This is a genomic window from Paenibacillus sp. FSL H3-0333 (assembly GCF_038002805.1).
Taxonomy (GTDB): domain Bacteria; phylum Bacillota; class Bacilli; order Paenibacillales; family Paenibacillaceae; genus Paenibacillus_AQ; species Paenibacillus_AQ silagei.
Window position 1 is genome coordinate 1499460 of the sequence record NZ_JBBODG010000001.1, and the last position, 230686, is coordinate 1730145.

Annotated in this window: 187 protein-coding genes, 16 tRNA genes, 5 rRNA genes, 1 pseudogene and 1 riboswitch (2 of these 210 only partly in view); of the genes and pseudogenes, 161 read left to right on the plus strand and 48 right to left on the minus strand. The window is 53.3% G+C overall.

Translation table 11 applies throughout. From position 1 onward, the window contains the following. The 4 genes from MHH78_RS06790 to MHH78_RS06805 form a co-directional block, all read left to right on the plus strand. Window positions 1-85 carry the final stretch of an extracellular solute-binding protein gene (locus MHH78_RS06790; protein WP_341166950.1) on the plus strand. It extends 1526 nt beyond the left edge of the window, so the window shows 85 of its 1611 coding nt (coding positions 1527-1611); the start codon falls outside the window, past its left edge; its stop codon occupies window positions 83-85. 95 nt (window positions 86-180) lie between these two features. Continuing rightward, entirely contained in the window at window positions 181-2484 is a 2304-nt protein-coding gene (locus MHH78_RS06795; RefSeq protein WP_341166951.1) for a glycoside hydrolase family 3 N-terminal domain-containing protein, read from the plus strand. Window positions 2485-2487: 3 nt separating this feature from the next. Then, window positions 2488-5667 (plus strand): alpha-mannosidase, encoded by a 3180-nt coding sequence (locus MHH78_RS06800; protein ID WP_341166952.1) that lies wholly within the window; start codon window positions 2488-2490, stop codon window positions 5665-5667. A gap of 2 nt (window positions 5668-5669) precedes the next feature. After that, a complete protein-coding gene (locus MHH78_RS06805; protein WP_341166953.1) occupies window positions 5670-6686 on the plus strand; it encodes a glycoside hydrolase family 130 protein in 1017 nt (338 codons plus the stop codon). A 316-nt stretch (window positions 6687-7002) separates the two neighbouring features. Here MHH78_RS06805 and MHH78_RS06810 read toward each other — a convergent pair whose 3' ends face one another. Then, window positions 7003-9339: a helix-turn-helix domain-containing protein gene (locus tag MHH78_RS06810; protein WP_340957910.1), complete on the minus strand. Its 2337-nt coding sequence runs from the start codon at window positions 9337-9339 to the stop codon at window positions 7003-7005. Between the two features lie 262 nt (window positions 9340-9601). On the opposite strand from MHH78_RS06810, the gene MHH78_RS06815 reads away from it, so the two are divergent. From MHH78_RS06815 to MHH78_RS06850, 8 genes are all read left to right on the plus strand, one after another. Further along, entirely contained in the window at window positions 9602-10711 is a 1110-nt protein-coding gene (locus MHH78_RS06815; protein ID WP_341166954.1) for an amidohydrolase/deacetylase family metallohydrolase, read from the plus strand. Further along, window positions 10689-11795, plus strand: a complete 1107-nt coding sequence (locus tag MHH78_RS06820) for a DgaE family pyridoxal phosphate-dependent ammonia lyase (protein WP_339251402.1) — start codon at window positions 10689-10691, stop codon at window positions 11793-11795. Before MHH78_RS06815 ends, MHH78_RS06820 begins: the two co-directional genes overlap by 23 nt. After that, window positions 11795-12550: a 2-dehydro-3-deoxy-phosphogluconate aldolase gene (gene dagF, locus MHH78_RS06825; protein WP_341166955.1), complete on the plus strand. Its 756-nt coding sequence runs from the start codon at window positions 11795-11797 to the stop codon at window positions 12548-12550. The genes MHH78_RS06820 and dagF overlap by 1 nt, the downstream gene beginning before the upstream one ends. Continuing rightward, window positions 12543-13556, plus strand: a complete 1014-nt coding sequence (locus tag MHH78_RS06830; protein WP_341166956.1) for a sugar kinase — start codon at window positions 12543-12545, stop codon at window positions 13554-13556. Before dagF ends, MHH78_RS06830 begins: the two co-directional genes overlap by 8 nt. Continuing rightward, entirely contained in the window at window positions 13543-14289 is a 747-nt protein-coding gene (locus MHH78_RS06835) for a GntR family transcriptional regulator (RefSeq protein ID WP_200869589.1), read from the plus strand. The genes MHH78_RS06830 and MHH78_RS06835 overlap by 14 nt, the downstream gene beginning before the upstream one ends. Window positions 14290-14591: 302 nt before the next feature. Further along, window positions 14592-15566 carry an alpha/beta hydrolase gene (locus tag MHH78_RS06840; RefSeq protein ID WP_339311634.1) on the plus strand — a complete coding sequence of 325 codons (975 nt, stop codon included), beginning with the start codon at window positions 14592-14594 and terminating at the stop codon, window positions 15564-15566. Window positions 15567-15711: 145 nt separating this feature from the next. Then, window positions 15712-17007, plus strand: coding sequence for a homocysteine synthase (locus tag MHH78_RS06845; protein WP_076084569.1), 1296 nt, complete (start codon window positions 15712-15714; stop codon window positions 17005-17007). 697 nt (window positions 17008-17704) lie between these two features. Then, entirely contained in the window at window positions 17705-18769 is a 1065-nt protein-coding gene (locus tag MHH78_RS06850) for a hypothetical protein (RefSeq protein ID WP_341166957.1), read from the plus strand. An 842-nt stretch (window positions 18770-19611) separates the two neighbouring features. On the opposite strand, the gene MHH78_RS06855 is transcribed toward MHH78_RS06850, so the two are convergent. Continuing rightward, on the minus strand, window positions 19612-20412 hold the full coding sequence (locus MHH78_RS06855; RefSeq protein WP_340957919.1) for a polysaccharide deacetylase family protein: 801 nt from the start codon (window positions 20410-20412) through the stop codon (window positions 19612-19614). A gap of 257 nt (window positions 20413-20669) precedes the next feature. Here MHH78_RS06855 and bglB point away from each other — a divergent pair, with 257 nt between their 5' ends. The 14 genes from bglB (at window position 20670) to MHH78_RS06925 (ending at window position 47415) form a co-directional block, all read left to right on the plus strand. Beyond that, window positions 20670-21734, plus strand: a complete 1065-nt coding sequence (gene bglB / locus MHH78_RS06860; protein ID WP_340957920.1) for a beta-galactosidase BglB — start codon at window positions 20670-20672, stop codon at window positions 21732-21734. Further along, complete coding sequence (locus MHH78_RS06865) at window positions 21727-22779, plus strand: SGNH/GDSL hydrolase family protein (protein WP_340957921.1); 1053 nt, start codon at window positions 21727-21729, stop codon at window positions 22777-22779. The genes bglB and MHH78_RS06865 overlap by 8 nt, the downstream gene beginning before the upstream one ends. A gap of 163 nt (window positions 22780-22942) precedes the next feature. Then, a complete protein-coding gene (locus tag MHH78_RS06870; RefSeq protein ID WP_445322037.1) occupies window positions 22943-23914 on the plus strand; it encodes an ABC transporter permease in 972 nt (323 codons plus the stop codon). A gap of 12 nt (window positions 23915-23926) precedes the next feature. Beyond that, entirely contained in the window at window positions 23927-24802 is an 876-nt protein-coding gene (locus MHH78_RS06875) for a carbohydrate ABC transporter permease (protein ID WP_076080366.1), read from the plus strand. A 58-nt stretch (window positions 24803-24860) separates the two neighbouring features. Then, on the plus strand, window positions 24861-26519 hold the full coding sequence (locus tag MHH78_RS06880; RefSeq protein ID WP_340957922.1) for an extracellular solute-binding protein: 1659 nt from the start codon (window positions 24861-24863) through the stop codon (window positions 26517-26519). 30 nt (window positions 26520-26549) lie between these two features. Continuing rightward, complete coding sequence (locus MHH78_RS06885) at window positions 26550-28325, plus strand: hypothetical protein (protein ID WP_341166958.1); 1776 nt, start codon at window positions 26550-26552, stop codon at window positions 28323-28325. Window positions 28326-28667: 342 nt separating this feature from the next. After that, on the plus strand, window positions 28668-32747 hold the full coding sequence (locus MHH78_RS06890; protein ID WP_341166959.1) for an Ig-like domain-containing protein: 4080 nt from the start codon (window positions 28668-28670) through the stop codon (window positions 32745-32747). 82 nt (window positions 32748-32829) lie between these two features. Further along, window positions 32830-35115 (plus strand): helix-turn-helix domain-containing protein, encoded by a 2286-nt coding sequence (locus MHH78_RS06895; RefSeq protein ID WP_341166960.1) that lies wholly within the window; start codon window positions 32830-32832, stop codon window positions 35113-35115. Window positions 35116-36019: 904 nt separating this feature from the next. Further along, window positions 36020-36685, plus strand: a complete 666-nt coding sequence (locus tag MHH78_RS06900) for a hypothetical protein (RefSeq protein ID WP_341166961.1) — start codon at window positions 36020-36022, stop codon at window positions 36683-36685. A gap of 2 nt (window positions 36686-36687) precedes the next feature. Continuing rightward, entirely contained in the window at window positions 36688-41079 is a 4392-nt protein-coding gene (locus tag MHH78_RS06905; RefSeq protein ID WP_341166962.1) for a glycoside hydrolase family 2 TIM barrel-domain containing protein, read from the plus strand. After that, complete coding sequence (locus tag MHH78_RS06910; RefSeq protein ID WP_341166963.1) at window positions 41076-43607, plus strand: GH36-type glycosyl hydrolase domain-containing protein; 2532 nt, start codon at window positions 41076-41078, stop codon at window positions 43605-43607. Before MHH78_RS06905 ends, MHH78_RS06910 begins: the two co-directional genes overlap by 4 nt. A gap of 416 nt (window positions 43608-44023) precedes the next feature. Then, window positions 44024-45991 (plus strand): heavy metal translocating P-type ATPase, encoded by a 1968-nt coding sequence (locus MHH78_RS06915; protein WP_341166964.1) that lies wholly within the window; start codon window positions 44024-44026, stop codon window positions 45989-45991. Window positions 45992-46153: 162 nt separating this feature from the next. Beyond that, window positions 46154-47095 (plus strand): thioredoxin-disulfide reductase, encoded by a 942-nt coding sequence (trxB, locus tag MHH78_RS06920; protein WP_036730365.1) that lies wholly within the window; start codon window positions 46154-46156, stop codon window positions 47093-47095. A gap of 83 nt (window positions 47096-47178) precedes the next feature. Next, window positions 47179-47415, plus strand: coding sequence for a glutaredoxin family protein (locus MHH78_RS06925; RefSeq protein WP_036694922.1), 237 nt, complete (start codon window positions 47179-47181; stop codon window positions 47413-47415). A gap of 173 nt (window positions 47416-47588) precedes the next feature. Here the strand turns inward: MHH78_RS06925 and MHH78_RS06930 are convergent, their stop codons facing one another. Together MHH78_RS06930 and MHH78_RS06935 are read right to left on the minus strand one after the other, a co-directional pair. Next, the gene (locus MHH78_RS06930) at window positions 47589-47783 is read right to left on the minus strand and encodes a hypothetical protein (protein ID WP_036694925.1); all 195 of its coding nucleotides are present in this window, start codon (window positions 47781-47783) and stop codon (window positions 47589-47591) included. 142 nt (window positions 47784-47925) lie between these two features. Beyond that, window positions 47926-49086, minus strand: coding sequence for an ROK family transcriptional regulator (locus MHH78_RS06935; protein WP_076080390.1), 1161 nt, complete (start codon window positions 49084-49086; stop codon window positions 47926-47928). Window positions 49087-49453: 367 nt separating this feature from the next. Between MHH78_RS06935 and xylA the strand changes: the two genes are divergently transcribed. From xylA to MHH78_RS06975, 8 genes are all read left to right on the plus strand, one after another. Next, entirely contained in the window at window positions 49454-50773 is a 1320-nt protein-coding gene (gene xylA, locus MHH78_RS06940; protein WP_076080392.1) for a xylose isomerase, read from the plus strand. 806 nt (window positions 50774-51579) lie between these two features. After that, entirely contained in the window at window positions 51580-53076 is a 1497-nt protein-coding gene (gene xylB / locus MHH78_RS06945) for a xylulokinase (RefSeq protein WP_341166965.1), read from the plus strand. A gap of 221 nt (window positions 53077-53297) precedes the next feature. Further along, window positions 53298-54845 (plus strand): response regulator transcription factor, encoded by a 1548-nt coding sequence (locus MHH78_RS06950; RefSeq protein WP_341166966.1) that lies wholly within the window; start codon window positions 53298-53300, stop codon window positions 54843-54845. 342 nt (window positions 54846-55187) lie between these two features. After that, complete coding sequence (locus MHH78_RS06955) at window positions 55188-56966, plus strand: sensor histidine kinase (protein ID WP_341166967.1); 1779 nt, start codon at window positions 55188-55190, stop codon at window positions 56964-56966. 127 nt (window positions 56967-57093) lie between these two features. Continuing rightward, window positions 57094-58080: an ABC transporter permease gene (locus MHH78_RS06960; protein ID WP_341166968.1), complete on the plus strand. Its 987-nt coding sequence runs from the start codon at window positions 57094-57096 to the stop codon at window positions 58078-58080. A gap of 14 nt (window positions 58081-58094) precedes the next feature. Then, window positions 58095-58994 carry a carbohydrate ABC transporter permease gene (locus MHH78_RS06965; RefSeq protein WP_076080400.1) on the plus strand — a complete coding sequence of 300 codons (900 nt, stop codon included), beginning with the start codon at window positions 58095-58097 and terminating at the stop codon, window positions 58992-58994. 190 nt (window positions 58995-59184) lie between these two features. Next, the gene (locus tag MHH78_RS06970) at window positions 59185-60927 is read left to right on the plus strand and encodes an ABC transporter substrate-binding protein (RefSeq protein WP_341166969.1); all 1743 of its coding nucleotides are present in this window, start codon (window positions 59185-59187) and stop codon (window positions 60925-60927) included. 109 nt (window positions 60928-61036) lie between these two features. Next, window positions 61037-63418, plus strand: coding sequence for a glycoside hydrolase family 95 protein (locus MHH78_RS06975; protein WP_341166970.1), 2382 nt, complete (start codon window positions 61037-61039; stop codon window positions 63416-63418). Window positions 63419-63610: 192 nt separating this feature from the next. On the opposite strand, the gene MHH78_RS06980 is transcribed toward MHH78_RS06975, so the two are convergent. Further along, window positions 63611-64201, minus strand: a complete 591-nt coding sequence (locus MHH78_RS06980) for a hypothetical protein (RefSeq protein WP_341166971.1) — start codon at window positions 64199-64201, stop codon at window positions 63611-63613. A gap of 553 nt (window positions 64202-64754) precedes the next feature. Between MHH78_RS06980 and MHH78_RS06985 the strand changes: the two genes are divergently transcribed. Next, window positions 64755-65894, plus strand: a complete 1140-nt coding sequence (locus MHH78_RS06985; protein WP_341166972.1) for a transglutaminase domain-containing protein — start codon at window positions 64755-64757, stop codon at window positions 65892-65894. Between the two features lie 40 nt (window positions 65895-65934). On the opposite strand, the gene MHH78_RS06990 is transcribed toward MHH78_RS06985, so the two are convergent. After that, a complete protein-coding gene (locus MHH78_RS06990) occupies window positions 65935-66252 on the minus strand; it encodes a DUF3889 domain-containing protein (RefSeq protein ID WP_036730327.1) in 318 nt (105 codons plus the stop codon). An 86-nt stretch (window positions 66253-66338) separates the two neighbouring features. After that, entirely contained in the window at window positions 66339-66704 is a 366-nt protein-coding gene (locus MHH78_RS06995) for a MerR family transcriptional regulator (protein ID WP_341166973.1), read from the minus strand. A gap of 118 nt (window positions 66705-66822) precedes the next feature. Between MHH78_RS06995 and MHH78_RS07000 the strand changes: the two genes are divergently transcribed. After that, complete coding sequence (locus tag MHH78_RS07000; protein WP_341166974.1) at window positions 66823-67473, plus strand: nitroreductase family protein; 651 nt, start codon at window positions 66823-66825, stop codon at window positions 67471-67473. 163 nt (window positions 67474-67636) lie between these two features. On the opposite strand, the gene MHH78_RS07005 is transcribed toward MHH78_RS07000, so the two are convergent. Both MHH78_RS07005 and MHH78_RS07010 read right to left on the minus strand, forming a co-directional pair. Further along, window positions 67637-69124 (minus strand): amino acid permease, encoded by a 1488-nt coding sequence (locus MHH78_RS07005; protein WP_339251321.1) that lies wholly within the window; start codon window positions 69122-69124, stop codon window positions 67637-67639. A gap of 152 nt (window positions 69125-69276) precedes the next feature. After that, a riboswitch (Lysine riboswitch) is annotated at window positions 69277-69494 on the minus strand. Between the two features lie 97 nt (window positions 69495-69591). Next, window positions 69592-70725 carry a conserved virulence factor C family protein gene (locus MHH78_RS07010; protein ID WP_341166975.1) on the minus strand — a complete coding sequence of 378 codons (1134 nt, stop codon included), beginning with the start codon at window positions 70723-70725 and terminating at the stop codon, window positions 69592-69594. Between the two features lie 251 nt (window positions 70726-70976). On the opposite strand from MHH78_RS07010, the gene MHH78_RS07015 reads away from it, so the two are divergent. Next, window positions 70977-71975 (plus strand): MBL fold metallo-hydrolase, encoded by a 999-nt coding sequence (locus MHH78_RS07015; protein WP_341166976.1) that lies wholly within the window; start codon window positions 70977-70979, stop codon window positions 71973-71975. Window positions 71976-72092: 117 nt separating this feature from the next. After that, on the plus strand, window positions 72093-73718 hold the full coding sequence (locus tag MHH78_RS07020) for an ABC-F family ATP-binding cassette domain-containing protein (protein ID WP_036730319.1): 1626 nt from the start codon (window positions 72093-72095) through the stop codon (window positions 73716-73718). Between the two features lie 111 nt (window positions 73719-73829). Here MHH78_RS07020 and MHH78_RS07025 read toward each other — a convergent pair whose 3' ends face one another. After that, a complete protein-coding gene (locus MHH78_RS07025) occupies window positions 73830-74015 on the minus strand; it encodes a hypothetical protein (RefSeq protein WP_340937983.1) in 186 nt (61 codons plus the stop codon). A 131-nt stretch (window positions 74016-74146) separates the two neighbouring features. Here MHH78_RS07025 and MHH78_RS07030 point away from each other — a divergent pair, with 131 nt between their 5' ends. Further along, entirely contained in the window at window positions 74147-75016 is an 870-nt protein-coding gene (locus tag MHH78_RS07030; RefSeq protein WP_339251314.1) for a cation diffusion facilitator family transporter, read from the plus strand. 212 nt (window positions 75017-75228) lie between these two features. After that, entirely contained in the window at window positions 75229-76326 is a 1098-nt protein-coding gene (locus MHH78_RS07035; RefSeq protein ID WP_341166977.1) for a C40 family peptidase, read from the plus strand. Between the two features lie 269 nt (window positions 76327-76595). Here the strand turns inward: MHH78_RS07035 and MHH78_RS07040 are convergent, their stop codons facing one another. Together MHH78_RS07040 and MHH78_RS07045 are read right to left on the minus strand one after the other, a co-directional pair. Beyond that, on the minus strand, window positions 76596-77000 hold the full coding sequence (locus tag MHH78_RS07040) for a hypothetical protein (protein ID WP_341166978.1): 405 nt from the start codon (window positions 76998-77000) through the stop codon (window positions 76596-76598). A gap of 322 nt (window positions 77001-77322) precedes the next feature. After that, the gene (locus MHH78_RS07045) at window positions 77323-77490 is read right to left on the minus strand and encodes a DUF1328 domain-containing protein (RefSeq protein WP_036694965.1); all 168 of its coding nucleotides are present in this window, start codon (window positions 77488-77490) and stop codon (window positions 77323-77325) included. Window positions 77491-77677: 187 nt separating this feature from the next. Between MHH78_RS07045 and MHH78_RS07050 the strand changes: the two genes are divergently transcribed. The 10 genes from MHH78_RS07050 (at window position 77678) to MHH78_RS07095 (ending at window position 88580) form a co-directional block, all read left to right on the plus strand. Beyond that, window positions 77678-78184 (plus strand): DUF948 domain-containing protein, encoded by a 507-nt coding sequence (locus MHH78_RS07050; RefSeq protein WP_076080443.1) that lies wholly within the window; start codon window positions 77678-77680, stop codon window positions 78182-78184. A gap of 67 nt (window positions 78185-78251) precedes the next feature. Next, window positions 78252-78788 (plus strand): hypothetical protein, encoded by a 537-nt coding sequence (locus tag MHH78_RS07055; RefSeq protein WP_341166979.1) that lies wholly within the window; start codon window positions 78252-78254, stop codon window positions 78786-78788. A gap of 91 nt (window positions 78789-78879) precedes the next feature. Beyond that, window positions 78880-79227, plus strand: a complete 348-nt coding sequence (locus tag MHH78_RS07060; RefSeq protein WP_076080447.1) for a general stress protein — start codon at window positions 78880-78882, stop codon at window positions 79225-79227. Between the two features lie 212 nt (window positions 79228-79439). After that, window positions 79440-80603 carry a fused response regulator/phosphatase gene (locus MHH78_RS07065; RefSeq protein WP_341166980.1) on the plus strand — a complete coding sequence of 388 codons (1164 nt, stop codon included), beginning with the start codon at window positions 79440-79442 and terminating at the stop codon, window positions 80601-80603. After that, on the plus strand, window positions 80600-84268 hold the full coding sequence (locus MHH78_RS07070) for a response regulator (RefSeq protein WP_341166981.1): 3669 nt from the start codon (window positions 80600-80602) through the stop codon (window positions 84266-84268). Before MHH78_RS07065 ends, MHH78_RS07070 begins: the two co-directional genes overlap by 4 nt. An 81-nt stretch (window positions 84269-84349) precedes the next feature. Further along, window positions 84350-85219, plus strand: a complete 870-nt coding sequence (locus tag MHH78_RS07075) for a CheR family methyltransferase (RefSeq protein WP_036730299.1) — start codon at window positions 84350-84352, stop codon at window positions 85217-85219. Window positions 85220-85236: 17 nt separating this feature from the next. Next, window positions 85237-86907: a response regulator gene (locus MHH78_RS07080; RefSeq protein WP_076080453.1), complete on the plus strand. Its 1671-nt coding sequence runs from the start codon at window positions 85237-85239 to the stop codon at window positions 86905-86907. A 96-nt stretch (window positions 86908-87003) separates the two neighbouring features. Next, window positions 87004-87342 carry an STAS domain-containing protein gene (locus MHH78_RS07085; protein ID WP_341166982.1) on the plus strand — a complete coding sequence of 113 codons (339 nt, stop codon included), beginning with the start codon at window positions 87004-87006 and terminating at the stop codon, window positions 87340-87342. A gap of 18 nt (window positions 87343-87360) precedes the next feature. Continuing rightward, window positions 87361-87813 carry an anti-sigma B factor RsbW gene (rsbW, locus tag MHH78_RS07090; RefSeq protein WP_036730295.1) on the plus strand — a complete coding sequence of 151 codons (453 nt, stop codon included), beginning with the start codon at window positions 87361-87363 and terminating at the stop codon, window positions 87811-87813. Beyond that, on the plus strand, window positions 87810-88580 hold the full coding sequence (locus MHH78_RS07095) for a sigma-70 family RNA polymerase sigma factor (protein ID WP_036730293.1): 771 nt from the start codon (window positions 87810-87812) through the stop codon (window positions 88578-88580). The genes rsbW and MHH78_RS07095 overlap by 4 nt, the downstream gene beginning before the upstream one ends. A gap of 184 nt (window positions 88581-88764) precedes the next feature. Here MHH78_RS07095 and MHH78_RS07100 read toward each other — a convergent pair whose 3' ends face one another. Further along, on the minus strand, window positions 88765-89094 hold the full coding sequence (locus tag MHH78_RS07100; protein WP_036694977.1) for a DUF5665 domain-containing protein: 330 nt from the start codon (window positions 89092-89094) through the stop codon (window positions 88765-88767). A gap of 129 nt (window positions 89095-89223) precedes the next feature. Next, window positions 89224-89748, minus strand: coding sequence for a YtxH domain-containing protein (locus MHH78_RS07105; RefSeq protein ID WP_339311608.1), 525 nt, complete (start codon window positions 89746-89748; stop codon window positions 89224-89226). A gap of 323 nt (window positions 89749-90071) precedes the next feature. Between MHH78_RS07105 and MHH78_RS07110 the strand changes: the two genes are divergently transcribed. After that, complete coding sequence (locus MHH78_RS07110) at window positions 90072-90791, plus strand: pirin family protein (protein ID WP_340994482.1); 720 nt, start codon at window positions 90072-90074, stop codon at window positions 90789-90791. Between the two features lie 117 nt (window positions 90792-90908). Here the strand turns inward: MHH78_RS07110 and MHH78_RS07115 are convergent, their stop codons facing one another. Further along, entirely contained in the window at window positions 90909-91133 is a 225-nt protein-coding gene (locus MHH78_RS07115) for a DUF1128 domain-containing protein (RefSeq protein WP_036694980.1), read from the minus strand. 161 nt (window positions 91134-91294) lie between these two features. On the opposite strand from MHH78_RS07115, the gene yyaC reads away from it, so the two are divergent. Together yyaC and MHH78_RS07125 are read left to right on the plus strand one after the other, a co-directional pair. Beyond that, complete coding sequence (gene yyaC / locus MHH78_RS07120) at window positions 91295-91822, plus strand: spore protease YyaC (RefSeq protein ID WP_341166983.1); 528 nt, start codon at window positions 91295-91297, stop codon at window positions 91820-91822. A 68-nt stretch (window positions 91823-91890) separates the two neighbouring features. Next, a complete protein-coding gene (locus MHH78_RS07125; RefSeq protein WP_341166984.1) occupies window positions 91891-92676 on the plus strand; it encodes an alpha/beta fold hydrolase in 786 nt (261 codons plus the stop codon). 85 nt (window positions 92677-92761) lie between these two features. Here the strand turns inward: MHH78_RS07125 and MHH78_RS07130 are convergent, their stop codons facing one another. Together MHH78_RS07130 and MHH78_RS07135 are read right to left on the minus strand one after the other, a co-directional pair. After that, the gene (locus MHH78_RS07130) at window positions 92762-94066 is read right to left on the minus strand and encodes an MFS transporter (RefSeq protein WP_341166985.1); all 1305 of its coding nucleotides are present in this window, start codon (window positions 94064-94066) and stop codon (window positions 92762-92764) included. Between the two features lie 3 nt (window positions 94067-94069). Further along, complete coding sequence (locus MHH78_RS07135) at window positions 94070-94627, minus strand: ArsR/SmtB family transcription factor (RefSeq protein ID WP_076080465.1); 558 nt, start codon at window positions 94625-94627, stop codon at window positions 94070-94072. 238 nt (window positions 94628-94865) lie between these two features. On the opposite strand from MHH78_RS07135, the gene MHH78_RS07140 reads away from it, so the two are divergent. From MHH78_RS07140 to MHH78_RS07150, 3 genes are all read left to right on the plus strand, one after another. Continuing rightward, window positions 94866-95528, plus strand: a complete 663-nt coding sequence (locus tag MHH78_RS07140) for a DUF6483 family protein (RefSeq protein WP_341166986.1) — start codon at window positions 94866-94868, stop codon at window positions 95526-95528. A 57-nt stretch (window positions 95529-95585) separates the two neighbouring features. Next, on the plus strand, window positions 95586-96767 hold the full coding sequence (locus tag MHH78_RS07145) for a class I SAM-dependent methyltransferase (RefSeq protein ID WP_076080469.1): 1182 nt from the start codon (window positions 95586-95588) through the stop codon (window positions 96765-96767). A 656-nt stretch (window positions 96768-97423) separates the two neighbouring features. After that, window positions 97424-99910 (plus strand): O-antigen ligase family protein, encoded by a 2487-nt coding sequence (locus MHH78_RS07150; RefSeq protein WP_341166987.1) that lies wholly within the window; start codon window positions 97424-97426, stop codon window positions 99908-99910. A gap of 142 nt (window positions 99911-100052) precedes the next feature. On the opposite strand, the gene MHH78_RS07155 is transcribed toward MHH78_RS07150, so the two are convergent. Continuing rightward, window positions 100053-100706, minus strand: a complete 654-nt coding sequence (locus MHH78_RS07155) for an SdpI family protein (RefSeq protein WP_076080473.1) — start codon at window positions 100704-100706, stop codon at window positions 100053-100055. A 36-nt stretch (window positions 100707-100742) separates the two neighbouring features. Next, window positions 100743-101078, minus strand: coding sequence for an autorepressor SdpR family transcription factor (locus MHH78_RS07160; RefSeq protein ID WP_209879964.1), 336 nt, complete (start codon window positions 101076-101078; stop codon window positions 100743-100745). A 242-nt stretch (window positions 101079-101320) separates the two neighbouring features. On the opposite strand from MHH78_RS07160, the gene MHH78_RS07165 reads away from it, so the two are divergent. The 18 genes from MHH78_RS07165 to MHH78_RS07250 all read left to right on the plus strand — a co-directional run bounded on the left by MHH78_RS07165 (window position 101321) and on the right by MHH78_RS07250 (window position 115706). Next, the gene (locus MHH78_RS07165; RefSeq protein WP_076080476.1) at window positions 101321-101935 is read left to right on the plus strand and encodes a DedA family protein; all 615 of its coding nucleotides are present in this window, start codon (window positions 101321-101323) and stop codon (window positions 101933-101935) included. Beyond that, window positions 101932-102498, plus strand: a complete 567-nt coding sequence (locus MHH78_RS07170) for a thioredoxin family protein (RefSeq protein ID WP_341166988.1) — start codon at window positions 101932-101934, stop codon at window positions 102496-102498. Before MHH78_RS07165 ends, MHH78_RS07170 begins: the two co-directional genes overlap by 4 nt. A 5-nt stretch (window positions 102499-102503) precedes the next feature. Then, window positions 102504-103133 carry an MBL fold metallo-hydrolase gene (locus MHH78_RS07175; protein WP_076080557.1) on the plus strand — a complete coding sequence of 210 codons (630 nt, stop codon included), beginning with the start codon at window positions 102504-102506 and terminating at the stop codon, window positions 103131-103133. 217 nt (window positions 103134-103350) lie between these two features. Further along, entirely contained in the window at window positions 103351-103557 is a 207-nt protein-coding gene (locus MHH78_RS07180) for a hypothetical protein (RefSeq protein ID WP_076080479.1), read from the plus strand. 58 nt (window positions 103558-103615) lie between these two features. Next, complete coding sequence (gene sigY / locus MHH78_RS07185; RefSeq protein WP_341166989.1) at window positions 103616-104158, plus strand: RNA polymerase sigma factor SigY; 543 nt, start codon at window positions 103616-103618, stop codon at window positions 104156-104158. Then, the gene (locus MHH78_RS07190) at window positions 104148-104468 is read left to right on the plus strand and encodes a DUF5345 family protein (protein ID WP_341166990.1); all 321 of its coding nucleotides are present in this window, start codon (window positions 104148-104150) and stop codon (window positions 104466-104468) included. The genes sigY and MHH78_RS07190 overlap by 11 nt, the downstream gene beginning before the upstream one ends. 1 nt (window position 104469) lies before the next feature. Beyond that, window positions 104470-104697: a hypothetical protein gene (locus MHH78_RS07195; RefSeq protein WP_076080485.1), complete on the plus strand. Its 228-nt coding sequence runs from the start codon at window positions 104470-104472 to the stop codon at window positions 104695-104697. A gap of 50 nt (window positions 104698-104747) precedes the next feature. Beyond that, window positions 104748-104945, plus strand: coding sequence for a PLD nuclease N-terminal domain-containing protein (locus MHH78_RS07200; RefSeq protein WP_076080487.1), 198 nt, complete (start codon window positions 104748-104750; stop codon window positions 104943-104945). Beyond that, the gene (locus tag MHH78_RS07205) at window positions 104945-105859 is read left to right on the plus strand and encodes an ABC transporter ATP-binding protein (protein ID WP_341166991.1); all 915 of its coding nucleotides are present in this window, start codon (window positions 104945-104947) and stop codon (window positions 105857-105859) included. Before MHH78_RS07200 ends, MHH78_RS07205 begins: the two co-directional genes overlap by 1 nt. Further along, window positions 105856-106629 carry an ABC transporter permease subunit gene (locus MHH78_RS07210; RefSeq protein ID WP_341166992.1) on the plus strand — a complete coding sequence of 258 codons (774 nt, stop codon included), beginning with the start codon at window positions 105856-105858 and terminating at the stop codon, window positions 106627-106629. The genes MHH78_RS07205 and MHH78_RS07210 overlap by 4 nt, the downstream gene beginning before the upstream one ends. Before the next feature lie 158 nt (window positions 106630-106787). Then, the gene (locus MHH78_RS07215; RefSeq protein WP_036726210.1) at window positions 106788-107171 is read left to right on the plus strand and encodes a hypothetical protein; all 384 of its coding nucleotides are present in this window, start codon (window positions 106788-106790) and stop codon (window positions 107169-107171) included. A 282-nt stretch (window positions 107172-107453) separates the two neighbouring features. Further along, window positions 107454-107741 (plus strand): Asp-tRNA(Asn)/Glu-tRNA(Gln) amidotransferase subunit GatC, encoded by a 288-nt coding sequence (gatC, locus tag MHH78_RS07220; RefSeq protein ID WP_076080520.1) that lies wholly within the window; start codon window positions 107454-107456, stop codon window positions 107739-107741. A 25-nt stretch (window positions 107742-107766) separates the two neighbouring features. Then, complete coding sequence (gatA, locus tag MHH78_RS07225; protein WP_341166993.1) at window positions 107767-109224, plus strand: Asp-tRNA(Asn)/Glu-tRNA(Gln) amidotransferase subunit GatA; 1458 nt, start codon at window positions 107767-107769, stop codon at window positions 109222-109224. A 39-nt stretch (window positions 109225-109263) separates the two neighbouring features. After that, window positions 109264-110709, plus strand: coding sequence for an Asp-tRNA(Asn)/Glu-tRNA(Gln) amidotransferase subunit GatB (gatB, locus tag MHH78_RS07230; protein WP_341166994.1), 1446 nt, complete (start codon window positions 109264-109266; stop codon window positions 110707-110709). Window positions 110710-110793: 84 nt separating this feature from the next. Beyond that, the gene (locus MHH78_RS07235; protein ID WP_341166995.1) at window positions 110794-111267 is read left to right on the plus strand and encodes a GNAT family N-acetyltransferase; all 474 of its coding nucleotides are present in this window, start codon (window positions 110794-110796) and stop codon (window positions 111265-111267) included. 37 nt (window positions 111268-111304) lie between these two features. After that, window positions 111305-113233: a DUF4097 family beta strand repeat-containing protein gene (locus MHH78_RS07240; protein ID WP_340827591.1), complete on the plus strand. Its 1929-nt coding sequence runs from the start codon at window positions 111305-111307 to the stop codon at window positions 113231-113233. 125 nt (window positions 113234-113358) lie between these two features. Continuing rightward, window positions 113359-113790, plus strand: a complete 432-nt coding sequence (locus MHH78_RS07245; protein WP_036696300.1) for a Fur family transcriptional regulator — start codon at window positions 113359-113361, stop codon at window positions 113788-113790. A gap of 194 nt (window positions 113791-113984) precedes the next feature. Next, a complete protein-coding gene (locus tag MHH78_RS07250; protein ID WP_341166996.1) occupies window positions 113985-115706 on the plus strand; it encodes a glycosyl hydrolase family 18 protein in 1722 nt (573 codons plus the stop codon). Window positions 115707-115832: 126 nt separating this feature from the next. Here MHH78_RS07250 and MHH78_RS07255 read toward each other — a convergent pair whose 3' ends face one another. Further along, window positions 115833-116198 (minus strand): DUF2614 family zinc ribbon-containing protein, encoded by a 366-nt coding sequence (locus MHH78_RS07255; protein WP_076080530.1) that lies wholly within the window; start codon window positions 116196-116198, stop codon window positions 115833-115835. 128 nt (window positions 116199-116326) lie between these two features. On the opposite strand from MHH78_RS07255, the gene MHH78_RS07260 reads away from it, so the two are divergent. From MHH78_RS07260 to MHH78_RS07350, 19 genes are all read left to right on the plus strand, one after another. Continuing rightward, window positions 116327-117202: a nucleotidyltransferase-like protein gene (locus MHH78_RS07260; protein WP_076080532.1), complete on the plus strand. Its 876-nt coding sequence runs from the start codon at window positions 116327-116329 to the stop codon at window positions 117200-117202. A gap of 515 nt (window positions 117203-117717) precedes the next feature. Continuing rightward, window positions 117718-119278 (plus strand): 16S ribosomal RNA (locus tag MHH78_RS07265). A gap of 251 nt (window positions 119279-119529) precedes the next feature. Beyond that, window positions 119530-122457: ribosomal RNA gene (locus MHH78_RS07270) — 23S ribosomal RNA — on the plus strand. The 16S and 23S rRNA genes sit together here with 16 tRNA genes alongside, the layout of an rRNA operon. A gap of 61 nt (window positions 122458-122518) precedes the next feature. After that, window positions 122519-122594 (plus strand) — tRNA-Asn (locus MHH78_RS07275). Between the two features lie 3 nt (window positions 122595-122597). Continuing rightward, a tRNA-Ser gene (locus MHH78_RS07280) sits at window positions 122598-122687 on the plus strand. Window positions 122688-122822: 135 nt separating this feature from the next. Beyond that, window positions 122823-122897: transfer RNA gene (locus MHH78_RS07285), tRNA-Glu, on the plus strand. Between the two features lie 20 nt (window positions 122898-122917). Next, window positions 122918-122993 (plus strand) — tRNA-Val (locus MHH78_RS07290). Between the two features lie 32 nt (window positions 122994-123025). Continuing rightward, a tRNA-Met gene (locus tag MHH78_RS07295) sits at window positions 123026-123099 on the plus strand. 6 nt (window positions 123100-123105) lie between these two features. Then, window positions 123106-123183 (plus strand) — tRNA-Asp (locus MHH78_RS07300). A gap of 132 nt (window positions 123184-123315) precedes the next feature. Next, window positions 123316-123391: transfer RNA gene (locus tag MHH78_RS07305), tRNA-Phe, on the plus strand. Window positions 123392-123406: 15 nt separating this feature from the next. Further along, window positions 123407-123482: transfer RNA gene (locus MHH78_RS07310), tRNA-Thr, on the plus strand. A gap of 6 nt (window positions 123483-123488) precedes the next feature. Next, window positions 123489-123574: transfer RNA gene (locus MHH78_RS07315), tRNA-Tyr, on the plus strand. Window positions 123575-123580: 6 nt separating this feature from the next. After that, window positions 123581-123654: transfer RNA gene (locus MHH78_RS07320), tRNA-Trp, on the plus strand. Between the two features lie 27 nt (window positions 123655-123681). Next, window positions 123682-123757, plus strand: a tRNA-His gene (locus tag MHH78_RS07325). Between the two features lie 48 nt (window positions 123758-123805). Then, window positions 123806-123881: transfer RNA gene (locus MHH78_RS07330), tRNA-His, on the plus strand. Between the two features lie 20 nt (window positions 123882-123901). Next, window positions 123902-123976 (plus strand) — tRNA-Gln (locus MHH78_RS07335). 6 nt (window positions 123977-123982) lie between these two features. After that, a tRNA-Gly gene (locus MHH78_RS07340) sits at window positions 123983-124057 on the plus strand. Between the two features lie 8 nt (window positions 124058-124065). Continuing rightward, window positions 124066-124139: transfer RNA gene (locus MHH78_RS07345), tRNA-Cys, on the plus strand. Between the two features lie 32 nt (window positions 124140-124171). Next, a tRNA-Leu gene (locus MHH78_RS07350) sits at window positions 124172-124250 on the plus strand. A 197-nt stretch (window positions 124251-124447) separates the two neighbouring features. Here MHH78_RS07350 and MHH78_RS07355 read toward each other — a convergent pair. Then, a complete protein-coding gene (locus tag MHH78_RS07355; RefSeq protein WP_341166997.1) occupies window positions 124448-125944 on the minus strand; it encodes a monooxygenase in 1497 nt (498 codons plus the stop codon). Window positions 125945-125968: 24 nt separating this feature from the next. Next, window positions 125969-126424 carry a RidA family protein gene (locus MHH78_RS07360; protein ID WP_341166998.1) on the minus strand — a complete coding sequence of 152 codons (456 nt, stop codon included), beginning with the start codon at window positions 126422-126424 and terminating at the stop codon, window positions 125969-125971. A 235-nt stretch (window positions 126425-126659) separates the two neighbouring features. On the opposite strand from MHH78_RS07360, the gene MHH78_RS07365 reads away from it, so the two are divergent. Both MHH78_RS07365 and MHH78_RS07370 read left to right on the plus strand, forming a co-directional pair. After that, window positions 126660-127136, plus strand: coding sequence for a MarR family transcriptional regulator (locus MHH78_RS07365; RefSeq protein WP_341166999.1), 477 nt, complete (start codon window positions 126660-126662; stop codon window positions 127134-127136). A gap of 191 nt (window positions 127137-127327) precedes the next feature. After that, a pseudogene (locus MHH78_RS07370) lies at window positions 127328-127561 on the plus strand (thiamine pyrophosphate-binding protein); the annotation flags it as partial. A gap of 226 nt (window positions 127562-127787) precedes the next feature. On the opposite strand, the gene MHH78_RS07375 reads toward MHH78_RS07370, so the two are convergent. After that, the gene (locus MHH78_RS07375) at window positions 127788-128357 is read right to left on the minus strand and encodes a TetR/AcrR family transcriptional regulator (RefSeq protein WP_341167000.1); all 570 of its coding nucleotides are present in this window, start codon (window positions 128355-128357) and stop codon (window positions 127788-127790) included. Between the two features lie 164 nt (window positions 128358-128521). Here MHH78_RS07375 and MHH78_RS07380 point away from each other — a divergent pair, with 164 nt between their 5' ends. Next, window positions 128522-129481, plus strand: a complete 960-nt coding sequence (locus MHH78_RS07380) for a carotenoid biosynthesis protein (protein WP_341167001.1) — start codon at window positions 128522-128524, stop codon at window positions 129479-129481. A 143-nt stretch (window positions 129482-129624) separates the two neighbouring features. Here the strand turns inward: MHH78_RS07380 and MHH78_RS07385 are convergent, their stop codons facing one another. Both MHH78_RS07385 and MHH78_RS07390 read right to left on the minus strand, forming a co-directional pair. Further along, window positions 129625-130605 carry a serine hydrolase domain-containing protein gene (locus MHH78_RS07385; RefSeq protein ID WP_339311580.1) on the minus strand — a complete coding sequence of 327 codons (981 nt, stop codon included), beginning with the start codon at window positions 130603-130605 and terminating at the stop codon, window positions 129625-129627. 176 nt (window positions 130606-130781) lie between these two features. Further along, window positions 130782-131702, minus strand: coding sequence for an aldo/keto reductase (locus tag MHH78_RS07390; RefSeq protein ID WP_341167002.1), 921 nt, complete (start codon window positions 131700-131702; stop codon window positions 130782-130784). 154 nt (window positions 131703-131856) lie between these two features. Between MHH78_RS07390 and MHH78_RS07395 the strand changes: the two genes are divergently transcribed. Continuing rightward, window positions 131857-132252: a MerR family transcriptional regulator gene (locus MHH78_RS07395; RefSeq protein ID WP_341167003.1), complete on the plus strand. Its 396-nt coding sequence runs from the start codon at window positions 131857-131859 to the stop codon at window positions 132250-132252. Between the two features lie 108 nt (window positions 132253-132360). Beyond that, window positions 132361-135426, plus strand: coding sequence for a glycoside hydrolase family 2 TIM barrel-domain containing protein (locus MHH78_RS07400; RefSeq protein WP_341167004.1), 3066 nt, complete (start codon window positions 132361-132363; stop codon window positions 135424-135426). A 50-nt stretch (window positions 135427-135476) separates the two neighbouring features. Here MHH78_RS07400 and MHH78_RS07405 read toward each other — a convergent pair whose 3' ends face one another. Then, window positions 135477-136358, minus strand: a complete 882-nt coding sequence (locus MHH78_RS07405) for a helix-turn-helix transcriptional regulator (protein WP_076085611.1) — start codon at window positions 136356-136358, stop codon at window positions 135477-135479. Between the two features lie 569 nt (window positions 136359-136927). On the opposite strand from MHH78_RS07405, the gene MHH78_RS07410 reads away from it, so the two are divergent. The 3 genes from MHH78_RS07410 to MHH78_RS07420 all read left to right on the plus strand — a co-directional run bounded on the left by MHH78_RS07410 (window position 136928) and on the right by MHH78_RS07420 (window position 140477). Then, the gene (locus tag MHH78_RS07410) at window positions 136928-137794 is read left to right on the plus strand and encodes an ABC transporter permease (protein ID WP_339314977.1); all 867 of its coding nucleotides are present in this window, start codon (window positions 136928-136930) and stop codon (window positions 137792-137794) included. A 36-nt stretch (window positions 137795-137830) separates the two neighbouring features. Then, entirely contained in the window at window positions 137831-138724 is an 894-nt protein-coding gene (locus MHH78_RS07415) for a carbohydrate ABC transporter permease (RefSeq protein WP_036700398.1), read from the plus strand. Window positions 138725-138872: 148 nt separating this feature from the next. After that, on the plus strand, window positions 138873-140477 hold the full coding sequence (locus tag MHH78_RS07420) for an extracellular solute-binding protein (protein WP_341167005.1): 1605 nt from the start codon (window positions 138873-138875) through the stop codon (window positions 140475-140477). A 435-nt stretch (window positions 140478-140912) separates the two neighbouring features. On the opposite strand, the gene MHH78_RS07425 is transcribed toward MHH78_RS07420, so the two are convergent. The 3 genes from MHH78_RS07425 to MHH78_RS07435 form a co-directional block, all read right to left on the minus strand. Continuing rightward, on the minus strand, window positions 140913-141302 hold the full coding sequence (locus tag MHH78_RS07425; RefSeq protein WP_076085619.1) for a hypothetical protein: 390 nt from the start codon (window positions 141300-141302) through the stop codon (window positions 140913-140915). A 185-nt stretch (window positions 141303-141487) separates the two neighbouring features. Further along, the gene (locus MHH78_RS07430) at window positions 141488-143728 is read right to left on the minus strand and encodes a helix-turn-helix domain-containing protein (protein WP_341167006.1); all 2241 of its coding nucleotides are present in this window, start codon (window positions 143726-143728) and stop codon (window positions 141488-141490) included. A 200-nt stretch (window positions 143729-143928) separates the two neighbouring features. Next, a complete protein-coding gene (locus tag MHH78_RS07435; RefSeq protein WP_076085625.1) occupies window positions 143929-144684 on the minus strand; it encodes an AraC family transcriptional regulator in 756 nt (251 codons plus the stop codon). A 326-nt stretch (window positions 144685-145010) separates the two neighbouring features. Between MHH78_RS07435 and MHH78_RS07440 the strand changes: the two genes are divergently transcribed. The 16 genes from MHH78_RS07440 to MHH78_RS07515 all read left to right on the plus strand — a co-directional run bounded on the left by MHH78_RS07440 (window position 145011) and on the right by MHH78_RS07515 (window position 164619). Beyond that, window positions 145011-146150 (plus strand): BMP family ABC transporter substrate-binding protein, encoded by a 1140-nt coding sequence (locus MHH78_RS07440; RefSeq protein ID WP_076085628.1) that lies wholly within the window; start codon window positions 145011-145013, stop codon window positions 146148-146150. 40 nt (window positions 146151-146190) lie between these two features. Continuing rightward, window positions 146191-147753 (plus strand): ABC transporter ATP-binding protein, encoded by a 1563-nt coding sequence (locus MHH78_RS07445; protein WP_341167007.1) that lies wholly within the window; start codon window positions 146191-146193, stop codon window positions 147751-147753. Beyond that, window positions 147746-148792 (plus strand): ABC transporter permease, encoded by a 1047-nt coding sequence (locus MHH78_RS07450; protein WP_036731087.1) that lies wholly within the window; start codon window positions 147746-147748, stop codon window positions 148790-148792. The genes MHH78_RS07445 and MHH78_RS07450 overlap by 8 nt, the downstream gene beginning before the upstream one ends. Beyond that, a complete protein-coding gene (locus tag MHH78_RS07455) occupies window positions 148789-149727 on the plus strand; it encodes an ABC transporter permease (RefSeq protein WP_340994435.1) in 939 nt (312 codons plus the stop codon). Before MHH78_RS07450 ends, MHH78_RS07455 begins: the two co-directional genes overlap by 4 nt. Before the next feature lie 255 nt (window positions 149728-149982). Then, entirely contained in the window at window positions 149983-150939 is a 957-nt protein-coding gene (locus tag MHH78_RS07460) for a nucleoside hydrolase (RefSeq protein ID WP_076085637.1), read from the plus strand. Between the two features lie 3 nt (window positions 150940-150942). Then, a complete protein-coding gene (locus tag MHH78_RS07465) occupies window positions 150943-152346 on the plus strand; it encodes an ADP-ribosylglycohydrolase family protein (protein WP_341167008.1) in 1404 nt (467 codons plus the stop codon). A 176-nt stretch (window positions 152347-152522) separates the two neighbouring features. After that, window positions 152523-152915, plus strand: a complete 393-nt coding sequence (locus MHH78_RS07470; RefSeq protein ID WP_341167009.1) for a hypothetical protein — start codon at window positions 152523-152525, stop codon at window positions 152913-152915. A gap of 227 nt (window positions 152916-153142) precedes the next feature. Next, complete coding sequence (locus tag MHH78_RS07475) at window positions 153143-154690, plus strand: response regulator transcription factor (protein ID WP_341167010.1); 1548 nt, start codon at window positions 153143-153145, stop codon at window positions 154688-154690. 110 nt (window positions 154691-154800) lie between these two features. Beyond that, the gene (locus MHH78_RS07480) at window positions 154801-156624 is read left to right on the plus strand and encodes a sensor histidine kinase (RefSeq protein WP_341167011.1); all 1824 of its coding nucleotides are present in this window, start codon (window positions 154801-154803) and stop codon (window positions 156622-156624) included. Continuing rightward, a complete protein-coding gene (locus MHH78_RS07485; RefSeq protein WP_341167012.1) occupies window positions 156625-158175 on the plus strand; it encodes a response regulator transcription factor in 1551 nt (516 codons plus the stop codon). It begins immediately after the preceding gene. Between the two features lie 111 nt (window positions 158176-158286). Continuing rightward, window positions 158287-159987, plus strand: a complete 1701-nt coding sequence (locus tag MHH78_RS07490; protein WP_341167013.1) for a sugar ABC transporter substrate-binding protein — start codon at window positions 158287-158289, stop codon at window positions 159985-159987. Window positions 159988-160077: 90 nt separating this feature from the next. Next, window positions 160078-161052 (plus strand): ABC transporter permease, encoded by a 975-nt coding sequence (locus MHH78_RS07495; RefSeq protein ID WP_076081983.1) that lies wholly within the window; start codon window positions 160078-160080, stop codon window positions 161050-161052. Then, complete coding sequence (locus tag MHH78_RS07500) at window positions 161052-162014, plus strand: ABC transporter permease subunit (RefSeq protein ID WP_083685514.1); 963 nt, start codon at window positions 161052-161054, stop codon at window positions 162012-162014. Before MHH78_RS07495 ends, MHH78_RS07500 begins: the two co-directional genes overlap by 1 nt. 305 nt (window positions 162015-162319) lie before the next feature. After that, entirely contained in the window at window positions 162320-163081 is a 762-nt protein-coding gene (locus tag MHH78_RS07505) for a methionine ABC transporter ATP-binding protein (protein WP_341170293.1), read from the plus strand. Further along, on the plus strand, window positions 163074-163736 hold the full coding sequence (locus MHH78_RS07510) for a methionine ABC transporter permease (protein ID WP_036731110.1): 663 nt from the start codon (window positions 163074-163076) through the stop codon (window positions 163734-163736). Before MHH78_RS07505 ends, MHH78_RS07510 begins: the two co-directional genes overlap by 8 nt. Before the next feature lie 55 nt (window positions 163737-163791). Next, the gene (locus tag MHH78_RS07515) at window positions 163792-164619 is read left to right on the plus strand and encodes a MetQ/NlpA family ABC transporter substrate-binding protein (RefSeq protein WP_445668087.1); all 828 of its coding nucleotides are present in this window, start codon (window positions 163792-163794) and stop codon (window positions 164617-164619) included. A gap of 135 nt (window positions 164620-164754) precedes the next feature. Here MHH78_RS07515 and MHH78_RS07520 read toward each other — a convergent pair whose 3' ends face one another. Genes MHH78_RS07520 through MHH78_RS07545 form a run of 6 tightly spaced genes read right to left on the minus strand, consistent with a single transcriptional unit; the run spans window position 164755 to window position 170160 of the window. Beyond that, complete coding sequence (locus MHH78_RS07520; protein ID WP_341167015.1) at window positions 164755-165636, minus strand: metallophosphoesterase family protein; 882 nt, start codon at window positions 165634-165636, stop codon at window positions 164755-164757. Window positions 165637-165677: 41 nt separating this feature from the next. Then, window positions 165678-166019 (minus strand): DMT family transporter, encoded by a 342-nt coding sequence (locus tag MHH78_RS07525; RefSeq protein ID WP_036731114.1) that lies wholly within the window; start codon window positions 166017-166019, stop codon window positions 165678-165680. Beyond that, on the minus strand, window positions 166016-166975 hold the full coding sequence (locus MHH78_RS07530) for an HAD family hydrolase (RefSeq protein WP_341167016.1): 960 nt from the start codon (window positions 166973-166975) through the stop codon (window positions 166016-166018). The genes MHH78_RS07525 and MHH78_RS07530 overlap by 4 nt, the downstream gene beginning before the upstream one ends. Window positions 166976-167015: 40 nt before the next feature. Continuing rightward, window positions 167016-168365 (minus strand): ABC transporter substrate-binding protein, encoded by a 1350-nt coding sequence (locus MHH78_RS07535; RefSeq protein WP_341167017.1) that lies wholly within the window; start codon window positions 168363-168365, stop codon window positions 167016-167018. Between the two features lie 34 nt (window positions 168366-168399). Then, complete coding sequence (locus MHH78_RS07540; RefSeq protein ID WP_341167018.1) at window positions 168400-169242, minus strand: carbohydrate ABC transporter permease; 843 nt, start codon at window positions 169240-169242, stop codon at window positions 168400-168402. Between the two features lie 36 nt (window positions 169243-169278). After that, window positions 169279-170160, minus strand: coding sequence for a carbohydrate ABC transporter permease (locus tag MHH78_RS07545; RefSeq protein ID WP_076081990.1), 882 nt, complete (start codon window positions 170158-170160; stop codon window positions 169279-169281). A 223-nt stretch (window positions 170161-170383) separates the two neighbouring features. On the opposite strand from MHH78_RS07545, the gene MHH78_RS07550 reads away from it, so the two are divergent. The 12 genes from MHH78_RS07550 (at window position 170384) to MHH78_RS07605 (ending at window position 181671) form a co-directional block, all read left to right on the plus strand. Beyond that, on the plus strand, window positions 170384-170959 hold the full coding sequence (locus tag MHH78_RS07550) for a GbsR/MarR family transcriptional regulator (RefSeq protein WP_341167019.1): 576 nt from the start codon (window positions 170384-170386) through the stop codon (window positions 170957-170959). A 59-nt stretch (window positions 170960-171018) separates the two neighbouring features. Next, on the plus strand, window positions 171019-171990 hold the full coding sequence (locus MHH78_RS07555) for an EamA family transporter (protein ID WP_341167020.1): 972 nt from the start codon (window positions 171019-171021) through the stop codon (window positions 171988-171990). 236 nt (window positions 171991-172226) lie between these two features. Continuing rightward, complete coding sequence (locus MHH78_RS07560) at window positions 172227-172529, plus strand: LiaF transmembrane domain-containing protein (protein ID WP_036731138.1); 303 nt, start codon at window positions 172227-172229, stop codon at window positions 172527-172529. A 47-nt stretch (window positions 172530-172576) separates the two neighbouring features. Then, window positions 172577-173254 (plus strand): PspA/IM30 family protein, encoded by a 678-nt coding sequence (locus MHH78_RS07565; RefSeq protein WP_036731140.1) that lies wholly within the window; start codon window positions 172577-172579, stop codon window positions 173252-173254. Between the two features lie 4 nt (window positions 173255-173258). Continuing rightward, complete coding sequence (locus tag MHH78_RS07570; protein ID WP_036731142.1) at window positions 173259-173738, plus strand: PspC domain-containing protein; 480 nt, start codon at window positions 173259-173261, stop codon at window positions 173736-173738. 3 nt (window positions 173739-173741) lie between these two features. Continuing rightward, window positions 173742-174449 carry a PspA/IM30 family protein gene (locus MHH78_RS07575; RefSeq protein ID WP_036731144.1) on the plus strand — a complete coding sequence of 236 codons (708 nt, stop codon included), beginning with the start codon at window positions 173742-173744 and terminating at the stop codon, window positions 174447-174449. Between the two features lie 197 nt (window positions 174450-174646). Further along, window positions 174647-175294: a cell wall-active antibiotics response protein LiaF gene (liaF, locus tag MHH78_RS07580; RefSeq protein WP_341167021.1), complete on the plus strand. Its 648-nt coding sequence runs from the start codon at window positions 174647-174649 to the stop codon at window positions 175292-175294. Window positions 175295-175333: 39 nt separating this feature from the next. Further along, window positions 175334-176368, plus strand: coding sequence for a sensor histidine kinase (locus tag MHH78_RS07585; protein ID WP_341167022.1), 1035 nt, complete (start codon window positions 175334-175336; stop codon window positions 176366-176368). Between the two features lie 15 nt (window positions 176369-176383). Next, window positions 176384-177043, plus strand: coding sequence for a response regulator (locus MHH78_RS07590; protein WP_036700278.1), 660 nt, complete (start codon window positions 176384-176386; stop codon window positions 177041-177043). Window positions 177044-177189: 146 nt separating this feature from the next. Next, on the plus strand, window positions 177190-177993 hold the full coding sequence (locus MHH78_RS07595; protein WP_341167023.1) for a YwmB family TATA-box binding protein: 804 nt from the start codon (window positions 177190-177192) through the stop codon (window positions 177991-177993). 209 nt (window positions 177994-178202) lie between these two features. Continuing rightward, the gene (zwf, locus tag MHH78_RS07600) at window positions 178203-179753 is read left to right on the plus strand and encodes a glucose-6-phosphate dehydrogenase (protein WP_036731156.1); all 1551 of its coding nucleotides are present in this window, start codon (window positions 178203-178205) and stop codon (window positions 179751-179753) included. A gap of 331 nt (window positions 179754-180084) precedes the next feature. Continuing rightward, complete coding sequence (locus MHH78_RS07605; protein WP_076082003.1) at window positions 180085-181671, plus strand: peptide chain release factor 3; 1587 nt, start codon at window positions 180085-180087, stop codon at window positions 181669-181671. Between the two features lie 124 nt (window positions 181672-181795). On the opposite strand, the gene MHH78_RS07610 is transcribed toward MHH78_RS07605, so the two are convergent. Further along, complete coding sequence (locus MHH78_RS07610) at window positions 181796-182032, minus strand: small acid-soluble spore protein SspI (protein WP_036700271.1); 237 nt, start codon at window positions 182030-182032, stop codon at window positions 181796-181798. Window positions 182033-182226: 194 nt separating this feature from the next. Here MHH78_RS07610 and MHH78_RS07615 point away from each other — a divergent pair, with 194 nt between their 5' ends. The 3 genes from MHH78_RS07615 to MHH78_RS07625 all read left to right on the plus strand — a co-directional run bounded on the left by MHH78_RS07615 (window position 182227) and on the right by MHH78_RS07625 (window position 184558). After that, a complete protein-coding gene (locus MHH78_RS07615) occupies window positions 182227-182886 on the plus strand; it encodes a potassium channel family protein (RefSeq protein ID WP_076082004.1) in 660 nt (219 codons plus the stop codon). A gap of 31 nt (window positions 182887-182917) precedes the next feature. After that, window positions 182918-183724 carry a TrmH family RNA methyltransferase gene (locus MHH78_RS07620; protein WP_076082005.1) on the plus strand — a complete coding sequence of 269 codons (807 nt, stop codon included), beginning with the start codon at window positions 182918-182920 and terminating at the stop codon, window positions 183722-183724. A 105-nt stretch (window positions 183725-183829) separates the two neighbouring features. Further along, entirely contained in the window at window positions 183830-184558 is a 729-nt protein-coding gene (locus tag MHH78_RS07625; protein ID WP_341167024.1) for a Type 1 glutamine amidotransferase-like domain-containing protein, read from the plus strand. Between the two features lie 53 nt (window positions 184559-184611). On the opposite strand, the gene MHH78_RS07630 is transcribed toward MHH78_RS07625, so the two are convergent. Continuing rightward, a complete protein-coding gene (locus tag MHH78_RS07630; protein ID WP_209878909.1) occupies window positions 184612-185163 on the minus strand; it encodes a helix-turn-helix domain-containing protein in 552 nt (183 codons plus the stop codon). A gap of 159 nt (window positions 185164-185322) precedes the next feature. Between MHH78_RS07630 and MHH78_RS07635 the strand changes: the two genes are divergently transcribed. The 14 genes from MHH78_RS07635 to MHH78_RS07700 all read left to right on the plus strand — a co-directional run bounded on the left by MHH78_RS07635 (window position 185323) and on the right by MHH78_RS07700 (window position 199361). Next, entirely contained in the window at window positions 185323-185982 is a 660-nt protein-coding gene (locus MHH78_RS07635) for an alpha/beta hydrolase (RefSeq protein WP_341167025.1), read from the plus strand. Between the two features lie 6 nt (window positions 185983-185988). After that, a complete protein-coding gene (locus MHH78_RS07640) occupies window positions 185989-186759 on the plus strand; it encodes a dioxygenase family protein (protein ID WP_341167026.1) in 771 nt (256 codons plus the stop codon). A gap of 156 nt (window positions 186760-186915) precedes the next feature. Beyond that, on the plus strand, window positions 186916-187800 hold the full coding sequence (locus MHH78_RS07645; protein ID WP_341167027.1) for a hypothetical protein: 885 nt from the start codon (window positions 186916-186918) through the stop codon (window positions 187798-187800). A gap of 195 nt (window positions 187801-187995) precedes the next feature. Then, a 16S ribosomal RNA gene (locus MHH78_RS07650) occupies window positions 187996-189556 on the plus strand. Window positions 189557-189835: 279 nt separating this feature from the next. Then, window positions 189836-192777, plus strand: a 23S ribosomal RNA gene (locus tag MHH78_RS07655). A 124-nt stretch (window positions 192778-192901) separates the two neighbouring features. After that, window positions 192902-193018, plus strand: a 5S ribosomal RNA gene (gene rrf, locus MHH78_RS07660). A 156-nt stretch (window positions 193019-193174) separates the two neighbouring features. Further along, complete coding sequence (locus tag MHH78_RS07665; RefSeq protein ID WP_341167028.1) at window positions 193175-193897, plus strand: hypothetical protein; 723 nt, start codon at window positions 193175-193177, stop codon at window positions 193895-193897. 24 nt (window positions 193898-193921) lie between these two features. Then, window positions 193922-194251, plus strand: a complete 330-nt coding sequence (locus tag MHH78_RS07670) for a hypothetical protein (protein ID WP_341167029.1) — start codon at window positions 193922-193924, stop codon at window positions 194249-194251. Between the two features lie 198 nt (window positions 194252-194449). Further along, the gene (locus tag MHH78_RS07675; protein WP_076085253.1) at window positions 194450-195109 is read left to right on the plus strand and encodes a response regulator transcription factor; all 660 of its coding nucleotides are present in this window, start codon (window positions 194450-194452) and stop codon (window positions 195107-195109) included. Between the two features lie 2 nt (window positions 195110-195111). Continuing rightward, the gene (locus MHH78_RS07680; RefSeq protein ID WP_341167030.1) at window positions 195112-196464 is read left to right on the plus strand and encodes a sensor histidine kinase; all 1353 of its coding nucleotides are present in this window, start codon (window positions 195112-195114) and stop codon (window positions 196462-196464) included. 114 nt (window positions 196465-196578) lie between these two features. Continuing rightward, entirely contained in the window at window positions 196579-197670 is a 1092-nt protein-coding gene (locus tag MHH78_RS07685) for a hypothetical protein (RefSeq protein WP_341167031.1), read from the plus strand. A gap of 108 nt (window positions 197671-197778) precedes the next feature. Further along, a complete protein-coding gene (locus MHH78_RS07690) occupies window positions 197779-198576 on the plus strand; it encodes a dihydrodipicolinate synthase family protein (protein ID WP_341167032.1) in 798 nt (265 codons plus the stop codon). Window positions 198577-198640: 64 nt separating this feature from the next. After that, a complete protein-coding gene (locus MHH78_RS07695; RefSeq protein WP_341167033.1) occupies window positions 198641-198841 on the plus strand; it encodes a hypothetical protein in 201 nt (66 codons plus the stop codon). Between the two features lie 46 nt (window positions 198842-198887). Then, window positions 198888-199361, plus strand: coding sequence for an OsmC family protein (locus tag MHH78_RS07700; RefSeq protein ID WP_076085265.1), 474 nt, complete (start codon window positions 198888-198890; stop codon window positions 199359-199361). A 20-nt stretch (window positions 199362-199381) separates the two neighbouring features. Here MHH78_RS07700 and MHH78_RS07705 read toward each other — a convergent pair whose 3' ends face one another. The 4 genes from MHH78_RS07705 to MHH78_RS07720 form a co-directional block, all read right to left on the minus strand. Further along, window positions 199382-200806, minus strand: coding sequence for a sensor histidine kinase (locus MHH78_RS07705; protein WP_340827577.1), 1425 nt, complete (start codon window positions 200804-200806; stop codon window positions 199382-199384). A gap of 2 nt (window positions 200807-200808) precedes the next feature. Next, a complete protein-coding gene (locus MHH78_RS07710) occupies window positions 200809-201495 on the minus strand; it encodes a response regulator transcription factor (RefSeq protein WP_076085268.1) in 687 nt (228 codons plus the stop codon). A 15-nt stretch (window positions 201496-201510) separates the two neighbouring features. Then, complete coding sequence (locus tag MHH78_RS07715) at window positions 201511-202983, minus strand: hypothetical protein (RefSeq protein WP_341167034.1); 1473 nt, start codon at window positions 202981-202983, stop codon at window positions 201511-201513. Between the two features lie 513 nt (window positions 202984-203496). Continuing rightward, window positions 203497-204918 (minus strand): glycoside hydrolase family 1 protein, encoded by a 1422-nt coding sequence (locus tag MHH78_RS07720; RefSeq protein WP_341167035.1) that lies wholly within the window; start codon window positions 204916-204918, stop codon window positions 203497-203499. Window positions 204919-205057: 139 nt separating this feature from the next. On the opposite strand from MHH78_RS07720, the gene MHH78_RS07725 reads away from it, so the two are divergent. Beyond that, window positions 205058-206029 carry a LacI family DNA-binding transcriptional regulator gene (locus MHH78_RS07725; protein ID WP_341167036.1) on the plus strand — a complete coding sequence of 324 codons (972 nt, stop codon included), beginning with the start codon at window positions 205058-205060 and terminating at the stop codon, window positions 206027-206029. A 74-nt stretch (window positions 206030-206103) separates the two neighbouring features. Here MHH78_RS07725 and MHH78_RS07730 read toward each other — a convergent pair whose 3' ends face one another. From MHH78_RS07730 to MHH78_RS07740, 3 genes are all read right to left on the minus strand, one after another. Further along, window positions 206104-206802, minus strand: a complete 699-nt coding sequence (locus tag MHH78_RS07730) for a DUF6710 family protein (protein ID WP_051478692.1) — start codon at window positions 206800-206802, stop codon at window positions 206104-206106. Window positions 206803-206915: 113 nt separating this feature from the next. Next, a complete protein-coding gene (locus tag MHH78_RS07735) occupies window positions 206916-207884 on the minus strand; it encodes a carbohydrate kinase family protein (RefSeq protein ID WP_341167037.1) in 969 nt (322 codons plus the stop codon). Window positions 207885-207917: 33 nt separating this feature from the next. After that, window positions 207918-208958, minus strand: a complete 1041-nt coding sequence (locus tag MHH78_RS07740) for a LacI family DNA-binding transcriptional regulator (protein ID WP_341167038.1) — start codon at window positions 208956-208958, stop codon at window positions 207918-207920. A 453-nt stretch (window positions 208959-209411) separates the two neighbouring features. Between MHH78_RS07740 and MHH78_RS07745 the strand changes: the two genes are divergently transcribed. The 6 genes from MHH78_RS07745 (at window position 209412) to MHH78_RS07770 (ending at window position 217441) form a co-directional block, all read left to right on the plus strand. After that, window positions 209412-210350, plus strand: coding sequence for an ABC transporter permease (locus MHH78_RS07745; protein ID WP_076085341.1), 939 nt, complete (start codon window positions 209412-209414; stop codon window positions 210348-210350). Between the two features lie 12 nt (window positions 210351-210362). Further along, complete coding sequence (locus MHH78_RS07750) at window positions 210363-211244, plus strand: carbohydrate ABC transporter permease (protein ID WP_036732509.1); 882 nt, start codon at window positions 210363-210365, stop codon at window positions 211242-211244. A gap of 18 nt (window positions 211245-211262) precedes the next feature. Beyond that, window positions 211263-212882 (plus strand): extracellular solute-binding protein, encoded by a 1620-nt coding sequence (locus MHH78_RS07755; RefSeq protein WP_341167039.1) that lies wholly within the window; start codon window positions 211263-211265, stop codon window positions 212880-212882. 65 nt (window positions 212883-212947) lie between these two features. Beyond that, window positions 212948-214393, plus strand: a complete 1446-nt coding sequence (locus tag MHH78_RS07760) for a glycoside hydrolase family 32 protein (RefSeq protein WP_341167040.1) — start codon at window positions 212948-212950, stop codon at window positions 214391-214393. 292 nt (window positions 214394-214685) lie between these two features. Next, window positions 214686-216515 carry an APC family permease gene (locus MHH78_RS07765; RefSeq protein WP_341167041.1) on the plus strand — a complete coding sequence of 610 codons (1830 nt, stop codon included), beginning with the start codon at window positions 214686-214688 and terminating at the stop codon, window positions 216513-216515. A 161-nt stretch (window positions 216516-216676) separates the two neighbouring features. Continuing rightward, a complete protein-coding gene (locus tag MHH78_RS07770; protein WP_341167042.1) occupies window positions 216677-217441 on the plus strand; it encodes a hypothetical protein in 765 nt (254 codons plus the stop codon). Here the strand turns inward: MHH78_RS07770 and MHH78_RS07775 are convergent. After that, window positions 217416-219755 (minus strand): AraC family transcriptional regulator, encoded by a 2340-nt coding sequence (locus tag MHH78_RS07775; protein WP_341167043.1) that lies wholly within the window; start codon window positions 219753-219755, stop codon window positions 217416-217418. The genes MHH78_RS07770 and MHH78_RS07775 overlap by 26 nt on opposite strands. A 185-nt stretch (window positions 219756-219940) precedes the next feature. On the opposite strand from MHH78_RS07775, the gene MHH78_RS07780 reads away from it, so the two are divergent. The 4 genes from MHH78_RS07780 to MHH78_RS07795 all read left to right on the plus strand — a co-directional run bounded on the left by MHH78_RS07780 (window position 219941) and on the right by MHH78_RS07795 (window position 224179). Then, window positions 219941-221470 carry an extracellular solute-binding protein gene (locus tag MHH78_RS07780; protein WP_341167044.1) on the plus strand — a complete coding sequence of 510 codons (1530 nt, stop codon included), beginning with the start codon at window positions 219941-219943 and terminating at the stop codon, window positions 221468-221470. A 120-nt stretch (window positions 221471-221590) separates the two neighbouring features. Beyond that, the gene (locus MHH78_RS07785; RefSeq protein WP_341167045.1) at window positions 221591-222052 is read left to right on the plus strand and encodes a GNAT family N-acetyltransferase; all 462 of its coding nucleotides are present in this window, start codon (window positions 221591-221593) and stop codon (window positions 222050-222052) included. Between the two features lie 31 nt (window positions 222053-222083). Then, a complete protein-coding gene (locus MHH78_RS07790) occupies window positions 222084-222530 on the plus strand; it encodes a GNAT family N-acetyltransferase (protein WP_076085350.1) in 447 nt (148 codons plus the stop codon). A 251-nt stretch (window positions 222531-222781) separates the two neighbouring features. Beyond that, the gene (locus MHH78_RS07795) at window positions 222782-224179 is read left to right on the plus strand and encodes a helix-turn-helix domain-containing protein (protein WP_341167046.1); all 1398 of its coding nucleotides are present in this window, start codon (window positions 222782-222784) and stop codon (window positions 224177-224179) included. Between the two features lie 237 nt (window positions 224180-224416). On the opposite strand, the gene MHH78_RS07800 is transcribed toward MHH78_RS07795, so the two are convergent. Then, entirely contained in the window at window positions 224417-224578 is a 162-nt protein-coding gene (locus MHH78_RS07800; protein WP_340827576.1) for a hypothetical protein, read from the minus strand. 440 nt (window positions 224579-225018) lie between these two features. Here MHH78_RS07800 and MHH78_RS07805 point away from each other — a divergent pair, with 440 nt between their 5' ends. Next, complete coding sequence (locus MHH78_RS07805; protein ID WP_341167047.1) at window positions 225019-225423, plus strand: GNAT family N-acetyltransferase; 405 nt, start codon at window positions 225019-225021, stop codon at window positions 225421-225423. Window positions 225424-225526: 103 nt separating this feature from the next. Here the strand turns inward: MHH78_RS07805 and MHH78_RS07810 are convergent, their stop codons facing one another. Both MHH78_RS07810 and MHH78_RS07815 read right to left on the minus strand, forming a co-directional pair. Continuing rightward, the gene (locus tag MHH78_RS07810; RefSeq protein WP_341167048.1) at window positions 225527-225811 is read right to left on the minus strand and encodes a DUF6809 family protein; all 285 of its coding nucleotides are present in this window, start codon (window positions 225809-225811) and stop codon (window positions 225527-225529) included. 141 nt (window positions 225812-225952) lie between these two features. After that, window positions 225953-226132 carry a ribbon-helix-helix protein, CopG family gene (locus MHH78_RS07815; protein ID WP_076085313.1) on the minus strand — a complete coding sequence of 60 codons (180 nt, stop codon included), beginning with the start codon at window positions 226130-226132 and terminating at the stop codon, window positions 225953-225955. Window positions 226133-226594: 462 nt separating this feature from the next. Here MHH78_RS07815 and MHH78_RS07820 point away from each other — a divergent pair, with 462 nt between their 5' ends. The 3 genes from MHH78_RS07820 to MHH78_RS07830 form a co-directional block, all read left to right on the plus strand. Then, entirely contained in the window at window positions 226595-227788 is a 1194-nt protein-coding gene (locus MHH78_RS07820) for an IS256 family transposase (RefSeq protein WP_341167049.1), read from the plus strand. A 658-nt stretch (window positions 227789-228446) separates the two neighbouring features. Beyond that, the gene (locus MHH78_RS07825; RefSeq protein ID WP_076085046.1) at window positions 228447-230006 is read left to right on the plus strand and encodes an extracellular solute-binding protein; all 1560 of its coding nucleotides are present in this window, start codon (window positions 228447-228449) and stop codon (window positions 230004-230006) included. 115 nt (window positions 230007-230121) lie between these two features. Further along, on the plus strand, window positions 230122-230686 hold the 5' portion of the coding sequence (locus MHH78_RS07830; protein WP_083685724.1) for an ABC transporter permease. 404 nt of this gene lie beyond the right edge of the window; the window shows 565 of its 969 coding nt (coding positions 1-565); it begins with the start codon at window positions 230122-230124; its stop codon lies off the right edge, out of view.

Below are 230686 nucleotides of genomic sequence, written 5' to 3' on the forward strand. Positions count from 1 at the left end.
CTATGTGGCGACTGTCAAGAAGATGGGCGGAGAACGTGTAGCCGAGATTAACCAGGCTGCCTATGACCGCTGGAAAACCAACTAAATCCTAGAGGCGCTATCCATCTTCTTCGGAATTTCATCCTCTGAAGTGCCGAGAGTGAATGGCACGAATGACGAATGCAGAAAGGTGCTGTAAAAATGATCTATAAGGATAAAACACAATCTGTGGCGGATCGGGTACAGGACCTGCTGCAGCGCATGACGCTTGGAGAGAAGGCTGGACAATTAGTCCAGCCTTTCGGCTGGCAGTGCTATGAGAAGCACGCGGACGGAACCACAGGCATGACGGAAGCCTTCAAGCGCCAGGTTGCCGCCGGAGGCGTCAGCTCCCTGTATGGGACGCTGCGTGCCGACCCGTGGACTGGCGTTACGCTGGAGACCGGCCTGTCCCCGAAGGAGGGGGCGGAGGCTGTTAATGCAATTCAGGCTTACGCCATGCAGGAGAGCCGGCTCGGAATTCCGATTCTGTTCGGCGAAGAATGCTCCCACGGGCATATGGCAATCGGCGCAACCGTATTTCCGGTTCCGCTGGCTCTGGGCAGTATGTGGAACCCGGAGCTGTACCGGGAGATGTGCCGGGTGGTGGCGCTGGAGACCCGCAGCCAGGGCGGAGCGGCGACCTACTCGCCGGTGCTTGATGTGGTGCGTGATCCGCGCTGGGGCCGGACGGAGGAGACCTTCGGCGAAGACCCGTTCCTGATCGCGGCGATGGGTGTAGAAGCCGTGAAGGGCTTGCAGGGGGAACGGCTGGACGCCGAGGATTCCGTGCTGGCCACCTTGAAGCACTTCGCCGCCTACGGCAGCTCGGAAGGCGGGCGCAACTCTGCGCCCGTGCATATGGGACTGCGCGAGCTGCATGAGGTCGATCTGCTGCCGTTCCGTAAGGCGGTAGAGGCCGGGGCGCTGTCCATAATGACAGCGTACAACGAGATTGACGGCGTGCCTTGTACGACGAACCGTTATCTTTTGCAGGATGTGCTGCGGGAGCAATGGGGCTTCGATGGGTTCGTGATCACGGACTGCGGAGCGCTGGGCATGCTGACGAATGGTCATAACACCGCAGATAGCGGAGAAACGGCTGTAGCCCAGGCACTGCTGGCGGGCATCGATATGGAGATGTCAGGTGAAATGTTTGAGCAGCATATCGCGGCTGCTATCACGCATGGACGGCTGCAGGAATCCGATCTGGACCGCGCGGCGGCGCGGATTCTGGAGCTGAAGTTCAAGCTCGGGCTGTTTGACCGCCCCTATGCCGATCCTGAGCAGGCGGAGAGCATCATCGGCAAGCCGGAGCACCGGGAGCTGGCCCGGCGGATCGCCGGTGAGAGCATTATCATGCTGAAGAATGAGAACGCAGCGCTGCCGCTAAGCAAGGGGATTCGTAAGCTTGCCGTAATCGGTCCCAATGCCGATGCCCTGTACAACCAGCTTGGCGACTACACCTCGCCGCAGCCCGCAGGCGCGATTGTCACCGTGCTGGACGGCATCCGGCAGGCGCTGGGCGGCGGAGCGGACAAGGTCCTGTATGCGCCCGGCTGCCGGATCAAGGGCGATTCCCGCGAAGGCTTCGCCCCTGCGCTGGCCTGTGCGGCCGAAGCCGATGCGGTGGTGCTGGCCATCGGCGGCTCCAGCGCCAGGGACTTCGGTGAGGGGACGATTGATCTGCTCACCGGCGCTTCTGTCGTGACGGAACATTCCTGGAGCGATATGGAAAGCGGGGAGGGCATCGACCGGTCCACATTGAATCTGATGGGCGTGCAGCTTGAGCTGGCGCAGGAGCTTCACAAGCTGGGCAAGCCGCTGATTGTGGTCTATATCAACGGCCGCCCGATTGCCGAGCCTTGGATTGTAGAGCACGCCGACGCCATTCTGGAGGCGTGGTACCCAGGCCAGGAGGGCGGACATGCAATTGCCGATATCCTGTTCGGCGAGGTGAATCCTTCGGGGCGGCTGACGATCAGCATCCCGAAGCATGTCGGCCAGCTTCCCGTGTATTACTACAAGCGGCGGACGAGAGGCAAGCGGTATCTGGAGACGGATTTCCACGCCGAATATCCCTTCGGCTATGGTCTTAGCTTCACTGAATTCGGGTACAGCAACCTGAAGGTGGAGCCTCCAGTAATCTCTGCGGATGAAGAAGCGCTTGTCTCCGTGGATGTAACTAATAGGGGTGACCGGGCGGGCAGCGAGGTGGTCCAGCTGTATATTTCCGACTTGGCCTCCTCCATTACCCGGCCCGAGAAGCAGCTGAAGGGCTTCCGCAAAATCAGCCTCCAGCCGGGAGACACGCAGACAGTAACGTTCCGTGTAGGCCGGGAGGAGCTGGAATATGTATCAGCGGATCTGACGCGGATCGTCGAACCGGGAGAATTCGCGGTGATGGCAGGCCCGCATTCCGCAGAGTATCTGAGCGCGCCGCTCCAGGTCAGAGAGGAGGGCTAAGCCATGAAGCGAATGGAGCGGTTCACCGGATGGCTGGCCAAGCGGCAGTGGGCTGAGAAGCTAGAGCTTGCGGAATGGAGGATGCGCAAATCCCGTTACCTCACTCCGGGCTGCTATGAGCATGAGGAGGAGCTGCACCAGCAATACAACGTTTCCCTGCTGGACGGAGGATATGGAACCACCTATTTCCTTCAGCGGGAGATCACGGTTCCGGGAGAGTGGGCGCATGAAGAAGCGGCGCTGCTCTATCTGGGACGCGGGGAAGGACTGCTGAGGCTGGACGGAGCGCCTTACCATGGCCTGGACAGCAATCACTGGTTCATTCCGTTGCCGTCCTATGCTCCAGGTGAACGCCTCAAGCTGGAGATCGAGCTGTATGATCCGGTGCCTGAGCCGGAGGACCCGCTGAACCGGCAGGCGGTGATTAAGCCGCCGCTGACGGGCATTGAAATCAAGCTGGTGCGTGTCAATCGCCCGGTATACAGCCTGCTGCATACGGTGCGGATCGTACACGAAGCAGCCCTCCTGCTGCCGGAGGGCGACATGCGCCGCATCCGCAGCCTTAAGGCGCTGGAGCGGGTGATGGACATGCTCTATATGAAGGAGGAGCTGCTGCTGGACGGCGGTGCCGTAACTGCGGCGGAACTGCAGTTACGGGCTGCTGCGGCGTCGGAACGGTCCGCAGGGCTGGACCCCGGGACGATGCATATGGTCGGCCAGTCGCATATTGATGTGGCCTGGCTGTGGCCGGTCCGGGAGACGGTGCGCAAGGTCAGCCGGACCTTCTCCACGGTCTGCACCCTGATGGACAAGTATCCGGACTTCCGGTACTCGCAGAGCCAGCCCCAGCTCTATGCCTTCGCCAAGGAGCATTATCCCGAGCTATACGGGCGGATCAAGGAGCGGATTGCCGAAGGCCGGTGGGAGCTGGTCGGCGGCATGTGGGTGGAGCCGGATCTGAACATTCCCGGCGGGGAGTCGCTGGTGCGGCAGATACTGTACGGCCAGGGCTTCTATATGAAGGAATTCGGCAAGCATTCCACGATTGAATGGCTGCCGGATACCTTCGGCTATTGCGCTTCCCTGCCGCAGCTGCTGAAGCAGGCGGGCATCGATTATTTCATGACCACCAAGCTGGGCTGGAATGATACCAATCCCTTCCCGCATACCTTATTCCATTGGGTCGGCATTGACGGGACGAAGATTGTGGCCTATCAGAACCATGGGGTGAACGAGCATACGCATCCGAAGGATGTGCAGGAGCACTGGGAGGCCTACGCCCAGAAGGAAGAGCACGATGAGCTGATGCTGCTCTACGGCCACGGCGACGGCGGCGGGGGAGTCACCCACGAGATGCTTGAATATGTAAGCCGCACCGACCTCGCCCCAGGACAGCCGGTCAGCGGATTCTCGACGGCGGAAGCGTTCTTCTCGGAGATCGGCTCGCGCCAGCCGGAGCTTCCGGCGTGGCACGGCGATCTCTATCTGGAGCTGCACCGGGGGACCTTCACGACCCATGCCTTCAATAAGCGCAGCAACCGCAAGGCGGAGATTCTTTACCGGCAGGCGGAGATCTGGAGCGTGCTGGCGGAGAAGGATGGTGCCCTGGAATTGGAGCAGCCGGATCAGCCGGATGGGCACCGTCTGCTGCCCGCCGGGGAGCTGGCCGAGGGCTGGAAGCTGCTGCTGCTCAACCAGTTCCATGACATCATTCCGGGGACTTCCATCCCGGAGGTGTATACGACCTCGCGGGAGGAATACGCTGAGATCTTCCGTCTGGGCGGGCAGGTGCTGGACACTGCTCTGCACACTCTGGCAGGCCGGGTGAATACTTCGGGCGAAGGCCGCCCTTATGTGGTCTTCAACAGCCTGGGCTGGGAGCGGACGGAGGTCATCCGGCTGGAGGGCGGTCCTGAGCTGGCAGAGGTGCAGGTATTCGATGAAGACGGCCTGCTGCCGAGTGAATGCTGGAACACGGAGGCTGGAGGAGACAGCTACACGCTGGCTGTGCAGGTCCGCAAGGTCCCGGCCTTCGGTTGCCGGACGATCTGGCTGCGGGAGGCTGCGGAGCCAGCCGGAGTACGGCTTGAGCCGCATGGTGGTTCAGCCGCGGGAGACGGCTTCCCGGAGCAATGGGAGACGGATCATTATATCCTGACATTCAATGAAGACGGCGAGATCAGCCGCTGGTTGGACAAAAGCGCGGACCGCGAGCTGCTCCAGCCCGGCCAGACCGGCAATCAGCTTCAGTTCTATCATGACACCCCGCCGCTGTGGGATGCCTGGGATATAGACCCGCGCTATGAACAGCAGCCTGCGGGCAAGGCGAAGCTGCTGGACCGCCGGGTAGTAAGCAGCGGGCCTGTGCAGACCGTGCTGAAGTTCCGTTGGCAGCTCGGTGAATCACAGATTGAGCAGGAGATTGTATTGCCCCGGAACAGCCGCAGAGTGGATTTCCGCACTAGTGTAAGCTGGAGGGAGCAGCATAAGCTGCTGAAGGTTGCTTTTCCGGTGGACATTGTGGCCGCGAAGGCTACGTATGAGATCCCGTTCGGCGCGCTGGAGCGGCCAACCCACCGCAACACCAGCTGGGAGCAGGCGCAATTCGAGGTCTGCGGGCACCGCTGGGCTGATCTGTCCGAGGGCGGCTATGGCGTCAGCCTGCTGAACGACTGCAAATACGGCTATGACATCCATGACGGAGTGCTGCGCCTCTCGCTGCTGCGTTCCCCGCGCTGGCCGGACCGCAATGCCGACCAGGGGGAGCATGAATTCACGTATTCGCTCTATCCGCACAGCGGAGAATGGCGGCAGGCGGATGTGGTACGGGAAGCGGCAGCGCTGAATGAGCCGCTGCTGGCGATTAGCGAAGCTGCACATCCCGGCCGCTATCCAAGCACCCATGCCTGGCTCGCCTTCCAGAGCGGTCATGTCATGCTTGATACGATCAAGCAAGCAGAGGACGGCAGCGGAACGATTATCCGGCTGTATGAAGCTGCGGGCAGCAGAGAGTCGGCCACGCTGGACTGGCAGGACGAGGATGTCCGCGCCTGCCGGGTCAACCTGCTGGAGAGCAAGACCGGCTCTGTGGAGACATCCGGCGGTGTGATCCCGCTGTCCTTCCGGCCTTATGAGGTCCAGACGCTTAAGCTACACCACCAACATCATTCGCAGGAGGAATAGACATGCAAATTACAAGACATCCCAATAATCCGATTGTCGTCCCGGGCGGCTATGAATGGCGTAAGGTGACCGTGTTCAACCCGGCGGTCATCATCGATAACGGTAAGTTCTATATGATCGAGCGCACCGCCGGTTCCCTGACCCCGTGCAAGAACTATCTGGGGCTGCTGGAAAGCGAGGACGGCGTAAACTTCACCCATGTGAAGGATGAGCCGATTGTCACGCCGGATATGCTGGGCTTCCCTTACGGCAGTGTACAGGACCCGCGCATTGTGAAGATTGACGGAACGTTCTACCTGAACTACGCCTTGCGCCCTTGCGCCATGAGCTATTATCCTACCGGGCGCGGCGTCCCTGAGCGCTCCATTCCAGAATACCCGGACGGCTGGGGGGAAGAGGAGGGCCACTGGCTGACCCGTTCCTCCATCCTGAAGTCGGACAATCTGCTGGACTGGGAGTTTGTAGCGGACACGACACCGCTGGATATCAATGACCGGGACAATATCCTGTTCCCTGAGAAAATAAACGGCAAATTCGTGCTGCTCCGCCGCCCTGAAGAATATGTGGGCGAGGCTTACGGAACGGAGAAAGCTGCCATGTGGATTACCTATTCCGAGGATCTCGTGAATTGGGAAGAACCCAAGCTGCTCGCCACCGCCGGGAACCTGTCCTGGGAATCGCGGAAGATCGGCGGCTCTACGCCTCCCATCCGTACAGACAAGGGCTGGCTGGTGCTCTATCACGGCGTCGATGAAGAGATCGTCTACCGCGTGGGGGCGATGCTGCTGGATCTGGAGCAGCCGGAGAAGATTATTGCCCGGACCCATAACTTCATTATGGAGCCGGAGACGTATTACGAGAAATTCGGCTTCCAGATTCCGAATGTCATCTTCCCGACCGGCAATGTGGTCAAGGACGGCCTGCTCTATATCTACTACGGCGTAACGGACACAGCGATCGCGCTCGCCACGGTGCCGCTGGATGAACTGGTGGAGCATATTCTGCAGGAAGCGGAGTAGCCGGGAAGCAGCCCGTATGGTGGAATGTGGCGGGGGCTTCGGTGATGGACTATTGCGCTATTGTACTTAGTGCAACAGACTGAGGTTAAATTCACTTGAAAAAAGAACCTAATGTATTTTATACATTAGATTCTCAGGTTTCAGGCACTTTCACTTCATTTCAGTGAAATCTATTGTACAGAGTACAGTAGAAGGGATTATTTGATCGTTTTGCACGGATTCTATTGTACGTAGTACAATTACTCCAATTTTAGCAGTTATCGCCCATTAGCGATTAGAGGTTTCAACTCAAACTGTAGGCGGAGGCTCCGCCCAATCAAACCGGTCTTTTCGCAGCGGCCCCCTTCAAGGCATGTTCCTTGCGGTATTGCCCCGGCGTCAGACCGGTTTCTTTTTTGAACTTGCGGATGAAGTTGGGCGCATCCAGGTAACCTACCTGCTCGATGATCTCCTTGAGCGGTGCGCTGGTGTTCTCCAGCAGACGGATGACCTCGTCCACACGCCGCTGCCAGATATATTGCGAGAAATTGCTGCCAGTCTTCTCCTTGAAGCTCCGGCTTAAATAAGAGGTCGAGATGGCGAACTTCAGCGCTACATGCTCCAGGCTGAGGGTGTAATCTGCGAATTGCTGGTCCACGTACGCCAGAATGTCATCCATCAGGGAAGACTCGCTGGTCTCGGTGTTCCGCTCGACCTGCGCGCAAATGGCGGAAGCCAGCGAGAGCAGCCGGCTCTCCAGCTCCTCCAGCGTCTCGAAGGAGGTCAGCTCCGGCATATTGGTGAACACCTCATCCATACCCAGCTCGGAGGCGGTGCGCAGAAAAGCATTCAGCAGATCGAAGCAGATACACCGCAGCAGATGAACCTGCAGCGGCTCGTCCTTGATCGTGTCAATGGTGTCGGTAATCATCTGGGCCGCTACCGATTCGTTGCCCTGCTTCAGACTCTGTTCCAGCTTCAGCATGGTTTTACGCGGAATCCAGAAGCTCTCGGCAGCGGCAGGGTTCAGCTCCGCAAGCTGCTCGAAGTAGGTGACCTGGCCGCTGCGCCGGATCATCCGGTGCTCCAGCGCGGCGGCGGCTTCAATGAAAGACTGGTTCAGCCGGGCGAGATCACGGTAGGCCATACCGACACCGATACTCAGCGCAAGCTGCGAGTGTTCACGGATCACATCCTGAATCGCTTCAATCACCTGCTCCATCCGGCTCTGAACGGGCAGTTCTCCCTCCCCTGGAAGGGAGATGATCAGGGCGAACTGGTCCTTGACCGAGAATTCAATTCCGAAGATCTGCGCATCCGGGCCCGGCAGGCAGATATTGCTCAGCATCTCCTGCAGCAGATGGCGTTCCTGCCAGGACTTGCCGCCCGGAGCGGTATCATCCCAGGACAGGATGGCCGAGAAGTAGAGGCCCTGTCCCTGCGGATGCCGGAAGCCTGCGCTCAGGATCATCTGTTCAATCTCGGGATCATCCGGCTGGCCGTGCTTGAGCAGCAGCAGCATGCACTGGTTGCGGACAAAAGGCTCCTGGAGATCAATCCGGGCACTGTAGTCATGAAGCGTCTGCCGGATGGACTCCCATTCATCGCGCAGCTTCGGAGCCTCATTGCTGTTGCCTCTCGGCTTGGCGAACTCCATCAGATCGCGGATCGGGTGATACTGCCGCTTGGCCAGCAGCAGCGCGGCCGCTATGCCTGTAACGACTGTAATACAGAAGACAATCAAAATCAGTGTCTGGACATGGGCAACGCGGCTGAAGAACTGGAAGCTGGGCATCGTGGTGACGTAGGTCCAGCCATTCTCCTCCGACTGCACGGACACGACGGAGTACTGTTCCCCGTCCAGCTCCAGATTGTGTATCCCCGGCTCAAGGGCGGATAGGGTCTGAAGCTCGTTCTGGGGAAAGCTGACGCCATGGCTGTTCGCGGTCAGCACCTCGCCGGAGGGGCCGAAGATATAGCTGCTGCCTGAGAAATCGCTCAGAACCGAATCCATAACGCCGGTAAGATTAGATTCCTTCATCAGATAGACGACCGTCCCGTAAGGGAAAGGGTCATTCGGCTTCACCGGGACAAGCATGGCGAGCATCGGCTCCATCCGGGAATTGACGGTCACATTCTCGGCAGGACGGACGAGCGGCTGACGGGTCTCGTTCAAGTCGCGCCGCAGCTCCTCCGGGGTCCAGCGCTCGAACTGATAGAGGGTATCGAAGGTGACATGAAGATCAGCCAGGCCGCGATAAGAATAGATATTGGAATCACCGTGGAAGTAGAGGAACAGATCCTCCGCGATGCTGCTGCTGGCCTTGTAATTGGCCAGTGCCTGAATCGCCTCCAGACTGTAATAGGGATGCCGGACCATATAAGGAGTCAGATGCTTGTCATAGGCGATTCTTCCGGCGATCTCCTGAAGCTCGTTCATCCGGCCGTCGATGGTGCTTTTCACCTGATTGAGCTGATTGACATTGGACTGTTCAATTTCGACCCGCAGGCCCTTGACGGCGTTTTCATAGACGAAGATGGTAACACCTGTGAGCGGGATCAGGAACATGAGGATATAGGAAAAAGCGTATTTCAGCAGCAGCCTTGACTTGAAATGATTCCAGGTCAGCCGGAACCGGTTCAGCAAGGATGGCTTGGGTGCGGAATTAGCCATACAGCAGTACCTCCAGTGTTAAGATATTCGGACTAGAAATCTAGGATGGAACCTCTTGACTTAGAAATTGCAGTTCTCTTCTGGATTACACTTGTGCTACTATAAACATTATAACATTATAATCTTTGGAGTGAAGCAGCTTTATATTTTTCTAAGAGGACGGCATGTCCGTTACTACTTGTTAAATATAAGGATGTATGGAGTTCATGTCATTAATCATTTTTTGTAATTCCCCTGTAAATCTGTATTTGGAAAAAAGGAGATGGGACAAGTGGGCACAGAGAACGTGCTGCGCAATTTGCGGCTGGTGGACGGCCGGACGGTGGATATCTCCATTCAGGATGGGATCATCACCGCGATTACCCCGCCAGGCCAGGCAGAAGGCAGGACCCTGCTGGACTGCTCCGGGTTATACGGCTCCAGCGGATGGATTGATCTGCATGTACATGCTGTGCCGGAGCTTGACCCCTACGGCGATGTGATCGACGAGATCGGGGTGAAGCAGGGAGTGACGACAGTGGTGGATGCCGGAAGCTGCGGGGCAGACCGGATCGGGGCTTTTTATAGTGCCAGTCTTCTGGCGGATACACGGGTATTCGCGCTGCTCAATATCTCAAGGATCGGCCTTACGCGGACCGATGAGCTCTCCAAGCTGGACTGGATTGACCGAAACTGCGCACTTGCAGCAGTAGAGGCTTATCCTGAATTCATCGTCGGCCTGAAAGCCCGCATCAGCCAAAGCGTCGTCAAAGACAGCGGCATACAGCCGCTTAAGCTGGCGCGTACCTTATCGGATGAGATGAAGCTCCCGCTCATGGTGCATATCGGCTCCGCTCCGCCTGCCATCTCCGAAGTGCTGGAGCTGCTGCGGGCAGGCGATGTAATTACCCATTACCTGAACGGCAAAGCCAATAATCTGTTCCAGGCGGGCGGCACCCCGCTGCCCGAGCTGCTGGACGCTGTGGCCCGGGGCGTCCTGCTGGATGTAGGACACGGCACGGCAAGCTTCTCCTTCCAAGTGGCGGAGCAGGCCAAGCGGGCCGGGATTGCCCTGAATACGATCAGCACAGACATCTACCGGGGCAACCGGCTGAATGGTCCAGTGTACAGTATGGCGGATGTACTGACCAAATTCCTCTATCTCGGCTACAGCCTGGAAGAGGTGATCCGTGCAGTCACCAGCAGCGCCGCAGCGTGGCTCGGCAAGCCGGAGCTTGGGCAGATCCGGGTAGGCGGGCAGGCCAACCTGACTTTGTTCGCTCTGGAAGCCGGAGAGAAGCAGCTTATGGACTCGGAGGGCGATGTCCGGACCGCGAATCACTATATTGAAGCAAAAGGAGTCTTTATCAATGGATCACTCATTACAAGCTAAATATGGATTGAAGCGTGTGATTAATGCCAGTGGAAGAATGAGCATCCTTGGTGTATCTGCGCCAACAGATTCGGTGATGGAGGCAATGAAGCAGGGCGGGCAGCAGTACGTGGAGATTGCGGATCTGGTGGACAAATCGGGAGCGTACATCGCCCGTCTGCTCGGCTCGGAAGGGGCTGTTGTCGTGAATTCGGCCTCCAGCGGCATTGCGCTGTCGGTGGCAGCCATTGTGACCGCCGGAGATCCCCGCCTCAGTCTGCGTCTGCACCAGGAGCCGGTGCTGAAGAATGAGATCATCATGCTGAAGGGCCATAATGTGCAGTATGGAGCGCCGGTGGAGACGATGGTTTTCCTTGGCGGCGGCCGGGTGGTTGAAGCGGGATATGCCAACGAAGGCCGTGCAGAGCATATTGAACAGGCCATCGGTGAACGTACCGCAGCGATCCTCTATGTGAAATCCCACCACGCGGTCCAGAAGAATATGATCTCGGTGGAGGAAGCTTGGGAGGTGGCACAGCGCAGGGGAGTACCGATGATTGTCGATGCGGCTGCGGAGGAGGACCTGCGGAAGTATGTCCAGTATTCCGATCTGGCCATCTACAGCGGCTCGAAGGCTGTGGAAGGTCCAACTTCTGGCATTGTAGCGGGAAAGCAGGAATACATCGGGTGGCTGAAGGTGCAGCTGCACGGGATCGGCCGCAGCATGAAGGTCGGCAAAGAGACGACCTTCGGACTGCTCAAGGCTCTGGACGAGTACCAGGACAAGGCGGACAACAGCCAGCAGGAGAAGCAGGCGCTGGAGGCGCTTCAGCCGCTGGCCGGTCTTCCCGGAGTGTCGGTCCGCACCGTACAGGATGAAGCGGGCCGGGCGATTTACCGGGGACGCATCCAGATTGATGCTGCTGCTGCGGGCGTGGATGCAAGGGAGGTCAATGACCGCCTGCGGGAAGGCGAGATTGCAGTGTACACCCGGGACTATGGAGTAAAGCAAGGGTATTTCGATATCGATCCAAGGCCGCTGCAAGGCGATGATCTGCAGGTCATTGTCAGCAGAATTCATGAGATTATAGGGGGCAGATCATAATGAGCAAGATTCAGGAGCGATTCTATAAGAACAGAGCGGCACTGAATGTACTGGCCGGCAGTATCAGGAATGCCAAGGATATATACGAGGCTGCCGAAGGGCATGTTCTGGTAGGCGTACTCTCCAAAAATTACGCCAACGCCAGGGAAGCATCCGCCGCTATGACGGAATATGGACAGGTGATTCAGGACGCCGTATCCATCGGGCTTGGAGCCGGGGACAACCGCCAGGCGGCGGTAGTCGCAGAGATTGCTTCAAGCTATGCGGGCAGCCATATCAATCAGGTGTTTCCGGCTGTAGGAGCGACCCGGGCCAATCTGGGAGCAAAAGATAGCTGGATTAACAGCCTGGTCTCTCCCTGCGGACAGCCCGGTTATGTCAATATATCCACCGGCCCGGTCAGCTCGGGGAATGCTTCGCAGGCCATCGTTCCGGTGCACGCCGCCATCGCTCTGGTCCGGGACATGGGCGGCAATGCGCTCAAATATTATCCGATGAAGGGGCTGGAGCTGGAAGGAGAGTATCGTGCGGTAGCCAAGGCCTGCGGAGAAGAGGGATTTGCCCTGGAGCCTACGGGCGGCATCGATCTGGATAACTTCGCGCCCATTCTGGAGATTGCGCTTCAGGCGGGTGTACCGCAGGTGATCCCGCATGTCTATTCCTCGATCATTGATCCCCAGACCGGAAGCACGAATGTGCCGGATGTCCGCACACTGCTCCGTACCATGAAATCACTGGTGGACCGTTATGCCTAGAATTGCTGCCTTCGGCGAAGTGATGATGCGGCTGCAGGTTCCGGGGGTGGAGACACTGGCCCAGAGCAGCAGGCTGGAGTACTCTTTTTCGGGCAGCGGGGTAAATGTAACGGCAGCGCTGGCCAGATATGGCCATAACGGAGCATTAATCACGACCTTGCCGGAGACTCCGGTAGGGGAAGCCGCGATTGCTTATCTGCGCAAGCTTGGGGTAGATACGTCACTGATCCGCCGGGGCGGCAAGCACCTCGGGATGTACTTCCTGGAGAACGGGTTCGGTGCCCGCCCCGGAAGAGTCACGTATACCGACCGGCTGGGCAGCAGCTTCAATACCGCTGAGGCTGATCAGTATGATATGGCGGCGCTGGCTTCCCGGGTGGATGTGCTTCATCTATGCGGCATTACGCTGGCTATGAATGACAGGGTGCGCGGGCAAATGAAGCAGCTTGCGGCAGAGGTGAAGCGTGCGGGGGGCAGGGTGGTATTCGACTGTAACTACCGTCCGGCATTATGGGGCGAGGAGGGGTATGCCAAGGCCCGCCCGCATTACGAAGAGCTGCTTACGCTTGCCGATCTGGTGCTGATGAACGAGAAGGATGCGCTCTACATTCTTGGCACCGCAGCGGCAGATTATGATAGAATAACACAGTTGAAGCAAGCGGTTCCCGCTGTGGCGGAGCGCTTCGGAATCGCAGCGGCAGCGGGCACCCACCGTGAGATTAACGCAGACAATACGCATTCCCTCACAGGATATCTGTACCGTCAAGGTACGTTCGCGTTCTCCCGTAAGCTCACCTTCCCTGTGTATGACCGGATCGGTGCCGGGGATGCTTTTGCCAGTGCCATTATTCATGGTGAATTGCAGGATTATCCGCAGCAGCAGACGGTGGCTATGGCAGCGGCCGCAGCGATGCTGGCCCATACCATCCCGGGCGATACAGCGTTGTTCACCGAGAGCGAGGTGCTCCGCGCGCTGGATGGCCATACCTCAGATGTTGAAAGGTAGTGAACGTAAGGTGTCTCTGAAACGCAAGCAAGGCCCCTTATACCAGCAGATCCAGAAGATCCTCAAGGACCGGATTCTGCACGGGGTATACCCGCTCGGCAGCATTATCCCTTCCGAGCCGCAGCTGGAGAAAGAGTTCGGTGTCAGCAAAATGACGGTCCGCGGCGCGGTCCAGGAGCTGGCCCAGGAAGGCTATGTGCAGAAGAAAAGCGGTGTCGGAACCATTGTCATGCGCAATACCGCCTATCAGAAGCTCTCTAAGGGCAAACGGTTCACAGAGCTGCTGGTCGAAGCAGGCCATAAGCTGGAAAAGAAGCTGCTGAGCACAAGTCTGGTCACCAATGAGACTGGGACAGAGGAATACAGCCGCTACGGGCCGTATTGCCAGCGGATTGAACGTCTGTATATTCTGGATGGACAGCCTTATATCCATCTAGTGCACTTCTTGACGGCAGCAGCCCTGCCCGGCGGAGGGTCGGCAGAGCTGGGGGCGGACATCCAGTCCCTGTACGACTCGCTCGAGGAGAACGACATCGTGCTGGAGAACTTCAGGGACCGGTTTTTTGTAGAGTCAGCACCACCCGAGGTATGCCTGCTGCTGAAGCTTCCGCCGGGGACGCCTGTGCTGAAGCGCCTTCGCAACTCCTATGACGGGGAAGGCAGGCTGATCGAACACAGCATCGGCAGCTATAATACGGAGCTCCATCATTATCTGGTCAGCTACGACACCTGAGGCTCGTCACTCTCATTCTATGCTACGGTTGCACACAAGCTCGCTTGTAGGTAACTGTAGCATTTTTGCTTATATAGATTGAACTTGAAAATATACGGAAAGGGAAAGTGGCGGAGGGGAATTTTGGAACTGTAGGAGCGAGAGCGTCCGCCTGATAGTACATATTCGGTTCATATTCTGTTCATATTGTCGTCATAAAGAGTACATCTTCGTTCGGTAAGCTTGCATTAACGGCAATGAAGCAAGCTTACTACCAGTTAAGATAGGGGAAGATGAACATGAGACCATCGGCGAATAACATAATGGGAAATCAAACGGGGTTCAAGAAACTGCGCAAGATTCTGCTTAAAATATTGGGAGCCATCCTGCTCGCTATTGTGATTTTTGTGGGGATTGTGTATATCACGAATGTAATCAGCAGCAATGCGGAGGCCAAAAGGATAGAGCCTTACGGCCAGCATGTATCCGTAGACGGCAAGAATATGAATGTGTTCATTCAAGGCGACGGCCCGGACACGGTTGTGCTGCTTCCCGGCTTCGGAACAGCTTCACCGGCGCTTGATTTCAAGCTGCTCATTGACGAGCTGTCTCCACATTATAAGGTTGTAGTTGTTGAGCCTTTCGGCTATGGCTTAAGCGATGCGACGAAGAAAGAACGAACCTCAGAGAACATCGTAAGTGAAATCCATGAAGCACTGCAGCAGCTCAATATTGACCGTTACATCCTTATGGGCCATTCCATTTCAGGAATTTACAGTCTGGATTATGTGAACAAATATACTGATGAAGTCAGTGCATTTGTCGGACTGGATAACAGTGTACCCTCGCTGAGCGAGAAGAAAATAGAGTCTTCAGAGACAAGCATGGTTAAATGGTTCCGCAATCTGGGGTTCGCCCGGCTGCAATTGAAGCTGAGTGCTGACCCTTATGAGGGACTGGCATATGATGAACATACCAAAGAACAATTGAAACTGCTGATACAGAGAAATATGTATAACACCACTCTGTTAAATGAGGCAGAAAACATGTACTCCAGCTTTAGAGGGGCTGAACAGCGAGGGGTAACGTTCCCTCCTAATCTTCCTGTCCTTCTTTTTGTTCAAGCAGAGCATCCGGCAACCGATCAATGGATTCCTGAGCATGAGAAGCTGATCCAGAATTCCGTACATGCAGACATGGAGCTGCTGGATGCCAATCATTATTTGTACCGTTCCCATCCCAAAGAAATTGCGGAGAAATTCATGAGCTTCATGAAGGGGATAGCGCAGCAGCCATGAGGCTATGCCGGGGCTTACTAAACTTAATAAAACACAGTGAATTAATAAGAATTTTATCTTTTCAAATGACATGGTTTGTGAGAGAATAGGTACAATCTTATAGAGTTAACATTTGACATTACCTATTTTAGAGGAGGAAATACCCATGTCAGAAGAGCGCAAGCTGTCCTTTGAAACCCTCGCCATCCACGCAGGCCAGGAGATTGATCCCACTACTTTAGCCCGTGCCGTGCCGCTGTATCAGACTACATCCTACGGTTTCCGGGATGCGGAGCATGCTGCTAATCTGTTCGCGCTCAAGGAGTTCGGCAACATCTATACCCGGCTGATGAATCCGACCACCGATGTGTTTGAGCAGCGTCTTGCCGCGCTGGAGGGCGGGGCAGGGGCACTGGCGACCGCTTCCGGAGCAGCAGCGATTTCCTTCTCTATTTTGAATATTGCCGGGGCAGGGGATGAGATTGTCTCCTCCGCAAGCCTGTACGGCGGAACTTATAATTTGTTCTCCACGACGCTGCCCAAGCTGGGCATTAAGGTGAATTTTGTGGATTCCGATAACCCGGAGAACTTCCGGGCAGCGATTACGGACAAGACCAAGGCGCTCTACGCTGAGACGATTGGTAATCCGCAAGGGAACGTTCTGGATATCGAAAAGGTTGCAGCCATCGCCCACGAGCACGGGATTCCGCTGATTGTAGACAACACCTTCCCAAGTCCGTATCTGCTGCGTCCGATTGAATTCGGGGCGGATATCGTCGTGCACTCGGCGACCAAATTCATCGGCGGCCACGGTACCTCTATCGGCGGAGTCATCGTGGATGGCGGCAAGTTCGACTGGAAGGCCAGCGGCAAGTTCCCGGGCCTGACCGAGCCGGACCCGAGCTACCACGGGGTAGTCTACACTGAAGCGGTCGGTCCGATTGCTTATATCATCAAGGCGCGGGTTCAACTGCTTCGTGACCTAGGCGCGGCCATTTCACCGTTCAACTCGTGGATGCTCTTGCAGGGTCTCGAAACGCTGCACCTGCGTCTGGAGCGCCACAGCCAGAATGCACTCAAGGTTGCCCAGTATCTGGAGGCGCATGATTCGGTAGAGTGGGTCAGCTATGCTGGACTACAGAGTCACCCTTCGTATGAGCTGGCACAGAAATATCTGCCTAAGGGCCAGGGCGCGATTCTGACCTTCGGAATTAAGGGCGGGGCGGCCGCAGGGGTGAAGCTGATCGAGAACGTGAAGCTGTTCTCCCATCTGGCCAATGTCGGCGACTCCAAGTCGCTGATCATCCACCCGGCGAGCACCACTCACCAGCAGCTGTCGGACGAAGAACAGATTACCGCCGGTGTTACACCGGAGCTGCTGCGCTTGTCCATCGGTACTGAATCCATCGATGATATCCTCTATGATCTGGAGCAGGCGATCGCTGCCAGCCAGCAGGCTTAGGCGCTGTTCCTTGCAGCATAGGAAGAGGAATTACAGACCACTGTTTGATGCAGCATATTGCTGCATTAGGCAGTGGTCTTGTTTTTTTAGCAGGAGGTGGGTTTGGGAGTAATGGGAAGAGAGAGGAGTGTCAGCGGGGGAATAGTTTGTGAGTAAAACGGTTGGTGAGGTATGTGTTCGCGCTGAAGTTGCACGGCAATTGTACTTTTTGCAATGGATTAGGCCATTTTTGGCGTTAAAATCCGTTCTAATGTATTCCATACAACAGATTTCCGGCATACGGCCCCAAAACACCTCTCCCGCAAAAATCTGCTGTACAAACTGCAACAGATCGCTTTTTACAACCGCTAAAGAGAAGATCTGCTGTAGTAAATACATTAGATCAGCTATGGACCATGCCGAACCCGAATCCCAACCCCAGTTCAAAGCCATTAGAGATTAACAACAAAATATGTAAACTTTACTTCCCGCCTACTTTAGCCCTTTTATCCACTTCAGCTCTCTTACCCTCTTTAGCTCGTCGTCCACCTTCTGCCCACTACCCATTCGGGTAAGATGCAGCTGCATTCATTTGATACCGTTTGCATATTTCAGTACCTTTGCCAGTATTTATAGATTGAAGCCTCTTAATATGCTGGCAGCTTCTCTTCAGGGGAGCGGAGCGGCAGTAATTCAAAGGTAAAGGGTGGGTGCGAGGATGAAGGGTGAACGCCAGCAGAAGGATGATCCAAACAAGGAAGATCGCCCGTTCAAGTATAACGCCGGGGACCGGACCATTGGCGTGGAGATGAGCCAGTCCGCATCTGTAGCCTCCGCCGCAGCGGAATTTCTTGCTGAGGGGGACCGGCGCAAGAGTAACGTGAGTACGAGCCGCACGTATATCCGCCGTCCCGGGGAGCGCCAGGCCTTCCTGGTGCTGCGCGAGGGCAGGGGGGACGGGGCTGTCCGCCGTGAGCCGCCCGGCGTCTACCCTGCGGGTCCCTGCCTGATCCGGGGCGAGGAATGGCTGCACGAGCCGGAACTGTCGGCGCTCTACTCGCGCTGGATGTCGTGCGGGGATGAGGAGCCGGTGCAGGCTGAGCGTATCCTGCAGCGGATCTATCACCGGCTGCGGGCAGCTGCTGCCGACCTCCTGGAGTCGGCGGATGGCGTCTGGGCCGCAGTCACTCTGCCTTACACGGCGGAGCTCGCCGCCCGCCCGGACCGGCTGGCCGCGCTGCAGGACGCGCAGCTCGGCGCGCTGTTCGCCGCCGTCCTTCACAGCCAGCGGCTGGGCGGCGACAGCCGCATTGACCTGCTGGCGCCGTACCCCGCCAGCCTGGAGGAATTCGCGGCGCAGCGCGAATTCATTGAGGGCGTGGCCGAGCAGACTCTCGGCCACGCTTATGCGGCAGCCTGCCGCATCGGGGCGCTGCTCGCGCCCGATGTGGGGCCGGCTGCCGCCGGGGAAATCGCGCGCATCGCCGATTTCCTGGTGCTGGACGGCGCGGCGGAGGAGGCCGCGCCGGGAGAGAACGCCGCCGAGGGCTTCGCGCAGGCGGCGGCCGGGGTGCTGGCCGCCGTGCGCCGGGTGCGGCCGGCGGCGGCAGTGCTCGCCGCGGGGGCACCGGTGGCGTACGCGCTGGCCGATCTGTATGAGATCGGCCTGAGCGGGGTCTTCTGCGGCGCGGCCCAGCGGACCGACGCGCTGCTGCGGGCGGCCTGCCTCACCTGGATAGCGAGGCAGGAGCATCCTGATGCTGCCGCCGGAGGCTGGCAGTAGGTGGAAGTATCTGGCAGTAGCTGGCGGTAGCGGTGGCCTGGCCTGCCTACACTGTCTGGTCTGCCGCGAGTAGCGGGATCGGCCAGGCAACGACTGATACAGCGCTCTATTCTCCACCATCTGCACAAACGTACACCAACGAAATACCCGCAAAACACTCGAAAACCCACAACAACCCACAACAAACCACAAAAACCCGATTTCGCCAAGCCCTGGGGCTGCGCGGAATCGGGTTTTTAAACTAACTTATAAGTGTGTTTTAAATTCATATGATTAGGGAAGCTCACTCCATTTTGCGGCGTAATGCGGCTATGCTTGGAGCTCCAAGTTTTCATTCGCAGCGATCATTCAGCGGTAGTTGTATTCTGTACATTTAAAACCAGCGAAAAGGAAGACTTTTCTCTTCTAAGTGTAGTTGGTACAACTAAATTAGCCCGAATAAGCGGGAATTCAGCTATAGCGTTATTATAATTGTACGAACTACAGCTAATCGGATATTAGTCGGTATAACAGATAATTTAGTTGTACAGAGTGCAAGTAAGTATACCGTGTACACATTACTCGGGCACGGCACGGTTAGCGCTATAGCTGGGGCTGTGCTGAGGCTGAAGGGAGGACTCTTGTGGCGGCTCGGTGGGGGCTGATCGGTATTGATAATAGTTGAGTACATTGTCACAGCCCCAGTTACAGCTATAACCCCAGTCTCAGCGATAGCCCCAATCTCAGCCTAGCCACCGTCCAAGTACAGCCCCAGTCTCCCCCAAATTTTCTCTCTATTCAGCCCCCTATCTCTAATGCCAGCTCCTGAGTCTCACCCTAGCCCCAACTCCTAGCCCCATTCCCTACCCCAGCCGCACCGTCCCCCCGCCCGGAATGCGGCGGGCTTCATCCCCCACAGAGACCCACACCTCCGTAGCCGACGGATTATACACCATCTCCTGCGAAGCGGAGAAGCGCAGTCCCTGCAGCGCGGACAGATAGTCCACGATTTCAATATTGGTAGCATACCAGATGTCCTCGTGACCGCCCATCATGGCGGCGAACTGCTCCAGCTCTCCCCAGTTATCATCGTCATTGAACTCATAGCTGTGTCCCCAGACGTACAGCAGCTGCATATACGAGAAGCGGGGCTTTTCCTCCAGGAACTTTTTGCCCAGGGCCAGCATCTCCTTGTGGTGGCAGGTAGGGTGCCAAGCCAGCAGGTTGTCCGGCAGGCTGAAGCTGCGGTGGGAATTCACCGTGCGGGAATACTCAATGCCCAGGGCAGGCAGCAGGCCGATCACCTGATCATTGTAATTGCCGAACGGATAGGACATGCCCCGGATCGGATAACCGGCCAGCGCCTCCAGCGCCTTACGGTCCGTCAGAATCTCGTCGGCGATCCCCTCGCGCGGAGTCATGGTAAGGAAAGGATGTGTGCTGGTATGCGCCGAAATCTCATGCCCCTCATAGAGCGCAGCCACCTCGTCCCGCGAGATGTAGCCCTCATTGCCGAACAACCCCGAATTGAGATGAAAAGACCCCTTCAGCCCATGCTGATTTAGAATCTCCACGAGCTGCCGGTCGTAGATTCTTCCATCATCCCAGCTTAATGTTAGCGCTTTAGAAACTCCGCCCGGAAAAAGATCAAATTTGATTCTCATTGCTGTTATCCTCCCTGACTATAAAATATACAGAATTTGAAGTGAGCACCGGTTCCGCCTAAGACGAATACTGCTCCACCAAGAACAATGCCAGAAGTGAAAGCGATTAGCAAGATTCTTGTTAATGGACGATACTGCGGCGCTTGACTACACTGGGGTTGCGAACAGGGCTATACAGCCGGGAACAGGCTCCAGGTTTCAGGTTTCAGGCTACAGGTTTCCGGTTCAGAACAGGACATTGCAGAAGGAGGAGCATTATGGAAGCAGTATCACGGACAGTACTCGAAGGCCATATCGCCCGCGTCATTGAGCGGATGAAAGATATGAGAGGCTCCATTCATGAAACCGCACCCATCGGCATCATCTCTATGGACAATTGGGAGTGGCCCCAGGGGGTTGGATTATTTGCCTTATACAGATATTACCGGGAAACCGGGGAGCAGGAGATTCTACACTACCTGACCGGCTGGTTCGACAGCAAGCTTGACGGGGGCATCCCGGCGAAAAATGTTAATACGATGTGCCCTATGCTTACCCTAAGCTATCTGGCAGAGGAGACCGGGCGCGCGGATTATATGCAGCTATGCCGGGAGTGGCTGGAGTATGCGCTGCATGAGATGCCCCGCACGGAGGAAGGCGGCCTTCAGCATGAGGTGACCGGCAGTCCGAATACCGGGCAGCTTTGGGACGACACGCTGTATATGACGGTGCTGTTTATAGCCCGGATGGGAATCGTGCTGAAGGAGGAGGAGGGCATACAGGAGAGCATCCGCCAGTTTCTCGTCCACCTCAAGTACCTGACCGATCCCGTGACCGGATTGTTCTTCCATGGCTGGACCTTCGAGGGAGGCCACCACTTTGCCCGGGCCTTGTGGGCACGGGGCAATTCCTGGTATACCGCCGGACTGGCGGATTACCTGGAGATGGTGGAGCTGCCGCCAGGGGTGAGCAGCTTCCTGCTGTCCTCGCTTGAGCGACAGGTACGCAAACTTACAGAGCTGCAAGCCCCGGAAGGCGCATGGCATACCTTGCTGGACGACAGCAGCTCGTATCTGGAGACCTCGGCCACCGCCGCCTTTGCTTACGGCATGTTAAAGGCGATGCGGCAGGGACTGCTGCCAGAGGACTGCTGCAAGCCTGCAATGGCAGCCCTTCATTACGTGCTGGGCCAGATCGATGAAGAAGGGGTGGTGCAGGGCGTCTCCTACGGCACGGGGATGGGCGCTACGCTTGACGATTACCGGGAGATTCCGGTCTGCCCGATGCCCTACGGGCAATCCATGGCCCTGCTGCTGCTGGTGGAGGCGATGAAGCATGTATAATCCCGCCAGCACCCATTCTGCCAGCATCAATTCCGCCACCATGGGGCTGCCGGGACTGGACCGGATTGCCTTCCATAACGTGGCCGAGCTGGAGCCGGCTACGGGCTACGGCGTGCACCTCCGCCGCATTCCCCGCAGCGTCAGGGAGCATCTGAACGAGCGGGGCCGGTTCATCGCCGGGGAAGCGGGCGGCTGTGAGCTCAGGTTCGTCACACCGGCTCCGAATATCCGTGTCACGCTGACCTTGCCGGAGACGGATGGCAGCGTAACGGTATACAAGGGCGGGCTGTTCCACTCCAGGCATGAGCTTCAGGCCGGGAGCATACGCACCCTCCAGCTAAGCGAACCGCCGCGTCTGGCGATGGTGGAGCGTGAGCTGCTGATGGAAGCGGGCTTCGCACCGGAGGTATGGCGGATCTGCTTCGGACGGTATGCCTGTGTGGTCTGTGGCATCGAGACCTTCGGCCATCCGCTCCGCCCGCCGGTGGAAGGGGAGATTCCCCGCACACGCTGGATTGCTTACGGCTCATCCATCACGTATGGAGAGAACAGCAGCCTGCCGTATATTGCCCACGCGGCAAGAAGGCTGGCTGCCGATGTGCTCAATCTCGGCATGAGCGGCTCCTGCCATTGTGAACGGGAGATGAGCAACTATCTTGCGGCGCAGGAGGACTGGTCATTCATGACGCTGGAGCTGGGCGTGAATATGCGTGACCACCTGTCGCCGGATGAATTCAGTGAGCGGAGCGGCTACCTGCTTGACCAGCTGGTGAGCAGACATCCCGGGAAGCCGGTAGCGGTGATCACGATGTATCCCAACTTTGCGGTGTTCCCCGGCAGTGGAATAGCGGAGAAGGATCTTCAGTTCAACGACATTCTGCGAAGTCATGTGCAGCGTCTGTCCCGTCCCAAGCTGAGCCTGATCGAGGGAAGCCGGGTGCTGGATGACCTGGCCGGGCTGTCCTGCGATCTGATTCACCCGGGGGATGAGGGACATATACGGATGGGTGAGAATCTGGCCCGGGAGCTGGCTGGAATCCTGTAATCCCGGGCTGCATAAGGGTTCAGCGGCAATTAACAGAAAAACTGAATATTGCCCTAACCCGCTGAAGCGGCTATGGTGAGGACATGAAATCGGCCATTTCAGCTCCGTAGCATTTATTCATCACACAATTAGGCACCACATGCAAGTGAAAGGAGGCACCGTAATGAAAGCGAATACAAGCAGTGAGGCGGTGCTGCGTCTGGACACTTCACGGCAGACCGGAAGCAGCCGCAGACGTTTTTGGCAGACCCGCCGCTTCAAGAATAATGTCCCCCTGTGGGTCATGTTCGTTCCGGTTATCGCATTTTATATGATTTTCAAATACACCCCCATGCTGGGGCTGGTCATCGCCTTCAAGGATTATACCTTCTATGAGGGGGTATGGGGCAGCCGGTGGGTGGGCATGGACAATTTCACCAATCTGTTCACCCAGGCGCAGTCGGTGCAGATTATCCGCAATACGCTGGTGCTCAGTATATTGTCGGTGCTGGTCAGCTTTCCGTTCCCGATTGCCCTGGCGATTATGCTGAATGAAGTCAGGAACAAGTGGTTCAAAAAATCGGTCCAGACTCTCGTCTACCTCCCGTACTTCTTCTCCTGGGTCATTGTCGGCGGGCTGGTGGTGACAATCTTTGCCCAGACCGGGGTAGCCAATGCGGTGGTTGAGAAGCTGACCGGCCAGGCTTTTCCCTTCCTGTTCAAAGAGTGGTCCTGGGTCTCGATCTTCCTCGGCTCGGGAATCTGGAAGGATGCGGGCTTCAATGCAATTATCTATCTGGCTGCGCTGACCTCCATCGACCCCAGTCTCTATGAGGCGGCGAGTATGGACGGAGCGGGCAAATGGAAGCAGATCCGCCATATCACGCTGCCCGGAATCAGTCCAACCATCGTTATTATGCTGATTCTGGCCATGGGGCGGGTCATGGAGGTAGGCTTTGACCATGTGTACGTGCTGCAAAATTCGATTGTATCGGGGATCTCCGAGGTTATAAGTACGTATATTTACGCGATAGGACTACAGGGAGGGCAGTTCAGCCTGACCGCTGCACTGGGGATGTTCGATTCCCTCGTGGCACTGACCCTGGTGCTGATATCCAACGCCATTGCCCGGCGCTTCAATAAAGGCTTGTGGTAACAGGAGGACACTATGCAAAGTACAAACGGTGAAAAAGTATTCTACAGCTTCAACTATCTGCTGCTGACGCTCGCAGGCATTCTGTGTCTGCTGCCGCTGCTCCATCTGGCATCCCTGTCGCTCAGCGGCAAGGATGCGGTGCTGTCCGGTTTTGTCACCCTGTGGCCGGTGGATTTCACGCTGAGCTCATACACGATGCTCTTTGAAGGAACGCCGGTGGTGCGCGCCTTCGGCAACAGCCTGCTGATTACCCTGGTCGGTGTGGCGGCCAGTATGCTGTTCACCATTTTCGCCGCGTATCCCTTGTCCCGCCGTGATTTCTACGGAAGACGCACGCTGACGCTGGCGATTGTGTTCACGATGCTGTTCACCGGCGGACTGATTCCGACCTATCTCGTGGTCAGCAGTCTTGGCCTGGTGGATTCCTACGCAGCCCTGTGGCTGCCCGCTCTGGTCAGCACCTATAATATGATGATCATGCGGTCTTTTTTCGAGAACATTCCGGAGGAGCTGATCGAGGCGGCCAGAATCGACGGCTCCGGTGAATGGCGGCTGCTGGCGGGCATTATTCTGCCGCTGTCCCTGCCTGTGCTGGCGACCATCGGCCTCTTTTACGGCGTGTATTACTGGAATTCGTTCTTTAACGTCATGATCTATATGAACAGCCCGGAGAAAATCAATCTGACCGTGCTCATCCAGCAGATGGTGAAGAGCCAGGCTGTCCTGCAGGAGCTGAACACCATGAACTCGCAGGAGGTGGTCAATATTACACCGGAGGGCATCAAGGCCGCAGGGATTATGGTTATGGTCATTCCGATGCTGATCGTGTATCCGTTGCTGCAGCGGTATTTTGTCAAAGGCGTAACCATCGGTGCTATCAAGGGCTGACCCCTGCTGCACCATACCTGCAAGTACAAGAACGCCATTATAGGAGGGTCATAATCATATGCACACATCACCTCGGCTAATAAAAACAACTGCTGCCGGTGCAGCTTCCCTGCTGCTCGCCATCGCGGTTACAGGCTGCGGCGGCAATAATGCCGCCACGCAGGGAACAGACAAGGGAGAGGGCTCCGGGAAGCGCGGGACCATCACCGTCTCGCTGTATGACCGCGGCTCGGTACCCGCAGAAGAGGGGACCATGAGCGACAACCGCTGGACGAAGTGGGTCAACGAGAACGGGCCGGTGAACGTCAAATACGTTACCGTTCCGCGCTTCGAATCCCTGCAAAAGTTCAATGTGCTGTTCGCGTCGAAGTCGGCCCCCGACCTGATCTTTGAATTTGATACCGCTTACCAGGGCCAGCTCTACAACCAGAAGCAGCTTCTGCCGCTGGATGACCTGATTGACAGCAGCAGTACAGAATATAAGGCGATGCTGGAGAAATATCCGGCGCTGCGCAAGGCAGGCACCATGGCGGACGGCAAGCTGTATACGGTGGGGCGTCCGGTCCAGTTCGGCCCGCAGCATTATCTGTTTATCCGCAATGACTGGCTGAAGAAGCTGAATCTGGAAGTGCCCACCACACCAGAGGAGCTGCTGAAGGTCGCGAAAGCCTTCACAGAGCAGGACCCCGACGGCAACGGCAAAGCGGACACGTATGGAACCGGGCTAAGCTTCGTGGCCGGCATTATTCTGAACAACATGTTCGGCACCGGGTTCACGCTGTTCGGGGAAGACCAGTATCCGTGGGTGCTGGAGAACGACAAGGTTGTGCATGACTGGGACCGGATTCAGGCGGCGCTCTCCTTCCAGAAGCAGCTGTATGCGGCCGGTGTGGCGGATAAGGATTTCGTCACCGATAAGAACGGCGAGAAGCAGAAGCAGGACTGGATCTCCGGCAAGCTGGGGATTTACGGGGGCAACGGTGCCGATATCGGCACCTATGAGACGTTGAAGAAGAATTCTCCTGAAGCCGAGGTCATTCCGATTGCCTTGCCGACGACGGAATTCGGGCAGTTCAGCCCGACCCTGACCACGCCGATCCAGATGACGGGGATGGTGAATGCTGCAGCCAAAGATCCGGAATCCGTGATGAAGATGATCGACTTCATGGTTGCGGCCCCATACACCACCACCATTCAGAACGGGCTGGAAGGGGTGCATTACAACAAAACCGCCGACGGCCGCGCCGAGGTGATTGATCCGGAGAAAAACAAGAAGGAGCTGGAATACAACCGCGATATGGGGATGCTGACTCCGCTGATCGGCAAGAATTACGGGCTGAAGAACAAGGTCAACCCTACACCTGCCGAGCAGAATTTAATCAAAATCTATGAAATGGCCGAGAAGCTGTACATGGACCCTGACCGCCCGATTGTCGGCATTACGCAAAAGGCCTTCCTGCCGCTGCTGCCGCAGGATCTGACCCAGATCAACACGAACGCGAATAAAACGATTCTCGACCGAGCCATGCAGGCCATTGTCAGCTCCGATCCGGCTTCGGTGGACCAGTTCATTGCGGAGGCCAAGGGCATCTGGGAGAAGGCGGGCGGACCCAAGGTCGATGAGTTCTACGCAGCCTGGTATCAGGACAATAAAGCGGATGCCATCATGCTGAAGGATATTTATGAGATGGGCAAGCAGCTGGATGCGGCTGAATAAATGGAGTCACAGCTTAGGGGGCGAGCAGAGTTGAACAATGGGGTTAGAGCCATTCTGGAGCAGAGCTGGGCGGCGGCCACGGAGAATATTCTGGTGGAAGAAGGTCTGGTGCGCTATAACTGGCCCGGACATACCCGGCAGATCTCGCAGCTGGCGTATTGCCATGAAGCCCGCTTCTCGGCAGGCTATTATGCTTATGGTACACTGCTGGGTCGGCTGGAGGAGCAGGCCGGACTGGAGATGCTTGTAGCCATCGCCGGGCTGCAATTCACCGATCCGGAGCATCCCGATTACGGAGGGTTCCTCTGGTACCGGGAGGAGAAAGTCATTCAGGATTCGAACGCGGCATTCTTTATCCTTATGCCGCTTATAACGGTGCGTCTCTGCAAGCCGGAGGTATTCCCGGCCAGTCATCTGGAGGTGATGCAGCGGATGTTCGGCCATGCGGCGGCCTGGTTCTCCAGGGAGTGCCGGACACCGGAGCTGTTCTACCCGAACAAGACGATGAGCGACGGCGCCATGCTGCTGGCTATCGCCCACTTCCTGGATGAGCCGGAGTATCTGCAGACCGCAAGCGGATATTTCGCCAGATGGGCGGAATATACCGGCCGCCGGGGCTGGGGCTGGGGGGAGAATATCAGCCTCGTCTACCAGGGAGTGATGATGAATGCGCTGAGGATTGCGTGTTTTGTTCTCCAGCAGCATGACCGGGAGCTGTCCGGGCAGCTGTCAGAGCGGATGGATACCCTGAAGAGCATTCTCGTGTTCCATGACGGGGAGGAATTGGTTCCGACCATCCGCAGCTACAACTTCCGGGGAGAGACGGAGCGGCCTAGCTTGCTGTGGGTAATTGCGGGTGTGACGGGGCTGGACCGTCTGGCAGAGCAGACATTCTCGCTTAATGATGTGGCGGCACTGCTCCTGTTCGAAGAGGAGTTGCTTCAAGGGGGTGACCCCTTGGCCGCGCTGCCCGTACCCCGGATGCTGGAGGAGCGGATCTTCGATGCCTCGCGGTCCTACACCTGGATCGGGCAGCATACCCGGCTGGGCAGCATCAACCGCTTTCCGGTCATGCCGGGCAGCTACCAGCACCCCGTCTGGGGTCTGGGCTGGCAGAGCTTCCCGGTCAGCTTCAGCGTGAAGGATCAGCAGGTATCCTATCTGCGCTGGTACGTGGATGATTCCGCATCGGTGCGGACACATCCGGCAGAGGATTACCGGACCGCCTATCTGATGCCCGCGCTGTTTGCAGAGCCGCTGTACCCGGAGGTGGAGACACGAACGGCCCAGCAGGCGAATGCGCTAGTGGTGGTCCGCTCGATGACCCGGCTGCATAACCGGGCCGCGGAGATCGCGGATGAATGGGTCATCCACCGCTATGACGGTGAGGTGGAGCGGGTAGTGAATGCCGCCGGGGACCGGGAATGGCTCGTACTGCGTTATCCGGGCTGTGCGGTGGCGGTCACGGCGCTCAAATGCATTGCTGCCGGGGCAGATGCCCGAGCTGCGCTGCCCGTCACTGTTGTACGCGAGGAGGGAAGGATCAGGCTCCGCCAGGTGCTTTATTCCGGCAGCGGCTCGATGCTGGCGCAGGCCCGCCTGGAAGCAGGCTGGGCGGTGGTATGTCTGGACGAAGCTGCGGAGTCAGCGGACATCCAGAAGCTGCTCGATACGGTGACGGTTGAGGATACGCTGAGGGATGATCGGGAGGTGCCGCGCGAGCCGTGGGCCTTAGTGCGGAGCATTGTGCTGACTGCGGGCCACCAGCCGCCGGTTCAGCTCAACGTTGATCCGTACGCCCCTTAACCAACTTAACCAAGCCACGCATTTCAAGCGGGCAGCCGCAGGGTTTGCCGTGTCCCGATTAAGGGGCAGACGGAAGCAGTAGGCTTAATTGCACTCCATACAATTAAATCGTCCGCTGTACCGCCAAATATCCGTTTAGCTGTATTTCGTACAATTAAATTCACATCTGCCCCCGGATTCTCACCCCATGGGGCAGATTTAGTTGTACAGACTACAGTTAGCTGAGGAGATTCTACCGTTTCGCAGTTTTTAAATGTACAGAATACAACTATCTCTGAATGTCCACATCGAACATGCTCTACCGGAACACTATACTTGCTTCCATACGGAAAGGTGGCTATTATGAGAAAATCAAGTCGGAAACCGTGTTTTGTATACGCTATCATTATGATTCTGCTGCTGGGCCTTCTCCCGACAGACCTTGGATCTGTTGCCCGGGCGGACAGTGATTACAGGCTGCAAGAGACCTTTGAGACGTATAGCACCGGTGCGAAGCCGGCCGGATGGACGATCAAGACACCTCCCCAGGGAGTGAGTGTGGGGGTGCAGGCCTGGGAGGGGTATCCCGGCAAGCTGCTGGAGCTAGAGCAGACGAGCAAGCTTGCCAGCAGCTATATTATAAGCAGATCCGTTACGGATGTTACGTACAGAAGCATGTTCAGCTATTCGTTCAGAGCCGAGCAGACCGGAGCGGTGATCTACCTGCCCACCCCGCAGAGCGGCTCTGTGACGCTGGTGAAATTCGCCATTAATAATGGTGCGTTCAGTTATATGAAAAAAGGTGCCGGATCATGGACCTCCGTACTGCCAATATCGGCAGGGGTGTGGTATGACGTACGGGTGGCCCTCGACAGCGGCAGCCATACCTTCGATCTGTCCATAGACGGCAAGCGTCTGCTGACGAAGGAGCCAATGGCCGAGGGAGGAGCGTTAACGTTATTCTACATGGGTTTTTATAAGGACAGCATCGGCAGGATAGGTTTTGACGATTTTATTGTAAGCGGATACAAGCAGGCGGTAAGTGCAGCCTTCACCCAGCAGTCTTACGGGCTGCGAAGGGGGGAGAAGCTGTCCCTGCCTCTTCAGTTTACCCCTGCGGATGCTACAGATCAGACGGCTGTGTGGTCTTCCGGCGACGGGGAGGTCGCTACAGTGGATGGCAACGGCCTGGTCACAGGCATCCATCAGGGAACGACCGTGGTGACAGCCCAGCCGAATGAGGGGCTTCCGGCCGTCACTGCGACAGTAGCCGTCTACGAAGATCCGATCACGGATATTGTATTGGCTCCGCTTCAGCGGGCGGTTCCCGCAGGCTCCCGTGTGCTGTTACAGGCAACAGTAACACCGGAAGACAATACGGATACAGGCATCCGGTGGGGAACGGAGGACGAGAGCATTGCCGTCATTGACCGCTACGGAGAATTGGCGGGCGTGAGTGCCGGAACGACAACCGTGTTCGTCACGGATGAGACCGGAAGCGTCCGGGCCGAGACATCCGTTACCGTAACCGGACGGACAACCGGACAGGAGCTGTATGTCGCTCCGGGCGGAGACGACAGCAACAATGACGGCACGGAAGCCTCGCCCTTCCAGACGATTGCCCGTGCCCAGCAGGCGGTGCGCCTGTTGAACGAGGATATGGACTCCGACATTGTTGTCAATCTGAGGGAAGGAACGTATACGCTGACGGAGCCGCTGGAGTTCACACCGGAGGATTCGGGGACGAACGGCTATTTTGTCACTTACCGCAGCTACCCCGGGGAGCAGGCAGCCATCAGCGGCGGGCGGTCCGTCACAGGCTGGACGGTGTTCGACAGCGCTAAGGGCATCTACCGGGCGAATGTCGGAACCGGCCTTCAGACAAGGCAGCTGTTCGTGGATGGTATCCGGGCAGTCCGGGCCCGGAGTACAGCGGGACTCGTGAATCCGCTGAAGACGGCAACCGGCTATACTTCGGATAATACGGAGCTGGCCGGGTGGAGCAATACGTCCGATATGGAGCTGGTATTCAATGAGCTGTGGACGAATTCCCGGATTAAGGTAGAGTCGGTAACCGCTTCAGGCGGCAAAGCACAGATCGTCCTGCAGGAGCCGGGCCGGAGCGCGGTCTTTAACCGGGGATTAACCTCGGCGACTGTACCCGTCTATTACGAGAATGCTATGGAGCTGCTGGATGAGGCCGGGGAATGGTACTATAACCGGAATGAAGGTATGCTGTATTACAAACCGCGTGCCTGGGAGAATCTGTCCACGGCCGGGGTTGTGGTTCCTGTACTGGAGCAGCTCGCCACAGTCTATGGCAGATCGGCCGGCGAGCCGGTGCGCAATCTGAATTTTGAAGGCCTGAAATTCATGTACACCACCTGGAACCGTCCGAGTACAGCAGCGGGACACTCCGATTCCCAGAACAACCATCTGCGTTATCCGTCGATCCCCGATGAGCTGACCGATGCGGCGGTGATGCTGGAGCTGGCCAATACGGTGAATTTCCGCAACAATGAATTCACCAAGCTGGGCATTACAGCCCTGCGTATGCAGAACGGCGTTCAGAACAGCCTGGTGGAAGGCAACCGCTTCTATGATATTTCGGGCAGTGCGCTGAACGTGGGACAGCCGAATTCCACCGACCGGAATATCTATCATCCGGCAGACCCCAGGCTGCTGATGAAGAATAATGATGTGCTGAACAATGTGATCCACGACATCGGTATTGACTACAAATCGGCTTCCGCCGTATCTGCCGGATATCCGGTAGACATGGATATCAGTCATAATGAAATGTACAATCTGCCTTACAGCGGAACCCATATCGGGTATGGCTGGGATAAGCTGTTCGACGCCGCTACCCGGAACGTGAAGATTCAGGATAACCTGATCTATGATCTCATGGGAATGGGCTTGCGTGACGGAGGCGCCATCTACAGTCTCGGACCTACCGGAGCCACCGCAGAGGACAAAAATCTGGTCAGCGGCAACTACATCCGCAACCAGATGGACGGCAATTCCGCCCTGTACACGGATGAAGGCTCCGCCTACTGGAAATTTGAGCACAATGTGATCGACCTAAAGGATACGCCGCTGTGGCATTCCCCGCTCCGCTGGGCGATGGCCTATGTGCCGACCATCCATGATGTGGATTTCGTGAACAACTATACAACTACAGACGGCTATACCAACAACGGGCGCAATGTTCTGTTTGAGAACAATACGGTCCGGCCGGATGCAGAGTGGCCTCAGGCGGCACGCTCGATCATTGATCAGGCCGGGCTGGAGCCGGACTATGCCTCTGCAGCAGAAGGGCAGGTCAGCCGCTGGAAGCTTGATCCGCTCAAGCTGGCCGCAGGCGGCAGCGGGCAGGTCTCCGTCCATGCCATGAACGGCAAAGACCAGCCGCTGGGCAAGGAAACCAGCAGCTTCTATTACAGCATTCTCGATCCGGCCGTAGCCTCGGTTAGTAGCGGGGGCGTGGTCACCGGACTCAGCCAGGGACAGACGAAGCTTATCATGAACATCATTAACGGCTCCATTCTGCGCACAATCACAACGGATGTATACGTGGGCGATACCTTAGCCACGGTCCGCCTGGAGGGGCATGACGGCAATATGGCGTATATCCGTGAAGGCACCGGCCTGCAATTGCAGCCTTACGGCGAGACGCTGTTCGGCAACCGCGAGGAACTGGAGGAAGTCACCTACACGAGCAGCGATCCTTCCATCGTCAGCGTCAGCGGCACCGGCCTGTTGACGGGGCATCAGACCGGCTCGGCCACCCTCACGTTATCGGCCGAATATCTGGGTACCGTCACCCAGGGGCAATATGAAGTTAAGGTATGGAATGAGGCCAGCCAATACGAACATCCCCTGACGGCGGAACTGCAAGACCCTGATGGCTGGTACGTATCGGCAACGGCGAACGGGCTGAAGGAGACCGGGCAAGACAGCCTTACGCTGAGGGCCCCCGGAGGGCATGTCATCTACCAGAACCGCAAGTACCAGAATGAGCTGCTGGATTTCAAAATGAAGATCAATGACAGCGCAGCCTCCTCCAACTGGTACGCCCTGATGCTCAATAACCAGAGTAAGGAGCTGAGTTATAGCACCGGCAGCATGTATCTGGTGGTCATAGGGACATCGGGCATCGAGCTGCACCGCTTCAACGAGGGGGTACGAACCGTGATCTACGGCAAGATTGACGGCCTGACCAGCCTCGGCGGGCCGGCGATTCCGAATACGGCGATAACCTTCGGGGTGCAGAGCCGCGTTCAGCTGGGTGCTTTTCAAGAGTCCGGGGGTGTGCGTCTGATCCTGAAAGTTAACGGGGTGCAGATCTTTAATTATCTGGACACCGCCGCAGGGGCGATTGGTGAAGCGGGGTACTTCGGGCTGGTCTCCCGCAATGCGAGCACAGAGCTGGGATATTGACAGCATAAGCTTATGAATCCGGGTGCGCAGCCCATATCATTAATGAGATAGCCAACATCTGGACTTACAGGGGATGACACCGATGCATAAGAAATGGCTGTACCGACTGATTCTTTCCTACCTGCCGATTCTGTTTGCCGTAGTATTTTGCCTCATTATTCTATTCTTCCTGACCTTAAATGAAGCGATGGAGAGACAGACGGCTCAGGCAAACGGCGTGTACGCGGAAAATGTGCTGCAGATTGTGGACACCACCCTGCGCAACCTGGAGACCACCACGATCAAAAGCCTGCTGCTGGAGGAGAAGGTTGGCAGTTATTTCGACCGGCCGGGGAAGCTTGACCCTTATCAGGATTACGGGGTCGCGGAGGTGCTGCTGGATTTCATGTCGCCGCTGCCGATGATTGATTCGGTCTATCTATACCGCGCAGCCGACGGCAAGGTGCTGATGCAGCATTTCGCCTCCCGCCTGCCGGACTTCGGGGACCGCAGCTTTATTGAGACTGCGATGGGGAATACCCCGAGCTATACCTGGAGCGGAAACCGTGACTTGCAGCTTTTCTCCGGGGAGGACCGGCCGAAATCGGTCATTTCACTTGTGGAGCAGGTGCCTTACTTCTCCGGCGAGCAGGGACTGATTGTCATTAATGTGCGCAAGGAATCTCTGCAGGCGCTGATTCAGGATATGAACATGGCGAATACGGAGATCTGTCTGAAGGATGCCGGAGGGCGTGCTTTTGCAGGTGCGGATACCTGTTCTGACCCGCAGGTTCAGGATCGGGCGGTTAGCCGGATGTCCCCCTATACCGGCTGGACGATCAAGGTTGGAATGGCGCGGGCGGAGGCCTTCTCGCTGCTGTCGGCCTTCTCCAATATCTGGGCCATTCTGGGCTTTGCGGCTGTCGTTGGCGGGATTGCGGCCATGACCTATATCAGCCACCGGAATTACCGTCCGATTGAGCAGGTCATGAGCCGGATCTACAGGTTCGGAGAGGACCGTGCCTTCGGCTGGAAGCCGCAGAGCAAGGAAGGCGACGAATTTGCCTTCATCGGCCATGCGCTGGAGAGCCTGATCGAGCAGACCAACAGCTATGAGCAGCAGCAGGCCGAGGGGATTCTGCACAGGCGGAATCAGTTATTCAAGGAGCTGCTGGAGAACAGCGGCCAGATGTCGGCGGATAACTGGGTCAGGGAAGCGGAACGGATCGGGATGGACGGTGAATTCGCAGGTGCGGTGGTGGGCATTGCCGAGATTGATTTCTATGAGGCTTTTGCCGCAGGTTACTCGGCACGGGATCAGGCATTGTTCAAATTCACTCTGCGCAGTGTGATTCAGGAGATCGCCGAGAAGGAAGGGGTGTCCCTGTGGACTGAGTGGATCGGACCGGGCCGTCTGGGACTGCTGTTCCGCCGCTCTGCCGGCGGGGAGAACGCTGATGGTGCGGCGGAGAAGGCCCTAATGATTGCCGAGAGTGCCTGCTCCTGGGTGAAGCAGCATCTCAAGTTCACGGCTACCTTCGGCATCAGCGGACCTGCCGCCGGTCTCGGCGGCTTATCGGGTGCGTACCGCCAGGCCCTGGGGGCGCTGGACCGCAAAATAACCGCTGGCCCAGGCCGCGTCTATGCGGCGCCTGCCGGAAGCCCGCTGCCTCCGGCTGAAGGAATGGATGTGCTGGTCCAGGCCATCGGTGCCGTTCCCCAGCTGTACCGGCTGGGGAACGCAGAGTGGAAGCCGCTGATCGAGCGGATTTTTGAACTGCTGGCAGGCGGCAACTACTCCAAGGAGGATATCGTCCGGCTGCTGAGGCTGCTGGAGACCGGGCTGTCCCAGGAGATGCAGGAGCTGCCGCCGGAGATGAAGGGGATTTGGAATAACGGACGGCTGCGGGGCATTCCGCATTCACCGGAGTCTTTTGAATGGATTGAGGAGCTGCACGGGGAACTGGTCTCTTCGCTGGAGGAGATGGAGGAGGCGCTGCGCAGCCTGCGGATGAACCGTGAGCAGTACACACTCGCCAATAAGGTGCGCGAATACATTGGCTGCAATTACGCGGACTCCGACTTCTCCCTGACCCATGTTGCCGATAGCTTCGCCATGAACACCAAGACGGTAAGCCGGATATTCAAGGAGGAGATTGGCGAGAACTTCGTCGATTATCTGGCCCGCCTGCGCATGGAGGAGGCCAAGCGCCTGCTGACCGGAACCTCCGAACCAGTGCAGAGCATCGCGGAGCGCGTGGGGTATCTGTACCCCATGTCCTTCATCCGCGTCTTCAAGAAGCTCGAAGGCATCACGCCGGGCGAATACCGCAAAGCCCAGGGCAGTCCTCTGCGTGATGGTGATAGTGAGGGTGATGGGGAGAGTTAGGCTCATGTGGCCATGTGATGTGAGCGGGGCGCACAGCGATTAGCCGGTTATAGTTGGCGAAGCTACGGGGGTATAGGTGTGTAACAAGACGGCCGGGGTTTCCGGCCGTCTTGTTCGTCTGCTTGCTGCTGAGGCGCTGCCATTCTGGAAATCAACTTCGGCGCACGAATGAAGTGCATAAATACACCACATTTTCGCAAATTCACCGTTGGCGCATGTGTGCTGATTTCCGCATACATTTGGTCCATGTGCCTGCGTGCGAGCTGAATGTATGCTGATTTCCGCATACATTTGGTCCATGTGCCTGCGTGCGAGCTGAATGTATGCTGTTTTCCGCATACATTTGGTCCAGTGCCTGCGTGCGAGCTGAATGTATGCTGTTTTCCGCATACATTGGTTCACGTGTCTGCGTGCGAGCTGAATGTATGCTGATTTCCGCATACATTGGTTCACGTGTCTGCGTGCGAGCTGAATGTATGCTGTTTTCCGCATACATTAGGTTCACGTGCCTGCGTGCGAGCCCAATGATGAAGGGTATAAATACACTGCATTTCCGTAAATCTACCGTTGGCGCACGGATGAAGGGATAAATACACCATATTTACTGGAATAGCACTGTTGGCGCACGAGTCAAGTGTATATGTGCCCCCAACGCCACCGTTGGCAAGCCTCGATCAGCATCTCATTTTTCTCCCGTAACTATCCCCTCCTTCATTCCTCAACCATCGCCGGGCCGTCTGCACAGCGCTGAGAGTAAACCGGATTCCGCTGCCGCATCACATGGAGTTTATAGCTGCATTTTTGCATGTCGTTATTATGCTAAAGAAGGGCATGATCGTCAAGGAAGCGGCCCGCCGGATACGGTACTCTAGAAGGGTAGATGACATAAGGCTGGAGGGACACGATGCAGCGTTGTTTATATAGAGCCGAGTGCAGGGAGGATGCTAATCCGTCGACGTTCTGGGAGGCACAGACCGGACTGCTGAATGATCGCATGGATAGGCTGGGCCTTGCGCGGCTTAGTATTTTTCAGGATGGCAAGGAGCTGTTTCTGTACTATGAGTGCACCCGCCGGGAGGTGGAGCCGGAGCAGTTATTTCAGGGTGCGGCAGAGATTTTCAAGGAGTGGCCGGGAGGGGAGCAGCCCCGGTTGTGGGTGCCTATGATGGACATTTTCCATTATCAGCAGCCGGTCTCCGCAGAACATTGGAAGCGCAGTCATGCGGCGGGAATCCCCTACGGAAGAGTGGCGGCGCTGAAGCCGGAGCAGGTCGCAAGCTATGTGTATCACCATTATCAGTATCAGGAGGAGCATCCGGGGGACGGCGACAAATATGGGATTATCGGGCTGCATGAGAACCTGCTGTTTTTTTATTCTGAGCTGCCTGCAACGGTGGAGCCTGCCCCGTACGCCGGGAAGCTTGCCACGAATCTCCGGCCGGACAACTGGGGTGAGGTGATGGACCCGCATTTCAGGAAATGGAGTGAGATGCCGCCAGATCAGGCCATTTGGAAAAAGCTTACGCTCGTCCTAACCATCCCCCGCCCCTATGCGGAAAAAGGAGAATGATTATGTTACGTACATCCATATGTCTCAATGGCGAGTGGGATTTCATGCCGCTCTATGACCAGCCGCGCACTCGTGCCCTTCCGGAGAGATTGCAATACGAGGCCCGCAAAATACAGGTTCCCTCAAGCTGGCGCTACAGCTATACTGCGCCTTCGGGCAACAAATTCGGCGAAGTCGCCGACCATAATTTTCAGCCCTTCGATGTGTACAGCTACCCGGAGGAATGGAATGCAGCTGAAGCCGGGGTGCTTCACCGCAGCTTTCAGGTGCCGGAGACAATGCTGGAGCAGCGGGTCGTACTTCGGTTCGATGGCATTCTGCAAAAAGCGGCAATCTATCTGGACCGCGAGCGGATTGCGCTCTGGGAGGACGGCTTCCTGCCCTTGCGGCTGGATATCACCGCGCTGGTGAAGCCCGGCCGGGAGCAGCAGCTGCACGTGGTCTGCGGCAGCTTCGACACGGCTGTGCTTCCTTCCGGGGAGACCAAAATCACCGGACTCTCCGGCTCCTGGTTCGGCAGAATCGCCCGGGGCATCTGGCAGGATGTCTTCCTGGAGGCCTGTCCGCCGGTATCGCTGGAGGATCTTACGATCCGCACCTCTGTCCGGCACGGAAGGCTGGAAGTGGATGCCCTGATAAGCGGCACAGAAGACGGTCCCTCATCCGAAGGACTGCGGGTGCTTTTGCAGGTCAGGGAGCGAACGTCCGGCGTTCCGGCCGCACGGACAGAGCCGCCGCACCGGTTGCAGCCGCTGGCGGCCGCCCGGCCGCTGCCCGTACTTGAAGTGGAAGCCGCAGTATCGCTTCTTCCTGCGCTTGCTGCGGAAGGGCGGCAATTATGCTGCACTACCGGCAGCCGGGTGTGGGGCGGAGCGGCATTCAGCCTGCCCTGGCAGGAGGCTATGCTCTGGAGCCCGGATTCTCCTGTCCTGTATGAGCTGGAGCTTGTGCTTCAATCGGGCGATGTGGTTCTGGACCGCCGGAGCGAGACCTTTGGCTTCCGGGAGTTTTGGTGCGAGGGGCCGCAGTTTATGCTAAACGGGATCCCCGTTAATCTGCGGGGGGACTCCTGGCATTTTCAGGGGGCGGCCCAGCAGACAGAGGACTATATCCGGGGCTGGTACCGGATGTGCCGGCAGGCGGGCATTAACAGCATCCGGCTGCATGCGCAGCCGTATCCTTCCGATTATCTGCGGATTGCCGATGAGGAGGGGATGCTGATTGTCGATGAGACGGCCATCTACGGCTCCAGCAAAAGCATGGATGCCGCCCATCCCGATTTCATCAGCAATTGCCGCGCGCATGTGCAGCGGCTGGTGCAGCGGGACAAGAATCACCCCTCAGTCATTCTGTGGAGCGTGCAGAACGAGATGCGCTGGGTGGACGGGCGGGATCAGTACAAGCAGCATATCCCCGGCTTGATCGGACTGATGAAGGCGCTGGATGCCACCCGCCCGGTCATGGTGGAAGGGGACAACCGCCTGGTCTCCAGGCAGCAGACCGAGGTGGAGAGCCGTCATTACAATATTGACGGCACGATCGCGCAGTGGGACCGGCAGGTTCCGCTGACCTTCGGCGAGCATGGCGGCTGGTGGTATATCTGTCCGCAGAACAGCAGCATGTATACAGGGCTGGACGCCTACCGTGACTCAGATGCCAGTGCTGTCGGCTTGGCTGAGAAGGAGCGGCTGTTCGTGGAATATGCACGGCGGCAGGGCGTCTCAGGCATCTCTACCTTTAACTTTGTCCATTACTTTATGCGGGCGATGCCGGAGCATGAGCTGAAGCTGCCGCAGGCCGACTTGACTACACCCGGCCCCAAGCCTGCTGTGATTCCGGCCTACTCGCTTTCGCTGAACAACGGGCTGCTGCCGGAGGAGTATCCGGTCTACCGGCCTAATCCTGCTTTTGCCATTATGGCCGCGGCCTTCAAGCCGGTCACGCTGATTGCCGCCGAATACAACCGCTGCTTCTTCGATGATGCGCCGGTCTCCCGCAGCTTTGATGTCTATAACGATACATTGTCCGCGCAGGATGTGACGATTGAATGTGAAGTTATGCAGGGCGGGCGCAGGGTGCACAGCGAGACCTTCCGCTTCCGGCATGAGCCTGCTGTACGCCGGAGCATCCGGCTGGAGTGGATGCCGGAGGCTGTCCATGGCGAAGGAGCTGGGGTAGCAGTAGGAGATAGGGTAGCAGCAGGAGATGGGACATCAGTACAAGATGGGGCAGGAGTAGGAAAAGGGGCAAAAGGAGGAGAGGGGGCCGGAGTAGGAGCACCAGTAGGAGCACCACTAGGTGAAGGAGAAGCCACTCTGTCCGCACGGCTGTTCCATGCCGGAGAGCTGATGCATGAGCTTGAGGTAAGCTACCGCCTGTTGTCCGGGAGTTGCCGGACCGAGCCGGTAGAGATCGCCTTGCCCGCAGCATACATCGGCTCTGACCGGGACTTCCAGGCGATTCACGCGCTGGTGCCCGCTCTGGTCCGGGCAGAGCCGGAAGCGGTAGATAAGCTTGCGGCCGGAAGCCTGCTGATTGTCGGCAGCAAAATGGAGGATAAGGATGGGTCGCTTGACCGGAGGCTGAGAGGATTGGTGCAGCGGGGCGGCCGGCTGCTGCTGCTGGAGCAGCTTCATCTCTCTTGCGGCAGGCTGCCGCTCACCCGCCGGGAATTCATCCGCGCACATAGCGGGGAATACGGGCATCCGGTGCTCCGGGGATTAGGCCCGGAAGATCTGATGTACTGGCATGAGGAGCTGCGCGAGGACGGGCCGCTGCCGATCATCCGGGCGGCGTTCGAGAAGCCGGTGACCGGCGACTTCACCCTGCTGCTGGAATGCAGCGCAGGGGACTTCGGAGACGGCGGCGATCTGTGGTCGCCGCTGCTCGAATACCGCAGCGGAGCAGGCATGTTCCTGGCGAATCAGCTGGAGATTATGGACCATCTCCAGCGGGTTCCCCAGGCGCAGCTGCTGCTGCGCAGCCTGCTGCAGTATGCGGGCCGCGCGGCAGTACCGGCATCTGCCGCCATATCCGGGCCCTCCGCCGCTGCGGCGGCTACCGCACCGGCTACCGCCGCCGGGGCTATCGCTGCCGCCGCCGTCAAGGATAGCGCCGCAGCCCGGCACGCCGCGCCGGCTACCGTATCCGCGCCTGCGCCAGCCGCGGCACAATCCGCTGCGGTCTGGGTCCGCAGCGGCAGTCCGGCGGAGGCCTTGCTTAGCAAGCTCCGCCTCAAGGGCCACAGGCTGGACAGCGCCGCAGGCTTGTCCGGCCTGCCCCCCGGCCTCCTCGTCGTGGAGGCCGTACTGCTGGGCACGCCGGGCGCGGCGGAAGCCGTGCGCCAGGCGGCCCTGGCCGGCGGCAGCGTGCTGGTGCTGCCGGCAGAGCCCGGCGGGCAGGAGGCACTCGCCCGCCTGCTGGACGCTCCCGTGCGCATCGCGCCGCACGGGACGTATCACTTGGCGGCGGACTATACGCATGCCGCCGTGCAGGGCATCAGCCCGGTCGACCTGTTCGGCTTCGACAAGGTGCATCTCTCGCCCCGGGATGTTGTCAACCGGGAGCTGGCCGGGTACAGGCTGGAGGTGCCGGGCGCTGAGGTGCTATGCACCAGCGTGGAAGGTACAGCCTGGAAGGACTATTTCGCCGGGCAGCATACGGCGGAATACAGCAGGCTGGCGCTGGTCGAGCTGAACCGCAGGAAGGCGGCTGCCCCAGGAGCTTTTGTGATCCGGCAGGCGGCCGGAGCGGGAGAGATCCTCTGCTCGCAGCTGCTCGCCGACCCGGATAGCGACAAGAGTCTCAGGCTCTATACGCGCCTGCTCGGCAATCTCGGAGCCTCTTTCGCCGATGAGCTGCTGCTTCATGACAAGGGAGATGCGCAGTGGGCGGTGGAGGCCGTAATGACACTGTTCTGTCCGCCGCATACCGACTACGAGGCGATGAAGGACTACTATACAGATCCCGAGTTCTCCCTGAACAATCTGGGGGAAGGCCTATACGGCTGGATGAAGAAAAAAGAACGGCGCCCGGATGGAACCTACCTCATCTCCGCACCGGAGGGCCGGCCCCTGTTCCTGAGCTACTTCGTGCATCTGCCGGAGACGGGGGATGCAACCGAAGCAGCCGCAGGCAGCGGGAAGCCGGGCGGAACGAGAATCGGCAGACTCCGGGTGAACTCGGCCTGCGCTTTTGACATCTATATGAATGGCAGGCTGGTGCCGGAGCCTGAACAAGAGATTACGCTGGCTAGCGGGATCAACCGCCTGATCGCCATCGTCCGGGGAGCGCAGGAGGATATCGCCTTCGGCATGGTTTTCCTGAATACAGACGGCACGTATATGAATGATCTGGAGTTCCGCCTGACAATGGACGAGGTGGAGCCCAAATGAGCAAGATCAAAGGAGAGGAGCAGGCCAATATGAACGCCAATGAACCGGTACCATCCGCAGCATCTGCATCATCCACACCACCCGCAGGCCCTTCCGGCCGCGCACAGAGTAACAAGGCTGTAGAAACGCCTTATGGGGTCAGTCTACTTGCGCGTACAAATGAGCTGGACCAGTATTTTGCCTTCAACGATGAGGCGAGGGAGGTGGAGTTCAAGCGGCATGATATGCCGACCCCCTGGCTGAACTATTTATCCAACGGAACCTTCCATACCATGCTGTCCCATGCGGGCGGCGGACTATCATTCTATAAGTCTCCGCAGATCTGGCGGATTACCCGCTACCGTTTCTTCCATCTGCCCACCGACCGCTCCGGCCTGTATATTTACTTGCAGGATGCCGGTACAGGCAGCTACTGGTGTCCCACGTATGAGCCGGCCTTCCGGAAGCCGCAGGAGTGGCGGAGCAGCCATGGCATGGGCTATACCCGCTTTGAAGCGCAGGCGGATGAGTTGGCGGCGAAGACGGTTTATTTTGTCGGGCCCTATGAGAATTCCCTGATCTGGAATCTGACGCTGACGAACAATAGCAGCGAGGTCAAAGAGCTGAACGTGTATGCCTACGCCGAGTTTGGGATGATGGAGTTCATGCGCGAGCTGCAATGGCAATGCTATAACAAGCATCAGGTGTCGGTGCAGTACCATGACAAGGAAGCGCTGATCTACAAATACGGGGTGGAAAATCAGCCCAAGCCGGACGAAACTCCGCTCGTCTATATGATGTCCGATGCACCGCTTGCCGGGTATGACGGAGACCGTGAAGAATTCATCGGCAGCTACCGCAGTGAATCCAATCCGGCCGCTATTGAGCAGGGGGGCTGCACTGGATCAACGATTCTGGGAGGCGACCCCTGCGGCGCACTTCAGGTCCGGGTAAGGCTTGCCCCCGGCGAGACCCGCACCGTGAACTTTTTTCTCGGGACAGCCATGAACGAAGCCGAGATTGAACGGGCCATCGGCCATTCGCGGGAGGCGGATTTCGTCACCCGTTCCTATGCGGCGCTTCAGGAGAACTGGGAGCATTACCTCAGGGCCTGGAGCTGTGAGCTGCCGGATCAGGATGCGCAGCGTATGCTCAACACCTGGAATCCGTACCAGTCGCAGCGGAATTTCCTTTTCTCGCGCAATATTTCGTACTATGCCACCGGCACCTTCCGGGGCGTAGGCTACCGGGATACCGCTCAGGATATTCTGGCAGTCGTACCGTACGATCCCGAAGCAGCCAAGGATAAAGTCCGCCTGCTCCTGGGGCAGCAGTATCAGGACGGGCATGTGAATCATTACTTTTTCCCGAATGAGGGCTGGGACCCGGTGACCAGCATCCATTCGGATGATCACCTGTGGACGGCGCTGGCCGTTTGGGACATTCTTGCCGAGACCGGAGACGCGGCATTCCTTCAGGAGACTATTCCCTTCTATGACGGCGGTGAAGCGCCGCTCTATGATCATTTGAAGCGGGTGGTGGACTTCACCGTCTCCAATCTGGGGCCGAACGGGTTCCCGCTGATGCTGCGCTCGGACTGGAATGATCAGCTCTTCCGCGTATGCCGTGAGGGCAGAGGGGAGAGCATCTGGACAGCGATGCAGTTCGGGACGGTGCTGCTGCGGATGAAGGATCTGGCGGCGGCCTCCGGTTACCCGGAGCATGTGGCGGACTATGACCGGCTCTACGGGGAGCAGAAGTCGCTCGTGAACACGCTGGGCTGGGACGGGCAATGGTTCCGGCGGGCGGTGATGGATGACGGGCGGTATCTGGGTACCGCTGAGCATGAGGAGGCCCAGATCTGGCTTAATGCCCAGACCTGGGCGACCCTGTCCGGGATGGCTGAGCCTGACAAGGGGTTGAAGGCGATGGACAGTGTGCGCGACATTCTCGATACAGAGCTGGGCATCAAAAAGCTGCATCCGTCCATCACGAACTTCCCCGATCCCGCCGATCCGTTAACCAACTATAACAAAGGAACCGGGGAGAACGGAGCCGTCTTCTGCCACGCCAATACCTGGGCGATCATTGCGGAATGTATGCTGGGCAGAGGGGACCAGGCGTACAAATATTACCGCCAGCTCATCCCGAACATCGCCATGGAGCAGGCCGGAATCCGGCGCTACAAAGCGGAGCCGTATGTCTATGCCTCGAACCTGTTCGGGCCGGAGTCCGACCGGTTCGGTCTGGCGAATGTATCCTGGTTGACCGGTACGGCCGCGTGGATGTATGTAGCCGCTACGCAATACATTATGGGCATCAAGCCGGTGCTGGCCGGACTGTCCATTAACCCGTGCATCCCGTCTTCCTGGGAGGGCTTCTCGGTCACCCGGCGGTTCCGTGGCTGCGAGTATGAGATTACCGTGAAGAACAACAGCCATGTCTGCTCAGGCGTCAAGGAAATCCGGGTGGACGGCGAACGGCTGGAAGGAACGGTCGTCCCCGCGTATACGCACAAGCAATCAGTGAAAGTGGAGGTCATATTATAACGATAGGCTTTCTGTATAGACAGAGTGTCTAAGTTAGATTCAGAGTATATAGCAGTGTATAAAAAGTGTCCCGCTAACGGCTTTAGCAGCGCCCCGGCGGGACTTTTTGTTAGTGTCCAACGACAGCCGGTTGATGCAACCCCCTCTTTCCCAAAAATCAGGCTTGCCCCAGGGTTTACTTTTACGCCTGGCGTGGTATAGTATAGTTATAAGTTGCACGAAGGAAATATAGTTGCCCTATTGCAACAATGATTATCATTCTCATTTATCTCTCAGTCATTATCCTCAACTACCATACCCATTCAACATGCTGTCCCGGCGATGCCGGGGCAGCATGTGTCATTTTAAGGGTGTTAATAATGGCTCTCATTCTCAAGTGTGCGCTTAACCAAAACCATTCAGGAAGGTGATTGTTCATGCAAGCAACCTCGAAATCAATGCCCAAATCTATAGCGCGTCAAGGAGGGGCGCAGCAGCCCCGCACTCCGGGACCGCGCCGCTTCGATCCGCTGGCGATGATCAGCAACTCCGAAATGCAGGCCGCTCTGGGGAGCGGGCTGATTATGCTCATAGCCTGGGCCACCAGCGGCTGGTCGGAGGTCTTATCCGTCATCCTCTATGTGATCTCTTACACCCTGGGCGGCTGGATGAAGGCGAAGGAGGGCGTGGAGACGCTGGTCAAGGAACGTGACCTGGATGTCAATCTGCTGATGATTGCCGCTGCGCTGGGTGCCGCCTCTATCGGGTACTGGAATGAAGGGGCGATGCTGATTTTCATCTTTGCCCTGAGTGGAGCACTGGAGAGCTACACGATGGAGCGCAGCAAAAAGGACATCTCCGCTCTGCTGGCCCTCAAGCCTGCCACTGCGGTCCGGATTGAGCAGGGGGCGATGAGTGAGGTAACGATTGATGAGCTCATGCTCGGAGATCTGCTGCTGATCCGTCCGGGTGAGCTGGTTCCTGCTGACGGCAAGGTATGCCGGGGGGAGTCGTCTGTGAATCAGGCCTCCATCACGGGAGAATCGCTTCCCGTAGACAAAACTGTCGGCAGTGAAGTATTCGCCGGTACTGTTAATGGAGAAGGCCCTCTTTATATAGAAGTGACGAAGACGGCCGAGAATACGCTGTTCGCCAAAATCATCCGCATGGTGGAAGAGGCAGAGAACGAAGTGCCGGATTCGCAGCGTTTTATCAAACGGCTTGAATCCGTATATGCCCGAGTTGTCGTGGCTGCCACGGTCCTGCTGATCACCTTGCCGCCGTTTGTGCTGGACTGGAGCTGGAGCAATACGTTCTACAAGGCAATGGTGTTCCTGGTCGTTGCTTCCCCGTGTGCGCTGGTATCCTCCATCATGCCCGCCATGCTGTCGGCCATCTCCAAGAGCGCCCGCAAAGGCATCCTGTTCAAAGGCGGGGTACATCTGGAGAATATGGCGCGGACCTCGGTCGTTGCTTTTGACAAAACGGGTACCCTGACGGAAGGCATCCCGCAGGTCACGGACTTCATCGCCGGAGAAGGCTATGTGCGGGAAGAGCTGCTGGCCGTGAGCGCCTCTATTGAGAAGCTGTCGGGGCATCCGCTGGCAGAGGCTATTGTCGCGCTGGCGGAAGCGGAACAGATCGGACTGCGGGATATTGAAGAGAGTCAGTCGGTCACCGGCTGGGGAATTGAAGGCGTCATCGACGGCCAGCTGTGGCGGATCGGCAAGTCGAATCTGCTGGATGAAGCGGAAGGGGCGGCTGCCGGGGCGGATACGGACCATTGGAAGGCTCTGCGCAGCAGGCTGGAACAGGAAGGCAAAACGGTATCGCTGATCCTTGCCGGAGAGACGATCGCCGGAATGATTGCCCTGCAGGACACTGTGCGCCCCCAGGCGGCGGCTGCCGTGCGCAAGCTGCATGATCTAGGGATCAAGGTAGCGATGCTGACCGGTGACCGCGAGGCTACAGCCCGGGTCATTGCGGGTGAGAGCGGCGTCGATCTCGTGTTCGCCGGGCTTTTGCCGGAAGATAAGGAATCACACATCAAGGCGCTGCGGGAGCAATACGGTCATGTCATCATGGTAGGCGACGGGGTGAATGATGCACCTGCGCTCGCAACCGCAACAGTTGGCATGGGCATGGGGATGAAGGGCAGCGGGGCTGCCCTGGAGATTGCTGATGTGGTGCTGATGAATGACAACATTGAGGAGATTGCCGGGACGATTGCCCTGGCGCGCCGGACGCAGCGGATTGTGAAGCAGAATATGATTTTTGCCGTAACGGTCATTGCCGCCTTGATGATCAGCAACTTTGTGCAGGGGATTGCGCTGCCGTTCGGGGTGGTCGGGCATGAGGGAAGTACGATTCTCGTCATCCTTAACGGCCTGCGTCTTTTGCGATAACACTTTAGATTGCTTAAAATTGAATTGTTCACAAAAAGGAGCGTTTACAACGGGTCTGGCATATTGACAACTCCCCTTGAGGTGATCATAATAAATACTAGATTATAATTATTTTAAATAAGGAATGGCGTCTTTTCCGTCCATCTCAAGGGGGATATCATCATGTACAAATCAATTATTGTCGGTACTGGACCGGCCGGATTGACAGCTGCTATATATTTGGCCCGTGCGAACCTGAACCCGCTCGTTATCGAAGGTCCGCAGCCAGGCGGACAGCTTACAACTACAACGGAGATCGAGAACTTCCCGGGATTCCCGGAGGGCATTCTGGGTCCCGATCTGATGGATAATATGCGCAAGCAGGCTGAGCGATTCGGAGCACAGTTCGTGACCGGCTGGGTGAACAGCGTCGAGCTGGGCGACCGTCCGTTCAAGCTTAACGTGGAAGGTATGGGCACACTGATTACGGATACGCTGATTATCTCCACGGGTGCCACAGCCAAGTATCTCGGAATTCCCGGGGAACAGGATAATATTGGCCGCGGGGTCAGCACTTGTGCTACCTGTGACGGATTTTTCTTCCGCGGCAAAGAGATCGTGGTGGTCGGCGGCGGCGATTCCGCGCTTGAAGAAGCGGGCTTCCTGACACGTTTTGCATCCAAGGTAACCCTGGTGCACCGCCGCGAAGAGCTGCGGGCCTCGAAGATTATGCAGGACCGTGTCCGCGATAACGCCAAAGTGACCTGGGGACTGAACCGTACCCCTGTTGAAGTGATTGCCGAAGACAAGGGTGTAACTGGCCTGAAGGTGATCAACAACGAGACTGGCGAAGAAGAGTTCATTGAAGCCAGCGGGGTATTCGTGGCGGTTGGCCATCATCCGAATACGGCATTCCTGGGCGGACAGATCACTACGGATGCGAACGGTTATATCGTATCGAATCCCGGCACCTCCGAGACGAACATTCCCGGCGTATTCGCCTGCGGCGACGTGCAGGATACCCGTTACAGACAGGCCATTACGGCTGCGGGCAGCGGCTGTATGGCAGCTATGGACGCCGAGAAATATATCGAGAGCCTGGAGCATAGCGCGGTAATTATGTAAGCCCGGCATTTGGAAAAGCAGAGATTCGGGTGCTACAATAGATCTCAGAGTCTAATACTTAGATACGAGGAGGAAATCATACTATGGAGAATGTCATTGTGTACACATCGACGAATTGCCCGCATTGCCGTCAGGTGAAAAGCTTCCTGAGCGATAAAGGGGTAGCGTACGAAGAACGCAACATCGAGCAGAATGAAGAGTACGCCCAGCAGGTGTGGGATATGGGAATGAGAGCTGTGCCGATTACGGTGATCGGGGATATGAAGATCGTCGGTATGAACAAGACCAAGTTCGACAAGGCTTTGGCTGCAACAGAATAATAGCCGGTAGTCCTGAAATAAATAGAGCCGCTTCCCGGTGGGAGGCGGCTTTTTGCGTGCTTGCGGAGGAAAAACAACATTTAAATCTGCCCGTTTGCCTACTTCAGCGAATATGAACAATCTTAAATGCTGCTTCTCCACTTGCTTGCGTCATTTCTGTCTGCCTGCAGGCCTCAGGTAAGAGACATAAACATCTGAAAGACAGCATAGACGGCAATGCCGCTGGCGATAAGGAGGAATCCCGATTTCTTCCGCGACTGGAACAGACGCAGGACACCGAGGCTGACGAGCGGAGCAATGATGAGCAGCAGCAGCAGCACCGCGATGAACATCTTCGCCGAAATATCAGACGTATCAACATAAGTCATGGATTCTCTCTCCATTTCAGAAAAAAGGGTGTGGTGACAAATGTCACACAAGTATCCTTATTATATAGGATAGCCACTCCTTTTAGAGCAGGAAATGCAGAAAAAAATGCGGCGATTTTAAGAAATATAAGAGTTTAAGAGTCTATAGAGTGACGCGGATGTTGCCCAGAAAATGCATCACCGCTGAAAAACCCGCTCCAATCATGGTTCCCCGGCTTCCCAGCCTGGAGAAGGTGATTTCGAGCTGCTGTTTGTGGTAGGGGAGGGTACGCTCAGCTACCACCCGGCGCAGCGGCTCGCCGAGCCACGGCTCCGCCTCCGATAGAGCACCGCCGATCACGATCAGCTCTGGGTTGAAGCTGTTGATCAGATTGGTCACTCCGATCCCCAGATACTCGCCAATGGAGTTGAAATGGCTCAGCGTATCGGGCTGTCCCTCAAGCGCATATTTGACCAGTCCGGTCGTTGTGCGGGCCGGGAGGGCGAGGCCGGGGTTATCATAGGTTTTCTCGGAGGCGTATAGCTCCCAGCAGCCCCGGCTGCCGCAGCTGCAAGGCTTGCCTTCCGCTTCAATCGTCATATGTCCGGTCTCACCCGCATAGCCGCGCGCGCCCTTGTACAACTCTCCGCCGATAATAATCCCCGACCCGATCCCCGAGCCTGCGCTGATATACAGCAGATGGCGCACATCGCGGGCCGCCCCGAAGTTCAGCTCACCCTGAGCCCCTGCGTTGGCCTCATTATCAATGGTGACTGGCACCGCGAAGGCGCTTTCCAGAATCGAACGCAGGTCTACCATCTCCCAGCCCAGGTTGGGCGCGAACAGGACAACGCCGTGCTCATCGACCATTCCTGGGACGCCGACACCAATGCCGACGAGTCCGTAAGGAGAAGGCGGAGCCGTAGCGATCAGCTCCGAGATCATCTGCTGCATCTGCCCGAGCACATAAGGGAAATCGTGGTTCTCCAGCACACTGTCCCGTTCATGAAGAATGCCGCCCCCCAGATTGCAGAGTACAGCCTTAAGCTGTTTCACGCGCAGCTCGATCCCGATCACACTACCAGCCATTTCGTTAAAATGCAGCATCAGCGGCTTACGCCCGCCGCTGGATTCTCCGGGTCCTGCCTCAGTAACCAGCTGCTGTCCGCAAAGCTCGGCTACCAGATTGGAGACGGTAGCTTTATTCAATCCTGTCACCTCGGACACCTTGGCCCGTGAGATGGGGGAATGCATACGGATGGTATGTAAAATAATCGATTTGTTTATTTTTTTGACCAGCGCCTGATCACCGGTAACTTTCAAGCAGCACACTTCCTTTTACAATATAAGAATTTATCAGTATAGAACCGAGTAGATTACTGGGCCCTTGCACAGGCGGGAAGAGGGTAGCTGTGAAGACGCTCTCCGCTGCGCGGGTATGCCCCCTAGTCTAGAATGAAGAGCGTAAAAATGCAACTATATCCGTTGGATCTGGACGGTCCGAACGTTACATATTTTTAAATAACTGGAACTAATGAAGGTGAATATAAGCTCCGGTAGACACGCGAAACAGCGGGAAAAATAAAAATAAAAAAACTTTGTTTAACCAATATACAAAGTCAAAGAGATGTGTTAAGATGATGCTGTAAACGCTTGCGGGCGAAGCAAAATATCGAGGAGGATTTTACAAATGGCTTATTTTGAAACAGTGAGCAAGGTCTCTTACGAGGGAAGCCGTTCCACCAACCCTTATGCATTCAAATTCTACAATCCGAAAGAAATCGTAGCCGGCAAAACAATGGAAGAACACCTGAAATTTGCAATGGCTTACTGGCATACATTAACAGCTGGCGGTTCCGACCCGTTCGGCGCTGAAACTGCAGTCCGCGCTTGGGACAAACTGAGCACACTAGACAAGGCTAAGGCCCGTGCAGAAGCAGCATTCGAATTCATGGAGAAGATGGACCTGCAGTACTACTGCTTCCATGATGTGGACATCGCTCCTGAAGGCGCGTCCCTGCGTGAATTCTACAGCAACATCGATACGATCGTAGACATCCTTGAACAAGGCATGAAGGCTTCCGGCAAAAAACTGCTGTGGAACACTGCCAACATGTTCACCAACCCGCGCTACATGCACGGTGCAGGCTCCACCTGCAACGCTGACGTATTCGCACACGCTGCTGCACAAGTGAAGAAAGGTCTGGAAGTGGGTAAACGTCTGGGCGCTGACAACTATGTATTCTGGGGCGGCCGTGAAGGTTATGAGACACTGCTGAACACCAATATGCAGCTGGAGCAGGACAACATTGCCCGCCTGTTCAGCATGGCTGTAGATTATGCGAAGGAAATCGGCTTCGACGGCCAGTTCCTGATCGAGCCTAAGCCGAAAGAGCCTACCAAGCACCAATATGACTTCGATGCAGCAACTTGCATCGCATTCCTGCAGAAGTACAACCTGGATAAGCACTTCAAGCTGAACCTTGAAGCGAACCATGCTACACTGGCTGGCCACACCTTCGAGCACGAGCTGCACGTAGCCCGTATCAACGGTATGCTGGGATCACTGGATGCGAACCAGGGCGATCCATTGCTCGGCTGGGATACAGATGAATTCCCTGCAAGCATCTACGATGCTACACTGACTCTCTATGAAGTACTGAAGAATGATGGTCTGGGCAAAGGCGGAATCAACTTTGACTCCAAAGTACGCCGTCCTTCCTTCGAGCCTGAGGATCTGTTCCTGGCACACATCTCCGGTATGGACGTATACGCTAAGGGCCTGAAGGTAGCTGCTAAGCTGCTGGAAGACGGCGTATTCGAGAACTTCATCGCTGAGCGTTACAGCAGCTTCAACGAAGGCGTTGGCGCTGACATCGTATCCGGCAAAGCGACACTGGCTTCGCTGGCTGACTACGCGCTGAACAACGAGAGCCCGCGTCCGAACAAATCCGGACGTCAGGAACTGCTGAGAGCTACACTTAACCAGTACATCCTGACTGCTGAGTAAGACGCTGCCGGATTTGCGGGATTGCCCGGAGATTGATTAGAGAAGACACGCAACGGGGGTTGCTGAAGAGAGCATTCTTCGGCAGCCCCTTTTTAATACTGGAATACTTGAGTGGCGGAATGGTGGAGTTTCCTGCAAAGTAGGACAATAGATTTAAAATGGTAAAAAAAATCGACCTATCGCATCCTTGGGGTTTGCCATGACCCGATTAAGGTACAATTGATAGACTTAAATGCATTTTATACAACTAAATCATCTTATGTACCGCCGAATATCCGTTTAGTTGTAATTCATACAATTAAACTGCCTCCGTACCCGGGTTTTCGCCTATTCGGGCAGATTTAGTTGTACAAAGTACATTTAGAAGAGGAGAACCTTTCTTTTCACTCTATTTAGATGTACAGAATACAACTATCACCGATTGGTTCGGTTCAAACGCATCTTCATACATTACCTTATTTATTGAATAAATTCACTTGTTTAGCTCTGATGCTCTACTAGGACTGTGTGAGTGTATTTTGTGCAGTAGAATGCTCTAATTTGGCTGGAAAATAGCATTCTGCTGTATTCCGTACAACAGATATTTGAGGATACCGTACAAAACAGCCTTTTCATGAAATTCTAGTGTACAAAGTACAATTGCCTACGATTTTCGGCCGATTTAAAGAGAATCTATTGCAGGAAATACAATCGCGGCCGCATCTTCAGTGGATTGAAACCGTTGGAACGGCTGATGCTTACGAAGCGAGTTTTGCTCGAAGTGAATACAGGATGCGGAACCCCGCAAAACTTTTAGGAGGATAACTATGAAATATGTAATTGGTGTCGATCTTGGAACCAGCGCGGTAAAGACTGTACTGGTAGATCCCCAGGGCAAGGTGGCTTTCGAGCATTCTGAAGCGTATCCGCTCAGCAGACCCCAGCCGAACTGGAGTGAGCAGAATCCGGAGGATTGGGTGAAGGGAACCATCGCCAGCCTGAAGCGTCTGATGGAAGTATCGGGTGCAGAGCCTGGACAGATCGACGGCATCAGCTTCTCCGGCCAGATGCACGGGCTTGTGCTCGTTGACGGCGAAGGCAAGGCGCTGCGTCCCGCCATTCTATGGAATGATACACGTACGACTGCGGAATGCCGCAAAATTGAGAAGAAGCTTGGCAGCAAGCTGATTGATATCGCCAGAAACCGTGCGCTCGAAGGCTTCACGCTTCCGAAGATTCTGTGGGTTCAGGAGCATGAGCCAGAGGTGCTCGCGAAGGCTGAATTATTCCTGCTGCCGAAGGATTATGTGCGTTACCACCTGACAGGGGACTACGCCATGGACTACTCCGACGCAGCCGGAACTCTGCTGCTCGACGTAGGCGCGAAGCAGTGGAGTGCGGAGATTGCCGGAGCGTTCGATCTGCCGGTCTCTCTCTGCCCGAGACTCGTGGAATCCTTCGAGCAGACCGGAACCCTGCTTCCGGCGGTGGCCGAAGCCTCCGGCCTGCTTCCTACCACCAAGGTGTTCGCCGGCGGGGCAGACAATGCTTGCGGCGCACTGGGTGCCGGCATTCTGGGTGAAGGCCGGACGATGTGCAGCATCGGTACTTCCGGTGTGGTATTGTCCTACGAGAGCAACAAGGATCTTAACCTCGAAGGCAAAGTGCATTTCTTCAACCACAGTGAGAAGGATGCCTTCTATATTATGGGTGTTACCTTGGCAGCAGGACACAGCCTGACCTGGTTCAAGGAGACCTTTGCAGCAGACAAGAGCTTCGACGAATTACTGCGGGGAGTGAACGAAATCCCGGCTGGAAGCAGCGGTCTCTTGTTCACCCCTTACATCAGCGGGGAACGTACACCGCACCCGGATGCGAGCATCCGCGGCAGCTTCATCGGTATGGATTCCGGACATACCCTGTCCCACTTTACCCGGGCTGTGCTGGAAGGCATCACGTTCTCGCTGCGTGAATCGATTGAGATTGTGCGTGAATCCGGCAAAGAGATTACCGAGGTCGTGGCGATCGGCGGCGGGGCTAAGAATGAAGCCTGGCTGCAGATGCAGGCTGATATCTTCGGCGCTACGATCATCAAGCTGGAGAGCGAGCAGGGTCCGGCTATGGGCGCAGCTATGCTGGCAGCCTATGGCGCAGGCTGGTTCGAGTCCCTGGGTGCATGTGCGGAAGCCTTCATCCGTCCGGCAGAGACCTATACTCCTAACGCAGAGCAGGCGGCGCTCTATGACGGTATTTTCGCTTTGTACCAGGATGTATACGGACAGACCCGCGAGCTGAATGAGAAGCTGGCCTCTTACCGCAAATAGAATATCTGCATGGAATGACTGCCATCCTGTATAGGGTGGCAGCTTATTTTCTTTAAGGTATAAGATCTATATAAGAAGACTATCTGGTGACAACAGCAGCCGGAAGTCCAAATGTTCACCGCAGTAACGACACTGCTTCAAGTACAATTTTAAGTGTTCCTTATTTAGTATGATAAATTCCGGCTCGTAAGCTCGAGTACGGCATGAAGGGAGGCCCCCTATTGATCAAAGTACTGATTGTGGATGATGAGCCCAAGCTGAGGGAAGGGATGCGCACCTTGATTCCCTGGGAGGAAGAGGGGTATACCGTGGTGGCGACAGCGGCTAACGGTTATGAAGCGCTGGACAAATTCCGTGAGCTGGACCCTGGACTTGTAATTGCAGATATTCGTATGCCGGGGATGAGCGGGCTGGAATTGATTGCTGAGCTGCGCAATGAGAATCCGGGCTGCCATGTGCTGATTCTGAGCGGCTATGCCGATTTTGAATATGCGAAGCAGGCTATTTCCTATCATATTGACGGATATTTACTCAAGCCGGTGGATGAGGAGGAGCTAATCAGCTATCTGCAGGAGCTGCGGGAGAAGATCAGCCTGGAAGAACGGATCAACGAATGGCAGGCTCTGGAGCCGGCAAGAACCACCGAGGTGCTGGTGCGGGAGCTGCTGCAGTCGAAGGAAGCCGGAGAGGCGGCTGCCGAGTTGGGCCTGGGGGACAGCAGCTGCGAAGTAGTGCTGCTGGAATTGAAAGGGCTTAACAAGGGGGAGGATGCCCGCGAAGAGTCGGTGAAGCGGCTGATGGAGCGGCATTGGCAGGAGCAGGAGGAGCGCGGTTTCTTCTTCACCCTCCCCCCGTATATGGGAATTCTGCTGAAGGAGCCGCTCCGGGATGAACGCGCCCGGGCGGCGCTCTGGCAGGAGCTGCACTACCTGATCTCGAAGGAGGGGCTGGAGTTCGTGGCCGCAACGGGCGGAGCGGCTGTCCGGCCGGAGGAGGCCGGAGAGTCCTTCGGGGCTGCGCGCGCCCGGCTGGAGGATGCCTTCTTCGGGCAGAAGAACACACTGCTCTGTGGAATGCCGGACCCCTGGGAGGAGCCTGCACAAGGCGCGGTTGAACCGGAGGTGGAGCTGGACCCCGAGCGTGATATCGAGGTGCAGCTGCTGCTGGCAGTGGAGGCTGGTAGCAGCGAGGTGGCCAGGGAGCTTACGCTGCAGATTATCCGCCAGCTCGTGCATACCCAGCGGGACGAGACCTATGTCAAGGACCAGCTGCTGCGGATTGTCAGCAGCACGATTGCCCGGCTGGAGGCAGCGAGTCCTGAGCTGCGCCCGCTGATTGCCGGACAAGCCTCGCCGATGGGCGAGGTCTACAGCAGCAGGTACCTGCATGATGCAGAGCGGCTGGTGTCGGGCTATATGGAGCAGCTCTCCAGGCTGACGGGCAGCGGAAGCGGACGCGGCGATGAGATTAAGCGGATTACGGATTTGATCCAGCGCCGGTATAAGGAGAATTTGAAGCTGGGCACACTTGCCGAGATTTTTAACTACAATAGCGCCTACTTGGGTAAAATGTTCAAGAACCAGGTGGGTGAGCACTTCAACACCTATCTGGATAAGGTGCGGATCGAGAAGGCCAAGCAGCTGCTGACCCAGGGTATGAAGGTCTATGAGGTGGCCGAGCAGGTCGGATACATGAACTCCGATTATTTCAATGCCAAATTCCGCAAATATGTCGGCGTCTCCCCAAGCGCATACCGCAAGGAGAACTAGTCTTATCTAAGAAGCGCTAAAGCACTTAACGAAAAGCAAAAAGAAGCGGAGGGGAAATTTGGAACTGTAGGAGCGTTAGCGACCGCCTCCGGATGTTATCTGCTGCAAGCAATATAATTAACAACATCTGGAGACAACAGCGGCCGGAAGTCCAAATGTTCACCGCAGTGACGACCAAGCTTAGAGTTCAAATCTTTTAGTGGGCCTTATTTAGACCAGCGTCAAGCTTGCAGAAAATCAGGTATGAGGCTTATGATATACAGGCTGTTCCCCTTCTTGCAGAAGACCGGGAGCAGCCTGTTTTTATAGAGAGGGGAGATTGATATCAAGAAGCTGGTGCGGATGGTCAATAACATGAAGCTGAAATACAAGCTGATCTTCTTTTATATCATAGTGGTGATGATTCCCGTGCTGATTGCAGGGGTGATTCTGACGAATTATTTTCGGGAGGGAGCCTTGAACAGAGCGATTGATCAGGCCACCAACAACGTGGAAAAGATCAAAAGCCAGTTGTACAGCAAGCTGCGTGTCCCTACAGACATTTCGAATCTGCTCTATTTCGATGAGGATCTGGAGCGGCTGGTCAATACGCATTATCCGAGTATCCTGGAGTTGACCAAGGCATACCTGAATTATACCGACCTCAAGGAATATGTGCTGCGGTACCGGGAGATCTCCAATATCCGCTTTTTCATCGATAATCCCACACTGGTGGACGATATGTCCATCGCGCCGGTAACGCCGGAGATCCGTACGAGAAACTGGTATACACAGGCTATGCGGAACAATCAGATCTACTGGATGTATATCCACGACAAGGACCCTTATATCAACAGCCCCAAAGGGACCATCAACAAGCTGAGTCTGATCCGCCAGGTTCCCTACCCTGAATACAGCAAGTCAGGAATTCTGATGGTGCAGGTGAATCAGGATGAGCTGAACCAGATGCTGCACCAGGAGCCGTTCGAGACCATCATTATCGATGAGCAGGGCTATATTGTATCCGCCAAAAATCCGCAGCTGGTAGGCAGCACGGTGGATGCTTTTGACATAGGGATAAATGTGCAGTCGCAATCCAAAGGTGTGTTCATGACCCAGGTGAAGGATAAGGATTCCTACGTCATGATCGATGAGATGATCCCTGAGCTGAGTGTCAGCAGGCTGAAGATTATCTCGGTATTTGAGACTAAAAGCATTCTTAGCGATGCTAATAAGGTGAGTCAGCTGGGCCTGTTTATCGTAATCGGGGTGCTGCTGGTTGCGCTTGTACTGGTATACACCATCTCGCTGCTGACGAGCAACCGGCTGCTGCGGCTGAGCCGCCAGCTCAATCAAGTGGCCCTCGGGAACCTGAACATCGTCTCCCATATTGACGGAACAGACGAGATCGGTCAGCTGTCGCGCCAGTTCAACTACATGGTAGCCAGCATCAACCAGCTGATTACCCAGGTGATAGAGAGTAATGAGAAGAATAGTACGCTGGAGATCGCGCAGCGGGAGATTAAGCTGAAGATGATGGCCAGCCAGATTCATCCGCATTTTCTGTTCAACGCGCTGGAGTCGATCCGTATGAACGCCCATCTGCGGGGAGAGAAGGAGATCGCCAATATTGTCCGGCTGCTGGGCAAGCTGATGCGCAAGAACCTGGAAGTAGGCCGGGAGAGAGCGCCGATCAAGGAAGAGGTCGAGATGATCCGCTCCTATCTGGAGATTCAGAAGTTCCGGTACGAGGACAGGCTGGAGTATGAGATTGCCTTCGATCCCGCCGCCGCTGAGGTGATGATTCCGCCGCTGATTATCCAGCCGCTGGTGGAGAATTCCGTCGTTCACGGTCTGGAGAACAAGGAAGGGACGGTGCATGTCAGCATCGCCGTCACTCTCACGGAGAATCAGGAGATTCAGGTCATTGTAATGGATGACGGGATCGGCATGACGGAAGACCGGTTGGCTGCGATTATGGAGGTCATCACCAAGGCGGAGGAAGAGGAGCAGGGCCGGATCGGGCTGCGCAATGTGCAGCAGAGACTGACTCTGTATTACGGAGCAGAGCATGGGCTGAGCATCTCAAGCCGGGAGGGAGAGGGGACCCGGATTACATTTTCAATCCCGAAGGGACAGTGATTTGAAGGCTTAAAGGGATACAGGCGGGGAGAATGTCTAATTTCTATAGGTTTTTACGTGAAATCTGTTGGGTATTCTCGCCCCCGGCGCTGGGATAAGATAAAGCTATCAAAGCGAAGGGGGAATAATGATCGTGAAAGCGCTCACTGAAAGCGGTGTTACAGCAAATGAAAGCGTAACCCCCCGCCCACCTGCGAAACGGAATAACGGATTTTGGAAAAGCGTACTCCAGCAAAAGTACTTATACCTGATGTCCCTTCCATTCGTAATCTGGGTATTTATATTCAGCTATGTGCCTATATGGGGATGGCTAATGGCCTTCCAGAATTATAAGCCGGTCAGGTCGTTCAGCGAGCAGAAATGGGTCGGACTGGACAACTTCAGGGAGCTGTTCCAGGATGAACGCTTCTACCTCGTATTAAGAAATACACTTGCGATGAGCATGCTGGGACTGATCTTCGGCTTCGTGGTTCCTATCCTGTTCGCCGTGATGCTCAACGAGCTGCGCGGGAACATCTTCAAGAGATCGGTTCAGACGATATCTTACCTGCCCCACTTTGTATCCTGGGTCGTTGTTGGCGGGATTGTCTACAAGACGCTTGCCATCGATGGCGGGATCGTGAATGATCTGCTGCTCTGGACGAATGTGATTGATGAGCCGATTCAGTTCATGGCCAAAGGGAAATACTTCTGGGGAGTCTTAACGGCTGCCGACATCTGGAAGGAAACAGGCTGGAATGCGATCATCTATCTGGCAGCGATTACAGGCATTGATAAAGAGCTGTATGAAGCGGCCAAAGTGGACGGTGCAGGACGGGTCAAGCAGATGTTCAATATTACACTGCCGGGTATACGTACAACAGTTATGGTGCTGCTGATTATGAATATCGGCCATCTGGTCGGTATCGGCTTCGAGAAGCAATTCCAGCTGCAGAACAATATGGTTACCGATTATTCGGAAGTTCTGGATTTGTATGCGCTTAAATACGGGATACAGATTGGACGGTTCTCCTATGGTACCGCGATAAGCATGTTCACCTCGGTAGTCAGTGTCATCCTGCTGTTCACCGCCAACGGTCTGATGAAGAAATTTGCCAAAGAAAGCATTATGTAAGGAGGGGATCATCCATGAGCAGCAAAGCATTCCAAATGTCAAAAGGTGAACGTGTCTTCGATATTTTTCTCTACATCGCTCTATTCCTGATTATGATTGTGACGTTATATCCCTTTCTGAACGTGCTGGCGATTTCCTTCAATGAATCTACGGATACGGTCCGGGGCGGCATCTATATCTTCCCGCGGGTCTGGACTCTGGAGAATTACCAGCGGATCTTCAGCTATACGGGACTGATTCAAGGCTTCAAAATATCGATTCTGCGTACCCTTTCCGGTACTCTTCTGGGGCTGATCAGTGCTTCCATGCTGGCCTTTACCCTCAGCCGTCCGGAGTTCAGAGCCAGAAGATTCGTCTCGGTATTCCTGGCCCTGACCATGTATTTCTCCGGCGGTATGGTGCCGATGTACATTCTCATGAAGGACCTGAATCTGATCGGAACGTTCTGGATCTACATCCTGCCGGGTATGGTTTCCGCGTTCAACGTGTTCATTATCCGCTCCTTCATGGACGGCCTGCCGTTTGCCCTGCAGGAATCCGCCAAGCTGGACGGCGCGAATGACTTTATGATTTTCTACAAAATCATTCTTCCGCTCTGTAAGCCGGTGCTGGCAACCATCGCCTTGTTCCTGGCCGTGGGGCAATGGAATGAGTGGTTCACCACCTATCTCTACAACGGCAACAAGCCGCATCTGACTACGCTGCAGTTCGAGCTGATGAAGGTCTTGTCTTCGACCAATCAGGGCAGTGGCATGGCAAATGCGAATGATATGGCCAGACAGATGGCGCAGATTTCACCGGAGTCGATCAAGATGGCGATTACGATTGTCGTAACGGTGCCGATTCTCGTGGTCTATCCGTTCCTGCAAAAGTATTTTGTCGGCGGTATGACACTGGGTGCTGTTAAGGCATAAGCCTTAATTCCTCAGGGGCAGGAGAAGCTGCCGGGTTTAGTGCAGAACCTGGCAGCCAAGCCGCTTGGGGTGAAGTGTTAATTAGTGGTAATTTATATTTATAGTAGTTTTGCAAGCGTTCACAATGGTATATTCAGGTCTCACCTGATATGCATAAAGGCAACATAATAAGATACAAGGGGGATACACAATGAACCGCAAGAGTACCAAGACGATCTTCACACTCCTGCTGATGAGCTCGATGCTGATCGCCGGTTGTGGAGGCAACGGCAATAATGCAGCCAACAATACGACGCCTAACAACTCAGGAACTACATCTGATGCTACTGCCGCAGCAGATGATACGGCTCTAGATACCTCACCGGCTACATTCACCTTCTTCGGTGCGGATGCCAGCCCGAACTGGAACAAGATGCAGGATGATGTAGGTAAAGCGATTACGGAGAAGACAGGGGTTACCCTTGAAGCTGAATTCGATGTAGGCAGCGGCGGCGGCGACCAGAAGATTGCGATGATGGCGGCGAGCGGCGACGTTCCTGATATTATTTTCGCTAAAGGAAGTCTGAGTACCCTGGTGGATGCGGGACTGATCATTGATATGACGGACCTGATTGACAAATATGGCCCCAACCTCAAGAAGGTCTACGGCGAGAATATGAACCGGCTGAAGTACAGCCTGGATGACCAGAGCATCTATCAGATTCCTACGAATGTGGGTGTCGGCCAGAAATCCTTTGATGCCACAGGCGGATTTGAAATTCAGCATCGTGTGCTTAAAGAGCTTGGCTATCCGAAGGTGCGGACTGTAGCTGATTTTGAAAAGGTGCTTAAGGATTATGTGAAGCTACATCCGGAAACCGATGGACAGCCTACCATTCCGCTGACGCTGAATGCCGATGACTGGAAGATTATGATCACCGTGACGAACCCGGCCTTCACTACAACCGGCGCACCGGATGATGGTGAATATTATGTGGACCCTGAGACCTTCGAAGCGAAGCTTCACTACAAACGCGCCGAAGAAAAGGAATATTTCCGCTGGCTGAACGGCATGTACAATCAAGGCCTGCTCGACAAGGACACCTTCGTACAAAAGGATGACCAATACAAAGCGAAAGTGGCCAGCGGCCGTGTACTCGGTCTGATCTCCCAGGAATGGGAATACTCCGACGGTGAGAATGCCCTGAAGGCTGCCGGCAAAGACGAGTATACCTATGGACACTTCCCTGTAACCCTGACCGAAGAGTATAAGGACCATTCCTTCATGCAGACCGGTATCGACGGCTACGGCATTGCGATTACTACGGCAGCCAAAGATCCTGAGCGGATCATCAAATGGCTGGACTGGATGTCCTCCGATGAAGGCCAGGTCCTGAGAACCTGGGGGATTAAAGACAAGCACTATACTGTGGATGCGAATGGCAAGCGCGAGGTTCTGCCTGAGATCCGTGACGGCTTAGCCAACGATACGGCGAACACTCAAAAAACAACCGGGATCGGCCAGTACCTGATTTTCGGTGCACGGTATGGCGACGGCGTGAAGGATTCAACAGACAACTATTACACCACAAGCTTCCCTGAGCAGATTGTTGCTTCGTACTCCGAAGCTGAGAAGGAATCCCTTGCCGGATATAAGGCGACTACCTGGAAGGACCTGTTCCCGAAAGAGGATGAATTCCCTGTAAAAGAAACAGGTGCCCTGTACAACCTGCCGGTTCCGACAGACGGTAAATATCAGGTCATCTTCAAAAAGACCCAGGATATCGTACGTAAACGTATCCCGGAAGCGATTCTGTCCAAACCGGCTGATTTCGATAAAGTCTATGATGCCTTCCTGGCCGAGCTGGACAAAGCTGGCGCCCAGGATATGGAAAAAGAATTCACTGATCTGGTGAAGAAGAGAGTATCCCTGTGGACAGGCAAAAATCTGTAAATCCTAATGGGATGTAGCATGATCCAGAGTACAGCAGAAGGCAGAAAGGCCCGACTTAGGTCAGGGCCTTTTGCTGTATTCAGAACTTAGTACGAAGGGTGAGGAGAACATGGAAACTAAACAAAATACATCCGCATGGAAGCTCAGATACCGTCAGCCCGCAGCTGTCTGGGAAGAGGCGCTGCCGCTCGGGAACGGGCATATGGGGGCTATGGTATTCGGCGGTACGGATAAAGAGCTGATCTCGCTGAATGAGGACACCTTATGGTCCGGGTTCCCCCGGGATACCAACAATTATGAAGCACTTAGGTACCTGAAGAGAACCCGGGAGTTAATCGCTGCAGGTCAGTATGGTGAGGCCGAGGATATGGTGAATGCCCATATGCTGGGGGTCAACGCCCAGGCCTACATGCCGCTGGGGGACCTGATTCTTAAGCAGCCGGGCACAGAGAATTGCACGGCCTATGAACGAGAGCTTGATCTGGATAGCGGAGTTGCCAGAGTGACCTATCAGACCGGGCAGGGAGCCTTCACCCGTGAAGTATTCATCAGCACACCAGATCAGGTTGGCGTCGTGCATCTGATAAGCGATCAGCCCGGAGGAATTCAGCTTGAGCTGGCACTTGACAGCCAATTACAGCACAGCGTTAGCCCGGGGGAGGGAACCCGGCTGGTAATGCAGGGGCGCTGCCCCTCGCATATTGCCGACAATTACCACCAGGATCATCCGCTTGCGGTGCTCTATGAAGAGGGGCTTGGAGTTGCGTTCGAGCTGCACCTGCACGCACAGGTAACCGGGGGAAGTATCCGGCATTCCGCAGGCAAGCTGGTAATCAATGGCGCGGACCGTGTGCTGCTGCTGCTGGCTGCCGGAACGGATTATGAGGAGGTGCGGTCCAGAGCAAGCCATAGGACTGCTTCGGCTGCTCAACATTTGGAAGCAGTGGTAAGCCCGGCGGAGCTATGCGCCGGCAGATTAAGTGCTGCGGCTGGTAAGACTTATGAGGAGCTGCGGAGAAGGCATACTGAGGATCACCAGGCGATCTTCCGCCGGATGGATCTGGATCTCGACGGTCACGAGGCAGATGAGCGGCCCACTGATGAACGTCTGGCCGCATATCAGGACGGAGCGGAAGATCCGGCGCTCGAAGCGCTGCTGTTCCAATATGGCCGCTATCTGCTGATGGGCAGTTCGCGGGCCGGAACCCAGGCAGCGAATCTGCAGGGGATCTGGAATCCACATGTTCAGCCGCCATGGAACAGCAATTACACGACCAATATCAATACACAGATGAACTACTGGCTGGCGGAGGTCTGTAATCTCAGCGAATGCCATGAGCCGCTCTTTGAGCTGATTAAGGAGCTTAGTGAGACCGGTGCCAGAACCGCAGCTATTCATTACGGGGCGCGCGGCTGGGTAGCCCATCATAATGTGGATCTGTGGAGGACTTCCACACCGTCCGGCGGAGATGCCAGCTGGGCCTTCTGGCCAATGGGCGGGGTGTGGCTATGCCGCCACCTGTGGGAGCATTACGAATTCACTCTCGACGCTGCTTATCTGGAGGACACCGCGTATCCGCTAATGAAGGGAGCTGTCCTATTCTGCCTGGATTGGCTGGTGGAAGGACCGGAGGGCCGGCTGGTCACAAGTCCGTCTACTTCGCCGGAGAACCGGTTCATCACGGAGGATGGCAGAGCTTGCAGTATATCTATGAGTTCAGCCATGGATATGAGCCTGATCGCTGAGTTGATGCAGCACTGCCTGGAGGCTGCGCGCATTCTCGGCGTGGACTCTGAATTTCAGGAGGAGCTGGAACAGACGCTCACCCGGCTGTCTCCGCTGAAGATTAGCAAGGATGGACGGGTCCAGGAATGGCTCTATGACTTCGCTGAAGCCGAGCCGGGGCACCGCCATGTCTCCCACCTGTACAGCCTGTATCCGGGCAGCCGGATTAACCGGCGGGACACGCCGGAGCTGCTGGAGGCCAGCCGCTTAACGCTGGAGCAGCGGGTTGCTTCTGGCGGGGGACATACCGGCTGGAGCTGCGCCTGGCTGATCAACCTCTATGCCCGGCTCGCAGACGGCGATGCGGCTTACGGCTATGTGCGCACGCTGCTAACCCGCTCTGTCTATCCCAACCTGTTCGATGCGCATCCGCCGTTTCAGATTGACGGTAATTTCGGTGCGGCCGCCGGCATTGCAGAGATGCTGCTGCAGAGTTATCTGGGGGAGCTTACGCTGCTTCCGGCACTTCCGGAGGCCTGGAAGAATGGCCGCATCCGGGGTCTTAAGGCGCGCGGAGGGTATGAGGTGGATATCGAATGGCAGGCTGGGGTTCTGGTATCCGCGCGGATTACAGCCCGGTTCGATGGAACACTGCGCCTCGGCTATTCGCAAGAGCTGAAGCTGAAGCTTGGAGACGGGAGTGTCCAGGCGCTGCACGGTGCGCTTGAGGTTACGGCTGGCGGGGTGTACTCGGTGGGGCTGTGATGATTAGGGGGACGTATATAGAATTATGTAAGTGGTTGCTGCCGCAGTTTCCTGATGGTGACCTGGAAGCTGCGGCATTACTTGATGGGGAATCTGTCTGTGCTTTATATTTTATATAGATTTAAAAATATGTGGACTTCGATTCCTCCATTTCTTCAGAATTTTTAATTTGAAGTTTCGCTCTTTAAACAACTACAGCAAGTAATGTATGTCTTCGGCAGGCAATAATCTCAAGCCGTCGTATTCATATCCAAGACGCCAGTCTGATATTACTTTGTCACTCTTTTTGATGTCTGCCTTGATCTGTCTTCTTAAAGCATCTGAAAGACCAATTCCTTTAATGCATGAAGAAAAAGATTCAAGATAGGTTTTTAATGCGGCTGGGATTGATCCAACTGCTGCGGAGATAGTTGCTGCTGGACCAATAACACTAGAAGCAGTAGCTGCACTGTATACGACATTTGTAGCTAATGCCGATGCTGTCAAATGGCATCGTTCCAATTCACTCTTTACAGCTGATTCTAAACTTTCAGGATAAACAACTTCGGCATATACTCGAAACTTGCTCTTTCTGGTCTGAGTACATGGCAGTTTAATATCTTGCCTACACATACGTCCAGGGTTACTCCATGTTGGACAGGGGACATTAGTCCAGCCAGTTACACACATTGCTACCTTAAACTCAGGATAATCAAATGAAAAAAGATCTTTTTGCATTACCCCAGGAGCACGGAGGATAGGGTGGTTTGTAGAGTCAACATATACTTGATGATAGTTACTCAACTGATATTCATCTCCTTTATATTAATTATATGTTTAAGGTATTGTGATGGAGCCCAATTGGTGCAATATTTCACATTCAACTTAGGATTTTCATTTCGGTTTTTTTTCTTGATAACACATCTAACGTGATTATCAGAAGTAAAATCAAGCGAGTACAAATTTCCTATTAGAGCTTCAGAATTAAACGGGAGAGAACGACTTTAACCAATCGCTTGCTAAGGGTTTGCCGTGCACTGATATGTATAAGCGCTGATCATAATTGCATTCTGTACAACTAAATCGTCTGATGTACCGCTGAATATCCGTTTAGCTGTATTCCATACAATTAAAATGCCTTTATATCGGTGTTCTCACTTAATCGGGAGCTACTGCTCGCAGCGGGTAGAGCATTGTTTATTATGCACGGAGAGGACAGAGCCGATATAATGGATAGAACAGGAAGTAACGCCTGGCTATTCTTCAGGTTGAAGTTGTAAACAGGGCATTATTGGCATTTACTATAGAGTATACGGCTACGGCCGATGATATAGATTGCAGGAGGCGCGCGGATTATATGGGGAAAAGACAGGGATCGCTGTTGAAGACGGCGGTTGGACTTATGCTTGTGTTTGCTGCTTTACCGCCTGCGACGTATTGGGGATACGAGCATGCGTATGCTGCATCGGAATCGGCGGTGGTGCAGACCACGCAAGGGATGACGCAGAAGCTGGCCGGAGCGATGAGTAACCGCAGAGAGACGATTACCTTCACTTATCAGGGCAAGACCGCCAAGCTGAAGAGTGAGATCCAGACGGCAATCAATCAGGCGATGGGGAGCGATCCGTACCTGTATTATATTATTGACAGCTATGCCTTCTCCTACCGCGGAAGCACGCGGGCTGTTCATGTGACGGTTCAGGTGGAATACCGGGAGACGCTGCAGCAGACGGCCTATGTGAACAAGCAGGTGAAGGCTATTCTGCAGCAGATCATAACACCGGGGATGAACAATCACCAGAAGGTAAAAGCGATCCACGACTGGGTTGTGCTGAATCTGGAATACGATCACTCGCACCGCAAATACACCGCTTATGAGGGACTTCAGACCGGGAGTGCGGTCTGCCAGGGCTATACGCTGCTAACCTATAAGCTGCTGCTGGGGGCGGGGATTCCGAACAGAATTGTGGAAGGGACGGCCAGGGCGGCAGACGGTGTGACCCAGTCGCATGCCTGGAATCTGGTCCTTCTGAACGGAGCATGGTATCATCTCGACACCACCTGGGATGACCCGGACCCGAGTCCGGAGGGCGGAATCAGCACGGTCTATTATATGAGGACCGATGCCCAGATGCGGCTTGACCACACTTGGACCAAGTCCTATCCGGCAGCCTCCACCAGTTATGCCCAGACCTTGAATAAGCTAGTCAATCAAGGGGGCCAGGGGGTGGAGGCATACAAGACGCTGCAGAAGGACCTGAATTACTGGCTGTACGAGGAGAATCGGGTGATTTCGTCGGCAGAACAGCTCGAGAAGCTTGCGAAGCAGGCGGCAGAGGCCGGACAGCAGTCGCTGCTCTTCCGCTACCGGGGAAGCGACGAGCTGCTGAGGCAGGATCTGCAGGTGCTCTACGGGCTGGGACTGAATAACCTGGCCTTCAACAGTTCGCCGTTCGAGAATACAGGAGATCTTAAGGTATATGTGACCTGGAAATAAAATAGTGTCTGCTACCCCGGCGAACCAGCCAGGGTGTACTTCAGGCCTTGGTCTCCAGGAATTGGATGGTCTGAAGCTTGTTTGTTGAAGGGTTGAAGCGGACCATCACGACTACGCCGAATTCCCGGCCTGCCTTGCTCCGGACCACCAGCTTGAACTTCTCTTCTGCAAGCTTTGGCTTGATCTGGGTCCGGCCGATGTGCTTGTAATCGATGATCTCGGCGTTGTATTTCTGCTGCGTCTCCTTCACGGCGATGGTTCCCCACCGGGCATAGTCAGGTGCAGCGGAGCTCCGGCTTAACGGGCTGCTCAGGACCAGGGCTAACGTCAACAAGGCTACTGTCCATATTTTTTTCATAAAGGCCTCCTTGAACTGGAATTACAGGTTAGCGTCCCCCGGCCCCCGCGCCTTTATACGACTCCCTAGAGCACAGCTCTGGGGTTTTAGTATTTTCCGTACCCGTTCTCACAGGTAATATTCATTTCGAGAAGCTCGTAAAGAGACTGCTTGGAAGCCTCCAGGTTTTTTTGCGCAGCTTCAATTTCCGAAATTTTGTCGGTGATGATCCATTTTTGTTCCTCTTTCGATATTCCCTGCTTGGAGATCATCGATTTAATATCGTGGATTGAGAATCCAACAGCTAAGCTATTCTTTATGACTTCAAGATACGGAATAATCTCAGGGGCATAATTCCGGTAATTATTCTCTTCTCTGAGGATGTACTCCTCCGTAATCAGGCCTATTTTCTCATAGTAGCGCAGGGTTGATATCGGAAGGTCAGCTCTTTTGGCAACTTCACTGGTTTTCATGGCAATCCCCCCATTTATTGTTCTTGCTATGAAGTATACTTTATAGTTTACAATTCTCCTAGTGATGATACGTTCACGTTCATCCGTACCATTCCTATATAAAAGGAGAGAAATGTACATGAGCACAATGATGGGGAAATACCATAAAACCAATGATTTCAATGAAATTGTCCTGGAACGCCGTTCCGTGAAGGTCTATGATCCTGAGGTGAAAATCAGCAGAGAGGAACTGACAGAGATTCTGGCGGAAGCTTCCCGCGCCCCCTCTGCCGTTAACCTGCAGCCATGGCGCTTCCTGGTCATTGACAGCACTGAAGGAAAAGCGAAGCTTGCACCGCTGGCCGCCTTCAACCAGACCCAGGCGCTCACCTCCTCGGCTGTGATTGCGGTATTTTATGATACGAACCACGTTGAATATATGGACGAAATTTTCGGCAAGGCTGTGGAGCTTGGGTACATGCCACGCGAGGTAATGGACATGCAGCTGCAGCAGGTCAAACCTTATTATGCCAAAATCTCCGCGTCCGAATTGCGGGATATGAATCTGATTGACTCGGGGCTTATCTCCATGCAATTGATGCTTGTAGCCCGTGCGCACGGATACGATACCAATCCGATGGCCGGGTATGACAAGGAGCATATTGCAGAAGCTTTTAGCCTGGACAAAGAACGGTTCCAGCCGGTCATGCTGATCTCGATCGGCAAAGCCGCCAAAGAAGGGTATCCATCCTACCGTCTGCCAGTCGAGACGATTACAACCTGGGCATAAACAGCAGTAGCAGGGGTTCCTCAGGAATAGAAGCAAACTTAAGCTAACGATATTCAAAAGACCGGTTTTGGCCCATTGCTGCGGGGTCCAAACCGGTCTTTTGCTGAAACGGTACCGTCCTTTAGAAGGACGGCAATGCCGTTTCCACTTCTGCTGCAATGAATCAGTCTGCGTGGGTGCTCAGATCACACTTCTCCAGCGGGATAAGGCTGCTCTTGCGGAACCAGCCATAGCCCAGCCAGATCAGCAGGAACAGCGGCACGCTGACATAAGAGACCAGAATGCCGTACCAGTCGATCTTCGCACCGGTGAAAGCGCCCATGTTCTGGCCGAATACGGCGACCATACACAGAGCAAAGGCAAACAGCGGACCGAACGGGAACCATCTAGCCCGGTAAGGCAGCTCCTCCAGCGAATGGCCCTGCTTCACGAAGGCCCGCCGGAAACGGTAATGGCAGACGGCAATCCCGAGCCAGTTGATGAAGCCGCACATCCCGGATGCGTTAAGCAGCCAATTGTAGACCGCGCCGTCTCCGAAGAAGGAGGCAAGGAAGGCGAGCATGCCGACAGCGGTAGTCACGAGCAATGCGCCTACAGGAACACCTCTGCGGTTCAGCTTGCCGAGTGCGCGCGGTGCCATTCCATCCTTGGCCATGGCGTACAGGACACGGGTGGAGGCGTACATCCCGGAGTTCCCGGCAGACAGCACGGAGCTGAGAATCACGGCATTCATGACCGAGGCGGCAATCGCCAGCCCTGCTTTGTTGAAGACGATGGTGAACGGGCTGACGCCGATATCATCAATACCGCCGCGGAGCAGATCGGGATTCGTATAAGGAATCAGCATACCGATGACGGCAATGGCGAAAATATAGAAGATCAGGATGCGCCAGAACACCTGGCGGATCGCGATCGGCACGTTGCGGCGCGGATTCTCGCTCTCTCCGGCGGCTACGCCGACCAGCTCTGTTCCCTGGAAGGAGAACCCGGCGGCCATGAAGACCCCGACGAAGGCGAAGAAGCCGCCATGGAACGAGCTGCCTCCGAGCTGGAAGTTGCTGAAGCCCACCGCCTTGCCGCCCAAAATCCCGAAGATCATCAGGACGCCGACCGTCAGGAAGACGACCACCGTAATAATTTTGATAATGGCGAACCAATATTCCGACTCGCCGTACCCCCGCGCAGACAGGAAGTTCAGGCCGAACATGAGCGCCAGGAAGAGCAGACTCCACAGGAACGAAGGGCTGTCCGGGAACCAGTACTTAATGATAACGGTGGCTGCTGACAGTTCGGCTGCAATGGTCACCGCCCAGTTGTACCAGAAGTTCCAGCCGATAGCGAAGCCGAAGGCGGGGCTGACGAACCGTGTACCGTAGGTGCTGAAGGAACCGGAATCGGGCAGATAGGTGGCCAGCTCCCCAAGGCTGGTCATCAGAAAATAGACCATAATGCCGACGGCCGTGTAGGCGAGCAGTGCTCCGCCCGGACCGGAGGAGGCGATGGCCCCGCCGCTGGCGAGGAACAATCCGGTTCCGATCGAGCCGCCGAGGGCGATCATGGTCAGATGTCTTGCTTTGAAGGATTTGCGCAGGCCCGGCGTATTGGCGTTGCCCGCCTGTACTGCCGGCCGTTTAGGCTGCTGTGCTTGCATGAATAAGACACTCCCTTTAGATTGATAGTTCTGTTCACAGGGGGAGTGCCGCTGCCTGCATATGCCAGTGTCTTCTTCCCGGCATGCTGCACGCAAAAAAACCGCAGACGGACGCTGCGGTTTCCTGATTATAGGCTCCGCATCATACTCCCTGTTAAGATAGCGCAACACAGTGCAGCTCCCGCAGTCTCCTGACAGGCGGCAATACACAGTGACAGTTCCGCGCCTTTCGGCAAACGGCCCCAATCGTAGCTGCGGACTAAGAGCAGCAGTTACGATTTCGGCGGATATTCCTTTGGGCGCGTATCACTGATGGCTCTTAGGCATCTCCACGCGCTTACTCTTCTTATCCGCGACCTCTACCTCATCCTAGGTATGATGAGGCTATCTTTGAACGATATGAACAACAGGAATCAGTATAAGGCATACCGGCTTCTCAGGCAATGACAAAATACGGCAGGTTCACGTCAGCTCCGCCGGCGCTCTGACATCTGCTGCCAGACCGTGCCCGCCGCTTCCTCGCCGGACAGAATCCGCTCCAGCGCCATCTTGGCCTGGAGACCTACCTCGAATTCGGGGTCTTCGGCAGCAACGCTCAGCGCGTCCTGGGCCTCGGCGGTTCCGACTTCATAGAGGAAGCGTGCCGCCCGCCAGCGCACCAGCTTGCTGGCATCACTCAGCGACGCCGTCATCACCGGCGTCGCTGCCGGGTCGCCGATGTCGGAGAGCGTGTCCCCGGCTGTGCGCCGCACGGCCGGGGCGCTGTCCGACATCGCCTCATAGAGCAGTTCCATCGCACCGGGCGTGCGGATGTCGCCCAGGTACACGACCGCAAGTCTGCGAATCTGCAGCTTGGGGTCGTGCAGCGCCGCCCGCAGCTCCGGCAGGAGCTGCTCGCCCGGCGCCAGATCCTCCAGCGCGGCGTAGCGCACGCGCCAATCCGCATCGTGCAGGTCCCGCAGCAGCTCGGCCTGCTCCTTCTTGTGCCGCTGCTCGACGAACTCGCCGGCAGCCCCGTGCGCGATGGCCTGCTGCACGAGGGAGTCGAGGCGTTCCTGCGGATACGCCGCCTCCAGCTCCTGCTCGACCTCGCGGGCAATCTCCGGCGGCTCGCCGTAGCGTACGCCGTAATCGCTGAGCTTGCGCTCCTTGATCATCACGGCGCTGGCCACATCGGTCACCGCCTGGGTGAAGCGGCTGGAGAGGGCGATGCGCTCCTCCTTCGCGCCGGTCTTGACGCGGATCTGGATCGGGATGCCGCGGAACATCTGCACGAACACCTGGGACTCCCCGTAGTGGGTGCCGTCATTCTCATCGCCGAGACTGTATTCCGCGCTGAGGCCGTCCGCTCCGAAGCGGTTCTGGACCTCGCGTAGAATTGCAGCCCAGTCCGCACTGCCTTTGCGCTCCAGCGCGGCGAAGTCAGCGGCATGATAAATACTGGTGACGCCGGGAATGTCTAGCATCTCCTGCGCCCAGGAAGGGGCGGAGCGCCGGGTCTCCGGGGTATAGGTCCGGCGGATACCGGGTGCAAGGCTTTCATCGAGATGAAGCTTCATGGTATTTGGACTCGGTGTCGGTTCAATAAATGTAATCTTCATATGTCAGCTCCTCTTCTAAGTAGCATAAGCACCGTTTGCTTTACCCGCATTTTACCTCATTTAAGCAAGTGAATACAAAGGGGGCCGGAAGTCCGGACGTTTCCCGCCCGGCCATTTGGGTACAATTTGTAATGAGCGTCCCGCAGGGCCCTGTAATTTTGCAAATGATTCTGCGGAACCCTATAGTTAAGATATGTGGTTTGCCGCCGGCAACAGAAATGGCAAATCTGCTATAAGGAGTGGTTCTTGCTATGGCCAGAATACGATATAACAACATCGACAATGTAAGCACCGATAAAACACTTAAGGAATTCCGCCAATGGCGGGAGGAACGCCGCCGGAAGAAGAAGGATTACACCTACAAAGTGCCGAATCATCCGCCGCGGCTCGACTATCTGGCCGGGAACCGGCTGGAGACAACGATTACGTGGATTGGGCATTCTACCTTTTTTCTGCAATACGAAGGGCTTAATATTATCACCGACCCGATCTGGGCGCGGCGGCTGGGCTTCGAGAAACGGATCGGGCAGCCGGGCATTCCGCTTGCGGATATCCCGCCCATCGATCTGATTCTGATCTCTCATTCCCACTATGATCACCTGCATATCGCGTCCATCCGCAAGCTGTACCGGGCAGGAACAACTATTGTGGTGCCCGCCGGACTTAAGCGCAAAATGCTCCGCAAAGGCTTCCCGAACTGTCAGGAAATGCAGTGGTGGCAGGAGATAACGCTGGGCGCTGTCAAGCTGACGTTTGTCCCGACCCAGCACTGGACGCGGAGAACGCCGTTCGATACGAATTCCTCGCACTGGGGCGGTTATGTGCTTCAGCCGGCAGACCCGCAGAAGCACCCGGAGGGGGAGGAGGGTAAGGCGCAGCATAAGCTGCTTCCGCCGAACCTCTATTTTGCCGGAGACAGCGGCTTCTTCCCGGGCTTCAAGGAGATCGGCAGACGCTTCAAGCTGCATGTTGCGCTGATGCCGATTGGCGCTTATGAACCTGAATGGTTCATGAACTCCCAGCATGTGAATCCCGAGGAGGCCGTGCAGGCCTTCCTTGATGTAGGCGCCGAGCTGATGATTCCGATGCACTTCGGCACCTTCAGGCTGGCCGATGATACCGCCCGCGAAGCGCTGGACCGGATGGAGCAGGCGAGGGTGGCGCAGGGGCTTGGCGAGGAGCGTATCCGTACCCTCGGGTACGGGGAGACGCTGGTCGTGCAGCCCGAGGAACGCCCGGCGGGGCAATAGCCCGTAGAAGGCTTGTATTAAACACTTCTACTTAAATAAGAGCCGTAATAAGGGCCATTTTGCTTGATTTTATGCTATAATGAGCCGGAACCTATGTGAAAAGGATGGTAATGCTTAATGATTAGCACAAGCGGTATAACACTCCGCTACGGAAAACGCGCACTATTTGAGGATGTAAACATAAAATTCACACCCGGCAACTGCTACGGTCTGATTGGCGCGAACGGCGCCGGCAAATCGACCTTCCTAAAGATTCTGTCCGGAGAGATCGAAGCGAACATCGGCGATGTGCACATCACACCCGGTGAACGTCTGGCCGTACTGAAACAGAACCATTTCGAGTATGACGAGTTCCAGGTGCTGGAGACCGTAATCATGGGTCATACCCGCCTGTATGAAATTATGAAGGAAAAGGACGCCCTGTACGCAAAGAGCGACTTCACCGAAGCGGACGGACTTCGTGCCGGTGAGCTGGAAGGCGAATTCGCGGAGCTGAACGGCTGGGACGCCGAGCCTGACGCAGCCGCCATGCTGATCGGTCTTGGCATCATGCGTGAGATGCATGACAAGAAAATGGCCGAACTCAGCGGCAACGAGAAGGTGCGGGTCCTGCTGGCCCAGGCCCTGTTCGGACGTCCGAACAACCTGCTGCTCGATGAGCCTACCAACCATTTGGATCTCGAATCGATCGGCTGGCTGGAGAATTTCCTTATGGACTACGAAGGCACCGTTATCGTGGTATCCCATGACCGTCACTTCCTGAACAAGGTCTGTACGCATATTGCGGATATCGATTTCGGCAAAATCCAGATGTATGTCGGCAACTACGACTTCTGGTATGAGTCCAGCCAATTGGCCCAGGCGCTGCAGCGCGATGCCAACAAGAAGAAGGAAGACAAGATGAAGGAGCTGCAAGCCTTCATTCAGCGCTTCTCGGCGAACGCCTCGAAATCGAAGCAGGCGACTTCCCGTAAGAAGCAGCTCGAGAAGATTACCCTGGATGACATCCGTCCGTCCAACCGTAAATATCCGTTCCTGAACTTCAAGCCGGAGCGTGAAGCCGGCAAGCAGCTGCTTACGATCAGCGGCCTGACCAAGGCAGTGGACGGTGAGAAGGTGCTGGATGAAGTCAGCTTTGTAGTCAACAAAGGGGATAAGATCGCATTTGTAGGACCGCATTCCCAGCCTAAATCCCTGCTGTTCGATGTCATTATGGGCGAGAAGGAAGCAGATGCGGGTGAATACACTTGGGGAGTGACAACTACCCAGGCGTATTTCCCTAAGGATAACTCCAGCTACTTCGACGGGGTGAATATGAACCTGGTGGAATGGCTGCGCCAATACTCCAAGGATCAGGACGAGACCTTCCTGCGCGGCTTCCTGGGCCGGATGCTGTTCGCCGGCGAAGAAGCACTGAAGAAGGCAAGCGTATTGTCCGGGGGCGAGAAGGTCCGCTGTATGCTGGCCAAGATGATGCTGAACGGAGCCAACGTGCTGGTATTCGATGAGCCTACCAATCACTTGGACCTGGAATCGATCACCGCACTCAATAACGGCCTGATCGACTTTGACGGCACGATCCTGTTCACCTCCCATGACCATCAGTTCATCCAGACGATTGCCAACCGCATTATCGAGATTACTCCGGCTGGAATTATTGACCGTACGATGAGCTATGACGAGTATCTGGAGAACCCGGAGATCAAGGAAATGCGTGCCCGGATGTACCCTGTAGAGGCTTAAGAACTAGATATAGGCAGAATGAACAGTTATGAGTTCATATACAAACGGCTGCGTCGTCCCCGGAGGGATTACGCAGCCGTTTATGTTCACCATATACAACAACCTAGAAGTCTAGGAACCGCCAGTCCGGCGGCGCTGATTGTTAGGCTTCTTGTTATTCTGGCTTTTCAGCGGCTTCGCGGAGCCGGCCTGGAAGGTTGAACCTGGTTTTCCTGAAGCATGCTGTTTCTTCTGCTCCAGCTTCTGGCGGATGGCATCGGCCAAATTAATTTTTGGTTTCTCAGTGTTCTCGCTCATTATGTTACCCCCTTAGGCAGCAAGTCCTTATTCCTTATTCTAATTGTTTTTAAATGCTGCTACAAGGGCAAGAATAACTCAAAGAAAGTTTTCCTGTATTTATGCGGCAAAGGATGGGAGGGGCGGCAGAAATGACCGATATTTATGAGGATATACGCAAGGGTGAAAAGGGTGCGATGGTCAGCATTGCTGCTTATCTGGTTCTGTCTGCCTTCAAGCTGATCTGCGGCTACTTGTTCGCTTCCAGTGCGCTCCTGGCGGACGGATTCAACAATTTAACCGATATTGTGGCCTCGCTGGCGGTGCTGATCGGGCTGCGCATCTCGCGGAAGCCGCCGGATTCCGATCATACCTACGGACATTTCCGGGCCGAGACGGTTGCCGCGCTGATGGCTTCTTTCATTATGGCGCTGGTGGGCATCCAGGTTATAGTGGAAGCGGTACGCTCTTTGTTTGAGGGAAGCAAGGCTGTACCGCAGCTCTGGTCGGCCGGAGTGGCGCTGGTGTGTGCCGTAGCGATGATGGGGGTATATATATATAACAAGCGTTTGGCGAAGCGGATCAATAATCATGCGCTGATGGCTGCTGCCAAGGATAATTTCTCGGATGCTATCGTAAGCGTAGGTGCAGCTGTAGGGATTGTAGGGGCACAGTTCGGACTGCCGTGGATCGATTCCGCGGCTGCCATCGGAGTCGGCTTGCTGATTATCAAGACCGCCTGGGATATTTTCCGCGATTCCACGTACCGGCTGACGGACGGCTTTGACGAAGATAAGCTGCTGGACCTGCGCAGCACCATTGCCCGGACACCGGGCGTAGAGGGCATCAAGGATCTGAAGGCCCGTGTACACGGCAATCATGTGCTGGTGGATGTAGTCGTAGAGGTGAATGCCCGCATGACAGTCATGGAAGGGCATGAGATCAGCGACTCGATTGAAGAACGGATGACCAAGCTGCACAACATCATGCATGTGCAAGTTCACGTGGAGCCCAAGGACTAACATTCCATGATTTCTCCTAGTTAGCTGTAATTTCCACCAAATCCAAGGAGAAATCGAGACTATAGACCTGGATGTTACCATAAGATGGAAAGGTTTTTTGTGAAATTTGGAGCATGTTCCAAATCCCGGGCCAGCCTATAATGAGGGCAGAAAGCAACAAACGTAGCGCGCGCCGTTGTTGATTTTCTTAATACGCTAAGCGGGGGAACGCTATGATCGTATCACGCAAGAAAATTACAGCATCGTTATGGGTTTCCGCATCATTGGCATTATCCTTGGGAGTGTTCAGTCCCGGGCAGGCTTTCGCTGCAACCGAATCTTCGATTACAACGCTTGCGGCGTCCGCTGGACAGACAGGCATTATTGAAGCTTCGGTAAGGCTGCGTACAGATCCGTCTACCAGCAGCACGGTATTGAAATATCTGAATAAAGGCGACCAGGTAGTTATTCTGGAAGCTACGAACAGCTACTGGTACAAAGTAAGAACGGCAGAGGGAATTGTGGGGTATATGAGCTCGGGGGATTCCTATATCCGGGTAGGTACAGCTTCCGCACCTGCGTCCCGGACAGCGGTGATTCAGGCCACGGTCCGTGTAAGAGAGACCCCTGCAACCAGCGGGCAAGTGGTTGGATATCTCTATAAGAATGACCAGGTAACCATTCTTGAAGAGACCAATAGCTATTGGTACAAAATAAGAACGGCAAACGGGACGGTGGGTTATACAAGCTCATCCGATCAATATATTACAGCGGGTGCTTCATCGCCGCCTGCTCCAGTCACTCCAGCTCCAACACCGGCACCTGTTCAGACACCGGTGCCTGCACCTGTTCCAACACCAGCTCCGGCACCTGTACCTACAGCCGGGCAGACTGCTGTGATTGAACGAGTGATATCAGCGGGCATGGGCTATCTGGGAACACCATATGAATACGGCTCTGACCGCAATAATACAAGTACCTTCGATTGCTCTGATTTCATCCGCCAGATCTTCATGGATGCAGCGAACTTGAAGCTGCCTGCCGATTCCCGGCAGCAAGGGGACTGGGTGAAGCAGAACAGTGGTGCAGTTACGGATGTATCCGGCTTGAAGCGGGGCGATTTGATGTTCTTCATGGATTATAAAGGAACTTCTCCCTCTGCTTATGCCGGAATCAACAAATCTACGGCAAGAATTACGCATGTCGCCATGTATTTGGGTGACGGGAAGCTGCTGCATACCTATTCAGTAAGCTCCGGCGGTGTAAGAGTGGATAATCTTAGCGCTTCTTGGATGAACCGTTTCCTGTACGGAGGCTCGGTCATCCGCTAATATATACAGCTAGGACAGCAAGAAGCGACAGGCAATACAAGTTTGTGACGGGTGAACTACAAGCGGATGTATGGCGGGGTTATCCCTTCAGTAGAAGATTCTACTGGAGGGATAACCCTTTTTATATGTTTTGGTGGGGGAATTTAGCATCCATTAGACGCAAAAAAAGGCCGTTTGGATTGGCGTCCACGTGCCTTGTTAGGTACATCCGTTGAGTCATAGCTGCAGCATAGGAGTGGAGCAGCTATGACTCCTATATGTCCAATCGCTTATGGATTGATTACGTATGCAGAGGCAGGAACCTTGATCCAGGCTTTACCCAGCCAAGTGTAGATTTCTCTCCATTCGTTGCCCATAGCGTCTTTTGTGATCACACCAGTAGTATCAACAGTCTGTGCACCCAACCAGCCAATAGCAGTTGTGCTTCCCGCAGAAAGATGGAATGCTGTGAGTTTGGTCAGAATGATCTGAGGTGTTGCTGGCTTGATGTCAGCTTGTGTAATTACCGGGTCTGCCAGGTTCAGGTAAGTCACTCCGGTTACAGTAGTTACTGCATCGGAAGAAGTGGTTTTGGTAGTTTCTGTTGTTCCTGTTACTACCTCAGCTGCGGAAGCTGTTGCTGCCAAGGAAGCCATAAGACCCATTGCTACTGTTAAACTGGCTAATTTTTTCATCGATGATTCCTCCTAGGTATGATGGTGAGATGTTCTATGTTCATGCTGTGCTAATAAGGATGTAAACATAAATTGCATTGAATGAACCAGCGGCATCAATAAATTTTATTTTTCTTATCCGGCCTTAGCGGGGAACGCCTCATTACGGACTGAATCACGGATGACAACCTGAGCGGAAAGGCCTATACTTTTTGAAGGGGAATGAAGCCCATTTCAACACTACATAAGACTGGCGGGAACAGCAAGAGGCCCGGAGATCTCCTGGCGGAGATCTCCGGGCCTGCAGCACTGCCTGTCCGGCAGTCAGCTAACGTGGGCTTGCCTACATAGATCGTCCCCTGCGGCCCATAAAGAGTGAGACCACGAAGAGGATCAGGAAGATGTAGAACAATACTTTGGCGATGCCGACAGCCGCCGCCACAATATTGAAGAATCCGAAGATACCGGCAATCAGGGCGACTACCAGCAGAATTATTGACCATCTTAGCATGAGATGTCATCCTTTCTGTGCGTTGATGTAGTCATTGTTTAAACGGGGCTTATCCATTTGAAACAGGGAGGAAAGGAAGAGGATTCCAGGGGCTTGGCCTTTGTTTCGGCCCAATTCTGTAAGGGTAACTATGCAGTATCAGACAGTGCAAACCGATAATTTAGACACTTGGAAGGGGTTATCCACAATGATCATTGAACTTAGCGTAGCACTGGCTGCTATCGCATTCGCAGTACTCGTATTCTTCTTAATCAAAACCTTGAAGTCAGCGAAGGAATCGCTCGACAAGGTCAGTCAGACTCTGCAGGAGGTTCAGAAGACTATTGATGAGCTTACCTATGAAGTCAAAACAACCGTCCGGCATGCCAATGACATCACAGCGGATGTGCAGGGTAAAATTCAGAAGATTGACCCGATCGTGGATTCCGTGAAGAATCTGGGCGATGTCATGAACGAGCTGACATTGACCGTGAAGCAGGTATCTGTAACGGTAATTGAGAGATTCCGTAAATCACGTGAACTGAAGGATAAGGCAAAATCTGTATCCATCGCAGAAGCCCCGTTAACACCGGCCGAGGAGAGAACCGTGCAATCCTATGAGGCAGTGAGTTCAAGCAAATCCAAGGGCAAGATAGCCTCAGCCCTCAAAGGTGTGGATGCAGCCGCTGCAATCTGGCAGAAATTCCGCCATTAATACGATGGAATGAAATACGGCGGGGCTCAGGACGGGGCAATACCAGCTCATGAAAGGCGGGAACTCTATGAAAATGGTTATTCTCTTGCTTAGTCTGCTTGCTCCCTTCATATCTGCACCGCCGCAGGATGAGACTGTTTCTCCCGCTCCCGGTACCGCTGCACAGCTGCCGGTAATGTTCGCCTTCGAGCATAGCGCAGCTGCCGAGCTCTACATAAGCAGCTTCGACTCCTTGTCCGGTATTAGCTTATATATGCCGGAAGAGGAGCTGCTGCAGGCTAAGGGAACTCCTCAGCAGATTACTGAAGATCCTTGGGCGGGCTGCCTGGAATATCAGTATGCCGATAGCTCGGCGGGGGTATGCGGCGGTGTTGTCCTGTATGTTCATGCTTCGCCTTCCCAGGCCGGACAATACGGTCTGAGCCTCAATGGACGGGTGCTTAATCCGCAGGCCATGAACGTGCAGGATATGCTGGGAGCGCCTGATTTTGAAGCTGAGGATGGGGATGTTTATATTAGAGGAGAGGCTGCGCTCAAGATCTACCGCAATACGGAGAGCGGCGAATGGGCCGGGCTGGATTTATTCGACGCTTATTCCTTCTGAAGCTGTTTCAAGCGCGGCAATTTGGGTTAATGAATGCTCAGTCATCCATCCGGTGGCTGGGCCTTTATTCATTATGAAGGAGAGTGATCTCATGGATTCAACAGGTACACAGGCTTATGCCAAGCTGCTGGAGAACGGCGTTCAGGCGATCGAAGAAGTGAATCGGCTCCGTAGCAGCGGCTACACCAGAGAGGATCTTTATGTGATCAGTCACGATGAAGACCGCGAAGGGCGTATCGTGGACGCCGCAGATACTAATGAAGTGGGGCTGAGTGAAGAAGGGCTGTTCGGTGCCATTGCCAACCTTTTCCGTTCGCGCGGCGACGCTTTACGCTTCAAGATTACTTCACTGGGCTTCAGCGCAGCGGAGGCGGCATTTTACGAGAAAGAGCTTGATACAGGCAAGGTTCTGGTCATTGCCAAAAGAAACCCACAATAATCGCGGGTCGGCTTCGCTGACCTTAATAGTACAATAGCGTAACCTCCAGTCCCACTAGACGTTAGTGGAGCTGGAGGTTACTTTGTTGAAGCCGGGACCTGCTTTATGCCAATATCTAGCTGGTTGGTAACAGGCCGTGTAAATATCGTATGATAGAATGATAGAGCTGAGGGTTAGGGCCTTAACACAATATTCGCGTGAGGTGAGGAAGCTTGAGAATATTAATCGTAGACGATAATCCTACCAATGTAATTATTATCCGTGAGATCCTCAAGAAGGAAGATTACCGGAATTTCATAACGGCTTCGTCCGCCAAAGATATGCTGAAGCTGCTGGGCGTCGGTGTGGGGGAAGAGCCCCGGCCGTCTGATGTGGATCTGATTCTGCTGGATATGATGATGCCGGAAATGGACGGTATTGAAGCCTGCCGTGTGGTCCAGCAATATGAGCATCTGAAGGATATTCCTATTATTATGGTTACGGCTGTAGGTGACTCGAAGAAGCTTGCGGAGGCGCTGGATGCCGGAGCGGTGGATTATGTTACGAAGCCGATTAACAAGGTGGAGCTGATGGCCCGTATCCGCCTTGCGCTGCGGCTGAAGCGCGAGAAGGACTGGCACAAGGAGCGGGACCAGCGGATACAGGATGAATTGAAGCTGGCTGCCCTTGTGCAGAATGCGGTACTCAGTCTGCCGCTTGCCGAGGAGACCCTGGAGGTACATGCGATTTACCAGCCTTCCTTCGAGCTGGCCGGAGATCTGTATGCCTGGTATCCGCTGGGAGACGGGCGCTATGCGGTCATCCTGCTGGATATGATGGGCCACGGTATCTCGTCCTCCTTGTTTACCATGTTCCTGGCCTCGGTCCTGAAGGATACCGTAACCACCTATGTGGAGCCGGAGAAGGTCATTCAGGAGCTTAACAGGCGTTTTAACCAGCTACACATTGAGAAGCAGCTGGTCCAGTATTATTTCACGGCGATCTATCTTGTCATTGATACCCGCATGAAGCGGATTAATTATGTGAATGCCGGGCATCCGCCGGCGCTGTTTTTTGAAGGGGAGGCCAAGACACCTGTCCTGCTTGAGAGCAACGGCCACCCTGTCGGGCTGTTTGACCGGATCGATATCCAGCAACAGAGCTTGAGCTACGAAGACGAGGGTCATCTGGTGCTGTTCACGGACGGCCTCATGGAGATGGTGGAGGGCGAGCAGGAGGAGCAGCTGAAATTCATGGTCGGGCATTTGAATGCCACTCATGACTGGCAGGAAGACCTGGTGCGCGCTGCCTTCCTGAGCGAGCCGGTCAATTCGGAACGTGATGACGATAAATGCCTGGTGTGGATCTCGCTGAAGAAAGGAACCGATAAGGAATGAAGATTAAGGCTAAGCTGCTGATCGGATTCAGCGCCATGCTGGCGATTATGCTGGCGCTTACCCTGATCGGGTATGACAGGCTCCATTATATGAGCAATCAGCTGGATAGCTACCAGGAGAGATATAGCAAAGGCCGTGCTTCTTCGGGACTTCGCGGGGAAGTGAACGACATGGCACGGATACTGACCACGTCCATGCTTAATGCCGATACTGTAACCCTGGAAGCGCAGAAGGCGGAAATTGACAGCAAGGTCCTGAAGTCTGCGGAGCATCTGGAGAATATTAAGGCCTCTCTGAAGACGGCAGAGGAATTGCAGATTTTATCCCGGATTGAGAATGCCTATTCCGGCTATCTGAAGTATCAGGACAAGGTCCTGGAGATGCTGAGTGCCGGATACTTTCAGAATGCCAACACGTACCGCAATGCAGAAGGACAGGATATTCAGAACGAGGTGCTGAACAGCCTGAATGCGTTGTCTGATTACAATGCCTTCCGGATGACGGAGGAGACTGCTAACGCACAGGAGGCTTCGAGCAGATCGATTCAGATGGTCACCCTGATCATGGTCTTAGGGCTGCTGCTCGGGCTGGGTGTCATTCTGTGGGTGATACCGAGCATCACGCGCGGCCTAAGTGTCGTCTCCATGATGATTACCAGCTTCGGCAACGGTAAAATGCGGGCGATCCGCCGGATCAAGGTGAAGTCGAAGGATGAGATCGGCGATGTGGCCCGGGTATTCCAGCGGATGGCCGAGGATATTGAGCAGAAGCAGCAGCTCGAGAGATCCTATGCCCAGGCACAGAGCGATCAGGCTTGGCTGAATGCCAATATTGCCCGGATTACGGAGCTGCTGCGCGGCGTCAGCTCACTGGATCAGGTAGCCCAGACCTTCATCAGTGAGTTCACGCCTGTGCTTGGAGCGCAGTATGGTGCCGTCTATCTGAAGAGCCAGGATAATCCGAACCTGCTGGTCAGCAGCGCTTTTTATGCCGGTGAGGAGGGGGTTACGCCCAGGGAGAGCTTCGAGATCGGTCAGGGACTGGTCGGACAGAGCGCGTTGGATAAGCTGCCGATCAAGCTGACGGAGGCGCCTGACAACTATATCTCGGTGTCTTCGGGATTCGGGGAGTCGCATCCAAGTTATATATCGATCCACCCGCTTTTATTCGAGGATGAGATTCTGGGTGTTGTGGAATTCGCTTCCTTCACACCATTCTCGGTGCTACAGAATGAACTGCTGCATCAGCTCTCCAATAATCTGGGGATTATTCTGAACAACATCAGCCGCAGGCTTGTGGTTGAGGAATTGCTGCGCGAATCGCAGGCGCTCACGGAAGAGCTGCAATGCCAGTCGGAGGAGCTGCAGACCCAGCAGGAGGAGCTACGCCGTTCCAACGAGAATCTGGAGGAGCAGACGGATGCCCTGAAGCGTTCAGAGGAGCTGTTGCAGCGCCAGCAGGAGGAGCTGGAGCATTACAACACAGAGCTGGTCTCCAAGACACGTGCCCTGCAGGATCAGGTGCAAGAGGTTGAAGAGAAGAAGGATGAAATTGAACATGCCCGTATGCAGCTGGAGAAGCAGGCTATGCAGCTTGCAGTAACCAGTAAATACAAATCCGAGTTTCTGGCCAATATGTCCCATGAGCTGCGTACTCCGCTGAACAGCCTGCTCATTCTCTCCCAGCTTCTTACGGAGAACAAGGAAGGCAATCTGAGCGAGAAGCAGGTAGAATTCGCCCATACCATCTATATGTCAGGTGCAGATTTGCTTAAGATGATTGATGAGATTCTCGATCTGTCCAAGGTCGATGCCGGCAAAATGGAGTTGAATCATGAAGAAATTCCGCTCGTCGAGCTGAAGACCTTCGTGAAGCAGAACTTTGCTCCGCTGGCTGCGCAGAAGGGGCTGTCGCTGCGCCTGTCCTTTGACGAGCCGCTTCCGGACAGTGTATATAGCGACAGTCACCGACTGAAGCAGATCCTGCGTAACCTGCTGTCCAATGCCTTCAAATTCACGAGCGAAGGGTATGTAGAGTTCTCTGTCAGCCGTGCGGACGTCAAGCGGCTGCCTGCCTATCTGCCGCATGAATATGATTATATTGCCATATCCGTCAAAGACAGCGGGATCGGCATCCCGTCAGATAAGATGGATATCGTCTTTGAGGCGTTCCAGCAGGTTGACGGTACGACGAGCCGCAAATATGGCGGCACGGGGCTTGGCCTGTCGATCAGCCGCGAATTAGCCCGCCTGATGGGCGGGGCCATAGGACTGGAGTCCCGTGAAGGGCAAGGCAGCGTATTTACACTGTATTTGCCGATTCAGGGGAACTTTAGCCTGCTGCCGGGAGCGGTTGAAGCCGCTCCTGCCGGGGAGCCCTTGCAGCTTGAGGCGTTCCGGGAGGAACTTTCATGGGATAAGGCAGGGGATATCACGCCTACACCTGCTAAGCCTGTAGTTGTGGAAGATGACCGGGAATCCCTTGCCAGCGGGGACAAGGTGCTGCTGATTATTGAGGATGATGAGAGCTTTGCCAAGATATTGCTGGGCATGGCCCGCGGACGCGGCTTCAAGGGGCTGGTAGCCCTGCAGGGTGATATCGGCCTTCAGATGGCCAAGACCCTGCTGCCGGACGCGATCATTCTCGACATCCAGCTGCCTGTCTTGGACGGCTGGTCGATTCTGAGAGAGCTCAAGAGCGACTCCCAGACACGCCATATTCCGGTGCATGTAATCTCTGTGAATGATGAGATGAAGCAGGGGCTCATGATGGGAGCGATGGCCTACCTCAGAAAGCCGTCCTCCCGTGAAGCGCTGGACCGGGCCTTCTCGCAGATTGAGAATTACACCGCCAGCACGATGAAGCATCTCTTGATTGTCGAGGATGACGATATCCAGCGCCGTTCCATCGAGGAGCTTATCGGACATGACGATGTAGTGATTACGGCGGTGTCTTCTGGCCAAGAGGCACTGAATGAGCTGCACAAGCAGAGATATGACTGTATGGTGCTTGATCTGATGCTGGATGATATGACTGGCTTCGAGCTTCTGGATCAGATCCGCGACGATGAGGAGCTGAACGATCTGCCGATTATTATTTATACCGGCAAGGATCTGGACAGCAAGGAAGAGACCAAGCTGCGTAAATATGCGGAATCCATTATCATCAAGGATGTCCGCTCGCCGGAACGGCTTTTGGATGAGACAACGCTGTTCATGCACCGGGTAGAAGCAAATCTGCCGGAAGATAAGCGTAAAATCCTGCAAAAGCTGCACAATAAAGAGGAACTGTTTGAAGGTAAAAAAATTCTGCTCGTCGATGATGACATCCGCAACGTCTTTGCCCTCTCCAGCGTGCTCGAAGGCTATCATATGGAAGTGAAATTTGCCGAGAACGGCCGCGAGGCCATCGACATGCTTGTCGAACAGAGTGATTATGATCTGGTACTGATGGATATGATGATGCCGGAGATGGACGGATATGAAGCTATGCGCCGCATCCGGCAGATGCCGCAGTACCAGAAATTGCCGATTATCGCCCTCACAGCCAAGGCTATGAAGGAGGACCGGGCCAAGTGTATTGAAGCCGGAGCCTCCGATTATATGAAGAAACCGATCAGCACGGATCAGCTTCTTTCGTTAATGCGCGTCTGGTTGTATTCGTAAGGGTGATTTCGGGGTAATAGCTATACAGCAGGTTCAAACCAAGTACGGAAATAAGGCGCAGGCAAGGGAGTATTGATGACAATGGCAGCGATGGAGCACGGTTATGAGGGTCAGGGGAATCCTCCGGAGAGCAAGCAGGAGCTTGAACAGATTGAGATTGAGCTGCTTCTGAACGGAGTACACCGTTTGTATGGATATGATTTCAGGAATTATGCCCTGCCTTCCTTGAAGCGGCGCATCTGGCATCATGTCCATGCGGAGAGCTTACCTACTATTTCTGCCCTGCAGGAAAAGGTGCTGCATGACCGTGCCTGCTTCGAGCGGTTCGTGTATAGTCTCTCCATCCCTGTGACAGAGATGTTCCGTGATCCCGGGCTCTTCCTGACCTTCCGTCAGAAGGTCATTCCGCTCCTGCGGACCTATCCTTATATCCGGATCTGGCATGCCGGCTGCTCGACAGGCGAAGAGGTCTACTCGATGGCAATTATGCTGCATGAGGAAGGATTATATGACAAGGCTAGAATTTATGCCACGGACATGAACGCCCGTTCCTTGCAGCAGGCCAAAGAAGGCGTGTACGAGATCGGCAAGATGAAGCAATACACCAAGAACTACCTTGAGGCCGGAGGCACGGGCGTCTTCTCGGAATACTATACAGCGAAATATAACTCAGTGATTCTGCAGCCGTATTTACGCAAGAACATCATTTTTGCAGAGCATAATCTGGCAACGGACACTTCCTTCAACGAATTCAATGTGATCCTGTGCCGGAATGTAATGATCTACTTCAACGACGAGCTCCGCGATCATGTGCATGGCTTGTTCCATGAGAGCCTCAGCCGGTTTGGAGTGCTGGTCCTCGGTTCCAAGGAATCCATTCATTTCACACGCTACAGTGACAGCTATGAGCCTCTGGACCGGGTAGAGAAAATATACCGCAAAAATAAATAGCGGGTAAGGAGGGACCTATGGGGGTTCAGGAACCGATTCATATACTGCTGGTTGACGACCGTCCCGAGAATTTGCTGGCACTCGAAGCCGTCCTTGAGAGTCAGCATTACAAGCTTGTCAAAGCCAATTCTGGAGAAGAAGCACTGCGGTGCTTGTTGAAATATGAATTCGCCGTGATTGTTCTGGACGTTCAGATGCCGGGTATGGACGGGATCGAAACCGCCAAGTTAATCAAAGCCAGGGAGAAAACCAAGGATATTCCGATCATCTTCATCTCTGCCAACAGCAGGGAGTCGGAGCATCTCTTCGCAGGGTACTCTGCCGGCGCTATTGATTATATGGTCAAACCGTTTATCCCGCAGATTCTGAAGTCGAAAATTGAAGGCTTTGTGAATATGCATCTGACCAGCAAGAAGCAGCAGATTCAGGCGATGCAGCTGCAGCAAAAGACGCTGGAGCTTGAGCGCATGAACGGTGAACTGATCAAAGCCAAGGAAGAGGCGGAGATCGCGGCTAAGGCCAAAACCGAATTTCTGGCGATGATGAGTCATGAGATCCGCACGCCGATGAATGGCGTAGTGGGCATGATTGATCTTTTGATGGAGACCCAGCTTGCTCCTGAGCAGAAGGAATATACAGAGATTATCCGTAAAAGTGCGGACACACTAATAACCGTGATTAACGATATCCTTGATTTCACCAAGATGGAATCGGGCAAAATGGAAATGGAAGAGCAATTATTCGAGCTGCATACCACCATTCAGGAGGTATTTAGTCTGTTCTCAGCGGAAGCCGGCAAAAAAAATCTGGAGCTGGCCTATTTCATCGACCAGAAGCTGCCTCGGCTGATTTATGGAGATATGGCCCGGCTGCGCCAGGTGCTGATCAACCTCGTATCCAATGCGGTGAAATTTACCAACCAGGGCGGCGTTTATTTAGTTGCTTCCATTCTGCCTGCAGCGGATAATAAGCTGGTGATAGAATTTACCGTTAAGGATACCGGCATCGGAATTTCACCGGAGAAATGTGACCGGCTGTTCCAGCCCTTCTCCCAGCTTGATTCCTCCATGACGCGTAAATACGGAGGCACAGGCCTCGGCCTCGCCATCTGCAAGTCCCTCGTGGGCATGATGGGCGGAGATATCCGTGTAGAGTCGATGGAAGAGAAGGGGGCTACCTTTGTATTCACTATCCAGGTTGCCGTGCCGGAGGAAGAGCTGGAAGGCGGCTGCCGGGAAGAGGACGGTACAGCGGACGAGGTAGATGAAGCAAGCCGGAGCAAAGTGCTGGTCGTAGATGACCATCCGATTAATCAGCGCCTTATGGTTAGCATGCTGGATAAGCTCGGATATCGTGCCGATGTTGCTGAGGACGGGAACCAGGCTGTAGAACTGGCCCGGCAATCCGAGTACGATTTTATCTTCATGGACCTGCAGATGCCTGTGATGGATGGTCTTGAAGCCACTTCCCTGATTCGTGAGGAGAGCAGCGGTTCGCCTGACAAGACGGTGATCATTGCGATGACTGCGAATGTGATGGAGGGGATTCAGGACCGCTGCACCGCTGCCGGAATGGACGGCTACATCAGCAAGCCGCTCAAGCTAAGCAGCATCAAACAAATGATCTCCAGATATTCAGGCAGAGATAACCCCGCAACCGCGCGGAACACTTCGCTTTTCAACGCATGACCCATGAATTACCAGTGCCGTATTGTCTATTTGTTGTTTCAACCCTAGGCTATTAGGGTTATTGGTAAAGAAAACATTTAACCAGGAGAGTTGTCTATGAATACACATAAAAGCGAAAAGTTTCACGCAAAGACCGAAACCGTTGGTTCGGTATGTACTGTTTATCTGGTAGGTGAACTCGATCTGTCTGTGGCGCCTGACTTTCGTCTGGTGATGGAACCGCTAGTGGGAGACACGGGGCTTGATCTCGTGATTAATCTGAAGGATCTGAAGTATATTGACAGCACCGGTATCGGAATCCTGTTGTCGATCCTCAAAGCAAGACATGGAATGGACGTCAAGTTCACCGTTGCTGATGTTCCCCCGCAAATTCAGAAGCTTTTTGACATGACCGGCATTTCCAAGTTTTTTGCCTCCCAAGAGAATTCCCACTAGGAAAGGATCGAACTAAGAATGAGTGATGACATACAAAGAGTAGTTCTTCAGTTACCCGCCAGTGCAGAATATGTCGATATTGTCAGACTTAATTTATACGGCATTGCCTCCAAAATGGGTTTTACTTATGAAGACATTGAAGATATGAAGGTAGCCGTCTCGGAAGCATGTAATAACTCCGTGCTCTATGCCTATGGGCAAGCGGACGGTATGGTTGATGTAATCTTTGAGGTAGGATCAAGTGTCTTATCCATTACTGTCAAAGATGAGGGGGAGAGCTTTGACGGTTTGGATGCGTCCGGGGAACGTCTGACGCTTCATGACAAGGAGCTGAATGATGTTCAAGTGGGCGGACTGGGCTTCTATCTAATGCAGGCGCTGATGGATGACGTTAGCGTTGTTAGCGAATCAGGGAAAGGGACAGTCGTTACCCTGACTAAACGGCTCAATTTCAGCGAGGAGAAAGTATGAATGACAAAGTGACTCCCCCAGAGTCCATGAATGAAGCAGTAAGCCTGATCTGGGAATACCAGCAGACGAAAGACAATGAAATCGCAACAGTGCTCATCCGCAAATATGAACCTATGGTGAAGATGGCAGCCGGCAAAATTGCCCGTAACCGTCCGGATCTCTATGAGGATCTGTATCAGGTAGGGCAAATGGCGCTGATCCGGCTGCTGGCGCAATACGACATCAGCTTGGGGATTCCCTTCGAGCCGTATGCGATGAAGAGTATGATTGGACATATGAAAAACTACCTGCGTGATAAATCCTGGTACATACAGGTTCCACGGCGGATTAAGGAAAAAGGCGCGCTTGTTCAGCAGGCCATTGATGAGTTGACCATTCGGCTCGAACGTTCTCCGGCGGTTGAAGAGATTGCCCACTATCTGGATCTCACCGTAGAGGAAACAGTGGAAGTACTGGCCGGCAGAGAATGTTATCATTATGTCTCCCTGGATTCCCCGCTCTCCCAGGAAGAGAGCGGGGCTACACTCGGTGAATTGATCAGTTCCGATGCGAATGACTACGAAACAGTGGAGAAGCGTATGGATCTCCAGCAGGCGCTCGGACAGCTGAAGGAGCAGGAGCAGCAGGTGCTGCTGCTGGCCTTCCAGGATGGCCAATCCCAGCGGGCCATTGCCCAGAAGCTGGGCGTCTCGCAGATGAGTGTCTCCCGTATCCAGAAGCGGGCCACCGAGAAGCTGAAGCAGATCATGGCTAATTCATCCTATTAAGGATCAAGGTCATTATATTTATCAGGGCAGGTTCCATCCCGTAAGGGATAGAGCCTGCCCTTTTTTGGGTAGATAAGAATTTATATGTTTTGGGGGCCCCACTTTGTGGGGTTAAAGAGCAACATCCCTCCTGGAGTCTATTCGCGGTAGAGTAGGCTGCAGGAGGGATGCGCGGGAAATGTGTTTAGTTAGCATCTATATACTTTTTGATTTCTCCAAGATATTCCCCGATAACCGGTACATTGAGAAACAAACTGAGGATATAGCCGAGGATACCAAGAATGACAAAGGTACCGAGTGAGAGGCCCAGGCCTCTGGAGATCCCGGCCATCAGATTGGTGATAATCCGCTTTTTGGGGTCTGTATAGTTCTCCAGGATATCCTTGAACTCGGATTTCTCCAGTGAGTCGGCGATCTTGTCGAGCCTCGCATTCAAGCGTTTGACCTCATGCCGCAGCTCGAAGGGATGCTCATCTACGTCATAAGCTTTGGTTCTGTTGTCCGCTTCTCCCATAAGGCGTACCTGCTTTCTGTAGCCTGAATCAGGCTTTATTGAAATATAAGACATGCATAAATAGGGAGCGGCCAGCTACGGAAGATCTGGCCGCTCCCTTCAATGTATAATCAGCCTGAACATCCGGGATTAATAAGAGGATTTAACTTCGTCTTTGGCATCCTTCGCTGCGCCTGCGATTTCCTTGGAAGCGTCTTTCGCCTTGTCGGCAACCTCTTTGGAGGTATCCTTGGCTTCAACCGCTATGTCCTGGGAGGCGTCCTTAACGCTGCCCGTGATGTCCTTGGAGGCATCGCTTACCGTTTCGCCAATCTTTTTGCCGGTTTCCGCCAGAGTAGCTGCAATTTGTTGCTTGCTGTCACTGACGGTGGTGAAGATATCGGAGGCCTTGGCTGATACTGTGCCGGCCAGATCAGTAGCCTTTTCGCCGACTGTTGTAGCAATCGTCTTGGTCTTGTCAGTTACGGCTCCCGCAACCTCTTTTGTCTTATCCGTAGCTACTGTGAGCTTATCGGACAGGTCACTGCGCATCTCGCGTCCAGGCTTTGGTGCGAATAGCAATGCTGCCGCCGCTCCTAAGAGCCCGCCGATGAAGATCCCTTTTAAGAATGTGCCGCCGCTTTCTACCGGATATTCCTTCTCTGCTTTATTCATTATCAATCACTCCTTGTCAGAATTGTTATTCAAATTCAGGTGAGCCTGAATGTTCTTACTTCGTATATACACTTTGGGCTATGTGCTGAAACAGCGGAATAGCTTGGCAAAGATTGCCGGAGGATAAGGGAGCATCCCAGCCAAAAAGGTGTTTTTTCATACCTAAATGGATGAATATGCGGCTTTACAAGTTTGATTGATCTCGAAGGGAAGGGGGTAAGAAATAGTTAATCATAGCGCATCTATACATCCCATATTGAAGAGCATTCATTCCCCTGTTTAGGATATTGATAAGATTCCAACATCTATGGAGGTGCAACATTATGATAAAAGTAGTTACAGCAGCCGAGCGTCATACTTCGAATAGAGAATGGATACACAGTGAATTCAGCTTCTCGTTTGCCGATTACGATGATCCCAGCAACGCCCATTTCGGCGCACTGCTGGCGCATAACGACAATGAATTGAAGCCTGAGCAAGGCATGCATGAGCACCCGCATCATGATCTGGAGATTATTACTTATGTGGTATCCGGTGTGCTGAAGCATCAGGATGACCTGGGGAATCATGCAGATCTGCAGGCAGGCAGTGTGCAGCTAATGAGCGCAGGAACAGGCATTAACCATTCGGAGACGAATCCGTCAGACCATGTGGATGTCCGGTTCCTGCAGATCTGGCTTTTGCCGGACCGGCCCGGTAAGACCCCGAAATGGGATGCCCGGTTCTTTCCGGCCGAGCTTAAGCTCAACCACCTGCTGCCTGTTGCTTCAGGGGAAGGGACTCAGGGCTCGCTGCAGCTGGACAATGATGTTAACATCTACCTGTCTGTTCTGCAGACGAACCGGGAGCTGCGCTATCCCCAGCAGGAGGAGCGGCGAACCCATCTGTATGTCATTTCCGGGAATCTGGAGATCTCATGCGCGGACGGTGTATTCCAGCTCCAGCAGGGGGATGCGGCGCGTATCCGCAAGAGCTGCGAGCTTACGCTCAAAGGCATAAGCAGCTCAGGAGATGCAGAATTCATTCTGATTGATCTCCCGTAGCCGCCGGAGCATGACCGTATAATTATTATTGCAGCAGACAAAAGCCCTTCAGCTTCAACGTCCTGTCTTACGGACAATGAAGCTGAAGGGCTTTATCTTGTATACCGACTGCTGGTGCTATTTCTTGCGCAGGCGGCCAAGCTCTGAGACGATCGCCTCCACCTGGGAGATACTGAGCCGGTCACTGCCCATCGCAACCTCGTATATATCCTGAATATCCTCATACTGCTCCACCGAAAAGGCTGACGCCTGCATTGCAGCAGCACTGGCCATTTTCAGCTTGTTTTTGATGCCTTCAATCATATATTCAACGTTCTCCTGGCTTGGGTTTGACAAATCCATTGAGTATAACCATCCTCCCTGAGTAATATAGAATGTGAACTGGTATAGTTCAAATATCTTATCATGTTTGGGCAGGAGATGACCATTTTTTTGTCCAGATCACGCAAACATGTTAAATTAAAGGTAAATATAACAGGTTACTGAGTAAGGGGGGAGAGTCTTTGGCCATCAGAGAAGAAGAGAGCAGAAAACGGCGTAAAAAGGATGCCGGGGAGCTGGCGGTTTTCTTCCGCGGGATCGCAGACGAGTATTCCGCTGAGCAGCTGACCTTCCTCTGTATCGGAACAGACCGCTCCACCGGAGATGCACTGGGGCCGCTGACGGGAAGCCGCCTGCTAGAGTACGGATTTCCAAATGTAACGGGTACGCTTCCGGCGCCCTGTGATGCGAATAATCTGGTTCAGCGGATAACAGAGATTCCGGAAGGGCAGATTATTGTCGCTGTCGATGCCTGCCTGGGACCGCCGGCCGCACTGGGCTGTTATTTTGCGGCAGCGCAGCCGCTGCGTCCGGCAGAATCGGTAGGAGGACTCCTGCCTGCTGTAGGGAATTACAGTCTGGCGGCGATCGTTGATGTGAATAGTCCGCGTCCTTACCGGACCATCCAGACTACCCCGCTCTACCGGGTAATGGTTATGGCAGATCAGATTGCCAAGGCAGCCGCACAGGGATTCGGACTTACGGATTGAGCGCGTTTCAAATCAGCCTGTTCTAGCTTATTAATATAGACCACTACATAGAAAGAGGGTAAGCAGCCATGGAAAATGTTCGATGCGAGGGAAGCAACATCTGCTATAGTGATCAAGGCAAAGGGGATGTAATCGTACTGCTGCATGGATTCTGCGGGAGTGCCGAGTACTGGGAAAAGGTAATTCCAAGCCTGACTGCCCATTACCGGGTCATCGCCCCGGATCTGCGCGGGCACGGGGCTTCCGATGCTCCGCTTGGAGCCTATACCATCGAGCAGATGGCTGATGATGTGCTGTCGCTGCTGAATGCTTTGGAGATTCCGGAATGTTATCTGCTGGGACATTCGCTCGGTGGCTATATTACCCTGTCGTTTGCCCAGCGCCATGCCTCCCGGTTGAAGGGCTTCGGGCTGATTCATTCCTCCGGCTATCCGGACAGTGAAGAAGCCAAGGAGAACCGGCTGAAGAGCGTCACCATGATCCAGAGCGAAGGCATCTTTGCTTTTGTGGATCAACTGGTGCCTGGACTCTTTGCCACTGGAGCGGAGCCCCGGCTGCTGGAACGTGCCAAGGAGATTGGCTACAAGACTCCGCCGCAAGGCGCGGTTGGCGCGTCCTTGGCGATGCGTGAGCGCCCGGACCGCCGAGATGTGATCTCGGCAACGGCGCTGCCGGTGCTTCTCGTTGCCGGAGCAGAGGATTCGAAGGTGACGCCGGAGCGGACGTTCACCTCAGACAACCGGAATATCACCAAGGTGACGTTGCCGGGTGTAGGCCACATGGGTATGTTTGAAGCACCGGAGCAGCTGGCGAAGATTATTAAGGATTTCGTTCAGGCTCCTGTGCAGAAGTAAATTACATCAGGCAATAGGGACAGAAGGCAGCACTTCCGCTCTCCGGCGGGTGCTGCCTTCTGTTTGCTGTGCAAGTATATATATTTTATTGAAACTTACGGATAGCCGGAACGCACAGCACCAGGGCAACACAGGAGAGGCCCAGGCTGGAAAAAATAATAATGGTCGGCACTCCTCCGATCTGGTCGGCCAGCCAGCCGACTAAGATATATCCGACCGGCAGCAGGGCGAAGGACCCGAACATATCCAGACTGGCTACCCGTCCGAAGGCTTCCTTCGGAACAAGCTCCTGCAGGCTGATCTCCCAGATCAGCCCGAAGATCATTAGTCCGAAGCCTTCTACGGCAAATAAGGTGACAGCTGCTGCCGGAGTGCCTGCGAACGGGAGCAGCAGCAGAGCAGCCCCGCTGATCAGTGCGCCGCCGTAAGCCAGGATGCCGCGGTGATTCCATTTCGGCCGCAGGCCGTACAGCAGGCCGGCCGCTATGGCCCCGACACCGGAGAACGTAACGGCCAGGCCATAGAGATAAGGAGGCCAGCCGTGATGGACCTTGAACAGCCAGGGAAGAAGGACGCTGATTACGCCCGTATAACATATATTGACGAAGCAGAAGGCGAGAATTGTAATCCAGAGCCAGGGCTGGCTGCGCAGAACATGTATTCCTTCGGCGAAATCCTGCCTCCAGTGCGGAGCGGGAGAGGTCCCGGCAGCAGGCTTAGCCGGGATGTCAGTCTCAGTGGCGGCAGCCTGCAGCCGGGTCATCATCACTCTGCGCAGATAGACCAGGCAGATGAGGGAGATAAGATAGGTGAAGGCATCAATTCCGAAGCCGAAGCCCGCGGACAGGTGGGTAATCAGCAGTCCCCCTAACGCGGGACCGATCAGCCGTACGGACTGGGTTGTGATCTGAGTTAAAGAATTCGCTGCTACGCGGATATCCGGAGTGAATACGGTAGCGCGGACGGCAGCGTAGGCGGGCTGGAATAAGCCGTCCAGCAGGCCGTAACAGGCAACTAGTCCATAGAGCAACGGAATGCTCAGCACTCCGGTCAAGGACAGCACAGCAGTCGTAATCATAACGATGAACCGGGCAATATCGGCCAGCATCATAATCCGTACACGGTCGTAGCGGTCGACAATATGTCCGGATACCGGCAGCATGATTACATTCGGCAGCATGTAGGCGGCCATGACCATCCCCATAATGGTGGTGGAGCCGGTCAGGGAATAGACCAGGACCGGCAGGATAACCATGGTTACCGAGCTGCCCAAAAAAGAAACTAAATGTCCCAGCCACAGGTAAGGAAAGGCGCGGGATTGCCGGAAAGGGGCGGCGAAGCCCTCAAGCGGATGATGCTTCAGTTGTCCGGAAGGGCCAGCGGTGCTCATCTATTAATGTGCCTCCTCTTCCGGCTGCGCAGCAGCATCAGCAGACTGCAGACGGCCCAGCATCACTTCCACACCGTATTCGTCACCTTCCGTTACCTTGGACTCCCAGGCGGTAATCAGCTCCAGCAGCTCCTGGTGGAATTCCGCAAGCTCCTGAGGAGAGAGAGTAAGTCTGGTATTGAAATGCCGGGTTTGGTCTTCTTCGCGGAAGTGAAGGCTGCGAAGCGCCTCCGAGTGGAACATCGTACCTTTGGAACGGTAAAATTTCTGGATGATTCCTCCTGCGGCTTCTGTACGGACAAGCTCCAGCAGACCGCCCTCATAGAGCTTGACGATATGGTAGTGAATATTACCCGGAGTCTTGTTCAGCTTCTCCGCAACCTGCTTGGATGTAAGCGGCTCTGCCGACAGCGTGTGCATAATCTTAATCCGTAAGGCGCTCTCCAGCAGCTTATCCTGTTCCGGCGTAACGTTCAAAATCCGGTTGCTTGACTGCAGATCCGGTTGACCTGAAACGGCTGCTGTGATGGAGTCTTGCGTGTTGCCGGTTGGCTTGGTCATCAATAAACCTCCTATGTAGGGTCCGTATTAACATGTATACAGTCTGTATCCAATTCCAATCTGCTTAATAGTTCAATCTGTAATACAGATTGGGTAACTGAATTATAGTTCATCATTATAGTGTGGTCAAGACTTAACTCCGCACAGTGGCGCCGGAGAGACGAATGGTTTAAGATGAGTCCAACAGCAAGCATAGGATACAGAAGAGAAGCAACTGCGTAACGAAAGGAGCACGGGTATGTTCCGGAGGGATTATATTGTACGGATGATTGAGGATATGACAGCTATGGTCGCCAAAGTAATGACCCTGAAGCAGGATAAAAAAACAACGGAAGCCCTGTGGGAAGTGGATGAGCTGCTGATGCGGCATTTTCGCCTGAATTCGCGTCTGCTTAATTCGTTGTCCGTAGAGGATATTATTGATATGTTTCGTCTTGGAGGGGTACTTGAGGCCGACAAGCTGCAAGGAGTAGCCCGGCTGCTGAAGGAGGAAGGCGGGATTTACGCGGCCAAAGGAGACCGGGATGCGGCCCTGTTCAGGGCGATGCGTTCCCTGCATTTATTCATATATGCCGGTCTTCATGGCGCGGACCGTGAGCTGCTGAACATGACGGAAGAGATCAATGAGCTGCTGGAGGAAGTGGAGCCGTACCGCCTGCCCGCCAAGACCGAACGCCTCCTGATGGCTTACCACGAATCCCAGGGACATTACGCTAAGGCGGAGAACAGTCTCTACCGGCTCTGGGAGCAGGGGGAGACTGTAGCGGAGGAAGGCCGGGAGCTGTACGGACGGCTGCTGCTTTTAAATCCGGAGCAGTTAGCCCAGGGTAGTCTTCCGCTAGAGGAAGTGCAGCAGGGCATGGAAGAATGGAGCAGGCTTAATGTTAATGCTATAATATAACGATATTCAGGAGACAACGTGCTCTATTTTATAAACCGGAAAGTGAGATGTACCCATTTGGAAGCTTTGAAGGAATTGATCGAGCAAGTGATAACCGGCCGCACTCTGATTACGGCTACACTAAGCCAGCTGCGCAGCAAGGGCGATGCCGCCTACAATAAAGTACAGGTTAAGCCTGTTGAGTTAAAAGGGAAGCTGCATTATCAGTTTGCCTATTATATCGGCCCTAAGGTGGAGCACCGTAACATTCCGGCAGAGGATGCCGCTGAAGAGATGCTCTCTTTGCTGAGGGACACCTTCCGCCAAGGTCTGCTGTGTACGGCCGGTGCCGACTATCAGGTGCTGATCAGCAAGAAATACAAGGTATCTATTCTGACGAAATCAGCCAGCAAGCAGGAAGCGCCGGATCTGGCCCATAACCGCCGGAAGCAGTATGTGCTGGATGAGGGGGAGCCGGTGCCGTTCCTGGTCGAGCTTGGCATTATGAACAGCGAGGGCAAGGTACTGGCCAAGAAATATGATAAGTTCCGCCAGATCAACCGGTTCCTGGAGATGGTTCAGGATGTGCTGGGCGATCTGCCGGCAGGCCGGCCGCTGACAATTGTGGATTTTGGCTGCGGCAAGTCTTATTTGACCTTCGCGCTGTACCATTATCTCGCCGTCCGCGAGCAGCGGGAGCTGAATATTGTCGGCCTTGACCTTAAGGCAGATGTCATTGCGCACTGTGATGCACTGGCTGCTAAGCTGGGCTATGACCGGCTGAAGTTCCTGGTGGGCGATATCGCCGACTATAATGAGCTGGATCAGGTGGACATGGTGGTCACACTGCATGCTTGTGATACCGCCACCGATGCTGCACTGGAAAAGGCGGTGCGCTGGGGCGCATCGGTCATCCTCTCAGTGCCCTGCTGCCAGCATGAGTTGTTCGCGCAGGTCGAGAGTGAGGTACTGAATCCGCTGCTGTCACACGGCATCCTGAAGGAGCGGTTCTCGGCGCTCGCCACCGATGCGATCCGGGCGAAGCTGCTGGATCTGATGGGCTACCGCAGCCAGCTGCTGGAATTCATCGACATGGAGCACACTCCGAAGAACATCCTGATCCGCGCCGTCCGCAGCGACAGCGGCGATCAGGCCGCCAAATGGCGCGAATACACCGCATTCCGCGATTTCCTCGGTGCCAAACCTTACCTGGAACGCGTCTGCTCCGACCTTCTGCCCACCGGCAGTACGGAAGTTTAATTTATGTGTTGAATAGTTTAGGCTATGACAGAACAGCCGCTTCCTGATGGGGGCGGCTGTTTTATTTGCGGTTTGTGGAAATGGGGGCGGAATGGGCCGAAGGAGATGCGGGGGCAAAGCTGGAGGAGAGCCGTAGGCAGGCGTGCCCCTGCCTACGGCTTTTACCGGCTGCGGGGCAAATGTGTGTGGAAAACCGAACACAATTGGCTATGTGCGGGTGAGTGTGTCAAATGTAAGTGGAAAACCGAATACAATGTGGTGTTGCGTGGGTCGTATCCTGGCTAGGATAGCACATGAGAGGCAAGATGCTCCTCCACCGGCGGGGGAGGCCAAATGAGCAAAATCAGGTGCACAAGTGCACTTCATTTGAGCGTTGGTGCTACTTCTGGTGGAATCAGGAGCACAAGTGCTCTTCATTTTGAGTGATTGAGCTACTTTGGGTGGAATGAGGTGCACAAGTGCTCTTCATTTGAGCGTGTGAGCTAGTTGGGGGAATCAGCTCCCTCTTCTGTTTTCCGGTAAATATGGGCAGACTGTTAAGCATCATGAGCAATAGGAGATTTAGGATGCGGATGAATGTGAATGGGCGGCAAAGTGATTGGGTGGTTACTTTGGTTTGCGGGTTGGCGTTGATATCAGCTGGGATGGCGTCCTGTGTGCTGAGAGGGTTCTTTTTTACCGGGGAGATGTATGGGTTCCTGACGGTGTGGTTTGGCATGTGCGGAGTGTTGCTGGGATCGGCACTTATCTATATGGCTACTGGTAGAGGGGCCAGGCTTAAGCTGCGTTGGGAAGATCGGAAGTGGTCTGGCAGTTCCTTGATTAGGGCGAAAGTAGAGGAGCAGTCTGAACGCAGAGATAATACACGGGAGTTGGCGGGCAGTAGGAGGAGAGGGAACGAGAGCGGGAGCAGGCTGGTTGTATGGGGGGTGCTTAGCGGTTGTGTGCTACTCTGTCTCCTGTATGCTATCCAGGCACTAGTCAGTCCCGTATCCACGCAAGGAACACTGAATGAGATGCTGCGCTGGGGCTTCTACACTAGCTTTGTTACATTCGCTTTGCTGGCGGCGCGAACCCGCCGGGGAGGAACTCTTCTTGCAGCAGTGTGGCATCTGCTTGGAATCACTATCAGTATGTCTGCCCTTTTGGCGGTCTGTGGAGGTCTGCCGGTTCCTTATGCGGTGGCGTATACTGAGTCGCCCGGCGTCAGTGCCACTGGTGCCAGGCTGGCCGGACTGCTTCAGTATCCGAATGCCTTTGGTGCGGTAATGGCTGTGTATTTGCTGGAACGGCTGTTTGCTGCTGCTTATAGCTTCTGGCCTGGAGTTTCTCAGGGAGATGAAGGCAGCAATGTGGTACGTTCGAGTGTCGGCGGAGCGGGTGAAGTTGGTGCAGAAAGTGCGGGTGGAGACAATAGTGCGGTAAGTTCGGATGTAAGTGGAGCGGGTGAGGTAGGTGCAGAAAGTGCGGGTGCGGGCAATAATTCGGTACGTTCGGGTGTCGGCGGAGCGGGTGAGGTAGGTACAGAAAGTGCGGGTGCGGGCAATAATTCGGTACGTTCGAGTGTCGGCGGAGCGGATGAGTCAGGTGCAGGAGATGCAGGCACCAGTGCGAAGCGGACCGGAACCTGGTCCGCTTCGCACTGGCTAAGAGCGGCGCGCCTGCTGCCGCTCTTCCCGTACGCCGCCGCGCTGCTGCTCAGCGAGTCGCGCGGCGCATGGCTGGCTGCGGCTGCCGCCGGTGCCGCAGCCCTTCTCCTGAAGCGGCAACTGTTCGTGCCGCTTCTAATCACCGGCGCCGCCCCCGTTGCCGCGGCGGCGCTGCTCTACCGCCAGCTGGCCCGCTCCGGGCTGGCGGCAGAGCCCCTGCCCGGCCTGCTGCTGCTGGCCGGGCTCTGGGCCGGCGCGTGGCTAGCCGGCCTGTGGCTGCACCGCCGCAGCTGCCGTGCGGCGGGCGGACACCGCGCCGCCCTGCTGGCGCTGGCGGCGGCGGGCTGGACGGCGGCGGCCAGCGCCGTCCTGCTGCTGGTACGCGCGCGGATCACCGGGCCGTCACCGACGGCCGACGCGCGCGGGCTGTTCTACCGCGACGCCTGGAGGCTCGCGGCAGAAGCGCCCTGGCTGGGGCGCGGGGGCGAGACCTGGCGGCATACGTACCTTGCCGCCCAGTCCCGCCCCTACGTGGGCAGCCAGGTGCACAGCGGTTACCTCGACATCCTGCTGAACCTCGGGATGGCGGGTCTGGCTGCGGTCCTCCTGCTGCTCCTGGCCGCAGGAGGGCTGGTATTCAAGGCGTCACCAAGGCTGCTTCCGCCTCTGCTGGTGATTATTCTGCATAGCGCAGCCGATTTCGACTGGAGCTATGGACTGGTCTGGCTGCTGCTGCTCCTGCTGCCCGCCTGGGCAATGGCCGAAGCAAACAGCCGGACCGTTAGGACGGCTCTCCCTACAGTTCTGCATGACTCCCGTTGGTGGCGCAGCAAGCCGGCTGGCCAGCGAAGGAACCGGCTTCGCCGCTTATGGAGATACGCAGGCATAACCGTTCTCTGCGGGCTGACCCTCCTATGCAGCGGTCTTTCCTTCCAGGCCATGAAGGGGGCAGCCCTATTCAAGCAGGCGGTCAGGGAGAGTGATCCTGCCGTAAGGATTACGCTGCTGCAGCAATCACTGAGCTGGAACCCGAGAGAGCCGCAGACTGCGGTTGCATTATCACGGCTGCTTCCACAGGAGCAGGGAATTAGCCTGCTGCTGCGCAGCCTGCCATTCTCTCCAGGAGACGTTGCCCTGCACTGGGAGCTTGCAACACGTTCTCTGCAGGGCAGTAATCCGGGAGAAGCGCTGTACTGGGTCCGCCGGAGTCAACAGAAGGATCTCTTTAATGCTGGGAGGCGGCTCACCGCATTAAGAGGGATGCTTGAAATGGGAGAACGGAGCTTGGCGGTCGGAGACAGACGTATCGCGGCGGACAGCGCGGCTGCGGGACTAGAGCTGCTGCGGCAGTACAATCTGCTGGCCGCCAAGGAGCAGGACAGAGGACCACAGCATAATGACCGTGGCTTCGCCCTACTTCTGCAGAGCGAAGGAATCTATCTTGAGTTAACACATTTACAGTCCCAAACGGCACTTAGCTCCAATAATAGATAAGACGCGCCTCATATTGAACTCGGGGCGTGATCGCCGCTGCGGTGAACCTGGCAGCACATCGACCGCAGCCTCACCCTAACCATAGGACTGCCCGCCGCCGCCCATCACCCGAGCCTCAATTCATAGCCATCCCGGACTAATCTCAGACTTTAACCCGCCGTGAGATCAGCCAAGAGTACACAATAGGCAGAATAATCATGATTACCAGAGCGGCGATGATCATGCTGACCGACAGTGTAGTGGACATAAAGGCCCCAAGCGCAATCAGCAGACCGCCGGTCACCCACATCCTCCCGGAGAAGCGGTGGGTTCTCCGCCACACGGCAGGGTCATTCAGTGTCCAGGGTGTCCGGATTCCCGTGAAATAATTATCCCTGATCTGCGGCAGGAAATTCCCGATTACAGCCAGCAGCAGTCCCACACTTACAGTAGCCCACTTTCCGGCGGCGAAATGCTCATCCAGCCCGTAGCTGACCGACAGCACAAGGGCGGCATCACAGATGACGGCAACGGTGAGACGGCCCATTTTGTAAGCCCCCTGGAACTTATTATAATTCTCTCCCTTGGGATCAATATTACGTATAAACTGCATCGCCAAAGGAAAAATCAATCCCATAAAAGAGAACAAAGCAATAACCGAACCCTTGCTCCAGTAAGTGTTGACCTTGCCGGTAAGACTGAATTGGGCGGGAAGCTGATCCGGCAGCCTGCCGTAATTCACCAGCGCATAGCCCAGTGAGAGGAACCCGAGAATGACAATCAGCGTATCCTGCCACTTCCATGTGAAATTCTTCATCAATGTTCATCCTCCGTATGTTTAATAGCGTGCGGGTTACTTTTTCCTTTTGGGTCCTGAACCCTTTGAGCCAACATCCGCATGTTCTTCGGGTTGGCTGTCCGTACTGCCCTTGCCTGTACCCGTCAATTCGAGAAACCAGCCAAGTACCTCTTCAAGTACCGTGGAGTCCAGAGAATAGACGATAAATTGCCCGTTACGTTCGTCCTGCACCAGCCCCGCATGCTTCAGCGCATTGAGGTGGTGAGAGATGCTGGGCTTCGTCATATTGAAAAAATCAGCGATTTCCCCGGCCGTCCGGTCCTTTTCACGCAATAGCCGGAGAATTTGTCTCCGGGTCGGGTCGGCGAGCGCTTTGAACGATTCATTCAACTCCATGTCCTCCTTTCGATATTTAAATAATTATCTAAATATATAATATGACTCGATTCCAATCTTTGTCAATACAGAAACTCACATCTGTTTCAGGAGGGGTTGTTCATATTCCTTAAGTAGAAGTCGTAAGCCTGCATATGCTAGAATAGGCTAGGAGAAGCTGATACATAGAGCGGCTAAGCAGATGGGTTCTGCCAGCAGAATACCAGGCTATTACGCCATACGGGAGGAGACCTGCAGTGCACTTTATATCTGATGTCATTTCACATTTGTTTGAATGGATTCAGTCTCTGGGCTACTTTGGAATTATGATCGGGCTCATGATTGAAGTCATTCCAAGTGAGATTGTCCTGGCTTTTGGCGGCTATTTGGTCTCACAAGGCGATATTAACTTTTTTGGCGCCGTGCTGTTCGGTACCGTCGGGGGAGTGATTGCCCAGATCTTTGTGTATTGGATTGGCCGTTATGGCGGCAGACCTGTGCTGGAGAAGTACGGCAAGTACATTTTCATCTCCAAAAAACATATTGATCACTCCGAAGAATGGTTTCAAAAGTATGGGACCGGTGTAATTTTTACAGCCCGCTTTATCCCGGTTGTCCGCCATGCGATATCGGTTCCGGCCGGTATTTCCCGCATGCCGCTGGGCAAATTCACTTTGCTGACAACCCTTGCAGTCATTCCGTGGAGCGCATTGTTTGTCTATCTGGGATACACGCTCGGAGACAAGTGGGAGACCATTGATGAGGTTGCAGCCAAGTACACCCATGAGATAATTCTTGGCGCTATTGCGGTAATTGTCCTGTATTTCCTATTCAAGTGGTACAAATCCAAGAAGAAGGGTAGTGCAGTATGAAGCAGAATGTAGCATCCAAATTTGGCCAAGGCCTGACTCCGCGCCAGTTCGTGGAAGCCATGACGAAGAACCAGCAGGCTTTTGAATCCTGGTATGAGAAGTTCGCCTGGGAAGACGATAGTGACCGCGAATATTTCGAGAGCCTGAATCACCGTGATGACCTGCGTGTGCTGATTCTGGCTGCGGACTGGTGCGGAGATGTGGTCCGCAATGTCCCGGTGGTCTTCCGGATTCTGGAGACTGCGGGCATCAAGACGGAAGTGCTGATTCTCGAAGAGAACCAGGAGCTGATGGACAACTTCCTGACCATGGGCGGCCGTTCCGTTCCCATCGTGATTTTTGCGGACACCGGAGGTTATGTGCTGGGGCAGTGGGGACCGCGTCCGGAGCATGTCCAGACCCTGATGAGAGAATTCAAACGGGAGAACCCGGACCGCGAAGCAGCGGACTATGACAGCAAAATTACCGAAGTGCGCAAAGCAATGGGGCAAGCCTACGGAGAAGGAACGGAATCACACGCAGTTATCGCCAAAGAGCTGCGCGCTCTGATCTCCGGATTCTAATGCCGATGCTTAATATTCGTTCTTATAATCTGGGAGCGCTCCAGACCAATGCCTATCTTCTGACGGGTGCAGATCCTAAGCGCGGTGTCATCATCGATCCTGGTGCTAATCCTGCTGCCCTTCTGCGCGCGTCTGAGGAAATGGAGATTGAAGCAATTCTGCTGACGCACGCCCATTTTGACCATATTGCCGGGCTGGACGAGGTCCGCAAAGCGAAGAAATGCCCAGTCTATATCCATCCGCTGGAGAGTGAGTGGCTGGGCAGCCCGAAGCTGAACGGCTCCTTGATGTGGCCTGATACCACGCCTCCCATCAGCACAGATCCGGCAGAATACGATCTGGCGGAAGGCCAGATTTTGAAGCTGCTAGGCCTTTCTTTCCGGGTGCTGCATACGCCGGGACATTCACCGGGAAGCGTCAGCTTTTTATGCGGGAATGATTTGTTCGCCGGTGATGTCTTGTTCAAAATGGGAGTGGGACGTACCGATCTTCCGGGCGGCAGAGAACGGGATCTGATTGACTCGATCCGCGGCAAGCTCTACCGGCTGGATGAGGAAGTGAGAGTGTTCCCCGGACATGGTCCGCGAACCTCAATCGGCTATGAGAAGCTTCACAATCCTTATGTCCCGATGTAAGAGGACGCCCAAGCCGTTTCCGCTTGCCGTGTAACGACATCTTTTGGCCGGATTTGACACAAACCGTGAAATTAGAGGTAGACAAGCCGGGGCCGGATTGTTACAATATGGTTAATTAAATGTAACATTTACCTCGCGAAGCACGCAGACTGTGGAATAATCCCGGTTTGCGTTCTTTTTTTTGCCTATAGAGATGAATTTTATTGGGGGAAGCAGAATGAAGGATAATATGCATTGCCAGTTGGATTACGGGGAATTAGAAGCGAAAGATTCATTGATAGCGGAGCGGAATGAAGTGAATGATCTGGCCGGGAAGAGTGATACTAAGTATACGCTGTTCTGGAGCTTTCCTGGAGGCAAGGGAGCTGTTCAGCCATGGAGACGCAGACTGTGGGAACTGCAGAATAATTCTGATTCCGAATGAACGATAACCATTACATAGACGTATTACAGGTGTGACAGAAGAGATAAGGGGAGGGGCTATGGGCGACAGGACGCTGGAGATCATCAGCCAGGCACAGCAGGGTGACGCTGCCGCACTGGCGGTGTTGCTGCGGGAGCATTATCCCTTTCTGTACAAGTATCTGATCAAAGCGACACTTGACCCTTTGCTTGCGGAAGAGATTGCTCAGGACACAATGGTCAGATGCATGGAGAAGATCGGGACTTATAATGGGACCTCGGCATTCTCTTCTTGGCTGATTACCATTGGCAGCCGGTTGTACATTGACCGTAAGCGGCGCTGGAGCCGGGAGGCACAGTGGCGGGAAGGGCAGATGCAAGAGCAGGGGAACCGCAGTTTACGCTGGAGCTTTGAGAGCCGGAATTTGGAGTGGAGTGAAGTGCTCGACGCCTTGTCGCGTCTATCCTCTGCGCACAGAATGGCTGTGCTGCTGAAGCATTATTACGGATACAGCTACGATGAGATCGGGGAGATGCTGGAGATCCCTTCCGGAACGGTCAAATCACGGGTAGCTGCCGGACTGGGTCAACTGCGAAAGGAGCTGAATGAGGATGAGGTTTAAGAGTGACGAGGAGCTGCTGGGTAAGCTGTCCGCAGAGCTGGATCATCTGGATATGCTGTATGCCGATGTTACTCCCCCCTCCTTGCCGGAGCTGGAGCAGCTAATTGCCGGGGAAGCTGTCCGCCGGAGGAAGCGGCGCCGGAAGGAGCTGCTGCTGTTCCTTTTGGTGGCTCTTGTACTGGTTACCATAGTGATTTCTATTCTAAGCACGGCGCCGATGCTGTATTGGAGTCTGCAGGCAGTGTTCATCCTGAGCGCACTTGGCAGTCTGGGAGCAGCGCGGATCAGACACGGGCGGGAGGAATCATAACGTGAAGGAGCTGCAGGAGATACCTGTTTGGTTTTGGATGATTCTTGCAGCGGTGCTGCTGCTGCAAGGAACCTGGCTGTTCCGTGATGCCAGGAACAGAGGTCAGGGGATGAAGGCCTGGTTGTGGGGAATCTGGGGACTTACCGGTGCACCATCACCGGCAGTGTGTTATCTGCTGTTTGTAGTTCTTCCAGATAGGCGCAAACGGAAGGCGGGAAGGAACCGCTGAGACAATAGTCCATTGTCCGGGAGATACGGGAGATAAGGGAGGATATGGCTATGAATGAATTGAATTTGAATTGGGGATTGATTGGGCCGCTGCTTGCACTGCAGGTAGTGCTGGCAATCATCGGTCTGATTTCATTGAGCAAGACAGAGCAAGTACGCGGTCCGAAATGGATGTGGGTTCTGTTCCTGATTTTTGGCAACCTGCTGGGCAGCGTGGCTTACTTCACTCTTGGAAGGAAAGAATTCTGATGCCGCTGCTTGAGGTCAAGGATCTTCACAAGAGCTTTCAGGGGCATCCCTCGGTGAACGGCATCAGCTTTGATATTGAAGCAGGACGCTGTGTCGCGCTGCTCGGACCCAATGGAGCCGGCAAGACTACAACGCTGCGTATGCTTGCCGGTCTTCTGACACAGTCTGCCGGAACGATCACTTTTGGCGGGAGCTCTCCGGGGACGGATTACCGTCAGTATTTGGGCTATCTTCCCCAAGCCCCAGCTTTTTACAACTGGATGAGCGGGCACGAATATATCTTATTTGCCGCCAGGATGAGCGGTATGAGTGCACGGGAGGCTGCGGCGGCATCGGGCGCTGTGCTGGAGCGTGTGGGATTAGGCACGGCGGCACGGCGGCGGATTGGCGGTTATTCCGGGGGGATGAAGCAGCGCCTCGGGCTGGGCCAGGCCCTGGTACACCGGCCGCGCCTGCTTTTGCTGGATGAGCCTGTCTCCGCGCTTGATCCTATCGGACGCCGGGAAGTCATGGAGCTGCTTAGGGACATCCGGGAGGAGACAACTGTTATTTTCTCCACACATGTGCTGCATGATGCGGAAGAGATATGCGATGATGTCGTATTGATGAACAAGGGGACTATAGCCGTTCAAGGAACCTTGTCCAGTCTCCGCGCAGAGTACAGTCTGCCGGTAATCCGACTCACTACAGGGAAGGAGGATTCGGCTATCCGCTGGCTTGAAGCGCTTAGACACAAGGATTTTATTGAAGAAGCGCTAATTTCGGATGGCAAGGCCGTGTTCAACGTCACAGATGTAGAACTCGCCCGCCGGACGCTCTTGCAGGAAGCTGTGGAGCTGGATATTCCGCTGCTGCAATTTGAAGCAGGCTCATCGACACTGGAGGACTTGTTCATGAAGGTGGTGGGAACATGAGGAAGCTTTGGGTTCTATATTTGAAGGAGATGCTGGAGAGTGTGCGCAGCTATAAGCTGATTTGGATTCCGGTGGTGTTTATTGTTCTGGGAATTATGCAGCCGCTGGTCAGCTTTTATATGGCGGATATCCTGGCGTTCTCTTCCAATGTTCCGGCTGGATTGATGGAGAATATGGAGAGACTGGCCGCGTCCTCTGTAATGGCTCAGGCCCTGGGCCAGTATGGAACTATTGGGATGCTGATTCTGGTGCTGGGAACGATGAACAGCCTGGCAGGAGAGCGCAGCAGCGGCACCTCTGAACTGTTAATGGCGAAGCCGGTCTCCTCTATATCCGTTGTTGCAGCCAAATGGACCGCGAACTTCACAGTGCTGGTTATTGCAATTGGGCTGGGGGCAGCGGGAGCGGCTTATTATACAGTACAGCTTATGGGGGCTTTATCCTGGCGGGATGTGATTGCAGCGTCCGGACTGTATGCGCTGTGGCTGCTCTGTGCGGTGTCGCTTACGCTGCTCTTCAGTGCCTGGCTGCGCGGGCCTGCTGCTGCCGGCCTATCTCTCCTGCTGGCAGCGGTCATGAGCCTCGTCCATGGCTTGTTGCCAGTTAAGCTGAACTGGATGCCTGCTTCTCTGCCGGGAATGTCTGCCGGTGTGCTTGCAGATGGAGGCACCGGAGTAAGCTTGGCGCCCATTGTCTCCGCAGTGCTCCTGATTATTATTTGTATTGCCGGTGCCTCACTGCTGGCTGGAAGGAATAAATTGCCAGTCTAGCAAGCTTTGTAATAAACAAGCGATCTTTCATGAATTTTCAGAGTGTTTTCTGCGGAAATTCATCGTACAATCATCCTGCTGCTGGACAGCTCTATCTTTTTTTAGTAGACTGTTGAAACAAGCAGAACCATGATAGATTTTGGTCAGGAGGTAGGATGATGCTGCGTTTAGGAGAGAAGATTGTCATTGTCGCAGACGCTTTTGAGCAGAGTCTTCCTATCGGAGACTATGGCTACCTGATTGCTTACGACCGCAATCCTGATAATGCGTTTGATTATGTCATTCGTGTTCCCGAAGCTAACCGGAATTTCTATGTTACGGCAGAGGATATTGAGGCCGAGGAGCAATTGCTGGTAGCAGAAGCCGAGAGAGCCACGCACGAAGCGCTGATAGATTATGCACTGTCAACGTACAACGAGAAGCTGTTCCATCACCTGATGAACGGCGAAGAAGTTGAAGTGGAAGAGATAGAGACAACATCCCAAGAGAGTTTGTCCCAGGCGGATTTCATCAAGCAGGTGAATCTTCGCGCTTGGATTTAAGTAAGGGCCGGCGAATGCCGGCTTTTTTGTTCTTTAAAATATAAGAATCTACCTCTAACCCTTAACCCCAAAAATCCATCGTCCGCTAACTGCCAGTCTGCCTTATATCCTGCACAACGTACAACAATCCGCAGTGCCGCCCCCCAGCCGCAGGTATTCTGCAAGCTTACTCTCCATATATCCCCCTTAATCGACAAGCGCATTGAATTGTAAGGCCGTCTACCCTATAATTAAAAACGTTATCCGGGCGCTTTAGCCCTTTAAACAGGAGGGATATCCATTATGAGCATCACCGTCAAAGATGTGCAGCATGTGGCCAAGCTGGCTAGGCTGCAATTAAGCCCGGAAGAAGAGGCTACCTTCACCGAACAAATGAATGCTATTTTACAATATGCCGAGAAATTGAATGAGCTGGATACTGAGAATGTAGAGCCGACCACCCATGTGCTGCAGGTCAGCAATGTGATGCGTGACGATGTGGTGAAGGAGAGCCTGACCCAAGAGGAAGCGCTGCTTAACGCACCGGAACATGAAGAGGGACACTTCAAGGTTCCCGCTGTTCTGGAATAACCATACCCTGAGAGGAGGAAGCAAGTTGAGCCTGTTTCAATATCGACTACCTGAAGTACATAACATGCTGCACAGTAAAGAGGTCTCGGTCCGTGAACTGACTGAAGAATCGCTGTCCGTCATTGCGGAACGTGACAGCAGAGTTCATGCTTTTTTGACACTGAATGAAGAGGGGGCCCGCGATCAGGCACGTGCGCTTGATGACAAGCTGGCAACCGGAGCTGCGCGTGGTCTGTTATTCGGATTGCCCGCCGGAATCAAGGATAATATTGTGACCCAAGGTCTGCGCACCACCTGTGCCAGCCAGTTCCTTAATAACTTCCAGCCGATTTATGATGCGACCGTAGTCTCCAAGCTGCGCCAGGCCGATGCCGTAACTATAGGTAAGCTGAACATGGACGAGTTCGCCATGGGCGGGTCCAATGAGAATTCCAGCTTCGGCGCTGTGCGCAATCCATGGGATCTGGAGCGTGTTCCAGGCGGTTCGAGCGGCGGTTCGGCAGCAGCGGTTGCGGCCGGAGAGGTATTCTTTACACTTGGTTCCGACACCGGCGGTTCGATCCGCCAGCCAGCCTCCTACTGCGGAGTGGTCGGCCTTAAGCCTACCTATGGCCTGGTCTCCCGTTATGGTCTTGTAGCTTTTGCCTCCTCCTTGGATCAGATTGGTCCGATTACCCGCAGCGTTGAGGATTCTGCATATGTACTGCAGGCGATTGCCGGTTACGATGCCCAGGATTCCACCTCGGCCAAGGTCAGCATACCTGATTATCTGAGTTCGCTCACCGGTGATATTTCCGGTCTGCGTATAGCTGTGCCTAAGGAATACATCGGCGAAGGCGTAGATGCTTCGGTCCGTGAATCCGTGCTGTCAGCGCTTAAAGTGCTGGAGGGCCTCGGCGCCGTGTGGGAAGAGGTTTCGCTTCCGCATACAGAATATGCCGTAGCCGCTTATTATCTCCTTTCCTCTTCCGAGGCTTCCTCCAACCTGGCCCGTTTTGACGGTGTCCGTTACGGAGTGCGTGTGGATGATGGGGGCGGATTGCTGGATCTGTACCATAACTCCCGCAGCCAGGGCTTCGGCCCTGAAGTCAAACGCCGGATCATGCTCGGCACCTATGCGCTAAGCTCCGGATATTACGATGCTTATTATTTGAAGGCGCAGAAGGTGCGCACCTTGATTAAGCAGGATTTTGATGAAGTGTTCAAGAAATATGATGTCGTGATCGGCCCGACTGCGCCAACCACAGCCTTCAAGCTGGGCTCGCAGACCGAAGATCCGCTGACCATGTATCTGAATGATATCCTTACCATTCCTGTGAGTCTGGCCGGTATTCCTGCCATCAGCATCCCTTGCGGGTTCGCGGAAGGTCTGCCTGTCGGCTTGCAGATTATCGGCAAGGAGTTTGATGAGAGTACGGTACTGCGCGTTGCGCATGCCTTTGAACAACATACAGAGCATCACAAGGCCCGTCCGCAAATGTAGCTGCCAGTTTGAAGTAGTTGCCCACAAAACTTTTAAGGGATGAGATTATCTATGTCTAAATATGAAACGGTCATCGGGCTTGAAGTTCATGTGGAGCTTCATACCAAGTCCAAAATCTTCTGCGGCTGCTCCACAGAATTCGGCGCTCCGCCTAATACCCATACCTGTCCGGTTTGTCTCGGCCACCCCGGTGTACTGCCGGTGCTTAACCGCCAGGCGGTAGAGTATGCCATGAAAGCGGCAATGGCTCTGAACTGTACGATCGGCGATGTCAGCAAGTTTGACCGCAAAAACTATTTTTACCCCGATTCCCCGAAGGCCTACCAGATTTCGCAATTTGATCAGCCTATCGGCCTGAACGGCTGGATTGATATTGAAGTGAATGGAGAGACCAAACGGATCGGGATCACCCGTCTTCATCTGGAGGAAGATGCGGGCAAGCTGACTCACGTGGATGGAGGATTTGCTTCACTGGTTGACTTCAACCGGGTAGGCACTCCGCTTATTGAGATTGTCTCCGAGCCTGATCTGCGTTCACCGGAGGAAGCACGTGCTTACCTGGAGAAGATTCGCGCCATTATGCAGTACTGCGATGTGTCCGATGTGAAGATGGAGGAAGGCTCCATGCGTTGTGATGCCAACATCAGCCTGCGGCCGGCAGGTCAGGAAGAATTCGGTATCCGTGCGGAGCTGAAGAATATGAACTCCTTCCGCGGGGTTCTGCGCGGGCTGGAGTATGAGCAGTTCCGTCAGGGGGAGATTCTGGATGACGGGGGAATCGTTGTACAGGAGACTCGCCGCTGGGATGAAGCGGGAGGCAAGACCTTGTCCATGCGCGGCAAGGAGGAAGCCCATGATTACCGTTATTTCCCGGACCCGGATCTGATTGTGCTGCATATTGGCGAGGAATGGAAGGAAGCGATCCGCTCCACGATCCCTGAGCTGCCGGATGCCCGGCAGGCCCGGTACAGTGCGGAGTTTGGTCTGACTGCCTATGATGCCGGAGTACTCACCTCCTCCAAGCCGCTTGCAGACTTCTTTGAAGGCAGTCTGGCTTACACACAGGATGCCAAGGCTGTCGCCAACTGGATGATGGGCGATCTGCTGGGGTATTTGAACAGCAATAATCTGGAGTTATCCCAGGTGAAGATTACACCGCAGGGACTGGGCGAGATGATCGGCCTGATCGCAGGCGGAACCATCAGCAGCAAAATCGCCAAAACGGTCTTCAAAGAAATGCTGGAGAGCGGCAAGCTGCCGGCAGTTATCGTTGAAGAAAAGGGTCTAGTGCAGATCAGTGATGAAGGGGCGATCAAGCGGATCGTTGAGGAAGTGGTCGCTGCTAATCCGCAATCTGTCGAAGACTACAAGGCCGGCAAGAAACAAGCGATCGGCTTCCTTGTAGGACAGGTCATGAAGGCAAGCAAAGGGAAAGCTAACCCGGGTCTTGTGAACACACTGCTTGCAGAAGTGCTGAACAGCTAGATTGGGTAATAGATTATAGAATCTTGGGCACAGGGCTTGTCGGCAACGGCAGGCCCCTGTGCAGTATATAAGGGGAATGTACGGATGGATACAATAGTGAAGCTGAATCTGCAGGATGAGATCACTCTGGATGAGCTATGGAGCCTTCAGCATAAGGCATACCGCCTGGAGGCGGAGATCATCGGATTTCGTGACATACCGCCGCTGCTGGAGACGAGGGACATGCTCAGCCGGGTTACAGAGGAGTTCTACGGCTGCTTCGATGAGACGGAGGAGCTGCTCGGCGCTGTTGCAGTCATAGAGGAGTCTCCCGGCAAGCTAACCGTTACCCGGATGATGGTCAGCCCGGACCATTTCCGCCAAGGCGTGGCCGGAAGACTGTTAGAATTTATCTTTGCCCGTTACGCGGAGATGGAACAGTTTATCGTATCTACGGGGAAGCTGAACCTTCCGGCAGTGACGCTCTATACCAAGCACGGGTTCATTCCTGCCGGGTCCGAAGAGGTGGTTCCTGGAGTAGAGCTGCTGGAATTCCACCGGACAGGCAGGCTGAAATGACAAGTACATCCCAATTTAGAAAGGAGGAGTACCGAGAATGAGTTCCAGCCATCAGAATCATGAGGAGCTTCCCGTGCGGGAAGAAGAGAATGAGGCAGGCTTGCCGCTGTCTGAAGCTGACGTAGAATTGAACCATCCCTACATCCCTCCCCGTCCCAAACGCCGTCCGCGCAAACGGAAATTTATAGCCGGCCTGCTTGCTGCAGTGCTTCCCGGCACGGGACATCTCTATCTCGGGCTGCTCCGCAAAGGGGTTTCTGTCATTTTCCTTATTGTGCTGGATATTGTGGCACTGCTGTATTTCTCATCTATCGGGATGCAAATCAATGTACCGCTGCTGATTTTACTGGGGCTGCTGATTCCGGTGTTATACTTTTATAATGTGTTTGACGCGCTTCAGAATGCAGACCTGATTCTGCGGTTTCCTGATGAGCATGATCTTGAAGAGCTCGAGACCATCCAGTCCAGTACAACAACCTCAAGACGCCGGGTAAGGATCAGCGAGCCGGGGATTTCCTTTGGCCTCCTGCTGCTTATCGGCGGGGCGATGCTCTTTCTTTTCCAGCAAAAGCCGCCTTGGCTTCGCGTATTCATTGAGACCTCTGCCGGTGCTGCCGCCTCCGTGGTGCTGATAGGTCTTGGCCTGCTTATGGGAATCAGAGAGATGGCCAGAGACTCCATAGCGCGTCAGGACAAGGAGCGGAAGAAGCGGCGGATCGGCAGATATACGGCCTCAGTAACACTGGCTGCTGTCGGAATCCTGCTTCTCCTGGACTGGCGCGATGGAACAGATTATATGATGCTGCTGCTCAAATGGTGGCCTATCATTCCGGTATTATGGGGAGTAGAGTATCTGCTGATCTATGTTCTTTTCCGCCGTCTGAAGCAGAGCGGTACTGCCGGAAGAGCGCGGATGGATCTGCGGGGATTGTTCTCTGCGGTAATACTGGCTGCCTGTGTGTTTATCGTAACCGAGCAGGAGCACTATCTGCATCTGTGGAACAAGGTGAGTCTTAACCTGACCGTGGCGGCAGTCGATTACGGGGAAGCGGAAGGAAGCTCTTATCAGAAGGCTCCGCTGATGGTTCCGGTCGAACTGAACACCTCCAAGGTCAATATTGACGCTATTAATGGGGACATTCTCATTCACCGGGCTGCTGTAGAGGATATTGAGATCACGGCAAACGTCTGGGTGGACCAGCTGGACGGGGTGCAGGCGGAAGCCATAGCGGACCAGTCCTTTGTGGAGGTGACGGAAGGTACGACAATCAAGATTACTCCCCAGAGTAAGGCGTACGGAGAATCCGGCAAACGCCAGCCGCGGATCAACCTGGATATCTCCCTGCCGGAAGACCGGCGGTTCGACCTGAACGTCCGTACGATGAATGGCGGAATTACCTTGCAGAATGTGGAAGCCATTGCCGACATCTCGCTGGAGACCGGGAACGGGGAGTTGATTCTGCACCGCATTTACGGCAATGTAAAAGGTAAAACCTTAAACGGCGCGGTGCGCGCCAGAGATGTCCTGGGCAATGTGGAGCTGGGGACAAGCGGAGGCGATATGGGGGCTTGGGACGTTAGAGGCGCCCTGAAGCTGTCAACGGCGGTCGGCAACATCACGGCATATGACAGCGGGGATGTGCTGGATCTGTCCACGAAGAATGGCAATGTGGAGGTATCCGGAGCAAGATCCAAGCTGCATGCCGAATCCCTGAACGGCCGGATCAGCATCCGCTCCGGGGATTTCGGGGGAGACTGGGATGTTTACAGTGCAGTGGGGGATATTGAACTGTTCCTGCCACTAACAGGTAATTATACGGTGGAGGGCTCCAGCGGATATGGAGATATCGTAACAGACCTGCCAGGGCTCGTGATTGACAAAAAAGTGCTTTCCGGCCAGATTGGAACCGGTGAATTCAAGCTGCGTGTAGACGGAAACAGCAATTTAAATGTGAGCAAATATTGAAATAAGGAATTTTTATTATATAATAATGAATATAATGTAATGACTTCATTGACAACGTTGAAAACAGAGTCATACAATTACATTAGAATTATTATTAAGTTGTATAATCAAAGGCGGTGGCATGGATGGGTAGTGGCGTACAGCATGCATTGGAGCAACTCAAGACAACCGGTGTCCGTATTACGCCTCAGCGTCATGCGATTCTAACGTATCTGATGGAAGCGATGAATCATCCTACAGCAGACGATATTTACCGGGCACTTGAGCCTCAGTTTCCGAGCATGAGTGTGGCAACTGTGTATAACAATCTTAAGATGTTCATGGAAGCAGGTATGGTCCGTGAGCTGACCTACGGTGATAATTCCAGCCGTTTCGACGCCAATGTATCTGATCATTATCATGTTATCTGTCAGGAATGCGGCAAGATTGAGGATTTCAGCTATTCTACTCTTCATGAGGTAGAGCTGCAGGCCGAACAGGCCACGGGCTTCAAGATTCATGGATTGCGTATGGAGCTGTACGGTGTGTGCAAAGGCTGCGGCGAGAAGCAGCACTGAATGGAATAACACCTATAAGCGTGTAGAGTCCGAATGCGGATTCTGCACGCTTTTTTGTAAGGAGAGAGAAAGATACTGTTACAAAAATACAAACCTTCCAAGAGATTCGCGCAACCAAGCTCGCCTGCATGGCGTATACTTAACAGAAGTGTTGCCTGCTTTTAAAATTCAACGAATGGTTTGGAGGACCTCTTTTGGACAGAAGACAGAGACAAAGACGTGTCACGAAGCGTGGAAGTCTTACTCGCCGCTTATTGGGACTTGTCATCATAGCCGCCGCAGCCTTTTGGGTTGTTTATTATGTACTGCCGAACCGCCAGCATGTGGACCCGGACTGGAAGGGGCTGGACAAGCCGATATTTGTGAAGGGACAGCTTACCGGCTATTCAGCATCGGGTACGGGGGACGGGCTGCTTTTACCGCTGCCTTTTTTGCAGGAATATGTAGATTCTTCTATCCGTTATGAAAAAGAAAGCAAATCAGTTATTCTCTCAACGGACAGCAGTCTACTATATATGCAGGAGGAATCCACGGCCGCAGCTCTGAACAATGAACCTCTGCAGCTTCGCCTTGCTCCCGAGGTTAAAGATAAAGTGACCTATCTTCCGGCAGATACACTGGAGAATCTGTACGGCTTCGAGATCGAAGAGGATACGAATACCGGTGCAGTGCTGCTAATGACTGCAGGTGAATCGGTGCCGCTTGGCAAGGTGAAGGGCAAAGAAGGCGGGAAAACGAAAGCCCTGCGCAGTGAACCCTCGGTGCATGCACCGATTTTTGCTGATATGAACCCCGGGGATGTCGTACGGATCTGGAACACGGACACGAAGGACTGGGTATTCGCTCAGCTTGATAATGGTTATTCGGGTTACGCCCAGGCGGATGATATTACCGAAGACGGTACCCGAACTGTAGAGAAAAAGCCCGAAACACCTACACGTGCGCAGCGCAGCTGGAAGGATAAGCCGGTTAACATGTTCTGGGAAGCCGTGTATGAACGCAAGCCGAATCCCGCCAAATTCGCAGCCTTGCCTGGAATTAATGTGGTTAGCCCCACCTGGTTCAGCATTATTGATGTGAAGGGGAATGTGCGCAGCCAGGCGGACCGCTCTTATGTGGATTGGGCGCATAATCAAGGGATGGAGGTATGGGGGCTGCTTAGCAACAGCTTTGAACCCGATTTGACTACTGAAGCCTTATCCACATATGACAATCGGATGAATGCCATTGTGCAGATGCTTAAGTATGCAGACCTGTACAATTTAGACGGGATTAATATCGACTTCGAGAATGTGTACACCAAGGATGGACCGAACGTAACGCAGTTCATGCGGGAACTGAAGCCGATGGCCCAGAGCCGGAATTTGATTGTTTCTATTGATGTTACGCCGAAGTCCAAGAGCGAGATGTGGTCCCTGTTTCTCGACCGTCCGGCGCTTGCCGCCGTGTCCGACTTCCTGATTGTAATGGCCTACGACGAGCACTGGGCAGCCAGTCCGGTTGCAGGATCAGTAGCCTCTTTACCGTGGGTTAAGACCTCTATGAACCGGATTATCGAGGAGGATAAGGTGCCAGCAGAGAAGTTAATTCTGGGAGTGCCGCTCTATACGCGGATCTGGACGGAAGCCACCGAGAAGGGGAAAACCAAAGTAAGCTCCAAGGCCGTCAGTATGAATGCGGTCAAGGAGATCATCGCTGAGAAGAAGCTGACACCGGTATTCGATAAGGAAGCTGGACAGAACTACGTGGAGTATAAGGAAGATGATGTTCTCCGCAAAATCTGGATCGAGGACACCACCTCGCTCACAGCCAGGGTAGAGCTGGCCCAGTCCTTGAAGCTGGGCGGTGTGGCAGCCTGGAACCGTAGCTTCGCCAGTCCGGAGGCATGGGAAGCATTGAAGGGAATTATTAAATAAGATGATTTCATTAAAAAAAGGTGTTGTCCTACAGTGGACAACACCTTTTTTGGCAGACAATACTATTCTTACATTACCTTGTCTCTAAATAAATGCATAATGTCAGTAAGCACTGCTTGGAGAGGATTAGTGTTTCAGTTGCTGGGTTTCAAGCTCTTCGGCAGTAATGGTAGCTTGTGCAGGGTCCATGGTGAGGATGGTGTGGCAGAACATGCAGCGGTCGGTTTTGCCCAGCATTTTGGTCAGCTTATGGCACTCCGGACATTCCACCTGAACCGCACTGGTTGAGAGCATGCCCGCCCAAAAATAAATAGCCAGACTGGCCATCATGGAGACGAGTCCAATGACAAGACCGACAGCAGCAACGACTTTGCCGGCAGAGCCCCAGAATACAATACCTGCGGTTCCCATGATCATGAGACCCATGCCAAGCATGGTCAGAAGCAGTCCCCAGGTGCGAAAAGCATTAATTTTGGCCGATTTAAATTTCATGAGTACGATCTCCTAACTGAAATATAGTTCGGTTGTTCAGGAGGAACTGGCATGAATATGTAGAATAAGCTTATGTATAGAGATTATAACTGACGGACGCAAAATCGCCAAATTTGATGGAGGGAAGCATGGAACTGTCCAATTTGACCCTATTAAGTGGGGAGACATTTGAGGAGAATGTTCTTGGAGCCGTTGCTTGGCGGCAAAGAGGAGATGCCACGTTTCAAAGTGCGCTGCTGCACGATTTTGATATGGTGGTCCTTCTGCTGCATGAGGAACAGGAGACGGAACGCATCATAACCCATAGCATTGCCGGTGATAAGCGGACTCAATCGGTGCATGTAGGTCTATCTGCACTGGAACGTGCTGTCATGGCCGGAGATAACAACGAGCTTGTTAGCAGCCTGATATCCGGAGAGGTACTCTGGGACCCGAAGGGGATCCTGGCGGAGATGCGTAAGCAGCTCACCCAGTTTGAGGGCCCGCTCAAAGAACGGGTGCTGTTCATGGAATTCTCCCGTTTTTTACATATGTATATTAAGTCCAAGCGTTATATTGAAGCAGGCTGTACCATGGATGCCTATAATTGCGTACTTATTGCCTTGTATCATTGGGCGCGCATTGAAGTGAGTGAAGCGGGGTATTTCCCGGAACCGGCAGTATGGGGACAGGTGAAAAGCCTGAACTCCCCGGTCCATAAGCTATATGAAGAATTGACTATCAGCACAGAGACACTGGACCAGAGAATCGAACTGATCCTGCTTGCCTGTGAATTTGCCCTTATGTCAAAAATGGAGGATTGCTGTATCATGCTGCTTCATATCCTGGGCAGCCGTAAGGAGGCGTGGAGCATTAAGGAGCTTCTGCAGCATTCGGGGCTCAGCCCGCTCCAGGCAGAGTTGCCGCTTGTGCTTCGCAAGCTGGTATCCCGTTCATTAATTCGGGAGATCGCCTCGTGGGCAGTTGATGCCGGGGATGGTCATGCCATTCGTTATACCCTTTAAATTAACAAATCGTCTACTGGCGGTAACATCTCTATATAGATAGCATTAGCGGGAGAATGGAGAGGGTGAATGTACTCTCTTTTTTTATAGAATTTATATGTTTGGGGCCCCCGCAAAGTACCTGAGTCATCACCTACGCTAAAGCCTCACTTTGTGGGGTTATTTTATTTGTCCAAGTTTGCAGAAGAGCTGAAAGGGAATTGAATATTTAGGGTTGACTAGGGTGCAGTTCTTATGATAAATTATAACTCGTCCCTCTGACATAACGATGCGCAGCAATGCAGTCGTAAATCAGCCGAAAAAAGAAATTAAAAAAAGGTTGACTAAAACGAGGGCGCTGTGATATATTATAAAGGTCGCTGCTGAAACAAAAAACGGCGACGGAAGATGAATTTGATCTTTGAAAACTGAACAACGAGTGAGTATCGGAGATCGCTTCGGCGAGATCCAAAATTAGAGAATGTAACCATTCTCGTCAGATGTTTCAAAATGAGCAATCGCTCTTTCTAAATACCAATTTGGAGAGTTTGATCCTGGCTCAGGACGAACGCTGGCGGCATGCCTAATACATGCAAGTCGAGCGGAGTTTGAGAGGAAGCTTGCTTCCTTTCAAACTTAGCGGCGGACGGGTGAGTAACACGTAGGCAACCTGCCCTCAAGCCTGGGATAACTACCGGAAACGGTAGCTAATACCGGATAATTTCTTTTTTCTCCTGAGAGAAGAATGAAAGGCGGAGCAATCTGCTGCTTGGGGATGGGCCTGCGGCGCATTAGCTAGTTGGTGGGGTAACGGCCCACCAAGGCGACGATGCGTAGCCGACCTGAGAGGGTGAACGGCCACACTGGGACTGAGACACGGCCCAGACTCCTACGGGAGGCAGCAGTAGGGAATCTTCCGCAATGGGCGCAAGCCTGACGGAGCAATGCCGCGTGAGTGATGAAGGTTTTCGGATCGTAAAGCTCTGTTGCCAGGGAAGAACGTCCGGTAGAGTAACTGCTACCGGAGTGACGGTACCTGAGAAGAAAGCCCCGGCTAACTACGTGCCAGCAGCCGCGGTAATACGTAGGGGGCAAGCGTTGTCCGGAATTATTGGGCGTAAAGCGCGCGCAGGCGGTTATTTAAGTCTGGTGTTTAAACCTTGGGCTCAACCTGAGGTCGCACTGGAAACTGGGTGACTTGAGTACAGAAGAGGAAAGTGGAATTCCACGTGTAGCGGTGAAATGCGTAGATATGTGGAGGAACACCAGTGGCGAAGGCGACTTTCTGGGCTGTAACTGACGCTGAGGCGCGAAAGCGTGGGGAGCAAACAGGATTAGATACCCTGGTAGTCCACGCCGTAAACGATGAGTGCTAGGTGTTAGGGGTTTCGATACCCTTGGTGCCGAAGTTAACACAGTAAGCACTCCGCCTGGGGAGTACGGTCGCAAGACTGAAACTCAAAGGAATTGACGGGGACCCGCACAAGCAGTGGAGTATGTGGTTTAATTCGAAGCAACGCGAAGAACCTTACCAGGTCTTGACATCCAACTAACGAAGCAGAGATGCATCAGGTGCCCTTCGGGGAAAGTTGAGACAGGTGGTGCATGGTTGTCGTCAGCTCGTGTCGTGAGATGTTGGGTTAAGTCCCGCAACGAGCGCAACCCTTGACTTTAGTTGCCAGCAGGTTGAGCTGGGCACTCTAGAGTGACTGCCGGTGACAAACCGGAGGAAGGTGGGGATGACGTCAAATCATCATGCCCCTTATGACCTGGGCTACACACGTACTACAATGGCCGGTACAACGGGAAGCGAAGCCGCGAGGTGGAGCCAATCCCAGCAAAGCCGGTCTCAGTTCGGATTGCAGGCTGCAACTCGCCTGCATGAAGTCGGAATTGCTAGTAATCGCGGATCAGCATGCCGCGGTGAATACGTTCCCGGGTCTTGTACACACCGCCCGTCACACCACGAGAGTTTACAACACCCGAAGTCGGTGGGGTAACCCGCAAGGGAGCCAGCCGCCGAAGGTGGGGTAGATGATTGGGGTGAAGTCGTAACAAGGTAGCCGTATCGGAAGGTGCGGCTGGATCACCTCCTTTCTATGGAGAATCGTCTTCTGCAACGAAGACATTCAAATCGGAAGTATTACTTCCACAATAGAACCCTTGGGTTCGAATACTCACTCGTTGGTCAGTTTTGAGAGTTTAAGCTCTCAAGTAAGAAACTTGATCCTTGAAAACTGGATACCGAAACGAATTTGCGTTTTAGAACATTCCTTTAAGCTGAACTTGTGTAAACAAGTTTTGAATTAATGGCGATGCTAAGCGGTTTTCCTAACGGAAAACACATTGGTTAAGCTACTAAGAGCACACGGAGGATGCCTAGGCGCCAGGAGCCGACGAAGGACGTGGCGAACAACGAAACTGCCTCGGGGAGCTGTAAGCAAGCTTTGATCCGGGGGTGTCCGAATGGGGAAACCCAGCTGTGGTAATTCGCAGTTACTCGTATCTGAATACATAGGATACGCAGAGGCAGACCAGGGGAACTGAAACATCTAAGTACCCTGAGGAAGAGAAAACAATAGTGATTCCGTCAGTAGCGGCGAGCGAACGCGGAACAGCCTAAACCAAGGGGCTTGCCTCTTGGGGTTGTGGGACGTCTCACATGGAGTTACAAAGGAATATGGTAGGTGAAGAGGTCTGGAAAGGCCCGCGATAGAGGTAAAAGCCCTGTAGCCTAAACTGTGTTCTCTCCGAGACGGATCCCGAGTAGTGCGGGGCACGTGAAACCCCGTATGAATCCAGCAGGACCATCTGCTAAGGCTAAATACTACCTGGCGACCGATAGTGAAACAGTACCGTGAGGGAAAGGTGAAAAGCACCCCGGAAGGGGAGTGAAATAGAACCTGAAACCGTGTGCTTACAAAAAGTCAGAGCCCTCTTTATGGGTGATGGCGTGCCTTTTGTAGAATGAACCGGCGAGTTACGTTTAACATGCAAGGTTAAGGTGAGAAGCCGGAGCCGCAGCGAAAGCGAGTCTGAATAGGGCGACTGAGTATGTGGACGTAGACCCGAAACCGTGTGATCTACCCCTGTCCAGGGTGAAGGTGCGGTAACACGCACTGGAGGCCCGAACCCACGCATGTTGAAAAATGCGGGGATGAGGTGGGGGTAGCGGAGAAATTCCAATCGAACTCGGAGATAGCTGGTTCTCCCCGAAATAGCTTTAGGGCTAGCCTCGGTGAATGGAGTGGTGGAGGTAGAGCACTGATTGGGTGCGGGGCCCGCAAGGGTTACCAAGCTCAGTCAAACTCCGAATGCCATTTACTTCTTGCCGGGAGTCAGACAGTGAGTGCTAAGATCCATTGTCAAAAGGGAAACAGCCCAGACCATCAGCTAAGGTCCCCAAGTGTGTGTTAAGTGGGAAAGGATGTGGAGTTGCACAGACAACCAGGATGTTGGCTTAGAAGCAGCCACCATTGAAAGAGTGCGTAATAGCTCACTGGTCGAGTGACTCTGCGCCGAAAATGTAACGGGGCTAAACACACCACCGAAGCTATGGCTAGATGCTTTGCATCTGGGGTAGGGGAGCGTTGTATATACGTTGAAGGTGTACCGTAAGGAGCGCTGGAGAGTATACAAGTGAGAATGCCGGTATGAGTAACGAAAAGATCAGTGAGAATCTGATCCGCCGAAAGCCCAAGGTTTCCTGAGGAAGGCTCGTCCGCTCAGGGTAAGTCGGGACCTAAGGCGAGGCCGACAGGCGTAGTCGAAGGACAACAGTTTGAAATTACTGTACCACCGTAATCCGCTATGAGCGATGGGGTGACGCAGGAGGGTAGTGACGCGGACTGATGGATGTCCGTCTAAGCAGTGAGGCTGGTGTGTAGGCAAATCCGCACATCGTAAGGCTGGGCTGTGATGGGGAGCGAAAATTATAGTAGCGAAGGTCATGATCTCACACTGCCAAGAAAAGCCTCTAGTCAGGAGAAGGTGCCCGTACCGCAAACCGACACAGGTAGGCGAGAAGAGAATTCTAAGGCGCGCGGAAGAACTCTCGTTAAGGAACTCGGCAAAATGACCCCGTAACTTCGGGAGAAGGGGTGCCTCGGTAGGGTGAATAGCCCGAGGGGGCCGCAGTGAAAAGGCCCAAGCGACTGTTTAGCAAAAACACAGGTCTGTGCGAAGCCGTAAGGCGAAGTATACGGGCTGACGCCTGCCCGGTGCTGGAAGGTTAAGGGGAGCGGTTAGGGGTTAAACCCGAAGCTGTGAACCGAAGCCCCAGTAAACGGCGGCCGTAACTATAACGGTCCTAAGGTAGCGAAATTCCTTGTCAGGTAAATTCTGACCCGCACGAATGGCGTAACGACTTGGGCGCTGTCTCAACGAGAGATCCGGTGAAATTTTAATACCTGTGAAGATGCAGGTTACCCGCGACAAGACGGAAAGACCCCATGGAGCTTTACTGCAGCTTGATATTGAATTTGGGTACGATCTGTACAGGATAGGTGGGAGCCGTGGAGGCAGGAGCGCAAGCTTCTGCGGAGGCGCCGTTGGGATACCACCCTGATCGTATCTAGGTTCTAACCTAGTGCCCTTAGCGGGTACGGGGACCGTGTCAGGCGGGCAGTTTGACTGGGGCGGTCGCCTCCTAAAGAGTAACGGAGGCGTTCAAAGGTTCCCTCAGAATGGTTGGAAATCATTCGCAGAGTGCAAAGGCATAAGGGAGCTTGACTGCGAGACCTACAAGTCGAGCAGGGACGAAAGTCGGACTTAGTGATCCGGTGGTACCGCATGGAAGGGCCATCGCTCAACGGATAAAAGCTACCCTGGGGATAACAGGCTTATCTCCCCCAAGAGTCCACATCGACGGGGAGGTTTGGCACCTCGATGTCGGCTCATCGCATCCTGGGGCTGAAGTAGGTCCCAAGGGTTGGGCTGTTCGCCCATTAAAGCGGTACGCGAGCTGGGTTCAGAACGTCGTGAGACAGTTCGGTCCCTATCTGTCGTGGGCGCAGGAAATTTGAGAGGAGCTGTCCTTAGTACGAGAGGACCGGGATGGACGTACCGCTGGTGCATCAGTTGTTCCGCCAGGAGCATGGCTGAGTAGCTACGTACGGACGGGATAAGCGCTGAAAGCATCTAAGCGTGAAGCCCCCCTCAAGATGAGATTTCCCAGTATGTAAGACCCCTTGAAGACGACGAGGTAGATAGGTTGGAGGTGGAAGTGCAGCAATGCATGGAGCTGACCAATACTAATCGGTCGAGGGCTTATCCAAAAAATAATTCGCAGATTCGTTTCGGATTCAGTTTTCAGGCGATCAAGTCTGATATGTATATTCCCTGATAGCTCAGTTGGTAGAGCACTCGACTGTTAATCGAGTTGTCACAGGTTCGAGTCCTGTTCGGGGAGCCATATGGAGAGGTGTCCGAGTTTGGCCGAAGGAGCACGATTGGAAATCGTGTAGGCGCCACAAGCGTCTCGAGGGTTCGAATCCCTCTCTCTCCGTAGCAATACTTCTTTGAATAGGGATGAGAACCCTAAGTGGTTCGTTGGAGCATAGGCTTCGTTAGCACTGCTTCGCAATCTCGTAACGAAGTGAAGAGTATCCCTCTCTCTCCGTAGCAATACTTTACACAGCATGGCTCGTTGGTCAAGGGGTTAAGACACCTCCCTTTCACGGAGGTAACATGGGTTCGAATCCCATACGAGTCACCATTTTTTTTGAACTGATACATGGAGGCTTAGCTCAGCTGGGAGAGCATCTGCCTTACAAGCAGAGGGTCGGGGGTTCGAACCCCTCAGCCTCCACCATCTATCTTAACCGAATAGATTTTGTACAATGACGCGGGGTGGAGCAGCCCGGTAGCTCGTCGGGCTCATAACCCGAAGGCCGCAGGTTCAAATCCTGCCCCCGCAATTGTTTGGAACCGTGGTGTAGTTGGCCTAACATGCCTGCCTGTCACGCAGGAGATCGCGGGTTCGAATCCCGTCGGTTCCGCCATTTTTAATGGCTAAGGGATGAGAATTCCCTGGGTTCGTTGAAGCATAGGCATCGTAAGGAATACTTCGCAATCTCGTAACGGAGTGAAGAGTATCCCGCCCTGTTCCGCCATCTTTACAAAATTACTTTTATGGCTCGGTAGCTCAGTCGGTAGAGCAAAGGACTGAAAATCCTTGTGTCGGGGGTTCGATTCCCTCCCGCGCCACCATACACAACTTAATATGCCGGTGTAGCTCAATTGGTAGAGCAACTGACTTGTAATCAGTAGGTTGGGGGTTCAAGTCCTCTCGCCGGCACCATACCGTGGAGGCTTAGCGAAGTGGCCAAACGCATCAGACTGTAAATCTGCTCACGTACGTGTTCGGTGGTTCGAATCCATCAGCCTCCACCATTTTTTAGGGGCATAGTTTAAAGGTAGAACAACGGTCTCCAAAACCGTTGGTGTGGGTTCAATTCCTGCTGCCCCTGCCAAGTAATTTCATATAAAAGAATCATATGGCGACCGTGGCGAAGGGGTTAACGCACCGGATTGTGGTTCCGGCATTCGTGGGTTCGAGACCCATCGGTCGCCCCATTTCTTTTATAAGAATTACATAGCAATACAACTTAAAAGCTTCACATGGCGACCGTGGCGAAGGGGTTAACGCACCGGATTGTGGTTCCGGCATTCGTGGGTTCGAGACCCATCGGTCGCCCCATTTTCTTTTTAAAAATATATTGGGGATTAGCCAAGCGGTAAGGCAACGGACTTTGACTCCGTCATTCATAGGTTCGATTCCTATATCCCCAGCCATTATATGCGGACGTGGCTCAGCGGTAGAGCATCGCCTTGCCAAGGCGAGGGTCGCGGGTTCGATTCCCGTCGTCCGCTCCATTTCATGTGGTGCCATAGCCAAGTGGTAAGGCAAAGCTCTGCAAAAGCTTTATCCCCAGTTCAAATCTGGGTGGCACCTCCATTATTTTTTTTCTGGAAATTATATATGTATACGCCGGCGTGGCGGAATGGCAGACGCGCTCGACTCAAAATCGAGTGGGAAACCGTGGAGGTTCGAGTCCTCTCGCCGGTATTATTTTTAGTAAGAACAGCCCATTAGATGAAAAATCTAATGGGCTGTTCTTATTTTTCTGGATCATTTCCCCTACCGCAAAAGTTCCTCCAGTCGCCAACTCCGCCGGCCGGTCATGGATAACGAGCGCCACCGGGAGTTCCTTGGCTTCGATCCTAGCAAGACAACACTGCGTGATTTTAGTTTATCCCGAATTACTACACGGTAATGTCTCCACACCAGCGAATGATTCCTTCTTTTATGGTTTGAATTGGATTTGGATCGGATAGAGAAATCGCCCAGGCAATATGTCCATCCGGCCGAATAAGCGCCGTGTGGACGTCGTTCCAATCCGCGTCAGCCTCAGCTAAAGAGGCATGTACAACTTGAAGGTTGCTATACGTTTCCCATTGACCGCTATTCTGTTCATTAGAATGGAAATGCAACAGAAGAAAAGTACCTTTGTGCAGGAGTGGATAGGAGTTAATTAATTGCCCGTCTTTCAGCTTTAAGCTTAGATCTTTGAAACGTTTCCCGTTTAAAGGATGGGAACGCGCTTCAGCGTCGGGTGCATAATGTACGTCCAGGGCGGAAATTTGTGCAGCGATTTGATAATTAGCCTCCGGTATTTGAATCAGATTAGCCAGCATGCTTCGCAGTTCCGTGATGAGAGGCGTCACGTCCAGAAGCAGGGTTTGGACCTCGGTATTCCGGAGCAAGGCCGTATTCCATGGAAAACGTTCGGCATGATAACTGTCTAATAGCCAGTCTGGAGCCCAGCCTTTGATTGCTCCTGCAAGCTTCCAGCCTAGGTTCATCGCTTCTTGTAAGCCGACGTTCATTCCCTGTCCACCAGCGGGAAAATGAATGTGCGCCGAATCTCCCGCCAAGAACAATCGACCATTCCGATAGCGTCCCGCTTGCCGTGTAGCATTTCCAAATCGGGACATCCATTTCACATCGTTCAATCCCAGGTCGCTTCCGGTCGTACGGATGAGCGATGAACGAAATTCTTCCAATGTAACGCTCTCATCCTTGGAGACGTTACGTCTCTCCATATCGATCATCAAGACTCGATACATATGATCTTGTATTGGAATGATGCTGACCAATCCTTGTTCTGTAATTCGGGATATGACACTCATAGGAGCCAAATCAGATAGAACGGCATCCCCCAGAATAGCCGTGAAGGTCGCATCAGTACCTTCAAAGGATATATTTGCGTGTTTGCGAACCAAGCTTCTGGCTCCATCCGTACCTACCACATAAGCTGATCTTAACGTTGTTTCTCCGTGCGGTCCCGCGATCTTAACGTTGACCCCATTCTCATCCTGATGCACAGACAGAGCCTCAACCTCTCTCAGGACCTCCGCGCCAAGACTAAGAGTCCAGTCCTCCAGCACCTTCTCCGTCTCACTCTGCGGTAAAAAGAGGGTATGATTGGAAGAAGAATCCAATGCCGAGAAATCCAAAGGAGTTTCTAATCCGGCGAAATGTCCTCTCGAAAGTAAGCGGCCTTGCTTGATTAATTGTGATTTCACTCCACGCATATCTAATATTTCAAGCGTGCGTGGATGTACGGTAAGCGCACGTGAATATGGGGTTGTCTCCTTTAGTCGCTCAATGACGCATACCTTTACACCGGCTAAGGCCAATTCTCCAGCCAACATCATGCCGACAGGACCGCCACCAATCAGGATGACTTCATATTTCATATCAATAACCTCTTTTCTTATACATTATGGGAAGATCACGATAGCGTCTATTTCGATAAGCCATTCAGGATCGGCTAGTGCTTGAACGCCTATATAGGTACTTGCTGTCTTCGGCCAGTTAGGGCCAAACACATGAAATCCGGCTTCAAAAATAATCGAAATCAAATCCGGGCTGTGGTTAACGACAAAAATATTCATTTTTGCAATGCACAAGGGATCCGCTTGCACGGCTTCCAATGCATATTTAAGATTGGTGAACACTTGAATCGCTTGCGCGTAATAGTCCCCTGAACCGATCAATGCTCCTGATTCATCTACAGAAACCTGACCTGAGATGAAAGCCAGTTTTGAGGCAGTAGTTACCACGACATGAGAAATTACAGATGTAACCTTGTCCGTCAATATCTTCGGATTCACAATTTTCATAGGCAGGTAGGCTCCATTCCCATATTTATAAATCTTCTCTTGAAAAGTGGTCAAGTATTTCCAGTAAACCTCCTTCATCAATTATTGTTTCGTTGGAACCTTTTTTACTGCCTGTTAAAACAAGTGTGATGAAAATTATATTCTACTTTTGTTTCATATGAAATAATATCAGTTTACTTTGTTGCTATTTGTCTTGTCAACCCCAATATTAATAAGTGTATGAACATTTGTTTCACAGAGAACAATCTATGATATAATAATAAAAACAAGTTGAGGAGCCAGTATAATCATGGATACTGCCAATAAGAACAAAACCGCCATTCATGAATTTTTCGTTCAGTTTCTTGAGCAAAAAGAGCAATATGAAACCCGAATAACTGCCACATACCTGGCGGATATCCGGAAATATATTGAATCGGAATTCAGCTTGAATATGACGGAACTGCACATCATTGCGTGCATCGGTGAGCAGGAGCCGATCAATCTCACTTCCATCGCGGAGAGAATAAATTTAAGCAAAGGAAATACCTCCAAGATCGCAAATAAATTACTAAAGGCAGGTTGGGTTCGAAAAGCCCAGCTCAACGACAACAAAAAGGAAGTGTATTTTCGGCTAACGTCTGTCGGCAAAAAGCTATTTGCTGCTCATGATGAGCTTCATGCGAAGGAAAAGCAAAGAATGTACGAATTTTTGGGGAAATATAACGAAAGCGAGCTTGAATTTATTAAACAGTTGTTTGGAGATATGGTTGACTTCTATCGCTAACGTACCTCTCATCTGAGCATAAAGGTATTCATTCGATTTGAAAAAAAACGAGTCTATGCTACTATCAGAAAGCGAGATTGCAGTAAACCTGGGTGGTACCGCGAAACAATCCCCTTCCGTCCCTGTACGAGCTGACGGCTGTCAGTTTGCTCAGGAGGAAAGGGGTTTTATTTTGCAAAGGAGGCTGCCCCATGGAACAGCAATTAGGAATGACGAATGAAACAACCATGCCAGCAGGGGAATATATCACCGGTTCGGAGGTGCTTTTGCGCGGCTTGCTGCAGAAAGGCGTAGAGTGCGTATTCGGTTATCCTGGCGGAAATGTGCTCTATATTTATGATGCGATGGTACATCAGCCGGATTTCAAGCATATCTTGACCCGGCACGAACAAGGCGCAGTCCATGCGGCGGACAACCTCAGTCGTGAATTGAAATTCACATAATATGATAAGCAAGTGCTGGAAAAGATATCCGATGTCTACAGCCATGAATGTCCCTTCCAGCCTAATAGATAAATGAGCTTTCAGCGAAAGAGGCCGCACTTATACAAGCAGCAAAAGATCAACCGGATCAGTCGGAATGAAAATGAATGTTGGCAAAAGAGCAGAGAAGCGGCCCGCAAAAAAGAGGGACCGCTTCATTTTTTATGATTTATATTTCCTCGGAATAAAAAGCCTTGGATACTGCCTCTGTGGCTTTATCAATAAAAGCTGCGACCTTACCCGGGCTTTCCTTCAGACCACTGCTCACCCATTTTTTAATAATGGCTATACTGCCATGAGCGGTGAACGTATACCAGGACTCAAATAATTGCGGATCAAAATATTTTAATTCCTGCTTCCATCGCTCAATCGTTAAATCGTGACTGATATAAAGAATTCTTTCTAATAATTCTTTATCGCCATGCTCGGAGAACAGAACCTCACATATCGTTTTATTCGCTTTTATATACTTACATAATTCATAAGACAGCTTTTGGGGGCTTGCAGAACTAATCCCAAGCTGCTTAATTTCTTCGTAAAGTTCATTTTCGATCGTTGAAAGCAGCTCAAACTGATTCGCATAGTGTGAATAAAAGGTGTTGCGATTAATATTTGCTTCACTGCAAATGTCGGTCACGGTAACTTTATTGATAGACCGCTCTGTCAGCAGCTTCAACAAGCTTTCTTTGATAACCATTTTGGTATATCTCACTCTGTGATCTGTTTTTTTGTCTGACATCGTATCCTCCTAATTTAAAATAATAAAATAGTAAATGAACAAATCTAATATGAATTGTATAATAACTAACATAATCCAAACGAACAGCCTGTTGTTTAACTAACATGATGATATTATAATTTATTTAAACATTCGATTCAAATTAAATTAATTGGAGGAAGAAAATGGGTAGTATAACTGTAGTGCCTGTATGGGTTATTCAAGACATTCTTGTCTTAATTGCTGCTGTCCTAATGGTGTTCTATATCCTTGATAAGGAAACACATCCCAAAACGGTTTTACTGCAATTTATAGGTTTTGTGTTCTTTTACGCCGCCGTTTTTGAAATTACGGCTTCATCGCTTGGGGAAGGGTTCTACGCCTATGGGCGCAGTATTTTAATGTTGTTTAACATACCAATTACTGTCCCTATTATTGAGTTCTTGATTATTTATTCCACTTTGCGTGTTCTAAAGTCTGTAAATATACCGTCATGGACGAAACCGTTTATTACGGGATTAAGTGCGATGGTGTTTGACTTTTCACTCGACCCGGTGGCCGTTAAACAGATTTTTGAGACCATGGATGGAACCATTGCAAGATGGACTTATTATCCGCTGGCCGGTGAACCTCAAATCTACGGGGAGCCCGTGATGAATTTTACAGGATGGATTTATATCGCGGGATATTGGACCGTCTTTATTCTAATTGGGGGATGGTGGCATAAAAAGAAAGGCTACAGTAAAACCGTTGGTTACATCTATCCGTTTCTGGCGGCCATTGCGTCATTGGCTTGTATGTTCTCACCTTTATCCAACTTCTTTAATTATATGGGGCCGTTCTTCGCCAGAGAATCTAATATGCAATGGGTGATGTTGATTGCACTTTCTGTAATTACAATCGGAGTTTTAGCATTAGCTTTCACAAAGTTCTGGGACCGGAAGGTTAATTATTCAATCACTCCCAAAAAAGATTTTCCGATCATGTTTACTTTCGTAGGGTTCCCGCTGGTTAACACTATATTTTGCCTCATAGGAGGTTTCACAGAAGTATTGTGGCTGGTCGTTCTGGCTCAGATCTTATTAATGTTAGCGTGGATTGGAATTTATAAGATGGGTAAAAAAGCAAGTCCAATCGGGAGGTAGTTAAAGAAAACAGAAAACACCGCCAGGCTTTAGACTCTTCGTCTAAAGCTGGTGGTGTATTTTTTGCCTTCTTCGTTAAGGCAGCACATTCCCGGCTGCGCGGTAAATCTCATACCATTCCTCGCGGCTGAGGGTGATGTCGGTTACTCCTTTGTCGGCTCAAACAACGGTAGGATATACTTTGTAATCAATTCAATTCTGTCCTTCGCACGCGGCATGAAACGGGAAGCAATCGTAACTACGATTTTCTTGTCGGGATTTACGTAAATCGCATTTCCGCCGTCGCCCAAAGCCGCATAACAACCTTGTCCCTCATTGTTAACAATCCACCATAAATACCCGTAAGGTAACTCTCCCCATCGGCTGTTTTCTTGGGTACTGTCCTTGATCCATTTTGCGGATAGCATTCGCTTGCCGTTCCACAAACCTTCATTTAGGTATAACTGACCGATCTTTGCCATATCCAAGGGGGTTAAGGTAAGTCCCCAACCGGCGGTGCTCGTTCCTTTGGGATCTATGATCCAACCATTAACAAATTTATCTTTGAGGAACGCCAAATACTCTTCTTTACAATGTATATTTGCATTAGGGGGCGCTTTGATCCCCAGTGGTTTAAACAGATGTTCTGTGGCAAAATCAAGTACAGATTGGCCGGTTGCATTGGTGAGGATTCCCGACAGGACTTGTAGGCCGATTGTGGAATACTTGAATCCTCCAGGATCGCCCTTGCCACCCAACAAGTCCAGCGCAGCTTTGGTCCAATCCTCGCTGGTATAGACTTTTGTATATGGCTCCGACTTGTATTTATACGGTGCGGTCATTGTCAGTATATTTTTAATGGTGATATTCTGTATCGTTTTTTCACCGCGTTTGACCGTGTAATCAGGAAAAAATTCCAATACTTTCTGGTCAATGCTTTTAATATAGCCTTTGTCTATGGCAATGCCGATCAGTGCAGACACAACGCTCTTCGTCACCGATGCAATATGGATCGGATCGTCAGCGGTGTAGCCGTCAAAATAGCCTTCATATACCTTTTCGCTGCCGAGCAGTACTACAATACCTGCAATATTGCCATACTCTGTTTTAATCAGATTCTCGAAATCTAGAATTCTGTTATTCATACTTGTTCTCCTTCTAAATATAAGTACATCGATGTCTGTGAAAAGCGTATTATGATATAAAATTTTTTGCAAGAGCCTATTATAAAACTTGCTTGAAGTCATGGGTGCAAATACAAAAAGACCCGCAAACCCCTTTCTAAAGAGGATTTGCGGGTCTTTCATACAGATGGTCTGGTTTAAGGCAGCACATTCCCCGCTGCGCGGTAAATCTCGTACCATTCCTCGCGGCTGAGGGTGATGCTGGAGGCCTTGGCGATGTCGAGCAGGCGCGCGGTGTTGGTGGTGCCGACAATCGGCTGCATCTTAGCCGGATGGCGAAGCAGCCAGGCGGTCGCGATGGCGGTATCGGTTACCTCTTTTTCTGCGGCAAGACGGTTAATCACTTCATTCACCTTAGGGAACTTCTCGTTGCCCAGGAATACGCCCTCGAAGAATCCGTATTGGAACGGCGACCATGGCTGGATGGTCATATCGTGCAGGCGGCTGTATTCCAGGATACCACCATCATGGACTACGGAACCCGCATTGGTCATGTTCACATTGAAGCCGGCATCAATCATGCCGGTAACCATGATGCTGAGCTGAAGCTGGTTGAACAGAAGGGGTTGCTTGACGTTATTTTTTAGCAGCTCAATCTGCAGCGGGTTCTGGTTACTGACGCCGAAATGCTTGACCAGCCCTCTGCGCTCCAGATCATCGAAGGCTTCGGCTACTTCCTCGGGCTCCATTAGGGTATCGGGGCGGTGGAGGAGCAGGACATCTACATAATCAGTTTGCAGCCGCTTCAAGCTGTTCTCTACTGAGCTCACGATATGCTCCTTGGAGAAGTCGAAGAAGCCATTGCGGATGCCGCATTTGGCCTGGATCATCAGCCGGTCGCGCATGCCGGGATTTGTGGCCAGTACATCCCCGAATACTTCCTCCGCTTTGCCGCCGGCATAAATATCTGCATGGTCGAAAAAGTCTATCCCCACCTCAAGGGCGCTGTGGATATGGACTTCAGCCTCTTTGGGAGACAAATCAGCGATCCGCATACAGCCGAGTGAAATCTCGGACACCTCAAGTGTACCGTTAGCCACATTAATTCTTTTTACCATTAATTATTCACTCCTTAAATGAAGGTATAGTGTAAGCTTAGACCTTAGAGTTAGGTGTAAGTCAATAGAATCATAGAGTGGCTGTTCATAGAAACGGATTGGTGTTACCTTTACATATAGGTGAAGCCAGCCATGGTTGGCAGAAAGGAGCTGCATGATGGGATACAGCATCAAAACCATAGCACAAAAAAGCGGACTGAGCCAATATACGCTGCGTTACTACGAACGGGAGGGTGTATTGCCGGTTGTGGCAAGGGATGTGAACGGTAACCGTTGCTTCAATGATGAGGATCTGGAGCTGATCTCGCTAATCTGCTGCCTGAAGGATACCGGAATGGCTATAGCGGACATTAAGCAATTCATTGCGCTCTCGCAGGAAGGCAAAGAAGCGTTGCCCGACCAGCGCAGACTGCTGCAGGAGCATAAACAGCATATCGATGAGAAAATTAAGTTCTTTCAGAGCTTTGCCCGGAAGATTGACCATAAGATCGCTTATTTCGCCTCCCTTGAGAATGAAGCTAAAGCCTCCGGAAATCATAAAACCACCTGAAAAGTAAGTTATCTGCACTGAAGTTGTGATCCGCTTCTTGGAGCCGGGGCAAACTTTGGGTAGAATAAGGAACATATTCACTTCAAGAAGATGAAGGAGGACACTATAATGTCAGGCAATGAACCTAGTCTGGATTGGCTGAGCGATGTATCTGTATTTAAGGTGAACCGGTTGGAAGCGCATTCGGACCACCGCTATTATAGAACGATGGAGGAAGCGGAGAGACAAGCCCCCATGGCGCTGCGCCACTCTCTGAACGGAGATTGGAAATTCAGCTATGCGGTGAATGCGGCAGCCCGTGTTAAGGATTTCTATAAGACGGAATATGATACGAGAGGCTGGGGGGATATCCAGGTGCCGGGTCATATTCAGCTTCAGGGGTACGGCAGGCCGCAATATGCGAATACGATGTACCCTTGGGACGGTCTGGATGCTGTAAGACCGCCGGAGATTCCGGTGAGCAGTAATACGGTGGGCAGCTATGTGAAGTTTTTTGAGGTGCCGGAGAATATGGGGAAGGGACCGGTCTTTATTTCTTTTCAGGGGGTAGAGGCGGCTTGTTATGTATGGTTGAACGGGCACTTCGTCGGCTACAGCGAAGACAGCTTCACCCCTGCGGAATTCGATTTGACACCCTATCTGCAGGAAGGAGCCAATAAGCTCGCGGTTGAGGTCTATCAGCGCTGCACGGGGAGCTGGCTGGAGGATCAGGATTTCTGGCGGTTCTCGGGGATTTTTCGTGAGGTGTATTTGTATACGGTTCCTGAGCTGCATGTACAGGATCTGCGGATTCAGGCGGGGCTGGATGCTTCCTATGAGGAAGGCAAGTTAACGGCTGAACTTCGCATGGCGTCAGAGGCCGAAGCTGTAATCCGAATGGAGCTGAAGAATGCGGCCGGCGCTGTGGTGGCGACAGCAGAAGGACGGGCTGTGGCGGGCAAGGCGGCTCTGAGTATGGATGCAGGCAAGGTGTTCCTGTGGAGCGCGGAGAATCCGTACCTGTATAACGTCTGTATCTCTGTATGTAATAGCGAAGGGAAACTGGTGGAGGCGATTGTGCAGCGGGCGGGCTTCCGCGTGTTCGAGCTGAAGGACAAGCTGATGCTGCTGAATGGCCAACGGATCATGTTCAAAGGCGTCAACCGCCATGAGTTCAACCCCCGCACAGGACGGAACATCTCCAGGGAAGATATGATTAAGGATATCATCATCCTGAAGCAGAATAATATCAACGCAGTGCGGACCTCGCATTATCCGAATCAGACGCTCTGGTATGAGCTGTGTGATGAATACGGGGTGTATGTGATTGATGAGATGAATCTGGAATCCCATGGCTCGTGGCAGAAGATGGGCGCCGTTGAGCCGTCCTGGAACATCCCCGGGGATAAGCCGGAGTGGGAGGGGATTGTCATGGACCGGGCGGTATCGATGCTGGAGCGCGATAAAAATCATCCGTCGATCCTGATCTGGTCCTGCGGCAATGAATCGTATGCAGGTGAGGTCATTCTCAAGGTGTCCCATTACTTCCGCAAGGCTGATCCGGGACGGCTGGTGCATTATGAAGGAGTCTTCCATAACCGCAAATATAATGACAGCAGTGATATGGAGAGCCGGATGTATGCCAAGCCCGCCGACATTGTGGAATACCTGGAGAATCAGCCGGATAAGCCGTATATCAGCTGTGAGTATATGCATGCTATGGGGAATTCGGTTGGAGGACTCCATAAATATATCGAGCTGGAGAGCCGTTATCCGCTCTATCAGGGCGGCTTCATCTGGGATTACATCGATCAGGCGCTGGTAGCCAAGGACCGGTACGGTGAAGAGTATCTGGCGTATGGCGGGGATTTCGCTGACCGGCCGACGGACTACAGCTTCTGCGGCAACGGGATTGTCTTCGCTGACCGGACCCTTACGCCGAAGATGCAGGAGGTGAAGTTCCTCTACCAGAACATCCGGCTTGTTCCTGAAGCGGATGCCGTGACAGTGATCAACGGCAATCTGTTCGAGGGAACGGAGCGGCTGCTGCTGGAGTTCAGGTTGCTCAGAGAAGGACGGGAGATCTTCAAGGGGCAGCAGGAGCTTGCGGTTGCGGCTCAGGAAGAGGCGAGAATCTCGCTGGAACTGCCGGATGTATCCACAGCTCCAGGGGAGTACACGCTGGCGGTAAGCCTTACGCTGAAGGAGGCTGAACTATGGGCGGATTCCGGGTTCGAGACCGCTTATGGAGAGCATGTGTTCCGCGTAGAAGCAGCCGGGGCAACAGCAGGCGGGAAAAAGGCACTGCTGCCTGCGTCCGGGGAGTTCGGCGTCATTGAAGGGGATGTAAATATCGGGGTCACCGGGCGCGGCTTCTCCGCCCTGTTCTCCAAGCAGGCCGGCTCCCTGGTGTCGCTCTGCTACGGGGGGCGCGAGATGGTTGCGACTCCGCCGGCTCCGCTGTTCTGGCGGGCAACGACCGATAATGATAAAGGGACCGCGCTGGGGTACCATGCCGGCGGCTGGTTCGCGGCCAGTCTGGCCCGCCAGTGTACGGCGGTCAGCCTGCACACCGAAGCAGACCGGGCAACGGTCAGCTTCGACTATGCCTTCAGCATCAGCAGTGAGCTGAAGGCAAGCATTGAATACACGGTCCATGCCGACGGCAGCGTCCGTGTCCGGATGGTCTACACCGGAGCAGACGGCTTGCCGGATGTGCCGGTAGTGGCGGTATCCTTCCGGATGCCGGCAGACTACGAGGCCACCGAGTGGTATGCCCGCGGACCGGAAGAGAACTACAGTGACCGCGCACATGGAGCGCGGCTCACCCGCTTCCGGCGTAAGGTGACGGAGCTGCCGTCACCGTATCTGGTGCCGCAGGAATCCGGCAACCGGACGGGCGTCCGTGAGGTGAGCATCACGGACAGCCGGGGGTATGGGCTGCAGGTTCAGGCGGCTGCGGGACAGCCGCTGGAATGTACGCTGTCACCGTATACAGCGTTCGAGCTGGAGCAGGCAGCACATGCTTATGAGCTGCCTAAGGTGCACTACACGGTTGTCACCCTCGCGGCGCAGCAGATGGGTGTGGGCGGGGATGACAGCTGGGGGGCGCCGGTGCATCCGGAATACCGGAATGCCGCCGGTCAGCAGCTGGAGTTCGAATTCACGCTGACGGCGGCATTGCCGGAGGCGTAATCATCACTAAGTAAACAGGCCATCAGCGTATCCTTCGCTGATGGCCTGTTTCATGAGAAGCGCTGCCGGTATTCGCGCGGCGACAACCCCTCCAGCTTCATGAAGCTGGAGCTGAAGTAGGAGGATTGGTTGAAGCCGACCTCTCCGGCAATCCGGGAGATCGGGAAGCTGGTCTGCATCAGCAGCAGCTTGCTCTGTCCGATACGGTAGCGGAGCAGATATTCCATGGGTGAACAGCCATATACCTTGTTCATGCAACGGGCGATATAGACCGGATGAAAGTTGAGGCTGTCTCCCAGCATGGCGGTTGTAATCTCTTCACGGTAGTGGGTGCGGAGATAGGAGGCGGCCTGCTCGGCACATAGGGTGGTTTGGGAGCTGCGGTGCTCCGGGTTCACAGAAGCGGCCAGCTGCTGCAGGAGATCCTGGAAGAGGAGCTGCTGCCGGAAGCGGACGGCTTCGAGGTGGGCGGTGGCCTGCAATTGCGTGAGCTGCTCCAATACCTCGTAAGCTCTGTCCGGCAGAAGTAAGTTAACAAACTGCGATAACACCAGATTGAAGGAGCTGATATCGAATAGAGAAGCGGGATGCTCTCCTGTAGTCTCAGTCAGAGTGCCGGAAGCGGACCCTGTCACCGATAAGGCGGGCAGGTCATGGAAGGTCTGAAAGTGGAGCCAGTGATAGGCCGTATCCTCCTTGCAGCCTTCGGTTCCAAAGTGGTGGCAGTCGGGGCGAAGGATCAAGGCATCGCCTGCCTTCACGGTGAAGCGCTGCTCCTCCTCGCCGATATACAGGCATCCCTGCTGGACAATGAGCAAGTCAAATACCTTGATCTGCTGGCGGCTCCGGTGCTGATAGCCGGGCTGGCAGTGATTGAGGCCGCTGGCTATATAATGCGGCAGGGGAGGGATGCGGAACAGAAGCGGGTTCATGGGCTGGCCTCCTGAAGAAAGTTTGGATATTGAAAGTTTAGGTTGGAGAATTAGTACATTTCCCAGAGTATATCACCTATAATTTATTACAGGCAAGTTTAAATCGTAAGGCTGTGGATAGGTCCAGCGCGACCACCCAAATTCCCCCGGATTCTTCTCCTTAAGGAGTGCTCCGGGGGCTTATTTGCGTTGAACTTGCGATTACTGCACAAATGTATGATAAGTGCACAGTGCGGTTAGCCGTAAAGTACAGGAATATCCCGAAGCTTCACTGTTCAGCCGCAGGAGGCTTCTTCTATACTCAGGTCATACATTGGATTTCACGAAGCCGCAGGGGCCATCAAGGCCCAAGGGCAGAGGCTTCGAACCCAGTGACGCGGCAACTTATCTATAGGCATAGGAGAGTGAAGGCTTTGAGACACCGCAAACGCAAGACCGGTATACCGCTCGTCACCCAGCTTCCCTTGAAGGGAGCGGGCGGGCTGTCCCCGCAGCTTGAGTCCGGCACCCGGAAGACAAGGAAGAAGGGCTTCGTGCATGAGCTGGTCCATAACCGGATTCTGTTCCTGATGCTGCTGCCTACGCTGTTGTTCTTTCTAATTAACTCGTATTTTCCGATGGTTGGGGTCTATTATGCGTTCACGCAGTTTGATTTCAATTCCGGGCTGTTCGATGCTCCCTTCGTGGGGCTGAAGAACTTTGAATTCCTCTGGAAGTCCGGGACGCTGGTGAAGCTGACGCTCAATACGATCGGCTACAATCTGGCTTTTATTTTACTCGGGAATGTGCTGGCGATTATCTGTGCGATTCTGCTCAGCGAGCTGCGGGTGAAGTGGTTCAAGAAGCTGACCCAGTCGGTCATGTTCCTGCCGTATTTCGTATCGTTCGTTATTCTTAGCGTTATCGTCTACAATGTGTTCAATTATGATAACGGTTTCTTGAATACGCTGCTGACTCAGTTCGGGGCGAATCCTGTGGATGTTTATAATAATCCGGTCATCTGGATTTTCCTGATCATTCTCTTTTATCTCTGGAAAAATCTCGGCTACAGCATGGTCATCTACCTGGCCTCCATCACGGGCATCAGCGAGGAATATTATGAAGCGGCCAAAATTGACGGTGCCCACATTTTTCAGCGGATCTGGTATATCACGGTGCCGATGCTGAAATCGACCTTCGTCATGCTGCTGCTGTTCTCGCTGGGGAGTATTATGAAGGGGCAGTTTGACCTCTTTTACCAGCTGATTGGCAATAACGGGGTGCTGTACAATACAACGGATATTCTGGATACGTACGTGTTCCGCTCGCTCAAGGTGACCTTCGATGTCGGGATGGCCACGGCGGCCGGCCTGTATCAATCGCTGTTCGGCTTCATCCTGATTATGACGGTCAACTATATCATCCGTAAAATAAATGACGATTACGCCTTGTTCTAGGTTGTGCGGAACCTGCTGCGGAAGGAGAGAAAGAGCATGCAAATCAAAGACGACTCATACACCAGGCTATTGCAGGGAGTAGCTTATACGGTAATTATACTGGGCTCCTTAGCCTGTCTGATTCCGTTCCTGCTGATTATTTCGGCTTCCTTGACGGCTAATGAGTCCATCATCAAGGATGGTTATCATTTCATCCCGGCGCAGTTCTCGCTGGAGGGCTACAAGACGGTATTCACCTTCCCTGATGAGGTACTGCGGGCGTATGGGGTGACGCTGTTTACTACGGTGACGGGGACGACGCTGGGACTGTTCTTCATGACGATGGCCGGATATGTGCTGGCCCGCAAGGATTTCAAATACCGCAATACCTTCTCGTTCTATATTTACTTCACGACCCTGTTCGGCGGGGGACTGGTGCCCTGGTACATTATGATCACTAAGTATCTGCATCTGACCGATTCTTATGGGGCGCTGATTTTCCCCGGTTTGATGACACCGTTCCTGATTATTCTGATGAAGAATTTCATCCGCTCGGCGGTGCCGGAGGAGCTGTTCGAATCGGCCAAGATTGACGGGGCAGGGGATTTCAAAATATACTGGCGCATTGTACTGCAGCTCTCGATGCCCGGGATTGCTACGGTAGGCCTGTTCCTTGCGCTGGCTTACTGGAACGACTGGTTCTCCTCATCGCTGTTCATTAATGATCCGCATAAGTATCAGCTGCAGTTCCATTTATACAATGTCATCAACTCAGCCTCCTTCATCGCCAATATGGGCGCGGGTACCGGTGTCAGCTTAGGCAGTGATCTGCCGACAGAATCCACCAAGATGGCGATGGCGATTGTGGTCACAGGACCGATTCTGTTCCTGTATCCGTTCATCCAGCGTTATTTCGTGAAGGGGCTGACGATCGGAGCGGTCAAAGGTTAGAACCGGCTGGCAGACTGTACCTTTACCGTACATCTGCTATATCGGCTAACATAGAGTTAGACACAAGGATGGTATGCTTCCGGGTAGAGAACTGTACGAGGGCATCGGGGAAGCGTGGGCTTACAACAAATTCTAGGAGGGTTCATTCATGAGAAAGAAAGCAGGCAGACGATCTTTGGTTACGCTTACAACGGGATTGCTCGCTCTATCGCTCCTGGCCGGCTGCGGCGGGGGGAACAGCAATAGCAATACCGGCAGCACCGGGAATACTGGAAAAGACGGAAATACCGGCACTCCAGCAGCTTCAGAGGGAGCTGCTCCGGCAGCGGATACCGGGATCGACACCTCGAAGAAGGTGGAGCTGCAATTCTATATGCTCGGCGATGCTCCTAAGGATCTTCCGGCCATCCAGGCGGAGGTCAACAAAATGGCTGAAGCGGACCTGAACGCCACGGTGAAGTTCAACTTCACCAGTTGGACGGACTGGGATCAGAAGTATAAGCTGCTGCTGTCCTCCGGGCAGGCGATAGATCTGATTTTTACGGCAGACTGGACGCAATATCAATCCTATGCGAAGCGCGGGGCCTTCCTGGCACTGGATGATCTGCTGCCTAAGGCGGCACCCGAGCTGCAGAAGTTCGTCCCTGAGAAAATGTGGGAGGATGTTAAGGTTGACGGTAAAATCTACACGGTTCCGGCGACCTTCAAGGAGTATGTAACCAACGGGTTCGTCTACCGTGAGGATCTGCGCAAGAAATACAATCTCCCGGAGCCCAAGGACTTGGCCAGCTATGAGGCTTACATGGACGGCATTGTCAAAAACGAGCCGGATATGATGCCGATGTCCCTCAATAGCGATGTGGGTAACAATCTCCATTATATCTATACGGAGCTGCATAAAATGGTCGGCGCGCTGCCGTACGGCATGGGTGTGAAATATGATTCTCCGTCCACGGTCTACTCCTACTGGGGCTCCGATGAGCAAAAAGAAGAGCTGAAGATGATGAAGCGCTGGGCCGATAAAGGCTTCATTCCAAAGAATGTACTGAATATTAAGGATACGATGCAGGACCCGGTCACTTCAGGTAAAGCGGCCAGCATGTTCGGGGACAATCCTAACCGGTTCAATGATATGAAGATGAAGATCAGCACGACTCATCCGGATTGGGAGCTGGCGTATTCTCCTTTCGGCTTAACCACCGGCTATGCGACCCCTGTACATCCGATTCACAACGGGTTCGCTATTCCGAAGAGCAGCAAGAACCCGGAGCGGGCGCTTGCCTTCTATCAGAAGATGGTGCTCGACAAACGGTATAATCAGCTGACGCAATACGGCATTGAAGGCAAGAACTACACAGTAGAAGACGGCTATTATAAACTGGTCGGCACTAGTACCTCCAATGGCTTCACCCGTGAGGGCATGAACGGCTGGGCGTGGAGAAATCCGGAGTTCATGCTGTTTGACAAGGGATTTGACGGAGTCAAGGCGATCTTTGATGAGCTGGATAAAATCCAGAAGCCGGACCTGTTCCTGGGCTTCGCCGAGGACTACAGCTCTTATCAGGCAGAGAAGGCTGCGCTTGAGCAGGTAGAGAAGCAGTACCTGTTCCCGCTGGAGGCCGGACTGGTGGATGATGTGGATAAGGGCCTGGAGACCTTCATGCAGAAGGCCAAGCAGGCGGGCTTGGAGAAGATTCAGGCGGAGTGGACGAAGCAGTGGGAGGCTTATGTTGCTGAAAAAGGTCTAAAATAATGAGGGGAGCCCTGGGAGCCGAATGGCTTTTGGGGCTTTTTGTGTGCGCGGGAGCTGGAGTGGGTGCTGGAGCTGGAGTGGCGATGGCGCTTGGGTGGACGCTCCGAAAACGGAACGATGTTCCGATCGCTGTTGTGTCCGGATTTTTATTTATTCTACCTTAGCGGTGAAAATCCGGACACAAAGGCGAACGCTCCGCTTCTCCACATTCATTCCGTTTTCTCCGCTGTTTAAGCGCTGGGCACACCTGCGCTAACCCCGGCCCTCTTGCCGCGTCAGCCCCTGGCTTCCGGGGCAGGTGGGGAGAGCAGAAGAGCCCGTCTCCACGAATCTGGAGACGGGCTTGAGGTGAAGCGTACCCTAGCTTCTCCGTGCACACGGAGAAGGGCTTGGTGTTCCACCAAAGCGATACTGTACCATGGATGATAAAGTGTGCTATCGAGTCAATTCTATGAAAAATTGCTGTAAGTCCAGTTCTGATTTTATATTTTCAATTACGTTTTTCAGTCCAGGGACCCACAGCAGAGTGTCCTGCCGAATATAGTTTAATACTATGGCACAACTCCGTTCAAACTTTTCAATATGCGGACTGTGTTCATTTGTCAAAACATTTCTGACCTCTTCTGCTAAATTCATATAATCTGAGTTAATGTGATCCTGTTTACTAATTTCAGCAGGTTTTAATTTGGACCAAACATAAGCTCCTCCTTCAACAACTGCTTCTGATCCCTCTAAATATTCCAGGAATGAATCCTCATTAATAAATTCATCGATCCGCTCCTCCAGACCTTTGAAAGCTTGGACAAAATTAATAACGTCTTCCAAAAAAGACACCTCCCGGATAAATAAGAAGATATGATTTTTGCTTGCTGTACAATTTCCTCAGTTAGCAAACCAATCTTATGTGATTTTAGTATATCGTGTTTTTTAACATTTTCAATTGTGAAAATGTTAACAAGTTGAATCTAAACTGGGGCCACGGCCCCAGTTCGAAAACTTACAAATACGATTTATAGAGTCCGCACACTTTTCAAACGGCGATAATCGGTAGGCGTTGTACCGAAGCTGCGCTTGAACATCCGGTGCAGGTAGGAGCTGCTGGTGAAGCCGCAGCGCTCGGCGATCGCGGTGACGGGCAGGTCGGTGTTCTCCAGCAGGGCGCACACTTCGCGCATCCGCACCTCCAGGATGACATCGACGATGCTGTTCATGGTCTGCTGCTTGTAGAGGCGGCTGATATAGATGGGTGACATGTCCAGTTCATCGGCGATCTGGTTCAGGCTCAGATGAGGCTTCATGTAATCCTCATTGATCTTAGCGTTGATCTGGCAGATGAGGTCGTGCTGCTTGGTGTTCTTTTTGCCGGCCAGCTGCTCCTGCAGGGTATGGAAGAGGGCGGTGAAGGCCTCCTCGAGCTCCTCTATCGTCTCGATAGCGTCCAGGCTCGGCAGCTCGGCCATTCCATCAATTTGTAAGCGGTTACGCTTCTGGATAGTGTTCACGATCTCTCTAACGGTGACGCTGAGCCTGGACACGGTTAACTGGGCGGTCTGGTAAGGGAAGGCTCCGGTCTCGCGGATCATCGCGCTGAACTGCTCGGCGGCGTCCGTCAGCTTGCCGCTCAGCAGCGCATCCGCTAGTCTCTTCTCCTTGTCCGCCGGATAATGATAAGTGCTGGACTCTAGCGCACAGATGTCCTGGGCATTCAGGATACAGCCATGCCCATAGAACAGGCGGTGATTCGACGCCTCGCGGACCTGCTGATAGAGCTGATGCAGCTGGCTGGCATTACGGTCAATATGGCTGTAGGTCAGAGTAAGGCTGATCTTCAGATAGTCGGAGCAGGCCTGCTGAATCTGCCGGAGCAGGGCTTCGATTAGGCCGGTATCCGTATATTCCACGGGATCGATAATGTTCAGCATCACCAGGATTCCGTCATCGTTCATATCTACGGTCTCCACGCGGTAGGTCTGCCCGCAGATCTCGGAGGCGATGTTCATAATGGCGAACTTGGAGGCCAGCAGATAAGAGGAGCGGGCTTCCCGGAACTCCCGGTAACGGTCAATCCGCAGCAGGATCAGCCGGTAATCATCATTGAAGGTGAAATGAATGCCGAGCTGGCGCAGCTTCTCTACCTGCTGCATGGACTGCAAAGGCTTCAGGCCGAGGATCAGGTCCCGCAGTGTATTTTGCCGGATCATGAACATGCTGTCGCGCTTCTCGGTCTCCAGAATATGCATCTCGCTGACAATCCGGTTCATCGGCAGGTAGAGGCTTCTGGACATGATCCAGGAGAGGCCGATGCCGGCCACCAGCACCAGACCTGCGATCAGCAAGGTGGTGTTGCGGATGTTGTTGGTCTGCTTCGTAATGATCTCATACGGCGTAATTCGTACATACTGCCAGCTTAAATCATCCGGTGCCGTATAAGAGATCAGCGAGTTCACGCCCCCGAAGGGAGCGATGAAATACCCGGCCTCCCGGCCCTTGATCCGCTGCTCGATGAATCCTGCTTCCTCCGGGGTCAGCTCCTGCTGCTTCAGGCTGTTGCTGGAGCGGAAGGCGCCCTGATCATCCAGAATATAGGTCGCACTGGTGGAATCCGCCGGGCTGGCGATCTCTTTGTTGATCCACGGAGCCGAAATATTCACAATCACCGCCGAATTAATGGCCCGGTCCCAGCCGATCGCATCCAGACACAGGAAGGTGTAGGCACGGACCTGATCGTTCTCCAGTGCGCCGTTGGAATAGACTCTAGGAATGGGAGTGAACGCCTTATAGTTCTGATAGTGGCTCAGGATATCCAGAATGGAGGTATCGACCAGCTCCTTCTCGGTATACACACCGTTCTGACCATGGGAGGAGGCAACATACAGCTGCCCGCCCTTGGGATTATATACATAGATGGATTCAATATAAGGCATGGAGCTTAGATAGTTGCCCAGCTCGGACATGGCGGCGGTGACATCGTAGATGTCCGGCTTATCGTAGAACACGATTTTGGAGATGGTGCTGTTGCGGTAGATTTGAAAAGAAAGCGATTGCGCAGCATCCGTCATGTTCACGACCTCGCGGCTGGTCTGTGTGAGGTTGCCGAGGTCGGACTGGAAGGTCTGTTTCTTTTCTACGCCGATATAGTAGTTGTAATAAATGATGGTGGAGACCAGAAAGGTTAAGGAGACGCAAAGCGTAATGCTAACTAGCAGTCTGCTGTACAATGCCCGTTGATTGCCGATCTTGTTCAGTCTCATCCAAAGTAGCCCCCTGACTCACTGTGTATTCTTGCGGGTACCGTCCTTGTCTTAAATGTTCATAGTACGATTATAAGCTCCAGCCTATGAACAGGACAGTAGAACAAGCTTATAACTGTGAACAGGCTGGACCCCTGCGCAGTGAACAAATGCAAGATTCGTGTACAAAAGCTACTTGTGACAGGGGAGGGGACTATTCCCTATATGACTCTGCTCTGAATGCGGAAGGTGCGCGGGGAGAGGCCGATCTCCCGTTTGAACATATTGCAGAACTGGGCGTCGTTGACGAATCCGGCTGCAGCCGAGACCTCGGAAATATGCATTTGGCTGTGCAGGAGGAGGGACTTGGCATAATCCAGGCGTTTTAGTAAAAGATAACGGTGGGGAGAGTGCATGAACCGCTCCTTGAACAGATGCCGGAAGCGGTCGTAGCTGTAACCGGACATCTCTGCCAGCGAGGCCACCGAGAGCTTGTGGCGGTAATGCTCGTTCATATAATTGAGCACATACTGCATCTGATCCTCTGCCGGGGAATGGAAATCGGAGGCGCTGAGCAGCCGCTGGAGATAGACGGTAATTTCACTCATCTGCAGATTCAGCAGCTCGCTGAACCCGTCGCGCTTGCGCTTGAACTCAGCGCTCATCCGCTGCAGGGTCTGTAGCACTGTGTGCTCTTTATCATCGTCAAACACACCGGACAGCGAATTGATCACCGGATTGCCGCAGTGGAAGCCGACGAACAGCACCTCCGGGCTGGGCTGATGATTCTCATCATGCTTGAAGCCGGCCGGAATGAGGGCGAAGGTAGAGGGCCGGAAGTGATAGCTGCGCTGGCCGATGCTGCAGGTGCCCTGACCGTGGATGTAATAGACAAGCTCGAAGCACTCATGCTGGTGCGGAGGGATATAGGTACCTGCTTCATGTTCTGCATTTACAATATATAGGACACGATCCATGATGAGCCTCCCTTGATCGTCATTTAGCCGAATCGTACAAAAACATGACCGAAAATATATAAATATTTATGTTTTCATTTGATATGATCTTATCAATAAAACCGAAGATTCTCAACTGGACTGGCCATCTTGTTCGGATATTTTACGGTTTTTTAGCGAAATGTAACATGAAATGTTTGGTTTTCAGAGTAAAATGCTTATTTTCAGAATTTCAACAGTCGCTTATTCATGCTGCCCGATTCGATGGGACCAACAAAACGTGTAATTGGGATTTTATGCTATTCAGCAGGGTGGATCTATTACAAATAGGGGTGTGAACTTAGAACATGAAAAAGAAAATGCTCACTTTAATGTTGCTGGCAGTTATGGTACTGGTCGCTGCGTGCGGAAACAACAAGTCCGGGAACGGGAATGGTGCGACAGCAACTCCGGGAACGAATGAGGAAGGCGGCGCGGCTGCGGGGGACAAGCTCAAGGTGGTGCTGCTGATTCCGGGGACGCTGGGCGATAAGTCGTTTTTTGATGCAGCGAACAATGGTCTGCAGAAAGTGAAAAGCGAGCTTGGCGCAGAAACGAAGGTCGTGGAAATGGGCGCTGACAAGACGAAATGGGAGCCGACTTTTAATGATATCGCTGCTGAGGATTGGGATGTTGTCATCTCCGGCGGCTCGGAAATTACAGAAATGTTCAATGCAACGGCTGAAGCGAATCCTGATAAAAAATTCATCAACTATGACACTGACATCGAGGAAGCACCTGCCAATATGTACAATATGTCTTACTCGACCAATGAGGTCTCCTTCCTGGCCGGAGCGGCTGCGGCGCTTGCTACCCAGTCTGATATGCCTAATGCCAACAAGGACAATGTGATCGGATTCCTGGGCGGAATGGACATTCCCGGCATCAATGCCTTCCTGGTCGGTTACATTCAGGGAGCACAGTATGTTGATCCGGAAGTGAAGGTAGCTGTCTCTTATGCCGGAGATTTCGTGAACCCTGCCAAGGGCAAGGAATTGTCGCTGATCCAGTACAACTCGGGCGTGGATATTATCTTCAACGTGGCGGGCGGTACGGGCCTTGGCATCTTCGATGCAGCGAAGGAAAAGAACAAATATGCGATCGGCGTCGATTCTGACCAGGCGATGCTGCTGAAGGATACGGATAGTGTGAAAGCCAACCTGATCGTTACTTCTGCGATTAAAAAGATTGATTCGGCCATCCTTGGCGCAGTGAAGAAACTGCAGGACGGTACGCTTGAAATGGGTAAACGTGATGTCCTTGGCTTCGTCGAAGATGGCGTAGGCATTGCCGAGAACGAGATCTACAAGGCGGCATTCCCGGCTGAATTGCAGACCAAGATTGAAGAAGTGAAGCAGAAGCTGATCAATAAGGAAATTAAGGTGGATAACGCAATGGGTATGGAGACTTCTGAAGTGGAAGCCATCCGTAATGCTGTTAAACCTTAATGATATGAATAAAACTTTGGTTGAAAGGCGTTGATGACCCATGGCAAATGCTCTGCTGGAAATGCGGGGAATCACCAAAGTGTATCCGAACGGTGTGGTTGCCAACAAGGACGTTGAGTTCTCCCTGCGCGAAGGCGAGATCCATGCGATTGCGGGTGAGAACGGAGCCGGTAAATCGACTCTGATGAAAATTATGTTCGGAATGGAGAGCCCAAGCGAAGGCGGGCTCTACATCCGGGGAGAACAAGTGAAGCTGCAGTCCCCGCAGGACGCGATTGACCGCGGTATCGGTATGGTGCATCAGCATTTCATGCTGGTGCCTTCTTTTACGGTGGCGGAGAATATGGTGCTCGGTATGGAGCCGAAGAAGGGCGTTGGCTTCAATTATGCAGAGGCCGTACGCCTGACGGAAGCAACTGCACGTAAATATAATCTCTCAGTGAATGCCAAGGCGAAGGTGGAGGACCTGAGTGTCGGCATGAAGCAGAAGGTGGAAATTCTGAAGGCGCTGGTGCGCGGGGCCAAGATTCTCATTCTCGATGAGCCAACGGCAGTGCTGACTCCGCAGGAGACGGAGGAGCTGTTCCATGAGCTGCAGCAGCTTAAGGAGCAGGGACACACGATTGTGTTCATCTCGCACAAGCTGAAGGAGGTCAAAGCCATCTGTGACCGTATTACCATCATGCGCGGCGGCCGGAGTGAAGGCGTCTTCGAGACCAAAGAAGTAACGGAGCAGGAGATCTCGCGGCTGATGGTCGGGCGGGATGTGGTGCTGAAGTATGACAAAAGCGATCTTCCCTACGGCAAGCCGGTGCTTACAGTGGAAGGGCTGAGCGTCTCAGACAGCCAGGGAAAAGCGCTGCTCTCCGAGCTCAGCTTCTCGGTCCGTGAAGGCCAGATTGTCGGCATCGCCGGCGTTGAAGGGAACGGACAGACACAGCTGATCGAGGCGCTGACCGGCGGCCTGCACGGGGTTGGCGGCAGCGGGACGGTACAGGTGAAGGGGAAGGATATCCGTGAGCTGGATATTCTGGACATCCGCAACCTGGGGGTATCCTATATCCCTGAGGACCGGATGCGCCAGGGCTCTGCCGGAGAAGCCAGCATTGCCGACAATCTGATCTCCACGCGCTACCGTCAGAAGGATATGAATAAAGGGCCTTTCCTGCACGGGTCCAGAATTGCTGCGCTGGCCTCTGCGCTGGTCGAGGAATTCAAGGTGCGCTGCTCCGGCCCGCAGCAGCCGATCGGTATGCTGTCCGGCGGTAACATGCAGAAGGTAGTCGTAGCCAGGGAGTGTTCCACGAATCCGCAGCTGCTGATCGCCGAGCAGCCGACCCGGGGCGTGGATATCGGGGCTGCCCAGTTCATTCACCAGAAGCTGCTGGAGCTGCGCTCGGCAAACTGTGCCACGCTCTTGGTATCAGCGGATCTGAATGAAATTCTGGAGCTGAGCGACAGTCTTCTCGTGATGTATGAGGGCCAGATTGTGGCCTATTTCGAACATCCGTCAGCAGTCGGTGAGGAAGAGCTGGGGCTCTACATGCTGGGAATTAACCGGCAGGACAAAGAGCAGACCGGGAGGGCCGCATATCATGTTTAAAGTCAAATATTTCGAGGCGATCCGCACAGCGGCGGTCATCGTCATTGCACTTATTATCGCGTTCCTGATCATCTCGCTGGTCAGTGACCACCCGGTGAAGACGATCGGAATCTTCCTCTGGGAGCCGTTGTCCACGAAGGGCCATATCGGCAACGTCATTGAAATGGCGATTCCGCTGATGTTCACCGGCCTTGCGGTCTCCCTGCTGTTCCGGGCCAATATGTTCAACCTGGGAGCGGAGGGGATCTTCTATTTCTCCGGTGTCGTGACTACTGCGCTGGCGATTCATCTCAGCCTGAACAGCTGGTTCCATCCGGTAGTGGCGATTCTTGCGGGCTCAATCGTAGGGGCACTGCTCTCAGCCATCCCCGGTATTCTCAAAGCGAAGTGGAACGCCAATGAGCTGGTTACCTCGCTGATGTTCAATAACATCCTGTTTGGGGTCGGGCTGTACCTGCTGAACTATCATCTGCGGGACGCCAAGGCCTTCGCCAATGTTTCTTTTAAATTCGAGAAAACGGCCCAGCTCAGCAAGCTGTTTGCAGGGACGCGGATTCATACCGGACTTATTATTGTGCTGGTGCTCATTGTGCTCGCTCATCTGTTCCTCTACCGGACCAAATGGGGCTATGAGCTGCGGATGACCGGGGTTAACCGGGACTTCGCCCGTTATTCAGGCATGAAGACGGCCAAGGTGATCATTCTGGTCCATCTGATCGCCGGTTTCATTGCCGGTATGGGCGGCTCGGTGGAGGTGCTCGGGATGTACAGCCGGTTTCAGTGGACCTCCTTACCGGGCTACGGTATGGATGGTGCACTGGTGGCCATGCTGGCCAAGAATAATCCGTTCTCCGTCATTGTCTCGGCGCTCTTCCTGGCCTATATCCGCATTGGCGCCGATATGATGTCGCGCCTCTCCGATGTGCCGTCCGAAATGATCTCGATTATCCAGGCTGTCATTATTCTGCTGATATCCGCTGAGCAGTTCCTCAAGTTCTGGAAGAACCGCATGCTGCTGAAGGAGGCGAAGGAAGCATGAACAGTCTGCTGAATGTCATTCTGACGACGGATTTTGCCTTCTCTGTCCTGCGTGTAACCACGCCGATACTGTTCGCTGCACTGGGGGCGCTGATCTCGAACCGTGCGGGAATCATCAACATCGGGATGGAAGGAATCATGCTGGTCTCGGCGCTGGCCGGGGTTATCGTGAGTGCCTATACGCAGAGCGCCTGGGTGGGATTGCTTGGGGCGGTGCTGTCGGGAACGCTGATTGCGGGCATTTTGGCTTTTTTCACCTTGAAGTTCAAGACCCACATTATTCTCGGCGGGGTGGCGATCAATATGTTCGCTTCCGGCGGTACGGTATTTATTCTGTATCTGCTGAGCGGTGACAAAGGCTCTTCCACCTCCTTGGCGAGTAAAGTGCTGCCGAGTATAGATATTCCGCTCCTGCAGGATATTCCGGTGCTGGGCCCGATTCTGTCGGGGCACCACATTCTGACATACTTCTCAATATTGTCAGTACTCGTAGTCTATTATCTGCTCAACCGTACACCGCTTGGACTGCGAATCCGCTCCGTAGGCGAGAATCCGCATGCGGCCCAATCAGTGGGCGTCAGTGTGGTCCGCATCCAGTACAGCGCGCTGCTGCTCAGCGGCTTCTTCGCCAGCTTGGGCGGAGCCTATATGTCGATGGGCTACCTGTCGCTGTTCACCCGCGATATGATTGCCGGCCGGGGCTGGATTGCCATCGCTGCTGAATCCATGGGCCGGAGCACCACCGTGGGCACAGCGCTGACCTCGCTGCTCTTCGGCGCAGCCGACGCGTTATCCAATGCCCTGCAGGTGCTGAAGATTCCGGCGGAGCTGATCGCTACGCTGCCTTATGTGGCGACAGTCATCGGTCTGATCATCTACGCAATCTCGGAGACACGGAAGAAGAATAAGAAGCTTAAGGCTACTGTTACGAAATAAACAAGGTAGATAAGGCAAACGAAAGAAATTAGCGAAAAGCAAAAAGAAGCGGAGGGGAAATTTGGAACTGTAGGAGCGATAGCGTCCGCCTTTGTCACCGGATTTCTACCGCGAAGAGCGGTTCAAAATCAAGAAATCTGGTGACAACAGCGGCCGGAAGTCCAAATGTTCACCGCAGCTTCGACCAAGCTTCAAGTTCAACTCTTAAGTGCGTCTTATCTAGCCATTCACAACTAATCAAAGGGAGTGACAACGATGCCAACACCTATCATCATTGACTGCGATCCGGGGCATGACGACGCGATTGCCATTCTGCTTGCGCTGGCACATCCGGGAGAGCTGGATATCCGGGGGATTACAACCGTTGGCGGCAACCAGATTCTGGATAAAATTACCGACAATGCCCTCAAGATTCTCAGCTTTGTAAATGCAGATATTCCGGTAGCCAAGGGCGCTGCGGCGCCGCTGCTGGGCAAGCTTGTTACCGGAGAGGAAGCCCACGGGGAGTCCGGCATGGATGGCCCGGCGCTGCCGGCGAGCAAGTTCAAGCCCGTAGAGCAGGGGGCAGTAGAATTCATGCTGGAGATTATCCGCGCCTCGGAAGAGAAGATCACTCTGGTGCCTACCGCCCCGCTGACGAATATCGCCCTGCTGATTACGGCCTACCCGGAAGTGAAGGAGCGGATCGAGAAGATCTCGCTAATGGGCGGCGGACTGGCTTACGGCAATGTGACCCGGACAGCGGAGTTCAATATTTATGTAGACCCGGAGGCGGCGCGGATCGTTTTCGAATCCGGCATTCCGATTGTCATGAGCGGACTGGATGTGACAGATAAAGCGGCGATCTTCGAAGAGGAGATTCAGGAGCTTAAGACGCGCGGTCCCGTGTCCGTCATGGTCGGTGAGCTGCTGGATTTCTATTCGATCTACGGGAAGAAAATGGGCTTTGTCGGCAATGCGCTGCATGACCCTTGCGCCATTGCCTGGCTGCTGCACCCGGAGCTGTTCGAATCCGAGCACCTGTATGTAACCGTAGAGACCGAAGGCAAGCTTACCCGCGGCATGACTGTGGCGGACCGCCGCAAGAAGCCGGACCAGCCTGCGAATACGGAGGTACTGCTTGGTGTAGACCGCGAAGCCTTCATCAAGCTGCTGTTCGATTCGTTGGAACGGTTAGACCGGCAGCTGGGGTCTCCGGCAGGAGAATCCTAACGGATGGCGGGCTGGGAACGTCTGCAGGAGACGGTAAGGTTCGAGCTGCAGCAGCGGATCGAGGAAGGCTGCCAGCCGGGCAGTCTGGCGGAGAAGCTGGATGCGGCCGGGAGCGATGAGGACAAGCTGATGGAGGTCTACCGGGAGCTAATGGCACTTCCTGTATCCGCTGATTTTCCTTATAAGGAGCCTTCGGATCTGGCGGGGATCAGGCAGCTCCGTCCGGAAGGTCCGCGCAAGCTTGCGGTGGACTGGACGCCGGACCAGTGGCGAGACAGGTTCTACGGGGCCTGGCTCGGGCGGAGTGTAGGCTGCGCGCTGGGCAAGCCGCTGGAATACTGGGACTATCTGTACGGGAAGGATGGCCGGACCGGCTGGGAGAATATCGAGCTGTGGTTCCGCGGTGCCGATGCCTGGCCGATTACCGGCTATACCCCGGAGTTCTCTACCGCCCGCGAGGAATACGGCCTCGGTTTAAGCGACTGGTCATTCACCAGCACGCGTGAGAAGATCAGCTACATGGAGAGCGATGATGATATCCGTTATACCGTGCTTGGCCTGATGCTGCTGGAGCAAAAAGGGTTGAACTGGGATTCCTGGGATATCGGCAAGCTGTGGCACGGGAATCTGACCTACAGTCAGGTCTGTACGGCCGAAACACAGAGCTATATGAATTTTGCTCAGGAGACCTCCCATCTGCACGGGGAGAAGCCGGCAGATTGGCCGCTGCGACAGGAGCGGGTACGGATGCATTTGAATCCGTACCGGGAATGGATCGGTGCGGCGATCCGCGCGGATGCCCTGGCTTATGGAGCGGCCGGACATCCCGAATTAGCGGCAGAGCTGGGCTGGCGGGATGCCTCCTTCTCGCATGTGAAGAACGGGATCTACGGCGAGATGTTCAATGCAGCAATGATCTCAGCAGCTTTCGCAGGCCTCAGCAATCAGGAGATTGTCCAGATCGGCCTGAGTGAGATTCCGCAGACGAGCAGATTGGCTAAAGATGTGCTGCGGGGAGTTGAAATTGCACAGCAGGCAGGCAGTGAGCGTGAGCTGGTCAGCACCCTCTGGAACGAGTTCAGCCATTACGACCCGGTGCATACGAACAACAACGCTGCTATTGTGGCGGCCTCGCTGATCTACGGCGGCGATGACTTCGAGAAAGCAGTGGTCACCTCGGTCGCGGCCGGGATGGATACGGACTGCAACGGCGCGACCGTTGGCTCTATTATGGGAGCGAAGTTGGGTGCTGCCAAGCTGCCGGTCCAATGGACCGCACCGCTGAACGACCTGCTGTATGCGGATCTGCCGGGCTTCCACCCGATCGCCATCTCTGAGGTCGCGGAGCGGAGCTATCAGGTGTTCCTGAAGCTGCGGGCGGAGCTGGGGGAAGCGAAACAGGGTTAACACAGATACTAATTTTATTTGAGCGCTTTTTTAAGTCGCCTCGCACCAGATGTTTTCAGGGGGAAACATCTGGTGCGGTTGGGCGGCTTTTTTGTCGTTTAGGAAATTATGATTTACATCCGATGCGGATAAGTTGTGCATAAAGTTGGGGGTAAGTGTCTTGGAGCATCGGCAGGATGACTATATTCTGGATCAGTAATAGGAATGACTTCGCTGATTTCACCGAACAGCCGGATATGGTCGAAAAACCGACCACATTCGGTGCGGCAGAGGCGTGTGGGCCGGATATGGTCGAAAAACCGACCACCTTCGGTGCGGCAGAGGCGTGTGGGCCGGATATGGTCGAAAAACCGACTACATTCGGTGCGGCAGAGGCGTGTGGGCCGGATATGGTCGAAAAACCGACCACATTCGGTGCGGCAGAGGCGTGTGGGCCGAATGTGGTCGAAAAACCGACTACATTCGGTGCGGCAGAGGCGTGTGGGCCGGATATGGTCGAAAAACCGATCACAATGGGGATGCCGCAGGCATTTTGTTCTCGTATGGAAAGGAAAGTTTGCCGAATGTAGGTGAAAAACCGATTACAATATGCCGCTAAGAAGGTAAGTTGATAACAGAGAAGTCCGCAGCCATGCCACACAGGCTGCGTTCTTCCCTGTTTGTGCTGAATAAGTAATGCTAGATAAGGGCATGACATCCGCTTAAGTTAACATTCACAGGATTAAACTTGTATGTTAGCATTACTTGTAATTCTATTACTTACCAAATTTAGATGATTGAGAGGGGAGCGGAGCTCATGCTGAAAGTCATGATTGTGGACGATGAACCCTGGGTTCTGGAAGGACTCCGGACGATGGTGGACTGGGAGAAAGCCGGATTCGAGGTATGCGCTGAAGCGCTTAGTGCCGGGGAGGCCCTGCGGCTGATCCGGGAGCACAGGCCGGATCTGCTACTGACGGATATCAATCTTCCGGTGATGAGCGGCTTGGAGCTGATTGCGGCGGTGAAGGAAACGGTAGACCCGCCGCCCCGGTTCGTGATCCTGAGCGGATATGACGATTTCAACTATGCCCGGACTGCGCTGCGCCACAAGGTGGACGGCTACCTGCTGAAGCCGGTGGATGATGAGGAGATCGAGGAGCTGCTCGGAAAGATCCGAGCTATTATTCATTATGAAACCGCTTCCAGAAAAGAGGAACGGAAGAAGCATAATATTCTGGTGCATAATCTGATCAGCCGTTGTGTCCAGGGGGATTGGAGTGAGGAGCTGGAACACGCCGCCTGCGGTCTGCTGGGGCTTCAGCCTGATACAGAGCTGCAATGCATACTTGCTGCTGCCATATCAGGTTCAGGTACGGTGAGCCTGAATGAAGGGGATACCGAAGGCTTCCCGGATCACCTGGGCTATGTCTTCCAGGACCCGGCCGGAAGGGCCGGGCTTCTGATTCGCTCAGCCGGACTGTCCACGGAAGCGCTGGAGGCAGCAGCCGCTCAGGTGCAGAAGGTGCAGTCAGCGAAGCTGGGGGTACCGGTAGCTGTAATGATCAGCGGCCGGGGGAACGGACTGCGCGCCGTCCAGGAGCTGTACACCCAGACGCTTGAGGTCTGGGGGCTTAAATACCGGAAGGAGCGGGGCGGAATTTTCTACTACAACGATCTGCGTACGGCCCGCTTGTCTCCCGAATTCACTGACGGGCACTTTACGCGTGTGCTGGATGAGGTGAAGGAAGGCGTGCCTGAGAGAATCCGGGCCGCTGCCAGGGAAGCCTTCGCAGCCATGACCGCCAAGAGGGTGAGTATTGACGCTGCACAAGCTGAGGTAGCCCATCTGGAGATGACCTTATGCCGGAGTATTGCTGAGATGCAGGGAGACCCCGACCAGATCATGTGTGCGATGCACAAGGAGTACGGCAACTTGGGCGGACTCACGGACTATTACAAGCTTAGCCTGTATGTGGACCGGCTCTGCCTGGAGACCGCAGCGTACCTCACCGAGCTGCGGGCTAATAACGAGGGGAACACCATCTATAACGTGATTCAATACGTAGATCTGGAATTCCGCAGCAAGCTGCAGCTCCAGGACCTCGCCAGGCAGTTCCACATGAATTCTGCCTATCTGGGCCAGTTGTTCCGCAAGGAGACGGGGCGCAGCTTCAGCGATTATCTGAATGAGAAGCGGATCGAAGCGGCCAAAAGCCTGCTCAAGCGCACCCAGCTCAAGATATCGGATATCGCGGTGCAGGTGGGCTTTTCCAATACCGATTATTTCATCGACAAGTTCAAGAATAAGGTGGGTTCATCACCTTCGGTGTACAAGAATGCCCACAACAATAAACAGCTCTAAAATACCGCCACAAAGTGGGGCTTTGTCTTCGAAGGCTACTCAGGTACTTTGCGGGGACCCCGAAAACATATAAATTCTATAATGATAGGAAAGTCGGGTGTGTGTGAGGGATGGCGACAAAACGGTTTAAATTCGGCACCATCGTCAATGATATTCCGCTAAGCTTCAAGTTCTATCTCATCTACATTGTGGGTGTGCTCCTGCCGATCATGGTGCTGAATCTGGTATTCCTGGAGCGGATTACAGATCTCATCAAATCGCGGGAGCAGCAGAATCTGGAGATTTCCATGGAGCGGGCGCGGAAGGACATTCATGATTTTATTGAAGGGGGAGTCTCTGTCGGCTACACGCTGGCTGCGGATAAGAATCTGTACGAGATGCTGGACCGGACCTATACGGACTCTATCGAATTCTACAGTATGTTCAACGAACAATTGAGAGACCGTATGAACAGCTATATGCCTGTCAATAACCAGCTGGAACGAATCAGTATATTCACGAACAACCAGACGGTTGTATCCGGGGGGAATTATCAGGTAATGAACGATAAAGTATGGTTCAGTGACTGGTACCGGCAGGCCAAGAAGGCCACTACCCAGGTCTATGTTGCTGCTTACCGGATCATGGAGAACAAGAATCTGGCTTCATCCACCCCGACGCTCAGCATTATTGAGACCATGGACAATTACCGTAATCTGAACAACTATGAGAAGGTGCTGCGGATCGATCTGGACCTCAGTGAGATCTATGACATTATCGTCCGGGAACGGGATTACCTGAGCCTCTATCTGATCAATGGGGAGAACAAGATTGTGATGTCAGCGGACAGCGGCTATCAGCACATTACGGATGATCCCTATCCGGTATTCAATCAGTGGGGGGACAGTCAGGACGAGAGCGAGGGGGTTCGGGTAATGGCTGTAGGGACGGCGAATTATCTCAAAGGCTGGCGGATTGTCGGAATTACGCAGGGGGAGCGGATCTCCCAGGCGGTTCTCGATATCCGGCTGTACGCAGCGGGCCTAGCCACCACACTTACTCTTTTGACTAGCATATTCATATATATCATGCTGCGCTCCTACAACTACCGGGTGAAACGCCTGTCCCGGCATATGCAGAAGGTGACGAACGAGAAGTTCGAGCTGATCGCCATCGATGAGGGCCGGGATGAGATCGGCGGGCTAATCCACAATTTTAACCGGATGACCTCCAGAATTCACTCTCTGATCAACGATGTGTACAAGCTGGAAATCCAGAGCAAGAACCTGGAGATGGAGCGCGTCAGGGCGGAGCTGAATTTCCTGCAGAGCCAGATGAACCCCCACTTCCTGTTCAATACGCTGAATGCGATTCTGGTGGTCTGCACCAAGAATAAATATAACGATGTCACCGATATTGTGAAAAGCCTGTCGAAGCTGCTGCGCAGACTGCTGAGCTGGAAGGAGGATCTGGTGCCGGTGCGCGAGGAGATCGCATTTATCGACATGTATCTGCGGATTGAGAAATTCAGGTTCAGGGATAAATTCGACTATACCTTTGAGATCGATGAGCAGTCCCTAGATTATAAAATACCGAAGCTGAGCATGCAGCCGCTGGTCGAGAATTCCTGCAAGCATGGCCTGCAGACGATTGAGGGGCTGGGGGTCATCAAGGTGGCTGCTGCCGTGCTGGATAACAGGCTGCAGATTACAGTATCTGATAATGGTAAAGGTATGGAGCCGGAGAAGCTGAAGGAGCTGATGTTCGCGGTCCGCAAGGAGGATTACTCCGGGACCAACATCGGTATCCGCAATGTATACCGCAGGCTGGAGCTGAATTACGCGGATCAGGTGCGCTTCGAGATATCCAGTACGCCGGGTCAGGGAACGGTAGTGACCTTTGGTATTCCCCTGAAGCTGCTTGAGAAGAATTACTCCATGGAAAGAGAGGTATAGATGATGAAATACAAAGTATTATTAATCGATGATGAGCCGAGCGCTCTGGAAGGGATGGAGATGTGGATCGATTGGCAGGAGCTGGGCTTCGAGCTGTGCGGAACCTGCGGCAACGGCCGGGAGGGGCTGCAGATGATGAAGCAGCTTCAGCCGGATCTGGTCATAACCGATATCCATATGCCGCTGATGAATGGTCTGGAGATGATTGGGGAATGGCGGCAGGAGGGGACGGATTCGACGAAGTTCGTCATTCTGAGCGGCTACAGTGAGTTTGAATACGCCCGCACGGCCATCAGCTACGGAATCAATCACTATCTGTTGAAGCCGGTCTTCCCGGAGGAAGCTGCCGAGGAGCTGCGGGAGATCCGCCTGGAGCTGGAGCAGGAGGCGAACCGCAGAAGAATCCATGAGACCGCTTCCGGAGAAGAGGCGGCAACCTTAATCAAGGGGCTGCTTCATGGCAAAAAGGGAGAACCCGAGCTTATGGAATGGCTGGAGACTCTGCTCGGCTTCAAGGAGAGTCCTTCGTGGAACATTTGCCTGATCCGGACGGTCCCGGAGCTGTACACAGAGGTACGGAGCCGCATAGTCTCCCTGCTGGCCGGATATCAGGCAGTGGTGACGATCGATCTGGAAGCGGGATTGCTTGGGATCGTGTACGGCATGACGGCAGGCAGCGGGGAAGACGGCGGAATAGCTGAAGTGCTGGATATCCTGCTGCGCGAGTACGGGAGAGGGAAGATTCACATCGCGCTGGGAACCCCGGAGGACTCTTTGTTGTCCATAGAGGGCAGTTATGGCCGGGCCAAAGAGACGTTGCTCCATTTCTTTTACGAGCCGGAGCAGGCAGGGGTGCTGGCTTACAGCGCGGTACAGGACAAGCCCTTCAGTTATCACTATGACCACATCGGGCTGATGGATGCCCTGCTTGACTGCGTGAATCTTCTGGACGCGGACGGCTACCGCGAGGCACTGGAGGCAGCGGCCCGCAGCTTCCGGGAACAGCAGGTGGCGCCGGAGGTGGTGCGCAAATTTGTAATCCACCTCATGTACCGGATATTCGCACTCGCACCCGGGGCAGAAGCCGCAGGCGAGGGGGGCGGAGTGGCCTCGGGTGTTGAGGTATCAGAGATTCAGCAGGCGATGACCCCGCTGAGCGGGCTGCTTAGCCGCTTATTAACCTACGGCGGGAAGGCCATAGATCTGCTGGTGCAAGAGCAGAATTATAAGTCGCATGGGATTGTCCGGGAGATCAATCAATACATCGGGGAGCATTATCAGGAGAGCCTGAGCATTCAGAAGCTGGCCGAGATCTTCTTCCTGCATCCGGTATACCTGGGGCAATTATTGATTAAGAAGAACGGGATGACCTTCAATGAGCAGCTGCATCATCTGCGGATTCAGGCAGCGGCTGAGCTCCTGCGCGGGAGCAGGCTGAAGCTCTCAGAGATTGCCGAACGTGTCGGTTATGCCAATTACGGACAGTTTCTGAAGCGGTTCGAGAAGGAGCTGCACATGGGCCCGAATGAGTACCGGCATGCCAAGTTCTAAAATTTTCGGGGGTACACCTTTAGTTCGGTCGTATTTTAGCGGACAGTTCACCTCTATAATTTACTTGTGTAAGTGCTTACAAATTAAAGACAAACACTATGGAGGTGCTTTATGGGGGGCAAGTCGAAAGTGACGTTTAAGTATTCCCTGGTTGCGCTATTAACCCTTAGCTTCGCACTGTCAGGCTGCGGCGGGGGCAACGACAAGAATGCTGCTACAACTGACAAAGCAAAGGCGACTACAGCAGCGGATTCTGCTTCAGCTAACACGGGAGGAAAGATTGAACCATTCAAGGTTAGCGCATTTATCGGAGTAGCCGGGCAACAGCCGACACCTGACAACAAGATCTACAAGAAGATCAAAGAGGAGACCGGTGCCAGCTTCGATATGGAATTCCTGGCAGGCGATATTAACCAGAAGCTGGGCGTTATGATTGCCGGTCAGGATTATCCGGACCTTATGACCGGGAGCACCAAGCTTACAGCAGCAGGGGCTTATATCCCGCTTGAAGACCTGATCGAAGAGCATGCGCCGAATTTGAAAGCGCATTATGCAGAATATTGGAACATGATGAAGGACCCGAATGACGGACATATTTATATTTTGCCTAACTACGGTGTATATAACGGTAAGGTCAACAGCTCATGGTATTCAGGACCGGCCTTCTGGATTCAAAAAGCAGTGCTTAAGGAATTCAATTATCCGAAGGTTAAGACACTGGATCAGTACTTTGACCTGATTGAGCAATATAAAGCAAAGTATCCGAAAATTGACGGAAGCCCGACCATCGGGTTCGAAATTCTGAACTATGACTGGAAAAACTGGGGTCTGTTCAACGCACCTCAGCATCTGATCGGACATCCGAATGATGGCGGCGTAGTCGTGAAGGACGGCGTGGCCGAGGTATTTGCCAATAAGGATTATGCCAAGAAGTACTATCAGAAGCTGAACGAGATGAACGAGAAGGGCATTATCGACAAAGAAACCTTTGTGCAGAACTACGACCAGTATATGGCAAAGCTGTCCAGCGGAACCGTTCTGGGGATGTTCGACCAGCACTGGAACTTCAACGCTGCTGAGGATTCACTGACGACTCAGAATAAAATTGAACGCACTTATGTAGGTCTTCCGCTGGTATACGATGAGTCGACCAAAGACCACTACCGCGATCTTGCGGTGCTCAATCTTAACAATGGCTTCGGCATCAGTATTAATGCCAAAGATCCGGTGAAGATTATCAAGCTGCTCGACACCCTGATGGATGAGAAGTGGCAGAAGCTGTTCTCCTGGGGTGTAGAAGGCGAGGATTATATTGTTGAGAACGGCAGATTCATGAGAACCCAGAAGCAGCGTGATGATGCAGCCGATGCCACCTGGCAGCTGGCCAACAAGGCCAAATCATTGTATGAATATCTGCCTAAGACCGAAGGAAGCTACAGCGACGGCAACTCCACGGATGCCGCTGCACAGCCGGAAGAATACAAAGCAGGTCTGAAGCCGTACGATAAGGAAGTTCTGGATGCCTATGGCTTCAATTCCTACGTTGACTTCTTCAGCGATCCGCCGCCAAACCCTGTTTATTATCCTGCCTGGTCCATCGACCTGATTGAAGGCTCGGATGCCAAAATCGCCAGTACCAAGCTAAATGAGCTGCAGACCAAGTTCCTGCCGAAAGCCATTCTTGCCAAGCCGGCCGAATTCGATTCCGTATGGACCGATTATACGGAACAAATCGAGAAAGCCAATGTGAAGGCTTACGAAGACAAGATCAATGAGCAGATTAAGTGGAGAATTGAGAACTGGAGTAAATAATGTAAGGTCTGGTACCGGGTTTTAGAAGGTGGAAGGCCGTCAACCGGCCTTCCACCTTCCATTAATTTGATGGAGTAGGAGACAACGATTATGGATGAGACCTTAGAAATAGATACTGGCGTCCGGCGTCCGAAGAAGAACAAGAGGAAAAAGCAGCCGATTACCTGGCGTGTGATTAAGAATCAGAATCAGCTGATCTGGATGTCTGTGCCTTTAATGCTCTACATTATCCTTTTTGCCTACGTTCCTGTGTGGGGCTGGACCATGGCGTTCCAGAACTACAGACCGGCCAAGTCCTTCGGCGAGCAGGAATGGGTGGGACTGAAGCAGTTCAAGTTTTTGTTCACCGATGATAACTTCATTCGTGTCCTGCGCAATACGCTGGCCATGGGGGTTATCAATCTGATCCTCGGCTTCGTTACAGCCATTGTGCTGGCCTTGCTGCTTAACGAGATTAAGAAAGTATTCTGGAAAAGAACCGTGCAGACGATCTCTTATCTGCCCCATTTCCTGTCGTGGATTATCGTTACCGGTATTGTGGCGACCTCGCTGTCCATCAATGACGGGATTGTAAATATCGTTCTGATGAAGCTGCATCTGATTAAAGAGCCGATTCTGTGGCTCAGTGAAGGCAAATATTTCTGGGGAATCGTAGGGGCTTCGCATGTGTGGAAGGAAGTAGGCTGGAATACCATTATTTATCTGGCAGCCATCGCTTCCATTGACCCTGCCCTGTATGAGGCTGCAGAGATTGACGGTGCGAACCGTTACAAGAAAATGATGCATGTCACCCTGCCTGGCATCAAGGCAACCATTGTTATTCTGATGATTATGTCCATAGGGCATGTGCTGGAAGCAGGCTTTGAAGTGCAATACCTGCTCGGCAACGGACTGGTAGTAGACTGGGCCGAGACGATAGATATTTTCGTGCTTAAATACGGACTTGCACAAGGGAATTATTCACTCGCAACTGCTGGCGGTATATTCAAAACGGTGGTCAGCGTGACATTGCTGCTTATGGCTAACGGGATTTCCAAGCGGCTTGGGGAAGAGAGGTTGTTATAATGGCGGATAACCGGCAGATTAGCCCTGGGCACAAAGCAGGCTTTACGGCGAAAAGAAACTTAGGCACCGGCAGACTTGAACCGTTTTTGTTCACTTCCTTCAATACGGTCTTCATGGTCTGTCTGGTGGTTGTGACTTTATATCCATTCATCAATACGATTGCTGTTTCTTTTAATGAAGGAAATGATACGATCCGCGGCGGCATTTACTTATGGCCACGACAATGGACCTTTCAGAATTACAAGGCGATTTTTGCCACCGGAACGATTTTTGATGCTTTCCTGATCTCAGTGGCACGTACAGTGGTTTCTACATTGCTTAATATTTTTCTGACCACCATGCTGGCGTATACCTTAAGCCGCAGGGAGTACGTATTCCGTAAGTTTATTACTGTAGTCTTCGTGCTGACGATGTATTTCAGCGCAGGTCTGATCCCGAACTACTTCCTGATTAAGGACCTGGGCCTGCTGAACAGCTTCTGGGTCTATGTTATTCCATCGATGATCAGCGCGTTCAACATGATCGTCATCCGCACTTACATCGGCACGATTCCGGAGAGTCTGATGGAATCAGCCAGAATCGACGGCGCCGGTGATTTCAAAATCTTCATGCGGGTCGTCTTCCCGCTCTGTAAGCCGGTGCTGGCGACCATTGCACTGTTCGTGGCGGTCGGAGCCTGGAATGCCTGGTTCGACGCTTTCATCTACACCTCCTCCAAGCAGCACCTCAGTACATTGCAATATGAGCTGATGAAGCTGCTGTCTTCAACGATGAACTCCAACGGGAACCCTAACGTGTCGAACGGGGTAGGAATGGACCAGGATTCAGCGCGGGCGATGGTCACGCCGATCTCGATCCGGGCAGCTATCACAGTGGTCGCCTCCGTACCTATACTGCTGGTGTATCCGTTCATGCAGAAGTATTTCGTAGTGGGTCTTAATGTCGGCAGTGTGAAAGAATAAGCGTTCAGAGCGAATAATCTTGTCTATGCAAAATAGCAAAACGGGTGCAGTCCTACCAGGGACTGCACCCGTTTTTGTGCTATCATTCTACTTCCTTTGAATAATCCCATAGGGCTCAGAGCATCCTTATAATGCTCTGCTCTTCCAAGGGCTTAGCAATCATTTTGAAAAAAATGATGACACAGCGGAAGAAATACCTTATTATTTAAAGAGATTTTTAATGAAACAGATTTTAAATAATTATAGTACAATAAGTCCTGAGGTTCAGGGAACATGTCCAGGCAGTCTGTAGGGGAGGGCTTCATATTCTTTCGCTGAGTCAGGTTAGCAAGAGCTTCACTCTGAAGGACGGCCCTTATACGGCTGTCGATCAGGTATCACTTGAAGTACAGGCGGGTGCCATTCACGGTATTATTGGCGCCAGCGGGGCGGGGAAGTCCACGCTCCTGCGGCTGATCAATCTGCTGGAGCGGCCCGATGCAGGAACGGTTACGGTTGACGGGCAACAGCTTACGGAGCTGCCGGACAAGGAGCTGCGCCGGCAGCGGCAGAGAATCGGTATGATCTTTCAGCATTTTAACCTGATCGGCAATGCCACTGTCAGCCGGAATGTGGCGATCTCCCTGGAGCTTGCCGGAGTGCCGCGTGCAGGGCGGATGAAGCGGGTGGAGGAATGTCTGCAATTCGTAGGCCTTGCAGACAAAGCCGGGCAATATCCGGCCCAGCTCAGCGGCGGACAGCGCCAGCGGGTAGCGATTGCCCGCGCACTGGCGAATAGTCCGAAGCTGCTGCTGTGCGATGAACCGACATCTGCGCTTGATCCGGGCACCACGGCGGATATTCTGGAGGTGCTGCGCCATATCAATGCTTCCCTGGGCGTAACGATTGTGATCGTTACCCATGAACTGGATGTAGTGCGGAGCATCTGTTCCGAGGTATCCGTCATGGAGGGCGGACGGATCGTAGATTCCTTCTCCCGCGGCGAGGGCGGCTTCCTTCCGCCGGGAACACATTCAGGCTCCTTCCGGGAGAGAATCACCGGCAGAACGGGGGCATCCCATGTTTGAGAGTATGCTGAAATACCAGGATCAGATGTGGCAGTCTATCGGCGAGACCTTTGTTATGGTCGGCATTGCCATAGGCGCTGCGCTGCTGGTGGGGCTTCCGCTGGGGACACTGCTGTATTTTTGCCGCAAAGGCCAGTTGTATGAGAATAGAGGGCTGTCCCTGGTGCTGAACAGCATCGTCAATGTCATCCGTTCGTTTCCGTTCCTGCTGCTGGTGGTGGCGCTGATTCCGTTCACGCGGCTGGTCGTAGGTACGTCGATTGGCACACTGGCGGCCACGGTGCCGCTGTCCATCGTTGCCATTGCTTATTACTCACGGCTGGTAGAGCAATCCCTGCTGGAGGTTCCGCGGGGAACGATTGAAGCGGCATTGTCGATGGGAGCATCCAAGCTGGGAATCATCTTCAAATTTCTGTATGTGGAGGCCCGTTCAGGGCTGGTGCTGGGACTCACGGCGTCTACGATCAGCTTCATTTCTTTTTCAACCGTAATGGGGGTTGTCGGCGGCGGCGGGGTGGGCGATTTCGCCATCCGTTACGGGTATCAGCGCTTCGAGACTGAGGTCATGATCTACGCCATTCTTGTGATGATTGTACTGGTGCAGCTCATTCAATTCACGGGAAGCACGATAGCCAGACTGCTGGACAAACGCTAGAATACTATACAATAATGGGGGCTTGAGAGATATCATGAAGAGAACAGGAAGAAGAATGACCACCACGTTTACACTGGTACTGCTTGTATTGACGCTTGCACTTGCAGGCTGCGGCAACAGCAAAAAAGCGGAAGAGACACCGGCGGCAACCAGCACCGGGCCTGTGAAGATCAAAGTAGCCTCGCTGATTCCGCCAATGACGGATATCCTCGACATCGTGAAGCCGATTCTGAAGGAGGAAGGCGTAGATATGGAGGTTGTCGTGCTGTCTGATAATGTGCAGCCGAACGAAGCACTGGCGAACAAAGAGGTGGATGCGAACTTCTTCCAGCATGTCCCGTACATGGAACAGTTCAATGCCAGCAAAGGGGCAAAGCTGGTGCCGGTTCAGCCTGTATATGATGCCATCTACGGCGGGTACTCCAAACGCTTCAAGAATATTGCTGATCTGCCCGAGGGAGCAACGCTCGTGATGGCGAATGATCCTTCCAATATTGGTCGCTCGCTGCAAATGTTCGCAGATGCCGGGTTGATCACGCTGATGGATGGGGTAGGAATTCAGGCTACCCAAGCTGACATTACTGCCAATCCGAAGAACTATAAGTTCGAGGAAGTCGATCTGCTGATGCTGGCCCGGATGCTGGATGATGCCGATCTGGTAGCGATGACGCCGGCCTATGCCAGCCCGCTGGGTCTGACTCCGAAGAAGGATGCGCTGATCACCGAGCGTGAAGATTCCGCCTTCACCATCACCCTCGTTGCCCGTGAGGACAACAAGGATTCCGAAGCCATCCAGAAGCTGGCGAAGGCGATCAGCGGCCCGGAAGTGAAGAAGTTCCTGGAGGATAATTACGCGGACATCGCGCTGCCTGCTTTTAAATAGAAGATAAATGAATTGACTCCTATACCAAAGTAAACGAAAAAGCTGTCCCAAACGCCATGAACTGGCTGATTGGGACAGCTTTTTATTGTAAGTAGGAGTAGCGTGGGCACTTGGGTGGACGCTCCGCAAACGGAATTACCGTAGAGCGTTAACGGGATACGCCACCTCATATTGCGCCGTTTCAATCCAGGTTCCGGTAGTGAAATCCCGTCCCCGCACAAGCACTTTATCAGCATAGACTTCTATATAATAGCCCTGGCTGCCGCTCTTGTGTTCATCTGCATCCGTCCAGAGGTAGGCCACCGAAGCAGCATTGAACATTGTAGCCGTCTGCCCGTTGCCGGGAAACATCGTGTTGCTGACCTCCAGTTCCCAGTGGGTATGTCCGGTGAACAGCAAGGTCTGCGGGTGCCGCGACAGAATAGTACGCAGCTCCTGATCCTGTGTTACCCCGTACCATTCCTGAGATTCCAGTGAACCAGCTACCGTATCCTTCAGCGGCTGGTGCAGGAAGAGGAAGACGGGCTGATCCTGCGCGGAAGCTGCCGCCTGTTCCCCAAGCTTCCGGTCCAGCCACTGGAGCTGTCCGTCGGATAGACTGCAGAACGTAGGCAGCCCTTCCTCCGTGCCGAGGAAGATGAAATGATACCCTGAGATCCAGTGGTCATGGTAGGGACCCGGCATCCCCATACGGGAAGTATACATCGCAAGGCGGGATTCCCAATGCCCTAGACCGACATCATGGTTGCCCAAGGTGTAACGAAGCTGCGGCAGTGAGGCCTGATGCTGTTCAAGAATACGCTGGACCTCCTCATACTCCTCCGGGAAGCCATTGTTCGTAATATCTCCAATATGCATGATGCCGCTGCTGCCCTGTGAGTGTAAGGCCAAATCCTGCAATGCCCGTCCGAAGTTCTGATTGTACTCATGCTCGGGATCGGCCGTGACATGTGTGTCGGTAATAATCTGGAACGTCAGTAGCGGTTCAGTAACGCCCGGTATGGAAGATGTATTCATAGACAAGCGAAGCCTCCTTGAAATATTTTATAATCGTTAGGCTAATGCCCCTTGGTACTAATGTTCAAACCAATAATTCCGGCTACAATCACAGTCACCCATAGGAGGGAGGAGCCCGTCAGCCTCTCTTCGAACAACAATGCCCCCGCCAGAGAAATCAGGAGGATACCCGCCCCGGACCATACGGCATAAGCGACTCCAACCTTGATGGAGGTGAGGGCGACACTCAGTGAGGTGAAGCTGATTCCGTAGAATACGAACATCAGCACAGAGGGCCAGGGCCGGGTGAGGCCATGCGACAGCTTCATGGAGACCGTTCCGGACAGCTCGAAGACAATAGCTAAGGCAAGAAATACCCAGGCCATGGCTCCTTCGGCCTTCATCGTACCATCCTTCGTACGCCAAGCTCCGCATAAGAGGACACGATACAATCTGCATCCGGCAAAAGAGTCCCGTCAGCCCGCGTGTCTGCCGCCAGCCCACATCGGCCCGCACCAGCCGCTCCGTGCGCATCACCCGACCCGCTTGCGGCAGCATCTGCATCTGCCGCCGCAGTGACCCGGCTTGCTGCCGCCTGCCCGTTCCCGCCCGAGTTTGCGGCCGGTCCTTCCGCCGCAGCTGAAGCCGCCAGCCCGGCGGTGACTCCGCCGGCAAGCCCAATGGCTACGGCAGCGCCCGCTGCCTTCGCCATCCGCATATCTCCGTTCGTATCGCCGATCACGGCGGCTTCAGTCGGAGATACCCCCAGCCGCCCGCAGGCAAGCAGCGCCATGTCGGGGAAGGGCTTGCCCCGCTCCACCTGATCGGTGCCGATCACGGCGGTGAAATACTGGCGGATGCCCAGCCAGCGGAGATGATTCTCGGCTGCCGCTGTTTCATCAGCAGTCACTACGGCCATAGGGATGCCCAGGGCAGCGCACGCGTCCAGAAAGGGCACCAGCCCGGGAAGCGGGCGGACCGGACGGCTCTGCTCCAGCATCGCATCCGCTGCATTCCGGCAGGAGTCCACCAGTTCTACCGCTTCGGCCCAGGATAGGCCGAGAGAATAACCCTGCCAGGACGCAATGGCGTACAGATCGCTCATTGTGCCCATGGCGAGCGGACCGTTACGGTCGTAATCGGTGATTCTCCCTGCGGCATCATGAACTGTTCCCAGCAGGGAGGCCCGGTGCTGCTCAGGGAAGCTCAGTCCGTGCTGCTCAAGCTTGCGGGCGAACTGGTCCAGGAAGAACTCGCCCCAGCTTCCCCAGAGGGATACGAACTGCAGTAAGGTTCCATCCTTGTCGAATAGGATGGCCGATACGGGATAGTTTCCTTGCGGAGTGTTAAGCTCGATCATGCAGCGTCCCCCTTCATTAATAGAAATTTGTTCAGCAATTCTATTTCAGTTTATCCAGTGCCGCTTGAGCCGTCTGCTGCGCTTCCTTCAGCGCCTCGGCTGCCGGGATATTCTCAATCTGCACCTTATCCGCAGCGATGGTCAAGGCATCGTTGATCTTGCCGCCTGTCGGGTCCTGGAACGGAGGGGAAGCATGAGCCGCCTGCTGCAGCGGGATTTTGATCTGCGGATTGCTCTCACTGAAGGTGACGAATGCCGGATCTTCCAGCGCAGACTGGCGGACGCTAATATATCCGGTGTGGATGGACCAGAAGGCGGTATTCTCGGAGCTTGTGAAGTAGGTCAGCCATTTCATCGCTGCCTGCTTCTCGGCGTCTCCGGCTTTGGCAGGAATACCGGCCATACTCGCCCCGGCGACAGGTTTGCCTTCGCCGGCTCCGGCCCAGCCCGGTTGCTCCATAGCGGAGACGACGCTGAAATCGAGGTCGCCCTGGTCGCCGCTGGAGCCGGTGTATCCGGCCGCCTGGCCTTTCATCACATCGTCAATCGTCTTGTACCAATACTCCCAGCCTTGCCCGCCCGAATGAATGCGCATCGTCTTGTCCTCATGAATTGCTTTGCGGAAGAACTCCCAGGCGTCGATCCACTCCGGGGAATCAATCGTGACCTTGGTGCCGTCCTCACTAAGAATACTGCCTCCTTTGCTGAGAGCGGCATCAACCATATTGCCGGAGCCCCACATCGGTTCCCAGCCGTAGAAGGTGGTTTTGCCACCTTCGGAGACGGTCATCTTTTTTGCGGCCGCAGCGAGGTCTTCCCAGGTCTTAATCTGGCTGGCGTCTATGCCGCTTTTCGCAAAAGCATCCTTACGGTAGTACATCACCTGGGTCGATCCATACATCGGGAGGAAATACTGCTTGCCGTCCACCTGGCCCTGGTTCAGGAAGGTCTGGACGAAATCCTCTTTATTGAAGTCCGGCTGCCCGGCAATCAGCTCATCCATCGGGGCGTAATAACCCTTGCGCGCCCAATCGATATTGGAGGAGAGGACCGCCGCCGGGACCTGCCCGGCAGCAATCGCTGCCTGAAGCTTCTGTTCGGTCTCTGTATAATCCCCCTGCACGATCCCCTTGACGATGACCTCCTGCTGGGAGGCGTTGAATTTCTGAATGAGCGATTCCATATTTTCACCCAGCTTGCCGCCGAGCCCATACCAGAATTCAATCGTGACCGGTGCGCCTCCAGCCGGAGCGGCATTGGCAGCAGGGACTGCGGCGGTTGCTCCGTCCGCTGTGACTGCATTGTCGGGAGCGGCATTTCCGCCGCAAGCGGTGAGCACGGAGAGTCCGGCGATCATGGATACTGCGGACAACCTTTTGAATACGTTCATCATCATTCTCCTCTTGGGTATTGAAGTTTAGGGTTTAGCCTTTACTTGAGCCTGCGGTCATGTTGACACTTTGCATTATCGTTTTCTGCGCCAGCAGGAAGATTAGCAGCAGCGGGGCAATCGTGAAGGCGCTGGCGGCCATGATGAGCGGCCATTTCAGTCCGTAAGCACCTCCTTCCACGAAGAAGCTGCGCAGACCGGCCGAGACCAGCTGCAGGCTGGGGTCCTTCGTAATGAGCATCGGCCAGAAGTAATTGTTGTACTGGTCAATGAAGGTAATCAGCGCCAGTACGGCGAATGAGGATCTTGTGACCGGCACAAGGATCGTCCATAGAATCCGCATATGCGAGGCACCGTCCACTTCACCGGCCTCCACCAGCTCATGCGAGACTTGAAGGAAGGCCTGCCTAATCAGGAAGATCGAGAATATACTCACACAGTTGGAGAGAATCAGGCCCGCATAGGAGTTCAGCAAGTGTAACTCGGAGAGGACCAGGTATCCGGGCAGGTAGACTGCCGTTGCAGGAACCATATAACCGAACAGAATCACTCCGGCAAAAACGCCCTTCAGGCGGAATTTCATATGCGTCAGCGCATAAGCCATCATCCCGGAATTGATTGTCTGCAGGAGGACAATGGAGACAGCGACGAAGATACTGTTACCCATATATCTGGCGAACGGCGCTTCGTTCCAGGCTGCGGCGAAGTTACCCCACAGCGGCACTTCAGGCCATAGTGTGGGCGGGGAGCGCCAGATCTCATCATTGGTTTTGAGGGCACTCGTAACCATCCAATAGAACGGGAAGGCCATCAGAAGAGCAAGCGCGGCGAAAAAAATCTGGCGGACCAGCCTGCTGATAGTTGTGAATATAGGCAAGCGGTGAGACCTCCTTAAGGGCTGATAGTAAAGCTTCTATTGATAATGAGTGGTCCGCTTGCTGATTCCGAAAGAGAGGACCGACAGCAGCATGCAGATCAAGACCAGAACGACAGCTACGGAAGAAGCCTCTCCGATCTGGAACGATTCGAAGGCGGACTGATAATACAGATAGAGCAGAGTGCGGGTGGAGCCGGACGGGCCGCCCTGGGTCAGGACATTAATCTGGTCATAGGCCTGAAGTGCCGAGACTAACTGCACCACGAATAAGAAAAGAGTAGTCGGCGAGATCAGCGGCCATGTAATCCGCAGGAACTTCTGCACCGGACTTGCCCCGTCCAGCTCCCCGGCTTCCAGCAGGTCGGAAGGTACATTGCGCAGCGCCACCAGATAGAAGATCATTGCCCAGCCGACCGACTTCCAGATCGTGACCAGCAGGACGCCGGTTAATGCCCATTTGGGGTCCTGCAGCCAGCCGATGGAATCCAGGCCGAAGAAGTTCAGCACCGCATTGGCAAGCCCGGCTTCAGGCTGATAAATCCAGGACCAGACGATAGACACAGCGACGGTCGGCGTCACCCAAGGCGAGAACAGCAGGATCTGATAGAGGGCTGAGCCCTTCAGCTTTCTGTTCATGAGGAGGGCCAGACCCAGTCCGAGCAGGATCACCGGCAGCACACTGCCGAGACAGAAGAGAACGGTCACCCTTAGCGCTTTGTAAAAAGCGGGGTTGCTGAGCAGATCGGTATAATTCTGCCAGCCGACAAAGGTTTTCTCCGGGCTCATGAAATCCCATTCCGTGAAGCTGAGATACAGCACATACAGCAGCGGCGCGAGCCAGAATACGGCGAAAGGGATCATGGCCGGCAGAGTGAACAGCACGGGCTTCAAGCCGCTGAATAATTTTGAACGTGTCATTTTCGTCCATATTCTCCATTTCATTCATATTGGTTGATGCGGTATAATGCAGAGGACAGCTCCTCTGTTCAAAAAAAATTGTACACTCATGAGGCAGGCTTGTGGTCAAGCGGGGGTAAAGCCCGGTCGGATTTTGTGTAAAATTTGTAGGATGATTGCGGTAAAGCTGCGGTATTGTGTAAGGTAGAGAGAACGATTCTATGTGAAAATGAGGTGCCACCTGATGAAGCAGGCCGCATTCGGCGAAGAAAATCCGCACCGTTCGCCCCGGGAGCAGCTGCTCGGCCCGGTGATCGATGCCATAGCCCAGACCATGGATTTATATGGAGCGAATTATTCCTTCGGCCAGCTGTACGGAGTGATGTTCTTCGAGGACAAGCCGATGACGCTGGAGGAAATGAAGCAGGTCATGAATATGAGTAAAAGCAATATGAGCTACGGAGTTCGCTCCCTGATCGCCTCCCGGATGGTCACGAAGCTTCCGGAGAAGCGTGAGCGGAAGGAGCTGTACGCAGCGGAGACGGACTTCTTCGAGGCCTTCCGGAACTTCTTCACCCTGAAGCTTCAGCGGGAGATCGATGTCATGCAGGAAGCGATGGGAACTGCGGTCCCTGACCTCCAGGCACTGGCCTATGCAGCAGACACACCCGAAGAGGAGCGGCAGGCCTGCCTCAGAGATTTGGAGAAGCTGGAGCACGCGGCCGAGTACTATGCCTGGCTGCAGCGGTTCGTGTCGGGGCTTGCGGAGGGGGTTGTTTTTGGCGGCGGGCTGCCGGAGAATAAGACGAAGTCGCAGTGAAATAATCGGTTGATTATTCTGAACAGCAATGGTCTTAAGGAAGAAAGGGAGAATACCTTATGAAGAACAAATCACAAGCTAACCCGGTGTACGTGGTGGGAATAGCGCTCTTATTTGTGTATTTATTTTGGGGAGGCACCTATGTCGGCATGAAGATTGCCATCGAGACGATGCCGCCCTTTCTGATGGCAGGGGTCCGCTTTTTCACGGCAGGTGTGGTCCTGTACCTCATTGCCAGAGTAAGCGGAGCGAAACGTCCGGTAAAGCGTGAATGGCGTGCCTCTGCGATTGTCGGCGCCTTGCTGCTGCTTGGGGGCAACGGGGTTGTGGCCTGGGCAGAGCAAAGAGTCTCTTCCTCCATCGCTTCGCTCATCGTGGCGGCAGTGCCTGTCTGGATGATGCTGATGGGCTGGCTTGGGCGCGGCGGCAAACGGCCGAATACCGGAGTTATCGCAGGAATCGTTCTTGGACTGCTCGGTATCGCCGTACTGGTCTTCCAGCCGGGGAAGGGGGAGACGGGGAACGCTACCGATCTGATCGGAATTATTACCGTGCTGGCAGCTTCCATAAGCTGGGCAGCAGGGTCCATGTACTCCCGAAGCGCGACCATGCCGGGTTCACCTTTGATGGCGACAGCGGCGCAGATGCTAACAGGAGGCGCGCTGCTGGTGATTTTCTCTTATTTTACCGGCGACTGGTCCAGACTTGAACTCTCTGGCATTTCTATGCGATCGTACTTGGCTCTGGCCTACCTGATCACCTTCGGCTCCATTGTCGGCTATACAGCTTATATCTGGCTGCTTAAGAATGCTGACGCTACCCTCGTCTCCACGTATGCCTTCGTTAATCCGGTAGTCGCTGTGCTGCTTGGCTGGCTGCTGGTAGGCGAACAGCTTACCTTGAACACCCTGATCGCAGCCGTGATCATTATCGGGGCTGTGGTTTTGGTAACTCTTTTCCGTAGTAAGCCACAGCCGGCGGCTACTCAAGCAACGCTTGATATACAACCGCAGCAGCGGCCGTTACACTAATAGTAAGGACGTATCAACAGCCGGTACTCTAACAGAGCATCCGGCTTTTTGGTATGCCTTTACCCCATGTGCATGCAGCCCTTCGACCGACGAGCATTGGCTAGACCTCCCCAGTCCTGTAACCATCCCCGACTAAGGTCCAGTACATAAAACCGTCCACAGTCTGTTTTGAAAGATGCGGGATTGCCCTAGAATAAGGGTATAAGAAAGAGAGCAGCGAAAGGCGGTGATAACAAATGCAAAGAAACAAAGGTAACGGACTTGCGATTGCGCTGATTGTAATCGGAGCGGTAATGCTGCTTGGCATTCTGCCTCACTTGATTTCAGGAATCTTCGGTATCCTGTTCCCGGCAGTGCTGGTTGTGCTCGGATACTACGGAATTAAGAGCGGCCGCAAGATTATCGGCTGGGTGGTGCTGTTCATCGGTGTCATGTCCCTGATCTCCAAGCTTTCCTGGATTATCGGTCCGCTGCTGGGTATTGCTCTGGTAGTGTGGGGCATCTCGGTACTGAGGGGCAAACAAAGCAGAACATACTAATACACACAGTCCATACTTATTAAGAAGCAGGGAGGGAGCAGGAAATCATGAGTGTTTTTCGCAGAATGAGGGACATCACCGTAGCCAACTTGAATGAACGCCTGGAGCAGAGCCAAGATCCGGTGAAGCTGATTGATCAATTTCTACATTCAACCCGTGAAGAGATCGGGGAGGCCGAACGGCTGTACCAGCAGTACGCTTCTCATACGAAGCAATTGCAGCAGCAGGTGAATCAGGCCACCGCCATGAGGAACAAACGTGAAGAGCAGGCGCTCCTCGCACTCAAGGCAGGCGAAGATCATCTGGCCAAGCTGGCATTGCAGGAGAAAATTATCCACGAGGAAAAGCTGGAGCAATACAGCGGGCTGCTGGAGACGAGCCAGCAATCACTTTTCGAACTGGAATCCCAGCTGAACGAGCTCAAAATGGAGTATCAGACGGTATACAGCAAACGCCAGTTCTATGCAGCACGGATGGAGTCGCTGCGGCTGCAGCAGCGCATGAATCAAAGAGCCGGTGCTTATGGCGGCGGAGATGTTCCCAAAATGTTCGGCCGTCTGGAAGACAAGATGAACGACTGGGAGCTAGAAGCCAAAAGCCTGAGCGACTTGCGCCGGATGGGACAGGAATATGCGGTGCAGGCCGGAGAGACCGTGGCAACCGTACTCGAAAGAGAAATGGCCCGTCTAAAGGAGAAGCTGAACAATGATGGCAGAAAGGAGTAGTAGTATGACCCGATTGTATCGTTCAACAAGAGACAAAGTAATGACTGGGCTGGCAGGCGGATTGTCCGAGACTCTCGGCATTGACTCTACACTGTTCCGGATTCTGTTGGTGATCAGTATTCCATTTAGCGGTGGAGCTACAATCCTCGTATACTTTATCGCAGCAATGGTGATTGCCAAGGAGCCTAACCAGTACAATCCCTTCGGTCCCGGACCTGGTGGGCCGGGCGGCCCGTACGGCGGACCCTACTCCGGCGGACCTGAATATGGCCGCGGACCACAGGCTCCTCACCAAGGACCTCAGGGATATGGCCCCTATGGCGGACAGCCGGGCTACAATCCCGGTTATGAGAAGGCAGGCGCTCATGCGGCTCCTGATTCCGGCCTGGATGCCATGATGAAGGATATCGAGAAGAAGGCACTGCAAAAAGAAGTGGAAGAGCTCAAACAAAAACTTGCTAAATACGAGAAGGGAGAAGTGTAAATTATGGGAGTATTCAAACGGATTAAAGATATGACTAAGGCGTCGGTAAATGATATGTTGGATAAGGTAGAGGACCCGATTGTGATGCTGAATCAGTATCTGCGCGATATGGAGGCTGAGATTCATGAGGCTGAAGTAACGGTAGCGAAGCAGATGGCTAATGAACGCCGTATGAAACAGCGTGTGGACGAAGCTGCCAAGGTTGCCGGACAACGTGCTGCACAGGCTGAGCTTGCGCTCAAGAACGGGCAGGAGGAAGTTACCCGTAAGCTGCTGGAAGAGAAAATCTACTTCGACCAGAAGTTTACCGAGTATGGCGAGCTTCACGCACAGGCTGAAGTACAGGCCAAGGAACTGGTGCAGCAGCTTCATGATATGAAGGATGAGTTCTACAAAATGCGCAACAAACGCAATGAACTGGTATCCCGCGCTCAGATGGCTAAGGCCAAGAAGCAAATGTCCCAAATCAGCAGCGTACATTCCATTGAGAGCGGAAGTGCCTCCCTTGGATTCCACCGTATGGAAGAAAAGATCATGCAGCTCGAAGCGGAAGCAGATGTGATGCGCGCTCCGTATAGTCCTTCGGCAACCGCATATGCTAAGCCGGTAGATCCTGAGAAGGAACTGAAAGTGGAGGAGCAGCTTGCCGCACTCAAGAACAAGCTGAACTCAACTCCTGCAGCCCCTCCTTTGAATAAAAAAGAACAATAATCCCTGTTCCTAAAGAACAGCCGGATATGATATGCTGATCAAGGTAAAGCCATACGGTATGGATTCTCCATACCGGTATGGCTTTTGTAGCGGATGCAGTATATTGAAGATGTAGCTTCGCGATACTTCAGCTAATGCTTACGAGGTCAGTTTTGCTTAAAATATAAGAATTGATATGCTGCGCAGGAGGTGCGGAAATGGATAAACGGAACCGTTTGATTGCCATCGGATTGATTGGTGTAGGCTGCTTGATGATATTTGGCAAATGGCTCGGCTTCTTCTCCATTGTCGCACTCCTGTTCCTGCTGCTGGGAATCTACCGGACGACGTCGGGCAAGGTCAAGCAAGGCTATAAGCTTATGGGAGTCGGTGCGGTACTGCTGCTGCTGGATCATTTGCTGCTGGTGCTTGGCATCTGCCTGCTTTCGCTGGGGATGTTCTTTGTCAAATCGAAAAGAATGCAGCGCAAGGCCGGTTTTGTGCAGAAGCAAAGCTTTTCTTCCCGATTCGACTGGGATCTCTCGCCGTGGGTGATGCGCAGCCTGAGCGCCTGGCATGTGCTGGGTGAGGTGGATGTGGATCTTTCCCTGGCCATGGCGGAAGAGCAGGAGACGATTATGCTGTATCAGGGGATTTTTGGTGATGTGGATATCCTGCTGTCTGAGGATTACGGGGTGGAGATTGAGGCATTCGTGCTGTTCGGCTCGATTGAGACCGGCAGTAACCGCGATACGGGGATGCTGAACCGGCTGAACTGGAAGTCACCTAACTATGACAGCTGCGAGCATAAAGTGAAGTTTAACATTTCTTATCTGATGGGGGATCTGGACATACGCTTCCCCTAAGAGTATGTTAGACCAGAGAGAGAAGGGAGAGCTCCCGGCATGGACAAAAAAAGCAGTAACATGGTAACGCGCAGTATGGGTGAGGGAGCTCTGTTCTCTTTGTTCATGCTGCTCGTTATTACATATATTATGTATACATATGGGCTACTACGGCCGTTCGATGATTGGCGGATTGGCGTAAGGACAGGATTGACGCTGATTCTGCTGCCGATGGCTTTCGGAATCGGGTACGGCTTCTATCAGGGCTTCCGCAGCAAGCGCAAGCTGGAATTACTGCGGGCCACCCTGGTCGCCTGGGAGAAAGGCAATCTCACCCCGGCCATGCCGGACCTCGGAAATGATGAGCTGGGGCGGCTCGGGGAACAGCTCGGGCGGATCAGCGGCAAATGGGAGAATCAGGTGAACACGCTGCAGCGGCTCTCCACCAATAATGCGAAGCTTGCCGAGCAGGCACGGGTTACGGCAATTATCGAGGAGCGGCAGCGGCTGGCACGGGAGTTGCATGATGCGGTATCGCAGCAGCTGTTCGCCATCTCCATGACGGCAACGGCCGTAGGCCGGACGCTGGAGAAGGACTTCGATAAGGCACAGCGGCAAATCGCGCTGATCGAGGAGATGTCGGCAGTAGCCCAGTCGGAGATGAGGGCACTGCTGCTGCATCTGAGACCGGTGTATCTGGAAGGCAAGGGGCTGGAGGAAGGTCTTCAGGAGCTGATTAAGGAATTGAAGATCAAGGTGCCGATTGATATTGTGTTCGAGATGGATCAGGGTGTAGAGCTGCTGAAGGGCGTGGAGAATCATTTGTTCCGTATTGTGCAGGAGGCTATCTCCAATACGCTTCGTCATGCCAAAGCGGAGAAGATGGAGATCCGCCTCCACCGCCGGGGCGATACGGTCCGGCTGACGCTGCGCGATGACGGAATCGGCTTCGAGATGGATGACAGCAAGCAGACCTCCTACGGTCTGTCGAATATGCAGGAGCGGATTACAGAGATCGGGGGCTCGATCCAGTTCATCACCGCTCCCGGCAAAGGCTTACGGATCGATATTACCGTACCGGTAGTCAATGAATAGAGGGCAGGTGTAGTGATGGAGATAGAAGAAGATGATGCAATCAAGGTCCTGCTGGTAGACGATCATGAGATGGTCCGGATCGGACTTGCTGCGGTGCTTGGCACCGAGGATGGAATCGAGGTCGTAGGTGAAGCCGGAAGCGGCGAAGAGGGCATCCGTCTGGCCCAGGAGTATACACCGGATGTGGTGCTGATGGATCTGGTCATGGACGGCATGGACGGAATCGAGACGACAAGACAGCTGCTGAAGCTGTACCCGGATTGCAAGGTGATTGTGTTGACCAGTTATTTGGATGATGAGAAGATGTATCCGGTGATTGAAGCGGGAGCCTTCAGTTACCTGCTCAAGACCTCACGGGCCAGCGAAGTTGCAGATGCGATCCGGGCAGCCGCAAGAGGCCAGTCAGTGCTGGAGTCGCAGGTGGCATCCAAGATGATGAACCGGTTCCGTTCCAATGCAAGAGGAGAGGCACCGGCTTACAAAGAGCTTACCGAACGCGAGATGGAAGTGCTGAAGCTGTTAGCCCAGGGCAAATCCAACCAGGATATTGCCGATCAATTAATTATTGGAATCAAGACGGTGAAATTCCATGTCACGAATGTTCTTGCCAAGCTGGGGGTTGAAGACCGGACCCAGGCGGCTATTTATGCATATAAGAATGGACTGGCGGAGTAAGCCCGGTCTATGGAAGCCATGGAGCACTTTCAAGCGAGTCCGCCCGGATGATCTTGGAAGTGTTTTTGCATGCGTTCGTATATCTTTCTCTGAAATTGGATAACCTGTCTAGTAGATTACTAGATCGGTTGAGAGGGAGATGCGAAGTGGGGAATAAAGGGCAGAGTATGGCGATACTGGTGTTCGTGCTGGCGGGGATATGTGCGCTGATGCTCCTGAGCGGATTCCGAAGCGCGGAACCCGCAGGAAGAAGCGGTGTACAGAGTGCTGATGCTTCTACAGCTGCCGGAGAGCTTCAGGAATCCCTTGCCCTGCTGACCACACTGGGCGGACAGGCCTCCGTTCCCGGCGCGCCGCTCCGGCTCGTATTGAAATGGCAGGGGGAATACAGCGGCGAAGAGACTGATGAGGTTGCCGTACAGCACCTTGCCACTAGGCTTGGACTGGATGGAATTAGCAACACAGATGATGATGGGCACCGGGTCTGGCGTTCTGCCGCGCAGCTCAGTGGCGGTACACAGCTGTCCCTGTTCTGGAGTGAGCTTGGCGGCGGCCGCAGCTACTGTATTGTTACGCTGGAGACGGCTGATCTTCTGGGCTCCCCGGAGCTGCCGGCCGCAGCGGTGGACGCCGGAGAGGCGATGCTGCAGGCGGGAATTGATGCGGAGTGGAATGCTTCGCTGCAGGCACCGGCGAAGGAGCAGGGCGGAACGCAGGCAGCACTCCTTGCTACGGAGCAGTTAATGGCTGCGGAGCTTCCCGGTATTCAGGCAGAGGAGAGCTACAGCGATATCTCTACATCCAGTCATTCGTATAGTATGCCGGGTCTTCAGCGCACAGTCAGCAGCGGTAACCACAGCCTGGCCCTCCAGCTGGCAGTTCACAAGAACGTCAACGCGGACGAGAACCGGATAACCCTTGGAATGCCATTAATTACAATCGAATACTGAGGTTAATTGACGTAATATAAGCGTAATCCGGTGAAGGCATAAGAAAGAGTAATGGAAAAGTGCGAAATCCCGAGAAAAACTGTCAGGAATGTGATGGCATCCTCCGTGCAATTATGATAAAATGACATCACGCCTATAGTCGTATGTTGTTTCATACCAGGCGTTGAGAATGAATGTCAACTATATTACATACAGAGAGATGAGGAGCCATGGCTGAAAATCAAACCCTTGATGCACTGCATACACCCGGTGCTGTATTCTTTATCTTCGGTGCAACCGGAGATCTGGCCCGGCGTAAGCTTTTTCCGGCGATTTACAGTTTGTACCGTGAAGGCAAGCTGACCCAAGATTTTGCGGTCATTGGCGTGGCTCGGCGTCCCCGCACCCAGGATGAATTCCGGGAAGATGTGAAGGAATCCATCCGCGAATTCTGCCGTTATCAGGCAGGTGATGCTGCGGAATGGAACGAGTTCGTACAGCATTTTGAATACAAGTCACTCGACATCAATAATATTGACGGCTTCCGTGAGCTGAATGAGCAGACGGAGCGGCTGGAAGAGAAATTCCATATTCCGGGCAACCGCATGTTCTATCTGGCGCTTGCGCCTGAGCTGTTCGGCAGCGTATCCTTTAACCTCAAGGCAGGCGGGATGCTGCAGGCCAGAGGCTGGAACCGTCTGGTCATCGAGAAGCCGTTCGGCTACAATCTCGAATCCGCTGAGGAACTGAACGAACAGATCCGCCAAGTCTTCAAGGAAGAGGAAATCTACCGGATTGACCACTACCTGGGTAAGGAAATGGTTCAGAATATTGAAGTGATCCGGTTCGCCAATGCCTTCTTTGAGCCATTGTGGAACAACAAGCATATCGCCAACATTCAGATTACACTCGGCGAGACGGTGGGCGTGGAAGAACGCGGCGGGTATTACGATCATGCGGGGGCGCTGCGCGATATGGGCCAGAACCATATTTTGCAGCTGCTGACGATGATCGCTATGGAACCGCCTAGCCGTCTGCTGGCTGAAGATATCCGTGATGAGAAGGTGAAGGTTCTACGTTCGCTGCGTCCTTATGCGACCGCTGATGAAGTTCGCGAGAACGTAGTTCGCGGCCAATACACTCAAGGTCTCTACAAGGGCAAGACGCTTCCAGCTTACCGCCAGGAAGACAAGGTGGACCCGGAATCGAATACAGAGACGTATTTCGCAGCCCGTGTATTCGTGGATAACTTCCGCTGGGCTGGAGTTCCTTTCTATATCCGTACCGGCAAACGCCTGCCTGTGAAGACCACCGAAGTGGTTGTAGAATTCAAAGGAATGCCGACCAACGTCTACTTGGGCCAGAAGCACAAGCTCGAGCCGAACCTGCTCGTCATCCGCGTCAATCCGATGGAAGGCATCTACGTGAAGATCAATGCGAAGAAGCCGGGCTCGGAATCCGAGATTCAGCCGCTGGCCATGGATTTCTGCCAGAGCTGCATGATCGGCATCAACTCGCCGGAGGCGTATGAGCGTCTGTTGCATGATGCTGCACGCGGCGATTCCACCTACTTCACCCGCTGGGATGAAGTGTCCTCAGCCTGGTCCTTCGTGGACCGGATTGCCAAGGCGTGGAAGGAAGAGAGCAACGACTTGGCTTCCTATCCTGCAGGCTCCTGGGGTCCGGTTGAAGCCGACCAATTGCTTGCCGGAGAAGGCTTCCACTGGTGGCCGGTCAACGGCCAGGATGAAGACAATGTGGTCTGGCAGGTTAACCGCTAGTCCCTGAAGAAGAACTGTTACAGATCCTCCTGCATCTCGTTGCGGGGGGATCTTTTTGCTGAATCGTGAATTTATATTACAAGATATTTCACTACAGGCGCTTTTTTGTAGATAATCTCTGCCGGATTTTGCTATACTGAGAAGGATGCTTTCAACATAAAGATTTCTAAGCCTAGCGCTATAGATGATCCTATACATGGTAAACGTTACGTTCAAGAAATAGACGTTGAATCTCTAAGGAAAGGATCTGAATCCATGAATAGTCCGATTTGATTGATCCGGTAATAGAGGCAGAAGTAAGCATGAATTTATAGATGAAGGGATATGTGCAATGAATAAAGCAACGGACCATAAGCTTCAGAGTGAAGTAGACAAACGCAGAACCTTTGCGATTATTTCCCACCCGGATGCGGGTAAAACTACACTGACAGAGAAACTGCTGCTCTTCGGAGGTGCCATCCGTCTGGCAGGTACAGTCAAAGCCCGTAAGGCAAGCAAGCACGCCACCAGTGACTGGATGGAAATTGAGAAGCAGCGCGGAATCTCGGTTACGTCCTCTGTGATGCAGTTTGATTACCTTGACCACCGGGTGAACATTCTGGATACTCCGGGTCACCAGGATTTCAGTGAAGACACCTATCGTACGCTCACTGCGGCTGATAGCGCGGTCATGCTGATCGACGTAGCCAAGGGTGTGGAGACACAGACCATCAAGCTGTTCCAGGTCTGCGCGAAGCGCGGCATTCCGATCTTCACCTTCATTAATAAGCTGGACCGTGAAGGCCGCAGCCCGTTTGATCTGATGGAGGAGCTGGAGAATGTGCTGGGCATCCGCTCGGTGCCGATGAACTGGCCGATTGGGATGGGCCGTGAGCTGTGCGGCGTCTATGACCGGATGAAGAATCAGGTCGAGCTGTTCCAGGGCGATGATCATTCCGTAATTAAAGTACAGAAGGTGGAGAGCTACCGCGACCCGATTATCCGTGAGATGGCGGGGGAGTATCTGCATGATCAGCTATGCGCGGATCTGGAGCTGCTGGATGTAGCGGGCGATCCTTTTGACTATGAGAAGGTGCTGCGCGGAGAGATTACTCCGGTATTCTTCGGCAGTGCTATCAACAACTTCGGTGTGCAGACGTTCCTGGATAATTTCCTGGAGCTTGCGCCGAAGCCTGAACCACGCCGCAGTACAGCAGGTGCTGTAGAACCGACGAATGAGAAATTCACCGGCTATGTATTCAAAATTCAGGCGAACATGAATCCCGCACACCGTGACCGTATCGCTTTCCTGCGTATCGTGTCCGGCAAGTTCGAGCGCGGGATGAGTGTGAAGCATGTACGTGCCGGCAAAGACATCAAGCTATCCCAGCCGCAGCAGTTCCTTGCCCAGGACCGGGACATTGTTGAAGAGGCGTATCCGGGGGATATTATCGGTCTGTTCGACCCGGGCATCTTCCGGATTGGCGACACACTAAGTCAGGCCGGAGATATCGAATTCGATGAGCTGCCGACCTTCTCGCCGGAGATTTTCTCCAAAGTCACCATCAAGAATGCACTGAAGTCGAAGCAATTCCAGAAGGGGATCGACCAGCTGACCGAAGAGGGTATGATCCAGGTGTTCCGTACCGTCAACTTCGATGATATTCTGCTGGGTGTAGTCGGACAACTGCAGTTCGAGGTGTTCGAATACCGCATGAAGGGTGAGTATGGCGTGGATGTGCAGCTTCAGCGCATGAGCTACCAGTTCGCACGCTGGATCGTGGATGAGAACAAGCCGGATGCCAGCAAGTTCCGGATCAACTCCACTCTGGTTACGGACAAGAAGGGCAATTACGTAGTGCTGTTCGAGAACGAATACGCTATGCGGACCGCGATGGAGAAGAATCCGACCGCGAAGTTCCTGGAGACTGCACCTTGATGGGTGTGTAATAGAAGTAAGATGAGCAGTTAAGCATATGTACGATTAAGCTATAAAAAACCTCCGGCTCCACCTGTGCAGCAGCACGGTGGGGCGCGGAGGTTTTTGACGGGATGGGCCTCCTCTAGGAGGTGATGGACCCTGGGGTAAGCTTGTCCAGATGTCTGTGCAGCATAGAGAGAACCCGGTCCTGCTTCGCAGGGTCGAGGTCCTTCCAGATCATCTCAAAGACGACACCGAGTCCGGGAAGCGCGGCTTCCGGCCCGTCCACGGAATTCTCAATAACCTCCCGCAGACCTTCTTCGGACTGGCCGTGCACCTTGTGAATGATGGCCTGGCGCAAATCAAGGGTGACTGGCATAATCGGCCTCCTTAAAGTTTTGTGAGCATCTGCTTCCTGAATCAGCATCGCAAAACTGACTTCGAAAGCAGGGGCTTAGTCAGGTAAGCAGCCTTCTTATAAGGTGCCCTGAGGGAGCGCCGAACATTCAAGTTTATAACGGCTTATGCTATACTGTGTGAGATGTATTATATGTGCGGGAGGGACAAGGCTTAATGGCAAAAAAACAGTATGCCATCATCGGCATGGGCCGCTTTGGTTCAAGTGTGGCCAAGGCGCTCAGCGGGATGGGCTATGAGGTGCTGGCCATTGATGCGGATGAACAGCGCACCCAGGAAATCTCCAATATTGTGACCCATGCCGTATCTGCAGACTCCACGGATGAAGAGGCGCTGCGTGCGCTTGGCATCCGTAACTTCGATGTGGTGGTAGTTGCCATCGGTGAGGATATTCAGGCCAGCATTCTGACAACGCTGATCTTGAAGGATCTGGGCGTACCTGCCATTATCGCCAAAGCCAAAAGTGAGCTGCACGGCAAGGTGCTGGGTAAAATCGGAGCAGATAAGGTGATCTACCCGGAGCGGGACATGGGGATGCGGGTGGCGCATCATCTCGCTTCTCCGAACATCCTCGATTACATCGAGCTGTCACCGGAGTACAGCATTCTCGACATGAAGGTCTCAGGACCGATGCTGGGCAAGAACCTGCAGGAGCTTGACATACGCGCCAAATATGGCTGCAACGTTATGGCGATCCGTAAGGGAGAGGAAATGAATATCTCTCCCAGAGCGGAGGACCGCCTGACCGATGGTGATGTTCTTGTCATTGTCGGACGGAAGGATAATCTGACGAAGCTGGAAATGGCTTATCAATAGGAATCTGTAAGCAACAGAAAGGTAGGACCCTATGGAAATTATGTCGCCGCAGAACACGCGGGTGAAGGAATGGGCCGGACTGCAGGAGAAGAAGCACCGTGACCGGTCCGGTAAATATATCGTGGAAGGCATTCATCTGGTGCAGGAGGCGCTGCAGGCGGAAGCAGATGTGGAATGCCTGGCTTTTGACCTCGATAAAGGTATGCCGTCTGAGCTGAAGCCGCTACTTCAGGCCGTACAGGGCATGGAGGTCATCGGCGTGTCGGCAGCGGTGGTTGCCAAGTGCAGCAGCACAGGTACACCGCAACCGGTGTTCGCCATTGTGCGGAAGGAGCAGAAGGGGATAGAGGCCATTCTGGCGAAGCCGGACAGCCTGGTTGTGGTGCTGGACGGGGTCCAGGACCCCGGCAATGTAGGCACTATCATCCGCAGCGCGGATGCGGCGGGCGCGGACGGCGTGATCCTCGGCCAGGGCTGCGCCGACCTCTTCAATCCCAAGACCATCCGGTCCACGATGGGCTCGATGTTCCATCTCCCGGTAGTGGAGGGCGAGCTCGGCACGATTCTGCCACAGGCACGGGAGCGTGGTGCGCTGCTGGTCAGCACCTCGCTGACGGCGGAGGATTCCTGCTACACCCATGATTTCCACGGCAGCCAGTGGCTGCTGATCGGCAGCGAAGGACAGGGGATCTCCCCGGAGACGGCCGCAATGGTCGATAAAAGCATCCTCATCCCGATGGCCGGCCGCGCCGAATCGCTGAATGCGGCAATGGCCGCAACAATCCTGCTGTTTGAGGGGATGCGGCAGCGGGGGAATTATCTTAACCAACCTTTATAACTTTCACAACAGAGTCAGTCCCGGTGTGTCTGAATAAGACGTAATGCATCCGGGGCTTTTTTGTATTCTTTTTCAGCTTCAATACTATGAATAGGAGTGATGAATATGGGGATTATTGTGGCGATTGGCGGAGGAGAGATTAGCGAATTAGAGACTTTGGCAATCGATCAAACGATTGTAGGTTTAACGAATAAAAGGAATCCCAAAGCATTGTTCATCCCTACAGCCAGTATGGATGCGGAAGGGTATTGTGACTCTTTTCAATTAGTATATGGTGACCGGTTGGGGTGTGAGATTAAGCATTTGCTGCTGACGAAAAATACATATGCACCAGAAGAAATAGAAAATATGATTTTATCCGCCGATTTAATCTATGTGGGTGGCGGTAATACGAGGAAGATGCTGGACATATGGCGGGAGCATGGTGTGGATACTTTGCTGAAGCAGGCGTACGCCTCGGGGGTTGTGTTGTCAGGAATGAGTGCGGGTTCGATCTGCTGGTACGAATACGGTCATAGTGACACAGAGACGTTCGATACATCAGGAGAGAGGATTTATATCAAATTGAAGGCGATGGGGATCTTACCAGGGATTCACTGTCCTCATTATAATGAAGACAACCGCGAGGCAGATTTCTTGGAAATGGTTAAGGGGATGGATACAACAGGCATAGCCATTGAGAATCACTGCGCCATTATTTATAAAGATGATGGGTATAAAGTGATCTCTTCCAGAGAACAGGCCAAGGCCTATAAGATACAAGAGATCAATCAGCAGATAATCGTGACGGAGATTGAGAAGCATGCTGAATATAATGAGATAGTGAATATGTGATTAAAAGAAGCCCGCACTCCGCCTATCAGGCCAGAGTACGGGCTTTTAATTGTTCAGAGGACATCTTGTCCGTTTTCACTTTCCGTGTAGATAGAGATTAGCACAATCGCGGTGTCTTCTCCGGTATTTTTGACGGAATGGGGGGTGCAGGCGTTCCAGCTAAAGGAATCACCTTCGGTAAATTCAGCTCCGTCTTCCCCTTGCTGCGCATAGATGGTTCCTTTAATGACAACATGGACCTCCTGTCCTTCATGTGCATGGGGGGCATCTCCAATCATGGCACCGGGAGGGAACTCGACGATCGACATCCGGACGTTCTGGGTGGAGCTGAGGTGTTCGACCTTTAGCTCGGCTGCGCCGCTGGTGGTGATTCTCCGTTCATCCTTGCGGACAATCTGCATGCGTTCTTCTTTTTTGAGCAGCAAATAAGCAAGAGGGACCTTCAGAGCCTGGGCGATATTCTCCAGTGTAGCAATGGAAGGTGATGTCTTATTGGTTTCGACCTGGCTCATGAAGCCCTGGGAGAGGCCGGTAGTGTCGCATATTTGCGCGATGGTGATATTTTTACGCTTGCGGATTGCCCGTATTGTAGCGCCGATATCCATGGGATCACACCTTCATAATATTTGTAATACTAAACTTATTTTCATATTAACAATTTTATTATTGACAAGTCAATGTGTGCTGCGATAAATTACTTATATAGAAAATATATTATTATAACTAATATTCAAGCGAGGATCTTCAGTATGGAGGAAAATAAGATGGACCCTAAGTATTCATATGATATTCACTTACCGGATGGGCTTGAGCAGGGCAGGAAATACCCGGTGATCTTTACTTTTCACGGCAAAGGCTCTAATGAGCGCAATATGTTTGGTCTGGTGGCGCCGCTGGCTGATGAGTTTATTATTATCGGGGTTCGCGGGAATTTGCCGCTGGGTACGGGGTATCAATATTATGATTTGAAAAGCCTGGGCAACCCCATCCGCGGGATGTTTGACCAAGCTGTCGGCGATCTTGAGGCTTTCATTCACTATGCAACGCAGCAGTATCCGGTCGATCCGGACAAACGTTATTTGCTCGGCTTCAGCCAAGGAGCCATTCTGTCTATGACGCTTGCGCTTACGATGGGGGAGCAGCTGAAGGGGATTGTCGCACTGAATGGATATATTCCTGATTTTGTGAAAATGGAGTATAAGCTCCGTAGACTTAAGAACGTGTCTGTCTTCGCTTCGCATGGTGAATACGATTCGGTGTTCCCGGTGCGCATTGGACATGAGACTGCCGCCTATCTGGAGGGGCAAACCGAACGGTTGACCTTCAGACTATATCCGTCCGACCATGGCGTAACTGAAGAGAACCAGCGTGATTTCTTGCAATGGCTCAAGCAGGATGCCGGATTAACCATTAATAAGGAGTGATTGACTATGATGCCTTCCTATTTTTTTGCACAAGGAGCTCCATCTATTGTTCTTGAAGATAATGCCTACACCAAGCTGTTAAAAGAGTTCAAGGACCATATGCCCAAACCGAAAGCCATCATTCTCTTCTCAGCGCATTGGGAGGAACCCGTGCAGTCCGTGGGCGCGGCGGCAACGTACGATACCATTTATGACTTTGGCGGATTCCAGGACGAGCTGTACCAGATGACGTATCCCGCACATGGTGATCCGGCTCTCGTGGAGCAGATTCAGAAGCTTTTGACCGCGGGTGGTGTGAAGAATGTCAGGGATGAACAAAGAGGGCTCGACCACGGCGCATGGGCTGTGCTGAAGCTGCTCTATCCGGAGGCGGATATTCCGGTTGTGGCGATGTCTGTGAATCGTGATTTGCCTAATGCGCAGCAGTATGAGATCGGCAAGGCGCTGGCGGCGCTGCGTGAACAGGATGTGCTTATCATCGCCAGCGGGGGAACCGTTCATAATCTGCGGAGGTTGAACTGGAATTCGGATGAGATCAACGGGTGGGCCGAGCAGTTCGATCATTGGATTCAGGAGAAGGTGGAAGCATGGGATACAGAAGCGCTGTTCCAATACGAGGAGCTTGCTCCTTATGCGGAGATGGCGGTCCCAACGAGTGAGCACTTTATTCCGCTGTTCATCGCTATGGGAGCGGGAGACCCGGGGCGTAATGCGCAGCTGCTTCACCGGAGTTATCAGTATGGTAATCTAAGCTTGAGCTGCTGGCAGTTTAATTAAAATGTGGTGAACTCCGCATGCTCCGCTTCGGCAATCTCCTTGGCATAATTCCGAAATCAGGCATGTCAAGCTGTCGGGGAGGAAGGAATTTCCGGTCCACTTTTCAATACATTCTTGGTAAGGTAGGGGGACTGCTATTCTGAAGAGGTGATAATTATGCAAAAGAAACATTGTGCATTCTGCGATCAGATTGTCCGCATTACAGCAGACGGTGAGTACGATCAGTATATCGATTGCTCTTGCTCTCCTGGCGGAAGCTACAGCCTGCTTAGAGACAGCTATGAATTGATTCTTGCGCTCTCGTTCCAGCAGAAGTGGGACATGCTGCATCTGATCTCGGGCTATATCCGCGAAAAAACGGATTGTGGCGAGAAGGTGATCCTTGCGTTCAGCGATCTGGAGGATATTGTGAATGCCCCGGGTATTCCGGTAACGGCTGAGGATAAAGGAGGCCGGCTGTTGCAGTATCTATATAGGCATTGTAGTGGCCCCGGGGAGCCCGTAGTGATTCATCCCCTGTCCCGCAGCTACAATCTGACATACTCTCCCAATCTGCAGGAGCTGGTCTATATTATTGACAGGCTGCAAGGTGAGAATCTGTTAGTCCGGGAAGGTATGAACTTCACATTGACCTCCCTGGGGTCGGAGGAAGCAGTGGCTACCTCAGGAGGCCGGACCTTACAGCAATGCACCGTTCTTCTGCCGGATGATGAGAAGCTGCAGGCGGAGTGGCAGGACAAGCTGTGGGCCAAAATCGAGCAGTTGGGCTATTTCCCCCGTTTGCTTGCCAGCAAGAACGAAGCTACGAATTCGCTGGAGCCTGTGGCGGACAGCAAGGTGGTTATTGCGGACCTCACAGGCCAGTCATCTGAGGTGTATCTGGCAGCGGGCTATGCGCTTGGGCTGAACATTCCGGTAATCTGGACGGTCAGAAGCGATGAGGCAGATACATTAAGGATCCATCTTCAGGAGATACGTCCTCTGGTTTGGGATACTGCGGAAGAGCTGATGGTATTGCTTCAGCAAGAACTTTTGAAATAATAGTTGCATAGTTGTCTGATCCATGTTATATTATAAAAGTTGCTGGTGACGCGGTAGTCGTCGCTGACAACGAGCTTGATCTTTGAAAACTGAACAACGAGTGAGTATCTGGAGATCACTTCGGTGAGATCCAAAAATGAGAATGTAAATTCTCGTCAGATGTTTCAAAATGAGCAATCGCTCTTTCTAAATACCAATTTGGAGAGTTTGATCCTGGCTCAGGACGAACGCTGGCGGCATGCCTAATACATGCAAGTCGAGCGGAGTTTGAGAGGAAGCTTGCTTCCTTTCAAACTTAGCGGCGGACGGGTGAGTAACACGTAGGCAACCTGCCCTCAAGCCTGGGATAACTACCGGAAACGGTAGCTAATACCGGATAATTTCTTTTTTCTCCTGAGAGAAGAATGAAAGGCGGAGCAATCTGCTGCTTGGGGATGGGCCTGCGGCGCATTAGCTAGTTGGTGGGGTAACGGCCCACCAAGGCGACGATGCGTAGCCGACCTGAGAGGGTGAACGGCCACACTGGGACTGAGACACGGCCCAGACTCCTACGGGAGGCAGCAGTAGGGAATCTTCCGCAATGGGCGCAAGCCTGACGGAGCAATGCCGCGTGAGTGATGAAGGTTTTCGGATCGTAAAGCTCTGTTGCCAGGGAAGAACGTCCGGTAGAGTAACTGCTGCCGGAGTGACGGTACCTGAGAAGAAAGCCCCGGCTAACTACGTGCCAGCAGCCGCGGTAATACGTAGGGGGCAAGCGTTGTCCGGAATTATTGGGCGTAAAGCGCGCGCAGGCGGTTATTTAAGTCTGGTGTTTAAACCTTGGGCTCAACCTGAGGTCGCACTGGAAACTGGGTGACTTGAGTACAGAAGAGGAAAGTGGAATTCCACGTGTAGCGGTGAAATGCGTAGATATGTGGAGGAACACCAGTGGCGAAGGCGACTTTCTGGGCTGTAACTGACGCTGAGGCGCGAAAGCGTGGGGAGCAAACAGGATTAGATACCCTGGTAGTCCACGCCGTAAACGATGAGTGCTAGGTGTTAGGGGTTTCGATACCCTTGGTGCCGAAGTTAACACAGTAAGCACTCCGCCTGGGGAGTACGGTCGCAAGACTGAAACTCAAAGGAATTGACGGGGACCCGCACAAGCAGTGGAGTATGTGGTTTAATTCGAAGCAACGCGAAGAACCTTACCAGGTCTTGACATCCAACTAACGAAGCAGAGATGCATCAGGTGCCCTTCGGGGAAAGTTGAGACAGGTGGTGCATGGTTGTCGTCAGCTCGTGTCGTGAGATGTTGGGTTAAGTCCCGCAACGAGCGCAACCCTTGACTTTAGTTGCCAGCAGGTTGAGCTGGGCACTCTAGAGTGACTGCCGGTGACAAACCGGAGGAAGGTGGGGATGACGTCAAATCATCATGCCCCTTATGACCTGGGCTACACACGTACTACAATGGCCGGTACAACGGGAAGCGAAGCCGCGAGGTGGAGCCAATCCCAGCAAAGCCGGTCTCAGTTCGGATTGCAGGCTGCAACTCGCCTGCATGAAGTCGGAATTGCTAGTAATCGCGGATCAGCATGCCGCGGTGAATACGTTCCCGGGTCTTGTACACACCGCCCGTCACACCACGAGAGTTTACAACACCCGAAGTCGGTGGGGTAACCCGCAAGGGAGCCAGCCGCCGAAGGTGGGGTAGATGATTGGGGTGAAGTCGTAACAAGGTAGCCGTATCGGAAGGTGCGGCTGGATCACCTCCTTTCTATGGAGAATCGTCTTCTGCAATGAAGACATTCAAATCTTAAATCTAGCCGGTCGGCTAGTTACTCACTCGTTGGTCAGTTTTGAGAGTTTAAGCTCTCAAGTAAGAAACTTGATCCTTGAAAACTGGATACCGAAACGAATTTGCGTTTTAGAACATTCCTTTAAGCTGAACTTGTGTAAACAAGTTTTGAATTAATGGCGATGCAACGATGATCTGGATGGAAATAAAGGCTTTGAAGTGATTCAATGTCCGATATTTTCCTGACGGAAAAATCGAGGTTAAGCTACTAAGAGCACACGGAGGATGCCTAGGCGCCAGGAGCCGACGAAGGACGTGGCGAACAACGAAACTGCCTCGGGGAGCTGTAAGCAAGCTTTGATCCGGGGGTGTCCGAATGGGGAAACCCAGCTGTGGTAATTCGCAGTTACTCGTATCTGAATACATAGGATACGCAGAGGCAGACCAGGGGAACTGAAACATCTAAGTACCCTGAGGAAGAGAAAACAATAGTGATTCCGTCAGTAGCGGCGAGCGAACGCGGAACAGCCTAAACCAAGGGGCTTGCCTCTTGGGGTTGTGGGACGTCTCACATGGAGTTACAAAGGAATATGGTAGGCGAAGAGGTCTGGAAAGGCCCGCGATAGAGGTAAAAGCCCTGTAGCCCAAACTGTGTTCTCTCCGAGACGGATCCCGAGTAGTGCGGGGCACGTGAAACCCCGTATGAATCCAGCAGGACCATCTGCTAAGGCTAAATACTACCTGGCGACCGATAGTGAAACAGTACCGTGAGGGAAAGGTGAAAAGCACCCCGGAAGGGGAGTGAAATAGAACCTGAAACCGTGTGCTTACAAAAAGTCAGAGCCCTATGCTGGACTTGTCCAGCACGGGTGATGGCGTGCCTTTTGTAGAATGAACCGGCGAGTTACGTTTAACATGCAAGGTTAAGGTGAGAAGCCGGAGCCGCAGCGAAAGCGAGTCTGAATAGGGCGACTAAGTATGTGGACGTAGACCCGAAACCGTGTGATCTACCCCTGTCCAGGGTGAAGGTGCGGTAACACGCACTGGAGGCCCGAACCCACGCATGTTGAAAAATGCGGGGATGAGGTGGGGGTAGCGGAGAAATTCCAATCGAACTCGGAGATAGCTGGTTCTCCCCGAAATAGCTTTAGGGCTAGCCTCGGTGAATGGAGTGGTGGAGGTAGAGCACTGATTGGGTGCGGGGCCCGCAAGGGTTACCAAGCTCAGTCAAACTCCGAATGCCATTTACTTCTTGCCGGGAGTCAGACAGTGAGTGCTAAGATCCATTGTCAAAAGGGAAACAGCCCAGACCATCAGCTAAGGTCCCCAAGTGTGTGTTAAGTGGGAAAGGATGTGGAGTTGCACAGACAACCAGGATGTTGGCTTAGAAGCAGCCATCATTGAAAGAGTGCGTAATAGCTCACTGGTCGAGTGACTCTGCGCCGAAAATGTAACGGGGCTAAACACACCACCGAAGCTATGGCTAGATGCTTTGCATCTGGGGTAGGGGAGCGTTGTATATACGTTGAAGGTGTACCGTAAGGAGCGCTGGAGAGTATACAAGTGAGAATGCCGGTATGAGTAACGAAAAGATCAGTGAGAATCTGATCCGCCGAAAGCCCAAGGTTTCCTGAGGAAGGCTCGTCCGCTCAGGGTAAGTCGGGACCTAAGGCGAGGCCGACAGGCGTAGTCGAAGGACAACAGTTTGAAATTACTGTACCACCGTAATCCGCTATGAGCGATGGGGTGACGCAGGAGGGTAGTGACGCGGACTGATGGATGTCCGTCTAAGCAGTGAGGCTGGTGTGTAGGCAAATCCGCACATCGTAAGGCTGGGCTGTGATGGGGAGCGAAAATTACAGTAGCGAAGGTCATGATCTCACACTGCCAAGAAAAGCCTCTAGCCAGGAGAAGGTGCCCGTACCGCAAACCGACACAGGTAGGCGAGAAGAGAATTCTAAGGCGCGCGGAAGAACTCTCGTTAAGGAACTCGGCAAAATGACCCCGTAACTTCGGGAGAAGGGGTGCCTCGGTAGGGTGAATAGCCCGAGGGGGCCGCAGTGAAAAGGCCCAAGCGACTGTTTAGCAAAAACACAGGTCTGTGCGAAGCCGTAAGGCGAAGTATACGGGCTGACGCCTGCCCGGTGCTGGAAGGTTAAGGGGAGCGGTTAGGGGTTAAACCCGAAGCTGTGAACCGAAGCCCCAGTAAACGGCGGCCGTAACTATAACGGTCCTAAGGTAGCGAAATTCCTTGTCAGGTAAATTCTGACCCGCACGAATGGCGTAACGACTTGGGCGCTGTCTCAACGAGAGATCCGGTGAAATTTTAATACCTGTGAAGATGCAGGTTACCCGCGACAAGACGGAAAGACCCCATGGAGCTTTACTGCAGCTTGATATTGAATTTGGGTACGATCTGTACAGGATAGGTGGGAGCCGTGGAGGCAGGAGCGCAAGCTTCTGCGGAGGCGCCGTTGGGATACCACCCTGATCGTATCTAGGTTCTAACCTAGTGCCCTTAGCGGGTACGGGGACCGTGTCAGGCGGGCAGTTTGACTGGGGCGGTCGCCTCCTAAAGAGTAACGGAGGCGTTCAAAGGTTCCCTCAGAATGGTTGGAAATCATTCGCAGAGTGCAAAGGCATAAGGGAGCTTGACTGCGAGACCTACAAGTCGAGCAGGGACGAAAGTCGGACTTAGTGATCCGGTGGTACCGCATGGAAGGGCCATCGCTCAACGGATAAAAGCTACCCTGGGGATAACAGGCTTATCTCCCCCAAGAGTCCACATCGACGGGGAGGTTTGGCACCTCGATGTCGGCTCATCGCATCCTGGGGCTGAAGTAGGTCCCAAGGGTTGGGCTGTTCGCCCATTAAAGCGGTACGCGAGCTGGGTTCAGAACGTCGTGAGACAGTTCGGTCCCTATCTGTCGTGGGCGCAGGAAATTTGAGAGGAGCTGTCCTTAGTACGAGAGGACCGGGATGGACGTACCGCTGGTGCATCAGTTGTTCCGCCAGGAGCATGGCTGAGTAGCTACGTACGGACGGGATAAGCGCTGAAAGCATCTAAGCGTGAAGCCCCCCTCAAGATGAGATTTCCCAGTATGTAAGACCCCTTGAAGACGACGAGGTAGATAGGTTGGAGGTGGAAGTGCAGCAATGCATGGAGCTGACCAATACTAATCGGTCGAGGGCTTATCCAAAAACACTAACACACAGATTCGTTTCGGATTCAGTTTTCAGGCGATCAAGCCTGGCAGGATGTTAAACCGATGGTTTGATATTTTCTGTAGCGATTTCGAGAAGCGTAGGCTTCGAAAAATCATGTTTGGTGGCGATAGCGGAGGGGTTCCACACGTACCCATCCCGAACACGACCGTTAAGCCCTCCAGCGCCGATGGTACTTGGACCGAAGGGTCCTGGGAGAGTAGGACGTTGCCAAGCACACATGGCCACTGTTGAGAAATCAACAGTGGTCTTTTTGTATTCCGGGCGAGGCTCTCATTTTACAACTCCATAACAACTGTCACTCTACTTTATAACATGTTAAGAGTAGGGTAATGGTAGAGAAAATACTATACTCCTGTGGAGGTTATCCCGTTGAATAAGAAGAAGTGGTCTGCTTCTATAGCAGTCCTGTTATGTGCTGGAGGGTTATTCGCCATCAGTGCTGTTGTCGTCCCGAACTTAGTGAACTCTGCCGTTGTCGCCAAGGACAGCACAGCAGCACCACAGAAGGATGTCAGACTACCTCTGACGGAGAGTGCGGTTCCTGTATTGAAAGTTGAGGCTCCCGTGCCGGTATCCACTGTGGAGGATTATCTGCGGAAGAATATGACCCAGGAGCAAATTCAGCAAATTGATGGCTTCCTAGACAGAGGACTTGAGCCCCAAGGGGATAGCAGCCGTGAGCTCACAGAATCGGAGACTAAGCGCCAATTGGTGCTGCACGATCAGTATGTGTATGATGGACTTCGTCCTCAGAAACCCCTGCCCTTCGAGGCGGGACAAGGGGACTTATATCTGGATCTAATGACCAATACGTCTTATGTTCCAGATCGGATCTGGACCGATGAAGAACTTGACTGGTTATATCGGCAGGGTTATGTATCCTCTCTACGCTTTCCCGACAAACTTGTTTTTCCTGCAAAGTACAGCGAGTCTGAATTCATCATGCGTGCGGTTGAAAGTGTGCGGAAGCTCTACGATGCCGATGTGTCCAAGCTGGAAATATCCACTAGTCTGCATAAAGCGGAATTTGGCTTTCCTTCCCAATGGTGGGTGTATTTCTCTCCCTACAAGGAGCGGACCATGCGGGGATAAGGACAGGAGGTATGGAATTACCATGTGATTATCGATACAGAAACCGGAGTGTTAGTGGATACGACAGCTATTAATGCGGACGCGATAAGAACGCCTATTGACGGAGCTGCGGCTGCCACTCTCCAGAAGGATCAGCGCTGGATCGAGGAAGCTAAACGGATAATTAAGAATAAGCAAGGTGAGCATAGGAAAATCGTAAAGGCATATCTGACTGATACCGAGGTGAACAATAAGCGCGGAATGGTTGCGGTAGATGTATTATTAGAAGACGGCAGCAAATATAATGCGGAGCTCCGCTATCCGAGTATGATGTTGCGTTGCCTCATTTATGAGCCTGCCGATAAGGGGAAATAAGCGGGAAGCTTATGTTCAATGAACAAACTAGTCCTGACGATCAAGCAGTTCTTGATTCGTCGGGATTTTTTGGCGGGCGGGTGTGTAAGGTCAGGTTCGGCTTATAGGTTATGGATGCTTTGGAATCTGGTATGATTAAGATTAGGTTACCTATGAAAGGGTATTCTGTGGCTACAGAGTTAGGAGGATATTCGACAGATGGCTCATATACTTGTTGTTGAGGATGAACAGGCGATTAATGATTTAATAACGATGAATCTTAAGCTGGTGGGACATACGTATGCCAAAGCCTATAGCGGCTCGGAGGTAGCGGACATGCTGGAGAAGGAGCGTGCGGATCTGGTCTTGCTGGATGTCATGCTTCCCGGTCTGGACGGGTTCGGGGTGATGGAGCAGATTGCGCCACTACGGATTCCGGTGATTCTGATTACGGCCCGGGGTGCACTCTCTGACCGGATCAGGGGCTTCGAGCTGGGTGCGGATGATTATATTATTAAGCCTTTTGAGATTCTGGAGCTGCTGGCCCGGATTAATGTCGTGCTGCGGAGGAATGAACAGGCCGCCTCTGCTTTTGTATGCGATGGGGTTGAAGTCCGGTTCACGGAGCGTCAGGTGTGGGTGGATCAGCTGCTGGTGGATCTGACGGCCAGAGAATTCGAGCTGCTTGAAGTGCTGATCCGTAACCGGAATATTGCTCTTTCCAGAGAGAAGCTGCTGGAGCTGGCATGGGGTTATGATTATGCGGGTGATACCCGTACTGTGGATGTACATATCCGGCAGCTGCGCAAAAAGCTGGGCTGGGAAGAACGGATCAAAACCGTGTTCAAGCTGGGCTACCGGCTGGAAGTTCAGGTCTAGCCATGCGGTTCTGGCATAAGATTCTCCTTGCTGTCCTGGTGCTGTTTATAGCGGCACTTGATGTAAGTGTCGTGATGGTAATGAAAAAAAGCTGGCAGCTGAACATGGCCAGTGAGAGCAAACGTGCGGCCAGCGAACAGCTGCTAATTACGAATAATATCTATGAGAATCTGGATTCCATTCGGGCAAGAGGCGTCTCTCTTACCCCGGCACTGCTGGTCAGTGTGGCTAAGTCCTATGGAGAACACTACCGTAAGCAGGGGATAGAGCTGGAGCTGCGGGATGATGGACTGCTGCTCTATCCTGGTGAGAAAGAACAGCGCGCTGTGCAGGAGGAGCATATCATGACGTTAGCGATGCCGCTCCCGGCTCCCTATCAGCATCTGGAGCTGGCCTATAACCGCGATATTAGCGGTCTGTATGCCCAGCAGCAGGAGCTGAACCGTTTTTTTGTGATGATTAACTGGATTGTAGGGCCGCTTCTTGTGGTACTGCTCTACCTTCTGATCCGGCATCTGACCAAGCCGCTCAAGCTGTTATCCGAGACGACGAAGACGATTGCCGAAGGCGACTATTCCAATCGTGTGGAGCTGAACAGCAGGGATGAATTCGGGGAGCTGGCCTTCAACTTTAACAAGATGGCTACTGTGATAGAGCAGCGGATGAGCGATCTCGCAGGCATGGCTGAGGATAAACAGCGGATGGTCGATAATCTAGCCCATGAGCTGCGGACACCGCTAACCAGTATGCAGGGATTTGCGGAGCTGCTAACCACAGCTAACATAGATCAGGACGATCAGGTCAAAGCGGGCCGCTATATTCTCAGTGAGACTGTGCGGCTGAAGAATCTGGCCTTCAAGCTGCTGGATCTGTCCGTTCTGCGGCATCAGCCACTGATGTTGGATGAGGTAGACGTGGCTTCGCTATTCGACACAGTGGCCCAGATCGAGCAGCAGAGGGTAACAGATAACTTATTACTGCTGGAGCTGTATAGCACCATTCCTGCCGTATGGGGAGATGCGGATCTTCTGGCCTCTTTTCTGGTGAATCTGATTGAGAATGCCATTCCTGCGTCCCCGCCAGGCAGCACAATCCGCTTGCTGGCCTATCAGCAGGACGGAGAAGGGGTACTTGAAGTACAGGACAGCGGGAGCGGAATGACAGAAGAGCAGAGCAGGCGGGTATTTGAGCCGTTCTACCGTGCAGACCAATCGCGTTCACGGGCCTATGGCAACGCAGGTCTTGGTCTCTCTCTATGCCGCCAGATTGCCGAAGCGCATCAGGCCAGAATTGAGCTGCTATCTGCTCCTGGCGAGGGGACGAGCATCCGCCTTTTTTTAAAAGATAATTTATAATGGTTTGTAGAGGCTATTTTACAACTCCATAACAACTGCTCCTCTATTCTATAATATCCCGGGATTAAGCTATGGATAGAGTTAATATCCTGAATCCCGATGGAGGTAATACAATTGAACAAGAAAAAGTGGTCTGTTACTATGGCAGTTGTCCTATGCTCAGGCGGTATGTTTGCATTCAGCGGACTCCTTGTCCCCAGTCTGGCGAACTCAGCAGTCATCGCAAAGTACAGTACGGCAACTCCGGTCAGTGCTAAGGCAAGTCCGGCAGGAAGCGCTGTTCCTGTGCTGAAGGTGGAGGCACCCGTGCCGGTATCTACCGTGAATGATGATCTGCTGCTGAAGCAGATGACTGAGGAGCAGATCCAGCAAATCTACGACTATATAGAGCTACCGGGCGATCCGAACACTTCAGGCCGGGAAATGACCGAAGCGGAGATCAACCGCAGGCGGGTGCTGGAAGATCAATATGTCTATGATGGTGTGCGGCCACAGAAGCCATTGCCGCTACAGGCGGGGCAGGGAGAAGTGTATTTCGATATAAAGACCAATACGTATTATCAACCGGAGCGCACCTGGACGGATGAAGAGCTGCTGCAAATGATTGACTGGTCCTACCGGGTTAATCTTGTGGCATCCAAACGTAATATAACTGCTCCTGTCGTGGCCGTACCGGAGAAATTCAGCAAGGCTGAAGTACAGGCACGGGCGGCTGAAAGTGTGCGCAAGCTGTTCGATGCCGATATCTCCAAGCTGAAAACAAATGTTATGCTGGTGGAACCGGGTTATGGCATACCCTCATTTTGGTCGGTTCACTCTGAACCATATAAGTCGCTTACTCTGCTTGGACAAGGTCAGGAATACTGGCAATATAGTGTGCAGATCGATCCTGACACCGGGGTGGTGGTAGATACGACAGCTTTTAACTCTGTGATGAAAAGAACCCCTATCGACGCGGCAGCTGCGACTGCCATGAAGAAGGATGACAGCTGGGTAAAGGAAGCTACCCGGATTGTAAAGGACAAGCAGGGAGAGAAAAGAAAGATAGTGAAGGCGTATCTGACGGGCACTGAGGTTAACAATAAACGCGGGATGGTGGCCGTGGATGTATTACTGGAAGATGGCAGCAAATATAATGCGGAATTCCGCTATCCGGGTAAGCAGCTGCGTTGTCTGATCTATGAGCCTGCCGGTAAGGCTAAGTAAGCGGGAAGCCGTGTTGCTATAGAACTGAATTTATCCTGATGATCAAGTCTCTCTTGATTCATCGGGATTTTTTGTTACATTAGAGAGAAGAAAGGAAGGGGTGAGGGGATGAAAAGATTAAATGTGGCGATTCCAACGCCTTTTCATGGGGATGAGGGTCTGAATACAGACGGATTTGCGCCTATCGTGGCTTACCAGCAGCAGAACGGGATCGAATCCCTGCTGATTTCGGGAAGCACTGGCGAGCAGCATTCGCTGAGTATCGGAGAGAGAATGGAAATCATTGAGTACTTCAATCAGCAGCGCTTCCAGGGGATAGAGCTGGTGTTCGGGGCTTCTGCCATAAGAACCCGTGATGCTGTACGACTGGTTCAGGCGCTGGAGACATCAGTGATCGATGCGATTATGATTGGCTTCCCGCCATACATCCGGCCTACGCAGCAACAGGCGGTTGCTTATGTGGAGGAACTGCTTAGCCATACGAGCAAGCCGGTAGCGCTGTATAATAATCCCGGCCGGACCGGATTCGATCTCGCGCCGGAGTCGCTGAAATCATTAATCCGCCGCTATCCGAACATTGTAGGATATAAGGAAACAGGCGATTTGCAGCGGCATGTGGGAGTGGAGTATCCGGAGGGGTTCATTCTTTTTGCAGCAGGGGATATGAGGCTTGTGGAGAATCTCGCCGCTGGCCCTTGCAATGGCCTCTCCAGTGTGGCGGGGAATCTATACCCCTTGGAGATCAAGAGCGCGGTGGAGCGTCTGCTGCGGAAGGAGCAGGTGGAGGCTGGACCTTTGGAGGACATAGTGGCGCAGGTGTTCAGCGGGCATGCGCTTGTCAACATCAAGCAGCATTACAACCGGTTGGGGATTCCGGCGGGCGTGTGCCGGGCTCCGATTCTCTAGATATGCATATTCGCCTCCTGTAAGACAAAAGCTAGCCTATCTACTGTCAAAAGGAGACGGAGCGATGAATGAAATCTGGAGCGAAATCTGGAAGGCGCTGGTGCTGATCACTGTCGGGATGCTGGTGCTGCGGCTAGCCGGCCGCAAATCGATCTCGCAGATGACGATTCCTACGACGATCGCCATGATCTCAATTGGGACAATTATTGTGCAGCCGATCGCCGATCATAGTATTCTGATTACTATAGTTGCAGTAGAAGTGTAGAGATGGCTATAAAATCAGCTAAGCAGAAAAGAAAGGACGGAGTGAGATGAAGCATCCTTTTCACCTGAAGGCGGTATGGAATGGAGGGCGGAACAGCGAAGGGCATATTGATGCGGGCGGACTGCGGACGGTTATATCGATACCGCAGGAGATGGGCGGTCCGGGAACCGGCACGAACCCGGATGAGATGCTGCTGGGTGCAGCAGCGACCTGTTACCTGATTACTCTGGCCGCAATGCTGGAGCGTTCGGAGATTGTTCCAGAGGCGCTGACCCTGGCGTCTGAAGCGACAGTAGATGTCACGAATAATGTGTTCACGTACGAAAAGATCGTGCACAAGCCTAGCATTGTGCTCCAGGCTGGTGCGACACCGGCGCAGCTGAAGATGGCAGAGCGGCTGGCACATAAGGCTGAAGCCTCCTGTATGATCTCCAGAGCCGTGGCCGGTAATGTCTCTATAGAGACTAAGCCAGTTGTGGAAATCGCGCACGGGAGCGGACAAGCCCGGGTAGAGTTATAGAAGCACAGGGGGATACAGAGCTAGAGCTGCACTGGTGATGCAAAATGCTGCTCCACCTCGTAGCGCGGCAGCTCAACAATTACCGAGGTTCCTTTGGTGAACTCACTCTCGATCCGCAGACGCCCGTCATGCAGCTCGATAATTTCTTTGCAGATGGCGAGGCCCAGGCCGCTGCCGGACTGACGGGAGCGGCCTTTGAAGAATTTGGTGCCAAGCTGCGTCAGATCCGCGGCCTCGATGCCTTCGCCGTTGTCAGCCACGGTGACGATTATCCGTTCGCCTTCGAGCACTGCGGTAAGGCGGATCTCACCCTCCGCAGGGGTGAACTTGAACGCATTATCCAGCAAATTGACAAACACCTGCTTCAACCGGTTAAAATCACCGTCCACCGGCAGCGGCTGATCGGGAAGGTCGGCGTAGAGGCGGATCTGCTTCGTCTGCCCCCGGTATCTGAACTGCAGCAGCAGATCCTCCAGCAGGCCTCTGAGATCATACGGCTGGCGCACAATGCGGATCTCTCCGGCCTGAAATTTGGAGAAGTCGAGCAGATCCTCCACCAGGCCGATCAGCCGGTCTGTCTCCCCGGTCATGACCTCAAGCCCCTGCAGGATCTCCTGCCTATCTGATAAATCACCGACCAGCAGCGTTTCCCCCCAGCCTTTGATGGAGGTAAGCGGGGTCCGCAGCTCATGGGTGACGGAGGAGATGAAATCATATTTGAGCTTCTCGCTCTTGAGAATTTCCTCCGACATATAATTCAGTGTTACCGCAAGGGTGCCGACTTCATCGTCATAGCGCCTCGCTGCCCGGACGGCAAAATTACCGGTGGCCATTTCCTTGGCGACCCCGGTCAGCTGCTGGATCGGCCCTACGATCCGTTTGGCGATAATCAGGCTGAGCATGAAGCCGAATCCAATGACGAGTAGTCCGATGACGGCTGCATTGAGTGCGATCCGGATTATAACATGATATAAAGGCTCTGCCGAGACCGAGTACCGCAGCAAGCCGATTGTGCTCCCCGACTCCTTCAGCGCGATAGAGACCGCCATAATTCGTTCCCCGTTCACTGGCTTGATGCTCTGAAAGCTTCCTTTGCCGCTGGCCAGGGCTGCTCTCACATCAGGGGTACTCACCTGCTCTGTACTGGAGAAGCCGAAGGAATTAATGACCACATGCCCGGCTGGACTCAGCACTTCCACCTTACTGCTCTCCTCAGGGGAGAGATTCTCCAGAATATAACGCGCCCGCTCATTCAAGCTATAACTCTCCAGATACTTATTGAAAAAGGTCGCTGAAGTCGTGGCCCTTGTATTCAATGTCTCCATCGCACTGCCCAGATAATAATAGTGGACAGCAGCGATGAACACTCCCTCCAGCAGCAGCACGATCAGGAGCAGCACAAGGGTAATATAGACGATAAGTCTGGACCTGATTCCCTTCAGCACAATTAGCCCCTCCAAATATATCCGAATCCCCACACGGTCTCGAGGAACTGCGGCCCGGAGGACTCCTGTCCGATCTTCTGGCGGATTCGGCTGATATTCACATCTACAATTTTAAGATCCCCCATGAAGTACTGCCCCCATACGGCTGTCAGAATATCATCCCGGTTCATGGCCTTGTTCGGCTGTTCCATCAGCAGCTTAACGATCATAAACTCGGTAGGGGTCAGCGGGATATCCTGCCCGTCCTTCAATAATTTCCGTTCATCCAGCATTAGGGTAAAAGGCGGAAGCTCGATGAGATTCTCCTGCGGCAGCGCTTCTCCCGGATACATCCTGCGGTAGAGAGAGCGCACCCGGGCGACCAGCTCCACCGGACTGAAGGGCTTGACTACATAGTCATCTGCGCCGGATTCCAGGCCCATGACCTTGTCGATTTCCTGGCTTTTGGCGGTGAGCATAATGATTCCCAGCCGGGGGAAGTGTGTCCGCAGAAGGGTGCACACCTCGAACCCGCTGAGTCCGGGCAGCATCAGGTCGAGAATCGCGATGTCAAAATCCCTCTGCTCTCTTGCAATGCGCAGCGCCTCTTCACCGGTAGAAGCCTCCGCGATCTCGAAGCCTGCCCGCTTAAGGTTGATACACAGCAGATCACGGATAGGCTTCTCATCTTCCAGTATCAGCACTTTCATGAACAGCTCTCCTTCTTATTGCCGGGGCTTCTGGGGTGTGCCGGCCAGCTGAACGACTTCATCCAGTGTCAGCTTCAGCTGATTATAATTCTGCAGATCGGCCCCCTGCAGCTTGCCGGCGGCATCCGCTGCGGGCATTACGGCAACGAATAGGGTAGGCTCCGTGTCATTGTTAGAGTTCCCCTGCTCATACAGCAGCTTATACTCTCTATTCTCAGCCTTCAGCTGGACCTCTGCGGCAGCCCAGGCCTTCTTCGTCAGCAGGCGAAGCTCCAGCAGCGGAGCCTTCACAGCAGACCCGGCATTCTTGTAGCTGAACTGGAGCTTCTCCCAGGGCTGGGGTGATTCTCCCGGAACCTCCAGCAGGGTCTGGCCCGCCCAGGACTTGGGAATACGGAAGTTGAAGCCCCAGCGGTCGAACTGCTCCTGCACGAAGGTCAGGCCGGTCTGTCCGTCCCACTGATAATATTTGGTGATGAATGGGGTCGCCAAGGGAGCCATGCTCTCCGTACCGGCTGGCGGCACCAGGAAGCCGAATTCCAAGATCCCGTCATTATTCACATCCAGGCTGGACTGCGGGTAGTCCTTAATTGCAATACTGCTGCTGCCAAGCAGGTCAGGAGAGACGGCTGGCGGAGATAGCACCAGATCCTTGCTTGCAGCGAGCGCAGTACGCTGATAATCATCTGTTGCCAGTATATCAGTAAACCTGTCTTTTTCCCAAGTTAGCAGTGAAGTATAGGAAGCATGTGCACCAATGGCGGCATCGATGACGATTGCTTCCCGGGTAGGGGACGCCTTACCGAACTGGGCTTCGATGACATTACCATCCAGCTTCTGGTCAGATAAGGTCTGCAGCGTACCGTCCTTGAGCCGGAGCAACAGGAGATGGGTCTCACGGATGTTATCTGTGGTGTAAGTACTCTGAAGCAAGGCAATGTCGGTATGCCCGCTTCCGGTCAGGTCGCCCAGGACCAACTGGTCGTAAGGCTGCTTAAGCAGCTCGGTCAGCTTGCCGCCGCCTAGGCTGTAGACCGCCAGCTCTTTGCTTAAGCCCTCCCCGCCGCCGTATCCGAGCAGCAGCTCCTCCGCTCCGTCACCGGTAACATCTGTGAAGGACACTTCATTCAATTCGCTGCCTACCCCGGTAAGGTTAGCCAGCTTGGTCCACTTGCCGTTCTGCTGTGAGAGGAGGAGGGTATTGATCTCGTAATCGGTTTTGTCTGTCTTGTAGAAGGCCAGAAGCTCCTCCTGCCCGTCCTTGTCCAGATCCTGTAATTGAATCGCACTGCCGGATTCCGAGTGGATGGGAACCGTTAAATGCGCGTTGGCCGGTAGAAAGGATTTGACGATTCCGGTAAGATTGCCGTCGCTATTCCCCTGTGCCGGGGCTTGAAGCAGATCGCTTGGCGTCTTCATGGTGCCACAGCCGGAGGCAATCAGGCTTAAGAATAAGAGGCTGCTGAGGCCGAAGGTATATTTGTTCATTGCAGTTACGCTCCTTAGGATTCATCTGTGGCTAGTATATCCTAACCTTTCGGGCAATTAGTTTCAAAATGGTAAAGGAGCTGACTGAAGATATTAATATGCGATGAAATATGAGATGGAATGGCAGCAACGCAAAGCTTAAACTCGTCGACTGCGGTGAACATTTGGACTTTCGGCCGCTGTTGTATACAGATTTCTTGATTCAAGCCGCTGTTGCGGTTGAAATCCGTATACAAAGGCGGACGCTATCGCTCCTACAGTTCCAAATTTCCCCTCCGCTCCTTCCCGCTTTTTGTTAATGGCTTATTCAACTGAAATAGATATCTTCAGTTATTGGGGGGGAGGGGGCAGGCAAAGAACGGCGGAATGGGGCGCTGTCGCTACCATTCCTACAGTCCAACCCGGTTGGGCGCATGAAGAACGCAAGATGTTATCTTTCCCTAAGAAAAAAAGGCTGTCCCAATCAGCCTTTTTTAGGCTTTTCGGGACAACCCTGTATATGGTCTGGCTATTCTATTGGCCTGAGCGCCGCAGGCTTTGTCCATTGGTAGCAATAACATCCTTATACCAGTGGAAGGATTTCTTGCGGTAGCGCTCCAGGGTTCCGGTATTGTCGTCGTGGCGGTCTACGTAGATGAAGCCGTAGCGTTTACTTAGTTCAGCGGTTGACGCACTGACCAGGTCAATACAGCCCCAAGAGGTGTAGCCCATGACTTCAACGCCGTCCTCGATGGCTTCGCCCACCTGCACCAGATGGTCATTCAGGTACTCAATCCGGTAGTCGTCATTGACGGTTGGCACGCCGTCTTCGCCGGTGATCAGCTCATCCTTGGCTCCGAGTCCATTTTCCACAATAAATAGCGGCTTCTGGTAACGGTCATAGAACATATTCAGCACATAGCGCAGACCCTGCGGGTCAATCTGCCAGCCCCATTCGGAAGCCTTCAGGTATGGATTAGGTGCGCCCCCGATCAGGTTGCCTTCCTGGGTACGTTTGCTGCTGTCTCCGGTCTCGCAGATGCTCACATAATAGCTGAACGAGATAAAGTCAACGGTATGCTTGAGAATGTCCGCATCGCCAGGCTCCATGTGAATCTCAATGCCGTGCTCTCTGAAGTAACGTTTCATATAGCCAGGGTACACGCCTCTCGCATGCACATCTCCGAAGAAGTAATTCATATGCTCCGACTTCATCGCTGCAATCACATCATCCGGGTTAGGTGTCAGCGGATAGGTTGGCATGCTGAGGATCATACAGCCGATCTGGGCCTGGGGGTTGATCTCATGTCCAATTTTGACCGCAGTAGCACTGGCTACCAGCTCATGATGAATGGCCTGGTACAGATCCTGCTTGCTCAGCTTGTCCTTCGGTGTATAGATCCCGCCGCTCATGAATGGCTCGTGGAGGATGGAGTTGATCTCGTTGAAGGTCAGCCAGTACTTCACTTTATCCTTGTAGCGGGTGAATACCGTTCTGGCATACCGTTCATAGAAGCCGACTAGTTGCCGGTTCACCCAGCCGTCATACTGCTTGGACAAGTGCAGCGGAGTTTCGTAGTGGGAGAGGGTCACCAGCGGCTCAATGTTGTATTTGTGACATTCATCAAACAGGTCATCATAGAATTGCAGGCCTTGCTCGTTAGGCTCCAGCTCATCACCGTTCGGGAAGATTCGCGACCAGGCGATGGAGGTACGGAAGACTTTGAAGCCCATTTCGGCAAAAAGCTTAACATCTTCTTTGTACCGGTGGTAAAAGTCGATGCCGACCAGCTTCATATTATCCTCGGTAGGCACCTCGGTGATAGGGCCCCTGATTCCTTGCGGAGCTACGTCTTGAGTGGACAGGCCTTTGCCGTCTTCGTTGTATGCGCCTTCCAATTGGTTCGCAGCGACTGCGCCGCCCCACAGGAAGTCTTCAGGAAATGGAGTGTTCATAGTTAATCCCGCCTTCTATTAGTTATGGATTCAGATATGGTAAGCTGTTCATAGGTCCTATAATTCAATGCTAAATGTTGTAACGCGTTACATGTCAAGTATTATTATAAAGATGAAAAATTATGTAAGGAGAGCCATCATGTCGAATCTGGATCAAATCGCTAAACTGTCGGGATTCTCCAAAGCTACAGTATCGAGGGTGCTGAATCGTTCTCCCCATGTGAGCCAGGCAACGCGGGAGATCATCCTGAAGATCATGGAAGAGCTGGACTATGTGCCCAATGGCAATGCCATCTCCTTGTCCACAGGAGAGACGATGCAGATCGGGATGGTAACGGAGGGGATTAACGAGGTAATGCTGCCTTTTCTGAACAGCTTCGTGGAGACTGCGAGCCGGCACGGATATCAGACGATTATCTATACCTCCGGGGGTGATCCGGCCAAAGAGCTGCAAGCCTTCGAGGATATGCGGCGCAAAAGAGTCGATGCGCTGGTCATCAGCACCTGCGTTAACGATCAAGCGCTCCTGGGCTCCTATTGCAAATACGGGCCGATTGTCTCCTGGCAGCGGATGGAGCTTCCCGAGATTCAGAGTGTCGCCATGAATCAATATGACGGGTACATGCTGGGACTTGAGCATGTGATCAGACGGGGGTATACGCGGATTGCCAATGCTTGGGGCAGGCCGGCCAGTATGAATACCTTCGGGAGGATACAGGCGTACCAGGATGTTGCCCGCAAATATCATCTGGAGGTGAACCAGGAATGGTCGCAGACAGGGATCTTTTCCATCCGGCAGGGTGAGGAGCTGATCCGCAGGCTGCTGCTGATTCCTGGCGGGCCTCCGAATGCCATCCTCTGCGCCAATGATATGGTAGCGGCAGGGGTGCTGAGCGAAGCCCGCAGACTGAAGGTGAAGGTGCCGGAGGAGCTGGCGGTGGTCGGCTTCGACAACACGGAGCTGGCCCACACGCTGGGGATCACCTCAATTAATAATCCGATTGGCGCACAGGCACAGAATGCGCTGCATCTGATTCTCGGCAAGCTGGGGGGAACAGAAGCCGGGCAGCAGGAGCTGGAATTTCAGCTCGTACAGAGAGCTACTACTTGAATAAGCCGTGAACCGTCCGATTTGGGCGGGTTCGCGGCTTTTTTGCTGTTTGGGAAATTATGGTTTGTCGTCTCTCAGAAAATAATCTTCTGCGCCGCCATGATCCGGCCGATCTCAAAGATAGCGGCGCATTCCACGAAATGAACCTCGGAGATAATCGAATGGTCATGCGTTCTGTAGTAATACCTGCCGTCGGTATACACGTGATCATAGATGAGGCTGATGTCATACACCGAGGTGGGGTAGAGCTCCCCTTCACCCTTGGCGATCCCCGCCGTTATGGAATGATGCCCTGAGCCTTCCACGAAGGAGATGCCAAGAGGGAGCCAGAGGGTAACCTGATGATCCTTATCCTGCCGCCAGCTTCCGTTCAGGGTACCTTCACCGATGCGGATCAGACTGTCGCGCAGCTTGCGGGGAATCCAGGGGGAGGGGAAGACCAGGTCACGTGCCAGGTTGATGATTCTGCTGCTGTTGTCAATCTGCCGCATCAGGAAGTGGAAGCTCCGTCCATCCAGCGTAACCTCGGCCCATTCATCAAAGAACAGGTTGTCCGAGAACATCCGCTCCATCTGGTCGACCTCCCCGTAGAGCGCGGGCATCAGCATGAGCTGGCTCTGAATACGTCTGCCGATCAGCCGGATGAAGTCCACAATCGGGTGGGTCTCGGGCTGGAAATAACCATAATTGATATCATAATAAAAGCCGAGATTCTCATTGATTAAATCCTTGGCAAACGCCATGAGATTATCGAATTCTTGTTTCATCGTCATGCAAAAGCTGCTCCTTCAACCATATGATAATGTGCTTATCATATTACGTGCCATGCTCCCCTGTCTGTGATGAAAACAGCAGGTAAAGATTGGTTTAACAGCAGCTCTGCAGCTTACCCGGCAAACTCCTGGACCTCGTCCAGTGTCGGCAGCGCGGCAATCGCTCCGACCTTGGTGCAGACGATGGCGCCCACCCGGTTGGCGAAGGTGACGAATTCTTGCTGCAGCTCCGCGCTGCGGGTGAAGTCTGCCGGATGGGCCAGCTGGCTGATCCGGCAGAGCAGCGCTCCGATGAAGGCATCGCCGGCACCCGTGGAATCGATGGACTTCACGGTGATGCTCGGAATCAGCAGCCGGGAGTCCGGGGAGGAGATGAGGGTGCCGTCTTTGCCCAGAGTAACGGCTACTGCTCTGGCTCCCCACTCATGCAGCATATCAAGGGCGGCATCACGGTCCGCTTCGCTTGTAATCAGCTGCAGCTCCTCGTCGCTGACCTTTACCAGATCGGCCTTGGAGATACCGGCTCTGGACAGCGCGATGAATTCCTCATGACGCCCGGTCCACAGGTCGCCCCGGTAGTTGGGATCGAAGGAGACGAACTGTCCGTTCGCCTTCGCTTCATCCATGAGCGTCATATAGACCTCACGGAAGGGATCCGCCAGCAGCGCTGTCGCTGAGCCGAAATGAAGCATGGCTGCCTCACGGACCGCTGCCCGGTCAATCTCTTCCAGCCTGAGCAGCCGGTCTGCCCCGCGGTGGAACACGAAATCGCGTTCCCCGTTCACTGAGCGCGAGACGAAAGCCAGTGTGGTCGGGCTTGCGGGATCAAGCAGCAGCATCGAGGTATCCACGTTCTGTTCTTCCAGCGTCTGCTTCAGGAAGAAGCCGAAGGGATCGGCTCCGACTTTGCCGAGGAAGGCGGAGTGGCCGCCGAGCCGGGCAATGGCTGCACTTACGTTCGCTGGCGCTCCGCCGGCCTGCTTGGAGAAATGCCGCCCTGCGGTCAGGCTGACGTCAACATCGGTGCAAAAAAAATCAATGAGCAGCTCGCCCGCACAAAGGACTGAACCATGTAGTTTCATTGTGAAATAACCTCCAGGCAGAATGGGTTGGTATTAGCTAAGAGCGGGGGTAGAGTCTCTGAATACAACGTCTGTAGCGACATGTGTCACCTGATAAGGCTTGGCAGGGTCCTTGATCCGGGAGAGCAGCATTTCGGCAGAGACAATCCCCATATGACCGCTGTAAATATGTACCGTTGTCAGATGGGGTTCGATGATCCGGGATTCCGAGGCATCGTCGAAGCCGCAGACCGCAACCTGCTCCGGCACCTTGATTCCTCTGTTCTTAAGTGACTTCATGACACGGATTGCGATGAAGTCATTGGCGCAGATGAAGGCGGAGGGCCACTCGTCAAGGGCGTCCAGCTGCTGATCCATCCAGTCCGCCTCCAGCATGTAGTCCCGGTCCTGACCCACAATGCATAATTCGGGATTGAGCGGGATACCGGCCGCAGAGAGTGCCCGATTGAAGCCGATCCAGCGTTCATTGAAGCTGCGGCAGTGGTTGTAATCGCCTACAAAACCGAAGCTCTGCACTCCCTGATCCATCAGCTTGCGGGTCATGGAAGATACACTGTGCTCATTCTCCATGAGCATCAGATCTGCCTTCAGCTCCGGATAAATAATGTCGGACGCGCAGTCAATAAAGATCGTTGGAATGCCGAGCTCGGTAACCAGCCCGCTGTATTCTTTACTGAACATTTCAATACAGATGATGCCGTCCACATTCGCAGGCTCGAAATTGCCGGGCAGAGTCATGCTGTTAATATCGTTCTCCCGGACAAAATAAATGGACAAGGTATAGCCTTCGGTACTGATACGCTTCTCCAGTCCGCTGAGCAGCTGGGAACCGAAGTGGGAGCTGTTGGGGAGATTGCTGGTCAAAAGGGCGATATTGCCCTGATTCTCGGAGGCGCTGCCTGCTGCTTCCAGATAGGAGAATTGTTTATATTTGAGCTCGACGGCCTTGTTGATTACCTTCTCCCGGGTCTCGGGAGGAATGCTCTCTGCACCGTTCAGGGCTTTGGAGGCCGTATTTCTGGAGATGCCTAGCGCATCTGCAATATCTTGAATGGTGACCTTTGCTTTCTTCATCACTGTGTTCCACCTTTGTTTCCCCGTATTAGTAACCTCTGCTACCTAATATATAGCATTTACTCAAAATTGACAACGTAATTTTACAAATGCACAAATTAATTTTACAATTCAAAAATTAAAGACACCGGTAAGTGCTTATATCTATGTTAATGTTACATTTGCACTGTATAATGCACGGTTTTAATTATTTTTTGTGCAAAATGTATTGACTTATAAACACGATCTCTGATAAATTGTAAAGGCAAAACATGTTCAAATGTAAATTTGAAAACCTATTCATTTTGTTAAATGTAAATTAATAGTTAGACCGGAGGTGGGTAACCTAACCGTCAGGAGGATAGACAGATCCGGGCGGACCTATGCCATGTGAATGGCAAGCTAGCAGCGGTCCTGTTGCACAGCAGCATTAGCACAGCCGCACTGTAAGGAGGGGGAAAATTGGCAAATCCGATGGTTCAACAAAGGGGTACTGAACTCAAATCACGCAAATCAATTCTAAGCTATCTGCGCCGGAATTATATCCTGTATTTATTCTTGGCTCCGGCTGTAATTCTTACCGTTATATTCAAATACGTTCCAATGTACGGCGCTATTATTGCCTTCAAGGATTTCAGCCCGCGCAGAGGCATCCTGGGCAGCGCATGGGTGGGCTTCGAGCATTTCGAGCGGTTCCTCTCCTCGCCGAATTTTTACGATATTCTAATGAATACGCTTAAATTAAGCGCCTACGGACTGATTCTGGGTTTTCCGGTGCCGATTGTGCTGGCGCTTATGCTGAATCTGATCCGCAGCGCGAAGCTGAAGAAGAACATCCAGCTGATTGTGTATGCACCTAACTTTATCTCGGTTGTGGTTGTCGCAGGGATGCTGTTTGTCTTTCTATCGCCGACAGGTGTGGTGAACGCGCTCATTACTACTTTTACAGGTAAGCCGGTGTCCTTCATGAGTGATCCCGCTTACTTCCGTACCGTATATATTCTGTCAGGCATCTGGCAGACGGCAGGCTGGTCCTCAATTATCTATGTAGCCACGCTGGCCGGTGTAGATCCGCAGCTTCATGATGCGGCGACGATTGACGGTGCCTCCCTGCTGAAGCGAATCCGCCATATCGATCTGCCCGCGCTGAGGCCGGTGATGGCCGTGCTGTTCATCCTTGCCGCAGGCGGCATCATGTCCATCGGCTATGAGAAGGCCTTCCTGATGCAGACGGCGCTCAATACCCCGACCTCGGAGATCATTGCGACCTATGTCTACAAGGTGGGTCTGCAGGCCGGCGATTATGCCTATTCCACCGCTATCGGATTATTCAATTCCGTCATTAACGTAATCCTGCTGGTCTTCGTCAATACGGTCGTCAAGCGGCTGAACGAAGGGGAAGGGCTGTATTAAAAGGAGGTAAGTATGGATATTCAATATTCCGGGAAGGACCGGATTCTGGTTGTTATCACGTATATATTGCTTGGTTTGTTCATCCTGGTCATTCTGTTTCCGCTGGTGTATGTCGTGCTGGCCTCCTTCTTAACACCGAATGTGCTCATTACCAAGGGGCTGGCCATTGCGCCGTCGGACTGGACCATTACAGGCTACGTCAAAATTCTCAGCAACGACGCGATGATCCGCGGCTTCTTCAACGCTTTGTTCTACTCTGCCGCCTTCGCGCTGGCTACGGTATTCTTCTCCGTCTTCGCGGCGTATCCGCTGTCTATTGAGGGGCTGGCCGGGAAGCGGCCGGTCATGATCTTCTTCCTGATTACGATGTTCTTCGGCGGCGGTCTGATTCCGACCTATCTGGTCGTGAAGGATCTGGGGATGCTGAATACGGTGTGGGCGGTGATCCTGCCGGGGGCGATCAGCGTGTTCAATATTATTCTGGCAAAGACCTATTTCCAGGGCCTGCCTAAGGAGCTGTTTCAGGCGGCGAGTATCGACGGGGCGTCTGATCTGGGCATTTTCTTCCGGATCGTATTGCCGCTGTCCAAACCGATTATCTTCGTGCTGGCTTTGTATGCCTTCGTGGGGCAGTGGAACTCTTACTTCGATGCCATGATTTATCTGGACGATTCCCGGCTGTTCCCGCTGCAGCTGGTGCTGCGTTCGATCCTGATTCAGAATCAGGTGCAGCCCGGCATGATTGCCGATGCCCTGGCCCAGGCGGAGCTTAAGAAATTGTCCGAAATGATCAAATATTCTGCCATTGTTATCTCCAGTCTGCCGCTTATCGTGATGTATCCGTTCTTCCAGAAATACTTCGAGAAGGGCGCCATGGTCGGCTCCATTAAATAATATTAGGGGGAATCTCATATGAAAAAAACATTGCAAACCTTGTCTGTGCTGGCACTCTCGGCTTCCGTGCTTGCGGGCTGCGGCGGAGGGGGCGGCAATTCCTCGGCTTCGGAGGATTACAAGCTGGAGAATGTAACGCTGCCTCTTAAAGAGAAGGTATCGCTGCACTTCATGTCCCAGAGCTCAGCGCTGGCTCCTGCCGATCCGAACGAGAAGCTGATCTACAAGCGGCTGGAGGAGAAGTCCGGGGTCCACATCGATTTCACCAACTACACGAACGACGCTTTTATTGAGAAAAGAAATCTGGCTGTAGCCAGCGGCGACCTGCCGGATGCAATCATCGATGCCGCGTATTCGGATTATGATCTGCTGACCCTGGGCAAGGACGGAACGATTGTGCCGCTGGAGGAGCTGATCGAGAAATACATGCCGAATCTGCAGAAGGTGCTGGCCGCCGCGCCGGAGTACAAATCGATGATGACCGCGCAGGACGGGCATATCTATGCTTTTCCATGGATAGAGGAGCTGGGCTCCGGCAAGGAGAGCATTCATTCGGTCAACGGGATGCCGTGGATCAATATGGAGTGGCTGAAGAAGCTGGGGCTGGCTATGCCAACTACGACGGAAGAGCTGAAGAAGGTGCTGGTCGCCTTCAAGAATGATGACCCGAACGGGAACGGCCAGAAGGATGAGATTCCGCTGTCTTTTGTGCTGAATAATGGCAATGAGGATATGAACTTCTTGTTCGGTTCGTTCGGTCTCGGGGATAACGGCGATCACACGGTGGTTACCAATGACGGCAAAGTGGTCTTCACCGCAGGCCAGGACGGATATAAAGAGGGCATTAAGTATCTGAACGAGCTGTACCAGCTGGATCTGATCGACGAAGAGGCGTTTGAACAGGATTACAACACCTATCTGGCCAAAGGGCAGAGCGAGCGCTACGGTCTCTATTTCCAGTGGGATAAAGCCAATATTACCGGGTTCAACGATAAATATGATCTGATGCAGCCGCTTGCCGGACCGGACGGAGAGGTCAATGTAGCCCGTACGAACAACTTCGGATTTGACCGCGGCCGGATGGTTATTACCGGTTCCAACAAGAATCTGGAGCTTACCGCCAAATGGGTAGACCAGCTGTATGATCCGCAGCAGTCGGTTGAGGACAACTGGGGGACTTATGGGGATGAGACCCAGCAGAATATTTTTGAATACGATGAATCGGCCAAAATGCTGAAGCATCTGCCGCTGGAAGGCGCGGCTCCGGTTGAATTGCGCCAGAAAACCAGCATAGGCGGTCCGCTGGCGATCCTCGATGAATACTACGGTAAGGTGACTACGAAGCCGGATGATGCCGCTTGGCGGCTGGACCTCATGAAGGAGAAGCTTGTGCCTTATATGAAAGCAGACAATAACTTCCCGCGTGTCTTCTACTCCCTGGAGGATCAGAAGGAATTGACCGCCATTGAGACGGACCTGTTCGCTTATGTGAACCGCAAGCGTGCAGAATGGACCAAGACCGGTAAAGTGGAAGAGGAATGGAAGGATTATCAGGCAGAGCTGTCCAGACTCGGGCTGGACAAATGGCTGGAGATCAAGCAAAGAGGATATGACAGCTATCTCAAGAACAAAGGCTGAGCCAGCAATAGCTGGGGCATAGGATAAACATATAAATAGATAAAGGTGGTAATGGAGTGGAAATTATGGGGAGAACCAAACACAGGCCTGCGCTGCATTTTACGCCGGCGCAGCATTGGATAAATGATCCGAATGGGCTGGTTTATTACGAAGGGGAATATCATTTGTTCTATCAATATCATCCGCATTCCTCCATCTGGGGGCCGATGCACTGGGGCCATGCGGTCAGTAAAGACCTGATTGTCTGGGAGGAGCTGGACATTGCGCTGTACCCGGATGATCACGGCTATGCGTTCTCCGGCAGCGCAGTCGTTGACTGGCATAATACCAGCGGGCTGTTCCCGGAGAAGCAGGGTATCGTTGCCATCTATACCAGTCATCAGGAGCCGACGGAGAATTCTCCTGCTGTGCAGAGACAGAGCCTGGCCTACAGCCATGACAACGGGCGGACCTGGATCAAGTACGCAGGCAACCCGGTGCTGACCCATCCTTCCAAGGCGGATTTCCGTGATCCGAAGGTGTTCTGGTCCGAAGCTCACGGGAAATGGATCATGGTACTGGCAACCGATCAGACAATCACCTTCTACTCCTCCCCGAATCTGCGGGAGTGGAGCCTGGAGAGTGAATTCGGCAACGGCGCAGGCTCTCATGATGCGGTATGGGAATGCCCGGACCTGTTCCAGCTACCGGTGGAAGGGACAGGAGACAGCAAGTGGGTGCTGCTGGTCAGCATCGGTGATAACAGTGGGGCGAGATACGGCTCGCGGACGCAATATTTCGTGGGTGAGTTCGACGGCTCCGTCTTCACACCGGAGCACAGCGACATCCGCTGGCTGGATTATGGCAAAGACAATTACGCAGGGGTCAGCTTCTCCGACATTCCGGCTGCGGACGGGCGGCGGATCTTCATCGGCTGGATGAGCAACTGGCGGTATGCCAATCAGGTTCCAAGCCAGGGCTGGCGCGGAACGATGACGATTCCGCGGGTACTGACGCTGCGTGATGCGGCAGACGGCCGGATGTTGATCCGCCAGCAGCCGGTAGCAGAGCTGGACCGTTACTTCGCGGCAGAGTCTGCAGCATTGCCGGAGATGCTGCTGATCCCGGGCGAGCGCCAGGAGATCAAGTGCAAGGATTCAGCCCTGGAGCTGCGGCTTGCGCTTGCGGACAATGAAGCGGAAGAATTCGGTCTTATTATTCATCATACAGCTACGGAGTATACTGAACTCATCTACTCTGCTGCTGAAGACACTCTAACCCTGCACAGAGATCAGTCCGGCGAGACCGGCTTCTCGGACATATTTCCCGATCTCCAGAGCACGGGGGGAATCGGCAGCCTGAAGAGCCTGCGTATCCTGCTGGATGCCTGTTCGGTGGAGGTATTCGCCAATGACGGCCTCGCCGCCATCACCAGCCTTGTGTTCCCTGGAGGCATCTGCTCGGGCCTAAGCTTCTATGCTAAGGGCGGCAGTGTACAGCTCCAGGGCGGGCGCCTGTCTTTCATGGAATAAATAATCAATAGAGACTTCCTGAAATTGGCTGAATATAGCAAAAAAAGCTGAAATAAGCAAACGGGACGGAGCGGAAAGCCTGCTTGGTCCCTTTTGCTGTGTCTTTCGGCGAATATCATTTGTTATTCATGGTTTGGGGTTTGTCTAGGATATCTGCATATATACAGATGGTGATAAAAGAATTAATGTAGTATCGAACGGCAGCAAAAATAGTGTCTGTACCCAATTATAGGTCCAGATTTTATTTGTGCACTAGGGGTAATATAACTACAAAAAAAGTCGGTGAGTGATAATGATGTCTTCGGTAAAAAGGTTCCTGATCGGACGGCCGCTGAAGTCCGATCAGCTGGGAGAACAGAAGCTTAACAAAACCAAGGCCTTAGCCATTCTGTCCTCGGATGCCTTATCCTCTGTGGCCTATGGTCCGGAGCAGATTCTGCTGGTGCTGATCACGGTTAGTACAGCCGCATTCTGGTATTCCATTCCGATTGCGGGCGGGGTACTGGTGCTGCTCCTGGCTCTGATACTCTCCTATAGGCAGATCATCTTTGCCTATCCCCAAGGCGGCGGAGCTTATGTCGTATCCAAGGAGAATCTGGGGAAATATCCGGGTCTGATTGCCGGGGGTTCCTTGCTCGTCGATTATATACTAACCGTAGCCGTCAGTGTCTCTGCGGGAACGGATGCGATTACTTCAGCTTTTCCGAGTCTGCATCCTTATAATGTGCTGATTGCCATCCTCTTCGTCCTGCTGATCACGACGCTGAATCTGCGCGGGGTCACCGAGTCGGCCTCTTTCCTGGCGTATCCGGTCTATCTGTTCGTCCTGGCGATGTTCATTATGATCGGGCTGGGCCTGTTCAATGTGCTGACCGGAAGAGTACCGGCAGAGCTTCATACCTCACTGGGAACACCAGTGGCCGGAATCAGCCTGTTCCTGCTGCTGCGGGCGTTCTCCTCAGGCAGCTCGGCGCTGACCGGGGTGGAGGCCATATCGAATGCGATCCCCAATTTCAAGGCGCCGGCACCGAATAATGCAGCCAAAACCTTAGCGGCGATGGGAACTCTGCTCGCGCTGTTATTCTCCGGCATCGTCTTCCTGGCGTATTATTACGGCATTGCTCCGCGTGAACAGGTCACGGTGGTGTCCGATATTGCCGAGCATGTCTTTGGCCGCAACTTCATGTATTATGTCGTGCAGGGCACGACAGCCTTAATTCTGGTTCTGGCGGCGAACACCGGATATTCCGCATTTCCGCTGCTGGCTGTGAATCTGGCGAAGGATAAATTCATTCCCCGGATGTTTACCGTGCGCGGGGACCGGCTGGGATACTCCAACGGCATTCTCAGCCTGGGCATCTTGTCGATCATCCTGATCATTGCCTTTAAGGGGCGGACAGAGCATCTTATTCCGCTGTATGCAGTCGGGGTCTTCATCCCGTTCACCCTGTCGCAGACAGGCATGATCGTCAAATGGCTCCGGCACAAGCCAGAGGGCTGGCTGCCTAAGCTGATCATCAATGCAATCGGGGCGCTGATCAGCTTCATTGTCACGATGATGTTCTTCCTGACCAAATTTACGCAGGTCTGGCCGGTCCTGGTCTTTCTGCCGCTGATTATCCTGTTCTTCTACCGCATCTACAAGCATTATGAATCGGTCGCCGATCAATTGCGGGTAGCTACCTGCGGGGAGCCGCCGCTTGCGATTGAAGGGAATATCATCATCCTGCCGGTAGCAGGGATTACCCATGTGGTGGAGAATTCCTTGCGGTATGCCAAGTCGCTGAGTGCACAGCAGATTATCGCCGTCCACATCCCGTTCGAGCGGGAGGATGACGCTATTTTCGAAGAGAAGTGGAAGAAGTTCCATCCTGAAGTACGGCTGGTAACGCTGTATTCACCTTACCGCAGCATCATTCATCCATTGACCAAGTTCATTGATACGGTTCAGCGCAAGGCCAGCGAGTCGAATTATCAGGTGACCGTCATTGTCCCTCAATTCATACCGAAGAAGGGCTGGCATAACATTCTGCATAACCAGTCCAGCCTGCTGATCCGCGCGCATCTGCTGTACCGGCGCAATGTAATTATCACTACCGTCCCTTATCATTTGAAAAAATAACAGGATTATGCACATGGAAGCCTCCAGCTTACGGATATCCGCAGGCTGGGGGCTTTCTGTACCTCCCCGGGATGTGTTAAGCTTGACTCCATAAGAGAAGATTCGCTTCTTCAAGGCACGGTTAAGCTAGTAGCAACAGTCAGCGGATGGAGGGACAGAGGTTGAAGAAACGCAGGTTGAACGGGACTCGAATTAAGGCAATACTGATGATGCTTATGCTTGTCCTGCTGCTTACAGGGTGCGCGCAAGGCACTGCCCATGTAACCGTGAAGAAGGACGGCTCCCTGGATCTGGCCTTCAGTCTTATGCTGGATGCCCGGGCAGAGAAGCTGGTCAGCGGCAAGGTGGAGGAGCTTCTAACCACCCGGCTGGCGGCCGCAGGCATAGAGCTGAAGAAGACAGCAAGCGGCAAATCAACGGAATATCAATTTCATAAATCGTATGCTTCGATGGAGGAGCTGAAGAATAGCAGCAGCGGCTTTGATATTGTAGAGGCCAAGGTGGGACAGACGGACAGGTGGCTGTATACCAAATACGATGTGGTGGCCCAGCCTAAGCTGAACGCCTACTCCGATGAGATTATCGACGGCATCGGCAGCTTGAATGTGCCTAAGTCCCTGGTGCGGCTGCTGATGGGCAGCTTCTCCGTCGATTTCAAATTAACGATTCCCTATGATCTATACGGGGCTAATAATGCGGCCGAGCAAGACGGCAACACGTTAACCTGGCATGTGTCCCTTGCGGATTCCGAGCCGATTCAGCTGGTAGTCTATGTACCAGATATCAGGAATATTGCGATTACTGCAGGCGGCATCTTGCTTATTCTGGCTGTACTTCTTACATGGTTTATCAGAACAAGAAAGCTGAAGAGGCTCAAGGCCCCGCCTGAAGGCAAGGCCCCTACTCATCGCCCGGGACCGCTCTAAGCTTCGTATGGAAGCTGTCACGGTACTGGCCGGGGGTCATCCCCTCCTGCTTGCGGAAGGAACGGATGAAATTCTGTGAATTATTGTATCTCAGGCGGGAGGCGATATCCTTCACGGGCATATCGGTCTCCTCCAGCCATTTTTTTGCCATTTTGAACCGGTACATGGTCAGGTAATCACTGAAATAATACTGCGTCTCCTTGCGGAATACACTGCTGATGTAGTTGGCGTTATAATGCAGCCGGGAAGCACACTCCTCCAGCGTCAGATCCTGGTCATACTCATGCTGGACGATGTCGATCAGCTTCTCGGAGATATTATGATACTGGGCGTTCTGCCTGCTGTGGAAGATGACGATGACCGGCTGGATCACAATGGTCCAGAACCAGTCTTCAATTTCGGCCACGATATGCAGATCGGTCAGCTCCTCGAACAGGGAACCGCTCGCGTGGTAGATCTGATTCAGCGTAATTCCCGATTCCTGCATCATAATGAGCGTATTGTTCAGCAGCCGGGTCAGCGGAATCTGATATTCCTGCGGCGACAGTCCCAGCGCAAAAATACACTTGAACAGCTTATGCAGCAGCTCCTTCGCCTTATCGCTGTCCGCCAGCTTGATGGCATCCATCAGGTCATTTTCCGTGTGGGTCGGGTAGTTCAAATTGAGATAATGCTTGCCGGAATTGATATTCTCGTACTGGATAATGATACCTTTGCCCAGGGTAATCCGGTGCTTAAGGGCCTCCAGGCTTTCCCGGTAGGCAATGGACATTTTGTCAAACGAATGAAACGGCAGGCTCAGCCCAATGCTGACCTGAAGCTTCAGGACCCCGTTAATCTCCTGCTGCAGCTTCTCCGTCAGCGCATAGAGCATCCGGTGAAAAGCTTCCGTGCTCTCCTCCTCACTGCCGATGACGACAGTCAGGGCATGGCCCATCATCACAGGGGTTAGCCTGTGCTGCGCAGAGACCAGCTCCTGAGTCATATTATGCGCTGCGAATAACAGCAGATTGAGATCCTTTTTCTCATAGCTGTTCTCCTCGGAGAAGTCGATGCTCAGCGTAATGACAGCCATCGTCTTCCATTCCTCGACTTGCTTGCCGTACCCGTATTGCTCCAGCTCCTCCATCAGCTCGCGTCTTCTCAGATTACCTCCGAACGCCTGAATCAGAAAGAAGGTCCGCACCTGTCCGAGATGCTGGCTAACCTCCTTCTCCAGCTGTGACTTGGATTGGAACAGGGAATGGACCTGTTCACCGATGAGCTGGAATTCATCCGTACGCCCTGCCCGCAGACCGGGACGGCGCAGTCCAATCTGGGTCAACAGCCGTTCGATGGGTGTGTACATACGCCGGGAGCCGAGCCAGGCAAGCAGCACAGACAAGAGCAGCATGAACGTGCAGACGAATACCGTGTAAGTGCCGATTTTGCCGGATTCGCGGGTCAGACTCTTGATGGAGGTGGCCGACAGATAGATCCAGCCGTTCAACTGGGAACGCATATAGGTGATCGAGTAATCGGCTTCATTAAGCTTGGTCTTGAATTGTCCCGATGGCTCAGTGGTAGCGGCGATCTGCTCGAATCCCGTGAATCCGGCCGCTGTGGCAGGCTCTCCGATCAGCTTGCGGTCTGAATGCAGCAGAATCCGTCCGCTCTTGTCCAGCACCATAATACTGTCCAGCGGCTGCATATCGGGATTAATGAAGTCCTGAAGACTGCAGGCCGGAATATTGGCCAGAGCCAGTCCGTATTTCTGCAGCTTGGTCACCGGGAGCTTCTTAATCAGGCTGATGCTGTAATTGCAGCCGGTCACGTTAATGCTCTCTTCACTGTAGAACAGGGAGGAGGGGTTCAGCACCCAAGAAGAGCTGCCTTCCACATTCAGCAGATTCGTCAGCTGCTCGTAATTGCGGTATTCATTCAGCCGGTAGAGCCCGGAATTCTTGATCATCCAGTTCTGGCGCTGATTGAGCAGGATGACATCCTCCAGCTTCGTATCGAAGGACTGCATATTGCGGATTTCATTGCGGATGTCGTTATATAAAATGAAATCGTTTTCACTAAGCGGGTTGTTCAGCGCCTTCTTCAGCACCGAAGAGTTTACGACCTGGTTCAAGGTCTGGTTGACAGTATTCAGCTTATGCTCTACATTTGAGGTAATTTGTAAAATGAGCTCCTTTTTGCTTTCATTAACATTTTTTTGAATCTCGCTGGAGGATGTGAAATAGGAGAACGAACCAATGAACAGCACCGGCAGGATGCTGATGGCGAACGCGAACATAGTTAATTTACTGAGAAAGCTAAGATGTTTCAACAGCGTTCAGCACCTTTGCATGAAATAGGAAAATCACTGTCTTAAGTGTATGCATCACGAAGGATAATAACAATAATCATCTGGTGCCGCAATAATCATTTTCTCTAATCATTCATACATAAGCCGCATTATTCAATAGATAGGCTTCTAAGGCAGATAAATATTACGCTTCAGGGGGTTATGGAATGTTCAACCGGTTAACGGGCAGGAAGAATACTCTTGCAGGGTGCTTCATCCTATTCTTATCGTTCATGATGTTAAGCGCTTGCAGCGGGGATGAGTCTGGGCATTCCGATTCAGCGGGTGCCCCGGCACCGATCTCGATTCTGGCACCGCTACATTTTCCGCAGACGCCTTCAGCGGAGCTGATCGCCGAGATTGAGAGACTGACCGGGACTCAGCTCGATATTACCTGGGTGCCGGAAGGCGTCTACACGGACAAAATGAATACTGCACTGACCACCGGCTCCCTCGGCAAAGTAACGTTCGTGAAATTCACCGATTATAATCCGGTCAAGAATATGATCCGCTCGGGCGCTTTTTGGGAGATTGGTCCCTATCTGGCGGAATTTCCGAATCTTAGTCAGCTGAATGCAGCGATCCTGGGGCAGACCTCGGTGGACGGGGGAATCTATGGCCTGTATACCGAAAGGCCGGCCTCCCGGCAGGGCATTATTATCCGCAAGGACTGGCTGGAGAAGCTGCATCTCAGTCCACCCGGAACGCTGGAGGAACTCTATGAGGTGATGAAGCAGTTCACCACGAATGACCCGGACGGCAACGGCAAGGCAGACACCCTCGGACTGGTGGACCGTAACGATCTGGTGTACGGGGTATTCAAGACGTTAAGCTCCTATTTCGGCACGCCGAATAACTGGAAAATCGAGGATGGACAGTTCATCCCGGAATTCGCCACCCCTGAATATATGGACACGATGAACTTCATGCGCAAATTATACAAGGCAGGGATCATTAACCAGGATTTCGCCCTGACCAGCAAGGAAGTGCAGCGGGACAAATTCATCCGGGGAACGGCCGGGATCTTCATCGGGAGCATGACGGATGTGCAGCGGCTCTCCATTGAGGCCAAGGCGATCAACCCCAAAGCAGAGCTGACGCTGATTAACCGGATTAAGGGGCCGGACGGATATAAGGTATGGTCCATACCGAAGTACAACGGCTTGTACCTCTTTTCACGTAAAGCTATTGCTACCGAGCAGGAGCTGAAGCAGGTGCTGGGATTCTTCGACCGCACGATGGATGAGGATGTAGCCAATCTGATGGCTTACGGCTTCAAAGGCCGCCACTATAGGCTGGACGGGGAAGGCAAAGTGATTCTTCCGGAAGAAACGTCCCAGCTTCGGGTGTATGAGGTCAATCCGCTCAATTCCCTGATGATCGCTGATGTAGGCAATACCCATATCAAGGAGGTTGCACAAAAGGAGCAGCTCACCGCCCTGGCCGACCAGCTCAGCCGGGATAACGAGCAGTTTCTCGTCGATGACCCCACCGTGTCACTCACCTCTCCGACCTATGACGAGAAGAACGCCGAGCTGTCCGCCATCATCGCAGACGCCACCTACAATTATATTCTCGGCAACATCGACGCCGCCGGCTTCGCCGGGGAGGTCGAGAAATGGCACGCGAGCGGCGGCAGCCTGATTATTCAGGAGTATGGGGAGGCGGAGGGGAAGGCGCGGGAGGGGGAGGAGTGAGGGGGACATGTACAGAGCCGGAGTTACAACAACTCAGAGATAAGCCCACCATGTCGCGTATAACTTCTAAATTGTGGTAAGATAAGGGTTATTCTAACTTGCTGATTACAAGGAGACAATATGGAACCAATCGTTATCCAACCTGTGAACGCCCAGAATTGGGAAGAAGCTCTAGAGATATCTGTCTGTAAAGAGCATAGGCACTTCGTTCCTTCAGTGATGGAGTCGCTCGCGTATGCTTATATCAAACCGTGGGATGAAGCGTTAGATCCGTATATTCTGTCCATAGACGGCTGTATCATTGGTTTCTTTTACATTTCATATACACCTGGCAGCTCAGATAATTACTGGATCGGCGGTTTTCAAATTGACTACAGGCACCAACGAAAAGGCTACGGGAAACAAGCATTGGTTGAAATCATTAAGTTCATTAAAGAGGTTCATCCGAAGTGCAGCTTAATATCCTTAACGGTGGAACAAGAGAATTCAGTAGCACAGAAGTTGTATGAAGGATTAGGATTCACCAGTGAGCAGCGCTTGAATCAGGATGGGGAGATCATCTATACCATTCAGATTGACTGAAGATCAATTCATAATGAAGGTTGTGAACACTATGACTATTGTTGAATTACATAAGATTACCCCAGAGCTGCAACACGAATGCACTCAATTGAGCGTGAGCACGCAGCAGTTGGACTTGGTTGCAAGTAATGCAGAGTCCCTTGTACATGCGGTAAATGAGCCTACCTCTGTACCCTACGGCATTTTTGCTGAAGGAAAGATGGTCGGTTTTATCCTGTTTGACAATGAGAGATATACTGACGGTTACTATTGGATTCTGAGATTTATGATTGACGGCAAATTTCAGGGCAAAGGTTATGGGAAATTAGCCATTAAAGAAGTCATTAAGATGCTCAGAGCCCGGGAGGACTGCAAACAGATCAGGGTATCGCATATTCCGCATAATCTAAACGCCAATAAGCTCTATAAGGATATGGGATTCACCGAGACTGGGGGGTTTGAAGATAACGGGGATATTATATTGGGTTATTCGATGTGAGCATTTTCTTAGGCCTTGAGTGAATCCTCAAGGTCTTTTTTTTGCGTCCGAAACTATGCATTACTCTATTCATGAAAGTGAGGGGGATGGCTATTATACCAATAGTGGCAACCCTAATGCCAAAAATTTAAAGTTTAGGAAAAATACATAAATAGTACTTGAAAATCGAATCGACCACTGGTATATTTTGTATAACATAAAAGGGATTTTATTCTATAAATCACAAATTGAAGAGGAAGGGGGGTTAGGACTTGCAGGCAACGACTACGATATTATCGGAACTGGAGGAGTATTTGCGGCAGGAGGAATTGTCGATTACGGAATTCGCCAAGCGTTCTCAGCTTCATTCCGGGACACTCAGCAATATCCTTCGCGGGCACCGGCCTGTTGCGATGCAGCAGTTGGATCGGATTACCGAGGCCATGGGACAGGAGGAAGGATACTTCTATGACTTGTATATCGATGACTATATTATCCGTGGTTCCTCAGACTGGAGAAGGATTGGACCGCTGCTGCTCCGCTGTGCTGACCTGAACAAGTTGGACAGTATCCAGCGCCTGGCACGCCATATTATGGACAACCTGATGTATGCGCCCCTGCTGTTTGAGACGGCAGAAGAATTATTTATGGCCGGGAAAAAGGAAGCCGCAGCCGCAATCTATGAGGTTGTTGCCGAGGCTGAACGTTATCAGCATTCGGAGCGGCTCGCGCTATGCCAGTTCAGGCTGTTCACCATTTCGCTCAGTGATGACCAGAACCGGAACCTGTGGGCAGCCAACCGGTTTGAACCTTATGTCGAACGGCTCCATGAAGTTGATCAGTTGGATGCACTGAAGGAACTCGCCAATACATACCGGTCCTTACAGCTCTGGGATAAGGTCGATGAATATGCAGCCAAGATGGGGCATAAGGCTAGAATACAGTATGACCTGAAGGTCCAGCACGAACAAAGAGCATCAGAACCAGTGAAGCTCCCCGGCAGACCGCTGTTTTTTTACATTGCATACAGTGACTTGTTGCGGGGGAATGTTTGTGATGAGTTGGGGGACTATGAGGGAGCTTTGGGTTACATAAGCCGTTATGCTGATTTAAGCTGGGTGAGAGAGCAGGGGGATGAGGCTGAGCATTGGAAGAGTCTGTTTATGGAGTGGTCTGAAGCTAATACTTGTCTAGCAAGGCTTTGGAGCGGGGAAAAGGAAATTATTGAACGATATAAAATTTATATAGAGAAGCATAAAGAAGAGCAGGTAACGGGGCTTCTAAATGTTGTTAGGGTAGCTAATAAGTATCAATTAAATGTTGATGATATACTAAATTATTTCAATCAGGAAATACAAGAAGATATTAATGAACTAATAGTGGGGAGATATAACCGGAAGTTGGCACTTGATCGTCGGGCTACATTAATGTATGAACTTGCATTTTACCATTTGCACAAAGGCGATCATCCTAAAGGTTTTGATTTGTTGTTAAAAACAATAGAAAATTTCCAGCAGATAAACAATGAGAAGTATATACTGGAAAGTGTAACTCTGTTTGAAAGGTTTAGAAATATTGCCAGTCAAGAGATAAAGGAACAGTATCAAACTTTACTTTTGGGAGGGAATTCTCATGAAGAAAAAGGCAGTTATACTTCTTACGGTTCTTAGTATTATTTTTGTACCAATTGTGACAGTACCAAGCATACCCATTTCCTCTGGCATAACTTTATATACTCATGGTGACGGTTAGCTGATTAATCCCTCCAACCCTTAGAACAGTATCATCCTATAAGCTCAACCTAAAGTCCTGCTACAGCTTCTTGTGGTGGGATTTTTCAGTGACATCAGCCAACCCGTTTCCCCACTTTACCTAAATTGTACATCTTAAATAAAAAAAGATCCGCCTTATTGGCGAACCATTACAGCAGATTGACCCTGCTTTAATTTAGCTATTGCATCGCTAACCATTTTGTCACGCTCGGGATTGGCGCCGGGCATCGATTGCTCAACGTAATGACCGCCTGCAAACCGACGAGCAGCAGCATCAAGACTTATTTTCTTCTTCATGATAATCACCTCATTAGGATAAATATAGCATAATCAGGCGTTCCGCGACAGATTCATCTATAAGCATAAATGTAGACGAGATCTTTGCGCTTTCTAGGAATACTCTCAATAAGATTTACCCACACATGGTCCTTTCTACGCTCAATAGCTATAGCTCCTTGTATTACATCATCCCCTGCACAACCATCTTATAAACTTCGATGCCATGCTGACCGAAATATACTGACCAGTCGAAGTTTTCATCCAATTCCGCTATTGGAGTGTAATTAAAGGTAATAAACTCTTTGACCCTAATGTTTTTTCAACAAGTTAACTGACAGCTATGCTGATTAGTACAAAAGTTTCTTCAAACATTCCATTATCTTTATATCTGTTCAATGTTAATCTAATCGGAGGAAAAGATGTGCATCTAACAAATACGATTGAAAGATGGTGCTGAGATGAGTATCCGTTACACTTCAAATATTGAGTTTATCACTAAGGAGGCGCTTCAAGAGTTATTTCTATCGGTCAATTGGGAGTCCGGGAAATATCCGAATGAGCTTTTGCAAGCCATTCAAAACTCCCATTCCATTGTGGCGGCTTGGGATGGAGAGAGGCTTGTTGGGCTGGTAAATGCTCTGTCTGATGGTATTTTAACAGTGTATTTCCATTATATGCTTATCGATCCCAGTTATCAGGGGAAAGGGGTAGGTAGAGAAATGATAACCACTATGCTCGAACGATATAAAGAATATAAAAATAAAGTACTGATTTCTTATCCGAGTGCAGTGGAATTTTATTATAAGTGTGGATTTTCGAGTGAGCATGGAGCTACGCCTATGTTTATTTCGGATTTGGTCTAATGCTGCACATCTTCAGGGAATGATACGCGCCAGTCGATTATATATCGAATCCGGGGCAATCCGGTCTGTGATTGACCGGATTCTCCGCATAGATGGACGCCCCTTAAGATAATAGTGCTTCCCGATCACCTATAACTTCAATTAATAAGTTTGCTCCCAGCTTGAACCCATGATGAAAGGCTGCTTCCACATGCATGCTGTTCACGCTGTCGCACAAGTCCAAATATTCCTCTAGCTCTCGAAACACTTCCTCCCCTAACCGTTCGCGCCATTGCTGTGTCTCTGCTGCCACCTGTTTGCATGCGGAACGATATTCTGGATGTGACGGCACAATAGTCATATTGGGTTGAAGCTTCCCATGGTACAGGGCTTCCAAAATTGTTTTCATGTTTGTCCTCCCATTATGTTCATCGCACCCGCTTGAATGAACTTCCTGCACATGGTAGGATATTTATGCAGTCTGCTTATCCAAGCGGTTGCGTGGTAGGAAGTAGCGGTGTTCTTTGCGGGACTAACGCTGCTTCCTTTTTTATTTTTGGAGCTCGTCAAACACCTTTTCAATTCCCTTGCGGACGATTGCAGAACGTGACATATTAAGCTTTTCTGCAGAAGCATCAAGCTTGCTCAGAATTTCCTGATCGACACGTATTTCAATCTTTTTGCTTTTGGGATTATCAGATAGTGGACGCCCCATCTTTTTAGAGGACATTTCATCACCCCTTTTTTTGTCCTGATAAAAATATATTATTATCAGGACAAAAAGTCAATGAGTTCCTTCATGATTGATCTGCCTTTTTATACGAAAGAATGCAGCTAACTTCGATAAAACTATATGCTTATACAAGCACAGATGCTATGAAGACCGGAAACAGTTGGATTTCTTCCACTTGCTGATGAACTAATAAACGCTGCAAGAAATGATAGTTGGAAAAACAACACTTAAATCCGTCCAATTCAGCCGTAGTAGGAAAAACTAACATAATTAGATGCCTTTTTTCCAACTACTTCTGCCTTTTCTCAAAAAACGGCTAAATTAAGATACATTTTTCCACCTGTTTGTTGCAGGAGGATGGCGTAAAGTAAGTTGTGTACCAAGATTTGGAGCCTAGTCAGGCACCAAAAAAGTAGGGTATCCTCGGGATTGCGAAACCACCAAGGAGGAACCCTACCAATGAATATTTTACCCGAAAGTTCTCTGAATAATCTATTTGAAAAACTTGTTAAAGATTTTGTGAAAGACAACATGGAACGCCTGTTGCGCGCCGAAATCCAGGGGTTTATGGAGAGTGAAGAAGCCGGCGCCAGCAATAGTCGCAATGGCTACTATACGCGAGACTTACACACGAAATATGGCCATATCGAGGATCTTCAGGTGCCCCGGGACCGCCAAAGCCTTTTCCAGACGCAGATGTTTGAGCCGTACCAGCGGCGGGACGGATGGTTAGAAGAGGCCGTCATCCAAATGTATAAATCGGGCATGGGTACGCGGGATGTGGCCCGGTTCATTGAAAGTATGTTTGGCAGCCACTACTCCCCCACCACGGTCAGCAATATTACGGCTACAGTGCTGGACGATATCCACCAGTGGCAAAAGCGGCCACTGAGCAAACGGTACTCTGTGATCTATTTAGATGGGCTGTACGTGAAGCTGAAACGGGGCACGGTTCGTGGTGAAGTGGTCTACTTTGCGATGGGAATTGACGAGGAGGGACAGCGTCAAATTCTCGGGTTCTACGTGGGTGGCCAAGAGAGTTCGAATGGCTGGCGGGAGGTACTCAAAGACCTGTACGACCGCGGAGCGCAGGAAGTCCTGCTGGGTGTGTTTGACGGGCTACCGGGACTGGATGCGGCGTTTAAAGAGACCTATCCTCAGGCGGATGTACAGCATTGCGTAGTGCACAAAGTGCGGGCCACGTTTCATAAAATTCGGGTGGAGCACAAAACCGATGTCATGGAGGCGTTGAAAACCATATATACGGCACCGGATGAAGTGGTAGCCCGGGCTAACTTTGATACGGTCAAAGCGAAGTGGAACAAGCTGTATCCGAAGGAAATGAGGTCCTGGGAGGAACAGTTATCCACACTCCTGACGTTCTACAAGTATCCGCAGTCGATCCGTAAAGCGATCTACACGTCGAACCCCATCGAACGGATGAACAAGGAAATCCGCAAGCGTCTGAAACCGATGAACAGTCTGACGAACATGGATGCGGCAGAGAAAATCGTGTACCTGGAGATGCTGGAATACAATGAACGTCATGCAGGGCGGGTCGCCCAAGGCTTTGGCATGGATGCCGTTAAAAAGAAGCTAAAAGAGCTATTCGAAACACGCTACCCCTCTTTGCCCACACCGGAAGAGGCGTAACAGAGAAATCCAGTTTCTGGGGGTCGGGGTTCCCCCTTCCCCCAGAAACACTACATCCCAACCCGTAACCCGGGGAGGCACTTCTACTCTTTTACACAAACTTCTTGACGCTACCTGCAGGAGAAGTAAACCTCTCCTTTCAATCCCGCCTGTTGCCGCTCCCGTTCTCCTGGACCAATCCCAGCTTCATCGTCCTACCCGCAGCCTACCGCTTCCTCTCTACAACTCATCTTCACCGCTCTACCGGAAGCCCTTAATCCAAGCCCCGCCGCGCGAAGCGGCGGGGCCTTCCTTTACCCACTTTCAAGGATAGGCCTTGAAAGCCCCCAGCCTGGAGCGGCAGAAAGGGACGGAGGGAGGTTTGGAACTGGAGGAGCGGTAGCGTCCGCCTTTGTCTCCGGATGTTATCTGCTGCAAGCATATGATCAACAACATCTGGAGACAACAGCGGCCGGAAGTCCAAAGCTCACGCAGTCCCGCCCGCCGCCGCTCCCAAGGGTTTTTCCCCACGGCCTATCCCCCCCCATCACACGATAATCATTAACCCACACCTCCCGCCGCTGCGCACCTTTATGAGCAAATGATTGTTTTCGTAATCCAGCGCAGAGCGTAATGTGAGGCTTGTAACCAATACAAGTTAAACGGAGGTCAAAAAGGAATGACAAAAAAATCCTTCACCCTGCTCCTAAGCTCGCTGCTGACACTCAGCATGTTGTCCGCTTGCGGCGGTAACAACAACAAAGAGGCGGCAGCCACGAAAGACCCGGGCGCCAGCACCGGGACCAACACAACCGCAACCACGGACCCGGCCGCAGAGCCGGAGAAGCCGACAGAGATCAAGATTATGCTGCCGCTGAATACGACAGATACTCCACCGGATACGATCAAGAATGAAGTGGAGAAATTGACGAATACGAAGCTGACCTACCAGTTCTTCCCGGCCGATACGTATGAGGAGAAGCTGAACTCCTCGTTCGCCACCGGCTCCCTGCCGCAGGTGACGTATCTGAAGAATCAGACGACCTTCCTGCAGATGAAGGAAGCGATCAAGGACGGGCAATTCTGGGAGATCGGGCCGCTGCTCAGCGAATTCCCTAACCTGAATAAGCTGAAGCCGGAGATCCTGAATAACACCAAGGTAGACGGCAAGCTGTATACCCTGTATATCGGCCGTCCGCTGGCCCGCCAGGGCATCATCTACCGCAAGGACTGGGCGGATAAGCTGGGACTGAAAGCGCCGGCCAACACGGATGAGCTGTTCGCTATGGCTAAGGCTTTTACCGAGCAGGACCCGGACGGTAACGGGAAAAAGGATACCATCGGTGTTGTTGACCGCAACGAGCTGGTGTATGGTGCGTTCAAAACCGTCTCCTCCTGGTTCGGCACCCCGAATAACTGGGCCGAGAAGGACGGTCAGCTTGCGCCAGAGTTCACTTTTCCGCAATATATCGATACCATGGATTTCTTCAAAAAGCTGCGTGAAGGCGGTTACATGAACCAGGACTTTGCAGCAACCAGCAAGACGGATGCGGTTAATATGTTCACCAGCGGCAAAGCCGGGCTGTATATCGGCGGTTCGATGCAGGATATCGATTCCTTGAATAAGGACCTGATCAAGAACGTGCCGGATGCCGTGCTGGATACGCATAGTATGGTGGCGGGGCCTGACGGCAAGTTCGCCCAGTGGATGATTCCCGGCTATAACAATGTCGTACTGTTCCCGAAATCGGCGGTGAAGGATGAAGCGGAGCTGAAGAAGATTCTGAAGTTCTTCGACTACATGATGACTCCTGAAGTATCGAACCTGATGTACTGGGGCATTGAAGGCACACACTATACCGTGGTGGACGGCAAAGCCAAAGCGACCGACAATAAAGAGCTGATCGAGCGTGAGGTCAAAGGCTTCAAGGACAGCGTCATCGGCGAATACGAAACGAACGGTATGTACCAGAGCTTAAACGTGCTGCCGGGCCGGATTCATGCAGAGGAGCTGGTGCTGGAGAACGTGAAGTACGGGGTCGCAGATCCTACGGCGGCGCTCGACTCGGCAACCTATACGTCCAAGGGCGTAGAGCTGCAGCAGATTATTGCGGATGCGACTTACAAGTACATGTATGGTCAGCTGGATAAAGCCGGCTTCGAGAAGGAAGTCGAGAACTGGAAGAGCCGGGGCGGGGCGAAGATCATCGAAGAATATAATGCCGCGTACAAAAAATAAACAGAGCGCAGCCGCGATCACAGCGGACTGAACACAGGAAGAGGGCTGCCCCGGGTTAGCGCTCCGGCAGCCTTTTTTCCACTAACGAATAATTTACAGAGAAAGGAAGAGAATCATGCAGGAAGTATCCGCCCCGCCCCGCGTAGTTCCCGAACCCATGCCGAAGAAATATAAGAGCAGCAGTGAGCTGAAGAAGCGGCTGTGGCGCAACAAATTGCTCTATGTCATGCTCATCCCCGGCGTGCTGTATTTCATTATCTTCAAATACTTGCCGATGTACGGACTGATTATTTCCTTCCAGGATTACAAGCCTTACCAAGGGATTACCGGGAGCGAATGGGTGGGCATGAAGCATTTCAGCCGGCTGTTCACCGAGCCTGATTTCTTGAACATATTAGCCAATACGCTGATTTTGTTCGGGATGAATATTCTGATTTATTTTCCGATTCCGATTATTCTGGCCCTGATGCTTAATGAACTCAGAGGTACCTTCTTCAAAAGATTCTTCCAGACCTTAGTGTATCTGCCGCACTTCATGTCGTGGGTGATCGTCGTCTCGATCTCCTTCGTTATGGTGACGATGGACGGGGGGATTATCAACGAGCTGCTGGCTTACTTCGGATTCGCCAAGATCAATTTCCTGCTGAGTCCGGGCTGGTTCCGGCCGATGTATATTATTC

Excerpts from the sequence above, each read along its gene's own strand:
- MHH78_RS07620 (WP_076082005.1), top strand. The coding sequence starts at position 182,918 with ATGGAAATTATGTCGCCGCAGAACACGCGGGTGAAGGAATGGGCCGGA.
- zwf (WP_036731156.1), top strand. The coding sequence starts at position 178,203 with ATGGCTGAAAATCAAACCCTTGATGCACTGCATACACCCGGTGCTGTA.
- MHH78_RS07260 (WP_076080532.1), top strand. The coding sequence starts at position 116,327 with ATGGAACTGTCCAATTTGACCCTATTAAGTGGGGAGACATTTGAGGAG.
- MHH78_RS07785 (WP_341167045.1), top strand. The coding sequence starts at position 221,591 with ATGGAACCAATCGTTATCCAACCTGTGAACGCCCAGAATTGGGAAGAA.
- MHH78_RS07070 (WP_341166981.1), top strand. The coding sequence starts at position 80,600 with ATGAAGATTAAGGCTAAGCTGCTGATCGGATTCAGCGCCATGCTGGCG.
- MHH78_RS07240 (WP_340827591.1), top strand. The coding sequence starts at position 111,305 with ATGAGTTCCAGCCATCAGAATCATGAGGAGCTTCCCGTGCGGGAAGAA.
- MHH78_RS07390 (WP_341167002.1), bottom strand. The coding sequence starts at position 131,702 with ATGGTAAAAAGAATTAATGTGGCTAACGGTACACTTGAGGTGTCCGAG.
- MHH78_RS07625 (WP_341167024.1), top strand. The coding sequence starts at position 183,830 with ATGGGGATTATTGTGGCGATTGGCGGAGGAGAGATTAGCGAATTAGAG.
- MHH78_RS07190 (WP_341166990.1), top strand. The coding sequence starts at position 104,148 with ATGAGGTTTAAGAGTGACGAGGAGCTGCTGGGTAAGCTGTCCGCAGAG.
- MHH78_RS06875 (WP_076080366.1), top strand. The coding sequence starts at position 23,927 with ATGCAAAGTACAAACGGTGAAAAAGTATTCTACAGCTTCAACTATCTG.
- MHH78_RS06830 (WP_341166956.1), top strand. The coding sequence starts at position 12,543 with ATGCCTAGAATTGCTGCCTTCGGCGAAGTGATGATGCGGCTGCAGGTT.
- MHH78_RS07550 (WP_341167019.1), top strand. The coding sequence starts at position 170,384 with ATGAAGCAGGCCGCATTCGGCGAAGAAAATCCGCACCGTTCGCCCCGG.
- MHH78_RS07040 (WP_341166978.1), bottom strand. The coding sequence starts at position 77,000 with ATGAAAAAATTAGCCAGTTTAACAGTAGCAATGGGTCTTATGGCTTCC.
- MHH78_RS07740 (WP_341167038.1), bottom strand. The coding sequence starts at position 208,958 with ATGAAGAAAGCAAAGGTCACCATTCAAGATATTGCAGATGCGCTAGGC.
- MHH78_RS07455 (WP_340994435.1), top strand. The coding sequence starts at position 148,789 with ATGAACAGTCTGCTGAATGTCATTCTGACGACGGATTTTGCCTTCTCT.
- MHH78_RS07125 (WP_341166984.1), top strand. The coding sequence starts at position 91,891 with ATGGAAAATGTTCGATGCGAGGGAAGCAACATCTGCTATAGTGATCAA.
- MHH78_RS06855 (WP_340957919.1), bottom strand. The coding sequence starts at position 20,412 with ATGAGAATCAAATTTGATCTTTTTCCGGGCGGAGTTTCTAAAGCGCTA.
- MHH78_RS07105 (WP_339311608.1), bottom strand. The coding sequence starts at position 89,748 with ATGAATAAAGCAGAGAAGGAATATCCGGTAGAAAGCGGCGGCACATTC.
- MHH78_RS07680 (WP_341167030.1), top strand. The coding sequence starts at position 195,112 with ATGCGGTTCTGGCATAAGATTCTCCTTGCTGTCCTGGTGCTGTTTATA.
- MHH78_RS07810 (WP_341167048.1), bottom strand. The coding sequence starts at position 225,811 with ATGAAAACAATTTTGGAAGCCCTGTACCATGGGAAGCTTCAACCCAAT.
- MHH78_RS07825 (WP_076085046.1), top strand. The coding sequence starts at position 228,447 with ATGACAAAAAAATCCTTCACCCTGCTCCTAAGCTCGCTGCTGACACTC.
- MHH78_RS07610 (WP_036700271.1), bottom strand. The coding sequence starts at position 182,032 with ATGCCAGTCACCCTTGATTTGCGCCAGGCCATCATTCACAAGGTGCAC.
- MHH78_RS07710 (WP_076085268.1), bottom strand. The coding sequence starts at position 201,495 with ATGAAAGTGCTGATACTGGAAGATGAGAAGCCTATCCGTGATCTGCTG.
- MHH78_RS07515 (WP_445668087.1), top strand. The coding sequence starts at position 163,792 with ATGACCACCACGTTTACACTGGTACTGCTTGTATTGACGCTTGCACTT.
- MHH78_RS07635 (WP_341167025.1), top strand. The coding sequence starts at position 185,323 with ATGGACCCTAAGTATTCATATGATATTCACTTACCGGATGGGCTTGAG.
- MHH78_RS06840 (WP_339311634.1), top strand. The coding sequence starts at position 14,592 with ATGGGAAATCAAACGGGGTTCAAGAAACTGCGCAAGATTCTGCTTAAA.
- bglB (WP_340957920.1), top strand. The coding sequence starts at position 20,670 with ATGGAAGCAGTATCACGGACAGTACTCGAAGGCCATATCGCCCGCGTC.
- MHH78_RS06880 (WP_340957922.1), top strand. The coding sequence starts at position 24,861 with ATGCACACATCACCTCGGCTAATAAAAACAACTGCTGCCGGTGCAGCT.
- MHH78_RS07135 (WP_076080465.1), bottom strand. The coding sequence starts at position 94,627 with ATGACCAAGCCAACCGGCAACACGCAAGACTCCATCACAGCAGCCGTT.
- MHH78_RS07470 (WP_341167009.1), top strand. The coding sequence starts at position 152,523 with ATGACTATATTCTGGATCAGTAATAGGAATGACTTCGCTGATTTCACC.
- liaF (WP_341167021.1), top strand. The coding sequence starts at position 174,647 with ATGGATAAACGGAACCGTTTGATTGCCATCGGATTGATTGGTGTAGGC.
- MHH78_RS07435 (WP_076085625.1), bottom strand. The coding sequence starts at position 144,684 with ATGGATCGTGTCCTATATATTGTAAATGCAGAACATGAAGCAGGTACC.
- MHH78_RS07590 (WP_036700278.1), top strand. The coding sequence starts at position 176,384 with ATGGAGATAGAAGAAGATGATGCAATCAAGGTCCTGCTGGTAGACGAT.
- MHH78_RS06865 (WP_340957921.1), top strand. The coding sequence starts at position 21,727 with ATGTATAATCCCGCCAGCACCCATTCTGCCAGCATCAATTCCGCCACC.
- MHH78_RS07205 (WP_341166991.1), top strand. The coding sequence starts at position 104,945 with ATGCCGCTGCTTGAGGTCAAGGATCTTCACAAGAGCTTTCAGGGGCAT.
- gatC (WP_076080520.1), top strand. The coding sequence starts at position 107,454 with ATGAGCATCACCGTCAAAGATGTGCAGCATGTGGCCAAGCTGGCTAGG.
- MHH78_RS06915 (WP_341166964.1), top strand. The coding sequence starts at position 44,024 with ATGCAAGCAACCTCGAAATCAATGCCCAAATCTATAGCGCGTCAAGGA.
- MHH78_RS07155 (WP_076080473.1), bottom strand. The coding sequence starts at position 100,706 with ATGAAGAATTTCACATGGAAGTGGCAGGATACGCTGATTGTCATTCTC.
- MHH78_RS06810 (WP_340957910.1), bottom strand. The coding sequence starts at position 9,339 with ATGGCTAATTCCGCACCCAAGCCATCCTTGCTGAACCGGTTCCGGCTG.
- MHH78_RS07615 (WP_076082004.1), top strand. The coding sequence starts at position 182,227 with ATGGCAAAAAAACAGTATGCCATCATCGGCATGGGCCGCTTTGGTTCA.
- MHH78_RS07545 (WP_076081990.1), bottom strand. The coding sequence starts at position 170,160 with ATGACACGTTCAAAATTATTCAGCGGCTTGAAGCCCGTGCTGTTCACT.
- MHH78_RS07200 (WP_076080487.1), top strand. The coding sequence starts at position 104,748 with ATGAATGAATTGAATTTGAATTGGGGATTGATTGGGCCGCTGCTTGCA.
- MHH78_RS07095 (WP_036730293.1), top strand. The coding sequence starts at position 87,810 with ATGAATGACAAAGTGACTCCCCCAGAGTCCATGAATGAAGCAGTAAGC.
- MHH78_RS06805 (WP_341166953.1), top strand. The coding sequence starts at position 5,670 with ATGCAAATTACAAGACATCCCAATAATCCGATTGTCGTCCCGGGCGGC.
- MHH78_RS07035 (WP_341166977.1), top strand. The coding sequence starts at position 75,229 with ATGATCGTATCACGCAAGAAAATTACAGCATCGTTATGGGTTTCCGCA.
- MHH78_RS07115 (WP_036694980.1), bottom strand. The coding sequence starts at position 91,133 with ATGGATTTGTCAAACCCAAGCCAGGAGAACGTTGAATATATGATTGAA.
- MHH78_RS07050 (WP_076080443.1), top strand. The coding sequence starts at position 77,678 with ATGATCATTGAACTTAGCGTAGCACTGGCTGCTATCGCATTCGCAGTA.
- MHH78_RS07640 (WP_341167026.1), top strand. The coding sequence starts at position 185,989 with ATGATGCCTTCCTATTTTTTTGCACAAGGAGCTCCATCTATTGTTCTT.
- MHH78_RS07675 (WP_076085253.1), top strand. The coding sequence starts at position 194,450 with ATGGCTCATATACTTGTTGTTGAGGATGAACAGGCGATTAATGATTTA.
- MHH78_RS07465 (WP_341167008.1), top strand. The coding sequence starts at position 150,943 with ATGGCGGGCTGGGAACGTCTGCAGGAGACGGTAAGGTTCGAGCTGCAG.
- MHH78_RS07405 (WP_076085611.1), bottom strand. The coding sequence starts at position 136,358 with ATGAACCCGCTTCTGTTCCGCATCCCTCCCCTGCCGCATTATATAGCC.
- MHH78_RS07690 (WP_341167032.1), top strand. The coding sequence starts at position 197,779 with ATGAAAAGATTAAATGTGGCGATTCCAACGCCTTTTCATGGGGATGAG.
- MHH78_RS07645 (WP_341167027.1), top strand. The coding sequence starts at position 186,916 with ATGCAAAAGAAACATTGTGCATTCTGCGATCAGATTGTCCGCATTACA.
- MHH78_RS07210 (WP_341166992.1), top strand. The coding sequence starts at position 105,856 with ATGAGGAAGCTTTGGGTTCTATATTTGAAGGAGATGCTGGAGAGTGTG.
- MHH78_RS06965 (WP_076080400.1), top strand. The coding sequence starts at position 58,095 with ATGAGCAGCAAAGCATTCCAAATGTCAAAAGGTGAACGTGTCTTCGAT.
- MHH78_RS06815 (WP_341166954.1), top strand. The coding sequence starts at position 9,602 with ATGGGACAAGTGGGCACAGAGAACGTGCTGCGCAATTTGCGGCTGGTG.
- MHH78_RS06850 (WP_341166957.1), top strand. The coding sequence starts at position 17,705 with ATGAAGGGTGAACGCCAGCAGAAGGATGATCCAAACAAGGAAGATCGC.
- MHH78_RS07565 (WP_036731140.1), top strand. The coding sequence starts at position 172,577 with ATGAGTGTTTTTCGCAGAATGAGGGACATCACCGTAGCCAACTTGAAT.
- MHH78_RS07700 (WP_076085265.1), top strand. The coding sequence starts at position 198,888 with ATGAAGCATCCTTTTCACCTGAAGGCGGTATGGAATGGAGGGCGGAAC.
- MHH78_RS07695 (WP_341167033.1), top strand. The coding sequence starts at position 198,641 with ATGAATGAAATCTGGAGCGAAATCTGGAAGGCGCTGGTGCTGATCACT.
- MHH78_RS07015 (WP_341166976.1), top strand. The coding sequence starts at position 70,977 with ATGGCCAGAATACGATATAACAACATCGACAATGTAAGCACCGATAAA.
- MHH78_RS07605 (WP_076082003.1), top strand. The coding sequence starts at position 180,085 with ATGAATAAAGCAACGGACCATAAGCTTCAGAGTGAAGTAGACAAACGC.
- MHH78_RS07510 (WP_036731110.1), top strand. The coding sequence starts at position 163,074 with ATGTTTGAGAGTATGCTGAAATACCAGGATCAGATGTGGCAGTCTATC.
- MHH78_RS07765 (WP_341167041.1), top strand. The coding sequence starts at position 214,686 with ATGATGTCTTCGGTAAAAAGGTTCCTGATCGGACGGCCGCTGAAGTCC.
- MHH78_RS07790 (WP_076085350.1), top strand. The coding sequence starts at position 222,084 with ATGACTATTGTTGAATTACATAAGATTACCCCAGAGCTGCAACACGAA.
- MHH78_RS07520 (WP_341167015.1), bottom strand. The coding sequence starts at position 165,636 with ATGAATACATCTTCCATACCGGGCGTTACTGAACCGCTACTGACGTTC.
- MHH78_RS07030 (WP_339251314.1), top strand. The coding sequence starts at position 74,147 with ATGACCGATATTTATGAGGATATACGCAAGGGTGAAAAGGGTGCGATG.
- MHH78_RS07460 (WP_076085637.1), top strand. The coding sequence starts at position 149,983 with ATGCCAACACCTATCATCATTGACTGCGATCCGGGGCATGACGACGCG.
- MHH78_RS07395 (WP_341167003.1), top strand. The coding sequence starts at position 131,857 with ATGATGGGATACAGCATCAAAACCATAGCACAAAAAAGCGGACTGAGC.
- MHH78_RS07375 (WP_341167000.1), bottom strand. The coding sequence starts at position 128,357 with ATGTCAGACAAAAAAACAGATCACAGAGTGAGATATACCAAAATGGTT.
- MHH78_RS07100 (WP_036694977.1), bottom strand. The coding sequence starts at position 89,094 with ATGGGAGAAGCGGACAACAGAACCAAAGCTTATGACGTAGATGAGCAT.
- MHH78_RS06845 (WP_076084569.1), top strand. The coding sequence starts at position 15,712 with ATGTCAGAAGAGCGCAAGCTGTCCTTTGAAACCCTCGCCATCCACGCA.
- MHH78_RS07805 (WP_341167047.1), top strand. The coding sequence starts at position 225,019 with ATGAGTATCCGTTACACTTCAAATATTGAGTTTATCACTAAGGAGGCG.
- MHH78_RS07490 (WP_341167013.1), top strand. The coding sequence starts at position 158,287 with ATGGGGGGCAAGTCGAAAGTGACGTTTAAGTATTCCCTGGTTGCGCTA.
- MHH78_RS06955 (WP_341166967.1), top strand. The coding sequence starts at position 55,188 with ATGGTCAATAACATGAAGCTGAAATACAAGCTGATCTTCTTTTATATC.
- MHH78_RS06905 (WP_341166962.1), top strand. The coding sequence starts at position 36,688 with ATGTTACGTACATCCATATGTCTCAATGGCGAGTGGGATTTCATGCCG.
- MHH78_RS06930 (WP_036694925.1), bottom strand. The coding sequence starts at position 47,783 with ATGACTTATGTTGATACGTCTGATATTTCGGCGAAGATGTTCATCGCG.
- MHH78_RS07525 (WP_036731114.1), bottom strand. The coding sequence starts at position 166,019 with ATGAAGGCCGAAGGAGCCATGGCCTGGGTATTTCTTGCCTTAGCTATT.
- MHH78_RS07480 (WP_341167011.1), top strand. The coding sequence starts at position 154,801 with ATGGCGACAAAACGGTTTAAATTCGGCACCATCGTCAATGATATTCCG.
- MHH78_RS07025 (WP_340937983.1), bottom strand. The coding sequence starts at position 74,015 with ATGAGCGAGAACACTGAGAAACCAAAAATTAATTTGGCCGATGCCATC.
- MHH78_RS06895 (WP_341166960.1), top strand. The coding sequence starts at position 32,830 with ATGCATAAGAAATGGCTGTACCGACTGATTCTTTCCTACCTGCCGATT.
- MHH78_RS07020 (WP_036730319.1), top strand. The coding sequence starts at position 72,093 with ATGATTAGCACAAGCGGTATAACACTCCGCTACGGAAAACGCGCACTA.
- MHH78_RS07110 (WP_340994482.1), top strand. The coding sequence starts at position 90,072 with ATGATAAAAGTAGTTACAGCAGCCGAGCGTCATACTTCGAATAGAGAA.
- MHH78_RS07055 (WP_341166979.1), top strand. The coding sequence starts at position 78,252 with ATGAAAATGGTTATTCTCTTGCTTAGTCTGCTTGCTCCCTTCATATCT.
- MHH78_RS07560 (WP_036731138.1), top strand. The coding sequence starts at position 172,227 with ATGCAAAGAAACAAAGGTAACGGACTTGCGATTGCGCTGATTGTAATC.
- MHH78_RS07075 (WP_036730299.1), top strand. The coding sequence starts at position 84,350 with ATGGCAGCGATGGAGCACGGTTATGAGGGTCAGGGGAATCCTCCGGAG.
- MHH78_RS07500 (WP_083685514.1), top strand. The coding sequence starts at position 161,052 with ATGGCGGATAACCGGCAGATTAGCCCTGGGCACAAAGCAGGCTTTACG.
- MHH78_RS07215 (WP_036726210.1), top strand. The coding sequence starts at position 106,788 with ATGCTGCGTTTAGGAGAGAAGATTGTCATTGTCGCAGACGCTTTTGAG.
- MHH78_RS07045 (WP_036694965.1), bottom strand. The coding sequence starts at position 77,490 with ATGCTAAGATGGTCAATAATTCTGCTGGTAGTCGCCCTGATTGCCGGT.
- MHH78_RS07355 (WP_341166997.1), bottom strand. The coding sequence starts at position 125,944 with ATGAAATATGAAGTCATCCTGATTGGTGGCGGTCCTGTCGGCATGATG.
- MHH78_RS06910 (WP_341166963.1), top strand. The coding sequence starts at position 41,076 with ATGAGCAAGATCAAAGGAGAGGAGCAGGCCAATATGAACGCCAATGAA.
- MHH78_RS07555 (WP_341167020.1), top strand. The coding sequence starts at position 171,019 with ATGAAGAACAAATCACAAGCTAACCCGGTGTACGTGGTGGGAATAGCG.
- MHH78_RS06970 (WP_341166969.1), top strand. The coding sequence starts at position 59,185 with ATGAACCGCAAGAGTACCAAGACGATCTTCACACTCCTGCTGATGAGC.
- MHH78_RS07060 (WP_076080447.1), top strand. The coding sequence starts at position 78,880 with ATGGATTCAACAGGTACACAGGCTTATGCCAAGCTGCTGGAGAACGGC.
- MHH78_RS07140 (WP_341166986.1), top strand. The coding sequence starts at position 94,866 with ATGTTCCGGAGGGATTATATTGTACGGATGATTGAGGATATGACAGCT.
- MHH78_RS07010 (WP_341166975.1), bottom strand. The coding sequence starts at position 70,725 with ATGAAGATTACATTTATTGAACCGACACCGAGTCCAAATACCATGAAG.
- xylB (WP_341166965.1), top strand. The coding sequence starts at position 51,580 with ATGAAATATGTAATTGGTGTCGATCTTGGAACCAGCGCGGTAAAGACT.
- MHH78_RS07130 (WP_341166985.1), bottom strand. The coding sequence starts at position 94,066 with ATGAGCACCGCTGGCCCTTCCGGACAACTGAAGCATCATCCGCTTGAG.
- MHH78_RS06960 (WP_341166968.1), top strand. The coding sequence starts at position 57,094 with ATGATCGTGAAAGCGCTCACTGAAAGCGGTGTTACAGCAAATGAAAGC.
- rsbW (WP_036730295.1), top strand. The coding sequence starts at position 87,361 with ATGAGTGATGACATACAAAGAGTAGTTCTTCAGTTACCCGCCAGTGCA.
- MHH78_RS07450 (WP_036731087.1), top strand. The coding sequence starts at position 147,746 with ATGTTTAAAGTCAAATATTTCGAGGCGATCCGCACAGCGGCGGTCATC.
- MHH78_RS07745 (WP_076085341.1), top strand. The coding sequence starts at position 209,412 with ATGGTTCAACAAAGGGGTACTGAACTCAAATCACGCAAATCAATTCTA.
- MHH78_RS07815 (WP_076085313.1), bottom strand. The coding sequence starts at position 226,132 with ATGTCCTCTAAAAAGATGGGGCGTCCACTATCTGATAATCCCAAAAGC.
- trxB (WP_036730365.1), top strand. The coding sequence starts at position 46,154 with ATGTACAAATCAATTATTGTCGGTACTGGACCGGCCGGATTGACAGCT.
- MHH78_RS07530 (WP_341167016.1), bottom strand. The coding sequence starts at position 166,975 with ATGATCGAGCTTAACACTCCGCAAGGAAACTATCCCGTATCGGCCATC.
- MHH78_RS07440 (WP_076085628.1), top strand. The coding sequence starts at position 145,011 with ATGAAAAAGAAAATGCTCACTTTAATGTTGCTGGCAGTTATGGTACTG.
- MHH78_RS07430 (WP_341167006.1), bottom strand. The coding sequence starts at position 143,728 with ATGAGACTGAACAAGATCGGCAATCAACGGGCATTGTACAGCAGACTG.
- MHH78_RS07735 (WP_341167037.1), bottom strand. The coding sequence starts at position 207,884 with ATGAAACTACATGGTTCAGTCCTTTGTGCGGGCGAGCTGCTCATTGAT.
- sigY (WP_341166989.1), top strand. The coding sequence starts at position 103,616 with ATGGGCGACAGGACGCTGGAGATCATCAGCCAGGCACAGCAGGGTGAC.
- MHH78_RS06870 (WP_445322037.1), top strand. The coding sequence starts at position 22,943 with ATGAAAGCGAATACAAGCAGTGAGGCGGTGCTGCGTCTGGACACTTCA.
- MHH78_RS06985 (WP_341166972.1), top strand. The coding sequence starts at position 64,755 with ATGGGGAAAAGACAGGGATCGCTGTTGAAGACGGCGGTTGGACTTATG.
- MHH78_RS07780 (WP_341167044.1), top strand. The coding sequence starts at position 219,941 with ATGTTCAACCGGTTAACGGGCAGGAAGAATACTCTTGCAGGGTGCTTC.
- MHH78_RS07180 (WP_076080479.1), top strand. The coding sequence starts at position 103,351 with ATGAAGGATAATATGCATTGCCAGTTGGATTACGGGGAATTAGAAGCG.
- MHH78_RS07415 (WP_036700398.1), top strand. The coding sequence starts at position 137,831 with ATGCAAATCAAAGACGACTCATACACCAGGCTATTGCAGGGAGTAGCT.
- xylA (WP_076080392.1), top strand. The coding sequence starts at position 49,454 with ATGGCTTATTTTGAAACAGTGAGCAAGGTCTCTTACGAGGGAAGCCGT.
- MHH78_RS07630 (WP_209878909.1), bottom strand. The coding sequence starts at position 185,163 with ATGGATATCGGCGCTACAATACGGGCAATCCGCAAGCGTAAAAATATC.
- MHH78_RS07730 (WP_051478692.1), bottom strand. The coding sequence starts at position 206,802 with ATGACGATGAAACAAGAATTCGATAATCTCATGGCGTTTGCCAAGGAT.
- MHH78_RS06900 (WP_341166961.1), top strand. The coding sequence starts at position 36,020 with ATGCAGCGTTGTTTATATAGAGCCGAGTGCAGGGAGGATGCTAATCCG.
- MHH78_RS07760 (WP_341167040.1), top strand. The coding sequence starts at position 212,948 with ATGGGGAGAACCAAACACAGGCCTGCGCTGCATTTTACGCCGGCGCAG.
- MHH78_RS07725 (WP_341167036.1), top strand. The coding sequence starts at position 205,058 with ATGTCGAATCTGGATCAAATCGCTAAACTGTCGGGATTCTCCAAAGCT.
- MHH78_RS07585 (WP_341167022.1), top strand. The coding sequence starts at position 175,334 with ATGGACAAAAAAAGCAGTAACATGGTAACGCGCAGTATGGGTGAGGGA.
- MHH78_RS06820 (WP_339251402.1), top strand. The coding sequence starts at position 10,689 with ATGGATCACTCATTACAAGCTAAATATGGATTGAAGCGTGTGATTAAT.
- MHH78_RS07235 (WP_341166995.1), top strand. The coding sequence starts at position 110,794 with ATGGATACAATAGTGAAGCTGAATCTGCAGGATGAGATCACTCTGGAT.
- MHH78_RS06800 (WP_341166952.1), top strand. The coding sequence starts at position 2,488 with ATGAAGCGAATGGAGCGGTTCACCGGATGGCTGGCCAAGCGGCAGTGG.
- MHH78_RS06890 (WP_341166959.1), top strand. The coding sequence starts at position 28,668 with ATGAGAAAATCAAGTCGGAAACCGTGTTTTGTATACGCTATCATTATG.
- MHH78_RS07495 (WP_076081983.1), top strand. The coding sequence starts at position 160,078 with ATGGATGAGACCTTAGAAATAGATACTGGCGTCCGGCGTCCGAAGAAG.
- MHH78_RS07365 (WP_341166999.1), top strand. The coding sequence starts at position 126,660 with ATGGATACTGCCAATAAGAACAAAACCGCCATTCATGAATTTTTCGTT.
- MHH78_RS07175 (WP_076080557.1), top strand. The coding sequence starts at position 102,504 with ATGCTTAATATTCGTTCTTATAATCTGGGAGCGCTCCAGACCAATGCC.
- MHH78_RS07445 (WP_341167007.1), top strand. The coding sequence starts at position 146,191 with ATGGCAAATGCTCTGCTGGAAATGCGGGGAATCACCAAAGTGTATCCG.
- MHH78_RS07170 (WP_341166988.1), top strand. The coding sequence starts at position 101,932 with ATGAAGCAGAATGTAGCATCCAAATTTGGCCAAGGCCTGACTCCGCGC.
- gatB (WP_341166994.1), top strand. The coding sequence starts at position 109,264 with ATGAGATTATCTATGTCTAAATATGAAACGGTCATCGGGCTTGAAGTT.
- MHH78_RS07005 (WP_339251321.1), bottom strand. The coding sequence starts at position 69,124 with ATGCAAGCACAGCAGCCTAAACGGCCGGCAGTACAGGCGGGCAACGCC.
- MHH78_RS06925 (WP_036694922.1), top strand. The coding sequence starts at position 47,179 with ATGGAGAATGTCATTGTGTACACATCGACGAATTGCCCGCATTGCCGT.
- MHH78_RS07085 (WP_341166982.1), top strand. The coding sequence starts at position 87,004 with ATGAATACACATAAAAGCGAAAAGTTTCACGCAAAGACCGAAACCGTT.
- MHH78_RS07800 (WP_340827576.1), bottom strand. The coding sequence starts at position 224,578 with ATGAAGAAGAAAATAAGTCTTGATGCTGCTGCTCGTCGGTTTGCAGGC.
- MHH78_RS06995 (WP_341166973.1), bottom strand. The coding sequence starts at position 66,704 with ATGAAAACCAGTGAAGTTGCCAAAAGAGCTGACCTTCCGATATCAACC.
- MHH78_RS07080 (WP_076080453.1), top strand. The coding sequence starts at position 85,237 with ATGGGGGTTCAGGAACCGATTCATATACTGCTGGTTGACGACCGTCCC.
- MHH78_RS07400 (WP_341167004.1), top strand. The coding sequence starts at position 132,361 with ATGTCAGGCAATGAACCTAGTCTGGATTGGCTGAGCGATGTATCTGTA.
- MHH78_RS07255 (WP_076080530.1), bottom strand. The coding sequence starts at position 116,198 with ATGAAATTTAAATCGGCCAAAATTAATGCTTTTCGCACCTGGGGACTG.
- MHH78_RS07755 (WP_341167039.1), top strand. The coding sequence starts at position 211,263 with ATGAAAAAAACATTGCAAACCTTGTCTGTGCTGGCACTCTCGGCTTCC.
- MHH78_RS07750 (WP_036732509.1), top strand. The coding sequence starts at position 210,363 with ATGGATATTCAATATTCCGGGAAGGACCGGATTCTGGTTGTTATCACG.
- MHH78_RS07385 (WP_339311580.1), bottom strand. The coding sequence starts at position 130,605 with ATGAATAACAGAATTCTAGATTTCGAGAATCTGATTAAAACAGAGTAT.
- dagF (WP_341166955.1), top strand. The coding sequence starts at position 11,795 with ATGAGCAAGATTCAGGAGCGATTCTATAAGAACAGAGCGGCACTGAAT.
- MHH78_RS06795 (WP_341166951.1), top strand. The coding sequence starts at position 181 with ATGATCTATAAGGATAAAACACAATCTGTGGCGGATCGGGTACAGGAC.
- MHH78_RS07570 (WP_036731142.1), top strand. The coding sequence starts at position 173,259 with ATGACCCGATTGTATCGTTCAACAAGAGACAAAGTAATGACTGGGCTG.
- MHH78_RS07000 (WP_341166974.1), top strand. The coding sequence starts at position 66,823 with ATGAGCACAATGATGGGGAAATACCATAAAACCAATGATTTCAATGAA.
- MHH78_RS06835 (WP_200869589.1), top strand. The coding sequence starts at position 13,543 with ATGTTGAAAGGTAGTGAACGTAAGGTGTCTCTGAAACGCAAGCAAGGC.
- MHH78_RS07380 (WP_341167001.1), top strand. The coding sequence starts at position 128,522 with ATGGGTAGTATAACTGTAGTGCCTGTATGGGTTATTCAAGACATTCTT.
- MHH78_RS07245 (WP_036696300.1), top strand. The coding sequence starts at position 113,359 with ATGGGTAGTGGCGTACAGCATGCATTGGAGCAACTCAAGACAACCGGT.
- MHH78_RS07410 (WP_339314977.1), top strand. The coding sequence starts at position 136,928 with ATGCTGCTGCCTACGCTGTTGTTCTTTCTAATTAACTCGTATTTTCCG.
- MHH78_RS07715 (WP_341167034.1), bottom strand. The coding sequence starts at position 202,983 with ATGAACAAATATACCTTCGGCCTCAGCAGCCTCTTATTCTTAAGCCTG.
- MHH78_RS06990 (WP_036730327.1), bottom strand. The coding sequence starts at position 66,252 with ATGAAAAAAATATGGACAGTAGCCTTGTTGACGTTAGCCCTGGTCCTG.
- MHH78_RS06975 (WP_341166970.1), top strand. The coding sequence starts at position 61,037 with ATGGAAACTAAACAAAATACATCCGCATGGAAGCTCAGATACCGTCAG.
- MHH78_RS07485 (WP_341167012.1), top strand. The coding sequence starts at position 156,625 with ATGATGAAATACAAAGTATTATTAATCGATGATGAGCCGAGCGCTCTG.
- MHH78_RS07720 (WP_341167035.1), bottom strand. The coding sequence starts at position 204,918 with ATGAACACTCCATTTCCTGAAGACTTCCTGTGGGGCGGCGCAGTCGCT.
- MHH78_RS07820 (WP_341167049.1), top strand. The coding sequence starts at position 226,595 with ATGAATATTTTACCCGAAAGTTCTCTGAATAATCTATTTGAAAAACTT.
- MHH78_RS07475 (WP_341167010.1), top strand. The coding sequence starts at position 153,143 with ATGCTGAAAGTCATGATTGTGGACGATGAACCCTGGGTTCTGGAAGGA.
- MHH78_RS07575 (WP_036731144.1), top strand. The coding sequence starts at position 173,742 with ATGGGAGTATTCAAACGGATTAAAGATATGACTAAGGCGTCGGTAAAT.
- MHH78_RS07535 (WP_341167017.1), bottom strand. The coding sequence starts at position 168,365 with ATGAACGTATTCAAAAGGTTGTCCGCAGTATCCATGATCGCCGGACTC.
- MHH78_RS07420 (WP_341167005.1), top strand. The coding sequence starts at position 138,873 with ATGAGAAAGAAAGCAGGCAGACGATCTTTGGTTACGCTTACAACGGGA.